The organism is Methylobacterium sp. PvR107, assembly GCF_017833295.1.
Lineage (GTDB): Bacteria > Pseudomonadota > Alphaproteobacteria > Rhizobiales > Beijerinckiaceae > Methylobacterium.
Genome location: NZ_JAFIBW010000001.1, coordinates 5,940,207 through 6,163,748, shown reverse-complemented (window position 1 = coordinate 6,163,748; position 223,542 = coordinate 5,940,207). Strand labels below are relative to the sequence as shown.

At 71.6% G+C, this 223,542-nt stretch carries 206 protein-coding genes, 2 tRNA genes, 9 pseudogenes and 1 riboswitch (2 of these 218 running past the window's edge); of the genes and pseudogenes, 103 read left to right on the top strand and 114 right to left on the bottom strand.

Going from position 1 to position 223,542, the window contains the following annotated elements; genetic code table 11:
- Window positions 1-790, bottom strand: the 5' portion of a protein-coding gene (locus tag JOE48_RS29225; RefSeq protein ID WP_312893395.1) for a glycosyltransferase family 2 protein. 542 nt of this gene lie to the left of the window's left edge; the window shows 790 of its 1,332 coding nt (coding positions 1-790); the start codon lies at window positions 788-790; the stop codon falls past the left edge of the window.
- A gap of 145 nt (window positions 791-935) precedes the next feature.
- Between JOE48_RS29225 and JOE48_RS29220 the strand changes: the two genes are divergently transcribed.
- From JOE48_RS29220 to JOE48_RS29210, 3 genes are all read left to right on the top strand, one after another.
- Window positions 936-1,982: a YihY/virulence factor BrkB family protein gene (locus JOE48_RS29220; RefSeq protein ID WP_210035209.1), complete on the top strand. Its 1,047-nt coding sequence runs from the start codon at window positions 936-938 to the stop codon at window positions 1,980-1,982.
- A gap of 76 nt (window positions 1,983-2,058) precedes the next feature.
- A complete protein-coding gene (locus JOE48_RS29215; RefSeq protein ID WP_409518623.1) occupies window positions 2,059-2,403 on the top strand; it encodes a hypothetical protein in 345 nt (114 codons plus the stop codon).
- Between the two features lie 76 nt (window positions 2,404-2,479).
- A complete protein-coding gene (locus tag JOE48_RS29210) occupies window positions 2,480-3,523 on the top strand; it encodes a fumarylacetoacetate hydrolase family protein (protein WP_210035207.1) in 1,044 nt (347 codons plus the stop codon).
- Window positions 3,524-4,188: 665 nt separating this feature from the next.
- Here the strand turns inward: JOE48_RS29210 and urtE are convergent.
- The 5 genes from urtE to urtA form a co-directional block, all read right to left on the bottom strand.
- Window positions 4,189-4,884 (bottom strand): urea ABC transporter ATP-binding subunit UrtE, encoded by a 696-nt coding sequence (gene urtE / locus JOE48_RS29205; protein WP_210035205.1) that lies wholly within the window; start codon window positions 4,882-4,884, stop codon window positions 4,189-4,191.
- 2 nt (window positions 4,885-4,886) lie between these two features.
- Entirely contained in the window at window positions 4,887-5,684 is a 798-nt protein-coding gene (gene urtD / locus JOE48_RS29200) for an urea ABC transporter ATP-binding protein UrtD (RefSeq protein ID WP_210035203.1), read from the bottom strand.
- On the bottom strand, window positions 5,681-6,835 hold the full coding sequence (gene urtC, locus JOE48_RS29195; protein ID WP_210035202.1) for an urea ABC transporter permease subunit UrtC: 1,155 nt from the start codon (window positions 6,833-6,835) through the stop codon (window positions 5,681-5,683). Before urtC ends, urtD begins: the two co-directional genes overlap by 4 nt.
- Window positions 6,836-6,840: 5 nt before the next feature.
- Window positions 6,841-8,412, bottom strand: coding sequence for an urea ABC transporter permease subunit UrtB (gene urtB, locus JOE48_RS29190; protein ID WP_210035201.1), 1,572 nt, complete (start codon window positions 8,410-8,412; stop codon window positions 6,841-6,843).
- Between the two features lie 145 nt (window positions 8,413-8,557).
- Window positions 8,558-9,853, bottom strand: a complete 1,296-nt coding sequence (urtA, locus tag JOE48_RS29185) for an urea ABC transporter substrate-binding protein (RefSeq protein WP_210035200.1) — start codon at window positions 9,851-9,853, stop codon at window positions 8,558-8,560.
- 306 nt (window positions 9,854-10,159) lie between these two features.
- On the opposite strand from urtA, the gene JOE48_RS29180 reads away from it, so the two are divergent.
- On the top strand, window positions 10,160-10,846 hold the full coding sequence (locus JOE48_RS29180) for a Crp/Fnr family transcriptional regulator (protein WP_210035199.1): 687 nt from the start codon (window positions 10,160-10,162) through the stop codon (window positions 10,844-10,846).
- 76 nt (window positions 10,847-10,922) lie between these two features.
- On the opposite strand, the gene JOE48_RS29175 is transcribed toward JOE48_RS29180, so the two are convergent.
- Together JOE48_RS29175 and JOE48_RS29170 are read right to left on the bottom strand one after the other, a co-directional pair.
- Window positions 10,923-11,657, bottom strand: coding sequence for an HWE histidine kinase domain-containing protein (locus JOE48_RS29175; RefSeq protein ID WP_210035198.1), 735 nt, complete (start codon window positions 11,655-11,657; stop codon window positions 10,923-10,925).
- Between the two features lie 57 nt (window positions 11,658-11,714).
- The gene (locus JOE48_RS29170; protein ID WP_210035197.1) at window positions 11,715-12,455 is read right to left on the bottom strand and encodes a Crp/Fnr family transcriptional regulator; all 741 of its coding nucleotides are present in this window, start codon (window positions 12,453-12,455) and stop codon (window positions 11,715-11,717) included.
- 474 nt (window positions 12,456-12,929) lie between these two features.
- On the opposite strand from JOE48_RS29170, the pseudogene JOE48_RS29165 reads away from it, so the two are divergent.
- Together JOE48_RS29165 and JOE48_RS29160 are read left to right on the top strand one after the other, a co-directional pair.
- A pseudogene (locus JOE48_RS29165) lies at window positions 12,930-13,745 on the top strand (ABC transporter substrate-binding protein); the annotation flags it as partial.
- Window positions 13,742-14,548: an ABC transporter ATP-binding protein gene (locus JOE48_RS29160; protein ID WP_210035195.1), complete on the top strand. Its 807-nt coding sequence runs from the start codon at window positions 13,742-13,744 to the stop codon at window positions 14,546-14,548. The pseudogene JOE48_RS29165 and the gene JOE48_RS29160, both read left to right, overlap by 4 nt.
- A 27-nt stretch (window positions 14,549-14,575) precedes the next feature.
- Here JOE48_RS29160 and JOE48_RS29155 read toward each other — a convergent pair whose 3' ends face one another.
- The 3 genes from JOE48_RS29155 to JOE48_RS29145 all read right to left on the bottom strand — a co-directional run bounded on the left by JOE48_RS29155 (window position 14,576) and on the right by JOE48_RS29145 (window position 16,440).
- Complete coding sequence (locus JOE48_RS29155; protein ID WP_210035194.1) at window positions 14,576-14,797, bottom strand: hypothetical protein; 222 nt, start codon at window positions 14,795-14,797, stop codon at window positions 14,576-14,578.
- Between the two features lie 91 nt (window positions 14,798-14,888).
- Window positions 14,889-16,121, bottom strand: coding sequence for a hypothetical protein (locus JOE48_RS29150; protein ID WP_210035192.1), 1,233 nt, complete (start codon window positions 16,119-16,121; stop codon window positions 14,889-14,891).
- Between the two features lie 40 nt (window positions 16,122-16,161).
- Window positions 16,162-16,440, bottom strand: a complete 279-nt coding sequence (locus JOE48_RS29145) for a hypothetical protein (RefSeq protein ID WP_210035191.1) — start codon at window positions 16,438-16,440, stop codon at window positions 16,162-16,164.
- A gap of 535 nt (window positions 16,441-16,975) precedes the next feature.
- On the opposite strand from JOE48_RS29145, the gene JOE48_RS29140 reads away from it, so the two are divergent.
- The 4 genes from JOE48_RS29140 (at window position 16,976) to JOE48_RS29125 (ending at window position 21,888) form a co-directional block, all read left to right on the top strand.
- On the top strand, window positions 16,976-17,182 hold the full coding sequence (locus JOE48_RS29140; RefSeq protein WP_210035190.1) for a hypothetical protein: 207 nt from the start codon (window positions 16,976-16,978) through the stop codon (window positions 17,180-17,182).
- A gap of 40 nt (window positions 17,183-17,222) precedes the next feature.
- Window positions 17,223-18,068 carry a serine O-acetyltransferase gene (gene cysE / locus JOE48_RS29135; RefSeq protein WP_210035189.1) on the top strand — a complete coding sequence of 282 codons (846 nt, stop codon included), beginning with the start codon at window positions 17,223-17,225 and terminating at the stop codon, window positions 18,066-18,068.
- Window positions 18,069-18,503: 435 nt separating this feature from the next.
- Window positions 18,504-19,907, top strand: coding sequence for a family 2B encapsulin nanocompartment shell protein (locus JOE48_RS30955; protein WP_210035188.1), 1,404 nt, complete (start codon window positions 18,504-18,506; stop codon window positions 19,905-19,907).
- Window positions 19,894-21,888, top strand: a complete 1,995-nt coding sequence (locus tag JOE48_RS29125; RefSeq protein WP_210035186.1) for a family 2A encapsulin nanocompartment cargo protein cysteine desulfurase — start codon at window positions 19,894-19,896, stop codon at window positions 21,886-21,888. The genes JOE48_RS30955 and JOE48_RS29125 overlap by 14 nt, the downstream gene beginning before the upstream one ends.
- Window positions 21,889-22,021: 133 nt before the next feature.
- Here the strand turns inward: JOE48_RS29125 and serA are convergent, their stop codons facing one another.
- On the bottom strand, window positions 22,022-23,245 hold the full coding sequence (serA, locus tag JOE48_RS29120) for a phosphoglycerate dehydrogenase (RefSeq protein WP_210036116.1): 1,224 nt from the start codon (window positions 23,243-23,245) through the stop codon (window positions 22,022-22,024).
- Between the two features lie 223 nt (window positions 23,246-23,468).
- Here serA and JOE48_RS29115 point away from each other — a divergent pair, with 223 nt between their 5' ends.
- On the top strand, window positions 23,469-24,488 hold the full coding sequence (locus JOE48_RS29115) for an NAD(P)-dependent alcohol dehydrogenase (protein WP_210035184.1): 1,020 nt from the start codon (window positions 23,469-23,471) through the stop codon (window positions 24,486-24,488).
- Between the two features lie 33 nt (window positions 24,489-24,521).
- On the opposite strand, the gene JOE48_RS29110 is transcribed toward JOE48_RS29115, so the two are convergent.
- The 5 genes from JOE48_RS29110 to JOE48_RS30700 form a co-directional block, all read right to left on the bottom strand.
- A complete protein-coding gene (locus JOE48_RS29110; RefSeq protein WP_245253011.1) occupies window positions 24,522-24,752 on the bottom strand; it encodes a DUF1127 domain-containing protein in 231 nt (76 codons plus the stop codon).
- Window positions 24,753-24,811: 59 nt separating this feature from the next.
- Entirely contained in the window at window positions 24,812-25,519 is a 708-nt protein-coding gene (locus JOE48_RS29105; RefSeq protein ID WP_245253010.1) for a helix-turn-helix transcriptional regulator, read from the bottom strand.
- A gap of 141 nt (window positions 25,520-25,660) precedes the next feature.
- Entirely contained in the window at window positions 25,661-26,479 is an 819-nt protein-coding gene (locus JOE48_RS29100; protein WP_210035182.1) for an anti-sigma factor, read from the bottom strand.
- The gene (locus JOE48_RS29095; RefSeq protein ID WP_210035180.1) at window positions 26,476-27,018 is read right to left on the bottom strand and encodes a sigma-70 family RNA polymerase sigma factor; all 543 of its coding nucleotides are present in this window, start codon (window positions 27,016-27,018) and stop codon (window positions 26,476-26,478) included. Before JOE48_RS29095 ends, JOE48_RS29100 begins: the two co-directional genes overlap by 4 nt.
- Window positions 27,019-27,171: 153 nt before the next feature.
- On the bottom strand, window positions 27,172-27,879 hold the full coding sequence (locus JOE48_RS30700) for a hypothetical protein (protein WP_245253009.1): 708 nt from the start codon (window positions 27,877-27,879) through the stop codon (window positions 27,172-27,174).
- A 315-nt stretch (window positions 27,880-28,194) separates the two neighbouring features.
- Here JOE48_RS30700 and JOE48_RS29085 point away from each other — a divergent pair, with 315 nt between their 5' ends.
- Complete coding sequence (locus JOE48_RS29085) at window positions 28,195-28,710, top strand: DUF5872 domain-containing protein (RefSeq protein ID WP_210035178.1); 516 nt, start codon at window positions 28,195-28,197, stop codon at window positions 28,708-28,710.
- A 201-nt stretch (window positions 28,711-28,911) separates the two neighbouring features.
- Here JOE48_RS29085 and JOE48_RS29080 read toward each other — a convergent pair whose 3' ends face one another.
- Window positions 28,912-29,748: an outer membrane protein gene (locus tag JOE48_RS29080; RefSeq protein ID WP_210030475.1), complete on the bottom strand. Its 837-nt coding sequence runs from the start codon at window positions 29,746-29,748 to the stop codon at window positions 28,912-28,914.
- A 657-nt stretch (window positions 29,749-30,405) separates the two neighbouring features.
- On the opposite strand from JOE48_RS29080, the gene JOE48_RS29075 reads away from it, so the two are divergent.
- From JOE48_RS29075 to JOE48_RS29060, 4 genes are all read left to right on the top strand, one after another.
- Window positions 30,406-30,798, top strand: coding sequence for a hypothetical protein (locus JOE48_RS29075; protein WP_210035176.1), 393 nt, complete (start codon window positions 30,406-30,408; stop codon window positions 30,796-30,798).
- A gap of 35 nt (window positions 30,799-30,833) precedes the next feature.
- Window positions 30,834-30,986 carry a hypothetical protein gene (locus JOE48_RS29070; RefSeq protein ID WP_192709268.1) on the top strand — a complete coding sequence of 51 codons (153 nt, stop codon included), beginning with the start codon at window positions 30,834-30,836 and terminating at the stop codon, window positions 30,984-30,986.
- 197 nt (window positions 30,987-31,183) lie between these two features.
- A complete protein-coding gene (locus JOE48_RS29065; RefSeq protein WP_210035175.1) occupies window positions 31,184-31,666 on the top strand; it encodes a DUF2721 domain-containing protein in 483 nt (160 codons plus the stop codon).
- Between the two features lie 222 nt (window positions 31,667-31,888).
- Complete coding sequence (locus JOE48_RS29060; protein ID WP_210035174.1) at window positions 31,889-32,062, top strand: hypothetical protein; 174 nt, start codon at window positions 31,889-31,891, stop codon at window positions 32,060-32,062.
- A gap of 39 nt (window positions 32,063-32,101) precedes the next feature.
- On the opposite strand, the gene JOE48_RS29055 is transcribed toward JOE48_RS29060, so the two are convergent.
- The 6 genes from JOE48_RS29055 to JOE48_RS29030 form a co-directional block, all read right to left on the bottom strand.
- A complete protein-coding gene (locus JOE48_RS29055; protein ID WP_210035173.1) occupies window positions 32,102-32,380 on the bottom strand; it encodes a hypothetical protein in 279 nt (92 codons plus the stop codon).
- Window positions 32,381-32,809: 429 nt separating this feature from the next.
- Entirely contained in the window at window positions 32,810-34,768 is a 1,959-nt protein-coding gene (locus tag JOE48_RS29050; protein ID WP_210035172.1) for an AI-2E family transporter, read from the bottom strand.
- Window positions 34,769-34,971: 203 nt separating this feature from the next.
- Window positions 34,972-35,172, bottom strand: coding sequence for a hypothetical protein (locus tag JOE48_RS29045; protein WP_210035171.1), 201 nt, complete (start codon window positions 35,170-35,172; stop codon window positions 34,972-34,974).
- 99 nt (window positions 35,173-35,271) lie between these two features.
- A complete protein-coding gene (locus JOE48_RS29040; protein ID WP_210035170.1) occupies window positions 35,272-35,622 on the bottom strand; it encodes a low affinity iron permease family protein in 351 nt (116 codons plus the stop codon).
- A gap of 174 nt (window positions 35,623-35,796) precedes the next feature.
- Complete coding sequence (locus JOE48_RS29035) at window positions 35,797-36,153, bottom strand: energy transducer TonB (protein ID WP_210035166.1); 357 nt, start codon at window positions 36,151-36,153, stop codon at window positions 35,797-35,799.
- Between the two features lie 80 nt (window positions 36,154-36,233).
- A complete protein-coding gene (locus JOE48_RS29030; protein ID WP_210035164.1) occupies window positions 36,234-36,476 on the bottom strand; it encodes a hypothetical protein in 243 nt (80 codons plus the stop codon).
- Window positions 36,477-36,925: 449 nt separating this feature from the next.
- Here JOE48_RS29030 and JOE48_RS29025 point away from each other — a divergent pair, with 449 nt between their 5' ends.
- The 5 genes from JOE48_RS29025 to JOE48_RS29005 all read left to right on the top strand — a co-directional run bounded on the left by JOE48_RS29025 (window position 36,926) and on the right by JOE48_RS29005 (window position 43,606).
- On the top strand, window positions 36,926-37,105 hold the full coding sequence (locus JOE48_RS29025; protein ID WP_192709261.1) for a hypothetical protein: 180 nt from the start codon (window positions 36,926-36,928) through the stop codon (window positions 37,103-37,105).
- 306 nt (window positions 37,106-37,411) lie between these two features.
- Window positions 37,412-38,437: a helix-turn-helix domain-containing protein gene (locus JOE48_RS29020; RefSeq protein ID WP_210035162.1), complete on the top strand. Its 1,026-nt coding sequence runs from the start codon at window positions 37,412-37,414 to the stop codon at window positions 38,435-38,437.
- A 79-nt stretch (window positions 38,438-38,516) separates the two neighbouring features.
- A complete protein-coding gene (locus JOE48_RS29015; protein WP_210035160.1) occupies window positions 38,517-38,888 on the top strand; it encodes a hypothetical protein in 372 nt (123 codons plus the stop codon).
- 145 nt (window positions 38,889-39,033) lie between these two features.
- Window positions 39,034-40,350: an efflux RND transporter periplasmic adaptor subunit gene (locus tag JOE48_RS29010; RefSeq protein WP_210035158.1), complete on the top strand. Its 1,317-nt coding sequence runs from the start codon at window positions 39,034-39,036 to the stop codon at window positions 40,348-40,350.
- Window positions 40,351-40,360: 10 nt separating this feature from the next.
- On the top strand, window positions 40,361-43,606 hold the full coding sequence (locus JOE48_RS29005) for an efflux RND transporter permease subunit (protein ID WP_210035156.1): 3,246 nt from the start codon (window positions 40,361-40,363) through the stop codon (window positions 43,604-43,606).
- A 12-nt stretch (window positions 43,607-43,618) separates the two neighbouring features.
- Here the strand turns inward: JOE48_RS29005 and JOE48_RS29000 are convergent, their stop codons facing one another.
- The 6 genes from JOE48_RS29000 to JOE48_RS28975 all read right to left on the bottom strand — a co-directional run bounded on the left by JOE48_RS29000 (window position 43,619) and on the right by JOE48_RS28975 (window position 45,910).
- Entirely contained in the window at window positions 43,619-43,762 is a 144-nt protein-coding gene (locus JOE48_RS29000; protein WP_210035154.1) for a hypothetical protein, read from the bottom strand.
- Window positions 43,763-43,905: 143 nt separating this feature from the next.
- Window positions 43,906-44,118 carry a TOBE domain-containing protein gene (locus JOE48_RS28995; protein WP_210035152.1) on the bottom strand — a complete coding sequence of 71 codons (213 nt, stop codon included), beginning with the start codon at window positions 44,116-44,118 and terminating at the stop codon, window positions 43,906-43,908.
- A 98-nt stretch (window positions 44,119-44,216) separates the two neighbouring features.
- Complete coding sequence (locus JOE48_RS28990; protein WP_210035151.1) at window positions 44,217-44,504, bottom strand: hypothetical protein; 288 nt, start codon at window positions 44,502-44,504, stop codon at window positions 44,217-44,219.
- Between the two features lie 107 nt (window positions 44,505-44,611).
- A complete protein-coding gene (locus JOE48_RS28985; protein ID WP_210035149.1) occupies window positions 44,612-44,881 on the bottom strand; it encodes a DUF6894 family protein in 270 nt (89 codons plus the stop codon).
- 258 nt (window positions 44,882-45,139) lie between these two features.
- Window positions 45,140-45,215, bottom strand: a tRNA-Ile gene (locus JOE48_RS28980).
- Entirely contained in the window at window positions 45,206-45,910 is a 705-nt protein-coding gene (locus tag JOE48_RS28975) for a DNA-3-methyladenine glycosylase family protein (protein ID WP_245253008.1), read from the bottom strand. Before JOE48_RS28975 ends, JOE48_RS28980 begins: the two co-directional genes overlap by 10 nt.
- A gap of 175 nt (window positions 45,911-46,085) precedes the next feature.
- Here JOE48_RS28975 and JOE48_RS28970 point away from each other — a divergent pair, with 175 nt between their 5' ends.
- From JOE48_RS28970 to JOE48_RS28960, 3 genes are all read left to right on the top strand, one after another.
- On the top strand, window positions 46,086-46,643 hold the full coding sequence (locus JOE48_RS28970; protein WP_210036113.1) for a metallophosphoesterase: 558 nt from the start codon (window positions 46,086-46,088) through the stop codon (window positions 46,641-46,643).
- 92 nt (window positions 46,644-46,735) lie between these two features.
- On the top strand, window positions 46,736-47,041 hold the full coding sequence (locus tag JOE48_RS28965) for a hypothetical protein (protein ID WP_210035147.1): 306 nt from the start codon (window positions 46,736-46,738) through the stop codon (window positions 47,039-47,041).
- 55 nt (window positions 47,042-47,096) lie between these two features.
- Window positions 47,097-47,345: a hypothetical protein gene (locus JOE48_RS28960; RefSeq protein ID WP_210035146.1), complete on the top strand. Its 249-nt coding sequence runs from the start codon at window positions 47,097-47,099 to the stop codon at window positions 47,343-47,345.
- A gap of 397 nt (window positions 47,346-47,742) precedes the next feature.
- On the opposite strand, the gene JOE48_RS28955 is transcribed toward JOE48_RS28960, so the two are convergent.
- Window positions 47,743-48,519 carry a sigma-70 family RNA polymerase sigma factor gene (locus JOE48_RS28955; protein WP_210035145.1) on the bottom strand — a complete coding sequence of 259 codons (777 nt, stop codon included), beginning with the start codon at window positions 48,517-48,519 and terminating at the stop codon, window positions 47,743-47,745.
- 115 nt (window positions 48,520-48,634) lie between these two features.
- A pseudogene (locus JOE48_RS28950) lies at window positions 48,635-49,605 on the bottom strand (SDR family oxidoreductase).
- Window positions 49,606-49,756: 151 nt separating this feature from the next.
- Here JOE48_RS28950 and JOE48_RS28945 point away from each other — a divergent pair.
- The 6 genes from JOE48_RS28945 (at window position 49,757) to JOE48_RS28920 (ending at window position 56,448) form a co-directional block, all read left to right on the top strand.
- Complete coding sequence (locus JOE48_RS28945; RefSeq protein WP_210035144.1) at window positions 49,757-50,938, top strand: YihY/virulence factor BrkB family protein; 1,182 nt, start codon at window positions 49,757-49,759, stop codon at window positions 50,936-50,938.
- A 417-nt stretch (window positions 50,939-51,355) separates the two neighbouring features.
- Complete coding sequence (locus JOE48_RS28940) at window positions 51,356-52,066, top strand: Crp/Fnr family transcriptional regulator (protein WP_210035143.1); 711 nt, start codon at window positions 51,356-51,358, stop codon at window positions 52,064-52,066.
- A 194-nt stretch (window positions 52,067-52,260) separates the two neighbouring features.
- Entirely contained in the window at window positions 52,261-53,565 is a 1,305-nt protein-coding gene (locus JOE48_RS28935) for a LarC family nickel insertion protein (RefSeq protein ID WP_210035142.1), read from the top strand.
- A complete protein-coding gene (locus tag JOE48_RS28930; RefSeq protein WP_210035141.1) occupies window positions 53,562-54,383 on the top strand; it encodes an adenine nucleotide alpha hydrolase in 822 nt (273 codons plus the stop codon). Before JOE48_RS28935 ends, JOE48_RS28930 begins: the two co-directional genes overlap by 4 nt.
- Complete coding sequence (gene larB, locus JOE48_RS28925; protein ID WP_210035133.1) at window positions 54,380-55,060, top strand: nickel pincer cofactor biosynthesis protein LarB; 681 nt, start codon at window positions 54,380-54,382, stop codon at window positions 55,058-55,060. The genes JOE48_RS28930 and larB overlap by 4 nt, the downstream gene beginning before the upstream one ends.
- 278 nt (window positions 55,061-55,338) lie before the next feature.
- Window positions 55,339-56,448, top strand: a complete 1,110-nt coding sequence (locus JOE48_RS28920; RefSeq protein WP_210035126.1) for an aldo/keto reductase — start codon at window positions 55,339-55,341, stop codon at window positions 56,446-56,448.
- Window positions 56,449-56,530: 82 nt separating this feature from the next.
- Here the strand turns inward: JOE48_RS28920 and JOE48_RS28915 are convergent, their stop codons facing one another.
- Together JOE48_RS28915 and JOE48_RS28910 are read right to left on the bottom strand one after the other, a co-directional pair.
- Window positions 56,531-58,807: a xanthine dehydrogenase family protein molybdopterin-binding subunit gene (locus JOE48_RS28915; RefSeq protein WP_210035125.1), complete on the bottom strand. Its 2,277-nt coding sequence runs from the start codon at window positions 58,805-58,807 to the stop codon at window positions 56,531-56,533.
- A 244-nt stretch (window positions 58,808-59,051) separates the two neighbouring features.
- Entirely contained in the window at window positions 59,052-59,621 is a 570-nt protein-coding gene (locus JOE48_RS28910) for a PepSY domain-containing protein (protein ID WP_210035120.1), read from the bottom strand.
- A 227-nt stretch (window positions 59,622-59,848) separates the two neighbouring features.
- Between JOE48_RS28910 and JOE48_RS28905 the strand changes: the two genes are divergently transcribed.
- Entirely contained in the window at window positions 59,849-60,097 is a 249-nt protein-coding gene (locus tag JOE48_RS28905) for a hypothetical protein (RefSeq protein ID WP_210035112.1), read from the top strand.
- A gap of 4 nt (window positions 60,098-60,101) precedes the next feature.
- Here JOE48_RS28905 and JOE48_RS28900 read toward each other — a convergent pair whose 3' ends face one another.
- The gene (locus JOE48_RS28900; RefSeq protein ID WP_210035110.1) at window positions 60,102-60,866 is read right to left on the bottom strand and encodes a 3-hydroxyacyl-CoA dehydrogenase; all 765 of its coding nucleotides are present in this window, start codon (window positions 60,864-60,866) and stop codon (window positions 60,102-60,104) included.
- 324 nt (window positions 60,867-61,190) lie between these two features.
- On the opposite strand from JOE48_RS28900, the gene JOE48_RS28895 reads away from it, so the two are divergent.
- Entirely contained in the window at window positions 61,191-61,931 is a 741-nt protein-coding gene (locus JOE48_RS28895; protein ID WP_210035108.1) for a GDSL-type esterase/lipase family protein, read from the top strand.
- Window positions 61,928-62,221, top strand: a complete 294-nt coding sequence (locus JOE48_RS28890; protein ID WP_312893394.1) for a hypothetical protein — start codon at window positions 61,928-61,930, stop codon at window positions 62,219-62,221. The genes JOE48_RS28895 and JOE48_RS28890 overlap by 4 nt, the downstream gene beginning before the upstream one ends.
- Window positions 62,222-62,273: 52 nt before the next feature.
- On the opposite strand, the gene JOE48_RS28885 is transcribed toward JOE48_RS28890, so the two are convergent.
- Together JOE48_RS28885 and JOE48_RS28880 are read right to left on the bottom strand one after the other, a co-directional pair.
- A complete protein-coding gene (locus tag JOE48_RS28885; RefSeq protein ID WP_210035106.1) occupies window positions 62,274-63,047 on the bottom strand; it encodes a GNAT family N-acetyltransferase in 774 nt (257 codons plus the stop codon).
- 2 nt (window positions 63,048-63,049) lie between these two features.
- Complete coding sequence (locus JOE48_RS28880; protein ID WP_210035105.1) at window positions 63,050-65,905, bottom strand: amino acid adenylation domain-containing protein; 2,856 nt, start codon at window positions 65,903-65,905, stop codon at window positions 63,050-63,052.
- Between the two features lie 176 nt (window positions 65,906-66,081).
- Between JOE48_RS28880 and JOE48_RS28875 the strand changes: the two genes are divergently transcribed.
- Genes JOE48_RS28875 through JOE48_RS30690 form a run of 3 tightly spaced genes read left to right on the top strand, consistent with a single transcriptional unit; the run spans window position 66,082 to window position 69,867 of the window.
- A complete protein-coding gene (locus JOE48_RS28875) occupies window positions 66,082-67,095 on the top strand; it encodes a GNAT family N-acetyltransferase (RefSeq protein WP_210035104.1) in 1,014 nt (337 codons plus the stop codon).
- 31 nt (window positions 67,096-67,126) lie between these two features.
- Window positions 67,127-68,458: a lysine N(6)-hydroxylase/L-ornithine N(5)-oxygenase family protein gene (locus JOE48_RS28870; protein WP_210035103.1), complete on the top strand. Its 1,332-nt coding sequence runs from the start codon at window positions 67,127-67,129 to the stop codon at window positions 68,456-68,458.
- Complete coding sequence (locus JOE48_RS30690; RefSeq protein ID WP_312893393.1) at window positions 68,455-69,867, top strand: MATE family efflux transporter; 1,413 nt, start codon at window positions 68,455-68,457, stop codon at window positions 69,865-69,867. The genes JOE48_RS28870 and JOE48_RS30690 overlap by 4 nt, the downstream gene beginning before the upstream one ends.
- 24 nt (window positions 69,868-69,891) lie before the next feature.
- On the opposite strand, the pseudogene JOE48_RS30680 reads toward JOE48_RS30690, so the two are convergent.
- Window positions 69,892-70,275: pseudogene (locus JOE48_RS30680) on the bottom strand (sigma-70 family RNA polymerase sigma factor); the annotation flags it as partial.
- Between the two features lie 457 nt (window positions 70,276-70,732).
- On the opposite strand from JOE48_RS30680, the gene JOE48_RS28860 reads away from it, so the two are divergent.
- Window positions 70,733-71,128: a DUF3307 domain-containing protein gene (locus tag JOE48_RS28860; RefSeq protein ID WP_192709232.1), complete on the top strand. Its 396-nt coding sequence runs from the start codon at window positions 70,733-70,735 to the stop codon at window positions 71,126-71,128.
- 33 nt (window positions 71,129-71,161) lie between these two features.
- Here JOE48_RS28860 and JOE48_RS28855 read toward each other — a convergent pair whose 3' ends face one another.
- From JOE48_RS28855 to msuE, 8 genes are all read right to left on the bottom strand, one after another.
- The gene (locus JOE48_RS28855; RefSeq protein WP_210035096.1) at window positions 71,162-73,417 is read right to left on the bottom strand and encodes a cyclic nucleotide-binding domain-containing protein; all 2,256 of its coding nucleotides are present in this window, start codon (window positions 73,415-73,417) and stop codon (window positions 71,162-71,164) included.
- 235 nt (window positions 73,418-73,652) lie between these two features.
- A complete protein-coding gene (locus tag JOE48_RS28850; protein ID WP_210035094.1) occupies window positions 73,653-73,922 on the bottom strand; it encodes a hypothetical protein in 270 nt (89 codons plus the stop codon).
- Between the two features lie 149 nt (window positions 73,923-74,071).
- Window positions 74,072-75,247, bottom strand: a complete 1,176-nt coding sequence (ssuD, locus tag JOE48_RS28845) for an FMNH2-dependent alkanesulfonate monooxygenase (protein WP_210035092.1) — start codon at window positions 75,245-75,247, stop codon at window positions 74,072-74,074.
- A gap of 115 nt (window positions 75,248-75,362) precedes the next feature.
- A complete protein-coding gene (locus JOE48_RS28840) occupies window positions 75,363-76,214 on the bottom strand; it encodes an ATP-binding cassette domain-containing protein (protein WP_210035091.1) in 852 nt (283 codons plus the stop codon).
- Window positions 76,214-76,996, bottom strand: coding sequence for an aliphatic sulfonate ABC transporter permease SsuC (gene ssuC, locus JOE48_RS28835; protein WP_210035088.1), 783 nt, complete (start codon window positions 76,994-76,996; stop codon window positions 76,214-76,216). Before ssuC ends, JOE48_RS28840 begins: the two co-directional genes overlap by 1 nt.
- On the bottom strand, window positions 76,996-78,045 hold the full coding sequence (locus tag JOE48_RS28830; protein WP_210035086.1) for a sulfonate ABC transporter substrate-binding protein: 1,050 nt from the start codon (window positions 78,043-78,045) through the stop codon (window positions 76,996-76,998). Before JOE48_RS28830 ends, ssuC begins: the two co-directional genes overlap by 1 nt.
- An 18-nt stretch (window positions 78,046-78,063) precedes the next feature.
- Window positions 78,064-79,023 (bottom strand): aliphatic sulfonate ABC transporter substrate-binding protein, encoded by a 960-nt coding sequence (locus tag JOE48_RS28825; RefSeq protein ID WP_210035083.1) that lies wholly within the window; start codon window positions 79,021-79,023, stop codon window positions 78,064-78,066.
- 8 nt (window positions 79,024-79,031) lie between these two features.
- Window positions 79,032-79,598 (bottom strand): FMN reductase, encoded by a 567-nt coding sequence (msuE, locus tag JOE48_RS28820; protein WP_210035082.1) that lies wholly within the window; start codon window positions 79,596-79,598, stop codon window positions 79,032-79,034.
- 369 nt (window positions 79,599-79,967) lie between these two features.
- Between msuE and JOE48_RS30675 the strand changes: the two genes are divergently transcribed.
- Together JOE48_RS30675 and JOE48_RS30670 are read left to right on the top strand one after the other, a co-directional pair.
- Complete coding sequence (locus JOE48_RS30675; RefSeq protein ID WP_245253007.1) at window positions 79,968-80,213, top strand: hypothetical protein; 246 nt, start codon at window positions 79,968-79,970, stop codon at window positions 80,211-80,213.
- Between the two features lie 9 nt (window positions 80,214-80,222).
- Window positions 80,223-80,483, top strand: a complete 261-nt coding sequence (locus JOE48_RS30670) for an SMP-30/gluconolactonase/LRE family protein (RefSeq protein WP_312893392.1) — start codon at window positions 80,223-80,225, stop codon at window positions 80,481-80,483.
- A gap of 73 nt (window positions 80,484-80,556) precedes the next feature.
- Here JOE48_RS30670 and JOE48_RS28810 read toward each other — a convergent pair whose 3' ends face one another.
- The 5 genes and pseudogenes from JOE48_RS28810 to JOE48_RS28790 form a co-directional block, all read right to left on the bottom strand.
- Window positions 80,557-80,757: a hypothetical protein gene (locus JOE48_RS28810; protein WP_210035080.1), complete on the bottom strand. Its 201-nt coding sequence runs from the start codon at window positions 80,755-80,757 to the stop codon at window positions 80,557-80,559.
- A gap of 266 nt (window positions 80,758-81,023) precedes the next feature.
- Window positions 81,024-82,553: pseudogene (locus tag JOE48_RS28805) on the bottom strand (carbohydrate porin).
- A gap of 72 nt (window positions 82,554-82,625) precedes the next feature.
- Complete coding sequence (locus tag JOE48_RS28800) at window positions 82,626-83,552, bottom strand: Gfo/Idh/MocA family protein (RefSeq protein ID WP_210035079.1); 927 nt, start codon at window positions 83,550-83,552, stop codon at window positions 82,626-82,628.
- Between the two features lies 1 nt (window position 83,553).
- Window positions 83,554-84,486, bottom strand: coding sequence for an AraD1 family protein (gene araD1 / locus JOE48_RS28795; protein ID WP_312893391.1), 933 nt, complete (start codon window positions 84,484-84,486; stop codon window positions 83,554-83,556).
- Window positions 84,487-84,610: 124 nt separating this feature from the next.
- The gene (locus JOE48_RS28790; protein ID WP_210035077.1) at window positions 84,611-86,218 is read right to left on the bottom strand and encodes an aldehyde dehydrogenase (NADP(+)); all 1,608 of its coding nucleotides are present in this window, start codon (window positions 86,216-86,218) and stop codon (window positions 84,611-84,613) included.
- Between the two features lie 145 nt (window positions 86,219-86,363).
- On the opposite strand from JOE48_RS28790, the gene JOE48_RS28785 reads away from it, so the two are divergent.
- Window positions 86,364-87,104 carry a FadR/GntR family transcriptional regulator gene (locus JOE48_RS28785; RefSeq protein ID WP_210035075.1) on the top strand — a complete coding sequence of 247 codons (741 nt, stop codon included), beginning with the start codon at window positions 86,364-86,366 and terminating at the stop codon, window positions 87,102-87,104.
- Between the two features lie 239 nt (window positions 87,105-87,343).
- On the opposite strand, the gene JOE48_RS28780 is transcribed toward JOE48_RS28785, so the two are convergent.
- Together JOE48_RS28780 and JOE48_RS28775 are read right to left on the bottom strand one after the other, a co-directional pair.
- Window positions 87,344-89,143, bottom strand: a complete 1,800-nt coding sequence (locus JOE48_RS28780) for an IlvD/Edd family dehydratase (RefSeq protein ID WP_210035073.1) — start codon at window positions 89,141-89,143, stop codon at window positions 87,344-87,346.
- Window positions 89,140-90,291 carry an aldose epimerase family protein gene (locus JOE48_RS28775; protein WP_210035070.1) on the bottom strand — a complete coding sequence of 384 codons (1,152 nt, stop codon included), beginning with the start codon at window positions 90,289-90,291 and terminating at the stop codon, window positions 89,140-89,142. The genes JOE48_RS28780 and JOE48_RS28775 overlap by 4 nt, the downstream gene beginning before the upstream one ends.
- A 158-nt stretch (window positions 90,292-90,449) precedes the next feature.
- Here JOE48_RS28775 and JOE48_RS28770 point away from each other — a divergent pair, with 158 nt between their 5' ends.
- Complete coding sequence (locus tag JOE48_RS28770) at window positions 90,450-91,778, top strand: sugar MFS transporter (RefSeq protein ID WP_210035069.1); 1,329 nt, start codon at window positions 90,450-90,452, stop codon at window positions 91,776-91,778.
- A gap of 25 nt (window positions 91,779-91,803) precedes the next feature.
- Complete coding sequence (locus JOE48_RS28765; protein WP_210035068.1) at window positions 91,804-92,667, top strand: SMP-30/gluconolactonase/LRE family protein; 864 nt, start codon at window positions 91,804-91,806, stop codon at window positions 92,665-92,667.
- A 289-nt stretch (window positions 92,668-92,956) separates the two neighbouring features.
- Here JOE48_RS28765 and JOE48_RS28760 read toward each other — a convergent pair.
- Window positions 92,957-93,402 (bottom strand): annotated as a pseudogene (locus JOE48_RS28760) (IS630 family transposase); the annotation flags it as partial.
- Between the two features lie 120 nt (window positions 93,403-93,522).
- Between JOE48_RS28760 and JOE48_RS28755 the strand changes: the two are divergent.
- The 3 genes and pseudogenes from JOE48_RS28755 (at window position 93,523) to JOE48_RS28745 (ending at window position 94,747) form a co-directional block, all read left to right on the top strand.
- A complete protein-coding gene (locus JOE48_RS28755; protein WP_409518621.1) occupies window positions 93,523-93,744 on the top strand; it encodes a hypothetical protein in 222 nt (73 codons plus the stop codon).
- Window positions 93,741-94,414, top strand: a pseudogene (locus tag JOE48_RS31300) (heme-copper oxidase subunit III); the annotation flags it as partial. The gene JOE48_RS28755 and the pseudogene JOE48_RS31300, both read left to right, overlap by 4 nt.
- Window positions 94,388-94,747: a hypothetical protein gene (locus JOE48_RS28745; RefSeq protein ID WP_245253605.1), complete on the top strand. Its 360-nt coding sequence runs from the start codon at window positions 94,388-94,390 to the stop codon at window positions 94,745-94,747. The pseudogene JOE48_RS31300 and the gene JOE48_RS28745, both read left to right, overlap by 27 nt.
- A 114-nt stretch (window positions 94,748-94,861) precedes the next feature.
- On the opposite strand, the gene JOE48_RS30665 is transcribed toward JOE48_RS28745, so the two are convergent.
- The gene (locus JOE48_RS30665) at window positions 94,862-95,071 is read right to left on the bottom strand and encodes a DUF4142 domain-containing protein (RefSeq protein ID WP_245253006.1); all 210 of its coding nucleotides are present in this window, start codon (window positions 95,069-95,071) and stop codon (window positions 94,862-94,864) included.
- Entirely contained in the window at window positions 95,035-95,478 is a 444-nt protein-coding gene (locus JOE48_RS28740; protein ID WP_245253005.1) for a hypothetical protein, read from the bottom strand. Before JOE48_RS28740 ends, JOE48_RS30665 begins: the two co-directional genes overlap by 37 nt.
- Before the next feature lie 340 nt (window positions 95,479-95,818).
- Between JOE48_RS28740 and JOE48_RS28735 the strand changes: the two genes are divergently transcribed.
- Window positions 95,819-96,871, top strand: coding sequence for a LacI family DNA-binding transcriptional regulator (locus JOE48_RS28735; RefSeq protein ID WP_245253004.1), 1,053 nt, complete (start codon window positions 95,819-95,821; stop codon window positions 96,869-96,871).
- 187 nt (window positions 96,872-97,058) lie between these two features.
- On the opposite strand, the gene JOE48_RS28730 is transcribed toward JOE48_RS28735, so the two are convergent.
- Window positions 97,059-97,634 carry a TetR/AcrR family transcriptional regulator gene (locus tag JOE48_RS28730; protein WP_210035066.1) on the bottom strand — a complete coding sequence of 192 codons (576 nt, stop codon included), beginning with the start codon at window positions 97,632-97,634 and terminating at the stop codon, window positions 97,059-97,061.
- Window positions 97,635-97,746: 112 nt separating this feature from the next.
- Between JOE48_RS28730 and JOE48_RS28725 the strand changes: the two genes are divergently transcribed.
- Together JOE48_RS28725 and JOE48_RS28720 are read left to right on the top strand one after the other, a co-directional pair.
- Entirely contained in the window at window positions 97,747-98,445 is a 699-nt protein-coding gene (locus JOE48_RS28725; RefSeq protein ID WP_210035065.1) for a glutathione S-transferase family protein, read from the top strand.
- Window positions 98,446-98,503: 58 nt separating this feature from the next.
- Window positions 98,504-98,878: a tautomerase family protein gene (locus JOE48_RS28720; protein ID WP_210035064.1), complete on the top strand. Its 375-nt coding sequence runs from the start codon at window positions 98,504-98,506 to the stop codon at window positions 98,876-98,878.
- 259 nt (window positions 98,879-99,137) lie between these two features.
- On the opposite strand, the gene JOE48_RS28715 is transcribed toward JOE48_RS28720, so the two are convergent.
- The 3 genes from JOE48_RS28715 to JOE48_RS28705 are packed head-to-tail and all read right to left on the bottom strand — an operon-like array spanning window position 99,138 to window position 102,896.
- Complete coding sequence (locus JOE48_RS28715; RefSeq protein WP_210035063.1) at window positions 99,138-100,883, bottom strand: ABC transporter ATP-binding protein; 1,746 nt, start codon at window positions 100,881-100,883, stop codon at window positions 99,138-99,140.
- Window positions 100,884-100,896: 13 nt separating this feature from the next.
- Window positions 100,897-101,655, bottom strand: a complete 759-nt coding sequence (gene fhuF, locus JOE48_RS28710; RefSeq protein ID WP_210035061.1) for a siderophore-iron reductase FhuF — start codon at window positions 101,653-101,655, stop codon at window positions 100,897-100,899.
- The gene (locus JOE48_RS28705; RefSeq protein ID WP_210035053.1) at window positions 101,652-102,896 is read right to left on the bottom strand and encodes an MFS transporter; all 1,245 of its coding nucleotides are present in this window, start codon (window positions 102,894-102,896) and stop codon (window positions 101,652-101,654) included. The genes fhuF and JOE48_RS28705 overlap by 4 nt, the downstream gene beginning before the upstream one ends.
- A gap of 217 nt (window positions 102,897-103,113) precedes the next feature.
- Between JOE48_RS28705 and JOE48_RS28700 the strand changes: the two genes are divergently transcribed.
- Window positions 103,114-103,332, top strand: coding sequence for a hypothetical protein (locus JOE48_RS28700; RefSeq protein WP_210035051.1), 219 nt, complete (start codon window positions 103,114-103,116; stop codon window positions 103,330-103,332).
- Between the two features lie 269 nt (window positions 103,333-103,601).
- Here JOE48_RS28700 and JOE48_RS30655 read toward each other — a convergent pair whose 3' ends face one another.
- From JOE48_RS30655 to JOE48_RS28660, 8 genes are all read right to left on the bottom strand, one after another.
- A complete protein-coding gene (locus JOE48_RS30655; protein ID WP_245253604.1) occupies window positions 103,602-103,913 on the bottom strand; it encodes a hypothetical protein in 312 nt (103 codons plus the stop codon).
- Window positions 103,856-104,152 carry an ATP-binding cassette domain-containing protein gene (locus tag JOE48_RS31295; RefSeq protein ID WP_409518620.1) on the bottom strand — a complete coding sequence of 99 codons (297 nt, stop codon included), beginning with the start codon at window positions 104,150-104,152 and terminating at the stop codon, window positions 103,856-103,858. The genes JOE48_RS30655 and JOE48_RS31295 overlap by 58 nt, the downstream gene beginning before the upstream one ends.
- 225 nt (window positions 104,153-104,377) lie before the next feature.
- The gene (locus tag JOE48_RS28685) at window positions 104,378-104,596 is read right to left on the bottom strand and encodes a hypothetical protein (RefSeq protein ID WP_210035048.1); all 219 of its coding nucleotides are present in this window, start codon (window positions 104,594-104,596) and stop codon (window positions 104,378-104,380) included.
- Window positions 104,597-104,718: 122 nt separating this feature from the next.
- Window positions 104,719-106,035, bottom strand: a complete 1,317-nt coding sequence (locus JOE48_RS28680; protein ID WP_210035046.1) for an adenylate/guanylate cyclase domain-containing protein — start codon at window positions 106,033-106,035, stop codon at window positions 104,719-104,721.
- On the bottom strand, window positions 106,035-107,447 hold the full coding sequence (hflX, locus tag JOE48_RS28675) for a GTPase HflX (protein WP_210035044.1): 1,413 nt from the start codon (window positions 107,445-107,447) through the stop codon (window positions 106,035-106,037). The genes JOE48_RS28680 and hflX overlap by 1 nt, the downstream gene beginning before the upstream one ends.
- Window positions 107,448-107,765: 318 nt before the next feature.
- Entirely contained in the window at window positions 107,766-108,017 is a 252-nt protein-coding gene (hfq, locus tag JOE48_RS28670; protein ID WP_007563033.1) for an RNA chaperone Hfq, read from the bottom strand.
- Between the two features lie 186 nt (window positions 108,018-108,203).
- Window positions 108,204-109,568 (bottom strand): sigma-54-dependent transcriptional regulator, encoded by a 1,365-nt coding sequence (locus JOE48_RS28665; RefSeq protein WP_192709178.1) that lies wholly within the window; start codon window positions 109,566-109,568, stop codon window positions 108,204-108,206.
- Window positions 109,565-111,928 (bottom strand): sensor histidine kinase NtrY-like, encoded by a 2,364-nt coding sequence (locus tag JOE48_RS28660; protein WP_210035041.1) that lies wholly within the window; start codon window positions 111,926-111,928, stop codon window positions 109,565-109,567. The genes JOE48_RS28665 and JOE48_RS28660 overlap by 4 nt, the downstream gene beginning before the upstream one ends.
- Before the next feature lie 194 nt (window positions 111,929-112,122).
- On the opposite strand from JOE48_RS28660, the gene JOE48_RS30650 reads away from it, so the two are divergent.
- From JOE48_RS30650 to JOE48_RS28645, 4 genes are all read left to right on the top strand, one after another.
- Complete coding sequence (locus JOE48_RS30650) at window positions 112,123-112,416, top strand: Gfo/Idh/MocA family oxidoreductase (protein WP_245253001.1); 294 nt, start codon at window positions 112,123-112,125, stop codon at window positions 112,414-112,416.
- Window positions 112,413-113,195: a Gfo/Idh/MocA family oxidoreductase gene (locus JOE48_RS28655; RefSeq protein ID WP_312893390.1), complete on the top strand. Its 783-nt coding sequence runs from the start codon at window positions 112,413-112,415 to the stop codon at window positions 113,193-113,195. The genes JOE48_RS30650 and JOE48_RS28655 overlap by 4 nt, the downstream gene beginning before the upstream one ends.
- Window positions 113,196-113,294: 99 nt before the next feature.
- Window positions 113,295-113,387, top strand: a tRNA-Sec gene (locus JOE48_RS28650).
- A gap of 214 nt (window positions 113,388-113,601) precedes the next feature.
- Window positions 113,602-113,838, top strand: a complete 237-nt coding sequence (locus JOE48_RS28645) for a hypothetical protein (protein WP_210035039.1) — start codon at window positions 113,602-113,604, stop codon at window positions 113,836-113,838.
- A 42-nt stretch (window positions 113,839-113,880) separates the two neighbouring features.
- Here the strand turns inward: JOE48_RS28645 and JOE48_RS28640 are convergent, their stop codons facing one another.
- Complete coding sequence (locus tag JOE48_RS28640; RefSeq protein ID WP_210035037.1) at window positions 113,881-114,291, bottom strand: hypothetical protein; 411 nt, start codon at window positions 114,289-114,291, stop codon at window positions 113,881-113,883.
- 210 nt (window positions 114,292-114,501) lie between these two features.
- Here JOE48_RS28640 and JOE48_RS28635 point away from each other — a divergent pair, with 210 nt between their 5' ends.
- The 3 genes from JOE48_RS28635 (at window position 114,502) to JOE48_RS28625 (ending at window position 116,835) form a co-directional block, all read left to right on the top strand.
- Window positions 114,502-114,738 (top strand): DUF4170 domain-containing protein, encoded by a 237-nt coding sequence (locus tag JOE48_RS28635; protein ID WP_210035035.1) that lies wholly within the window; start codon window positions 114,502-114,504, stop codon window positions 114,736-114,738.
- Between the two features lie 179 nt (window positions 114,739-114,917).
- Entirely contained in the window at window positions 114,918-115,862 is a 945-nt protein-coding gene (locus JOE48_RS28630; protein ID WP_210035033.1) for a ribose-phosphate pyrophosphokinase, read from the top strand.
- A 49-nt stretch (window positions 115,863-115,911) separates the two neighbouring features.
- Window positions 115,912-116,835, top strand: coding sequence for a hypothetical protein (locus JOE48_RS28625; protein WP_245253000.1), 924 nt, complete (start codon window positions 115,912-115,914; stop codon window positions 116,833-116,835).
- 12 nt (window positions 116,836-116,847) lie between these two features.
- Here the strand turns inward: JOE48_RS28625 and JOE48_RS28620 are convergent, their stop codons facing one another.
- Window positions 116,848-117,123, bottom strand: a complete 276-nt coding sequence (locus JOE48_RS28620; RefSeq protein WP_091788466.1) for a YiaA/YiaB family inner membrane protein — start codon at window positions 117,121-117,123, stop codon at window positions 116,848-116,850.
- 49 nt (window positions 117,124-117,172) lie between these two features.
- Window positions 117,173-117,847: a PspA/IM30 family protein gene (locus JOE48_RS28615; RefSeq protein WP_210035031.1), complete on the bottom strand. Its 675-nt coding sequence runs from the start codon at window positions 117,845-117,847 to the stop codon at window positions 117,173-117,175.
- A 105-nt stretch (window positions 117,848-117,952) separates the two neighbouring features.
- On the opposite strand from JOE48_RS28615, the gene JOE48_RS28610 reads away from it, so the two are divergent.
- Entirely contained in the window at window positions 117,953-118,579 is a 627-nt protein-coding gene (locus tag JOE48_RS28610; protein ID WP_210035025.1) for a TetR/AcrR family transcriptional regulator, read from the top strand.
- Window positions 118,580-118,627: 48 nt separating this feature from the next.
- On the opposite strand, the gene JOE48_RS28605 is transcribed toward JOE48_RS28610, so the two are convergent.
- Both JOE48_RS28605 and JOE48_RS30645 read right to left on the bottom strand, forming a co-directional pair.
- Window positions 118,628-119,416, bottom strand: a complete 789-nt coding sequence (locus JOE48_RS28605) for a methyl-accepting chemotaxis protein (RefSeq protein ID WP_245252999.1) — start codon at window positions 119,414-119,416, stop codon at window positions 118,628-118,630.
- Between the two features lie 11 nt (window positions 119,417-119,427).
- Complete coding sequence (locus JOE48_RS30645) at window positions 119,428-119,619, bottom strand: hypothetical protein (RefSeq protein WP_245252998.1); 192 nt, start codon at window positions 119,617-119,619, stop codon at window positions 119,428-119,430.
- Window positions 119,620-119,780: 161 nt separating this feature from the next.
- Here JOE48_RS30645 and JOE48_RS28600 point away from each other — a divergent pair, with 161 nt between their 5' ends.
- Complete coding sequence (locus tag JOE48_RS28600) at window positions 119,781-120,821, top strand: ABC transporter substrate-binding protein (RefSeq protein WP_210035023.1); 1,041 nt, start codon at window positions 119,781-119,783, stop codon at window positions 120,819-120,821.
- A 267-nt stretch (window positions 120,822-121,088) separates the two neighbouring features.
- Here the strand turns inward: JOE48_RS28600 and JOE48_RS28595 are convergent, their stop codons facing one another.
- Together JOE48_RS28595 and JOE48_RS28590 are read right to left on the bottom strand one after the other, a co-directional pair.
- A complete protein-coding gene (locus JOE48_RS28595; protein WP_210035021.1) occupies window positions 121,089-122,666 on the bottom strand; it encodes a DHA2 family efflux MFS transporter permease subunit in 1,578 nt (525 codons plus the stop codon).
- Window positions 122,663-123,868: an HlyD family secretion protein gene (locus JOE48_RS28590; RefSeq protein WP_210035015.1), complete on the bottom strand. Its 1,206-nt coding sequence runs from the start codon at window positions 123,866-123,868 to the stop codon at window positions 122,663-122,665. The genes JOE48_RS28595 and JOE48_RS28590 overlap by 4 nt, the downstream gene beginning before the upstream one ends.
- Before the next feature lie 77 nt (window positions 123,869-123,945).
- Here JOE48_RS28590 and JOE48_RS28585 point away from each other — a divergent pair, with 77 nt between their 5' ends.
- Both JOE48_RS28585 and JOE48_RS28580 read left to right on the top strand, forming a co-directional pair.
- On the top strand, window positions 123,946-124,620 hold the full coding sequence (locus JOE48_RS28585) for a TetR/AcrR family transcriptional regulator (RefSeq protein WP_210035013.1): 675 nt from the start codon (window positions 123,946-123,948) through the stop codon (window positions 124,618-124,620).
- Between the two features lie 446 nt (window positions 124,621-125,066).
- Window positions 125,067-125,777: a DUF1013 domain-containing protein gene (locus JOE48_RS28580; RefSeq protein WP_210035010.1), complete on the top strand. Its 711-nt coding sequence runs from the start codon at window positions 125,067-125,069 to the stop codon at window positions 125,775-125,777.
- Here the strand turns inward: JOE48_RS28580 and JOE48_RS31110 are convergent.
- From JOE48_RS31110 to JOE48_RS28555, 5 genes and pseudogenes are all read right to left on the bottom strand, one after another.
- Window positions 125,774-126,098, bottom strand: a pseudogene (locus tag JOE48_RS31110) (PIN domain-containing protein). The gene JOE48_RS28580 and the pseudogene JOE48_RS31110 overlap by 4 nt on opposite strands.
- Entirely contained in the window at window positions 126,095-126,340 is a 246-nt protein-coding gene (locus tag JOE48_RS28570; RefSeq protein WP_210035007.1) for a type II toxin-antitoxin system Phd/YefM family antitoxin, read from the bottom strand. The pseudogene JOE48_RS31110 and the gene JOE48_RS28570 overlap by 4 nt, the downstream one beginning before the upstream one ends.
- Window positions 126,341-126,408: 68 nt before the next feature.
- Entirely contained in the window at window positions 126,409-127,758 is a 1,350-nt protein-coding gene (locus JOE48_RS28565) for an MFS transporter (protein ID WP_210035005.1), read from the bottom strand.
- Window positions 127,759-127,894: 136 nt separating this feature from the next.
- A complete protein-coding gene (locus tag JOE48_RS28560) occupies window positions 127,895-128,920 on the bottom strand; it encodes a histone deacetylase family protein (RefSeq protein WP_210035003.1) in 1,026 nt (341 codons plus the stop codon).
- Between the two features lie 9 nt (window positions 128,921-128,929).
- Window positions 128,930-130,333: an HD domain-containing phosphohydrolase gene (locus tag JOE48_RS28555; RefSeq protein WP_245252996.1), complete on the bottom strand. Its 1,404-nt coding sequence runs from the start codon at window positions 130,331-130,333 to the stop codon at window positions 128,930-128,932.
- 557 nt (window positions 130,334-130,890) lie between these two features.
- Here JOE48_RS28555 and JOE48_RS28550 point away from each other — a divergent pair.
- The 3 genes from JOE48_RS28550 (at window position 130,891) to JOE48_RS28540 (ending at window position 134,441) form a co-directional block, all read left to right on the top strand.
- The gene (locus JOE48_RS28550) at window positions 130,891-131,775 is read left to right on the top strand and encodes a LysR substrate-binding domain-containing protein (protein WP_210035002.1); all 885 of its coding nucleotides are present in this window, start codon (window positions 130,891-130,893) and stop codon (window positions 131,773-131,775) included.
- A gap of 195 nt (window positions 131,776-131,970) precedes the next feature.
- The gene (locus JOE48_RS28545; RefSeq protein WP_210034998.1) at window positions 131,971-132,315 is read left to right on the top strand and encodes an MliC family protein; all 345 of its coding nucleotides are present in this window, start codon (window positions 131,971-131,973) and stop codon (window positions 132,313-132,315) included.
- 437 nt (window positions 132,316-132,752) lie between these two features.
- Window positions 132,753-134,441, top strand: coding sequence for a thiamine pyrophosphate-binding protein (locus JOE48_RS28540; RefSeq protein WP_210034996.1), 1,689 nt, complete (start codon window positions 132,753-132,755; stop codon window positions 134,439-134,441).
- 8 nt (window positions 134,442-134,449) lie between these two features.
- On the opposite strand, the gene JOE48_RS28535 is transcribed toward JOE48_RS28540, so the two are convergent.
- A complete protein-coding gene (locus JOE48_RS28535; protein WP_210034994.1) occupies window positions 134,450-135,793 on the bottom strand; it encodes an Nramp family divalent metal transporter in 1,344 nt (447 codons plus the stop codon).
- Between the two features lie 167 nt (window positions 135,794-135,960).
- Here JOE48_RS28535 and mntR point away from each other — a divergent pair, with 167 nt between their 5' ends.
- The gene (mntR, locus tag JOE48_RS28530) at window positions 135,961-136,422 is read left to right on the top strand and encodes a manganese-binding transcriptional regulator MntR (RefSeq protein WP_210034989.1); all 462 of its coding nucleotides are present in this window, start codon (window positions 135,961-135,963) and stop codon (window positions 136,420-136,422) included.
- Window positions 136,423-136,560: 138 nt separating this feature from the next.
- On the opposite strand, the gene JOE48_RS28525 is transcribed toward mntR, so the two are convergent.
- Window positions 136,561-137,745: a putative zinc-binding metallopeptidase gene (locus tag JOE48_RS28525; protein WP_210034986.1), complete on the bottom strand. Its 1,185-nt coding sequence runs from the start codon at window positions 137,743-137,745 to the stop codon at window positions 136,561-136,563.
- 273 nt (window positions 137,746-138,018) lie between these two features.
- Between JOE48_RS28525 and JOE48_RS28520 the strand changes: the two genes are divergently transcribed.
- The 4 genes from JOE48_RS28520 to JOE48_RS28505 all read left to right on the top strand — a co-directional run bounded on the left by JOE48_RS28520 (window position 138,019) and on the right by JOE48_RS28505 (window position 145,520).
- Complete coding sequence (locus JOE48_RS28520; RefSeq protein ID WP_210034983.1) at window positions 138,019-141,297, top strand: DUF2126 domain-containing protein; 3,279 nt, start codon at window positions 138,019-138,021, stop codon at window positions 141,295-141,297.
- Between the two features lie 262 nt (window positions 141,298-141,559).
- The gene (locus JOE48_RS28515) at window positions 141,560-144,094 is read left to right on the top strand and encodes a circularly permuted type 2 ATP-grasp protein (RefSeq protein WP_210034981.1); all 2,535 of its coding nucleotides are present in this window, start codon (window positions 141,560-141,562) and stop codon (window positions 144,092-144,094) included.
- A gap of 148 nt (window positions 144,095-144,242) precedes the next feature.
- Window positions 144,243-145,142 carry a transglutaminase N-terminal domain-containing protein gene (locus JOE48_RS28510; RefSeq protein WP_210034979.1) on the top strand — a complete coding sequence of 300 codons (900 nt, stop codon included), beginning with the start codon at window positions 144,243-144,245 and terminating at the stop codon, window positions 145,140-145,142.
- Window positions 145,143-145,298: 156 nt separating this feature from the next.
- Window positions 145,299-145,520, top strand: a complete 222-nt coding sequence (locus tag JOE48_RS28505; protein ID WP_210034976.1) for an antitoxin MazE-like protein — start codon at window positions 145,299-145,301, stop codon at window positions 145,518-145,520.
- Here JOE48_RS28505 and JOE48_RS28500 read toward each other — a convergent pair.
- The 3 genes from JOE48_RS28500 to JOE48_RS28490 all read right to left on the bottom strand — a co-directional run bounded on the left by JOE48_RS28500 (window position 145,475) and on the right by JOE48_RS28490 (window position 148,988).
- Window positions 145,475-146,086 carry a pyridoxamine 5'-phosphate oxidase family protein gene (locus JOE48_RS28500; RefSeq protein ID WP_210034974.1) on the bottom strand — a complete coding sequence of 204 codons (612 nt, stop codon included), beginning with the start codon at window positions 146,084-146,086 and terminating at the stop codon, window positions 145,475-145,477. The two genes, JOE48_RS28505 and JOE48_RS28500, sit on opposite strands and share 46 nt — an antisense overlap.
- A gap of 7 nt (window positions 146,087-146,093) precedes the next feature.
- Window positions 146,094-147,797: a lysine--tRNA ligase gene (locus JOE48_RS28495; RefSeq protein WP_210034972.1), complete on the bottom strand. Its 1,704-nt coding sequence runs from the start codon at window positions 147,795-147,797 to the stop codon at window positions 146,094-146,096.
- Between the two features lie 393 nt (window positions 147,798-148,190).
- Entirely contained in the window at window positions 148,191-148,988 is a 798-nt protein-coding gene (locus JOE48_RS28490) for a transporter substrate-binding domain-containing protein (RefSeq protein ID WP_312893431.1), read from the bottom strand.
- 198 nt (window positions 148,989-149,186) lie between these two features.
- Between JOE48_RS28490 and JOE48_RS28485 the strand changes: the two genes are divergently transcribed.
- From JOE48_RS28485 to JOE48_RS28465, 4 genes are all read left to right on the top strand, one after another.
- The gene (locus tag JOE48_RS28485; protein WP_210034968.1) at window positions 149,187-151,103 is read left to right on the top strand and encodes a glycosyltransferase family 2 protein; all 1,917 of its coding nucleotides are present in this window, start codon (window positions 149,187-149,189) and stop codon (window positions 151,101-151,103) included.
- Window positions 151,104-151,144: 41 nt separating this feature from the next.
- Complete coding sequence (locus JOE48_RS30635; RefSeq protein ID WP_245252995.1) at window positions 151,145-151,714, top strand: hypothetical protein; 570 nt, start codon at window positions 151,145-151,147, stop codon at window positions 151,712-151,714.
- 90 nt (window positions 151,715-151,804) lie between these two features.
- Window positions 151,805-152,701 carry a nucleoside triphosphate pyrophosphohydrolase gene (gene mazG, locus JOE48_RS28470; protein ID WP_210034963.1) on the top strand — a complete coding sequence of 299 codons (897 nt, stop codon included), beginning with the start codon at window positions 151,805-151,807 and terminating at the stop codon, window positions 152,699-152,701.
- A gap of 77 nt (window positions 152,702-152,778) precedes the next feature.
- Window positions 152,779-153,117, top strand: coding sequence for a hypothetical protein (locus JOE48_RS28465; protein ID WP_210034962.1), 339 nt, complete (start codon window positions 152,779-152,781; stop codon window positions 153,115-153,117).
- Window positions 153,118-153,199: 82 nt separating this feature from the next.
- On the opposite strand, the gene JOE48_RS28460 is transcribed toward JOE48_RS28465, so the two are convergent.
- The 5 genes from JOE48_RS28460 to pabB form a co-directional block, all read right to left on the bottom strand.
- Window positions 153,200-153,736, bottom strand: a complete 537-nt coding sequence (locus tag JOE48_RS28460) for a ferritin-like domain-containing protein (protein WP_210034958.1) — start codon at window positions 153,734-153,736, stop codon at window positions 153,200-153,202.
- Window positions 153,737-154,230: 494 nt separating this feature from the next.
- Window positions 154,231-154,737, bottom strand: coding sequence for a DoxX family protein (locus JOE48_RS28455; protein WP_210034956.1), 507 nt, complete (start codon window positions 154,735-154,737; stop codon window positions 154,231-154,233).
- Entirely contained in the window at window positions 154,734-155,585 is an 852-nt protein-coding gene (locus JOE48_RS28450; RefSeq protein WP_210034954.1) for an aminotransferase class IV, read from the bottom strand. The genes JOE48_RS28455 and JOE48_RS28450 overlap by 4 nt, the downstream gene beginning before the upstream one ends.
- Complete coding sequence (locus JOE48_RS28445) at window positions 155,572-156,195, bottom strand: aminodeoxychorismate/anthranilate synthase component II (RefSeq protein WP_210034951.1); 624 nt, start codon at window positions 156,193-156,195, stop codon at window positions 155,572-155,574. The genes JOE48_RS28450 and JOE48_RS28445 overlap by 14 nt, the downstream gene beginning before the upstream one ends.
- Window positions 156,192-157,568, bottom strand: a complete 1,377-nt coding sequence (gene pabB / locus JOE48_RS28440) for an aminodeoxychorismate synthase component I (protein WP_210034950.1) — start codon at window positions 157,566-157,568, stop codon at window positions 156,192-156,194. The genes JOE48_RS28445 and pabB overlap by 4 nt, the downstream gene beginning before the upstream one ends.
- A 371-nt stretch (window positions 157,569-157,939) precedes the next feature.
- On the opposite strand from pabB, the gene rimO reads away from it, so the two are divergent.
- From rimO to JOE48_RS28425, 3 genes are all read left to right on the top strand, one after another.
- Window positions 157,940-159,274, top strand: coding sequence for a 30S ribosomal protein S12 methylthiotransferase RimO (rimO, locus tag JOE48_RS28435; protein ID WP_210034949.1), 1,335 nt, complete (start codon window positions 157,940-157,942; stop codon window positions 159,272-159,274).
- Between the two features lie 210 nt (window positions 159,275-159,484).
- Window positions 159,485-160,567, top strand: a complete 1,083-nt coding sequence (gene dinB / locus JOE48_RS28430; protein WP_210034947.1) for a DNA polymerase IV — start codon at window positions 159,485-159,487, stop codon at window positions 160,565-160,567.
- A 282-nt stretch (window positions 160,568-160,849) separates the two neighbouring features.
- Window positions 160,850-161,080 (top strand): hypothetical protein, encoded by a 231-nt coding sequence (locus JOE48_RS28425; RefSeq protein ID WP_210034945.1) that lies wholly within the window; start codon window positions 160,850-160,852, stop codon window positions 161,078-161,080.
- A 36-nt stretch (window positions 161,081-161,116) separates the two neighbouring features.
- On the opposite strand, the gene JOE48_RS28420 is transcribed toward JOE48_RS28425, so the two are convergent.
- The 3 genes from JOE48_RS28420 to JOE48_RS28410 form a co-directional block, all read right to left on the bottom strand.
- Complete coding sequence (locus tag JOE48_RS28420) at window positions 161,117-161,317, bottom strand: hypothetical protein (RefSeq protein ID WP_210034943.1); 201 nt, start codon at window positions 161,315-161,317, stop codon at window positions 161,117-161,119.
- Window positions 161,318-161,416: 99 nt separating this feature from the next.
- Window positions 161,417-162,043 carry a bifunctional nicotinamidase/pyrazinamidase gene (pncA, locus tag JOE48_RS28415; RefSeq protein ID WP_210034941.1) on the bottom strand — a complete coding sequence of 209 codons (627 nt, stop codon included), beginning with the start codon at window positions 162,041-162,043 and terminating at the stop codon, window positions 161,417-161,419.
- 9 nt (window positions 162,044-162,052) lie between these two features.
- On the bottom strand, window positions 162,053-163,030 hold the full coding sequence (locus JOE48_RS28410) for a quinone oxidoreductase family protein (RefSeq protein WP_210034934.1): 978 nt from the start codon (window positions 163,028-163,030) through the stop codon (window positions 162,053-162,055).
- A 219-nt stretch (window positions 163,031-163,249) separates the two neighbouring features.
- Here JOE48_RS28410 and JOE48_RS28405 point away from each other — a divergent pair, with 219 nt between their 5' ends.
- From JOE48_RS28405 to JOE48_RS30630, 7 genes and pseudogenes are all read left to right on the top strand, one after another.
- A complete protein-coding gene (locus JOE48_RS28405; protein ID WP_020093288.1) occupies window positions 163,250-163,546 on the top strand; it encodes a succinate dehydrogenase assembly factor 2 in 297 nt (98 codons plus the stop codon).
- 25 nt (window positions 163,547-163,571) lie between these two features.
- Window positions 163,572-163,802 (top strand): hypothetical protein, encoded by a 231-nt coding sequence (locus JOE48_RS28400; RefSeq protein WP_012318629.1) that lies wholly within the window; start codon window positions 163,572-163,574, stop codon window positions 163,800-163,802.
- Window positions 163,803-164,100: 298 nt separating this feature from the next.
- The gene (mfd, locus tag JOE48_RS28395; RefSeq protein WP_210034933.1) at window positions 164,101-167,697 is read left to right on the top strand and encodes a transcription-repair coupling factor; all 3,597 of its coding nucleotides are present in this window, start codon (window positions 164,101-164,103) and stop codon (window positions 167,695-167,697) included.
- A 77-nt stretch (window positions 167,698-167,774) separates the two neighbouring features.
- Window positions 167,775-169,115 (top strand): AmpG family muropeptide MFS transporter, encoded by a 1,341-nt coding sequence (locus tag JOE48_RS28390; protein WP_210034932.1) that lies wholly within the window; start codon window positions 167,775-167,777, stop codon window positions 169,113-169,115.
- A gap of 189 nt (window positions 169,116-169,304) precedes the next feature.
- The gene (locus JOE48_RS28385) at window positions 169,305-170,639 is read left to right on the top strand and encodes a tlde1 domain-containing protein (protein WP_210034931.1); all 1,335 of its coding nucleotides are present in this window, start codon (window positions 169,305-169,307) and stop codon (window positions 170,637-170,639) included.
- Between the two features lie 109 nt (window positions 170,640-170,748).
- Window positions 170,749-171,798, top strand: a complete 1,050-nt coding sequence (locus JOE48_RS28380; RefSeq protein ID WP_210034930.1) for a CoA ester lyase — start codon at window positions 170,749-170,751, stop codon at window positions 171,796-171,798.
- Window positions 171,799-172,001: 203 nt separating this feature from the next.
- Window positions 172,002-172,274, top strand: a pseudogene (locus tag JOE48_RS30630) (endonuclease domain-containing protein); the annotation flags it as partial.
- 88 nt (window positions 172,275-172,362) lie between these two features.
- On the opposite strand, the gene JOE48_RS28370 reads toward JOE48_RS30630, so the two are convergent.
- Window positions 172,363-173,346 (bottom strand): GlxA family transcriptional regulator, encoded by a 984-nt coding sequence (locus tag JOE48_RS28370; RefSeq protein WP_210034928.1) that lies wholly within the window; start codon window positions 173,344-173,346, stop codon window positions 172,363-172,365.
- A 53-nt stretch (window positions 173,347-173,399) separates the two neighbouring features.
- Between JOE48_RS28370 and JOE48_RS28365 the strand changes: the two genes are divergently transcribed.
- From JOE48_RS28365 to hspQ, 3 genes are read left to right on the top strand one after another with little or no spacing between them, the layout of a single operon-like run.
- A complete protein-coding gene (locus JOE48_RS28365) occupies window positions 173,400-174,122 on the top strand; it encodes a DJ-1/PfpI family protein (protein WP_210034926.1) in 723 nt (240 codons plus the stop codon).
- Between the two features lie 10 nt (window positions 174,123-174,132).
- Window positions 174,133-174,531, top strand: a complete 399-nt coding sequence (locus JOE48_RS28360; protein WP_210034924.1) for a nuclear transport factor 2 family protein — start codon at window positions 174,133-174,135, stop codon at window positions 174,529-174,531.
- 47 nt (window positions 174,532-174,578) lie between these two features.
- On the top strand, window positions 174,579-174,917 hold the full coding sequence (gene hspQ, locus JOE48_RS28355) for a heat shock protein HspQ (RefSeq protein ID WP_012318638.1): 339 nt from the start codon (window positions 174,579-174,581) through the stop codon (window positions 174,915-174,917).
- Between the two features lie 437 nt (window positions 174,918-175,354).
- On the opposite strand, the gene JOE48_RS28350 is transcribed toward hspQ, so the two are convergent.
- Window positions 175,355-176,140, bottom strand: coding sequence for an invasion associated locus B family protein (locus tag JOE48_RS28350; RefSeq protein ID WP_210034922.1), 786 nt, complete (start codon window positions 176,138-176,140; stop codon window positions 175,355-175,357).
- 451 nt (window positions 176,141-176,591) lie between these two features.
- Here JOE48_RS28350 and JOE48_RS28345 point away from each other — a divergent pair, with 451 nt between their 5' ends.
- Window positions 176,592-177,845, top strand: coding sequence for an acyl-CoA synthetase (locus tag JOE48_RS28345; RefSeq protein WP_245252994.1), 1,254 nt, complete (start codon window positions 176,592-176,594; stop codon window positions 177,843-177,845).
- A gap of 160 nt (window positions 177,846-178,005) precedes the next feature.
- Complete coding sequence (locus JOE48_RS28340) at window positions 178,006-178,350, top strand: hypothetical protein (RefSeq protein WP_192709121.1); 345 nt, start codon at window positions 178,006-178,008, stop codon at window positions 178,348-178,350.
- 113 nt (window positions 178,351-178,463) lie between these two features.
- Here JOE48_RS28340 and JOE48_RS28335 read toward each other — a convergent pair whose 3' ends face one another.
- On the bottom strand, window positions 178,464-179,678 hold the full coding sequence (locus tag JOE48_RS28335; protein ID WP_210034921.1) for a UbiH/UbiF family hydroxylase: 1,215 nt from the start codon (window positions 179,676-179,678) through the stop codon (window positions 178,464-178,466).
- 286 nt (window positions 179,679-179,964) lie between these two features.
- Window positions 179,965-180,849, bottom strand: a complete 885-nt coding sequence (locus tag JOE48_RS28330; RefSeq protein ID WP_210034918.1) for an alpha/beta fold hydrolase — start codon at window positions 180,847-180,849, stop codon at window positions 179,965-179,967.
- A gap of 85 nt (window positions 180,850-180,934) precedes the next feature.
- Between JOE48_RS28330 and recG the strand changes: the two genes are divergently transcribed.
- Complete coding sequence (gene recG / locus JOE48_RS28325) at window positions 180,935-183,142, top strand: ATP-dependent DNA helicase RecG (RefSeq protein ID WP_245252993.1); 2,208 nt, start codon at window positions 180,935-180,937, stop codon at window positions 183,140-183,142.
- A gap of 286 nt (window positions 183,143-183,428) precedes the next feature.
- A complete protein-coding gene (locus JOE48_RS28320; RefSeq protein ID WP_210034916.1) occupies window positions 183,429-183,752 on the top strand; it encodes a hypothetical protein in 324 nt (107 codons plus the stop codon).
- 222 nt (window positions 183,753-183,974) lie between these two features.
- Here the strand turns inward: JOE48_RS28320 and JOE48_RS28315 are convergent, their stop codons facing one another.
- Window positions 183,975-184,769 carry a DUF502 domain-containing protein gene (locus JOE48_RS28315; protein WP_210034914.1) on the bottom strand — a complete coding sequence of 265 codons (795 nt, stop codon included), beginning with the start codon at window positions 184,767-184,769 and terminating at the stop codon, window positions 183,975-183,977.
- Between the two features lie 126 nt (window positions 184,770-184,895).
- Window positions 184,896-185,843, bottom strand: a complete 948-nt coding sequence (locus tag JOE48_RS28310) for a sugar kinase (protein ID WP_210034912.1) — start codon at window positions 185,841-185,843, stop codon at window positions 184,896-184,898.
- 771 nt (window positions 185,844-186,614) lie between these two features.
- Here JOE48_RS28310 and JOE48_RS28305 point away from each other — a divergent pair.
- On the top strand, window positions 186,615-187,568 hold the full coding sequence (locus tag JOE48_RS28305; RefSeq protein ID WP_312893389.1) for a PAS domain-containing protein: 954 nt from the start codon (window positions 186,615-186,617) through the stop codon (window positions 187,566-187,568).
- A 305-nt stretch (window positions 187,569-187,873) separates the two neighbouring features.
- Here the strand turns inward: JOE48_RS28305 and JOE48_RS28300 are convergent, their stop codons facing one another.
- Window positions 187,874-188,296, bottom strand: a complete 423-nt coding sequence (locus tag JOE48_RS28300; protein ID WP_210034907.1) for a MucR family transcriptional regulator — start codon at window positions 188,294-188,296, stop codon at window positions 187,874-187,876.
- A gap of 933 nt (window positions 188,297-189,229) precedes the next feature.
- Here JOE48_RS28300 and JOE48_RS28295 point away from each other — a divergent pair.
- Entirely contained in the window at window positions 189,230-190,642 is a 1,413-nt protein-coding gene (locus tag JOE48_RS28295) for a DUF4105 domain-containing protein (protein ID WP_210034905.1), read from the top strand.
- A gap of 43 nt (window positions 190,643-190,685) precedes the next feature.
- Here JOE48_RS28295 and JOE48_RS28290 read toward each other — a convergent pair whose 3' ends face one another.
- Window positions 190,686-191,918 (bottom strand): serine hydrolase, encoded by a 1,233-nt coding sequence (locus JOE48_RS28290; protein WP_210034902.1) that lies wholly within the window; start codon window positions 191,916-191,918, stop codon window positions 190,686-190,688.
- Between the two features lie 385 nt (window positions 191,919-192,303).
- Between JOE48_RS28290 and JOE48_RS28285 the strand changes: the two genes are divergently transcribed.
- Entirely contained in the window at window positions 192,304-192,630 is a 327-nt protein-coding gene (locus JOE48_RS28285; RefSeq protein WP_192709110.1) for a DMT family transporter, read from the top strand.
- Between the two features lie 54 nt (window positions 192,631-192,684).
- Here JOE48_RS28285 and JOE48_RS28280 read toward each other — a convergent pair whose 3' ends face one another.
- Complete coding sequence (locus tag JOE48_RS28280) at window positions 192,685-194,823, bottom strand: TonB-dependent receptor (protein ID WP_409518619.1); 2,139 nt, start codon at window positions 194,821-194,823, stop codon at window positions 192,685-192,687.
- Between the two features lie 102 nt (window positions 194,824-194,925).
- Window positions 194,926-195,123: riboswitch (cobalamin riboswitch) on the bottom strand.
- Window positions 195,124-195,375: 252 nt separating this feature from the next.
- Between JOE48_RS28280 and JOE48_RS28275 the strand changes: the two genes are divergently transcribed.
- From JOE48_RS28275 to JOE48_RS28265, 3 genes are all read left to right on the top strand, one after another.
- Window positions 195,376-195,960, top strand: coding sequence for a cell wall hydrolase (locus tag JOE48_RS28275; protein WP_210034900.1), 585 nt, complete (start codon window positions 195,376-195,378; stop codon window positions 195,958-195,960).
- A 232-nt stretch (window positions 195,961-196,192) separates the two neighbouring features.
- Window positions 196,193-196,393 carry a hypothetical protein gene (locus JOE48_RS28270; RefSeq protein ID WP_210034895.1) on the top strand — a complete coding sequence of 67 codons (201 nt, stop codon included), beginning with the start codon at window positions 196,193-196,195 and terminating at the stop codon, window positions 196,391-196,393.
- Between the two features lie 294 nt (window positions 196,394-196,687).
- Entirely contained in the window at window positions 196,688-197,095 is a 408-nt protein-coding gene (locus tag JOE48_RS28265; protein WP_210034893.1) for a hypothetical protein, read from the top strand.
- A gap of 392 nt (window positions 197,096-197,487) precedes the next feature.
- On the opposite strand, the gene JOE48_RS28260 is transcribed toward JOE48_RS28265, so the two are convergent.
- The 4 genes from JOE48_RS28260 to JOE48_RS28245 form a co-directional block, all read right to left on the bottom strand.
- Window positions 197,488-198,033 (bottom strand): transglycosylase SLT domain-containing protein, encoded by a 546-nt coding sequence (locus JOE48_RS28260; RefSeq protein WP_210034892.1) that lies wholly within the window; start codon window positions 198,031-198,033, stop codon window positions 197,488-197,490.
- Complete coding sequence (locus JOE48_RS30625; protein ID WP_312893388.1) at window positions 197,993-198,796, bottom strand: flagellar hook-length control protein FliK; 804 nt, start codon at window positions 198,794-198,796, stop codon at window positions 197,993-197,995. Before JOE48_RS30625 ends, JOE48_RS28260 begins: the two co-directional genes overlap by 41 nt.
- A gap of 734 nt (window positions 198,797-199,530) precedes the next feature.
- Window positions 199,531-200,829, bottom strand: a complete 1,299-nt coding sequence (locus JOE48_RS28250; protein ID WP_210034889.1) for a chemotaxis protein — start codon at window positions 200,827-200,829, stop codon at window positions 199,531-199,533.
- Window positions 200,826-201,638 (bottom strand): OmpA family protein, encoded by an 813-nt coding sequence (locus tag JOE48_RS28245; protein ID WP_210034887.1) that lies wholly within the window; start codon window positions 201,636-201,638, stop codon window positions 200,826-200,828. Before JOE48_RS28245 ends, JOE48_RS28250 begins: the two co-directional genes overlap by 4 nt.
- 132 nt (window positions 201,639-201,770) lie before the next feature.
- Between JOE48_RS28245 and JOE48_RS28240 the strand changes: the two genes are divergently transcribed.
- Window positions 201,771-203,015, top strand: coding sequence for a capsule biosynthesis protein (locus tag JOE48_RS28240; protein ID WP_210034886.1), 1,245 nt, complete (start codon window positions 201,771-201,773; stop codon window positions 203,013-203,015).
- A 149-nt stretch (window positions 203,016-203,164) separates the two neighbouring features.
- On the opposite strand, the pseudogene JOE48_RS28235 reads toward JOE48_RS28240, so the two are convergent.
- From JOE48_RS28235 to JOE48_RS28220, 5 genes and pseudogenes are all read right to left on the bottom strand, one after another.
- Window positions 203,165-204,328, bottom strand: a pseudogene (locus JOE48_RS28235) (ATP-binding protein); the annotation flags it as partial.
- 537 nt (window positions 204,329-204,865) lie between these two features.
- Window positions 204,866-206,548: an ATP-binding protein gene (locus JOE48_RS30620; RefSeq protein ID WP_312893387.1), complete on the bottom strand. Its 1,683-nt coding sequence runs from the start codon at window positions 206,546-206,548 to the stop codon at window positions 204,866-204,868.
- Complete coding sequence (locus tag JOE48_RS30615) at window positions 206,452-207,102, bottom strand: hypothetical protein (protein WP_245252991.1); 651 nt, start codon at window positions 207,100-207,102, stop codon at window positions 206,452-206,454. Before JOE48_RS30615 ends, JOE48_RS30620 begins: the two co-directional genes overlap by 97 nt.
- Window positions 207,103-207,309: 207 nt before the next feature.
- Window positions 207,310-207,903 (bottom strand): TadE/TadG family type IV pilus assembly protein, encoded by a 594-nt coding sequence (locus tag JOE48_RS28225; protein WP_210034884.1) that lies wholly within the window; start codon window positions 207,901-207,903, stop codon window positions 207,310-207,312.
- Window positions 207,897-208,538, bottom strand: coding sequence for a TadE/TadG family type IV pilus assembly protein (locus JOE48_RS28220; RefSeq protein WP_210034882.1), 642 nt, complete (start codon window positions 208,536-208,538; stop codon window positions 207,897-207,899). The genes JOE48_RS28225 and JOE48_RS28220 overlap by 7 nt, the downstream gene beginning before the upstream one ends.
- A gap of 397 nt (window positions 208,539-208,935) precedes the next feature.
- On the opposite strand from JOE48_RS28220, the gene JOE48_RS28215 reads away from it, so the two are divergent.
- From JOE48_RS28215 to JOE48_RS28205, 3 genes are read left to right on the top strand one after another with little or no spacing between them, the layout of a single operon-like run.
- Window positions 208,936-210,300 (top strand): pilus assembly protein TadG-related protein, encoded by a 1,365-nt coding sequence (locus JOE48_RS28215; protein WP_210036103.1) that lies wholly within the window; start codon window positions 208,936-208,938, stop codon window positions 210,298-210,300.
- A gap of 54 nt (window positions 210,301-210,354) precedes the next feature.
- Complete coding sequence (locus JOE48_RS28210; protein ID WP_210034879.1) at window positions 210,355-211,392, top strand: HD-GYP domain-containing protein; 1,038 nt, start codon at window positions 210,355-210,357, stop codon at window positions 211,390-211,392.
- A 58-nt stretch (window positions 211,393-211,450) separates the two neighbouring features.
- Window positions 211,451-214,150, top strand: a complete 2,700-nt coding sequence (locus JOE48_RS28205) for an ATP-binding protein (RefSeq protein ID WP_210034877.1) — start codon at window positions 211,451-211,453, stop codon at window positions 214,148-214,150.
- 265 nt (window positions 214,151-214,415) lie between these two features.
- Here JOE48_RS28205 and JOE48_RS28200 read toward each other — a convergent pair whose 3' ends face one another.
- The 3 genes from JOE48_RS28200 to JOE48_RS28190 form a co-directional block, all read right to left on the bottom strand.
- Window positions 214,416-215,963 (bottom strand): sensor domain-containing diguanylate cyclase, encoded by a 1,548-nt coding sequence (locus JOE48_RS28200; protein WP_210034875.1) that lies wholly within the window; start codon window positions 215,961-215,963, stop codon window positions 214,416-214,418.
- 148 nt (window positions 215,964-216,111) lie between these two features.
- A complete protein-coding gene (locus JOE48_RS28195) occupies window positions 216,112-217,524 on the bottom strand; it encodes an ATP-binding protein (RefSeq protein WP_210034868.1) in 1,413 nt (470 codons plus the stop codon).
- A complete protein-coding gene (locus JOE48_RS28190; RefSeq protein WP_210034866.1) occupies window positions 217,517-218,194 on the bottom strand; it encodes a response regulator transcription factor in 678 nt (225 codons plus the stop codon). The genes JOE48_RS28195 and JOE48_RS28190 overlap by 8 nt, the downstream gene beginning before the upstream one ends.
- A gap of 269 nt (window positions 218,195-218,463) precedes the next feature.
- Here JOE48_RS28190 and JOE48_RS28185 point away from each other — a divergent pair, with 269 nt between their 5' ends.
- The 4 genes from JOE48_RS28185 to JOE48_RS28170 form a co-directional block, all read left to right on the top strand.
- Complete coding sequence (locus JOE48_RS28185) at window positions 218,464-218,661, top strand: polyhydroxyalkanoate synthesis regulator DNA-binding domain-containing protein (protein ID WP_210034860.1); 198 nt, start codon at window positions 218,464-218,466, stop codon at window positions 218,659-218,661.
- Between the two features lie 64 nt (window positions 218,662-218,725).
- Window positions 218,726-220,075: an efflux RND transporter periplasmic adaptor subunit gene (locus JOE48_RS28180; protein WP_210034859.1), complete on the top strand. Its 1,350-nt coding sequence runs from the start codon at window positions 218,726-218,728 to the stop codon at window positions 220,073-220,075.
- 8 nt (window positions 220,076-220,083) lie between these two features.
- The gene (locus tag JOE48_RS28175; RefSeq protein WP_245252990.1) at window positions 220,084-223,251 is read left to right on the top strand and encodes an efflux RND transporter permease subunit; all 3,168 of its coding nucleotides are present in this window, start codon (window positions 220,084-220,086) and stop codon (window positions 223,249-223,251) included.
- Between the two features lie 173 nt (window positions 223,252-223,424).
- Window positions 223,425-223,542 carry the 5' portion of a hypothetical protein gene (locus JOE48_RS28170; RefSeq protein WP_192709091.1) on the top strand. The gene runs 110 nt beyond the window's last position, so only the first 118 of its 228 coding nucleotides appear in the window; the start codon lies at window positions 223,425-223,427; its stop codon lies off the right edge, out of view.

Below are 223,542 nucleotides of genomic sequence, written 5' to 3'. Positions count from 1 at the left end.
GCAGGTGCCGCCAGCCGTCGCGCCACGTGCGCAGGTGCGGCGGCCGGCTGCGCCCGTCCTTGCGCAGGGTGGTGGGCACCTCCCGGATCACCAGGCCCGAAAGGCTCGCCCGGACGACCATCTCGCTGGCGAATTCCATGCCGGTGGTTCGCAGGCCGAGCCCGAGGATCCGGGCGCGGTCGAACCCGCGCAGGCCGCAATGGAAGTCGCGCACCGGGCTCCGGAACAGCAGGCGGCCGATCGCGGTCAGGACCGGGTTGCCGAGGTAGCGGTGCAGGAACGGCATCGCGCCGGCCCCGATGCCGCCGCGGAAGCGGTTGCCCATCACCAGGTCGGCGCCGGCCCGCAGCTCGGTCACGAAGGCGTCGAGGTTGCGCAGGTCGTAGCTGTCGTCGGCGTCGCCCATGATGACGTAGCGCCCGCGCGCCGCCGCGATGCCGCCGGCCAGGGCGCCGCCGTAGCCGCGCACCGCGACCGGGATGACCCGGGCGCCGAGCGCCGCCGCGATGGCCTGAGAGCCGTCGGTGCTGCCGTTGTCGGCGACCAGCACCTCGCCCGCCACCCCGGATTCCGCGAGATAGGCCAGGGCGTGGCGGATGCAGGCCGCCAGCGTCTCCGCCTCGTTGAGGCAGGGGATCAGGATCGTCAGCAGGCAATCCGGGCCCGGCGCCGCGCGGCCGGTTCCGGTCGCCGCGCCGAAGCGCGCGGCGGGGTCGTGGGCGCGTGCGTGGGACAAGCGCGGCGTCTCGATGGTCTCGGGCGCCCGGGCGGGGCGGGCCTTCCGGGCCACGAGGAAGCGCCAAGAGGCTTAACAGGCGGTTCACGGGCGCAGGCGGTGCGCCTGTCTCGGCGCGCCGACAGCCGCGGCCGCGTCTGTTGGCGCGCCGCCAATCCGCGTCATACTGCGCGCCGGGAAACGCCGCGCAGGATCACTCGTGAGGCCGGACGAGACTCAGGACGAGGATGCGGGCGAGGATTGGCGCTCCGTCGGCACGCGGCGGCCCGATCCGGGTGACGCCCGCCGCTCCGCGCGCGAGCCCGGCCGCGGGCGTGACGCCGACGATCCCGCCGAGATCCCGGCCCCGGGGTGGCGGGACATCCTCTGGCGCGTCCTGCGCGCCGTGCCGCGCGACCGCCTGCTCGCCACGGCGGGGGGCGTCGCGTTCTTCGCCCTGCTGTCGACCTTCCCGGCGCTCGCCACCATCGTGTCGGTCTACGGCCTGTTCTCGGACCCGCACGTCATCAGCCAGCACGTGAGCCTGCTCGCGGGCGTGCTGCCCAACGATGTCCTCGCGCTCCTGTCCGACCAGCTGGTCCGGATCGCCAGGCAGGGTACCGGCGCCCTCGGCACGGCCTCGCTCGCGAGCGTCGCGATCGCGTTCTGGAGCGCCAATTCGGGGGTGAGCGCCCTCTTCGACGCGCTCAACGTGATCTACAAGGAGCGCGAGAAGCGCTCGCTGGTCCGGCTCTACGCCACGACGCTCCTGTTCACGCTCACCGGGATCCTGTTCGCCCTCACGGCCACCGGCATGGTGGTGATCCTGCCGATCGTCCTCGACCGGCTCGGCCTCGGCGTGCTGACCGACGTGACGCTGCGCATCGTCCGCTGGCCCGGGCTTTTGCTCCTCGTCGGTTTCGGCCTGGCCCTGACCTACCGCTACGGTCCGAGCCGGCGCGAGGCCAAATGGCGCTGGGTGAGCTGGGGCGGCGTCGCCGCCTCCGTCTCGTGGGTCTGCGCCTCCGTCTCCTTCTCCTGGTACGTGGCCAGCTTCGACAGCTACAACAGGGTCTACGGCTCGCTCGGCGCGGCCGTCGGCTACATGACGTGGATCTGGCTCTCGGTCGTCATCGTGCTGCTCGGGGCCGAGCTGAACGCCGAGATCGAGCGACAGACGGCGCGCGACAGCACGACGGGGCGGCCGAGGCCGCTCGGAGCCCGGGAGGCCTACGCGGCCGACACCCTCGGGCCGGCGGAGCGCTGAGCCGGGACGGCGCGGCCGAACCGGCGGCGGTCTCGGAGTGTTGATGCCCCGTCAGCGTGACCGTTCGAAGGGACCCATGATGGACCGCCCCCGCCGTGTCGGCCTGCCCTGGTATGAACCGGACCGCTACGCGGCGTTGCGGGCGAGCCTCGCGGACGGCGACAAGCTGCCCCCGCTCTACGAGACGTGGCGCGTCGCCACCGAGCAGATGGAGCGGGAGGTCCAGCGCAGCGGCGTCTCGGTCGTGCGCGTCCCGATCGCGCCGGATGCCTTCGCGGATTGGTGCGCCCGGGCCGGGCTGTCGCCGGACGCGGCGGCCCGTGCGCGCTACGCGGCCGAGGCGCTCGCGGGCGACGCGCCGGCCAAACCGCGCGGCCCGGTCACGTGTTCTCGATCCGCGTCCCGCCGCCCTGCCCCGTAATTGCATTTTGAATGCAGGCGTTCGAAGCTTCGCCCGCACCGCCGCGTCGAAGGGCGGGCGTGGAGGCGAGCGATCCATGAGCACCCGGCGTGATTTCCTGCACCTGTCCGCGGCCGCGACGGCCGCCGGTGCCCTGGTCGGGCCGGCCCTTGCCCAGGCCCCGGCGCAGGATCCCGCCTCCGGCCCGGGGCGTCCGATCCCGCCGGCCGGCGGCGACGCGCTCCGCCTCGTCACCTTCCGGCCCGACGCGGGCAGCGCGCCGCGCCTCGGCGCCGTGCGCGCGGACGGGCGCGTCGTCGACCTGTCGCGCGGCGGCGCGCAGGGCTTCGACCCGACCCGGATGGTCTCGCTCATCGAGGCGGGCCCCGCCGCCCTCGCGGCCGTCCGCCAGGCTGCGGCCTCGGGTGACGGCCCGCCGGTCGAGACCGTGCGGCTGCTGGCGCCGATCCCCGCGCCGACGCGCAACATCTACGCGGTCGGCTGGAACTACCTGGAGCATTTCGCGGAAGGGCAGGCGGTCCGCGGCACGAACGCCGAGTACCCGGCGCATCCGGTGTTCTTCACCAAGGGCGTGAACACCGTGAACGGGCCCTACGACCCGATCCCGTACGACCCGGAGGTCTCGACCGCGATCGACTGGGAGGTCGAGCTCGCCGTGATCATCGGCACGGCCGGCCGCAACATCAAGGAAGCCGACGCGATGGGCCACGTCTTCGGCTACAGCGTCATCAACGACACCACCGCCCGCGACATGCAGATCAAGCTCCACGGCGGCCAGTGGTTCAAGGGCAAGAGCCTGGACGGCTACGGCCCGATCGGCCCCTGGATCGTGCCGGCCTCCGATCTCGATCCGGGCGACCTGCACCTGATCACGCGGGTCAACGGCGTGGTGAAGCAGGATGCCTCGACCCAGCAGATGTACTTCAAGGTCGCCCGCATCATCGCCGAGCTGTCGCGGGGGCTCACCCTCGTGCCCGGCGACATCATCGCCACCGGCACGCCGCCCGGCATCGGCAACGCGCGCAAGCCGCCGGAATTCCTCAAGCCGGGCGACGTCATGGAGACCGAGATCGTCGGCCTCGGCACCCTGCGCAACGTGATCCAGGCGGTCCCCGCCTGAGTCGCCCCCGCCCGAGTCGCCCCCGCCTGAGCCGCGGACGCCCACTAGGCGTCGCAGCCGATCCGGTCCCCCCGGTCGGCCGCACCCGCGCGGTGATCGCGTGAGGCGCGGCATCGGCGGGATTGCTTCGCTGCCCCCCAGGACGCTCGCGGTCCGGCCGCGGTCCGGCCGCGCAGGCCGGATCGGACCCGGGCCGCGAACACGTCCCGTCAGGCCTGATCCACGGGGTCCGGGACGGGGCGGTTCGCGGTGTCTCGGCGGGCCGCTCGGGCCAGGGCAATCAGCTCGGCGGCCTTCCGCTCACCGCCGGCGCCGACCAGCAGCAGGCCCGGCGGGACCGTCCGGATCCGGGGCTGCGCGGACGGCTCCGGCCAACGGCCGGCCCTTCGATCGGGGACGGTCACCCTGAGCCCGCGATTCCCACTCAGCGGGAACCGCTTCGCGGACGGGGCCGCGGCACGGCGATCGTGACCAGCTCGCCGGTGATCGGATCGAGGATCGTCATGGGCGCTCCTGTATTGAGGGGCTATTGCGATCCCGAATTGTGGTTTAACCTTGGCAGATAAGCGCGAAATGGGACGTTTTCGACAGAGATGTATCTGAAGGTGGATGACGATTTCTGAATACGCGTCGGCCCGGGGCATCGCCCGGCGCATGGTCCGGCCCTACACCGACATCCACCGGAGCACGTCGGCCTCGACCATCCCGGCCCGGGGCCCGGCCAGAACCACCTGCCCGCGATCCATCACCGCGTAGGAATCGCAGAGGTCGCGGGCCCACTCGAAATACTGCTCGACCAGCACGATTCCCATCTCGCCCTTGCCGCGCAGGTAGGTGATCGCCCGGCCGATATCCTTGATGATCGAGGGCTGGATACCCTCGGTCGGCTCGTCGAGCACGAGGAGCTTCGGCCGCGTCACCAGCGCCCGGCCGATGGCGAGCTGCTGCTGCTGGCCGCCCGAGAGGTCGCCGCCGCGCCGGTGCAGCATGTCCTTGAGCACCGGGAACAGGTCGTAGATCTCCCCGGGAATGTGGCGGTCGCGGCGCTTGAGCGGCGCGAAGCCGGTCTCGAGGTTCTCCTTCACGGTGAGCAGCGGGAAGATCTCGCGGCCCTGGGGCACGAAGGCGATCCCGGCGCGCGCCCGGTCGTAGGGGGCGAGACCCTGGATCGGTCGGCCGTCGAGGCGGATCGCGCCGGAGCGCACCGGCTGCTGGCCGACGATCGCCCGCAGCAGCGAGGTCTTGCCGACGCCGTTGCGGCCCAGCACCGTCGTGACCTGCCCGGCCTCGGCCGTGAGGGAGACGCCGCGCAGCGCCTGCGCGGCGCCGTAATAGAGGTCGATGCCGTCGACGGAGAGCATGGTCATCGTCCCAGATACACCTCGACCACCCGCGGGTCGGCCGAGACCGCGTCGATCGAGCCCTCGGCCAGCACCGCGCCCTCGTGCAGGCAGGTGACCCGGCAGCCGAGGTCGCGGACGAAGTGCATGTCGTGCTCGACCACCAGGACGGCGTGGTCGCCGGCGATCCGGCGGAGCAGGCGGGCGGTCTCGGCGGTCTCGGCGTCGGTCATGCCGGCCACGGGCTCGTCGACCAGCAGGAGCTTGGGGTCCTGCGCGAGCAGCATGCCGATCTCCAGCCACTGCTTCTGGCCGTGGCTGAGATCGGCCGCCGGGCGGCCGCGATCGGCCAGCAGGCCGACGGTCTCCAAGAGGGCGTCGATCCGCGCGGCCTCCACCCGGTTGCGCCAGCCGAACAGGGACGCGAAGGCGGCGCGTGGGCCCGTCAGCGCCAGCAGGATGTTGTCGGCCACCGTGTGGCTCTCGAACACGGTCGGCTTCTGGAACTTGCGGCCGATGCCGAGGTCGGCGATCGCCGGCTCGTCGCTCTTCAGGAGGTCGTGGGTGCCGTCGAACAGCGCGATGCCGCTGTCCGGCCGGGTCTTGCCGGTGATGCAATCCATCATGGTGGTCTTGCCGGCGCCGTTCGGGCCGATGATCGCCCGCAACTCGCCGCGGGCCAGCGTCAGCGACAGGCCGCGCAGGGCCTTGTAGCCGTCGAAGGTCACCCGCAGGTCGTCGACGTAGAGCAGCGCGTCCGTCTCGCGCTTCCGGTTGGCGGGGCCGCGTGTGTCCGGGCGCTCAACGAGGTCGGTGCTCACGAGCCCTGCCCTTCTTCCGCGAGTTTGGGGGCGATCTCGGGCTCCGGCGGCAGCTTGGCGGCCGCGCGCCGGCTACCGAACCGCTCGATCGCGGTGCCGACGAGGCCGCGCGGCAGGAACAGCGTCACGACCACGAACAGGCCGCCGAGCGCGAACAGCCACGCGTCGGGCATCACGCCGGTGAGCACGGTCTTGGCGTAGTTGACCAGCACGGCGCCGAGCGCCGCGCCGACCAGCGTGCCGCGCCCGCCCACCGCCACCCAGATCACGGTCTCGATGGAATTGGTGGGGGCGAATTCCCCCGGGTTGATGATGCCGACCTGCGGCACGTAGAGGGCGCCGGCGACGCCCGCCATCATGGCCGAGACCGTGAAGGCCAGCGTCTTGAAGTGCTCCGGCCGGTAGCCGAGGAAGCGGGTGCGGCTCTCGGCGTCGCGCACGGCGATCAGGATCTTTCCGTAGGCCGAGACCGTCATGACCCGGGCGATCAGGTAGCCGAGCGCCAGCGCGATGCCGGTGGCGACGAAGATGCCCACCCGGAAAGTCTGGGCCTGAACCGAGAGCCCCAAGAAGTCCTTGAAGTCGGTCAGCCCGTTGTTGCCGCCCAGCCCCATGTCGTTGCGGAAGAAGGCGAGCATCAGCGCGTAGGTCAGCGCCTGGGTGATGATCGACAGGTAGACGCCGGTCACCCGCGACCGGAAGGCGAGCCAGCCGAACACGAAGGCGAGCAGGCCCGGCACCAGCAGCACCATCAGGGCCGCGAAGGCGAAATGGTCGAAGCCGTACCAGTACCAGGGCAGCGCCTTGTAGTTCAGGAACACCATGAAGTCGGGCAGGACCGGGTTGCCGTAGACGCCCCGGGCGCCGATCTGGCGCATCAGGTACATGCCCATCGCGTAGCCGCCGAGCGCGAAGAACGCCCCGTGGCCGAGCGAGAGGATGCCGCAATAGCCCCAGACGAGGTCGAGGCTGACCGCGAGCAGCGCGTAGGCGAGGTATTTTCCGAACAGCGCGACGAGGTAGGTCGGCAGGTGCAGGCCGGAGCCCTCCGGCACCGCGAGGTTCAGCACCGGCACGGCGCCGCAGAAGGCGGCCAGGACGGCGAGGAAGATCCAGCCCTTCAGGTCGATGAGGGGGGTGCGGGGCGGCATGGGGCTCACGATTCCACCGCCCGGCCCTTGAGCGCGAACAGGCCGCGCGGGCGCTTCTGGATGAACAGGATGATGAAGATCAGCAGGCCGATCTTGGCCAGGACCGCGCCGATATACGGCTCGGCGAGCTTGTTCACGACGCCGAGCGTCAGCGCCGCCACCAGCGTTCCCCAGAGGTTGCCGACGCCGCCGAACACCACCACGAGGAACGAGTCGATGATGTAGCCCTGGCCGAGATTGGGCGAGACGTTGTCGATCTGCGACAGCGCCACCCCGGCGATCCCCGCGATGCCGGAGCCGAGCCCGAAGGTCAGCGCGTCGACGTAGGGCGTGCGGATGCCCATCGCGGCGGCCATGCGGCGGTTCTGGGTGACCGCCCGGGTCTTCAGGCCGAACGACGTCTTCCGCAGCACGAACAGGAGGCCCAGGAACACCGCCATCGCGAACACGATGATCCACATCCGGCCCCAGGTGATCGACAGGCCGTAGAAATCGAAGGCGCCGCTCATGAAGGCCGGGGCGCCGACCTCGCGGTTGGTCGGGCCGAAGAGCGAGCGCACGCCCTGCTGCAGCACGAGGCTGACCCCGAAGGTGGCGAGCAGGGTCTCCAGCGGGCGCCCGTACAGGAAGCGGATGATGAACCGCTCGATCAGCACGCCCATCAGCCCGGCGACCAGGAACGCGCAGGGGATGCTGATCGCGAGCGACCAGCCGAACAGGGACGGCGCCTTGGTGCGGATCAGCTCCTGCACGCCGTAGGTCGTGTAGGCGCCGAGCATCACCATCTCGCCGTGGGCCATGTTGATCACGCCCATCACCCCGAAGGTGATGGCGAGCCCGATGGCGGCGAGCAGCAGGACCGAGCCGAGCGAGATCCCGTACCAGACGTTCTGGAGGGCACCGACGACCGCGAGCCGCGTCTCGATCGCCGCGATGCCGCGGGCGGCGGCGGCGCGGACCGCCTCGCTCGGATCCGCCGCAAGACCGCGCAGGATGCCCATCGCGTCGCCATCGCCCCGGGCCTGGAGGGCGGGAATTGCGGCGATCCGGTCGGATTCCGCGGTGCCGGGCCTGGCGAGCAGCAATGCGGCGCGCGCCTCGGTGAGAGCCTGCCGGACGCCCGGATTGGTCTCGCGGGCCAGGGCCGCGTCGAGGGCGGGCAGCGCGGCCGCGTCGCGCGCCTTGAACACCGCGTCGGCGGCGGCGCGGCGCCTGGCCGGATCGGGGCTCGCGAGGTCGAGCTGCCCGCGGGCGGCCTCGATCGACCGGCGGACCCGGTTGTTGGCGCGCACCGGCCTGAGGTCGGGGCTGTCGGCCACGGCTGAGCCGGTCCTCGCATCCACGACCGTGCCGCCCTGCCGGATCAGCAGGGTCTTGTCCGGGCCCACCAGCAGGCGGCCGTCCGACAGGGCCGCGAGGATCGCGTCGGCGCGCGGGTCGCCGCTCGCCGCGAGGCCGGAGACGCCGGCCTCGATCTCGGCATAGCCGTCCCCGGCGAGCTGGCCGTAGGGATCGGGCGCCTGGGCCAGCGCGGGGGCGGCCAGCAGCAGGACGAGGAAGGTGAGGAGACGGAGCATGGCACTCCTGGCGCGGCCGAACTCTCCTCCCCCTTGCGGGGAGGAGCCGGATGTGGGGGTGGTGCAGGATCGAGCGGTCGGGTGCCTTCTGAACCAACCCCACCCCTAACCCCTCCCCACAGGGGGAGAGGGGATGCGCAGCGCCTCAGGCGCCGCCGCAGCTCTTGGTCTTGGTGTTGTAGTTGCCGCACTTGAGCTTGACCCAGTCGGCCTCGAGGTCCTTCGAGCCCTCGAGCTGCTTCGACCACGCCTCGCCGGGGATCAGCTTGTCGGTCTTCCAGACCACGTCGAACTGGCCGTTCGCCTCGATCTCGCCGATGAAGACCGGCTTGGTGATGTGGTGGTTCGGCAGCATCGTCGCGGTGCCGCCCGTGAGGTTCTTCTGCTCGATGCCGGGCAGCGCGTCGATCACCTTGTCGGGATCGGTGGTGCCGGCCTTCTCGACCGCCTTCACCCACATGTTGAAGCCGATATAGTGGGCCTCCATCGGGTCGTTGGTGACGGCCTTGGGGTTCTTCCGGAACGCCTGCCACTTCTTGATGAAGGCCTCGTTCTCCGGCGTCTTGATCGACTCGAAGTAGTTCCAGGCGGCGAGGTGGCCGGTGAGCGGCTTGGCGTCGATGCCGGCGAGCTCCTCCTCGCCCACCGAGAAGGCCACGACCGGGATGTCGGTCGCCTTGATGCCCTGGTTGCCGAGCTCCTTGTAGAACGGCACGTTGGCGTCGCCGTTGATGGTCGAGACCACGGCGGTCTTCTTGCCGGCCGAGCCGAACGCCTTGATCTTCGAGACCTCGGTCTGCCAGTCCGAGAAGCCGAACGGCGTGTAGTTGATCAGGATGTCCTCGTCCTTGACGCCCTTCGCTTTGAGGTAGGCTTCGAGGATCTTGTTGGTGGTGCGCGGGTAGACGTAGTCGGTCCCCTCCAGCACCCAGCGCTTGGCGCCGCCGCCATCCTCCGACATCAGGTAATCGACCGCCGGGATCGCCTGCTGGTTCGGGGCGGCCCCGGTATAGAACACGTTGCGCTCGCTCTCCTCCCCCTCGTACTGGACGGGGTAGAACAGGATGTTGTCGAGTTCCTTGAAGACCGGCAGCACGGACTTGCGCGACACGCTGGTCCAGCAGCCGAACACGGCCGCGACCTTGTCCTTGCTGATCAGCTCCCGAGCCTTCTCGGCGAAGAGCGGCCAGTTCGAGGCCGGATCGACCACCACCGGCTCCAGCTTCTTGCCGAGCACGCCGCCCTTGGCGTTCTGCTCGGCGATCAGCATCAGCATCGCGTCCTTGAGGGTGGTCTCGGAGATCGCCATCGTGCCCGAGAGCGAGTGCAGGATGCCGACCTTGATGGTCTCCTGGGCCCGTGCGGCCCCCGCCCCGAGGGCGCCCAGCGCGAGTCCGGCGGCCAAAGCGGCGGCCGGGCCCCAAGTTCCAAATGCTTTCACGGCGGTGCCCTTCGTCGTCTTCGTTGAGACGAGGCGGCCACGCAATTCATGTGCCACATATTTAGGCAGTCGCCGCCGTGCGACCGTTCCGCGGACCGGCAATTGCCTGTCCCGGCGGCGCCGGTCGGTCCGAATCCAGGTCCGCGGGCGCCGCGGAACCCGCATCCGGTCGGATCGGCGCGTGAAAACTAATCTCCTACATACTGGTCTTGCGTCCGGTGTGAGACAATGGCGATCATCCGTCGGATCCTCGGGCGCGGGTGACTGGGAGATCGCCCGTGCTCCTGCCCGGACCGGGAGCAGCCCATGGCCCAGCCGCAGCAATCTGCCGTTCGCAACCGTCTGCTCGCTGCCCTGACGCCGGAGGATTTCAGCCGTCTCGCCTCCCGGCTCGAGCCGGTCCCGCTGCCGCTGCACGAGGTGCTGATCGCGCCCCAGCAGGCGATCGCGCAGGCCTACTTCGTCGAGGAGGGGATCGTGTCCCTCGTGGCCGACACACGCGAGGGCCGCATCGAGGTCGGCCTCACCGGACGGGAGGGCTTCGTCGGCGTGCCGATCGCGCTCGGCGCCCAGACCACGCCCCACACGGCGATCGTGCAGGCCAGCGGCGAGGCTCTGCGCATCGCGGCGGGCGCGCTGGAGGACGCCCTCGACGCGAGCGCCGGCCTGCGCCGGGTGCTCGGCCGCTACGTGCAGAGCCTGCTCGTGCAGGTGGGGCAGACCGTCTACGCCAATGCCGACCTGACCGTCGAGGCGCGGCTCGCCCGGTGGATCCTCATGACCCACGACCGCCTGGAGCAGGACGAGTTGCCCCTGACCCACGAGGTGCTCTCGAAGATGCTCGGCGTGCGCCGGCCCACCGTGACGACCGCGACCCACCTGCTCGAAGGCGCCGGCATGATCCGGGCGCGGCGCGGGCGCATCACGGTGGTCGACCGCGAGAAGCTGGAGGATCTGGCGGGCGCCATCTACGGTCCCGCGGGGGCCGTCTAGCGGGCTCCGCCGAACCGGTGACCCGTGCGGCGGAAAACGCCCTGGGGACGCCGACGCGTGCCCGCGCGGGCGCGCCTCACCGCGCCTCGCCCTCCCAGGCCGCCTCGGGATCCTCCGCCACGCTGTGCCCGATGCGGGCGGTGAGCGGCAGGCGGATCGTGCAGCGCAGCCCGTCCGGCGCGTAGCGCAGATCCGTCTGCGCGCCGAGATCGTAGGCCAGCATGTCCTCCAGCACGTCCGTGCCGAAGCCCCGCCGGGCCGGTGCCCCTACCCCGCTGCCGCCGGTCTCGGCCCAGTCGAGGGTCAGGACCGGCGGCCCCGGCTCCGCGTCGGCGACCCGCCACGCGGCGCTGACCCGGCCCTGCGGGAGCGCCAGGGACCCGTGCTCCACCGCGTTGCTGGTCAGCTCGTGCAGCGCCAGCGCCAGGACCAGAGCGGCCTTCGGCCGGAGCCGCACCCGCGGTCCGGTGAGCGCGGCCTGCTCGCCCTCGCGCACGAGGTGGAACATCAGCTCGTCGGAGATCAGGGTGTGCAGGTCGGCATCGCCGAACGCGTCCGTGGCGGCCTGCACGCGCATGACGGCGCCGAACCGGCCGTCGAGATGCGCGACGTAGGTTTCGACATCCGCGGATTGCTCGGCCGAGCGGTGGATGACCGTCCGCATCATCGCCATCGTGTTGCGCATCCCGTGGCGCAGGCTGTCGGGCACGCCGGCCTCGTCCAGCAGCCGGCGCAGGCGGGCATTGTCGGCCTCCAGAGCGGCGAGGCGCTCCGCCAAGTCGCGGGCGGCCAGGTCGCGGGGGTCTGTCATGCCGGGCCTCTACGGATCTCGTCCAACTTGGCTCAATCGCCGCGATGCGGGCGCGGTTCACGCCTGGCGTGCGACGAGGCGGTCGGTCTCCGCCGTCAGGTGGAGGTAGGCGGTGTTGAAATGCGCGAGCCGGGCCAGGGCCGCAGGATTGTGGATGGTCAGGCGGCGGCTGCGCAGGGTGATCAGCCCCATGCCGCGCAGCTCCTGCAGCGTCCGGTTGATGTGGACGCTGGTCTGCCCCATCGCGTCGCCGAGGTCGTTCTGCGTGATCGGCATCGGGCAGGTATTTCCGTCCGTGAGGCCGATGGCGGCCAGCCGGGCGTGCAGCTCGCAGAACAGGTGGGCGAGCCGCTCGATGCCGGTGCGGCTGCCGAGGCTGACCGTCCACTCGCGCTGGATCGCCGCGGCGGCCAGCGCCTCGCGGTGGAAGGCGAGGTCCAGGTGCGGGCTGCACGCCACGGCCGCCTGGAGCGTGGGCCCGGAGATCTGGCCGAGGAGCACGGGCGTGATCGCCCCGATCGTGTGATCCATCTCGTCGAGGAGGAAGATGTGCGGGTCGCACAGATCGCCCGGCAGGAGCAGCGAGACGATCTGGCGGCGCCCGTTGGCGAATTGCCGGTAGCGGCAGGCCCAGCCGTCGAGAATGACGTTGACGGCGCGCGGGTCGTCGCCCTCGTGGATGATGTCGGTGCGCGGCGCGACCATGCGCTCCGGGCCGATCGAGCCGACCAAGCACAGCCGGTCCGCCTCCTGGAGATGGACGTAGCGTTCCAGTTTGCGCACAAGCGGATTTGACACGACTGGTTCTCCGCCGCGGCGTGGGAACAGGAGCCTACATTGAGGTCTGCTAAATGAATACTTATATAGATTAGATTACGATGCCGAATGGGTTGTTGCAGGACGCAGGCCGATCGCTCCTCGACCGGCGCGCACCGCGATCGGTCCGAGCCGACGGGCTCAGGCGCTGCCCTGCGGCCGGGTGGGGCTAAGCGAAAATGATCCCGCCCTCCGGGCCGGCCGCGAAAGAATGTTCGTGCGGCCGGCCTAAATAAGAACGGCTATGCTTTTGACTTTCCGGAAGTCCCGCATCAAAGATTGACGTGTCGAGATGGCGGAATTTCAAGCAACGATCGGTCGTCGTCTGGCTCATTGTCTTCACTCAACAGGCGCCGCCGGGTTCTGCCGAGGCGGTCGCCCCGCCCGGGACGGATTTCGAGATCATGCCGCCTGCGCTGCGCCGCGTCCGATCAGGCCGGGACAGGAAGGCCGTGCTACGGCACGGAGACGATCCCGATCTACGCGCAGCTCGCCAAGCGCTACGGCTTCACGGTCGCGCAGATCGAGGTGCCGCATCCCGGCAACGAGCAGCAGTCGCAATGGCTCACGATCCGGCGCCTGCGGCCCGATTTCGTGGTGCTGCGCGGCTGGGGCGTGATGAACCCGGTGGCCCTCAAGACCGCGCAGAAGACCGGATTCCCGGCCGACCGGATCGTCGGCAATGTCTGGTCGAACTCCGAGGAGGACGTGATCCCGGCGGGCGAGGCCGCCAAGGGCTACGTCGCCATCACCACCCAGGCGTCGGGGGCCGAATATCCGGTGCTGCGGGAGGTCGTGTCCAAGGTCTACGAGCCCGGCACCGGCAACCTCGCCGACCGGAAGCGGATCGGCAGCGTCTACCACAATCTCGGGGTGCTGAACGGCATCCTCAATGTCGAGGCGGTGCGGATCGCGCAAGGCCGGTTCGGCCAGCGGACGCTCACCGGCGACGAGGTGCGCTGGGGCTTCGAGCACCTGCGCCTCGACGAGGCCCGGGTGGCGGAACTCGGTGCCAAGGGGCTGTTCCACTCGATCAACGTCACCTGCGCCAACCACGAGGGCGAGGGCCGCGTCACCTTTCAGCAATGGGACGGGGCGAAGTGGAATGTCGTGTCCGACTGGATCGCCCCCGACCGGGCGAGCCTGCGCCCGATCATCGAGGCGTCCGCGACCGCCTACGCCAAGGAGCACGGCCTCACCCCGCGCGACTGCGCGGCCGAGGAAGCCGCCGAGACCCGGGGCGGCCAGCAGGCCATTGCGGCGGGCCGATGAGCGACGGCGCCGGTCCGCCGCTCCTGCAGGTCGAGGCGCTGGAGGTCGTCTATGGCGGGGCGGTCCACGCCCTGCACGGCGTCGGCCTCGCGGTCCGGGCGGGGGAGATCGCCGCCCTGGTCGGTGCCAACGGCGCCGGCAAGACCACGTTGCTGCGCGCGGTGTCGAACCTGCTGCCGGCCCTGCGCGGGCAGGTCGCGGCCGGGCGCCTCGCCTATGACGGACGGGACGTGACGCGGACCCGGACCGAGGCCCTGGTCCGCGCCGGGCTCGTGGGCGTGCTGGAGGGGCGCCACTGCTTCCGGGGCTTGAGCGTCCGGGAGAACCTCGTCGCGGGCGGCCTCGGATGCGGCTCGAGCCGCGGGGCCGTGCGCGCCGACCTCGAGCGGGTCTACGGCCTGTTCCCCGCCCCCGCCGCCAAGCAGGACGTCGCCGCGGGCCTGCTCTCGGGCGGCGAGCAGCAGATGGCGGCGATCGGCCGGGCGCTCATGGGCCGGCCCCGGCTGCTCGTCCTCGACGAGCCCTCCATGGGGCTCGCGCCCAAGGTGGTGGAGGCCATCTACCGGGTGCTCACCGGCCTGAACCGGACGGAGGGCCTGACCCTGCTGGTGGCCGAGCAGAATGTCCGCCTCGCCCTGCGCCACGCCCACCACGCCGTGGTGCTGGAGAACGGACGCAGCGCGCTCGCCGGCAGCGCCGCGGCCCTGCGGGCGCGGGACGACGTCCAGGCCCTATATCTCGGCGGCGCCGCGCGCCCCTCCCCCGACCGGCCGCCGGACCCGCGCGTCCGCGCGCAGGCCTGACGACCGCGTCGGGGCGGGGCGGCTCCGTCAGCTCTCCCGGTCGGCCCGGCGCAGCGACCAGAGCAGGGTCCCGTTCGCATCGACCAGCCAGAGGGCGTTGACCGCATCGTCGTCGACCGCGAGCGAGCGGCTGTTGGCCAGCCGCACCGCCTCCTTGGCGTCGACCGCAGTGAGCACCTCGTCGACGATTGGCACGCCGATCTCCCCGTCCTCGCCACGAGCCGCACCGCGCAGGCGATAATCCGGCATCCGTTCTTCCTCTTCCCGACCCGTCGGCGCCCTGCCGTGGCCCGCCTGCCTGTGCGAAGATAGGTGCCGGCGCCGCGTGTCGAGGGGGGCGCTATGGCGCAGCGCCGTTGGCGAGCGTCTGCTGCGGCTCGGCCAGGAACAGGGACCGGAGCGCCGCTGCCGACGGGCGGGGCGGCAGCGCGAGGGCGCGCGTCGCGCCGGCGATCCGCCCGGCGCAATCCTCCGACCGGAGGGCGCGCGGGATCGGGGCGCCCGCGACGGGATCGGACGGGATCCCGCGGGCCGGCAGCACCCCGCGCGTCCGCGCGAGGAGCGGGGCCAGCCCGAACGCGCCGGGCCTCTCGGCGCGGAGCCGCGCGTCGAGCGTCACCAAGTCGCCGGCGGCCAGAGCCCCGCAGGCGGCCGCGTCCCGCGGCTCGGCGACCCGCATCATCGCCAGGACCCGGCGCCCCAGCGCCCGGACGACGCCGTCATCGGCCGCCCGGAATCGCCGCCGCAGATAGGCGGCCGCCAGCCGTTTCAGGCCCGCCGCCGCCTCCGCCTCCGGCCGTCCCGCCGCGTAGCCGTCCCGGTACCACCGGGCGATCGGGTCGAGCCCCGCCGCCTCGGCCTGCCGCAGGATCGGCAGGGCGCGCAGGATCGCGGCCCGAGCCCCGGCCTCGCTCGGATCCGCGTCGAGGGTGGAATCGGGGAAGCGGTCCGGGCCGACGATCTCGGTGACGATGCCGGCCGCGCGCAGCGTCTCCGCCTCGGGGATCCAGATCCCGGCCGGGGGCACCGCCAGGGCTCGCGCCACGAAGGCGGCCGGCAGGCCGGCGGCGCGGTAGGCGGCCCGCTCCGGCGCGGAATCCACCGGGCGCATCCGGCCGTGCGCCCCGAGTTCGTAGGGCGCGTGGAAGCCGAGCCGTCCTCCGGTCGCGAGGGCGCGGGTCCGGCCGCGGACGAAGATCAGCGTGCAGGCCGACGCGCAGGCATCGGGCACGTAGGTGGACAACCCCCGCGCCGCCACGAGTACCCCGATCGCCGCCCCCTCCTCCACCAGGCCGCCATCGCTGGTGAGGTGGATGCGCGCGATCTGCGGCTGCGCGGCGAGGATCCCGGCGACCCGCGCGGCGACGCCCTCGGTGAGGTCGCCCGCGAGCCGCAGGTCCCGGCCGCCCGGGCCGACCGTGAGGCGGGCCGGGATGTCCGGCCCGTCCGCCGCAGAGGCGCGGCCCTTCGGCGGGTGCCCGGCGGCGGTCGGGCCCGCGGTGCCGAGCGCCAGGGCAAGCGCGCAGGCAGCCGTTCCCGTCCGGCGCTTCCACCCGCGGGGGAAGACCGACATGGCAGGTTTCCAGTCCAGGTGATCGGGGATTCGGGCGCGGCTACTGGAGGTAGGCGACGAACATCTCGGAGACGGTCCGGGCCGCGTAGGCCTCCGGGCTCTCGCCCCAACGGACCGGGAAGGCCTCGGCCACCCGCCGGCCGGCGAGGATCCGGGCCACCTCGTCGGGCATCAGGCCGTCGTCGAGGGCGCTCGCCAGGGCGGCGCGTTCATGGGAGGGGTGGGAGCGGACGCTCCGGGACAGGGCTCGGCCGAGGGACGCGGCCGTCTCGGCGCTCAGGCCAGACGCGGTGTTCGGGGCCGTCTCATAGGTCAGCATCGCTGGTCGCCTCTCGTGTCAGATGTCGTGCGGTCTCCTCCTGCTGGGCGCGGCAACACGGCAGACACGGCACCGTCATCAGGGCGATCCGATCTTCGCTGGCGCTCACGGCAAACCTCATCCGGCTCTGCATCGACTGTCCGTCGACCGCTTCAATCTAGGCGGCGGCCCCGAGAATGTGCTGCCAAATTGGCGAGGACTTGCAGCGCAGGTTGTTCGTCGAAGGCGCGTCCCGGAGCAGAAGGTGAGGTCTGGCGCGGGCGCGGCCGCCGCGACTGCACGCGATCCAGGGCCCTGCCCCAGCGGACACGGCCCTGCGCGCGGGCTTGCCAAATGCGGGGCGATCCATAAATATCGTTCTGTAACAAAGGCTTAGCGAAAATAATGCTCCCGTTTCGGCCGTGCGCGACCGAAACGTTCTCCGTCGCCCGGGGCATTTGAAATGAGCTTATCGCGACCGGGCCGACCGCAGGTCCGGCGCCGACCGCCACAGAATCAGGCCGCCGCGCGCGGCCAATCCAGGGGGACCGGCCGGATGGCCTCAGCGACGATGATGCAGGGCGACGCGGTCGTGTTCGCGCGGCCGGATCTGGCCGACATCCTGGGCATCTGGCGTCACGCGAGGGGCCGGGTGGTGGGCATCCACCGCGCGGGCGATGCCCCGGCCACCGTGGACGTGAAGTTCCCGGGTTACGACATCCTGGAGCGCTACCTGCCCGACCTGTTCCGGCCCGTGCCGTGATCGGCGTCGACGCGCCCTCCCCCGCCGCGATCGGTCTCCGATGACAGCCCTGGCTTCGACCCAGCCGCCCCTGCGCGCCACGAGCCGCAGCACCGCGGAATCCGAGGTCTGGGCGGCCCTGCGCGCCGAGGCCGAGGCGGCCCTGATCGAGGAGCCGCTCTATGCCGGGATCATCCAGGCGACGATCCTCGACCAGCGCTCGCTGGCCCAGGCCCTCGCCTACCGCCTCGCCCACCGGCTCGGGGACGGCGACCTCGCCCGGCTGTCGATGCGCGACCTGTGCCTCTCGGCCTTCGAGGCGGACCCGCAGGCCGGCGCCCACGCGGTGCGCGACCTCGTGGCGATCCGCGAGCGCGACCCGACCTGCCGCCGCTACCTCGACCCGTTCCTGTTCTACAAGGGTCTGGCGGCGCTGGAGGCCTACCGGGTCGGCCACTGGCTCTGGCACCAGGGCCGGGCGACCCTGGCGCTGCACGTCCAGAGCCGGATCTCCGAGGTGTTCGGCTGCGACATCCACCCGGCCGCCCGGATCGGCTCCGGCGTGTTCATCGACCACGCCACCGGGGTGGTGATCGGCGAGACCACGGTGATCGCCGACGACGTGTCGATCCTCCAGTCGGTGACGCTCGGCGGCAACGGCAAGGAGAGCGGCGACCGGCATCCCAAGATCGAGCGCGGGGTGCTGCTCAGCGTCGGCGCCAAGGTTCTGGGCAACATCCGGATCGGGGCGGGCGCCAAGGTCGCGGCGGCCGCGGTGGTGCTGCAGGACGTGCCGCCCCACACGACCGTGGCGGGCGTGCCGGCCCGGGTCGTCTCGCGCCTGCCCGTGGACGAGGAGCCGGCGCTCAGCATGGACCAGTCCTTCGGCTACGGGGACGGGATCTGAGACGCGCCGAAATATTCTTCCCTTGAAACAAAGTCGTCCGGCCGCCGCCGCGTATACCGATCCGGCAAAATTAAATTCTCTGATCTCGCGTCCGGATGAACGTCGTGTCCTATGCGTTGTGCATGCCAGAGGATCAGCTTCCAAGGAATGGTCAAAAATAGGGAGATCGTTTCGTTGACCGCCGGCCGAATCGGACTTTATCCAGATCCCGCCGGAGCCGACATGCATTGAGACCGGCTGAGCGGCGGACAAAGATCGTCCGACCGCCGGGAGAGACCTGATTCATCTGGCGACGATGCGGCCTCGACAGGCTGTTGTCGTCATCAAGTCTTGACCGAGACGTTTTGTGCTCGCCCCGCACAGGCTGCGGGACGAAAAGCCGCCGCGCGGATCGATGCGGCGCGCCTGCAACCCTGACTGGAGTGAGGACGAACGATGAGCGGACCGGGTCTGAGCGTGAGCGCCACGGCGGCACGCAATCTTGCGACGGCGACCGTCACCTCGGTCCAGAACGCGGCCAACACGCCGCGCTGGCTCCTGCGGCTCCTGCCCTTCGTGGACGTGGCGGGCGGGGTCTACCGCGTCAACCGCCGCGCCGTCGTGCTGGCCAAGCCCGGCCGGATCGATCTCGCCGCCGAGGACAAGGGAGATGGTAAGGGCCGGGTGATCCGCCCGTCCTCCCTGCGCGCCGTGCCGCTGTTCAGCCGGCTGGGCGATGCCGAGCTCGCCGCCCTCGCCGGCAAGTTCACCGAGAGCCGGCACCAGGCCGGCGCGGTGATCCACGAGGAGGGTTCCGCGGGCCGCAGCCTCACGGTCGTGGCCGACGGCACGGTCGAGCTGACCCTGTCGGGCCCCTACACGGGACGCCTGCGCCAGGGCCTGGCCACGAAGGGCGACTATTTCGGCGATGCGGGTCTCGCCGGTGAGAGCGCGCCCGCCCCGGCCGTGAAGGCCCTGTCGGCCGTGACCCTCCTGACCCTCGACGCCGCCGCGGTGGAGAGCGAGGAGATCCGCGCCAAGATCGCGCAGTACCGTGAGGAGCGCGACCGCCTCAAAGGGCACACCAATTCCTACGGCGAGCAGGGCATCGAGCTGCTGGCGGTCCATACCGGCGAGCCGCGCCTGCCCACGACCTTCGTGGATTACGAGGTCGATCCGCGCGAGTACCACCTCTCGACCATCCAGACGATCCTCAACACCCACACGCGGGTGACCGACCTCTATTCCAACGAGATCGACCAGCTCCGCGAGCAGATCCGCCTCACGGTCGACGCCGTGAAGGAGCGCGAGGAGTGGGAGCTCTTGAACAATTCGCAGTTCGGCCTGCTCCACGAGGTCGGCCCGCGCCAGCGCATCCCCACCCGCGGCGGCCCGCCCACCCCGGACGACCTCGACGAGCTGCTGACGCTGGTCTGGAAGAAGCCCGCCTTCTTCGTGGCCCATCCCCGCGCCATCGCGGCCTTCGGCCGGGAGGCGACCCGCCGCGGCGTGCCGCCGGTCGTCGTCCACCTGTTCGGCGCCCCGTTCATCACCTGGCGCGGCGTGCCGCTGGTGCCGAGCGACAAGCTGCCGGTCGACATCGACCCGGTGACGGGGGCCCAGACCACCTCGATCCTGCTGCTGCGCGTCGGCGAGGGCGAGCAGGGCGTGGTCGGGCTGCAGAAGTCCGGCGTGACCGGCGAGATCGAGCCCGGCCTGTCGGTGCGCTACATGGGCACCAACGACCACTCGATCGCCTCGCACCTCGTGACCCGCTACTTCTCGGCCGCCGTGCTGGTCGAGGACGCGATCGCCCGCCTCGATAACGTGCTGCTGGGCAACTACCATGACTACGCCTGAGCTGCCGGCGCTCGGCATCCCCACGGGGAACGTGGGCGAACGCGCCCACGCCGACCTCGTCGGCCGTCTGGCCCGCGAGATCTACGGGCAGGGGCAGGCCGCGAGCCAGCCCTTCGCGCCGGCGATCCCGGCAGGGCCCCAGGCGCCTCAGCCGCTGGACGGCCTGCCGCAGGGCTTCGGCGGCGCAAAGCTGCCGAGCGCCCCGGCGGGAACCCCCTCGCCTCCGGCCGGGGGGCTTCCCGCGGGCTTCCAGCCCCAGGTCTCAGGCCTCGGCGCGCGCTCCATCGGGGCGCCGCCGGTCGGCCTGCCGGGCCTCTCCGGCCCGACCGTCCCGAACCTCGCACCCGCGACCCCGGCCTTCGCCGACGTGGCGGCGATCCCGCCGGTCCACCCGGCGAGCCCCCGCCCCGTCCTTCCGGACTTCTCCTTCGCGGGGGCCCCGGCGCTGGCGGCCGCCCTGCCCGGCGGGCCGGAGCTGCACCGGCAGATCGCCGCGGACCACCCGCGCGCCAACGCCTTCGCGCACGCCCTCGCCCCGCATCTCGTGCCGGCCGACCCGTCGAAGGCCGGTCGCGATGAGGCGCGGGAGAGCGTCTCGAAGACCGGCCGGCTGTCCCGGGCACCGGAAGCACCCGTGTCCGACTACTACTTCCTGAACCTCGGCCCCGGCCCGGCCCGCAGGGCGCCGGCGAGCCCGCGGGTGGAGCCGGCCCGCTACCCGGGTCCGGCGCCGCGGGTGACGTCGCACGGGTCGAGCCCGGTGGCGGCGCCGTTCGACGTGGAGCATGTCCGCCGGGACTTCCCGGCCCTGCACCAGAGCGTCAACGGCCACCCGCTGGTCTGGCTCGACAATGCCGCCACCACCCACAAGCCGCAGGCGGTGATCGACGCGACGAGCGACTTTTACGGTAAGCACAACTCGAACATCCACCGGGCCGCCCACACCCTGGCGGCGCGCTCCACCGACCTGTTCGAGGGCGGCCGCGAGGCGGTGCGCCGGTTCCTCAATGCCCCGTCGAAGGACGACATCGTCTTCCTGCGCGGCACCACGGAGGCGATCAACCTCGTCGCCAATTCCTACGGCCGGGCGAATATCGGCCCCGGCGACGAGATCATCGTCTCGACCATCGAGCACCACGCCAACATCGTGCCCTGGCAGATGCTGGCGCAGCAGACCGGGGCGACGCTCCGGGCGATCCCGGTCAACGACCGCGGCGAGATCATCTTCGAGCAATACGCGGCGCTTCTGTCGGGCCGGACCAAGATCGTCTCGGTGACGCAGGTGGCCAACGCGCTGGGCACCGTGAACCCGGTGCGGGAGATCATCCAGCTCGCCCACGCCTACGGGGTGCCGGTGCTGGTCGATGCGGCGCAATCCTCGCCGCACATGCCGCTGGACGTCCAATCCCTCGACGCGGACTTCCTGGTCTTCTCCGGCCACAAGGTGTTCGGGCCGACGGGCATCGGCGCGCTCTACGGCAAGACCCACCTGCTGGAGGCGATGCCCCCCTGGCAGGGCGGCGGCCACATGATCGAGGACGTCACCTTCGCGCGGACCGTCTACAAGGGCGCGCCCGAGAAGTTCGAGGCGGGCACGCCCGACATCGCGGGGGCGGTCGGTCTCGGGGCGGCGCTCGACTACCTCGCTGGCATCGGCATGCCGGCGATCGCCGCCTACGAGCACGACCTCCTGGACTACGCGCAGGCGGGTCTCGCCGACGTGAAGGGCCTGCGCCTGATCGGCACGGCCCGGGAGAAGGCGAGCGTGATGTCCTTCGTGATCGAGGGGCAGGAGAACGAGGCGGTGGCCCACCACCTCGACGCGCACGGCATCGCGGTGCGCTCGGGCCACCACTGCGCCCTGCCGGCCCTGCGCCGGTTCGGGGTCGATCAGTCGGTGCGGGCCTCGCTCGCCTTCTACAACACCCGCGCGGATGTCGACGCCTTCCTGAAGGCGCTGCACACCCTGCCGCGGCATTGAGCCGGCGCCTCGTTGCGGGATTCCCAAGGGCCTGCCCTTGGGCGGTGTATCGGGGCGGAGCCGTGATGCCGTGTCTCGGCAGGGCTCCGTCCTGCACCCGCAGCAGGTCCCGGACCTTTCGAATCCGGTCTCTTTACCCCGCCGCCGGCCGGAGATGCCGCGTCCGGACCGTGCCGTCGATGGCCCGCAGCGCGCGGTGCACCGCCTCCGCTTCGTCCGGCCGCACCGACGCATCGACCACGACGTAGCCGAACTCGCCGTCCGTCTGCAGGTACTGCGCGTCGATGTTGAGCGCGCGGCCGGAGAAGATCGCGTTGATCTGCCCGAGCACGCCGGGCACGTTCCGGTGCACGTGCAGGAAGCGCGCGCCGGACAGGCGCGGCGGCAGCTGCACCTGCGGGAAGTTCACCGCGCCCAGCGTCGAGCCGGTCTGGACGTAGTCGACCAGCTTGCGGGCCACCTCCGCGCCGATGCGGTCCTGGGCCTCCTCGGTCGAGCCGCCGACATGCGGGGTGAGGATGACGTTCGGGAGGCCCTGCAGGGGCGACACGAAGCGCTCCGCATTGGAGGTGGGCTCCACCGGGAAGACGTCGATCGCGGCCCCGGCGAGATGGCCGTCGCGCAGGGCCGCGGCCAGCGCGTCCAGGTCCACGACCGTCCCGCGGCTGTTGTTGATCAGGCAGGCCCCGGGCTTCATCGCGCGGATCCGGTCGGCGCTCATGAGCCCGTGGGTCAGCGGCGTCTCCGGGACGTGCAGGCTGACCACGTCGCTGGCGGCGAGCAGTGCCTCGAAGCTCTCGGCCGGCTCGGTGTTGCCGTGGCGGAGCTTGTCGGTCAGGTCGTAGAAGATCACCCGCATGCCCATCGCCTCGGCGAGGTTCGAGAGCTGCGCGCCGATATTCCCGTAGCCGACGATCCCGAGGGTCTTGCCGCGCACCTCGAAGGCGCCTTTGGCCGATTTGTCCCAGCCGCCGGCATGGGCGGATTCCGAGCGCGGCAGGATGCGCCGGAGCAGCATCACGATCTCGCCGATCGTGAGTTCGGCGACGCTGCGCGTGTTCGAGAACGGCGCGTTGAAGACCGGCAGGCCGCGGGCGCGCGCCGTCTCGCAATCGACCTGGTTGGTCCCGACGCTGAAACAGCCGACGGCGGTCAGATCGGGCAGTGCGTCGAGCAGCGCGGCGGTGACTGTCGTGCGCGAGCGGATGCCGAGGATCGTGGCGCCGGCAAGATCACCGGAATCCTCGGGGCTGACGGCCCGAGGCAATTGCCGGATGTCGCCGATCCCGGCCTGCGTGAAAATCTTGGACGCTGTCGGCGCAATGCTTTCGGTCAGAACGACGCGCTCGGTCAACACGGTCTCTCCTCCTTCGACGGACGGAACCTGACCTATGACCTTGCCGGTGCCGCAGCGCAGCGGCAAGGGCGTGCGGCGCATGCGCGCCCATCCGGGCCGGAACGTCCTCCGCGGGCTACGGGCCCGGACTGACTGGGACTTCCCGGCCCCTCGACGTCGGTCGCGCCACCTGCCAGGGTCCGCGGCCCAGCGGCGGAGGAGGCCGCGGAACGACAGGTGCGTCATGACCGGATCGACAGCCCGGGCCGTCATCGTCCAGCCGGGCGGCGGCTTCGAACACGTGACCTTCGGCGCGCGGCCGGTGGCCGAGCCGGGACCCGGCGCGATCACCGTCCGCCTGCGGGCGAGTTCCCTCAACTATCACGACTACGCCGTGGTCAGCGGGATGTGGGGCCCGAGCGAGCCGCGCATCCCGATGTCCGACGGGGCCGGCGAGGTCGAGGCCGTGGGGCCGGGCGTGACCGAATTCGCCGTGGGCGACCGGGTGGTCAGCACCTTCTTCCCGACCTGGCTCGAGGGCACGCCGCTGGTCGAGGGCTTCGCCACCGTCCCGGGCGACGGGGTCGACGGCTACGCCCGCGAGCGGGTGACCGCACCGGCCACCGCCTTCACCCGCGCGCCCCGGGGCTGGGATCACGCCGAGGCGGCGACGCTGACCACCGCCGGCCTGACCGCGTGGCGGGCGCTGCACGCCGATGCCGGCCTGACGAGCGGCGACGTCGTGCTGGTGCAGGGCACCGGCGGCGTGTCGCTGTTCGGCCTGCAATTCGCCAAGGCGGCGGGCGCCACGGTGATCGCCACCTCCTCCAGCGACGCCAAGCTGGAGCGCCTGCGCGGTCTCGGCGCCGACCATGTCATCAATTACCGCGCCGACCCGGCCTGGGGCGAGACCGCCCGGCGCCTGACGGACGGGCGCGGCGTCGACCACGTCCTCGACGTCGGCGGCCCGGCGACGCTGGAACAGTCCATGGCCGCCGTCCGGGTCGCCGGCCACATCTCGGTGATCGGCATCCTGACAGGCGTGGCGGGCGCGCTGCCCCTGGTGCCGGCGCTCCTGAAGCAGATCCGCCTGCAGGGCGTGCTGGTCGGGAGCCGCCGCCACCAGATCGCGATGGTCCGCGGGATCGAGGCCTGCGGGCTGCGGCCGGTGGTCGACAGCCGCTACCCGCTCGACGAGATCGTCGCGGCGTTCCGCCACCAGGAGAGCAACCGCCACTTCGGCAAGATCTGCCTCGAGATCTGAGCGGCCCCGAGGGTGGCCACCCGGATCGGGCGTTCAGCGGAAGGCGGCCCCCAGCGGGCGGGGCATCACGGCCGCAAAGGGCGCGTCCGGCCGGCTTTGCGGGACGGGTGTGTGCGTGCAGCCGTTCTCGCAGAAGGTGTGGAGCGTCCGCCGGTCCAGGCCAATATCGTGGAGCATCTCGTCGTCGAGGGCCGAGAGGACACGGAAATTCCGCGCCGCCGTGCGACGCTTCTGGATAGAATTCAGGAGCGAGAAGATCATCATTCAGCCTCCGTCGAGCCGAAAGATCTGTGGTTTGTCCACGATCGGCCGAGTCAGCGTCGCTATATTGTCTTGTATCCGCATCCCCCATTTGAACGACTGAGCGGCCCGGGAGCGGATATTTCGGTGCCGCCAGATTGTGCGGCGGCGATCGGCTGCGGGCAGAGCAGGAGCAGGCGCATCAGCTCCGCCTGCCGGCGGGTGCCGGTCTTCTCGAAGAGGTGGCGCAGATGGACGCGCGCCGTGTTCCGGGTGATCCTGCGGCGTGCCGCGCTCGCCGCGAGGTCGTTTCCGGCCAGGATGTCCCCCGCCAGAGCCGCCTCGGCGGGGGTGAAGCCGAACTGCTCCTGGAGCATTGCGGCGGTCGGCAGCCGCGCCGCCGCGGGATCGACGAGACGCAGGAGCACGGCGCCCCCGGGGACCGCGCCGGCGGAGGGCAGGATCGCGCAGGCGGCGACCAGCAGCGGAGCGCCCTCGCCTTCGAGGCGCGCCGAGCCGCCATGCCCGGCGGCGGCGTCCGCAACGATCCTGCGCAGGGCCGCGGCGTCCGCGGGCTTGGTCCCGCGCAGGCAGCCCTGCTCGAGGCGCAGCAGGCCCCGGCCGAGATAGGCGCGGGCGGCACGATTCAGGAACTGCACGCGTCCGCACCGGTCGGTGACCGCCAGACCCTGCTCGAAATGCTCGATCAGCAGCTGGAGCGCCGTCTCGACGAGCCCCGGGTCGAAGGCGGTGCGGTCGCTCCCACCGGCGATGAGCCGCCAAGCCCGCACGGGTTTGGGCGCGGATCCGGATACGTCTCCGGATATTGCCGTATTCGGTCCGATTTCGGCGATCACGCGCGGATCCTCATCAAATCGATGGGGCGATAGAGTGAGTAACCGTACGGCGATGAACTTTATTCCTGGGACATCCTATCCCGGCCGCCCGGTCCGGGACCGGAATAGATCGACGAAGCCGCGCAGGTCGCGCGCGTTCAGGTCGGACACCGCCCAGTAGGTCAGATCGCCGAGGCTCCAGCGCACGATCGTGGACCCGTCCCGCCGCTCCTCGTCGGCCGGCGGACTGTCGGCGGCCGGGACCACCGTGACGCTGATCACGTGCCGGTCCCGGCGATAGACGAGGGTCGGCACGGGCGTGTGGGTGACGATGTCGACCCGGCCGCCGATCAGCGGGAAGCCCTGGTCGGCGAGGTCCGGCGCGTCGGGGGCGATGGTCGTCCGCCCGTTGAACCAGGGCTTGACCACGTGCCGGTCGGAGGAGGCGATGTCGAAGGGCTGCGGCGCCGCGAGGCCGCGCAGGTGGCCGGCCAGCACGGCCTCGATCGTGGCCGGCGGCTCGGGGCGATCGCGATAGGCGCCGCTGCCGAGCGTGGCGCCGCCGACGAGGCCGAGAAGGAGCGTCGCGGCCAGCGCCTGCCAGGAGCCGCGCCAGGACCCGCGCCAGGACCCGCGCCAGCCTCCCCCGGAATCTCCCCGAGAGCCGTCCGCTGCGCGCTCGGGCGGCGGATCTGCGAAGCCGATCCCCTGGATCACGCGCGCCCGCAGGGCCTCCGGGGCGGGGGGGCCGGCCAGGGTCTCGCGCAGCGCCGTCGAGAGGGTGCGCAGACGCTCCGCGGCAACCCGTGCTCCGGGCTCGGCCGCGAGGCGGCGCTCCATGGCCAGGACCTCGCCGGGCGACAGCTCGCCATCCGCGTAGGCGCTGAGGAGCAGGAGAGTTTCGTCGTCGGTCATCGCCCGTCCTCCGCGAGCCGAGCCAGCAGGTGCTGCCGCGCGCGGCCGAGGCGCGACATCACGGTTCCGATCGGGACACCCGTCACGGCGGCGATCTCCCGGTAGCTGAGGCCGTGATACTCGCGCAGGACCAGCGCCTCCCGGAAGGCGACCGGCAGGGCCTCCACCGCCCGGGCGAGATGCCCCGCATCGTCGCGGGCGATGAGCGCCGCCTCGGGCGTCTCCGGCGCCTGAGCCAGGATGCCGCCGGTCTCCAGCGCGGCCTGGGCCTCCGGCGCGAGGTCCTCGGCGAAGATCACGGCCCGGGGCCGGTTCCGCTGAAGCCAGGAATAGCCCGTGTTGCGGACGATGGTCAGGAACCAGGCCCGGGCGTTGCCCTCGGCGAAAGCCTCGATCGCCCGATAGGCGCGCAGGCAGGCCTCCTGCATCACGTCCTCGGCATCGGTGGCGTTGCCGGTGAGCCAGTGCGCGAGGCGGTAGCCCTCGTCGAGGCGCGGGAGGACGAGCTGGCTGAAGCGCGCGCGCGCCAGGGTGGTCATGCGGTCCACCCTGCGGCGCAGCGGGCCGGGGGGCCTCCGTCGAGATCCCGTGAAGCCATGGGGCGCCACCCTGCAGCCCTGAGTCACAGGATCAGGAACCGACAGGCCGGCGGCTTTATTCCCGGGCTGTCTCGGGCGAACCTGCCCGAAGGCCTATGCCCCGTCCAGACCGTCCTTGGTGGCGCGCGGGATCGGCTCCGGCTTCCCAGTCCCCGTTGTCGCGGTGCGGTCGGCCGCCTCCTGCGCGTCGGCGGTGGGGGGCGTCTGCGGCCGTCCGTCCTCGCCGAGGTGCTTCCGGCCGGCGCGCGCGCCCGCCGCCCGTTCCTCGGGAGACGGCGTCGCGCCGCCGCTCTGATCTCGGGCCATGGGGTCTCCCGACGGAAGCGGGTTCGCGCGCCCGGATACGCGCGAACCCGCGCTGAACGATTGGCTTCCCTGCCGGCGGGACGGCGTCGCGGCGCGCCGCCCTGAGGACCGGCCGGGGGGGCCGAGCAGCGAGGCCGCGGCCGCCGTGGCGCCCGCGAGCAGGATTCCGGTCAGGACCGGATTGATCGAGGCCTGCGTGTAGACGCTGCGCCTGACGAGGTGGGGCGAGCCTCCCCGGACGGCGCCGTCGCGGCCGGCCTCGTAGAGGGCTCCGTTCCGGTCCCGCCCGGCCAATCCGGCCTTCTGGGTCTTGGACACCCCGGCGGCGCCCATCCGGTCGGTCACCGCGGGGACGCGCTTGCGCGGCGCGCTCATCAGCTTGCCGCCGCCGCCGATATCGACATCCCGCGGGCCGTGCTCCGCGGCGTACAGGATCGCCTTCGCGACATCCGCCGGGTCGTAGACCGGCGGCGGCAGCTTCGGGGCCCGCGTCATGTCGTTCCTGGCGTGCTCCGGAAACGGCGTTCGGCCATGCCGCGTCCTTTCGAAGTCCGTGAGGTCGGCATCCGGCGCGCCGATCCTTCGTGGCCAACCCGGCGAGGCCGCCGACGTATCCGGGAGGTTCTCCGGGGCTGCGGGCAAGGCGCCTGGGAGCGGATGCGCGGCAGGAGGATGCGCGGCCCGCAACCGCCGCCGTGACCGAGATCGCCCCCGCCCTGGGGCCCCGGCTCCGGACCCGGTCACCGGGCCACAGGAACAGAGCAGCACGTCCCGTGTTGTCCGCCGAAACTTTTTTCGCGAGGCGCGCCGATGTCAGGAACTGCCAAGAAGACCGATCCCAAGCTGTGGGACAAGGTCAAGACGCAGGTCACGAAGTCGAACAAGGGCGGCAAGCCCGGCCAGTGGTCGGCGCGCAAGGCCCAGATGGCGACGGCCGAATACAAGAAGGAAGGTGGCGGCTACGCCGGCAAGAAGGCGGAGGACAACCACCTCAAGCAATGGACCGACGAGGACTGGGGCACGAAGTCGGGCAAGGCGAGCGGCAAGACCGGCGAGCGCTACCTGCCCAAGAAGGCCCGCGAGAGCCTGACCGACACGGAATACGCCGCCAGCACGGCCAAGAAACGGGCCGACACGCGCAAGGGCAAGCAGTTCTCGAAGCAGCCGAAGGCGGCCGCCGAGAAGGCCGCTGCGGCGCGCAAGACCGGCAAGGGCGGCGAGGCGACCACAACGAAGGCCGAGCTGATGCGCAAGGCGCGCGCGCAGAACGTGCCGGGCCGGTCGCGGATGTCGAAGGCGCAGCTCGCGCACGCCGTCCAGGCCTGAACCCGGCCGGAGGCCGCCAGAATAGCAAAACGTCCCGGGAGTGACTCCCGGGACGTTCCTCGGCTCAAGCGGCCAGTCTGATCGGGCTGGGGATGCTCAAGGTCGAGCGCGGTGCGGCAGGCCACAGGCCTCGCAATGTCCCGATCACCGGGAGGCCCCCTCCGCGCCGGACGGCACGGAAGGGGCATTTGCGAGGAGACCTTAGTACGAGCCGAACTTGTAGTTCAGGCCGGCGCGGACCACGGCGAACTCGTCGTCGCGGCGGCCGATGGCGCTGTAGGCGACCGGGACGAGGTTGGCGGCGTTGACCACCAGGGCACCCTGGTTGCGGTTGCCGCGCTCGAGGTTCACGTACAGACCTTCGATCTTGAACGTCACCGCCGAGGAGCGGAAGAAGTTCAGGAACGACTCGGTCGGGAGCGCGAACTCCACGCCGCCGCCGACGGCGTAGCCGGTGCGGAAGCTGTCATTGCCGGCATAGCCGCCGAACGAACGGTCGGCGCTGCCCGAGCCGTAGGCGAAGCCGCCGGTGCCGTACACGAGGGTGCGGTCGAAGGCGTAGCCGAGGCGGCCGCGCACGGTGCCGAAGTAGTCGAGGCTCGACAGGCCGCGCGGGTCGGTCACGTAGAAGCCCGGGGCGACGGCGCCGTTGACGAAGGCGTTGTTCCGGTTGCGGCCGAAGTCGAGGTACTGGGCGTCGGCCTCGATGCCGACGACCACGCCCGAGCCCGGGGTGAACTGGTAGTTGTAGCCGACCTGGGCGCCGCCCGAGAAGCCGTCCTGGCTGCGGTCGCGGAAGGTCGCGGTCGTGCCGGGGGCGGCGTAGGGGAAGGGCACGCCGAACACCGAGCTGTTCGAGCGGCTGCTGGCGTCGAAGGCGTAGCCGGCGTTGATACCGAAATAGGCGCCGGTCCAGGTGAAGACCGGGACGGGGGTGAACACCGGCGGCGGCGCAGCGCGGCGCGGCAGGTCGGCGGCCGAGGCGGCGCCGGCCAGGAGAGCCGTGGCGGCGCTGGCGAGAAGAAGCTTCTTGATCATCTGGTCCTCTGTCTCCCGTTAGGCGGGATGTGTGCGGCGCGACAAGAACGACAGGATGCGCGGACGCGATAGTGCATCGCTGCAACAGCCTGGAATCGAGGCTTTCGGGCGGAAGCAGCTAGGTGCGTTAGAGCACATCCCGCTTTTCGCCGGCCCAGGCAGCGTTATGAAACGGTATCCGAAAGTTTTTCGGAAACAAAAAGCCCCGCCGCACGGGGGCGGACGGGGCTCGAGTTCGTTCGTGAATGTTCCCAGGACCAACCAGGAAGCTTCATCGTTTCTTAGATCCCACCGGCGGTCGGCTCGCAAGCCTGCGCGGGGGGCAGAACGCGGTTAACATTAATTTACGACGCGACCGGTCGCCGTGCCGGCGTGAACGGTCGGCAGCCCGGCGATCGTCGCCGGGGTTCGGTCCGCATCCGGGACGTTGTCCTGCGGGCCGGTGCGGCCGCCGCACAGTCCTGACCCAGGCGCGCGGCAACGTGCTTGCGGGCGGAAACTGTCATGGCGCGGACCCGTTCTTGGCATCACCGTTCCGATCATCGTACCCTGACCCGGATCCGCCGGGTTGCGGGTCGGAACCGCATGACCGCACACGCCCTGCCACCGGCAGAACTTGGGCCGGGACAGGACAGGCGACCTGTGGAGAAGCGAGGGATGTCGAGCGTGAACGGGCGGATCGCGCGGCAGCTCACGGCGTGCGGGCTCGTCGTCGCCGGTCTGTCCGGGCTGCCGAGGCCGGCCGGGGCGGTCGAGGAGGATACGGTCGGCTGGTGGATCTATGCCGGCTCGATCCGCAGCACGCTGCTGTCGCGCTTCATCGGACCGGAAGAGTCCACGCCTTCGGGCGCGGCGATCGCGCAAGCGGGCCGGGGCTGCGGGCTCCCGGCCCGCCTCGATGCGGGCGACGCCTTCGCGGCGCCGCCGGGCGATGCGCCGGTCGTGTTCGGGCCGTTCCTCAGCCGGCCGGCGCTCGCGGCTTCCCTCGCCTGCATCCGGCGCTATGTGCCGGCGGCGTTCGTCGTGCAGGCACGGTCGCCCGCGCGATGACGATCCGGTCAGCGGCTGAACCTCGGGAGACGCGCATGAACCCGCTCGCGCTGCTGTCGATGCTGGCGCTTCTGTCGGCTTGGATCGGGATCGGCGTTGCCGTCGTGGCCTACGGGACGCCGCTCGGCGTGGCCTTCTACGTCCTGGCGGTGGTCGCCACCAATCCGCGGGTGTGGAGGCTCCGGTGACCGACACCCCGGCCCCCTACCTCGCGGTCGCGTTCCTCACGGCGCTGGCCCTGCTCGTCGTCGGGTTGCACGCGGAGGGCCTCCTGTGGTGACCCTCCCGGCATGGTCCGTTCGCGCTCCCCTGCCGCTTTCCGGGTCATCCCCAAGATCTGCCCCGAGATCCGCCCGGGCATGACGCGGTCGCGAGCGTAGGGTCGATGTTCGGATTCTCCCTCAGCTCCGCCGAGCCCGACAGCATCGCGCATATCATCCAAGTGGCGCTCGCGCCCGCCTTCCTGCTCTCGGCGCTCGCGACCCTGCTGAACGTGTTCTCGACCCGGCTCGGCCGGATCTCCGACAAGGTCGACGCGCTCTCGGCGGAGGCCGCCAAGGCGACGAGCGCCGAGGCCGCGCGTCTGGGCCGCCGCCTGACCTTCCTGCGGCGGCGCTCCTTTATCCTCGACCTCGCCGTCGTGCTGGCCTCGCTGGGAGGCGGCCTGATCGGCATGGCGGTGCTGACCCTGTTCGTCGGAGCGCTGCGTGACGCCGCCACGGCGTCGATCCTGTTCGCGTGCTTCGGGGCGGCGCTGGTCTGCACGGTGGCGGCGCTCGGCGCGTTCATGGCCGAAATCCTGATGGCCGGTCACGGCATCCGCGACGAGGTCGATCACCAGAAGGATAAGGTGCCCGCGCAGGGCTGAGCGGGACGCGAATCGCGCCGTACGTGCAGGGGCTCGAGTCTGCCGCGGCGCGGCACCGGCCGGTGGGCCGACGGCCGCCGAACTGAGGCCGGACGCGGCATTTCAGGGCCCGATCCAGCCCGCGGTCACCGCCGGTGCGGATTTCGATTGCGCCGAGCGGGAACCGAGTCTTAATCTTGTCGGTGCTTGCTGCAGGTGCACGCTGCACCCGGGTGTTCCGTCATGAGCATCGCCATCCTGATTGCCTTCGTTGCCGGTGCGCTCTGCCTCGGAGTACTGTCCTCGATCGTGCCATTCCGGCGGAGAGAGGACGATGAGCTTGAAGAAGGCCTGCTCTTCGAGGACGAATTCTTCGATGTCGGCGGACCGGTGATCGATCTGGAACCGAACCGCTGAGGTCTGCCCGGCGCCGCCGCCGCGCGACCGGACAGGCCGTTACAGGGGTTTGAACGCCCCGGGCGCAGCATTCTGCTGCGTGGACCAGACCACCCGTCCGGCCGCATCCCGCAGGGCCGCCGAGCCCGAGCGGCCGGCGAGCAGATGCGCAAACCGCGCCTTCGCGTCCGCAATCGCGGTCACCTCGGAGCGCCCGAAAATCTGCTCGTCGTGGATGATGATGCCGCTCGCGCTCTCCCGGTGCACGACACATTGCAGCCGATAGCGCGCCGGCGGCGGAGCCGAGCCCGGGTCTGGGGCGCCGTCCGGACCGGTCATGGCGCCCAGCCGAGCATCGGGCCGCAGCGCGCCGCCTCGCCCGGGGCGCGCCGGCACGCGCGGCGGACCGGATCCGGATCAGCCGACATTTCGCCATCCCGGATGGCGAACACGCAGCGGGACACCCAACGTCTCCTCAATGCGAAGCTCCGACAACGATCCATAGCAGAATACTCGACGCCCCGGATGGTATCCGACCGGCTCTGCGCGGCCGGGTTCGGGGTCGAAGGCGACGACGCGGCAGGCGGGTACGGCAGGCGGTCCCAGAGCGGTTCCGGAGGATGATTTCGGCTCCCCCGTCCTGGCGAGCGGAGCGAAGCAATCCAGACAGCGCGGCGACGGCTGATGTCGCGCTGCCCTGGGCCACTTCGCTGCGCTCGTGATGACCGAGAAGGACACCTCGACCGGAGCGGTCAAACGGAAACCGTCTCAGGCGGCCTCGGCGCCCCTGCCCGGGGCGGCCTGCGTGGCTTGCAGGCAGGCCTCGACCCCGTCGCGCAGCGAAGACACGTAGACGTCGGCCCCGATCGACCGGCCCAGCGCGGCATCGGTGAGCACCGTCTCGTCCACAGGCCAGAGGCCCACCAGCACCGGCAGCTGCGGGGCACGCCGCTTCAGGCGCTCCAGCAGGTAGCGCAGATGCGCGGGGCTGCCGCTGATGTCGAGATAGGAGATGCACACCATCGCCACGCCCGTGAGGTCCAGATCGCGGATGCGATCGCGCGCGACGGCCTCGTAGCCGATGACCCGGGCGCCGAGCCCGTGCTTGCGCAGCAACTGGGCCAGCATCGCCGAGGAGGCCTCGTCGAGGGGGCCGCGCCCGGCCACGCAAAGGACGGGGGCGTCCCCGCGCCACGCCTCGGGCAGGGAGTCGCGGGACGGCGCCTGGCCCGGTATGGCCTCGGTCTTGGGATGGGTCCGCTCGGCCAGGGTCGGCGTCTCCCCCGGATTGACCTTCTTGTCGTCCCCTTGGGGTTCCGCGTCGGGATGGTCCTCGAAATCATCCACCAGCGAGCGGGCCGAGGCGCGGATGTTGTCGAGTTGCGCCGGCGTCACGACCCCGCGCACGAAATCGTTCGCGGCGAGCCGCAGGCCCTTGAGCGCCACCTCGTCGTAGTACGAGGACAGCGACCGCTCCTTCAGCATGGCCTCGCCGAGGTCGCGCGCCTCGTCCGGGTCGCCCGCCAGCATGCGCTGGTAGAAGTTCTCGACCGGCGTCAGCGGCGGCCGGTCGCCGAGCAGGACGTCGAGGAATTCCAGGCTGTCCACGTGGCGGCCGAGCACCACGAGGCAGACGGTGAACGGGGTGGCCAGGATCAGGCCGATGGGCCCCCACAGGAAGCCCCAGAACAGGGTCGAGACGATCACCGCGAAAGGCGAGAGCCCGGTGGAATGGCCGTAGAGCAGCGGCTCGATCACCTGTCCGAAGATCGGCTCGGCGATCAGGAACAGCCCCGCGGTCGCGATCACCATCGTCCACCCCGGGTCGACCGCGGCCGCCAGGGCCACGGGAAGGACCCCGGAGGCGACGGCGCCGATATAGGGGATGAAGCGCATGATCGCCGAGAACACGCCCCATAGCAGCGGGTTGGGCACCCCGATGAACCAGAGGCCGACCCCGACGATGACCCCGAAGGCGGCGTTCATGCCGAGCTGGGCCAGGAAGTAGGTGCCGAGTCGGCCCGCCGCGTCGTCCATGGCCACCGTCGTGCGGTGCAGGTCGCTCGACCCGAACAGGCGGATCATGCGGTTGCGCAGGTCCTCCCGCTGCAGGAGCAGGAACACCACGACGACGAGGACGATGCCGACGTCGGTCAACGGCGAGACGATGGGGCCGAGCACCTTCTCGGCCAGCGCCAGGGGCGAGGGCTCGGGCTGCTCGATGCGCACGAGCTGCGCCTTGGGCGTCTCGCCCGCCGGCCCTGTCTCGGCGGTCGTGCCTGCGGCGTCGGCCTTCTGGGTCGCGTCGTGCACCTGGTGGTTGAACTTCTGGAGGATGCGGTTCGCGTCGCCGAGCCAGCCCTGCTGCAGGCCCGCCACCTTCTTCTGCACGGTGGCCTGGTACTGGGGCAGGTTGCCGGCAAGGCCGGCGACCTGGGTGCCGATGATCGTCCCGATGCCGCCGATGACCCCGAGGGCGAGCAGCACGGCGACGATGACCGACAGGATGCGGCCGAGGCGCAGCCGGCGCAGCAGGTTGACCACCGGAGCCAGGACGAAGCTGAGCAGGACGGCCAGAACGAGGGGAATGAACACCTCGCGGCCGAGATAGAGGGCGGCGATCAGGACGACGCTGACCGCGAGGGTCAGGAGGCCGCGCAGGCCCGGAACGAGGGGCGGCGGCACCTGCGCGGGCTGGCGCGGGGCGGCACTCGGCTCGATGGGCATGGGAGCTCCGGTACGCATGCGCGGACGGCCCACGCTCATGGGCACAACTGCACGGGGGCCGGTTTGGTTTTGAGCCGGAATGTCCGCCCGGACTCTTCAATGGCGACGGCGCCCGATCGGGCGCCGCGCCCTTGCCGAAGCCGCGCCTTTGCCGAAGCCGCGCCCTTGCGCGCCCGGCCGGCTTCCGCTTCGGGACAGGCCGCTCAGGCGGCCCCGCCCTCCGCATCATCGGCGTCCAGGATCGTCTCCAGATCGCCCACCAGGGCATCCAGCTGGTCGGCGGTCGCCTTGAGCTTCAGCGTGGTGCCGTCCTGCGTCTCGACCGCGATCTCGATGTGGTCGTCGACCTTGGCGGCCAGCGCCTGCTTCACCGTGTAGGTCGTCACGTCAGTCTTGTCCGCCATGCTGTCTCCTGGGTTGGCTCTCGGCCAACTCCGGGCGCACCGGATCGGTGCTGCGGCAGAATCTCGCGACCGCGCCGCACCGGACTGCGCGACGGGCGGTCACGGCTCCGCAACCGGTTCCGAATGCTGGCCCTGCCGGATGAGCTCCAGCTCCTCGGCGCTGCGCGCCTCGATCCCGACCAGGCGGTCGTCGGCATTCTCGACGGCGCGGATGAGCTCGTCGAGCTTGATCTGGATGGCGCCGGTATCGCGGGCGCCGGCCACCAGGATCACGCCCGCCAGGAGCATCGCGGCGATGGACAGGAACAGGTTGAAGACGAGCGCCCAGTGGTCGTCGAAGCTCAGCAGGGCGCCGGCCGCGAGACCTGCCGTGACGGTGAAGCAGGTCGCCAGGAAGCCCGCGGGCTTCGAGAGCCACACGGCCAGCCCGAGGATCGGTCGATCGAGCATGGAGCGTCCTTCTCGCCAGTCTCCGTGCCGACACCGACCGGCCCGGAGGCTGTGCCGTTGCCGATTGGGAATGGGCCTGAGGCCCGCGGCAGTTCCGGGCCCGGACCGTCCTGGGCCGGCAAATCGCGGGTGATGGCGGGAATGTGAGCGGTTGGGCCTGGCCGCCGGCCGAATCTATCGGCGCTGGCGCGTGTATCGCTCGACGACCCGCTGCCGATGGGCCCGCACCTCGGGCAGCCAAGGAGAGGCCGCCGGATCACGGGCCGTCGTCCGTGGGGCCGGCAGCAGCTCCGGTGCGGCCCGGGGCGTCTCGACGACGAACGCCTCCAGGATCACCGGCCGCCGCGGTCGTGGGCGTCTCAAGGGGCGTGCCGGCCGTGCCGCGAGGGTCCCGAGGCCCCAGAGCCCAAGGCAGAGCAGGCCGGCCAGGATCCCGTCCCAGGACGGCTCCGAGCGGCACATCAGGAGGCCGGTCCCGGTCAGGGCGGCCGCGGCCGCGAACAGGCGCGGTGTCGGATCACCGGATATCATGCCGCAGCCTCGGCGATCCGCGCTGAGGACCCGTCAACCGCATCGCTACATTTGTCGTCAATCCGCCCGCCGGGACGGCCTCAACCGGCCAGGCTCGACGGCGGCTGCCACGTCACGCCGGGATGCTCCCGGATGTCGCCGGCTTTGGCTCCGGTGTCGGCGTCGCTCGTCCAGTCGCTGGGCTCGGTGATGCTGGCAATCTCCGCGTCCGGATAGGCCGCGGCCAGGAACAGGCGCGCCTCGCCCTCGGCCTCGGCCCTGACGGTCACGAGGGGCTTCTCCCCGCCCGCGTCGCGCACCTGCGCGATGAACAGCTTGGTCATGATGCGTCTCCGGCTTCCGTCCGGCGGCGGCTCACGCCCCCACCTCCTCGACATGGAGGCCCCCGGCATGCAGGTGGGACGGGATGGTGTTCCGGTCGCGGTAGCCGGCTGTCCGCGCCATCGCGTCGAGGGCCTTCTAGGGATCCAGCGCCGAGCCGATCCAGAGGATGGCGCCCGTTGCCGCCTGCATGATCCGAAACATCCGCACGCCACCCTCCCGGGCTCGATTCTCCGACAAGCTTGGGTGCCGCGGCGATGTTCCCGGTGGCACGGAAGGCGGCGAACGGATCCGGCCGCGACCCGCAGGGGGCCGAACCGGTGCGCGTCCCTCGAGCCTGCCCGTTCCGGATTTCAACTTGAAATGGAACAGGCTCGAGCGGGCGGTGGTTACCCTGACCATGCCGGCACGGGCCAGCACGTCGAGACCCCGATCGGGATTCAGGAGAGCCATGACCAGCCGAACCGTCCAATCCGCCCTGCTCGCCCTCGCCCTCGTCGCCGGAAGCGCCAGCCTGGCCGCCGCGCAGAGCACGCCCAACGGCAACACCTCCACATCCGGTGCCCCGGCCGGAAGCGGCAGCTCCGGCAATGGCGCCACCGGCAGCGGCGCGGCGCCGAGCGGGAAGTAACGCAGCGCCAACCCCGGGGCCGGATCCGCCGGCCTCACACCCATGAAACGCCCCGTCCCGCGGCCTCCCGGCACGCGGGACGTCTAGTTTTCGGGCCGGATCTCAGGCCCGCCGCCGGGAATAGGCCCGGTCATTTTCCCCTTGGTCTTTCATGATGGGCCAAGCGGGCATGGTCCGGATTGCGGGAAATCCCGTATAGGAGCGGGCAACCACTTTGGGCGCGCGCCCCCTTTTCTGTCGATCCGGACTCGTCGTAAGAGAAGCCCGGCGGCGAGAACGCAAGGGCAGGAACGCGTAACGCGAGCGATGCGGTCGAATTCCGTCCTGCAGCTCAAGGGTGAGCGCCCCGGCAGCCATCAGGCTGCCGCGTGGCGTGATGCCGTGGCGCCGTTCTGGGACTTCGCGATCCGGAAGGAAGACGTCGCCGCGTTCCGCGGCCAGTCGCAGGTCCGGCACCTCGGCACGGCGATCCTGTGCCGTGCCAGCGCCTCGGGCCTCCGGTTCGAGCGCGAGCCCGCCCTCGTGGCCCGCATGGGCGTCGACCACATCCTGGCGCATGTGCGCCTTGCCGGTCAGTCCAGGCTCGCGATCGGCGGCCGCGAGCGCGACTGCACGCCGGGCGATATCTGCCTGCTCGACCTGTCGCGCCCCCTGTCCGCCCAGTCCACGGATTACCAAGCCATCACCGTGGTGCTGCCGCGGGCGCTCTTCGGCGCGCACCAGGCTGCGCTCGACGGTCTCCACGGGTCGGTGATCCGGGGGGCGACCCCGTTCGGCCGGATGGTCAACGACCATCTGCGCGCCCTGAGCGCGCACGCCATCGGATTCTCGGAGCGGGAGGCTGCCGCGGCCGCGCAGGCGACGGCCGCGCTGCTCGGCGCGGCGGCCTTCGGCTTGCCGGAGGAGGACCGCCTCGCCCAGGCCCCGATGGGGACGCCGCTCCTTCTCGCCATCCGGCGCTTCATCGAGGCCGAACTCGCGTCCGCAGACCTGAGCGCCGAGACCCTGGGCCGGCAGTTCGGCCTGTCGCGCAGCGCCCTGTACCGCCTGTTCGTCCCGTTCGGGGGCGTCTCGGGCTATATCCGGCAGCGCCGGCTCGCCCGGGCGTACCGGGACCTCGCCGCCGACGGGCGCTTCGCCCGGATCTCGGAGGTCGCGTATCGCTGGCGGTTCGAGAGCCCCGCGCATTTCGCCCAGGCCTTCAAGGCCGCGTTCGGCTGCGCCCCCCGCGACCTCCGCGCGCAGGCCGATGCGGCCGAGGCTTCCGGCGCCCCGGCCCGGACGGAGACCTGGACGGATTTCTACGACTGGGTTCTCCGGCTGGGCGCCTGAACGCCGCTTCCCGCAGACCCGGGCGCCGCGGCCCGCCGACACTTGTGCGCCCTGCCCCGGATCGCCCATAAGGGTCGCGATGACCTTCCAGGTTCGGGATAGGCGCGCCGCACGGGCGCACGGTGTGTGGGCGATCGCCGCCCGCATGCTGGCGCTCGTCCTGATCCTGTCCATCGCCGCGCCGGGCGTCGGTCTCGCGGCGGATCTGGCCTTCCATGCGGACGGTCATCACAGCCGGAGCGAGGGCCCGGTTCTCGACGCGGCGACGGCGTCCGGGAATGTCGATCCCGGCCTCGGCGCGCACCTCCATTGCGGCTGCCATCAGGCCGCCCGCCTGGACGCGGCCGATATCGCCCCGCCGGCCGTCCCGGGCCGGCCGCTCCCTGCGGCGCTCGCGCGGGCGCTCCCCTCCGTCGTGCCCGACCGGCTGCCCCGGCCACCGCGCGCGTGAGCTGACGCCGCCCACCGGCGCGCGTCCGGCCCGGAGGCCGACCTCGGCCCCGGGCTCATTCCTCCGCGACACCTGAACGGGACCCTCGGGGCCGCCGCGCGCGGCGCCCGGCCGTCCCGGCCGAGCCAGTCCACGGGCACCCCGCATGCGCATTCTCCCGTCCGCGGCCTTCCTGGCCGCCGGCATCGCCGTCGGCGCTGCCCTGTCACCCCTGCCCGACGGCCTGCGCCAAGCGCTCGCCGCCGCCGGCCTGGTGCGTCCCCCGGCCGCCGGTGAGGGCCGCGATCCGGACCATTCCGGTCCGGCGGACCGGCCGGCGGTCCCGGGCCAGGCCCACGACGCGCACGGGCACGAGTCGGGGGAGGCCCACGCGGAGGATGCGATCCGGATGCGGCCCGACCAGGTCGCGGGCCAGGACATCACCACCCGGACGGTGGCGGGCGGCACGCTGGCGCGCCATCTCCTCGTGCCCGGCACCATCACCCCCGACACCGACCGGATCGCCCGGGTCCCGGCCCGGGTGGTCGGCACCGTGGCGGAGATGCGCAAGCGCCTCGGCGACGCCGTGCAGGCGAACGAGATCGTCGCCATCCTCGACAGCCGCGAGGTCGCCGACGCCAAGAGCGAGTATCTCACCGCCCTGGTCCAGGCCGAGCTGCAGAAGATCAACTTCGAGCGCCAGCAGAAGCTGCTCGCCTCGCGCACCGCCTCGGAGGCGGCCTTCGAGACCGCCCGAGCCGCCTATCTCGAGAATCAGCTCCGGGTCGACCTGGCCCGTCAGAAGCTGTCGGCGCTCGGCCTCGACGCCGCCGAGGTGGCGGCCGCCCAGAAGCGCGACGAGGCCACGCCGAACCAGTCGACCCTGCGCCGCTATCCCCTGCGGGCGCCGCTCGCCGGCCGCATCGTCGAGCGCAAGGTCGATGTCGGCACGGCGGTCGGCAAGGAGGGCGATCCGGCGGACCTCTACACGGTGGCGGACCTCTCCACGGTCTGGATCGAGCTGTCGGTGCCGACGCTCGATCTCGCCCAGGTGCGGGAGGGCGCCCGGGTCACGATCACGCCCGGCCGGGCGAGCGACGCGCAGCCCCGCGCGGACGGTCGGCTGATCTTCGTCAGCCCGTTCCTCAATGCCGACACGCGCTCGGCCCGGGTGATCGTCGCCCTTCCGAATCCCGACGGCGCCTGGCGGCCCGGCACCTTCGTCACCGCCGAGGTCGAGATCGCGCAGGACGCGGTCCCGGTCCGGATCCCCAAGACGGCCGTCCAGACGGTCGCGGGCCGGAGCGTCGTCTTCGTGCGCAATCCGGACGGGTTCGAGAAGCGGCCGGTCACCCTCGGCCGGTCCGACGACGAGGCCTACGAGGTCACCGCCGGGCTCGAGCCCGGGGCCGAGATCGCGGTCGGCAATTCCTTCCTGCTGAAGGCCGAGCTCGGCAAGGCCGACGCCGACCACGACCATTGAGGATCGTGCCATGATCAGCCGCATCCTCGCCGTCTCGGTCCGCCAGCGCTGGCTGGTGCTGCTCCTCGTGCTGCTGGCATCGGGCTTCGGCGCCGTCGCGCTCACGAAGCTGCCGATCGACGCGGTGCCCGACATCACCAACAACCAGGTCCAGATCAACACCCTGGCCCCGTCCCTGTCGCCGGCCGACGTCGAGCGGCAGGTCACCTATCCGGTCGAGACCGCGCTCGCCGGCATCAAGGGCCTCGAATACACCCGCTCGCTCTCGCGCAACGGCTTCTCACAGATCACCGCGGTCTTCGCCGAATCCCTCGACATCTACTTCGCCCGCCAGCAGGTCGCCGAGCGCATCGCCCAGGCGCGGGAGGACCTGCCCTCCGGGGTCGAGCCGCGGATGGGCCCGATCTCCACGGGCTTGGGCGAGATCACCATGTGGTCGATCCAGTATGCCCCGCTGCCTGAGCGCGCGACCGTGCCGGCCGGCCAGCCGGGCTGGCAGCCGGACGGCAGCTACCGGACCCCGGAGGGCCAGGATCTCAGGACGGAGCTGGAGCGGGTCGCCTACCTGCGCACGGTGCAGGACTGGATCATCCGGCCGCAGATCAAGTCCGTCGCGGGCGTCGCCGGCGTCGACGCGATCGGCGGCTTCGAGAAGCAGTACCACGTCCAGCCGGACCCCACGACGCTGACCGCCCTCGACCTCTCCTTCGCGGACGTCGCCCGGGCGCTCCAGGCCAACAATTCCAACCAGGGCGCCCGCTACCTGGAGGATAACGGCGAGAGCTACGTGGTGCGCGCCGCCGGCCGCCTGGAGGGCCCGGAGGCGATCGCCGACGTGGTGGTGGCCAGCCGCGGCGGCGTGCCGGTGCGGATCCGCGACGTCGCCACGGTGCGGATCGGGCGCGACCTGCGCACCGGCTCGGCCAGCGAGAACGGGCAGGAGACGGTCATCGGCACCGCCCTGATGCGGATCGGCGAGAACAGCCGCACGGTGGCGGCCGCCGTCGATGCCCGCCTGGCGCAGATCCGGCGTACCCTGCCCCCCGGCATCGTCGTCCAGACCGTCCTCGACCGGACGCAGCTCGTCGAGGCCACGATCCGCACGGTGGGCTGGAATCTCGCGGAGGGGGCCGCCCTCGTGATCGTCGTGCTGTTCCTGCTCCTCGGCAACATCCGGGCGGCGCTGATCGCGGCCCTCGTCATCCCGGCCGCCATGCTGATGACCGTGACCGGCATGGTCGAGGGGAAGATCTCCGCCAACCTGATGAGCCTCGGGGCGCTCGATTTCGGGCTGATCGTCGACGGGGCGGTGATCATCACCGAGAACGCCCTGCGCCACCTCGCCGAGCGGCAGCACGCAATCGGGCGCGCCCTCACCCGGGAGGAGCGGCTGGAGACGGTCCGCAACTCCGCCGAGGAGATGATCAAGCCGTCCCTGTACGGGCAGGCAATCATCATCCTGGTCTACGTCCCGCTCCTGACCTTCACGGGCGTCGAGGGCAAGATGTTCCAGCCGATGGCGCTGACCGTCATCCTCGCGCTGGCTTCGGCCTTCGTGCTGTCCCTGACCTTCGTGCCGGCCCTGATCGCCATCGCGCTGACCGGCCGGGTCACCGAGTCGGAGAACCCCCTCGTCCGGGGCCTGAAGGCGCTCTACCGGCCCCTCCTCGCCGCGGCGATCCGGGCGCCCGCCCCGTTCGTCGGGGCGGCGCTGCTGCTCCTCGCGGGCGCCGGCCTGCTCGCCACCCGGCTCGGGACCGAGTTCATCCCGCTCCTCGACGAGAAGAGCATCGCGCTGAACGCCACCCGGATCCCGTCCACGTCGCTGACCCAGTCGCAGGCGATGCAGCTCAAGGTGGAGCGGGCGATCGCCAAGTTCCCGCAGGTCGCCTACGTGTTCTCGAAGACCGGCACCGCCGAGGTCGCCACCGACCCGATGCCGCCGAATTCCTCCGACACGTTCGTCATGCTCAAGCCGCAGGCGGATTGGCCCGACCCGGCCCTGTCGAAGGCTGAACTGCAGGAGCGGATCGAGGCGTCCTTAGGCGAGCTCGCCGGCAATACTTACGAGTTCTCCCAGCCGATCCAGCTGCGCTTCAACGAGCTGCTCGCCGGGACCCGGGGCGACCTCGCCGTGAAGGTGTTCGGCGATGCCTTCGAGCCGATGCTGGACACCGCCAACCGGATCGCCGCGATCCTGCGCGGGATCCCGGGGGCCGACGACGTGAAGGTCGAGCAGATCACCGGCCTGCCGGTCTTCGAGATCCGGATCGACCGGACCGAGGCGGCGCGGCTGGGGCTCAGCACCGGGGCGATCCAGGAGGTGATCGGCGCCGCCATGGGCGGGAAGGAAGCCGGATTCGTCTTCGAGGGCGACCGGCGCGTGCCGATCGTCGTCCGCCTGACCGACCAGGTCCGGGAGGACCGGGAGGCCCTGGAGAACCTGCCGGTCCCCCTCCCGCCGGGCGTGAACGGCCGGGCCGCCTCCGTGCTCCTGCGGCAGGTGGCGCAGTTCTCGGTGAGTGAGGGGCCGAACCAGATCAGCCGCGAGAACGGCCGCCGCCGGGTCGTGGTCACCGCCAATGTCCGCGGGCGCGACATCGGCTCGCTGGTGGCGGAGGCGCAAGTGAAGGTCGCCGCGCAGGTGACCCTGCCGGCGGGCGCCTCCGTGACCTGGGGCGGCCAGTTCGAGAACCTCGCCTCGGCCCAGGCGCGGCTCACCGTGGTGGTGCCGGTCTGCTTCTTCCTGATCTTCCTGCTGCTCACCTCGGCGCTCGGCGGCGCGCGGGACGCGCTCCTGGTGTTCAGCGCGGTGCCGCTGGCGCTCACCGGCGGCATCGCGGCCCTGTGGCTGCGCGGGATGCCGCTCTCGGTGCCGGCCGCGGTCGGCTTCATCGCCCTCTCGGGGGTGGCGGTGCTCAACGGCCTGGTGATGCTGACCTTCATCAAGCAGCGCGTCGCCGAGGGCCGGCCGCTGCAGGCGGCGATCCGCGAGGGCGCCCTCACCCGGCTGCGGCCGGTGGCGATGACCGCGCTGGTCGCCTCCCTGGGCTTCGTGCCGATGGCGCTCGCCACCGGGACGGGGGCGGAGGTGCAGCGGCCGCTCGCCACCGTGGTGATCGGCGGCCTGATCAGCGCGACCCTGCTGACCCTGGTGGTGCTGCCGGCGCTCTACGCGCGGTTCGGCCGGCGCGCGCCGGCGGCGGCCGGGCGGCGCGCGCCTTTCCCGGAGCCGCGGGCGGACCGTGCGGCCTGACGCGTCCCGCCGTCAGGCCGGCAGGATGTGCAGGAGGCCGCCGACCATGCCGAGGGCGCCGATGCCGAGCAGGCCGGCGGCGATGTAGAGCCGCATCCGGCTCCGATCGGCGTCCGCCGGCCGGGGCGTGTCGTCAGGCAGGTCGAACCAATCCATCGGGTCAACGTATCCCGTCATCGCAGGGGCTGGCTTGAGGGAGAGGCGCCGCCCTAGGCCAGCCCGATGACGGCTGGATGACCGATCCGCCGAAGCGGCGGGCCAAGCCGCGCGGCCTCGCCCATGCGAACCCCGTGCCGCCGCTACGGCTTCACGAGCAGCACGTTCACCGCCTTGGCCAGGACGTGGACGGTGGCGCCATCCTTGAGACCCCGCTCTTCGAGGGAATCGACCGTCATCACCGAGGCCATGCGATCGGCGGTGCCGACGAGCACGACCGCGACCTGGGCCATGACATCCCCACGCTTGATCGCCGTCACCGTGGCGGGGCTGTCGTTGCGCGCGCCGTGCGTCATGGATCGTCCTCGTGGCGCAGCCGCCGCGGCTGCCGGCGGCCTATGGCGACGCCGGCGCGCGGGTTCATCCCGGTCCGTCCGACGAAGGCGCGCCGGGATCAGCGGCCGCCCGAGCTGCCGGTCGTGCCGCCCTCCTTCTGGAAGCCGGCCGCGTTGGGCGAGCCCTGCATGCGGCCGTCCTGCTTCGGCATCTCCGAGCCCGGCGCGCCGACATGGGTCGAGCCGGTCGTGTCGCTCTTGCCGGTATAGCCGGCCGCGTTCGGCGAGCCCTGCATGCGGTTGCCGTGCGGAGCGGCGCTGCCGGATGCGTTGGTTCCCTCGGCGGCCAGGGCCACGGAGCCCGTCGCCAGGAGGCCGGCGGCGATCAGGGATATCAGCGTCTTCATGGGGGAGCCCTCGCGTGTTTCCTCGCGCCGCCTCTCGGGGGCGACAAAGGAGCAACGCCAATGGGCGGATCCTGTTCACCGCCCGTCGGGGGCGAACGGGACGGCCGCTACCCGGTCGGGCCGCGCCCGGAATCGGGCCCGCTGTCCAGCCGCAGGGCCGCGAAGGTCAGCGTGGCCGTGTAGACGAGAGCCCCGCCTTCGTCCCGGACCAGCACGGTAAAGGCCTGATTGTCACCGTCGCTCGGGATGATCCAGCGCGCGATCTCCGGCAGGCTGATCATCGCTTCCCGGCGGGCAGCCTCGAAGTCCGCGCACTCCGTTCCCTCGGTATCCGGTTGGAGCTGGCCGTCGTGTATGTCGAAGAAGTAGCGGGGCAATCAACCACTCCGTGAGGCACCTTCGGGAGGTAACCCACGGTCGGGGCGGCGGTTCTGCGCGAATTCCGACCCGGCTTATTCGCGCCGCCGCGTCGGCCGTCCCGGCAGGGCCGTCCCGCACCGGCCCGAGAAAAACCCGCGCCGGCGAGCCGGGCGGGCTGAAGGGTGTCGCGTCATGAGATCGGCCTGGTAGACCCGCGCGCGGTCGAACGGTTCCTCAGCAACGCGAGCGGCCGGACTGGCGCTGGACAGGCCGCATGGTGGGCCCGGCAGGACTCGAACCTGCAACCAGACCGTTATGAGCGGCCGGCTCTAACCATTGAGCTACGGGCCCGGGCGGCGCCGACGGATAGCCGATCCCCGGCCGTCCGTCACCCGGTTTCCGGGGCCGGGCCGAGGCTCCGGGCGCGGCGCGCGGGCGGGCACCGCCGCGGCCGTGTCCTTGATGCGCCACAGGTAACGGGCCAGGATCGAGCGGTACGGCGCGAAGGCCGCTGCCACGTCGCGCGTGTCGTCCCGGCCGGTGAGGCGGCGCAGGCAGCCCACCGCCGCCACGTCGCCTTCGGGCCAGATGTCCGGATCGTGGAAATGGAAGATGCCGACCATGTCGGCCGTCCAGGGGCCGATGCCACGGATGCCGCACAGGACCGTCGCGCGCTCCGGGTGCGGAAGCGCGGCGAGGTCGGGCCCGAGCAGCCCCGCCGCCTCCGCCGCGACGATCGCCTGGAGGGCGCGGACCTTGTTGCCCGAAATCCCGCAGCCGCGCAGGAGATCCGCGTCCCCGGCCTCGAACAGGCCGCGCGGGCTTGAGGCCGCCGCAGCCGCTGCGGCCTCGATCCGCGCCCAGATCGCCGCGGCGGCCCGGGTGGAGAGCTGCTGGTTGACCACCTCGACGAACAGGCGATCCGCGACGCTCGGGTGCGCGGGCGGCGCGATGGCGATCGGCCCGGCCTCCACGAGGGCCGCACGCAGCGGCGGATGCGCGCCAGCCGCGTCAAGAAGATGGGCATAGATCTCGGGATCGAGCATCGCCTCAGCCGTGGGCGCCGCACCGGCCGGATCATAGCGCCTCGCCCGGGCGCAGTCCGGAGGCAGGATGCCGCGCAGCCTTGCCCGGGGCGCAGCCCGGTCCACCTCGCTCCGGAACCGCACGGACCGCCGTGACGGTCTCGTGGATGCGATCTCGGACGCGAGCCTCGACGGAATGGCGATCTACTTCACCGCGGACACGCATTTCGGCGATCCGCACATCCTCCGCCATCGCCGGGGGCGCTTCGGCAGCGTCGAAGCCCATGACGAGGCCCTGGTCGCCGGCTGGAACGCCGTCGTCGGACCGGAGGATTCCGTCTGGCATCTCGGCGACTTCGCCGCCCATGCGAGCCGCGCCCATTGCGCGGCGATCTTCGCGCGGCTGAACGGGACGAAGCGCCTCGTCCGCGGCAACCACGATTCGAACCGGGTGCTGGATCTGCCGTGGGCGGAGCCGCCGGTGGACAGCGCCCGCCTGTCGGTCCCGGACGCGCAGGGACGGACGCACCGCCTGTTCCTGTCGCATTACGCGCACCGGGCCTGGCCGGGCCTGTGGCGGGAGACCCGCCACCTCTACGGACACAGCCACGGCTGGCTGCCCGACACCACCCGCTCCTGCGATGTCGGAATCGATGCCTGGCATGATCGCCCGGCCACCCTCGAGGCGATCCTGGCGCGCCAGGAGGCCGCCGCGCTGGTGCCGGAGGAACTCGCCGCCCACGGGCTGCGCTGACATCCGGCGCCCGTCCCGGCGCCCGTCCCGGGGCCGCTGGCCGCGGACGCCCTATCTACCCGCCTCCCTGATCCGGCACGAGGCTGCACGCCATGACCGATACGCCGTTTCCGCCGCCCGGATGGGCCGAGGCCGCGACGCGCGCCGGGACCGAGCTCGGTCTCGGGACCGACTTCACCGCGATGGATGCGACGGCCTGGGAGCGGGTCTGCCGCCGCGCCGGGCAGATCCTTGCCGGGCAGGGGCAGGCCCTGCCGCCCGGCTGGGAAGGTGCGCTGGCGCGGATGTTCGGGCGTGGCGAGGCGGCCATCCCCGCCGGCGACGCGCTGGCCCGCGACGAGGCCGACACGGTCCTCGCGGAACGGGGCGAGGTGTTCGCGCCCGAGGACGACGCCTGAAACTCCGCCGGGCCGGGTGGTTGCCGTCGCGCCGGTCCGGGCCGATGTAGGGGGCATGCCCCAGCCTGAACACCAGCGTGCCGCCCCGCGGCCCCCCGCACGAGCCGCGTCCGGCGGCGCGCCGGGAGCCCTGCGGGTGGTTCCCGTCGCGAGCGGCCCCAACCTCGACGCGCGGACGCGCCTGCGGCTCGGCCAGCAATTGCGGGCGCTCTACGATCCGGTCATCGACGAGGCTCTGGATCCGCGGCTGGCGGAGCTGCTGCAGCAGCTCGACGCGGACCGTGCGGGCGGCGCTTCGACCTGAGGGCGTCCAGGTCGCGTCCCCGGGCGGGTGGCTCCCATCGGTGGATCGGGGGGATGTCGCACCGACGGGAGCCGAGCCGAGCCGACGGATCGACCCAACCCCCTTCATGTCGCCCAGGACCGGGCCGGCGCGCTTTCACCTAAGTCAAATTCATCGCCGAATACCGCGATGGAAATGCTGAATTCTCGTATTCAGCTTTAAAAGCCGGCTCGGGTCCGATCCGGCCGGGCCGGCGAATCGGACGATCAGCTCCCCGAAATCACATCGTTTCAGGTCCGGAGCCGCGGCACCGTCCTGGCGCGCGGAGCGCAGCCATGCAGGGCGGTGCCGCGTTCGACACCGTCGCGCCGCTCGTGGGGGCGTGAGACGCGACCGAAGGCGACGACCGGGAACCGGATCAGACCGTCGCGCCGGTCACCGAGAGGATCACCCCGTCGTTGCCGATCTCGGAGCCGCTGTAGCCGAGCATCCGCGCGAGCTGCTCGCGGGCGCGCCAGACGCGGCTCTTCACGGTGCCGATCCGGCAGTTCATCACGGCGGCGGCTTCCTCGTAGCTCAGGTTCTCGATTGCCACGAGGACCAGCGCCTCGCGCATCACCGGCGCGAGGCGGTCGAGGGCGGCGCGCACGTCCTGAAGGTCGAGATGACCGCCCTGCTCGGGCACGCTGGTCAGCCGCTCGGCGTGGTTGCCGTCGGTATCGGAGACTTCCCGGCCATGCTTGCGGTGCTGGCTGTAGAAGACGTTGCGCAGGATCGTGAACAGCCACGCTTCCAGATTGGTGCCGGGGGTGAAGCCCCCGCGCCCCCGCCAGCCGCGCAGCAGCGTGTCCTGCACCAGGTCGTCGGCCGCAGCCGGGTCGCGGGTCAGCGACACGGCGAACCGGTGCAGCGCGGGCACCACTTCCAGCAGGCCCGCGCGGAACGTCCCGTCGCGCTCGCCATCGGCCTGCACCAGCGCGGCCTCGAGGCGCGCCAGCAACTCGGCGAAGCGATCCGAGGTCGCCCCCGGCGCCGGGCCGATCCGGTCATAGGCGTGGCCGAGCAGGGTGCCGAGATGCGCGCGCACCGCCTCCGGCAGACCGTACCGGGTCTCCCCGACGGGATCCCCGGCCGGATCCGCGAGGGATACATCCTCGATGGGATCGAGCAGCGATGAGCCTTCGGGTGCGGGCATTCAGGTCCGGTCGTCGGCGTGCGGGCCGGTCGCGCCCGTGTGACCGGTTGTGGCGCGCCGAGGCGCCCCATGCCGCAACATGGGTTAGGCCGTCGCCCGAACGGGGTTTCAGCTCCTAGAGCTGAGCCGCCGCGACCCCGACGAGCAGGGCCGCGCAGGCTCCGGCCGCGGCCAGGCCGGCGCTCAGCGCTCCGGCGGACGGCACGCCTTTCCGGGCATGCCGGCCCCCGTCCGCACCCGTGCCCTGCGGCAACGGATCGCGCAGGGCGCCGTGCGTCCGCGGGCCCGGATCGGCCCGGTCGAGGGCGTGGCGGAAGCCGAGGCCCATGAGGTGCTCGGTCGGGTATGGGGCCAGGGCGTAGCCGACCAGCGCGAGGCGGGCCGGCCAGCCGACCGCCACCGCGTCGCGCGGGCGGCGCACGAGGCGGATGAAGGTCTCGGCCTCGGCTGGGTAGAACAGGTGTCCGGGATTGAGCCGCCTGCCCGTCACGGTGGCGCCGTGCTCCAGGCCCGGCGTATCGACGATGGCGGGGAACACGCCGCAGACATGGATGTGCCGGTGGCGGGCGAGTTCCTGGCGCAGGCCTGCCGAGAAGCCGCGCAGGCCGAACTTGCTCGCCGTGTCGGCGGCCGCGAAGGGTGTCGGTGCCCAGCCGCCCATGGACACCGTGTTGATCAGCGTGCCCCGGCCGCGATCCAGGAAGTGCGGCAGCACCGCGTAGGCGCCGTGGATCGCGCCGAGCGGGTACACCGCGATCGTCGGCCGGTGCAGGTCGAGCGGCGCGTCGAGCAGAGGGCAGAACACCCCGACCCCGCGTTGTTGATCCAGACATCGATGCCGCCGAAGGTGCGCATCGCCGCCCGGGCCAGGGCCGTCACGGCCGCGGGGTCGGTGACGTCGGTGGGGATTGCGACGGCCTCGGCCCCCGACCCGCGCAGGTCCCGGACGATCCGGTCGAGCACCGCGGCCCGGCGCGCCGCCAGGACGACCCGGGCGCCCCGGGCCGCGAAGGCCTCGGCGGCGGCCCGGCCGATGCCGCTGGAGGCGCCCGTGATGACGACGGTCCCGCCCCTGAGCGGCGCCACGCTTGTTCTCCACGCCGCCTTGCAACTTCACGGCGAACCGTTGCGCGCATGACGGCGTTCCCCTTCGCGGTTGCGGCCATTCGAACGTGCCTTTGCGAGTACCGTTCGGCTCTTGCCCGATGTCCAACCGAAGTGTCGCCGAGGTCCGCCGATGTCAGCCCCCGATCCCGTCCGCACCGAGGCCCCCGGTCCCGAGGGGCATGCCTCGACGGTCTGGACGCTGGCGCTCGCCACCGCGCTGGTCGGCCTGGTCGCCTTCCCGCGCCGGTCGGGACCGCCGGCCGACCGGTCTTCCGGCCGGGCCGCGACCCGGCCCGGCAGCCAGGACGACGCGCGGCGGCCCTCGCCCTCGCACGAGGGCGGCGAGGCTGAGGCCGTCGCCCGGAGCCAGGCCGATCGCGGGCGGAACGCGTCGGGTCCGACCGAGATCCCCGCCAAGGGCTGGAAGGACATCGCGCTGCGCACCTATCACGACATCGGCGAGAACCGCCTGTCGCTGATCGCGGCCGGCGTCACCTTCTTCACGCTGCTGGCGATCTTCCCGGCGGTGGCGGCGCTGGTGTCCTGCTATGGCCTCATCGCCGACGCCTCGACCATCAACGATCAGCTCGCCAGCCTGCAGGGCATCCTGCCCCAGGGAGCGCTGGAGATCGTCAGCGATCAGGTCAAGCGGCTGAACGAGCAGGGCAACACCACCCTCGGTTTCAGCCTGATCCTCGGCATCGTCCTGTCGGTCTGGAGCGCCAATGGCGGCGTGAAGCACGTCTTCGACGCGCTCAACCTCGTCTACAACGAGCGCGAGAAGCGCAACTTCATCGTGCTCAACCTCGTCTCTCTCGCCTTCACGGCCGGCGCGCTGCTGTTCCTGCTCCTGGCGCTGTCGGCCATCGTGGTGCTGCCGGTGGTGCTCACGTATGTCGGGCTCGGCACGGATGCGTGGTGGCTGACGCTGCTGCGCTGGCCGACGCTGCTCGTGGCGGTCCTGCTCGGGCTCGCAATGCTCTATCGCTACGGGCCGAGCCGGGACGCGCCGCGCTGGCGCTGGGTCACGCCCGGGGGCGCCCTGGCGGCCGTGCTGTGGATCGTCGCCTCGCTGCTGTTCTCCTGGTACGTCGCCCATTTCGGCAGCTACAACAAGACTTACGGCTCGCTCGGCGCGGCGATCGGCTTCATGACCTGGATCTGGCTCTCGACCATGATCGTGCTGATTGGTGCCCAGGTGAATGCCGAGATGGAGCATCAGACCGCCGAGGACACGACCGTCGGCGAGCCCCAGCCCCTGGGCACGCGCCGGGCGCGCATGGCCGACACGGTCGGGGCCGCGGCGGAATAGGCCATCCCGTGCCCCGGTAGGGCGGCGGCCCTCCCCCGGGCGAGGCCAGAGCGGCCGCGATACGGAGCCTCGCTGCGTCCATGACAAACGTGCGGCGGGGCGGCTTAACACAGGTTGGCGCGCGTTTCTCAGGGCCAGGCACAAGCCGCTCAAGAAGATCCGGACTTCGCTGTTCGGAAGACCGCTTGCCTTTTGCGAATAGAAATATCCGTGCTTCGATACTTCATCGACACCTTCGGCGGCGCTGTCGTGCGAACCCGCGGATCAGCGGACCGTCCGGCGCCTCCGTGCCTTGCCGCGCGACGCGGCGGCGGGCCCGGCCCCGTGTGCCAAGCGCCCCCGGATCATCGCACCGGCGGCATGGGGCGGGCCCGCGCGCACGCCTTCGGCGCGGCTGCGATCTGACCGGGGGCGGGCGTGGATAACCCGTTCGTCCGGAAGCTGGAGCCGCATGTCCGGCTCGCGCCCGAGGACCGCGCGGTCCTCGACGGCCTCGCGCGCCAGCATGTCCGCCACGTCGCGGCCCGCCAGGACATCGAAGGGCAGCACAGCGACGCGCAGCACACCCACCTCATCCTCGACGGCTGGGCCTGCCGCTACAAGCAGTTCCCGGATGGGCGGCGGGCGATCGTCTCGCTGCTGCTGCCCGGCGACCTGTGCGATCCGTTCGTGTTTCGCCGGGCGCGCATGGACCACGCCATCGGGGCGCTCACCCCGGTCACGGTCGCGCGCATCACCCCGGAGCAGATGGGCGACGCCGTCCGAGGCCGGCCGGTGATCGAGGACTGCCTGTGGCGCGAGACGCTCTCCACGGTCGCCATCCATCGCGAGTGGATCGCCAGCGTCGGCCGCCGCTCGGCGATCGAGCGACTGGCGCACCTGTTCTGCGAGCTGCACCTGCGGCTCGCGCGGGTCGGTCTCGCCGACGGGACGACGCTGCCGATGCCGGTGACCCAGCCGGACCTCGCCGACGCCCTCGGCCAGACGAGCGTGCACATCAACCGCACCCTCAAGGAGCTGCGCACCAGCGGCCTCGTCACACTCCGCAGCCGGCGCCTGGCGATCCGCGATCTCGACGCCCTGATGGAGCGCGGGCTGTTTGACCCGGCCTACCTGCAACTCGCCTGAGCGCCGCGGTCGACAAGCCGCGGTCGACAAGCCGCGGTCGATAAGCCGCGGTCGATAAGCCGCGGTCGATAAGCCGCGGTCGATAAGCCGCGGCCTGGGGCGCCGCCTGCGTCATCGGGCAAACCTTGCCTTGCGGCGGGCGGGGCCGATCTGGATCGGATTCCCCCGTTCCGCGGCAGGTCGACCGGCAGACGATGCATATCCACCTCGACGCGCTCGGCGGCGTGGCCGGCGACATGTTCGCCGCCGCGCTGCTGGACGCCTTTCCCGCGCACCAGGACGGCGTCCGCGCGAGCATCCGTGCGGTCGATGCCCGCATCGGCTGCGCGGTCCGCCCGCACAACGACGGTATCCTGTCCGGAGCGCGCTTTCTCGTTTCAGGGCCCGACGCGGAGCCCGGACCCTCCGAGCACGGCCATCACACGCACGCGGGCCCTGATCACGGGCATCACCACGATCCTGCGAACGGCCATGGGCACGGGCACGCCCACGGGGACCGTCATGGTCACCGGCCATGGTCGGAGATCCGCGCCGCGCTGAAGGCGGCCGGCATCGCGCCGGCGGTGCGGGCGCACGCGCTGGGCATCTTCGGCCATCTCGCCGACGCGGAGGCCCGGGTCCACGGCATCGCGGTCGAGGCGGTGGCGTTCCACGAGGTCGGCGCCTACGACTCGATCGCCGACATCGTGGCCGCCGCCCACCTGATCGCCGCGCTGGAGGCGCGCAGCTGGAGCGTCTCGGCCCTGCCGCTCGGCTCCGGCCGGGTGAGGACCCAGCACGGCCCCCTCCCCGTCCCGGCCCCCGCCACGACGCTGCTGCTCGCAGGCTTTTCCACCCTCGACGACGGTATCCCCGGCGAGCGCGTCACCCCCACCGGGGCGGCGATCCTGCGCCACCTCTGCGGCGACGACCCCGGGCGGGGCCGCCCCCGGGGCATTCTCGGGCGCACCGGCATCGGCTTCGGCACGAAGGTCCTGCCGGGCCTGAGCAACTGCCTGCGCGCCCTGGTGTTGGAGGACGGAGCCGCCGCCACGGGTCGGCGGGACCTCGCGGTGATCGCCTTCGAGATCGACGACCAGTCCGGCGAGGATCTCGCCATGGGGCTCGACCGGCTGCGCGCCGAGCCCGGCATCGTGGACGTCGTGCAGATGCCGGTCATCGGCAAGAAGGGCCGGATGATGGCCCATATCCAGGCCCTGGCGCGGCCGGAGAGCCTGGCGGCCGCCATCGCGGCCTGCTTCCGGGAGACCACCACGATCGGCCTGCGTTACCACCGGGTCGAGCGCGCGGTGCTGGATCGGGAAGCCCATACGGTCGAGCAGGCGGGCCGGCCGGTCCGGGTGAAGGTCGTGGACCGGCCGGGCGGGCGCACCGCCAAGGCCGAGGCCGACGACGCCCGGGACCATGCGGGCCACGCGGTTCGGGCCATCCTGCGCCACGAGGCCGAGCGCCTCGCCCTGGAACAGCTACCGGCGCAGCCGCCGGAGGAGGAGCGGTGACGCGCCAGCATCTCGAAACGGTCCTCGCCGGGCTCGGCCCCGTGGCGGTGGCGGTGAGCGGCGGGGTCGACAGCCTGACGCTCGCCACTCTCGCCCACCGGCTGGCGCCGGGGCGGGCCCTCATGGTCCACGCGGTCTCGCCGGCCGTGCCCGCGGAGGCGACCGCGCGGGTCCGCGCCGAGGCCGCCCGCGAGGGCTGGGACCTGCGGGTGATCGAGGCCGGCGAGTTCGCCGACCCGGCCTACCGGGCGAACCCGGTCGACCGCTGCTTCTTCTGCAAGACCAATCTGTACGGCGCGGTCCGGGCCGTCACCGACCGGCAGATCCTGTCGGGGGCCAACCGCGACGATCTCGGCGAATACCGCCCCGGCCTCGACGCGGCCCGGGCGCACGGCGTGCGCCACCCTTACGTGGAGGCCGGGTTCGACAAGGCCGCCGTCCGGGCGCTCGCCCGCGGCCTCGGCCTCGGCGCGGTGGCGGAATTGCCCGCGGCCCCCTGCCTGTCGAGCCGGGTCGAGACCGGCATCCCGATCGAGCCGGAGACCTTAAGCTTCATCCACGCGGTCGAGCGGCTGGTGGGCGGGGCGCTCGACGCGGAGAGCGGCCCCAGGCGCGCGGTCCGCTGCCGGGTGCGCGCCGAGGGCGTGGTGGTGGAACTCGATCCCGGGAGCCTCGCGGCCCTCGCCGCCGCGGATCGCGAAAGACTCGGGGCCGGCATCCGGGCGATCGCGCCGCCGCGCCTCGCCGGTCCGGTCCGCTTCGCGCCCTACCGGGTCGGCAGCGCTTTCCTGGTGCAGCAGGGCGAGGCCCGGTCGTGAGCGTGACGGACGAATTCACCCTCGATTTCGCCCGGTCCGAGCGGATCGGCCTGGAGGAGGCGATCTTCTGCGCCGGCAAGAGCCCGGAGCAGATCGACGCGATCCTGGAGGCCGCACGCGCCCGCGGCGCCCCGCTGCTCCTCACCCGCCTCGACCCGGAGAAGCGCGACCGGCTCAGGGACGCCGCGCGGCTCGACTATTGCCCGGTCTCGCGCACGGCGGTGTTCGGCGCGGCGCCGCGGATCGCCGGCCCGGCCCGCGTCGCCGTGGTGGCGGCCGGCACCTCGGACGTCCCCGTCGCCCGCGAGGCCCTGCGGGTGCTGGCCTATGCCGGCCGTGCGGCCTCGCTCTTCGCCGATGTCGGCGTCGCCGGCCTGTGGCGGCTGACCACGCGGATCGAGGAGATCCGCGCCCATCCGGTGGTGATCGTCGCCGCCGGGATGGACGCGGCGCTGCCGAGCGTCGTCGGCGGCCTCGTGGCCGGCGCGGTGATCGCGGTCCCGACATCCGTGGGCTACGGCGTCGCGGCCGGCGGGCGCGCCGCCCTCGACGCCGTGCTGGCGAGCTGCGCGCCGGGCATCACGGTGGTCAACATCGACAACGGCTACGGCGCCGCCTGCGCCGCCCTGCGCCTGCTCCACGCGGCAGGACGCCTCGCCGCGGAGATCGAACGATGACCCGGCAGAACCGTTTCCGACCCCGATGCGTGACGCTGGAGGTTGCTTCGACGCTCGAGCATCCGCCTCGTCATCCCGGGGCCGCGAAGCGGAGCCCGGATCCAGACACCCCGACGCGGAAGGAGCTTGCTTCGATAGCGGCTCTGGATTGCCCGCCTCCGGCGTGCTCCTTCGGGTCCGGGCTCGCCTGCGGCGCCCCGGAATGACGCCGTGGCTCATGGAAGCGCCCCCTGCCGAATGATCGATTCCACCCAGACATTCTCGAACGGAGACAGCCGATGGAACGCCGCAGCTTCCTTCAGGGCGCCGTGCTCGGCGCAGGCCTCGCGGGCGCCGGCAGCGCAGGTGCGGCCGTGAACGCCCCCGCGCTTCCGGGCAACCGCCCGCAGGATCCCGCCGACCTGCCCTTCGTCACCGATCCCGGCGAGCGCCGGGGCGAGATGCTCTATCGTTCGTTCGGCCGGACGTCGGAGAAGATCTCGGCGATCGGCATGGGCGGATTCCACCTCGGCAAGAGCGCGGTGACCGACGCCGAGGCGACGCGGCTGATCCATGCCGGGATCGACCGCGGCATCACCTTCATGGACAATTGCTGGGACTACAACGCGGGGCGCTCCGAGCTGCGCATGGGCGCGGCGCTGGCCCAGGACGGCTACCGCGACAAGGTTTTCCTGATGTCCAAGATGGACGGGCGGACCAAGGAGGAGGCGCTCAAGCAGATCGACCAGTCGCTCCTGCGCCTGCGTACCGACCGGATCGACCTCGTCCAGCACCACGAGATCCTGCGCTACGACGACCCCGACCGGGTCTTCGCCGAGGGCGGCGCCATGGAGGGTTTTCTCGAAGCGAAGAAGCAGGGCAAGCTGCGCTACATCGGCTTCACCGGCCACAAGGATCCGCGTATCCACCTGCAGATGCTGGAGGTCGCCGCCGAGCGCGGCTTCCACTTCGATTCCGTGCAGATGCCCGTCAACGTGATGGACGCGCATTTCCGCTCGTTCAGCCACCTCGTCCTGCCGTATCTCGTGCAGAACGGCATCGCGCCGCTCGCCATGAAGACGTTTGGCGACGGGGTGATCCTGAAGGCGGATGCGCCGATCCAGCCGATCGAGTACCTGCACTTCTCGCTGAACCTGCCGGTCTCGGTGGTGATCACCGGCATCCAGAGCCAGCGCGACCTCGATCAGGCCTTCGAGGCGGTGAAGACCTTCACGCCGATGGACAAGGCGGCGGTGGCCGAACTGCTGGCGCGGTCGAAGCCCTACGCGCTGGAGGGCAAGTACGAGCTGTTCAAGACGAGCGCGACCTTCGACGGCACCGCCAAGAACGCGGCGTGGCTGGGCGAGGACGTCGCGAGCGTGAAGAAGCTCGCGCCGACGATGGAGTAGGTGGCGGGAGCGGCCTAAAGCACGGCTCAAGATGGCGCGGTTCTCCCTCCCCCCTGTGCGGGGGAGGGTGAGGCGGTGCTTCTTACGCCACATCCTCCAATCGGATCGGAAGCTTGCGGATTCGGCGCCCGGTGGCGTGGTGGACGGCGTTGGCGATGGCCGCGTTCACCCCGATGATCCCCAGTTCCCCCAAACCCTTCACGCCCAGCGCGTCCACCTGATCGTCGGGATCGGCCACCAGCAGCGCCTCGACCTCCGGCGCGTCCGCCGCGGTGGGGACGAGGTACTCGGCGAGATCCGGATTGCGATAGGCGGCGCCGTCGACCACCGTCTCTTCGAGCAGCGCGGAGCCGAGGCCCCAGATCATCCCGCCCGTGAGCTGGCTCCTCGCGGTCAGCGGGTTGAGGATCCGCCCCGCCGCGAAGGCGCCGGTCAGCCGCGCCACCCGGATCTCCCCGGTCTCGGCATGGATATGGACCTCCGCGAACTGCGCCCCGAAGCCCCAGGACACGGCCTTGCCGCCCCCTCCGAGGGTGAGCCCGATATGGCCCCGCCGCAGGCCCGCGAGGGCCTTGTCGTGGTCGGCCCCCGCCGGCACGAACGCCGCGACCGTCGCGACGCCCTCGGGCCCGACGGCCTCCGCCAGCGCGATCCCGGTCCCGTCCAGCGCCGCGAGCCGCCCGTCCGCGAGGCGCAAGGAGCCCGGATCCCGGCCGGCGAGGCGCCCGCCCCGCCCGGTCGCCGCCTGTGCCAGCGTCTCGCGGATCTGCCGGCAGCCGAGCGCCAGGGCGCTCATCAGGCTGGTGGTCGTGCTCGACCCGCCCGAGATGCCGGCCGCCGGCAGCTCCGTGTCGCCGAGCCGGACCGTCACCCGCTCCACCGGCACGCCGAGCCCATCCGCCGCCCCCATGGCCAGCAGCGTGGTGATGCCGTTGCCGATCTCGTGGTGCGCACAGGCCACCTCTGCCGATCCGTCCGGGCCGAGCCGGACCTGGATCGTCGCGGCGGCGATCTTCACGGGGCGCACCGAGGTCGCGCAGCCCAGACCCACCCGCCAGGGACCGGCGCGCATCGAACCCGGGCGCGGCACCCGGCGCGACCAGCCGAAGGCCGTCGCCCCGGCCTCGAAGCAGGCCATCAGCGGCCGGGTCGAGAACGGCTTTCCGCTGACCGGATCGACCGCCGTGTCGTTGAGCCGGCGCAGTTCGATCGGGTCCATGCCGAGCGCCACCGCCATCTCGTCGACGGCGCTCTCCAGGGCGAACAGGAAGGGCACCTCCGGGGGCGCCCGCATCGGCCCGGGCGTGTTGCGGTCGACCCGCACGGCCCGCTCCTCGGTGCGGATGTTCGGGCAGGCATAGAGGCTCGCGGTCACCTCCGCGCCCTCCATCACGAAGGGATCGAAGCGCGACGTCACCGTCTCGGCCTCGTGGACCAGGGCGGTGAAGCGGCCGGTCCGGTCGGCGCCGAGGCGGATCAGATGACGCGTTTCCGGCCGGTAATTGGCGATGGTGAAGCATTGCCGCCGGCTCGGCACCAGGGACACCGGCCGACCGAGGCGCTGGGCCGCGAGCGCAACCAGCGCCGTGTGCTGCGACAGCGCGAATTTCGAGCCGAAATGGCCGCCGATCAGCCCCGCCACCACCCGCACGTTCGCGGGATCGAGCCCCAGCTGCGCCGCGAGCCCGTGCTGGACGGCGCCGACATAGCGAGTCGGCTCGTGCACGGTGAGCCTCTCGCCGTCCCAGGCGGCCCGGGTGGTGAACGGCTCGATCGGGTTGTGGTGCTGGACCGGGGTCTCGTAGCGGGCCTCGACGCGGAGGGCGGCATCCCGGAAGGCGGCCTCGGCATCGCCCCGGGCGATGTCCTCGTGCTGGGCTTTCAGGTCGGCGAGGCGCACGGTCTCGGCGCCGGGGGCGTCGAAGCCGCCGGCGGCGGGCTCGGATGCGTAGGAGACCTTGACCGCACCAGCCGCTGCCTCGGCCGCCTCCAGGGTCTCGGCGACAACCAGCGCCACGATCTGGCCGGCATACGCCACCGCGTAGGACTCGAGGGGTCGGTGCGAGCTGTTGGCGAAGCCGCCGGCCATCAGGTGCTGCACCGGCGCCACCGCGCCCGCGAGATCCCGGTGGGTGAAGATCCGCAGGAGACCCGGCACCCGCTCGGCCGCCGCGAGGTCGAACCCGGTGATGCGGCCCCGGGCAACCGTGCTGGTCACCAGGGCCGCGTGGGCCGTGCCGGCCTCCGGCCCGGTGAGGTCGGAGCTGTAGAGGGCCCGGCCGGTGACCTTGTCGGGGCCCTCGACCCGGGTGTGGGAGTGGCCGAGATGGCCGTCGGTTTCCCCTGCGCGCGCGTCCATGCCGCCCTCCCCGTCCTCGGCCGCTCGGGCCGCCGCGTACGATGGGAATGGCCGAGGCGGGCGTTCGGGTCCGCGGGCGGCGGGGCGACAGGTTGCAGCGGCCGACCCGACCGGGCCGCTGTCGGGCGCGGAGCGCGGCGACCCAGGGCGGCGCGCCCCGGTAAAGCGTGGCGCCGCCCGGATTGCTTCGCGCCGCTCGCACGGACGGACGGGGCTGCGACGGGCTCCGTCGCAGCCCATGCCCTCAGTTCAGGACCTTGCCGTCCGGCCCGACCTTGACCGCCTGCTCCTTGTCGGCGCCGGCGACCTTGATCGCGTACTGGACCGCGGAGCCGTCCTTCTCGACCTCGGCCTCGTAGGCCTTGCCGCCGCCGGCCTTCTGCTCGGCGATGGCGAGCGCGTCCTTCAGGGAGGTCTTGGCGTTCTGGAAGTCGGAGGCCTTCAGGCGCGTGAAGTAGCGCTCGAACGGCTGGTTCTCGGTCTTGTAGAGCGCGCCGGTATCGGCGTTGATGCCGTACTCGACGAGCTTGCCGCTCGGGTAGACGACCTTGATCGCGTAATGGGCCGGATCCTTGCTGCCGGCCTTCTCGAAATCGGCGTCGATGGCGCGGCCGCCCTTCTCGTCGCCCTGCGACTCGGCGGTGGTCAGCGCCTGGGCGAGGCCGACCTTGGCGGCCTTGGCGACCTGCCATTCCTTCAGGTTGCTGTCGGCCTTCGTGGCGGGCTCGGCAGGCTTCGCCGCGGGGGTCTGGGCCACGGCGAGGCTGGCGGAGAGGGCGAGCAGGCCGGCTGCGGCGGTGAGGCGGGTGATCATGGCGGGATGTCCCTTTGCGGGTTCGTTCACGGGAGCATCAAACGTCGGGTCCGGAAATCCGGTTGCGCGCAACCGGGGAAAAATTCGGCCGCCGGCTTCGCGCCGCGTTCGCGCGGCGCGCGGGGTCGGGCGCCCGGCGAGACGGGAGGCGGATGCCTCTATATGAGACGCGGGTGATCCGGCGTGCCCCTGGGCGACGGCGGACTCCCCCTCGGATGGAGCAGGCCATGACCGGAAACGAGCCCGAGCCGCTGGACGATTTCACGCGCCTGCACGCCAAGCTGTCCGCCCTGGAGATCGTGCTCGGCGTCCTGATCGGGCGGCTCTCCGAGGAGAACCCGGAGATCCGCGAGGACGTGAAGCGCGACGTGGCGGCGATCCTGTCGGACCTGCCGATCGACGGCCCGAGCGAGGAGATGATCGCCGCCGAGGTCCGCCGCGCCGCCGAGGTCCTGACCAGCGTGTCGATCGGCTGAGCCGTCAGCGCGGCGGCATCCGCAACGCCCCGTCGAGCCGGATCGTCTCGCCGTTCAGCATCGGGTTCTCGCAGATGTGGCGGACGAGGTCCGCGTATTCCGACGGGCGGCCGAGGCGCGGCGGGAAGGGCACGCTCTGGCCAAGCGTGTCCTGCACGTCCTGGGGCAGCCCCGCCATCATCGGCGTCTCGAAGATGCCGGGGGCAATGGTGACCACCCGGATGCCGTGCCGGGCGAGTTCCCGGGCGATGGGCAGCGTCATGGCGACCACGCCGCCCTTCGAGGCCGCGTAGGCGGCCTGCCCGATCTGGCCGTCGAAGGCGGCGATCGAGGCGGTGTTGACGATCACGCCCCGGGCGCCCGTGGCGTCGGGCGCCTCCCGGGCGATGGCGTCGGCCGCCAGCCGGATCATGTTGAAGGTGCCGACGAGGTTGACCGAGACCGCCCGCGCGAAGCTGTCGAGCCGGTGCGGCCCGTCGCGGCCGACCACCTTCTCCCCCGGCGCGATGCCGGCGCAGTTCACCAGCCCGTGGAGATGCCCGAACGCGTCGAGGGCCGCCTGCACCACCGCCGCGCCCTCGGCCTCGCTGGTGACGTCGGCGGCCACGGAGCGCGCCTGCGCGCCGAGCTCCTCCGCCACCCGGGCGCCGGCCTCCCGGGCGATGTCGGCCACGACGACCCGCGCCCCCGCCGCCACGAGGCCGCGCGCGGTCGCCGCGCCCAGGCCCGAACCCGCTCCGGTGACGATGAAGACCCGGTCCTTGATCATCCTGGCTCCCCCTGTCCCGGGCGACTCGGCCGCCCGGCTAGGACGCCTGACGTAGCGCGGCACCGGGCAGGCCGGAAGACGTCCCCGCCCGGCACGCCGCCGCCGGATCGTCAGCTTGGCCATTGACGTGTGAATTTTTCCCACATATAAATCTCGGCACGGTCCAATGTATTGGTTCCGTCTTTCGATCGGTTTCCGGCGTTTCTGGAAGCAATAACAAGACATTCCGCCGCCGGTAATCGGTCGAGCGGCCTCGACGATTTTCGTCAAGCGCCCGGACACCCAGTCCGGGTGCGCGATCCCCCACGCCTGTTCAGGTCACGCATGCGCGCTTCATGGATCGGGACGGCCGCCCGGCACTGGCATCACGGCCGGATCGTCGGCCGCCGCTTCGCCGAGCGGCGCCCCGGCATCCGCGCCGCGCTCCGCGCCGCCGACCCGGACAGCGTGCTGCTCGCCGGCAATTCCCACGCGGAGTTCCTCGGGGCGCCGGATTTCGGCGGCCGGCCCTGCATCAACCTCGCCGTCGGCGGCAGCACCGCGGCCGATTGCGCCGGGCATCTGGCGGCTCTGCGCGTTCCGGTCCGCTGCGCGGCCTCGGTGCTGATCATCGGCACCAACGACATCCAGCGCTGGCGGCATCCGGCGCGGGCAAGGAGCGTCGCGCGCTTCGAGGCGCAGGCCCGACGCATCCTGCGGATCCTGGAGGGCTGGTCGGCGCAGGTCTTCGTGGCCGCCGTCCCGCCGATCGGCGCCTGGGCGACCGGCCGGGATCCGGCCGCGATCGCCGTTTTCTCAGGCCGCCTCGCGGCGCTCTGCGCGGAGCGGGGCCACGGCTTCATCGACCCGTTCGCGGCCCTGCGCGACGGGCCCGGGGGCCTGGCCGGGCCGGGCCTGTGCCGGGACGGCGTCCATCTCGCCGATTACACGGCCCTGGCCGCCGAGATCGTCCGTCTGGCGGTGACCGATCCGATCCTGTCCGCATCGCGGACGGTCCGCGCGGTTGCGCCGGCCTCGGCGCCGCCTCTGCGGGTCCTGCACGCGGCCTGGGGCCTGCGCCCGTGAGCCTCCGCGCCCGCCCGGACGGGCCCGGGCACCCTGTTCCCCTGCGCGCCTGGCCGGAGGATGGGGCGCTCTGGCTCGACGAGAACGGCGTCCGGCGCCCCCGGGCCGCGCGCCACGTCCTCGCGAGCCTGGCCGCCCTCGGCCGCCGGGGTCGGTACGCGGCCCGCGCGGAGGGCGGAGCCCGGATCCTGGCCGGACCGGTCAGCGCCCTGGCCCTGCGCGACGCTGAAGCCGCGATCAGCTTCGTCTTCAGCGTGACGCCTTACGGGTATGGCGAGGAGGCCTTCTGAGGGCGTGGGGAAAATTTACGCGCGGCGCACGATCTGGGACGGGCCGCCCCCGCTAGGGCGGGCTCGTGCACAGCAGGGTCGGCGTGCAGACCGCCCGGAAGCCGGCCCGGGCGTAGAGCGCCTCGACGGCACCGCCGGCCGGGCATTGCAGGAAGACCCGGGCGGCCCCGCGCGCCCGCGCCTCGCGCAGGGCCGCGGCGGTCACGGCCGTGCCCAGTCCGCGGCGCTGCCGGTCGGCCCGGGTGCTGACGTTGTAGAGCCCGGCCGTGTCGCCGCGCAGGTAGAGGCTCGCGCAGGCCGCCGGGCCGCCGGCATCGCTGAGGACGATATGGACCGGCGCCAGCCCGGGCCGCCCCCGGGCCGCCCGGAGCGCCGGCAGGTAATGGCGGCGCAGATGCGTGCGCACGGCGGGGTCGTCGGAGAGGTTGGCGAAGACCGCCTCGAAATCCGGGCCGGGCGCGGGGGCGGCGTGCACGGTGACCGAGGCGCCCGACGCGGCCTGCGCGGCGGCCGGCCGCGCCACCATCCAGCACGCCGGATAGCGGGCGGCGGGCTCGAACAGGGCGTCCAGGGCCGCGACCTCCTCGGGGTCGCGGGCCAGGAAGGCCGGCGCGCGGGCGCGCCCGAGGGCGGCCGCCCCCGCCCAGGCGAACTGGTCCGGATGGCGGACCCCGTAGGCGAAGTTCAGCGTCGGGTCCGGGATGCCGCGCGACCAGACGTAGCCGGCCCCTCCGGGCCCGTGCTCGACCCCGTCGATCAGGGAGCCGGTCAGCGCCGCGACGTGGGCGTCGCGCAGGGCCTCGAACGCGCAGTCGGGATCCCGCATGGTCAGGCCGCGCTCCAGACCGGGGACGCCGCCGTCAGCGCGGCGATCCGGGCGTGCAGGTGCGGCGACAGCACGATGTCGAGATGGTCGGTCTCCGGGACGGTCTCCACCGCCAGGAGCCGGCCGGTGAGCGGCGCCCAGTCGATCACCGGCCGGCCCCGGGCCAGGGAATCCGCGGCCACGAAGCTCCGGATCGGCACCGCGCCCGGCTCCAGCCGCAGGGCGCGGAACTGGATGGCGTGGTCGACCAGCGTCCAGAGCATCCGCTCCCGGCTGCCGACCTCGGGACCGTCGGCGGGGAGCGGCTGCGGCTCGGCGGCCAGGAAGCGCAGGAACTGCGCCTCCGCCTCCGGATCCATGCGGGCGCGCAGGGCCTCCCATTGGGGCCGCATCGGCGCGCGGTCGAGCCAGGCCGCCAGCATCGCCGCGTGCGCCGCCCGCTCCTCGGGCCCGAGCGGCCGGCCGGCGCCGGGGGCGAAATTGGGCTCCAGCCCGCAGGCGTCGAGCATCCCGACCCAGTCCAGGGGAAAGTCCGGGCCGAGAAGGCGGGCGGTCTCGTAGGCGAGAACCCCGCCCCAGGACCAGCCCAGGAACACGCAACGGCCCGCCCGGTCGCGCATCAGGGCGCGCACCCGCTCGGCATAGGCGGCGGCGAGGTCGGCGACGGCCGGCAGGGGCCGCACGTCCGCGACCAGCGAGGCGCAGAGGAAGCCGTGCGCCTCCGGCTCCGGTCCGAGATGGGCGACCAGGGGCTCGTATTCCCGGGTGCTGACGAGCAGCCCCGGGAACAGCACGAGCAGCGGCCGGCCGCCGCCCGGGCGTCCGGCGGACAGCCGGACCAGGGCGGCCGGCCCGTCCTCGGCGGAGGCCGCGCCGGCCTCGATCCGGGCCGCCAGCTCGGCGATGGTCGGATCGCGCAGGAGATCCGCCACCCCGATCCCGCCCCGGGGCGCGATCAGGCGCAGGCGCGCCACCAGCCGCAGGGCCGAGAGGGAATCGCCGCCGAGTTCGAAGAAGCGCCGATCCGCGACCCGGACCGGGAAGCCCAGCACGTCGGACCAGATCCCCGCGAGCCGCCGCTCCGTGGCGGTGCCCGGCGGCCGCCCGCGCCGGTCGTCGGCGGCGGGGTCCGGCAGGGCGTCGCGGTCGAGCTTGCCGTTGGCGGTGACCGGCAGGCGGTCGAGCAGGATCAGGCTCGCCGGCACCATCGGCTCCGGCAGGGTGCGGGCGAGGCCGGCGCGCAGGCGCCCGGCCTCGAGACGCCGGCCGGGGGCCGGGACGACGTAGCCCGCGAGATAGGCGCCGGCCGGGCCGTCCCGGCGCAGGATGACCGCCTCCGCGACTCCCGGCAGCCCGCGGAGCGCCGCCTCGACCTCGCCGATCTCGATCCGGTGGCCGCGGATCTTGACCTGATCGTCCGCCCGGCCCGCGAAGGCGAGGCTGCCGTCGGGCCGCCGCCACACCCGGTCGCCGGTGCGGTACATCCGGCCGCCGCTTTCCGCGAACGGGTCCGGCAGGAAGCGCTCGGCGGTGAGCGCGGGTTGCCGCCAGTAGCCCCGGGCGAGGCCGCCGCCGATATAGAGCTCGCCGGTCTCCCCCTCCCCCACGGGTACGAGGTCGGGCCCCAGCACGTAGGCCGCCCGGGCCCCGACCGGTCGTCCGATCGGCGCGTAGGGCTCGTCGAAGGTCGTCTCCGGCGGAACCGTCCAGATCAGCGGCGAGATCACGCACTCGGTCGGGCCGTAGCCGTTGATCAGCAGCCGGGGCTTCAGGGCGCGGCCGAGCCGCGCGAAGGTCTCGCGGGCCATGCCCTCGCCGCCGAAGGAGTAGACCTCGACCGAGGGCGCCGCGCCCAGCCGCTCGGCCCATTCGGCGAGCTGGCCGATGAAGCTCGTGGGAAAGCCCGCATGGGTCGCCCGGTGGCGGCGGATCTGCGCCAGGGTCTCGGCGGCGGTCCAGAGTTCGGGTCCGCGCAGCACGATGCAGCCGCCCGCCATGAGGGGCGTCATCCAGCGCTCGTGGGCGCCGTCGAAGGCGAAGGACAGGACGTGGAGCTCGCGCGACGCCTCGCCCATCGCGTAGGCCGCCGCGGTGGTGCGGCAATGCATGGCGAGCGGCCCGTGCTCGACGAGGACGCCCTTCGGCGTGCCCGTGGAGCCCGAGGTGTAGATCAGGTAGGCCGGATCCCCCGGTTCCGGCATGGCGCAGGCCCGGCCGGCGGGCGCGGCGGCGCGCAGGGCTGCGGGATCGAGCCGCGCGATCCCGGCGGGCAGCGCGAGGCGTTCGGCGATCGCGGGGGTCGTGAGGCAATCCGCGACGGCGGCATCGGCCAGCATCATCTGCACCCGGGCCGCCGGGTAGGCGGGATCGAGGGGCAGGAAGGCCGCGCCGGCGCGCAGCACCCCGAGCAGCGCCACGATCAGGTCCGGGGACCGGTCCAGCGCCACCGCGACCCGGTCTCCGCGCCCGATCCCGCGCGCGGCGAGCCCGGCCGCCAGGGCGGCCGCCCGGGCGTCCAGGGCGCCGCGGGTGAGGATCTCCCCGTCGAACAGCACCGCCGGCCGCTCCGGTGCCGCCGCGGCGAGGCGGGCGAGGCGCGCCGGGACGGTCTCGCGGTCGGCATCGGGGGCGGGCTCCGTCGCCCGGGCCGGCCCGGGCGCGTGCGCCGGATCCGCGATCCAGGCGCGCGCCGCGTCGATCCCGCAGGGATCGCAGGCACGCGTCCAGCCGGCCGGCAGCGCGCGCCGAGCCGGCCAGAACGCACCGTGCCCGGCCCGGTCGAACGCCACCACCACCGGACCCTGCGTCCAGTCCGCGCTCGCCTCCGTGCTCGCCTCCTGGCCGGCCTGCCTGTCCATCCGCTCGCTCCTGCGCCGCTCCGGGCCTCGACGGACTGACGGTTGAGGCGGGGTGGCGTTCACGGCGGCGTACCCGCGGCGGCCGGAACGGCATCCGCGCCCATCGCCTGAACACCAGGCGGCCCCAACCGTCAGGGAGGGGCCGGCGACACGCGCCGGCGCCACCCGGAGGACGGATGACGGACGCTTCGAGGCCCGGCACGCACGACGGCGGGACGGACGACGCGGCGCGGGTTTCGCTCGTCCTGGACGGGACCCGGGAGGCGCCGGTGATCCGCCTCGGCGGGCCCGGCGATCCGGCGGCGGCCGCGGCGGCGATCCTCGCGCGCGCCGAGGCGCTGACCGCCGCGGACACGCGGGTGCTGCGCATCGGCGTCGAGGCCGATCCGGACACGGCCGGGCGTCTGCTCGCCCTCGGGGCCGCCCGGCGTATCGGCGGCGGCGTCGAGATCCTGCCGGGCCTGCTCTGGCAATGCGCCGCCCGCTGGCTCCCGGCCACCCGGCCGCCCTTCCCCGAGCTGTTCACCGTCACGCAGGGCCGCCGGCACCCGCTGCGGCCCGAGACGCCGGCCGGCACGGTCTACGGGCGCACCATCCCGTGGCTCGGCCGGCGCTTGAGCTTCCGGACCCTGACCGAGCCCGGCGACGTCATCCTGTTCTCGACCTGGATGAACGATCCCCGGGTCGCCGCTGTCTGGCAGGAGACCGGCACCCTCGAGGCGCACGCCGCCTATCTCGGTCGGCTCCAGGAAGACCCCGCGACCCTGCCGCTGTTCGGCTGTCTCGACGGGATTCCGTTCGGCTATTTCGAGCTGTACTGGGCGCGGGAGAGCCGGCTCGGCCCGCTCTACGAATCCGGCCCCTACGATCGCGGCTGGCACGTGGCGATCGGCGACGACGCCGTGCGCGGGCGGCCATACCTCTCGGCCTGGCTCCCCTCGCTGATGCATTACCTGTTCCTGGACGAGCCGCGCACGCAGCGCATCGTCGGCGAGCCCCGGGCCGACCACGCCCGGCAGATCCGGAACCTCCACGCCTCCGGTTTCGCGACGATCGCCACCGTCGACTTCCCGCACAAGCGCGCGGCCCTGGTCGCCCTGTCGCGGGCGCATTTCGTCCGCGACCGGCTCTGGGTGCCGGGCGCCGCGGCCGCCGACGCGGCGCCGCGGCCCCCGAGCGTGCCGGTCTAGACCCTCCTCCGATCGAGCAGAGACGCGCGCGATGACGGATCACCCCGCAACCGACGACATCATCGGCATCGGCTTCGGCCCGGCCAACCTGTCCCTGGCCATCGCCCTGCAGGACGCGATGCGCGACGGGCCGCCCCGACCCGCGATGCGCTTCATCGAGCGGCAGGCGCAGTTCGGCTGGCACCGGGCGATGATGCTGCCCGGGGCCGACATGCAGATCAGCTTCGTGAAGGACCTCGTGTCCCTGCGCGACCCGACGAGCCCGTTCAGCTTCCTCAACTACCTGCACGTGAAGGGGCGGCTCAGCACCTTCCTCAACCTCAAGACGTTCAACCCGTCACGGGTCGAGTACAACGACTACCTCGCCTGGGCGGCGGACCGCTTCTCCGACGTCGTGGCCTACGGCGAGACCGTGGAGGCCGTGCGGCCCGAGACCCGGGACGGGCGGCTCGCCGCCTTCGTGGTCGAGGCCCGGGACGGGGTCGGGGCGCGCCGCCTGCGCCGCTGCCGCCACCTGGTCGTGGCGGCCGGCGGCGATCCGGCGATCCCCGCCCCCTTCGCGGCGCACGCCCGGGACCGGCGGGTGATCCACTCGTCCTGGTACCTGCCGGGAATCGCCCAGGCCCTCGGTGCGCCGCGCCTCGACGGGCCGGAGCCGCGCATCCTGGTGGTGGGCGCGGGTCAGAGCGCCGTGGAGATCGCCACCGATCTCGGCGCGCGCTACCCGCGCGCCCTGGTCGATCTGGCGATCCGCGGGCCCGCCCTGAAGCCCGCCGATGACAGCCCCTTCGTCAACGAGATCTTCGACCCGGCCGCCGTCGACCGCATCCACGACGCCCCAGAACCGGTGCGGGCCGAGTTGATCGCCGCGCACCGGTCGACCAACTACGCGGTGGTCGACGCGGACCTGATCCAGGACTTCTACGCGACGCTCTACGAGCAGGAGGTCAGCGGCGTGACCCGCTACCGGCTGCGGCGCAGCACCCGGGTCGTGGCGCTGAAGCCGGCCTCCGAGGGCTTGTGCACGACCCTGCGCGACGACGTCGCCGGGACCGAGGAGCGGCAGCCCTACGCGGCGGTGATCTGCGCCACCGGCTACCAGCGCGCCACGGTGCCGGCGGTCCTCGATCCCGTGCGCCCGTACATGGACGGCGAGACCGCGGACCGGCACTACCGCCTGCCGCTCGTCTCCGCGGAGCCCCGGGTGAGCCTGCACCTCCAGGGCTTCAGCGAGCCGACCCACGGGCTGACCGAGACGCTTTTGTCGATCCTGCCGGTGCGGGCCGGCGCCATCGCGCGGACGATCCTCGACGCGGAGCGCGCGGCCCGCGCGGCGATCCGGCCCGCCGCGACGGCCCCGTGAGGCGGCCGGTCGATCTCGACCAGGACGGCGTCGTCGCCCTGGTCCTGCGCCTGTCGGGACCGGCGATCCTCGGGATCTCGGCCCACGCGCTGCAGATGCTGGTCCATGCGTGGTTCGTGGCCGATCTCGGCGCGGCGGCCATCGCGACCATCGCCATCGCGTATCCGGTGACGCTGCTGGTCGCGGCGCTCGGCTACGGCGCCGGGATCGCGGCGGCCTCGCAGGTCGCGCGGGCGCTCGGCGCGGGCGACCGCCGCCGGGCCGACGCGGCCGCCGTCCTGGGCTTCTGGCTGAGCCTGCCGGCCGGGCTGGCGGTGACGGCCGCGATCCTGATCGACACGCCGTTCTGGCTCGGTCTCCTCGGGGCCGATGCGGCGCTCGCCGAAGCGGCCGCCCCCTACACCGTGCTGTCCACCCTGGGCACGGCCCTGATGCTGGTGATGATCGTTGGCGGCTTCATCGTGCGCGCCCAGGGGCATGCGCGCCTGAGCGGCGCCATCATGGTGGGGAGCTTCGGCCTGAACATCCTGCTCGACGGGGTGCTGATCCGCCTCTGCGGCCTCGGCACCGCGGGCGCGGGCTGGGCGGCCATCGGCGCACAGCTGGCGGGGGCCGGAGCCTACGGCCTGCACTTCGCCCGGGCGCGTGGCCCGGACCGGATCCGGTTCCGATGGCCCGGCGGCCGGAGCGCGGCCGGCCTGCTGCCGGAGGCCCTGCGGCTCGCCGTTCCGGCCACCGGTTCCAGCCTGCTCGCGGCCTTCGCGATGGCGCTGTTCGTGGAGGCCGCCGCCCCCTACGGCGCCGCCGCGGTCGCCGCCCAGAGCATCGCCCTGCGGCTGACCCTGGTGGCGGCCCTGCCGCTGCTCGGCATGATGGCGGGCGCCCAGGCGGTGCTCGGCCACGCCTCCGGCGCCGGCCGCCGGGACCGGCTCCACCGCGGCCTCGGCTTCGTGCTGGCCGCGGCCCTCGCCTACGGGATCGCCGTCGGCGGGCTGATGCTCGCGCTGGCGGAGCCGCTCGCCGGGCTGTTCGCACAGGATCCCGGCACGGCCCGCGAAGGCGCCCGCGCGCTCACGGTCTTCGCCGCCGCCTTCGTGCCGGTGGGCCTACAGCTCACCGCCGCGACCCTGTTCCAGGCGATCGGCGCGCCGCGCCGGGCCGCGGCGGTGTCGCTGGCCGCGCAGGGGCTGGCGCTGATCCCGTCGCTCCTGATCCTGCCGCCGCTCATGGGCTACACGGGGGTGCTCGCCAGCCGGGTCGTGGCGGAGGTCCTGGCGGACGGGATGGGCTTGGTGCTGATGCTCGGCTGGCTCGCGGACGCGCGCCGGGCAGGCCCCGCAGCGGCGGTCGAGGGCCGCGAGGCAGTGCAGGTGTCCCCGACGCACGAGGCCGCACACCAGGGCGCGTGAGACGCCGAGCCGGGCCGCGATCTCGGTCTGCGGCACGCCCTCGACCCGGTGCAGCCGGAACGCGGTGCGCACCGGCTCCGGCAGCTCGGCCACCGCGGCCTCGACCTGCCGCAGGGATTCGCGCGAGGCCGCGGCCGCCTCGGGCGTCCCTCCCCCGGCATCGGCGGGGTCCGGGGCATCGTCGAGGCCGGTGAACAGGCGCCGTTCGAGGCCGCGCCGCCGCGCCCGATCGAGGGCGAGATTGCGCACCATCCGCCCGACATAGGCGGCCAGGAAGCCCTCCGCGGCCTCGGGCGGATCAGCGATCAGCCGGAGCATGACATCCTGGACAACGTCCTCCGCTTGAGCTGGGCAGCCGAGGATGCGGCGGGCGCTCGCGAGATAGGTGACGCGATGGCGCTCGAACACCGCGAGCGCTCCGAACCCGGAAGCCTTCGTGGTCCCGCCGAGGTCGTCGCGGATGACGTCGCGCTTCAAGGTCGCCACTGTCGCGCTCACATTGTCACGCTTGCACGGTCCATGCAGATGTGACGGCTAACACGCGCGCCATTGACCGAACAATATTTATCTTCATGAATTAGAACGATTAAAAACTCAACGACGTCAATTTTATAGATGGATAGCGAGGATTTTTGCTTTGTAATGGTGGGATAATACTGTCCTGCTGCCGGTGTTCTGTAGTTTTTCATTCTCTCTGTCGGGGACGGCCGGCACGCGCCCTCGGGCACCCGGCGGCCGGTCACACCGGTCCGGCGGGCCGGGTTCCCCTGCGCGTCAGGGCAGGACCAGGCGTGTATGCTGGCCCGTCCCCGATTCGGGTCGCGGACCTGTTCCCCGGGGCCGGAGGAGGAGCACCAGGGCCGCGATGCCGTCCGTCGACACGCCTGTTCCGGTTGGGGCCTTCGCGCTGCTGTTCCTCGCCTTCGCGGTGAAGCAGCTCGGGGCGGATTTCCTCCTGCAGAGCACCTGGATGGCGCAGGGCAAGGAGCGCGGCTCGGGCTGGCTCGCCCCGCTCTGCGCCCACACCGCCCTGCACGGCCTCGGCACCCTGCTGATCGCCCTGATGGTCCAGCCGGCCCTGTGGTGGCTGGCGCTCGTGGATTTCGCGATCCACACGGCGATCGACCGCGGCAAGGCCCTGGTCGGCCAGCGGACCCGCCTGCCGCCCACCGACGCCCGGTTCTGGTGGCTGATCGGCGCCGACCAGTTCCTCCATCAGGTCACCCATATCGGGCTCGCCGTGGTGCTGGCGGCGGGCTGAGCCGCGGCATGACTCCCGGTGCCCCCGGGCAGGTCACTGCATCTCGGCTTCGAGCAGCCGGTTGGTGTCCGAAACCTTGCCGGCGAGTTCCAGGATCAGGAAGCGCTGGAAGAACAGCGCGAGGTCGGGCCGTTCCCGTTCCATGCGGGCGAGGGCGGCGCGGTCGATCCCGGCCACCCGGCAGGCCGTCTCGGCGATGGCCGTGGCGGTGCGCCGGCCGCCCCGCACCAGCGCGATCTCGCCGATCACCGTCCCGGCCGTGGTGGTGCGCAGCCGCAGGTTGGCGCGGCCGGGGACCTCCATCTCGATGGAGACGAGGCCCGTCTCGAGGAAGTACAGCGCCTCGGCCGCCTCCCCCTGGCGCATCAGAACCGCGCCGGCGGGCAGGTCGCGCACGGTCAAGTAGGGACCGAAATCGCCCGGCCCGGACGCGCAGCCCAGCCGGTCGGCCATGTGCCGGGCGAAGACCGCGACCTCGCCCGGACCGGCGCCGCCGGCCTCCGCGAGCAGTGTCGTCTCCGCGGCCCGCAGGGCCTCGTCCAGGGTGTCGAGGATCCGGATCCGCGCTTCGCCGGCGAGGCCGTTGCGCGTGACCTGCCGGAGCGCCCTCGGTGTGAGATGGACCAGCAGCACGTCGAAGCCGCGCTGCTCGGCGAGCTGCCCGATCTTGCGGAACGCGATCAGCGCCGAGCTGTCGAGCCCCACCGTCTCGCGGAAATCGAGGATCAGGACGCGCAGGGGCCCGGCCTCCGCGGCGGCCCGGCGGTAGACCGCCTGCGCGTTGAGGAAGAACAGGTAGCCCTGCAGGGTGTAGATCCGGGTGCGGCCGCCGGCCGCCTCGAGCCGGGCGGCCGCGTCGGGGCCGCGGATGACGCTGCTGCGCCTGTCCGCCCCGGACAGCGACCGGCGGATTGCGCCGATCTGCCCGTACTCGACGCCGAAGATCAGGATCGCCAGCACGACGCCGACCAGGAAGCCCGTGGTCGCGCCGAAAACCGCGGTGGACGCGCACACGACCAGCGCGATGGCGATCTCCCAGGCCGGAAGGGTCCGGCTGGCGACGCCGAGGTTGAACAGCAGGCCGATGCCGATGGCGATCAGGGCGCCGCCGGCCAGGGGGCGGGGCAGCAGCGCGAGGGGGCTCGCGCCGATCACCAGCAGCGCCGCCATGACCGCGAGGGTCAGCCACCAGCCGAGCCAGTGGCCGCCGCCGATATTGTGCAGCAGCAGCGTCGAGGTCCGCCCGAAGCCCATGGCGGAGCTGCCGAACAGGCTGGCGACGAGGTTGGTGGCGCCGGAGGCGACGAAGATCCGGTCGATGTTGAGCTCGCGCCGGATCTCCAGCTCGACGCTGACCACGTAGAGGATCTGGATGATCACCGCGACGATCACCAGCGTGGCGATCTTGGGCCAGATCGGCAGGAGGAGGTGCGGATCGAAGGCCAGCAGGCTGCCGATGGCCGGCGGGCGCAGCAGGGAACCCGCCGGCAGCGGCTCGATCAGCCAGCCCGCCGCTTGCGCGGCCCCGATGCTGGTGCCTGTCCAGGCCAGGCCGAGATGCACCACGACGAGGCTCGCCAGGATGACCGTGGGATAGGTCCCCCAGTGCCGGACGATCCGGGGCAGGTAGAAGGCGCAGAACCCGATGGCGAGGGTCAGGGCGATGCGCGCGAGCGCGCCCGCATCGATCCGGCCCGGATCGAGGGTCGCCGGATCGAGGGCGCGGACGAGCGCCCCAAGGGGATCGTCGACATGGCCGCCGATCTGCACGCCGCTGCGCAGGAACAGCAGCCCGACGCCGCCGAGGAAGCCGGCGAGCACCGGGTAGGGCAGGAGCTGCGCCAGCAGCGAGGCCCGCAGGGTGCCGAGCAGCGCGAAGACCGTTCCGGTGGCGAAGGTCGAGACGCCGCAGGCGACGAGGACGAGCTGGCCGACCGTCTCCGGATCGGTCACGCCCGCGTCCTCCAGCTGCCCGGCCACCGCCGCGGCGATGGCCGCCTGCACGATCGCGGCCGCCCCGATGAAGGAGAGCGAGACCCGCACGGTCCGGCGGAGGGCGATGAAGACGAGGCTGCCCAGGACGTAGGCCGCGAGCAGCGCCGACAGGCCGGCGGCCCGGCTCTCCGCCAGGGGGCCTGAGAAGATCAGCTGCGCGTAGCTGATGAGGTCGAGCAGCAGCACCATCACGGTGACGGCCGCGGCCGCGACGATGCGGGCCCCGCGCAGCAGCGCCACCCGGGCCTCCGCCCGGGGCTCGGAAGCGGCGGGCGCTATCTCGGCTGTCGTCATCAGCACAACTTCCGCTGCTCGAAGTCCCGATCGGACCGACGCGGCAGATCCCGTGCTGTCGCGCGCGGATCGCCGCGGGTTCACGGGATTCAAGCTGGGCCGGACTCTGTCGTAACCTGATGACAGCGAGGCGCTTAAATTATCGTGCAGGCCGGCGGCGGCTCGGAGCCGCCCCCGGATCCTGCGCTGATGCCGCCACCTCGTCCCGAGATGGGGCGAGGCCTCGACGGCGCGCTCAGCGCGCCTCGCTGACGCGCCGGGTCGCCCGCTGCTCCTTCTTGTAGGCGGTGATCGCCGCCGAGCAGCCGGGGGTCAGCTTCTTGAGATTGGCCTTGAAGCAGGCCTCCACCTCCGGGCCGCCCGGCGCGTAGGCGCTGCAGTAATCCATGTAGTCGCCGGTGCAGTATTGCTTGAGCGCCTCCCGGGCCGGGGATTGCGCCGCGAAGGCCGCGGCCGGGCCGAGGCACAGACCGATGGCCAACAGGGCCGTCTTGGTCGCAGTCATGGACATCCTTTACTCGTCCAGGCCGCGCGAGCGCGTCGCGCGGCAATGGGCGGGGCGGATGGACGCCAAGGATGGCGTCACCATGACACCCGGATGGCACGAATGCAGATCAGCCATGCCCAATATTGTGGGCCAAGCCGATCTGCCGGTCAGTGCGCGCCGACGCGGCGGGTCGGGACGAGGTCGTTGGCGATGATCTCGCCGAACGGACCGTCGTTGCGGGCATTGCCCGCCGGCCGGCCCGTGGTGGGGCGCAGCGGCAGCTTCGGGAAGACCAGCTCGGCGAAGCGGTAGGCCTCCTCCAGATGCGGGTAGCCCGAGAGGATGAAGCGGTCGATCCCGAGATCGATGTACTCCTTCATCCGGTCGGCGACCTGATTGGCCGAGCCGACCAGAGCCGTCCCGGCGCCGCCGCGGACGAGGCCGACGCCGGCCCAGAGGTTCGGCGCCACCACGAGCTTGTCGCGGCTGCCGCCGTGGAGCGCCATCATGCGGCTCTGGCCGACGGAATCCTGCCGCTTCAGGGTCTCCTGCGCCTTGGCGATGGTGGCGTCGTCGAGCTTCGAGATCAGCTGCCCGGCGGCGTCCCAGGCCTCCCCTTCCGTCTCCCGGGCGATGACGTGCAGGCGGATGCCGTACGAGAAGGTCTTGCCCTTCGCTTCGGCGGCCTGCCGGGCGGCGGCGATCTTTTCCGCGACCTGGGCCGGCGGCTCGCCCCAGGTGAGGTAGACGTCGCAATGCTCGGCCGCGACCTCCATCCCGGCGGGCGAGGAGCCGCCGAAATAGAGCGGCGGATAGGGCTTCTGCACCGGCGGGAAGATCACCCGGCCGTTCTCGGTGCGCAGGTGCTCGCCCTGGAAGGTCACGGTCTCGCCCGCGAGCAGGCCGCGCCAGATCGTCAGGAACTCGTCGGTGACCGCGTAGCGCGCGTCGTGGGACAGGAACACGCCGTCGCCGGCGAGCTCCACCGGGTCGCCGCCGGTGACGACGTTGATCAGGAGGCGCCCGTCCGAGATCCGGTCGAGGGTCGCGGTCATGCGCGCCGCCGCGGCGGGCTCCATCAGGCCCGGCCGCACCGCCACGAGGAAGCGCAGGCGCTTGGTCAGCGGCGCCAGCGCCGAGGCGACGATCCAGGAATCCTCGCAGGAGCGCCCGGTCGGCAGCAGCACGCCGTAATAGCCGAGCTCGTCCGCGCCTTGCGCGATCTGCCGGAGATAGGAGAGCGAGACCTCCCGGGCTCCCTCCTGGGCGCCGAGATAGCGCCCGTCGCCGTGGGTCGGCAGGAACCAGAGGACGTCGGCGCGCCCGTCAGTCGATGCGGTCATCGGAATCTCCCTTGCGGCCGGGGCCGGATGCGGAAAAGCCGGATCCGACTGCGCGCATCCGGCGATCTTCAAGAGCTAGGGCAGGCCGTTGCTTCGGGGCAACGGCGGCCCGCTTTCAGACGGTCGGCTGCGTGCCGAGCAGGTGATCGAGGATGCGGCCCTCGAGGCGGGCGAGATCCGGGTCGCCCCGCCGGCGCGGGCGCGGCACGTCCACCCGCAGGTCAAGGGCGATCCGGCCTTCTTCGATCACGAGGATGCGGTCGGCCAGCGCCACCGCCTCGGCGACGTCGTGGGTGACGAGGAGCGCCGTGAACCCTTGCGCCTGCCAGATCCGCTCGATCAGGTCCTGCATGCCGATCCGGGTTAGGGCGTCGAGGGCGCCCAGCGGCTCGTCGAGGGCGAGCAGGCCCGGCCGGCTCACCAGCGCCCGGGCCAGCGCCACGCGCTGCCTCTGGCCGCCCGACAGGGTGGCGGGCCACTGCCCGGCCTTGTCGGAGAGGCCGACTTCGGCCAGCGCTGCGAGCGCCCGCTCCCGGCGCTCGGCCCGGGAGCCGTGGCCGGACAGGCCGACCGCGACGTTGTCGACGACCCGCGCCCAGGGCAGCAGGCGCGGCTCCTGGAACATGATCCGCTTCGGCGGCTCGGAGCGGCGCAGGCTGCCGTCGGGCCCTTCGAGGTCGATGCGGCCGCCGGTCGGCGTCTCGAGGCCGAGGATCAGGCGCAGCAGGGTGCTCTTGCCGCAGCCGGAACGCCCGACCACCGCGGTGAACCCCCCGGCCGGCAGGAACAGGTTCAGGCCTTCGATGACGGCGTTGCCGTCGAAGCTCTTGTGCAGGTCGCGGACGGTGACGGCGATCCCGCGGCCGGCGGGTTCCGCGAGGGTGCGCGCCGGCGCGGTGGCGGCGGCCTGCCGGGGATCGGTGCCGAGGTCGGAAAGGGCCTCGCGGCGGACGGCGTCGAGCAGCATCAGGCGCTCCTGTAGGCGGGGTTCCAGGCGAGGCAGGCGCGCTCGAGCTGGCGGGTGAGCGCGTCGGCGAGCTTGCCGAGCGCCGCGTAGATCAGGATCGCCAGCACGACGACGTCGACCAGCATGAACTCGCGGGCCTGCATGGCCATGTAGCCCAGCCCCGAGGAGGCCGAGATCGTCTCGGCGACGATCAGGGTCAGCCACATGATGCCGAGCGCGTAGCGCAGGCCGACGAAGATCGACGGCAGGGCGCCGGGCAGCACCACGCGGGTGAACAGCTCGGTCCGGGACATGCCGTAGACCCGGCCCATCTCCACGAGGCCCGGATCCACCGAGCGGATGCCGTGCAGGGTGTTGGCGTAGATCGGGAAGAACACGCCGAGCGCCACGAGGAACAGCTTGGCCTCCTCGCCGATGCCGAACCACAGGATCACCAGCGGGATCAGCGACAGGTGGGGCACGTTGCGCACCATCTGCACCGAGGTGTCGGTCAGCCGCTCCGACAGGCGCGACAGGCCGTTGGCGAGGCCGAGCGCGAAGCCGATGCCGCCGCCGACCACGAAGCCCGCCAGCGCCCGCAGGGTGCTGACCCCGAGATTGGTCCAGAGCTCCCCGGTCCGCCCGGCCTCCCAGCCGGCCCGGACCACGTCGAGGGGCGCCGGCATGAACCGGTTGGAGACCAGGCCGGCCGAGACCGCGGCCTGCCAGCCCAGCAGGATCACCGCCGGCACGAGCCAGGGCAGGGCCGTGTCGCCCAGGCGCTCGAGCTTGGAGGGGCGCATCAGCGGTTCTCCGTCCGCTTCTCGGACTTGGTGTCGTTCGTGGGCCCGGGCGGCGTCCACACGGCGTCGGCGACCCGGATCGGCTTCGGGAGGAGGCCGAGACCGTGGAAGGCGTCGGCCACCTTCTGCTGGTCGGCGATCGCCGTCGCGTCGAGGGGTGCGACGCCGTAGGACAGGCGCCCCAGCGCGACGCCGAGGACCGGCGCGGGAATGCCCACCGAGGGGGCGAGTTCCGCCGCCACGGCCTCGGCATGGCCCTCGGCCCAGGCATCGACCGCCCCGATCGCCTTGAGCACGGCCGAGACGAGCTCGGGGCTCGCATCCGTGAAGCCGCGCCGGGACAGGTAGAACTGGCGGTTGGGGGCGAGCCCCTGCCCGTTGGCCCCCTGCCCGTCGACCAGGACCCGGGCCCCGGTGGCGCGCTCGGCGGCGGCCTGGAACGGGTCCCAGATCACCCAGGCATCGACCGAGCCGCGCACGAAGGCGGCGTTGGCATCCGCCGGCGCCAGGAAGGCGAGCGTCACCGCGTCGTAGGGCACGCCGGCCTGCGCCAGGGCGCGCACCAGCAGGTAATGGACGTTCGAGCCCTTGTTGAGCGCGATGGTCTTGCCGCGCAGCTCGGCGACGCTGCGGATCGGGCTGTCCTTGGGCACGAGGATCGCCTCGCCCCGCGGGGCCGGCGGCTCGGCGGCGACGTAGCGCAGCTCCGCGCTCGCCGCCTGGGCGAAGATCGGCGGCGCCTCGCCCGCCGAGCCGAAATCGATCGCCCCGGCATTCAGCGCCTCCAGCAGCGGCGGCCCGGACGGGAATTCCGACCACGCCACCGTCGTGCCGAGTGGCTGGAGCGCCTTCTCCAGGGTGCCGCGACCCTTCAGCAGCACGAGGGAGCCGTATTTCTGGTAGCCGATCCGGATGCTTCCGGCCGCGCGGGCCGGCCGCAGCAGCGCGGCCGCCGCCAGGCCGAGCCCGGCGGACAGGAGCAGCCGGCGGCTCGGGGCGGGGCCGCTGGCGGGCGACAGGGACAGCGCGCGGGGCGATCGGTCGGTCATAGCTCTCTGCGGTCGGTCTCAGCCGTTGCGGGCGGGGGCGGTCCAGACCGCGTCGGCGATACGGATCGGCTTGGGGATCAGCTTCAGGGCGTGGAAGCGGTCGGCGACCCGCTGCTGCTCGGCGACGACGCGGTCGGTCATCGGGCCGATCACGTAGTCGGTCCGGTCCACCGCCCGCCGCGTCGCGGCCAGCGGCACGCCGGTGCCCTGCGACAGGAGTTCGGCCACCGCGCCGCGATTCTGCATGCACCAGGCCGCCACCTCGCCCAGCGCCGCGATCACCGCGGTGAGCGCCGGCCCCTGACGCTCCGCGAAGGGCCGGCTCGCCAGGAAGAAGTTGTTCTGCGGGGTGACGTCGGTGGCGCGCACCAGCACGCGCACGCCCTCCCCCTGCTCGGCGATGGCGAAGTACGGGTCCCAGATCGTCCAGGCGTCGATGCTGCCCCGGGCGAAGGCGGCCGCGGCATCCGCGGGCGCCAGCGTCAGAGGCTCGATGTCGGCGTAGCTCAGGCCGGCCTTCTCCAGGGCCGCGATGGTCAGGTTGTGGGCGCTCGATGCCTTGGCGAAGGCGACGCGCTTGCCCTTGAGCTCGGCGAGGCTGCGGATCTCCGAGCCTTTCGGCAACAGGATCCCGGCGCCGGAGCCGCCGGCCTCCTGGGCGGCCGCGTAGACGAGGTTGGAGCGCGCGGCCTGTGCGAAGATCGGCGGGGCGTCGCCGGTCTGGCCGAGATCGATGCCATCCAGCGACAGGGCTTCCAGCAGCGGTGGCCCGAAGGAGAACTCGACCCAGCGCACCGACCGCCCGAGGGGCTCCAGGCGCTTCTCGATGATTCCCTGCTGCTTGGCGACGACCAGGATGCCGTTCTTCTGGTAGCCGATGCGCACCAAGCCGGACTCGGCCGCGACGGCGCGCCGGCCCAGAGCCGGTGCAAGGGGAAGGGCCGCGAGGGCGGCCAGCAGGGCGCGTCGGTCGAGCATCGGCCGCCTTACTCCGCCGCGGCGAGCGCGAGCGGGGCCGCACGATGGAGGAGCAGCGCGGCGAGCTGCCCGCCGGCCTCGGTGGCGCGGGCGCGCACGCCGACGTCGGTCAGCACGCCGTCGCTGAAATCGGAATCGGAGGCGTAGACCGCCGTCGGGATCTGGAGCGCGCCGAAGAATCCGAACAGCGGCCGGAAGGCGTGCTCGACCACGAGGGCGTGGCGTGGACCGCCGCCGGTGGCCACGATGGCCACGGGCTTGCCGGCCAGCACTGCCGGATCGACCAGGTCGAACAGGTGCTTGAACAGGCCGGTATAGGCGCCCTTGTAGACCGGCGAGCCGACCACGAGCCCGTCCGCCTCCTCGACCGCCGCGAGCACGCTGCGGGCGGCCGGCGCGAGCTGGTCGCGGCTCCAGGCGGCCCCGAGACCCGGGCCGGCATCGACGAAGTCGAGGATGCGGGCGTCGAGGGCGGCCTGGGCGCTCGCCTCGCGCAGCACGGCATCCACCAGGGTGCGTGTCTTGGACGGGCGCTGCAGGTTCGCGCTCAGCCCGACGAGTCTCGGTCGTGTCATTCCAGGTGCCTTGCGGTGGGGCGGGAGGGCGAATCGCTTCCGTCGCGAGGAACGGAGGCTGCGCGATCGGACATCCAAACCGGGCACCAGAATTGATGGCCGGCGCGACCGACGTCAATGAAACGGCTTTCCGAATTCCTCCGTAAGAGAAAAATATTCTCCTCACGATCGCGGTTTTCGAGCCCTGTTTTATCTCGCATGATTGGCGGATTGCGCGCGATCGACCATCGCGGTCTGTCTCAAAACAGCCGACGACGATGGTTTCGTCTCTTGAGCCGGCGATTTCTGGGATAAATTACTCCACAGAGGCTGGCCGATGAGACATTCTGCTAAGTCGCGATGGTTTGTGCGGTGCGGTCCGGCAATGCGGTGCGCGCGCGCATCCGGTGCCGAGTCGAACGGGCGGCCTCAGCGCTGAACACGCCGCGGCAGGGCCGCCTCGCCGAGCCCGATCCGGGCCATCACAACGTCTACCGCTTCGATCCGGCCAGCGCCGCCCTGACGTGCGTGGCCGCGCGCGGACAGCCCAAGGGCCTCGCCTTCGCGCCCGACGGGCGCACGCTCGACGTCACCGACACCGCGCACACGGCGGGTGGCGACGGGCACAGGATCTAGGCCTGCCCGGTGGCGGCCGATCAGACACTGGGCGAGAGGCGCGCCGTCGTCGAGGCCGAGCCCGGCGTTCCGGATGGGCTGTGCGTCGACCGCGGCGGCTGGATCTGGACGCGTTCCGGGGCCGGCATTCAGGTCTTCTCGGTGGACGGTCACCGGCTCGGACTGATCCCGGTCTGCTCGAATTGCTGCTTCGGTCCGGGGGAGGCGCGCCGGTTCATCACGTCCAAGGCGCACCTCTACGCGATCGACTTGGCCGCCGGGCCGAGCTGATCGCGCCCGGCGCGGCGCACGAAAAAGGGCCAGCCGCGATGGCTGGCCCCGATCATCCGCCGTGGCGGAGGGCTTACTCGGCCGCGGTCATCTCGGCCGTGAAGTGGCCGCACCAGTCGCCCGACGAGACCACCGGCCACAGGCCCTTGGATTCCGGCTCCGGCTGGCTGACCGGCGGGTTGAACCGGCACAGGCCGGCGTCGCCCAGGGCGGCGGCGCCATTGCCCTTGTGCTCGTCGAAGAACTTGCAGCTCTCGCAATGCGCGTTGGCCATGTCGCGGGTCTCCTGATCGGATCGGCGTGGTGCCGTTCTCTCTTGCGAATTAGAACAACTATAATCTGAGAGTCAATGCGGCGCCGGGCCGGAGGTTCCGGCGGATGGCGCGCCACCCGGGTATCGGACCCCCCCGGTCGAGCGCCCGGCGGCGCCGGCCCGTCCGGGCGCGCCCGGAAACGGTGCGGCCGCGCGGATGATCCGCGCGGCCGGTCTCGATCAACCCGGAGCGTCGCGGGCCGGCCCGCGACGCTCCGGGCCCGGCGTCAGTTGCTGCCCGGCCCCCTGGCGAGGCCCGCCAGCGTGAACAGGTCCACCGACAGCTTCGCGCCGACCACGACGGCATCGGGGATCGCCCGCGGCCGGAAGGCGAATTTCTCCTGCGGCTGCGGGTTGATGACGTATTGCAGGTTCGGCATCAGGCGCACCGCCGGGGTGAGCTGGATACCGTAGCTCAGCTCCAGGATGGTCTGCGTGGCGGCGATGCCGCGGTTGTCGAGGCCGAGCGACGCACGCGCGGCCCGGTAATTGGCGAGGCCGAGCGGCGAGAAATGCTCCAGCGCGAAGCCGACGCCCAAGATATCGTAGGGACGGCCCGGGAAAGTGCCGGTGAGGACGGCGCCGCCGTTCAGGAAGTAGTCTTCGTACTGGCGGCCGCCGGTCCCGGCCAGGAAGGTCCCGAACAGGGTCAGGCCCTGGACGGCGGTCGGATCCGGACGCCAGACCATCTGGTCGAACCGGGCGTAGATCGCCGACCGGCCGAACCGGGTCAGCGGGTCGAGGCCGCTGAGCAGGTAGGCGCCCCGGCGCACGTCCTGCACCGGATCCGTGTAGTCCGACTGGTCGATGATCGCGCCGATGCCGTAGTTGCGCGGAAGCGGGTCGTTGCCGAAATTGGTCGAGTAGCCGACCTCCACCGGCACCACGACGCCGGTGGCGCCCCGGGTCGACTAGTCGATGCCGTTCTGGTCGTCCTGCTGATCGCGCGGATTCACCTCGTAGACGCCGGCATGCACGAACACCGTGTCGGTGACCCAGGCCTTGCCGTGGGCGCCCCAGGTTGCGATCGGCCACCACGTGAGGTTCGTCATCTTGAACACCCCCTTCGGAGCGCCGCAGATGCCGTTGTTCTGGAAGTTGCAGTAGAACGGCGAGGCCAGGAAGTTCGGATTGGCCAGGAGGCGGCCGACCTCGACGTCGAGGCGGTTGTCGAACAGCTTCTGCTCGTAGGACAGCGACGAGAGATGCGCGGTCTGGCCGCCGCCGTAGATCTCCTGCACGCTGGTGGTGTTGCCGATGAAGTCGTTCGACAGGCTGCGCCCGTGGCGCTCCGTCACGATGGCGTGGACCGCGCCGCCGTCGATCCCGGCGAGGCGGCCGAGATCGGCGTCGAGGCCGAAGAACACCTGGCCGGCATAATCCGAGCCCTGGCGGATCCCGCCCTTCGGGTTGGCGGCGAACTCGCCCGTGTAGTTCAGGACCATGGTGATCCCGTTGCCGAGGTCGAGCGTGCCGGGCGGCAGGCTGGGCGGGGCCGCGGTGCTGCCCTGCGCGATGCTCGAGGCCGCCGCGCTGCTGGCGCCCGCGAAGCTCCGGGCCTCACGGATGGTCCGGCGCCGGGCGCGGTTCGCGCGGTACTGAGCCTTCTGCGCGCGGCTCGCCTTCGGGCCCGGCCGCACCAGAGCCGGTGCCCCGTCGAGGGCGGGATCCGCCTGTTGGGCCTCGGCCGGCCCTATGCCCGCCGAGACCGTGACGGCGCACAAGGCGAGCGCCGCCCATCGCGTGGTCTTCCTCATGATTGACTCCCCCAATGACGCGCGGCCCTGATCGGCTCTGTCGCGTTCGTGTTCCGCTCGGACCCGTGCCGGTCAGTCCGTGAAGGCCTCCACGGTCCGGCGCTCGCCGCGCAGGAAGGCGTCGGCGACATGGGTGAGCGGATTCAGGTCGACGTCGCTGGCGCCGGAGCGGACCAAGGCGGCGAAACGGTCGTAGAGGCCGCGGTACTCGGCCTCGGGCGGCAGCGGCTGGTCCCGGCCGTCGATCGTGAGGACCGCGCCGCCCCGCGACAGCACCAGGGTCCCGTCGTCGGTCTCCACCCGGATGTCCCAGGTCTGCGGACCGGTCTGGCGCCAGTCGAACACGGCCCGGATCGGGGTGCCGGCGGCGTCCCCGAAGCGCAGGTCGGCGGCGATCGGCGCCTGCCGGTTCGCCGGAACCTCCAGGATCGCGCCGGTCAGGAAGAAGGGCGGCAGGATGCGGGTCGCGATCGACAGGGCGTTGATCCCCGGATCGAACACGCCCATCCCGCCGGCTTCCCAGATCCAGTCCTGGCCCGGGTGCCAGTGGCGGACATCCTCCATCCAGGCGATCGACACCGCGCGGATCCGGCGCCCCGCCAGCCAGCGCCGCGCGGGCTCGACGCCGGACGCGTATCGGGAGTGCCAGCTGGCGAAGAGGCTCACGCCCCGCGCCCGCGCCGCCGCCACGAGAAGCCCGATCTCGGCCAGGCTCGCCCCCGGGGGCTTCTCCAGGAAGACGTGGAGGCCCGCCTCGATCGCCGCCAGGGCCGCCTCGAACCGGGCCTGCGGCGGCTGGCACAGGGCCACCGCCTCGAGACCGTGCCGACCCGCGAGCATCTCGGGCAGGGTCCGGTAGTTCGGCACCCCGTCATACGTACCCTGGCGGCTCGCCACCGCCGCGAGGGTGTAGTCCGGCGAGGCGCCGATCACCGGCAGGTGCTGGTCGCGGGCGATCTTGCCGACGCCCACCAGCCCGATGCGGATCGGGTTCGCCATCTCACAGCACCGTCACGGTTGGATCGGCCGCTGGGGCGACCGCCAGGGCATTGCGCAGGGGCAGCGCGAACGGGGCGGCTTCGATCTCGAACACGTCGCCGGGCCGGGCGGTGACGCCGTCGCTGAACGAGAGCGTGGCGGTTCCGAAGCAGTGGACATGCACGTCGCCGGGCCGGCGGAACGGCGCGTATTTGAAATGGTGCCGCTCCAGGTTTTCGACGGTGTGGGACATGTTCGCCTCCCCCGAGAGGAACGGCTTCTCCCAGAGCACGGTGCCGTCGCGCAGGATGCGGCTCACGCCGCGCACGTCCGGCGGCAGGGCGCCGAGCCACAGCTCCGGGCCGAGCGCGGCCGGGCGGAGCTTCGAATGCGCGAGCCACAGGTCGTTGCCGCGCTCCGTCACGTGGTCGGAGAACTCGTTGGCGAGGGCGAAGCCGAGGCGCACCGGCGTGCCGGCGGCGTCGATCTGGTAGATCCCGGCAATCTCCGGTTCCTCGCCGCCGTCGAGGGCGAAGGCCGGCGAGACCAGCGGCTCGCCGGAGGCGATCAGGCAGGAGCCGTCGCCCTTGTAGAACCATTCCGGCTGGACGCCCGCCTCTCCCGGCGCCGGCCTGCCGCCCTCGACGCCCATCCGGAACATGCGCATCGAGTCGGTCGGCGCCGGATCGGCCGCCGCGGCGCGGTGCATCCTGTCCCGCCCCTCCGCGGAGCCGAGATGCGTCAGGCCGGTGCCGCTGAGCAGCAGGTGCGCGGGATCCGCGTGGTCGATCGGCGGGAGCAGGCGCACGGTGTCGAGATCGACGGCCTCGCCCAGCCCGGCCCGGGCCGCCGTCGCGGCCAGATCGTCCCCGGCCGCGAGGGCCTGTCGCGCCAGCGCGAGGACGCTGTCGACGCCGAGGATCTGGCGGGCCAGGCCATCGGCCGGCAGCGCCACGCCACGCCCCGCGTCCCGTCGGGCCGACGGAATTGTAGGAGTGATTGTCCCATGTTGCGTTCCTCCCGGGAGCGGCCGCGTTGGGTCGCCCCGAAGACGCGCCTTCTGCGGGCGCGATGGCCTGTCAGGGATCCGGCGGCGGGTTGAGGGTGCCGTCGATCCGGCGCGCAAGGCGCCAGGGATTGGCCGGACGCAGGGGCGCCGGCAGCAGCGCGTCGGGCAGGTCCTGGTAGCAGACCGGGCGCAGGAACCGCTCGATCGCCAGGGTGCCGACCGAGGTGCTGCGGCTGTCCGAGGTCGCCGGGAACGGGCCGCCATGCACCATCGCGGGGGCGACCTCCACGCCGGTGGGCCAGCCATTGGCGAGGATGCGGCCGGCCTTGCGCGCCAGCAGCGGCACCAGCCCGGCGGCGAGATGCTCGTCCGCGCGGTCGAGGTGCAGCGTCGCCGTGAGCTGCCCCCCGAGGGCCGTGATGACCCGGATGATCTCCGCCAGGCCGGCGGCCGCCACCAGGATCGCCGCGGGGCCGAACATCTCGTCGGCGAGCGCCGGGTTCGCCAGGAAGCTGCGCGCGTCCGTGCGCAGCAAGGTGGCGGGGGCGCCGCCCGGTCCGGCCGTGCTCCCGCGCGCCGCGACCGTCACGCCCGGGCGGTCCGCCATCGCGGCCACCGCGTGCTCGAAGCGGTCGCGGATGTCGGCGGTCAGCATCGTGTGCGGCACGCTCGCCCGGATCGCCGCCCCGGCCGCCTCCGCGAAGGCGTCGATCTCGGGACCCGCGATCCCGATCAGCAGGCCCGGATTGGTGCAGAACTGGCCGGCGCCCAGCGTCAGGGACTGGACGAAGCCGGCCGCGAGGCCGGTCCCTCGGTCCCGCAGCGCACCGGGCAGGAGCAGGACGGGATTGACCGCGCTCATCTCGGCATAGACCGGGATCGGCTCGGGACGGCCGGCCGCCACCCGCATCAGCGCGAGCCCGCCCCCGCGCGACCCGGTGAAGCCCACGGCCTTGATCCGGGGATCGGCGACCAGCGCGGCGCCGAGGGCGTTCGACGGTCCCGGAAGGTAGGAGAACACGCCCGCGTGCAGGCCCGAGGCGGCCAAAGCCGCGCGCAGGGCCCGCGCCACCAGCTCCCCGGTTCCGGGATGGGCGGGATGACCCTTCACCACGACCGGGCAACCGGCCGCGAGTGCCGAGGCGGTGTCGCCGCCCGCCACCGAGAAGGCGAGCGGGAAGTTGCTCGCCCCGAACACCGCCACGGGCCCGATCGCGACATGGCGCCGGCGCAGGTCCGGCCGCGGCAGCGGCTGTCGTTCCGGCAGCGCCGGATCGATCGTCGCCCGGACCCACGCGCCCGACCGGACGAGATCCGCGAACAGGCGGAGCTGGCCGACCGTGCGGGCCCGCTCGCCCTCCAGGCGCGCACGGGGCAGCCCGGTCTCGGCCATCGCCCGTTCGATGAGGGACGGGCCGAGATCGGCGATGCCCGCCGCCGCCGCTTCCAGGGCCTGCGCGCGCGTCCCGGGATCGGTCTCCGCGTAGCTCGGGAACGCCGCGTCGGCGAGCGCGCAGGCCGCCGCGACCTCCCGTGTTCCAGCCACCGCGAAGCGCGGTTCCAGCGCCGCCCCGGACGCCGGATCGAACGCCTGGAAGGTCTCCTCGGTCGTTACCTCCGCGGCACCGATCAGGGCGCTACCCCGGATCGCTCCGTGCTCTGCAGCCTGTTTACTCATACAAATAAACTAGATCAGTTTGCTCTGCGTCGCAAGCGCCGCGGCCCTTCCGCCCAGGGGGTGTCGCCGCTTGCGCTCCTACAACTTCCAAGTACGATCGCGGCGATCCTGCCCCGGACCGGTGGCTCGGACCGGAGGTGACGTGGTGAGGCAGGGTCGCGGTCTGGAGGATATCAAGCTTCCGCTTGCCTCAGGCTCGCGTCGCATCCACGGATCGGTCGCCCGGGATCTGGGCGTCGCGATCCTGGGCGGCCGCTACGCGCCCGGCGACGTGCTGCCGGGCGAGATCGAGTTCTCGGAACAGCTGAACGTGTCGCGGACCGCGTATCGCGAGGCGATTCGCATCCTGAGCGCCAAGGGCCTCGTCGAGAGCCGGCCGCGCACCGGGACGCGGGTCAGCCAGCGGAGCCGGTGGAACCTGCTCGACCCGGATATCCTGGCCTGGGCCTTCGAGGCGGAGCCGAGCGAGGCCTTCATCCGCGACCTGTTCGAGCTGCGGATGATCGTCGAGCCGGCGGCGGCCGCCTTGGCCGCCGAGCGGCGCTCGAGCCTCGACGTCGCCCGGATGGGCCACGCCCTCGAGGAGATGGGCCGCCACGGCCTCGCCACCGAGGCCGGGCGGGCCGCCGATCAGGCCTTTCACGACCTGATCCTGGAGGCCGCCCGCAACGGCCCCTTGATGGCCCTGTCGAGTTCCATCGCGGCCGCGGTCACCTGGACGACGATCTTCAAGTATCGGCGCCAAGTCATGCCGCGGGACCCGATGCCCGATCACCGGGCTCTCTACGAGGCGATCGTGTCGGGGGACCCGGCCGCCGCCCGCGCGACGATGACCGAGCTGATCCGCCTCGCTCTGTCCGACACCGAGATGGCGCTGCGGCCCTGAGGGGCCCGGTTTCCGAGGGCTTGCCCTTCGGTGGCAGGCCCCCCTTCCGCGCCCGCGAAGGTTCCTGGCTCCGCCCGGTCCAAGTGTTCGACCCGGCCCATCGACGCCACGCTCCTGCAGAGGCGGCTCAATCGCCCGCCCCGTCCTTCCGGGGTCGCGAAGCGGAACCCGGAAGGACGGGGCGGACCTTGAATTCGCAGGCCGATCCCGAGCCCAGCCGGGTCCGGGATCGCCGTGTCTCAGTGGTTGTCGCGCGGCAGGCCGCTGGTCTGCGCGATCCGCTGAAAGCGCTCGGCGCCCTCCAGGATCGCGCCGGTATGCATCTGCCCGACGGCGGCGCGCTGCATCGCCTGCCAGGGGGTCTGCGAGGCCGGATAGGCGTAGCCGCCGGCCTCCTCCAGGGCGCGGCGGCGGCGGCCGATCTCGTCGGCATCGACCAGCATGTCGGCGGTTCCGCGTCGCAGGTCGACCCGCACGCGGTCGCCGGTGCGCAGCAGGGCGAGGCCGCCGCCCGCCGCCGCCTCCGGCGAGGCGTTCAGGATCGACGGCGAGGCCGAGGTGCCGGACTGGCGCCCGTCGCCGAGGCACGGCAGCGCGTGCACGCCGGCCCGGATCAGCTGCGCGGGCGGCCGCATGTTCACCACCTCGGCCGCTCCGGGATAGCCCACCGGCCCGGCCCCGCGCATCACCAGGAGGGTCTCGTCGGTGATCCCGAGGCTCGGATCGTCGATCCGGGCGTGGTAATCCTCCGGCCCGTCGAACACCACGACGGGGCCCTCGAAGGCATCGGGATCCTCGGGGTTCGAGAGGTAGCGGGCGCGGAATTCCGGGCCGATCACGCTGGTCTTCATGATGGCGGCCTCGAACAGGTTGCCGCGCAGGACCAGGAACCCGGCCGCCTCCTTCAGAGGCCGGTCGATCGGTCGGATCACGTCCTCGTCCTCGATCACGGCGCCGCGGCAATTCTCGCCGATGGCGCGCCCGTTTACCGTGAGGGCGTTCTCGTGGATCAGCCCGCGGCTCATGAGCTGCGCCACGACGGCCGGGAGGCTGCCGGCGCGGTAGTAATCCTCGCCGAGATAGGCGCCGGCCGGCTGCAGGTTCACGAGGAGCGGCACGTCGAGCCCGTGGGTCTGCCAGTCGGCGATGTCGAGCGCGACCCCCATGTGCCGGGCGAGTGCCGCGAGATGGATCGGCGCGTTGGTCGAGCCGCCGATCGCCGAATTGACCACGATGGCGTTGAGGAAGGCGTCGCGGGTCAGGATGTCGGAGGGTTTCAGATCCTCCGCCACCATGGCGACGATGCGCTTGCCGGTCTGGTAGGCGACCTCCTGCCGGTCGCGGTAGGGCGCCGGGATCGCCGCCGAGCCGGGCAGCATCATGCCCAGCGCCTCGGCCAGCGTGTTCATGGTGGTGGCCGTGCCCATCGTGTTGCAGAAGCCGGTCGAGGGCGCCGACGAGGTCACGAGCTTGATGAAGCCGTCCTGGTCGATCTCGCCGGCCGCCAGCATCTCGCGGGCCTTCCAGACGATCGTGCCGGAACCCGTGCGCTGGCCCTTGAACCAGCCGTTCAGCATCGGCCCGACCGACAGGGCGATGGCCGGGATGTTCACGGTGGCGGCCGCCATCAGGCAGGCCGGGGTGGTCTTGTCGCAGCCCGTGGTCAGCACCACCCCGTCCAGCGGGTAGCCGTAGAGCAGCTCCACGAGGCCGAGATAGGCGAGGTTGCGGTCGAGGCCGGCGGTCGGCCGCTTCCCGGTCTCCTGGATCGGATGGACGGGGAATTCGAGGGCGATCCCGCCCGCCTCGCGGATGCCCTCGCGGATCCGCTCCGCGAGGACGAGATGGTGGCGATTGCACGGGGACAGGTCCGAGCCGGTCTGGGCGATGCCGATGATCGGCTTGCCCGAGCGCAGCTCCTCCAGGCTGAGGCCGAAGTTCAGGTAGCGCTCGAGATAGAGCGCCGTCATGTCGATATTGTCGGGGTTGTCGAACCAGGCGCGCGAGCGCAGGGGCCGTGCAATCGGTCGGTCGGTCATTTGTGCGTCCGGTGGGCGGGGCTGGTCGAGAAGCGGTAGGTGATGACGTTCCGGTAGGTCTTGCCGGGATCCAGCCGGGCCGAGCCGAAGGCCGGCTGGTTCGGCGTATCGGGAAAGAGCTCCGGCTCCAGCGCCAGGGCGTCCGACTGCCGGTAGGCGAGGCCGGATTTACCCACCACGGTCGCGTTGAGGAAGTTGCCGGCGTAGAATTGCACGCCCGGCTGATTGCTCGACACGTCGAGAACGCGGCCCGAATCCGGATCCTCGACCCGTGCCACGAGGTGCGGCCCGGCCGTTGGCGCGTCGGTCACGACCCAATTGTGATCGTAGCCGCGCCCGCGCACGATCTGGATGTCCCGCCCATCGCGGATGCGCGCGCCGATCACCGTGGGCTTGCGGAAATCGAAGGGCGTGCCCACCACCGGCAGGTGCTCGCCGGTCGGGATCAGGGTGGCGTCGACCGGCGTGAACCGCTCGGCCGGGATGGTCAGGACGTTGTCGAGGATCGAGCGGCCCGACCCCTCGCCCGCGAGGTTGAAGAAGCTGTGGTTCGTCAGGTTGACGATCGTCGGCTTGTCGGTCGTGGCCTCGTAGGTCACCGAGAGGGTGTTGCTCGCCTCCAGCGTGTAGGTGGCGGTCGCCGTCAGCGTGCCGGGATAGCCCTCCTCGCCGTCCGGGCTGACGTAGCGTAGGGTCACCGACGGGGCCGCGCCGCCCTTCACCTCGGTGATCGTCCAGAGCCGCTTGTCGAAGCCCGCGCTGCCGCCGTGCAGGGCGTTGGGTCCGTCGTTGGTGGCCAGCGCGTAGCTCTGGCCGTCGAGGGTGAAGCGCCCGGCGCGGATCCGGTTGGCGTAGCGCCCGACGCTCACGCCGAAATAGCTGCCCTTGCTCAGGTAGCTGGCGAGGTCGCCGTAGCCGAGCACGACGTCGGCCGCCTTGCCGGTCCGGTCCGGCACCTCGAGCACCCGCAGCAGCGCCCCCCAGGACAGGATGCGCGCGGTGACCCCCTCGTCGTTCGTCAAGGTCACCTCCTCGACGGTGCGGCCGTCCGGCAGGGTGCCGAACACCGTCCGGACCGGCTCGGCCGCCTGGGCCAGTGCCGGAAGTCCCGCGCAGGCGCAGAGCGCCACCGTTCCCAAGCCACGCATGGATTCTCCCCCCTTCGTCGTGCACCGTACTGCCGATCCTGCGCCGACGCGTGACGGGCGGCCGCGGTTGACGGCCGCGACCCCGATATATACTCAGACAAATGAACTCCACAACACGGTGCCCCGGCAAGGCGGCCCGATGGGAGAGGAAAGGCCCGATGGCAGGACCAATCGCGCACGTCGATCCGTCCGCCGCCCGGACGGCCGCGGCGATCGCGCGCGACCGGGGCGGCTACGGCGCGGCCCTGTCGCTGCTGGCGAGCCTGTTCTTCATGTGGGGCTTCATCACGGTCATCAACAACACGCTGCTGCCGCACCTGCGCAGCGTCTTCGACCTCGACTACACGCAGACCACGCTGATCGAGTCGGTCTGGTTCATCGCGTATTTCGTGGCCTCGATCCCGGCGGCGAAGCTGATCGCCCGCATCGGCTACCAGCGCGCCCTGGTGACGGGCCTCGGCATCATGGCGGTGGGCACGCTCGGGATGATCCTGGCGTCCCGCCAGGTCTCCTACGCGATCACGCTCGCCGCCCTGTTCGTGATCGCCAGCGGCATCACCCTGCTGCAGGTCGCCGCCAACCCCTACGTGGCGGTGGTCGGCCCGAGCGAGAGCGCCCCGGCGCGGCTCAACCTCGTGCAGGCGTTCAACTCCCTCGGGACCACCCTGGCGCCGCTGTTCGGCGGCTATCTGATCCTGGGCCGCTCCGCCTCCGGCAACGCCGCGCCGGGGACCGTGCTCACCCCCGCCGAGCGCCTGGCCGACGCGCAGTCGGTGCAGCTCCCCTACCTGATCGTGGCGGCGATCCTGGTGATGCTCGCCGTGGTGATCGCCCGGTTCCCGCTGCCCGCGATGGGCGGCGCCGACGGTGCCGTCGCGCCGGCCGCCGCGGACGAGCACGCCGGCCGGTCGCTCTGGCGGCACCGCAACCTCGTCCTCGGCGTGCCGGCGATTTTCATCTACCTGATCGCCGAGATCGGCGTGTCGAACCTGTTCATCAACTTCGTGGCGCAGCCCGCGATCGGCGACCTGACGCACGCCCAGGCCGCGCGCTACCTGTTCCTGCTCTGGGGTGGGATGATGGTCGGCCGTTTCGTCGGCAGCTACCTGATGCAGCGCCGGCCGGCCGAGGCCGTGCTGGCCGGCGCGGCCATTGGCGCCTGCGCGGTGATGCTGGTCGCGGCCTTCGCCACGGGCCCTGTAGCGATGTGGGCGCTGATCTCGGTCGGGCTGTTCCACGCGATCATGTTCCCGACGATCTTCACCCTCGGAATCCGCGGGCTCGGCCCGCTGACCGAGGCGGGATCGGGTCTGCTGATCATGGCGATCGCCGGCGGGTCGCTGGTGGTGGTGCAGGGCTGGGCGGCGGACCGGTTCGGATTGCAGCATTCCTTCCTGATCACGGCGGCGTGCGAGCTCTACGTCCTGTTCTACGCGCTCTGGGGCTGCCGGCCGGGCGCTTCCGGCCGACGGCCCGAGGGCGCCTGATCGGCGATCGGACCAGAGAGGGACCATGGATCCGCAGATCCGCATCGTCCCCCGGGCCGAGCGCGACCGGCTCGGCGAGGGACCCGTCTGGGTGCCGGAACGGGAGCGCCTCTTCTGGGTCGACATCGAGGCGCCGGCCCTGCGCTGGCTCGACCTCGCGAGCGGTGCAGCGGGCACCCGCCCCTTTCCGGAGCCGCTGGGCTGGATCATCCCCCGGGCCGGCCGGCGGGATTTCATCGTCGGTCTGAAGAGCGGGTTTGCGGTCTTCGACCTCGAGGCCGGCCGGCTGACCCCGATCGGCGATCCCGAGCCCGAATACCCGGACAACCGCCTGAACGACGCCAAGGTCGATGGCGCCGGCCGGATCTGGGCGGGGAGCATGCACCAGGCCGAGACGGCGGTGTCGGGCGCCCTGCACCGGCTCGATCCCGACCTGACCTGGCGGCGGATGGATACCCGCTACGGCGTCGCCAACGGCCCGACCTTCAGCCTCGACGGCCGGATCCTCTATCACAGCGACAGCGCCGCCCGGACGGTCTACGCCCTCGATCTCGCCGGGGACGGCACGTTGTCCGGCAAGCGGGCCTTCCTGCGCTTCCCGGACGATTGGGGCTGGCCCGACGGGATGACCACGGATGCGGAGGGCTGCCTCTGGATCGCCCATTGGGGCGGCGCCCGGATCAGCCGCGTGGATCCGGATGGGCGCCTGATGCGCGCGATCCCCCTCCCCGCCCCCAACATCACGAGCTGCGCCTTCGCGGGCGCGGAGCTGAACCGCCTGTTCGTCACCTCGGCGTCGCGGGGTGCCGAGCACGTGCCGGAGTCCGGGGCCCTGTTCGAACTCGATGTCGGTGTCAGGGGCCTGCCGCCCCGCGCCTTCGGCGGCTGAGGCAGGTCCCGCCCGGAACGCGCGGACTGGTTGCCCTGCCCCCGCTGCCCCCGCTGCACGCGCGGAGGCGGCAGCGTGCCCGCGCCTTTCGGCAAATCGCCTGTCGACCGGCCGCCGGGAGCGGTATGCGAGTCCCGTGGTCCGCCGGCTCCCGTGCCCTGACTCAGACGGACGGTTCAGGGGATCGGCTGACGGCTGCGAGGATGTCGGTGGCGGGTTTGGTCCAGACGAAAGGTCTGGCGCGCCGATTGTGCGCGGCGCGGTCGCGTTTCATCGCCGCCTGCCGGTCGATCTGGCGCTTCTCGTCGATGGACCGCACCACGCCGTGGGCGGGTGGGTCCATGTCCAGGCCGACCACGCCGGGATCCCATCGAACAGGTTCGATGGGGGCCCGTTCTCGACCTTGGCGGCGAAGGCCGGATCGCGCGAGCGCTTGAAGCTGCGCAGCCGGTGCGGCAGGAGGCGGTGAGCGTCGAAGATCCGCTGCACGGCACGCAACGAGATCCCGACAGCGCGGGCCACGGCACGGCCGGTCCAGTGGGTGACCTCGCCCGGCGGCTCCGAGCAGGTCAGCGCCAGCACCTCGGCGACCGTCTCGGTCGAATGGGGTGGTGTCCCGGGCGGACGCGTCTTGTCGCGCAGCAGACCTTCGACGCCCGCCCGCCGGGCTCCATCCTGGACGTTCAGGCGCTCGGCCGAGAGCAGGACGATGCGGGCGCGCTGGGTGTGCTTGCGCCCAGACTCGTACGTCTCACCGTGTGGGTGAATCCTCCGTCCGCGTCCCTGCACGAGCCACGCCCGTCCTGGCGCTCACGATCCTCCTCGGGGGCGGCGGTTCTGGCGGCGGCCTACCTGATGCCGCTCGGCTATTTCATCTGGTCGCTGTTCTTCGGGGAGCGGGCGGCGAACGATCCCTGGAACGGCTCCGGCCTCGAATGGCGCACCACCGTGCCGCCGCCGTGGGACAACTGTTTTGGCCATCCGGCGGTCCTCGGCAAACCCTACAGCTACCGCCCGGAGGGCGCGGAGCCGGTGCACGACCAGCCGCGCATGCCCTCGCGGGGCTCGCTGACATGAGCGATCCCGCGATCGCCCCCGAGGCGCTGCTGCGCGAGGCGTTGCTCCGGGAACCCTGGGACGGGCTCAGGCCGTCCGAGGATGAAGCGTTGTCCCGGCAGCGCTTCGGCGCCGCCTTCGGGATCTGGATCTTCATCGCCAGCGAGGTGCCGTTCTTCGGAGCGCTGTTCCTGTTCTACGCCGCCATGCGGGCCGAGCACGCGGAGGCTGTCGCAGCCGCGGCCCGCGAGACCAACATCGTCTACGGCACCCTCAACACCGTGCTCCTGCTGACCAGCAGCCTGACCGCCGCCGCCGCGTCGCGGGCCTCCGAGCATGCCTCTCTGAGCCGGCTGACCTTCTGGTGCCTCGTGGCAACCGCCGTCCCCGGCCTCGCATTCCTGGCGGTGAAGGGGATGGAATACCGCCAGGACATCGCCGAGCACCTCGTGCCGGGGCCGGGCCTCGAGCTGCCCGAGGCGTCCGCGCAGCTGTCCTCGGCTTCTACTGGCTCTCCACCGGCATCCACGGGATCCATCTCGCCATCGGCATCGGCCTCGTGGCGCGGCTGGTCGGGATCGGCTGGCGCGACCGAAACCGCCTCCCCGGCAATCCGCAGGTCGAAGTCGCGCTGCGCCACTGGGGATTCGTCGACAGGGTCTGGTTGTTCCTCTACCCGGCCCTCTACCTCGCGGTCCGGCGCCGGGTGCTGCCGGTCCGGCTCGGCCTGATGGCGCTGAGCTGCGCCGCGGCCTACGCGCCGCCGGGCGCCCGGAACGTCGCGGTCAGCTTCGGCATCGCCGCCACGCAGGCCGGCCGCGTCGCGCTGCTGTTCATGCGCCTCGACCGGGCGAGCGCCCGCATCCGTCTCACGGCCGCCTGCGGGCTGTTCTGGCCGGCGGATCCTGTTCTCCTTGAGCCTCGCCGACGTGCTGAGCCGCCTGACGCGGTCCTGAGCTGGACGCCGGATCGTGGAGCGGCCGTCATCCGGATGGGGGATGCGCGCCGACCGGGCGGCCGCTAGGGTCGCGCCATCTCCGAGACGAGACCACCTCCAAGCCCGCCCGGCCTCTGCCGTGGCGGGCTTCTTCTCGGGTCCGGTGCGGAGGCCCGCGCCGGACCGTCCCCCAGCTCCGCGTCAGCCGGGCTGCTGGCCGCCCATCCGCGCCTGCATCCGGGTGAGCTGGGCGATGTGCAGGTTGATCAGCGGCAGCGCGCCCCGGGCGATCCGGCGCTGGCCCGGATCGTCGCCCGACTGCGCGTAGGCGCCGTGGATGCCGAGCGCCTCCTGATGACCCTGGAGCGAGGCGTTCACGAAGGTCGCGTCGTATTGCGGCCCCGGCGGCATCCCGGTGAGCTGCGACAGGATCTGTGCCTTCTGCGCGTCGGTGGTCGTGCCCTGGGGCGGCGGCGCCGGCCACCGCCACCGGTGCCGCGACGAGGCCGCCGGTCAGGTCGCCGGGGGCCTGCGGCCCCGGGGCCCGGAGCCGGGATCGGCGCGCCGCCGGTCGGGGCGCTGATCTTCCGGGACAGGATCACCTCGGCGCGGGAGAATTTCCTGACCATCGGGTTCGTGGTCGTCTCGTGGGCGTCGCGGGCGGTGTTCTCCAGGAACAGGCCGCCGGTGGCCGCCATCCGGAGATTGGCGCCGGCGGGGATCGCGCCGGCCGGCGTGACCTGCGCGATGACGGTGCGGGTGAGCGCCAGGGCCGCGGTGGCGCCCAGCATGGTGGTGACGATCGCGCGACGGTGCATCGGAGGACAGGTTCCGATGGGATGAGGCACCCGACGCCCCGCTCATCGCTGAGGTGCCGCCTGGCGAACCTCACGACGCGGACAAGGTTCCTGCTCAAGCGCCCGCATCGCGCGTCCGGACGAGCAGGTCGACTGCGGTGATACCGGTTCTCGTGTACTTTCCGCCGTTATTTATCCTATTCGATGGTGTCTCCGCGCTCGACACGCAGCTTTATCTCCGATCCGGCCGGCTCTAGACTGGCCGACCGGACGAGGCCGCGTTCGGGCGTCGCGCGGCACCGCGCATCTCGGGCGCGCCGGCCCTGCCGTATGAACCGGGGCTGAGGTGACGATGGGCCAGATGACGATCAAGGACGTCGCGCGGCGGGCCGGCGTGAGCTTCCAGACGGTTTCCCTGGTCCTGAACCATCCCGAGAAGGTCGCCCGGACCACGCGCGAGACCATCGAGGCCGCCATGCGCGACCTGGAATTCGTGCCGAGCCTCGCGGCCCGCTCGCTGCGCAAGAAGCCGAGCCGCAGCATCGCCTGCGTGTTCGCCGTGGGCGACCGGCCCGACGATGCGGCCGGCCTGACGCAGGAGACCGACGAGGGCATCCTCCTGCAGGCCTTCGCGGCCGTGACCGACCAGCACGGCTACACGCTGATCCACCGGCGCTGGTGCCGCGGCGCTCCGGACGGCTTGAGCCGGATCACCGGCCTGGTCAGCGAGGCTCGGGTCGACGGCATCGTGGTCGTCGCGGATTGCCGGGACGACCCGCTGATCGCGATGCTGCAGGCCAAGCGCTTCCCCTTCGTGGTGTTCGGCCTCGACGCGCCCGGCGCGCATTTCGCGGTGCGGGCCGAGCGCGACGCCATCTTCGAGGCGGTGCGTTACCTCGCCCGGACGGGCAGCCGGTCGATCTGCTTCCTCAAGGGCGCGCAGGACGGGCGACGGTCGCCGACCGTCGCCGAGCGGTTCCGGGGCTACCGGGACGCCCTCGCGGAAGCGGGGCTGCCCCTGCGCGACGATCTCGTCGTCCCGTGCGGCTGGACATCGGAGGACGGCCATCGCGCGACGCTCGGCCTGCTCGACCGTCCGGATCGGCCGGACGCGATCGTGGCGGCGGATGACCGGGTGGCGTTCGGGGTCCTGAAGGCGCTGCACGATCACGGCGTCCGCGTCCCCGGGGCGATCCGGGTGGTCGGCTTCGACAATTGCGTCCAGAGCGCCTTCACGATCCCGAGCCTCACCTCGATCGAGGGGCCGACCCTGGAGATGGTCCGGTTCGCCTTCGCGACGCTCGTGGAGGTCATCGAGGGCACGCGCGCCCCGGACGACCTCGCGCAGCGCCTGTTCCCCACCCGCCTCGTCGTGCGCGAGTCCACGGATACGGGGATGCGGCCGCAGGTCTAGGGGGCGAAATCTGACGCTTGGCACCCGCCGTGAGGGTCTGCTTCCGACCCTGTGCCGAAGCTGGGAATGTCCGCGTGCAGGCTGCTCAGTGGGGCCGCGATCTACGGCAGGGATGGGTGGATCTCCGCCTGACCGCTTACGGTCGGCCCAGCATGGACGCGGACCTTGTCTTCGTGCGCGCTGTCGATCAGTTCGGCAGGAGTCCCGCCTCTTGATAGCTTCTGACCAACGAGTCGAACAGATTTAGGTCCGAACGGCTTCGAGCGATGATCTGAGCTCCGGCTACAGCAGCATAGATGGCACGCGCTCTCGTCTCCCCGTCCTTCGGCTCGACGAGCTTTGCAGCAATTAATTGCTTGCGTAGCCAAGCCGCATTCACGTCGGCAAAAGACTGGACCTCCTTCAGAACCTGCTCAGGCAACGCGTCATATTCTGTCGCCATGAAGCTGCTGAGGCACATGCGATTGTTGCGCTCCAGAGAGAGGCGAAAAATGTTGGGGTATTGCCGCAGCGCTTCTATCGGACTCTGGGCATTCGTTGAAATCGCTTCAAGATCGCGGGAAATATCTTCCCAATAGCGGCGCGCGACGGCCTCGCCGAGGATGGCCTTGTTGGCGAAGTAGTAGTTGATGCTTGCGGCCTTGATGCCGACCGCTTCCGCGAGATCGCGGAAATTGATGCCGCCGTAGCCATAGGCCATCGCCGCTTCCCTCGCGGCCACGAGGATCGCCTCACGCACATCCCGCTTCAACGTCGCTGCCATTCTCAACCTCCATCTGTCATATGGCAGACAGGGGTTGACGGCACAAGGTGACGGTCCTAGCTTGCTGCCTGTCATCTGACAGACAGACAGTTCCTGGGAAAGCGAGACGCCGATGTCCGACAAGCTCAAGCTCTTCACCTCACCCTCGGCCTTCCCGAACCCGCAGCGCCTGCGGATCTTCATGCACGAGAAGGGCATCGCCGATCACTTCGACGAAACGGTCTACGAAATGTCACCGGTCGGCGAGCAGCGGGGTTGGAAGCACCTGAAGATGAACGCTTGGGGCGAGACACCGACCCTCGCGCTCGCCGACGGCTCTTACCTGAGCGAGACCGCCGCCATCGCCCGCTACCTCGACGACACGTTCGAAGGCCGCAAGATCATGGGCGAGACGGCACACGAGCGTGGCCTCGATCAGATGTGGGACAACCGGGTGTGGGTGCACATCCTCTATCCCATCGTCACCGCATTCCATGTCCTGCATCAGGGTCTGGGCCCGAAGCTCGAACTGACCAGCAATCCGGCCTGGGGCGAGCACGCCCGCAAGGTGGCACTGGCGCATGCCGGCTTGGTCGACCGGCACCTCTCCGACGGCCGTGCGTGGCTGCTGGGCGGCGATCAGCCGACGTTCTCGGACATCACGTTGGCGACGGCCATCGCGTTCTCCAAATTCCCGGTGAACGCCACGCCGCTCGATGAGCGCTTCGAGCATCTCGATGCCTTCTGGCAGCGCTGGCAGTCGCGGCCGACCTTCATCGCCGCCTATGCGGACAGGAGCAGCGGTGTGCCGGAGATCGACAACCGGACGTGAGCGCCCGGCGGTCGGTCCCGGCCGGGGTCCGACCGCAATCCTGCCCGAGGAGGTCATCATGCCTTTTGCACGTATCGATTTGATCCAGGGGAAAAGCCCCGAGTACCGCGCTGCCGTGGCGGACATCGTCTATCGAGGCATCGTCGACATCCTCGAAGCGCCCGATGGCGACCGCTTCGTAGTGATCGGCGAGCACAAAGCAGATAATCTTGTATATGATCCGCAATTTCTCGGCTTCAGCCGGTCGCCGGACTTCATTTTGATTCAGGTCACCAGCACCGTCGGCAACAAGAAAGACACCAAGTTCGCCTTCTACCGTTTTGTTGCCGACGAACTGAAATCGAAATTGGGGATCCGACCTGACGACATCATGATCAACATGGTCTTTGTCGACAAGGAGGACTGGTCGTTCGGTGATGGTCAGCCGTGGTAACGGCTTCCGATATCACCTTGGTTCACAACGGCAGGGCCGACGATTGATGACCGCTTTGGGAGCGCCAGCGGTCATCGTAACGCCTGGCATGGCTCGTAGGCAGAACGGCCACTTGCGCGCAATAGATCAACTTTCGCATCCCACCCTCGGCGAACGCCGCGAGCCGGTATCGAGCGTCGGATTTCGACCACTCGCCGGCTGCCGCAAAGACGGGGATGAAGCCTGGCCGGCCACTATGCGGTCCGCGCATCGTGCGGCCCTATTCCGCGGCGAGGACCGGGTTGTCCGCTCCGCTCCCGAACTGGGCCGCATGCAGGCGGCTGTAGGGGCCTGCTGCGGCGAGGAGCGCCGCGTGCCGGCCCGCCTCGACCACCCCGCCCTCCCCCAGCACCACGATCCGATCGGCGTCCCGGATCGTGGCGAGGCGGTGGGCGATCACCAGCGTCGTGCGCCCGCGGGCCAGCTCGGCGAGCGCCCGCTGGATCTCCCGCTCGGTCTCGGTGTCGAGGGCCGAGGTCGCCTCGTCGAGGATCAGGATCGGGGGGTTCTTCAGGAAGACCCGCGCGATGGCGAGGCGCTGCTTCTGCCCGCCCGACAGGCGCACGCCGCGCTCGCCCACCACCGTGTCGAGCCCCTCCGGCAGGCTGTCGAGGAGCGCGCCGAGCCGGGCGCGCCTTGCGGCCGCGTCGATCTCGGCCTCGGTGGCGTCGAGGCGGCCATAGGCGATGTTCTCGCGGATCGTGCCGGCGAACAGGAACACGTCCTGCTGCACGATGCCGATCTGCCGCCGCAGGCTCGCCAGGGTCATGTCGCGGAGGTCGATCCCGTCGATCGTGATCCGCCCCGCCTCGACCTCGTAGAAGCGCGGCAGCAGGGCGCACAGCGTGGTCTTGCCGACCCCCGAGGGGCCGACGAACGCCACCGTCTCGCCGGCCGCCACCGCGAGGTCGAGGCCGGTGAAGACCGGGCGGCCCGGGCCGTAGCCGAAGCCCACCCCCTCGAAGCGGATATCGCCGCGCAGGGCTTCGACCGGGCGGGCGTCCGGCCGGTCGGTGATGTCGGGTTCGGTGGCGAGCAGCGCCTGGTAGCGGCGGAAGCCCGCCACGCCCTTCGGGTAGGTCTCGACCACGGCGCCGATCTTCTCCAGCGGCCGGTAGAACACGCCGACCAGCAGCAGGAAGCCCACGAAGCCGCCCGGCGTCAGGTCGCCCCGGACCACGTAGGCGGCGCCGCCGAGCAGCACGGCGATCTGGACGAGGCGCAGGCCGAGATAGTTGATCGACAGCCCCGCCGCCATCAGCCGGTAGGCCTCGAGCTTGGTGTCGCGGTAGCGGGCGTTGTCGCGGGCGAACAGGGCGCGCTCGTGGGGCTCGTTGGCGAAGGCCTGGACGACCCGCATGCCGCCGACATTTTCCTCGATCCGGGCGTTGAAGGCGCCGACCCGGCCGTACTGGGCCTGCCAGTTGCGGGTCATGCGGCCGCCGTAGCGGATCGACACGAAGGCGATCACCGGCAGGATCGCCCCGGTGATCAGCGCCAGCGGCGCGTGGACCATGAGCATCAGCGCGAAGGCGCCCAGCAGCGTCATCACCGCGATGAACAGGTCCTCGGGCCCGTGATGGGCGACCTCGCCGATCTCCTCCAGGTCCTTGGTCACGCGGGCGACGAGGTGGCCGGTCTTCTGGCCGTCGTAGAAGCGGAACGAGAGCTTCTGCAGGTGGTCGAAGGCCCGCGCCCGCATCGTCGTCTCGATGTTGATGCCGAGCACGTGGCCCCAGTAGGTCACCACCACCATCAGCCCGGCATTGGCCACGTAGATCAGCGTCAGCGCCGCCGCGGCGAGCAGGATCAGGCTCCAATCCTGCCGGGGCAGCAGGGAGTCGATGAAGCCCTTCACGGCCACGGGAAAGCCGAGTTCCAGCAGGCCCGACAGCACCGCGCAGCCGAAATCGACCAGGAACAGGGTCCGGTACGGCCGGTAATAGGCGAGGAAGGCCTTCAGCATCGCGCGGCTCGGATCAGCGTTGGGCGGCGCACGCGACGGGGCAGAGCGCGCCGCAGGACGGCACCCCCGGCAGGCGGTGGCGCAGGCAGCAGACGCGTCGCCGCCGGCAGCCCGCAGCGCCCGGGCAGAGCGCCTGCGACAGGGGGCTCCTAGCGCAGGCCGGGCCGGCGCGCCATCCGAGGCAGGAAGCGACGTCGTCACAGGCCGTCCCCGCCCCGTCTCCGAGCGCACCGTCGAGTTCGCGGGCGACGTAGTCGAGGATCACCGCGGCATTGCCCCAGAGCACCCGGGGCGCGATCCCGCAGCGGGCGTGGCACAGCTCCACGAACGGACGCAGATGGGCCTCGACCAGTCCGGCGAGGCCGGGCGCCGGGTCGCAGCCGAGCGCCGCCTCGGGGATGAGGAAGCGGGTGGGGCGGCCGGCCGCGTCGAGTTCGAGGCGCAGGGCGTCGAAGGCCAGGGGCAGCGGCCGGCCGAGGCGCATGAGGGCGGTCAGGGCGGGGGTGGCCAGCGCGGCCAGATAGAACTGGCTCCAGTACGAGACCAGGACGCGTCGGTCGTGAGCCGCGCAGGCGGTGCCGCAGCCGGTGCCGCAACCCGTGTCGCAAGCCGCGCCGAGTCCCGCCGAGAAGGCCGCGAGGGTCGCGTCGAACAGGCCGGGGTCGCGCAGTGCGCAGAGGGGCAGGGCCTCCGCCCCGCCGGGACCGGCGGCGACGCCGCCCCGGTAGGCCGCGAGGGAGTCGGGGACCTGAGCGGCGACCTCGGCGATCATCGCGCCGCCCCGTCGGCCCGCAGGGTCCGGGCCACCGCGACGGCGAGCCACGCCACCGCGGCGGCGTAGAGCGGCAGGGTGGCGGCGAAGTAGCCCGGCCAGCCGATCCAGCCGGCGAGCGCCGGGGCGGCCACCCGCAGCGGCATGGCGGCGAAGAAGGCCGCGCCGAACAGCAGCGCGTAGTCGGTGGCGGGCTTCGGCCCCTGGGCCCAGCGGTAGATCATGTTGAACACCGGCACGCCCAGGAACCCGCCGGCGACGAAGTTCAGGATCGTGGCGGCGACCCCGAGATCCGCCGATCCGGCCGCGCAGGCGGCGGCCATCAGGGCCCCGGAGGCGAGGACGCCGAGCGCCCCCGCGGCGATCAGCCGGACCGTGCCGAACCGGGCAGCGAGTCCGCCGGCCGCCAGCGCCATGACCAGGTTGACCGCCGGCAGCACGGTGCCGGTCAGGAATCCGACCTGCGCAAGCGGCACGCCGAGATCCAGGAGTGCCAGGGTGTTGGGCCCGGCCAGCAGGTAGGAGGCGGCGAAATAGGCCCCGAGCGCGAGCACCCGGCCCGCCAGCAGGCGCAGCCGCGCGAGCGACCCCGACCATCGTTCCGGACGGCCGCCGGCGCCGCGACGCCGGGCCTCCGGATAGCCGAGGATCGGCAGGAGGCAGAGGGCGTCGAGGGCTGCGCAGGCCAGGACCGCGCCGCGCCAGCCGAGGCTGTCATAGGCGCCGACCAGCACGCCGACCCCCAGGATGCCGCCGAGGGAGGCCCCGCACAGCTTGGCCGAGGCCACGGAGGCGCGCTGCGCCGCCGGCACGGTCTCGACCACCAGGGCCTCGAGGGCGATGTCCATGGTCGCCACGCAGGCGCAGGCCGCGATCGCCAGGGCGAGGAGCGCCGGCAGCGGCCAGTGCTCGCCGAAGCTCAGGGTCGCCAGCAGGAGGATTGCCGCGCCCTGCGCGGCCGCGATCCAGCCGATCCGATGCGCGAGGAAAGGCAGGCGCAGGCGGTCGAGGAGCGGCGCCCAGAGGAAGGTCAGCCCCACCGGCAGGTTGATGAGCTGCAGCAGCCCGACCTCGGCCAGCTCCACGCCCCGCGCCCGCAGGATCAGCGGCGCCCCACCGGACAGGAAGCCGAGCGTGGCCCCGAAGGTCACGGACAGGCAGAAGAACGGCGCCAGCGGGCGCAAGGCCGCCAGGGTGTCGACGACCCGGGCCCCGACGGCGAGTCCGGCGGACCCGGTCACCGCGGCCGGGATCCGGTGCCGGGACAGGCATCTGCCCGATGGCTGCAGTTTATAATCACACTAATCTATTGATTTGCCTTGGGTTTTACCGTTTAGGCGCAGGCGTTCCGGCGATCAAGCCGGAGCGGCCCGCAGCATCCCGCCGCACCGCCCGCGCCCCGACATTAACCATTCGTCAACCATGTTCCGGGCAGATTTTCCCATGGAGGGATCAGCCATGCCGCGACACCGGGACTTCGACGTGCTCAGTGAGGCGCAGATCGCCGCAGGCCGGACCCAGAAGCGCTGGGTCGAGCCGAAGGCCCAGTTCCGTCCCACCGCGCCCCAGGCGGTGGCCGACCTGCTCGACACGATCCAGCACGTGGCCGAGGCTGCCACCGGCGAGCGCAGCTTCCTGCACCTGCGCCCCGAAGCGGGCCGGCAAAGCGGCCGTTGAGACGGGGCCGCGTTCGAAGCCGGCCGCACCCGGATCGAGGCTCCCCGGCCTGACCTGCCCAAAGCACCGCGCGTGCCGGCGGGCGCCTCAGAGGCCTTCCCCGCGCGCCGGCGCTGCGGGATCAGCCAGGACCGAACAGAGAGCCGGCGCCGTTCAGCCATCCGCGCCCACTGCCCCGGTGATCGGCTGCGGCCCGGAGAGCCGGGTCGGCAGGGCGTCGATCCGCAGGCATCGGCGCAGCGCCCGCCAGAGCGCGTCGACCGCCCTTGTCACCAGAGCGGTGGCGGCGATCCGCAGCAAGGCCAGGTCGAGGCGCAGCTCCGAGATCGCCGCATCGACGGAGAAGCCCAGCGTCGTGACCCCGGGATGCCGAAGATCGCGCTCTCCCGCAGGATCAGCTCCCAGCGATAGAGCAGATAGGCCAGGATTTGCCCGTCGAGCCGCGGCACGGTCTCGTAGGCGCGAGATCGAGGCCCCCTCGGCGCGTCGGCCCGGTAGGGGATCGCCTCGGCGTGCCGGCTCATCAGGGAGGCGACGATCCCGGCATTGTGCAGCCCGAGTGCGAGGATCGCCGGCAGCATCGAGGGACCCAGCAGCTGCAGCCCGACCTAGGCCAGCATGTATTCCGGGGTGGAGCGCACCACCACGAGGAGCGCCCGTCCGCGGGGATGCCCGAGGCGGCTGCCTGGGGCACCAGCGCCACGGACGCGGGCGCCTGCCCGTGGATCAGGCCGATCAGGGTCGATTTGCCGGCGCCCGAGCGGCCCATCAGCGCGACGCGCTCGCCTGCCCGCACGGTCAGGTCGATGCCGGACCGCACCGGGCGCCCGCCTTCGGACGCGGCAGCGTTTTCAAGGACGATGGCTGCCCTGTCGCCCGCCACGGCCTTAAGTCCACGAGACCGGTCGACCGGCCGACCTCGAGGAGCTGCGCGTAGGCGGCGTTGGTCACGGGTACGAATTTCGAGCGCCCGAACGGCTCCAGGATCGCCGGATCAGTGATGCCGATCAGCCCCGCATGGCCGGGATCCGCCGCGCCGGACGGATCAGCGGTGATGGCGATGATGGTGGCGATGCATCCGGTGGGCGCGGTGCCGCATCATCCGGGATTCCATCCGGGCGTTGCGGTGCATGCCGCCGAAGCGGCCGTTGCCCTGCGCGGCCGCATTCCGGTCGAGGCCGTCGCCCGGAGAGGCCAGGCTCGGGCCGGCTGCGCCGAGGACGAGGCCGAGCGCGAGCGTCGCGCCGAGAATGATCTTGTTCATGGGACGGATGTCTCCCCGCGACCCTGCGCCGCGCGGACCGAACGGATCAACATCGGCCGGGTTCCGGCATCGCGCGGAATCGCGCCGCGGCATCCTGCGGCAGGGGATCCGCGCGCTGGCCGTCACGCCGCGAGGGCGAACAGCGCGAGCGGCTCGGGCAGGCGCGCCTGCGGCACCGGAACGGCGCGGAGGCCGGCGGGGAGCGCCCCATCGAGGAGATCCAGAAAATCGCCCGAGGCCGCGACTTCGATCTCGGCCGCCTTGGCCTGGGTCTCGATCCGAGCCAGGGCGTTCATCGCCGGACCCAGCACCGTGTATTCGGCCCGGACCCCGTCGTCGAAGACCCCGACCAGAAGGTCGCCCGCGTGCAGGGCGACGATGAGGCGCAGGGTGAACAGGCCCTCGCGCGCCCGCGCCGCGTTGAGGGCGGCCATCCGCCGGCGGATCGACAGGGTGCAGGCCAAGGCCGCCCGCGCCTGCGCGCCGGGCTGGCCGACCACGAACTGCGCCAGCACCGCGTCACCGATATACTTGTCGACGACGCCGCCCTGCTCCGCCACCGCCGCCTGCGCGGCTGCCCGGACGGCCAGCAGCGCCGTCACCATCGCCTCGGGCGGGTGCTCGCGGGAGAGCCGCGAGAAGCCGCGGATGTCGAGGATCATCAGGCAGGCGTGGCGCCGGTGGACGCCCAACGCCGTATCCCCGTCCTCGGCGGCGAGGTCGAGGGCGACCGTGTCGGGCACGAACCGCGCGAGCTGGGTCCGCTCGTGCTCCATCCGCAGGGCCCGCGCCACGGCGGCGCGCAGGCGGGCCGTGCCGTCGACCACCAGCAGGCCCGCCGCCACGAAGGTGGCGAGGCCCGTGATCTGCGCGGTCGGGAACGTGTCCGGGCCGGGGAACAGCTCCGGATACAGCACGCCGACCAGGAAGGCCGCGCTCCAGCAGGCGGTGACCAGGCCGCAGAACAGCAGCGTCTGCGCCACCCGCATGCTCAGGCCGGTCTGGAGCAGGAGCAGGAAGGCCGGCAGGCGGCTCACCGCGTCGGCGCCGAGGCCGGCCCCGCCCCCGGCCAGCATGTGCTCGATGATGACGTAGATGGCGAGCCCGGCATTGAGCAGCGTCCCGGCCCAGCTATAGGCCCCGGCGAACGGTCCGCCGCTCCGCTCGCCCAAGCCGAACCAGACCGTGCCGAGGCCGTAGAGACCGAGGATGAGCCAGTGGCTCAGGGCGTGCAGCGAGCCGTCATAGGCCTGGGCCGCCATCAGCAGCACCAGCACGATCACGATCCGCAGGCCGAGCAGCCGGAGGCCGCCGCCCGCCTGCATGGCCCGCAGCACCGCGTCCTCGTCCTGATCCGGCGGCACCGCGCGGTGCGCGACCGGCCTGCGCGTCGTCCGCAGGCCCGGGAGCGACGGGTTGCTGGCGCCGCCCGAGGCCATCAGCCGCCCCGGCCGAGGCGCCGCGCCGCCGTGAACCGGTTGAGGAAGCGCGGCTCCTTCTCGGGGGCGATCCGCACAGCCAGGTGCAGGGTGCCGTCGGCCTCCGACCGGCGGTCGAGGATCTCGGTGTTCTCGTAGAGCCAGTTCAGCGCCGCCCCGTCCTCCGGCGGCAGCGCCACCGCGAAGCTCGCGCGGTTGCGCCCGATCCGCGCCTCGATCCGGGCGGTGAGCGCGGCGAGCCCCTCCCCGGTCAGCGCCGAGACCAGGACCGGCGCGGCGCTGTCGCGGTCGTTGCGGGTCTTGGCCTGGCCGCTGAGGTTCAGGAGCCGGGTGCGCTCGTCGTCGTCGAGCAGGTCGGCCTTGTTCCAGACCTCGATGATCCGGTCGGCGCTGGTCTCGATGCCGAGCTCGCGCAGCACCTCGCCGACATCCTCGGCCTGGGCCTCGGAATCGACGTGGGAGACGTCGCGGACATGGAGCAGCACGTCGGCCTCGATGGCGTCCTCGAGGGTCGCCCGGAAGGCCGCGATCAGCGGGGTCGGCAGGTCGGAGATGAAGCCCACCGTGTCGGACAGGATCACGGTCTCGCCGTGGGGCAGCTTGGTCGCCCGGGCGGTGGGATCGAGGGTTGCGAACAGCATGTCCTTGGCGGTGACCTCGGCCCGGGTCAGCGTGTTGAACAGGCTCGACTTGCCGGCGTTCGTGTAGCCGACCAGCGCCACGATCGGGTACGGCACCCGCGCCCGGCTCTGCCGATGCAGGCCGCGGGTGCGGACCACCGCGTCGAGGTCGCGCTCGATCCGGGTCATGCGCTCCTGGATCATGCGCCGGTCGGCCTCGATCTGGGTCTCGCCGGGGCCGCCCAGGAAGCCGAAGCCGCCGCGCTGGCGCTCCAGGTGGGTCCAGGACCGGACGAGCCGGGACTTCTGGTAGGCGAGATGGGCGTGCTCGACCTGCAGCGTGCCCTCCCGGGTCGAGGCGCGGCGCCCGAAGATCTCGAGGATCAGGCCGGTGCGGTCGATGACCTTGGCGCCCCAGGCCTTCTCGAGGTTGCGCTGCTGCACGGGCGAGAGGGCGCAATCCATCACCACGAGGCCGATCTCGCGGGCGCGGATCAGGCCGGCGATTTCTTCCACCCGGCCCTTGCCGAGATAGGTCGAGGGGCGGATCCGCGGCAGGCTGATCGCGAGGCTCTCGAGCACGTCGAGCTCGATCGCGGCGGCGAGGCCTGTGGCCTCATCGAGGCGCGCCTCCACGGAGCGGGTGGGCGCGGCCTGTCCCGGCCCGGTCCCATAGGCGTTGCGCGCCAGATAAGGGCCGATCACCAGGGTGTGGGTCGCCGCGGCGATCTCGCCCTCGGGGGCGGCCTGCGCCTGGAGGCGGGCTTCGCCGGACGTCAGCGTTTCGGTCATGCGGCCTTTGGATACCGCCGGGTCGCCGGGCGGCTTCATTGGAGACGTCGGATCCGACAGAATGGGGATGCGGGCGGGCCGGGCCAAGATGCCGGGCCGGAAACGCAGCGGATATCCGCAGCCGCCCCGTCATCGCCGGGCCGCGCAGCGGGGCCCGGGATCCAGACCCGTCGACGTGCCGGATTCTGACACCCGCCGTGTTGATGGATTCCGGGCTCGCCGGCGGCGCCCCGGAACGACGGCGCGGGACACCAAGGCGCGGCGCGTGGCTACGCCCGGGCGATGATCATTCCCGACACGGCCCCGCCCATCGAAAAATCACGCCTTCTCGGCGGTCTCGTCCGGCTCGAACAGCTGCACCGGGTGGCCCGGCATGATCGTGGAGATCGCGTGCTTGTAGACCAGCTGCGAGTGCCCGTCCCGGCGCAGCAGCACGCAGAAATTGTCGAACCACGTCACCACGCCCTGGAGCTTGACGCCGTTGACGAGGAAGATGGTCAGCGGGATCTTGTTCTTGCGGACATGGTTGAGAAAGGTGTCCTGAAGGTTCTGTGCGCGTTCGCCCGCCATCTTCTTGGCCTTCTTGTTGTCCCGGCTCGAGCCGCCCGGGATGGGTCTGCCATGGGCCGGATCGACCGTTCATCCCGCCCACGGCTTTGTATACAAGCACCATGACTTGGCGAAAGCGTGGGCGCAAGCAACCCCCGCGCCGGCGTCATGCGTGACGGATCGGCACCGCTCTCACACCCCTGCCCCTCAGGGTCCGATGCCGAGGGACTTCAACTTGCGGTGCAGGGCCGAGCGCTCCATGCCGATGAACTCGGCGGTGCGGGAAATATTGCCCGAGAACCGCGCGATCTGCGCCACGAGGTATTCCCGCTCGAAGATCTCGCGGGCCTCCCGCAGCGCGAGGCTCATCAGCTTCTCGCCACCCGCGCCGCCCGGCGTCGTCGGTACCAGGGCGCCGATCTCGGAGGGCAGCATCTCCGAGGTGACCTCCTGCTCCGGGTCGGCCTGAGTCAGGATCATCAGCCGCTCGACGTTGTTCTTGAGCTGGCGGACATTGCCGGGCCAGTTGTGCGACTGCAGCACCGCCATCGCGTCCTCGGCGATCCGGCGCTTGGGCAGGCCGGTCTGGGACGAGATGTTGTCCATGAAGAACTGGATCAGCTCGGGCACGTCCTCCCGGCGCTCCGACAGGGCCGGCACCCGGATCGGCACCACCGAGAGGCGGTGGAACAGGTCCTCGCGGAAGCGGCCGGCGGCGATCTCCTCCTGAAGGTCCCGGGAGGACGAGGAGATGATCCGGACATCCACATGGACCCGCGTCGTGCCGCCGACCCGCTGGAAATTCTGGTCGACGAGGACGCGCAGGATCCGGTTCTGGGTCTCGCGCGGCATGTCGGCGACCTCGTCGAGGTAGAGGGTGCCGCCATGGGCCTCCTCCAGGGCGCCGACCCGGCGGCCGCTCTCGCCCTCGACGCCGAACAGCTCCGCCTCCATGGTCTCGGGCAGGATCGCGGCCGCGTTCAAGAGCACGAACGGGCCGTTCGCCCGGGCCGAGGCCTTGTGCAGGCTGCGCGCGGCCAGTTCCTTGCCCGAGCCCAGCGCACCCGTGATCATCACCCGGGCGTTGGTCGGCGCCACCCGGTCGAGGGTCTGGCGCAGCTGGTTGATCGCCAGCGAGCCGCCGACGATGCGGTTGGCCGATCCTGAGCGCGCCGTCAGGTCGCGGACCTCGCGCCGGAGCCGGGAGGCCTCCAGCGCCCGCTCGGCCACCAGGATCAGCCGGTCGGCCTTGAACGGCTTCTCGATGAAGTCGTAGGCGCCCGCCTTGATGGCCGAGACCGCGGTCTCGATGTTGCCGTGGCCCGAGATCATCACCACCGGCAGGTCGGGGTTCGCCGCCTTGATCAGGTCGAGCACCTGCAGGCCGTCGAGCCGGGAGCCCTGCAGCCAGATGTCGAGGAAGACGAGGTGCGGCCGGCGCGCCTCGATGGCGGCGAGCGCCTCGTCCGAGCCGCCGGCCGTGCGGCAGCGGTGGCCCTCGTCGTCCAGGATCCCGGCGACGAGGTCGCGAATGTCGGCCTCGTCGTCGACGATCAGGATATCGGCGCTCATGCGTGCATCTCCGCGATCCGGGGGGCCGTCGGTGCGGCGCCCTTCTCCTCTGTCGTGACGGGACTGGTCTCGGGGGCCGCAGCCGCCGGCTCGGGCCCGTGCTCGCGCGGGACCCGCATCCGGACCTGGCCGCCGCGGCCGGCAGGATTGTCGTTCAGCTCAATCCCGCCGCCGTGCTCCTCAAGCACCTTGCTGACGATAGCAAGCCCCAGCCCGGTCCCACCCTCGCGGGTGGTCATGTAGGGCTCGAGGAGGCGCTGGCGCCCCTCGGCCGGAAATCCCTTGCCGTTGTCGGTGACGGCGATCACCGCGAACCCGTCCTCGACGGCGAGGGTCAAGGCGATCTTGCCCTTGCCGAGCTCGGCCTCGGGCACCTCGGCCACCGCCTCGACGGCGTTCTTGAGGATGTTGGTGATCACCTGGCTGAGCAGCCTGATGTCGAAGGCCGCCACGATCTTCTCCGCATTCCCCGCGCCCCCTTGAGCCGAGAACGCGAAGTCGATGTCCGGGTGCGCCACGCGCATCATGAACAGGTTCTGCTTGGCGATCTCGGTCAGGTCGTTCGGCGCGATCGCGGGCTTGGGCATCCGCGCGAAGGCCGAGAACTCGTCGACCATGCGCTTGATCTCGTCCACCTGCCGCACGATCGTGGCGGTGCACTGGTCGAACACCTCCTTGTCGGCGGTGATCACCTTCCCGTACTTGCGCCGGATCCGCTCGGCGGAGAGCTGGATCGGGGTCAGCGGGTTCTTAATCTCGTGGGCGATGCGGCGCGCCACGTCGCCCCAGGCGGAGCTGCGCTGCGCCTGGACGAGGTCGGTGATGTCGTCGAGCGTCACCACCCAGCCGCGGGGCGCGCCTTGCGCCTGCTCGCTCGTCACCCGCACCGTGATGGTCCGCTCGCCCCGGGACCGGGTGAGCTGGACCTGCTGCTGCTGCAGGCTGCGCAGGCGCGCCTCGCTCTCGGCCAGCACGGGCGCGAGTTCCGGCACCGCCTGGGCGAGGGACTGGCCGACCAGGGCGTCGCTGTCCAGGTCGAGCATGCGCTCGGCGGCCGGGTTGGCGATGGTGACGAAGCCCGCCGCATCCAGGCCGATCACCCCGGGCGAGACGCCCGACAGCACGGCCTCGGTGAAGCGGCGGCGGGTGTCGATCAGGTCGCTCGCGGCGATCAGGCCGGCATGCTGGCGGCGCAGCTCCTGGGTCATCTTGTTGAAGCTCTCGCCGAGATGGGCAAGGTCGCCGCTGGTCTTCTTGGTCGGCACCTGGGCGTAGAAGTTGCCCGACGCCACCTGGTCGGCGGCGTTGATCAGCCGGCGGATCGGCGCCACGAACCGGTTGGCGAAGTTCATCCCGAACCAGACGGCCGAGAGCAGCGCGATCAGCGCGATCAGGAGGAACACCGACGCGAAGGTGATCTGGATCGAGCGGCGCAGCGAATCGTAGGTGAGGTACTCGGCGGCCGCCGCCCGGGACACGCCGGGAAAGTCGATGGCGAGCTGGCTGACCTCCCGCTGCACCATCAGCACGGCGTCGTCGTAGGCGGGCATCCGCATCAGCGCGGCGAAGACCCGGCCCTCGGTCGGCAGCAGGCAGATCGGGTCGGCCGAGCTCGCCGCGTCCTCGAAGGCCGCCGCCGAGGGCAGCCGGTTGGTCTTCAGCACGTCGATCTTGGCCCGGGCCACCACCTCTGTGGGGCCGCGCATGATCTGCGCCACCGGCAGGCCGAGATTGGTCGCCCGGGTCGTCAGGAAGGTCTGGAACCAGTCCCGGTTGACGTCGAAATTCGGCCGGGCCCGGGTCAGGTCGTCGGCCAGGATGCGGATCTCCCGGGCGAGGCTCTGGCACTGGTTCTCCTGATAGGCGTCGGCCACCTCCACGGATTTCAGCACCACGTCGCGGACCCGGTCGGTGAAGCCGAGCGACAGACCGCGGTCGATGGTCACGGCGGCGACCACGGCGAGCAGGATCGTCGGCAGGATCGCGATCAAGCTGAACAGGCCGACGATGCGGGTGTGCAGGCGCGCGACCGCGGCGTTGGCCTTGCGGGCGTGCAGGAAGACCCGCGCCTCCCAGGCGATGATGAAGGCGAGGCCCAGCACCAGGGCGGCGTTGATCGCCAGCAGGGTCACGCCGTAAGCCGGCGTCGGCGTCACCCGGATCACCCCGGCCAGGATCAGGAAGGTCGCCAGAGCCGAGACCAGGGCGGTGACCACCATGGCGGCGCCGATCCAGCCCGGACCGCGGGGCCCCGGCCGCAGCGACTCCGCGAGGGCCGCGTCCGGACCGGCCCCCTCGCCCGACCCATCTGGGTCCGGCGCAGGGCCTTCCTCTGTCGGTGAGCGCTGCAGCAACGGCATGGGTGGTGCAGGGCCACAACAGTGTGGCGGAATTAATACGAATCACGCCGGTGTTGACCCGTACAGGTTGAATTCGTCGCCGATTCAATAGCGCGCCGAACGCAGCCGCGCCGGTGCCTTTCCCATGGCGAGTCAGCCGCCTCCGAGGGTAACCCGACGCGCGACCGTGTGGCGGGCTGACGGAGGATCGGGCCATGACGGGTTTTTCCGCGGCGGCGCCGATCCGGGTCGGCCTGATCGGATACGGCTATGCCGGCCGGACCTTCCACGCGCCTCTGATCGGCTCCGCCCCGGGGCTCGCCCTGCGGAGGATCGCCTCGCGCGATCCCGCCCGGGTCGCGGCCGACCTTCCCGATGTGACGGTCGTGGCCGACCCCATCGCGGTCGCGACCGCGGACGCCGTCGATCTCGTGGTGATCGCCACCCCCAACGACACCCATGCCCCCCTGGCGCAGGCGGCCCTGTGGCGGCGGGCAAGCACGTCGTGATCGACAAGCCCCTGACCCTCGACCTCGCGGCGGCGCGCGCCCTGCGGGCGGCGGCGCGCAGCCGGGGCCGATTGCTCACGGTGTTCCACAACCGGCGCTGGGACAGCGACTTCCTGACCGTCCAGGCGGCCATCGCAGCCGGCGTCGTCGGCCCGGTGCGGCATTGCGAATCGCATTTCGACCGGTTCCGGCCCGAGGTCCGCGACCGGTGGCGGGAGGGCGCCGGCCCCGGCAGCGGGATCTGGTACGATCTCGGGCCCCACTTGGTGGATCAGGCGCTCCAGCTCTTCGGTCTGCCCGAAAGGGTCACGGCCAACCTGGCGCGGCTCCGGCCCGGCGCGCGCGCCGACGACTGGGCGCACGTGGTGCTGGACTATCCGGGCCTGCGGGTGGTGCTGCACGCCAGCATGCTGGTCGCCGGCGGATCGCCCCGCTTCCTGGTGCACGGTGAGGCCGGCAGCCTGATCAAGCGCGGCCCGGACCCCCAGGAGCAGCAATTGCTCGCGGGCCTGCCCCCCGGCGCGCCGGGATGGGGCGCAGATCCGGACGGGCCGGAGATCCATGACGGGTCCGGTCGGGTGACGCATGGTCCGGCCGTGCCCGGGGATCAGCGCCGGTTCTACCAGGGCGTGGCCGAGGCGATCGCCCAGGGCCCGGTCGACGACACGGCCGCGCTGGAGGCCGTTCGCGTGATGGCCTGCCTCGAGGCGGCCTTCACCTCGGCCCGGACGGGGGCGTCGGTCGGCCTGCCGCTCGCGCCGGACGAGCGGGGAGCCTGAGGCGGGCGGCCGCGACCATTGCGCGCGACGAGGCACCCGCGCCCGCGCGCCCTGACCGAACCCTTGACCCCGCTGGCGGCGGCCCGTAACCCCGAGGGTGGAGGCGAACAGGGTCTGGTGGCCCTCCTGGTCTTCAAAACCAGCGGTACGCCAACAGCGTACGGTGGGTTCGATTCCCATCCGCTTCCGCCAGGTTCCACACAATCCAAGCTGAAAAGCAGTGTTCGCTGGTATCTGGGCGACACATGCGGCAAAACCGGCACGCATGGCTTAGCGGAACGGCGCGTGTCCCGGTCCGTTTCCCGTCGTCGGTCGATCCTGTGCTGGTGCCTGCGTGACGAACCGACCCGTCGCCATGGTCCCGTTCCCGCCGGCCGTCGCCGGCCGCGCGCGTTGAGGTTCGGACATGCTGGACAAGCTCGCCACGCTCTTTCCGCCCGGCGCCCGCGAGGCGCTGCGGACCCTCGCCATGCGCCGGCCTGCACGGCAGGCGGAATCCGGCCCCACCATCTTGCCGGGCCTGGACACGAAGCCCGCCGCGATGGTGCCCCTGCTTCCGCCGGGCGCCACGAACGACAATCCGCTCCGGGCCATCCATGAGGCCGTCGAGCGGGATCTGCGCGCCAGCGGCCACCTGCGCTGAGGCCGCCCGGCCGACAACGTCCGGATCCTCGGCGGCTGAAGGTCAGCGTCCGGCCGCGCCGGCGCGCGCGGCGGATGCTCCAGACTCGATCCAGTGGCAGGCCGTCGTGCCCCGCACGCCCGCGCAATCGTAGCTCTGCCCGCCCAGCACCACCCGGTCGACGATGCCGGTCATCTCCGCGCGCGTCAGGGCGGAGCAGCCGAGATGGTCGGCCTTCGGATCGGCCAGGCGGGCGGCAGCCGCCTGCGGCCCGTCGTGCAGCAGCATCCGGTAATTGGCGAGCGACGGGCAGCCGATCACCGGCGGCCCGCCGCGCCGGTCGGGTCCACCCTTGTCCGGGCCGGCCTTGTCGGCTGCCGCCCGACCCGGCGTCCGGGCCGGCTGCTGGGCCAGTGCCGGCAGCGCGGAGAGCGCGAATGCCACGGCGGCGATGCGGAGAAGCCTGCGCGTCATGCCCACCTCCCTAGCATGGAGCCCTGCCGCTTTCGCACCCGACCCGTCGCCGCGCCTCCGGCGGCCCGTGCTCCGGCAGGCCCATCACACGCACGACGTTGTGTGGCCGGCAAACGCGGTATTGCTCGGTTGCGTGCGTTCCGGCTTGACCGGAGGCGCGCCATTTGCGAGCGCCGCGGGCGACATGTGGCGACATGTGAGGAGAGGGCCATGGCGACGGCGATCGACAGCGACCAGAAGCTGCATTTGGTCTTCGGCGGTGAGCTGCAGGATCTCGATAGCGTCCGGTTCCGGGACATCAAGAACCTCGACATCGTCGGCATCTTTCCCGACTATGCGTCCGCCCAGGCGGCCTGGCGGGCCAAGGCGCAGGCCACCGTCGACAGCGCGCAGACGCGCTATTTCGTGGTCCACCTGCACCGCCTGCTGGAGCCGCCGACGCCCTGAGCGGGGCACGCTGCCTGTGCGGTGCTGCCGCGAAGGCCGCGTGAAGGCATTGTGACACTTCCTGCCCGCTGCTAAGAGCCTCGCCCGTCATCGGATCGTTCCGGCCCGTCAAGGGGCCGGGCTTCGGAGCGCGGCGGGGGTCCGGCCGCGAGTGAGCGGCCGCCCATGAAGTCCTCGCCATGAAATCCTCGATCAAGATCATCGCCGGGAATGCCAGCCGGCCCCTGGCCGAGGCGATCGCGGCCTATCTCGAATTGCCGCTGGCGAAGTGCATGGTCCGGCGCTTCGCCGACATGGAGATCTTCGTCGAGCTTCAGGAGAACGTGCGCGGCGAGGACGTGTTCATCGTCCAGTCGACCTCGTTCCCGGCGAACGACCACCTGATGGAGCTGCTGATCATGATCGACGCCGCGCGCCGGTCCTCGGCCCGGCGCATCACGGCGGTGATTCCCTATTTCGGCTACGCCCGGCAGGACCGGCGCACCTCCGGCCGCACCCCGATCTCGGCCAAGCTGGTGGCGAACCTGATTACGGAAGCCGGCGCCGACCGGGTCCTGACCCTCGATCTCCATGCCGGCCAGATCCAGGGCTTCTTCGACATCCCCACCGACAACCTGTTCGCCGCTCCCGTGATGGTCCGCGACATCAAGGAGCGGCTGCCGAACGCCGACCGGATGGTGGTCTCGCCGGACGTCGGCGGCGTGGTGCGCGCCCGGGCCATCGCCAAGCGGATCGACTGCTCGCTCGCCATCGTCGACAAGCGCCGGGAGCGCCCGGGCGAATCCGAGGTGATGAACATCATCGGCGAGGTCGAGGGCCGCTCCTGCATCCTCGTCGACGACATCGTCGATTCGGGCGGCACCCTGGTCAACGCCGCCGAGGCCCTGCTCAATGCCGGCGCCAAGGACGTCTCGGCCTACATCACCCACGGGGTGCTGTCCGGGGGGGCGGTCTCGCGCATCGCCGCCTCGCGGATGAAGGAGCTGGTGATCACCGATTCGATCCAGCCGACCCAGGCGGTCAAGCTCGCCCGCAACATCCGGGTGGCGACCATCGCGCCGCTGCTCGGCGAGGCGATCGGCCGGACCGCGACGGAATCGAGCGTCTCCAGCCTGTTCGACTGAGCCGGCGCCCGCGCGGACGGCCAGGAAACTTAGCCGCAGTTCCGTTCCCATGGGACGGCCCTATCTTGACCCTCCGGCACGCGCGTCGGTCTGGGAGCGGACACTGCGTCGGACGCATATCATCGGCATCCACGGCCTCGCCAACAAGCCGCCGCGCGACGAGAAGTCCGCGTGGTGGCGCGCCGCGATCCGCGAGGGGCTCGACCGCAATCTCGGGCCCCAGGTGGCCGAGGCGGACCTGCCCTTCACCTTCGTCTACTGGGCGGATCTCCGCTACCCGCAGCCGCTCTCCGGCGACGGCAATCGCGAACCCTACCGCCCCGATCACGGCCTCGGGCCGTTCCCGTCCCCGGCGGGGGATGCCGGCAGCGCCGAGCCGACCCTCACCGACCGGATCTACCGCGGCCTCTCGCACCTGCAGGAGGCCGCGGGGCTGACCCCGTTGGACGACCTGATCCTGGAATACCGCCTCGACGATCTCTGGGGCTACTACGAGGACGCGGCGTTCCGGGACGCGGCCCGGGAGCGCCTGCGCGTCGCCCTGGCGGAGGTCGCGGGGGACGAGGTGCTGATCGCCGCGCACTCGATGGGCGGCCTCATCGCCTACGACGTGCTGCGCGCCGCCGAGGCGGACGGGAGGCCCCTGCCCCGCTGCGCCCTGGTGACCCTCGGCTCGCCCCTCGGGCTCGCCGAGCTGAAGCTGAAGCTTGCCGACGAGCGCGGCGACCTGCGTGTGCCGGCCGCGCTCACCGCCTGGACCAACCTGATGGACCGGCAGGACATCGCCACGGTGGGCGACGACCTCGCGGAGATCTACGCGCCGAACGCCGCCGGCGTGCGGGTGCGGGACGTGCCGGTGATCAACGCCTACCGGAGGCCGGACGGCACCGAGAACCGGCACAAATCCTACGGCTACCTGCGCACCCCGGAATTCTCCAAGGTCCTGGCCGGGTTCCTGGACGCCGAGGGCTGATCCAGGCCGGTTTCAGAGCCGGCCCGGCACCGCCTCGCGCAGGACCCGCTCGGCGGCGGCGTCCTCGATCTTGTTGATCAGCCGGTTCGCCTCGTGCTCGTCGCGCAGGGTCTTGGCCAGCGTGAAGGTCGTGCCCGTGAGGAACAGGGATGCCATGGCGAGGTAGCCCTTGATCCAGATATCCGCGGGCAGGAAGAAGATCCCGATCGTCAGCATGGCGGCGGCGGCGGCGAAGCTGACCAGCGTGAAGGTCTTCCAGGCGCCGGTATGGGGCATCTGCGGTGTCATGGTGTGCTCCTGCGTGGATGTCGCGTGGGTGTTCGGGTCTGCGATCCGGTCAGGTCCCGGCCCTGAGGCGGTCGAGCACCGCCCGCGGGTCCGTGCGGGGACGGCCGTAGCCGGCCGCCTCCAGGTCGGCCTCGATCCCGCCCGCGGCCTCGGCCTCGAGCTCGGTCAGCGCGGCGGCGACGTCCGCCTCGGCGGCCTGCCGGGCGCGCAGGCGCTCCAGGGTCCGCTCGGCCTCGCCCAGCGCGCCGGCCGACAGGGTCGTGGCCCGGCGGCCCTCCAGGCCGGCCCGGCGCAGGGCTTCGGTGGTGCGGGCGGTCTGGAGCCCGCGGTCGAGATCCCGCAGCCGCTCGCCCCCCTGCGCGACGAGGCGCTTCAGCCGCTCGACTTCGGTGGCGAAGCGTTCGGCGGCGGCCCGGCGGTCGGCCCGCTCGTCCTCCAGGGCGGCGATGTGGATCGCCGCCTCGGTCCCGAGATCCTCGCGGCCGTCGCCGAGCGCCCGCCGCGCCCCGTCCGACAGGGTGTCGATGCGGGTGCGGATGGCGTCGAGCGCGCGCATCTCGGCGGCGTGATAGGCCATGGCCACGGCGAGCTCCCGCCGGGCGGTTGCCAGGGCGCCGGCGGCGTCCCGGATCTGCTGGCGCAGGATCGTCACGGCGTGCGCGTCGTGGATCGCCTGCGCGTTGTCGGCGATCACGCCGCGCATCAGGAAGGAGAGGGTCCTCATCACGGTTCACCTCGCGGGAACGACGGGCCGGACCCGGTCCGGAATTGATTGAACGTCGTTCATAAAACAAGTAAACACGGCTCGGACCGCGCCGCAAGGGATAAAATGAACGAGGTTCATAAAAAGATGCGCGGGCGGCCGCGGAAGGAGCCGGGCGACCGCGCGGCGGACCGCCGGGCACTGATCGACGCCGCAGTGGCGATCGTGAACGAGGGCGGCGTCACGGCGCTCACCGCCCGCGGCGTCGCGGAGCGGGCCGGCACGGCGGTGGGCTCGGTCTACACGCAGTTCGACAGCCTGGAGCTGCTGCGGCTGGAGGCCAACGCGGTCACCATGCGCCACCTCCGGGACACCCTGGCGGGGGCGCTGGCGGCCTGCCCGTCGCGGGAGACGGAGGCCCGGCTCCTGTGCCTGGCTGACGCGTATCTCGCGTTCGCGGCCGCGAACCATGCGGCCTGGGCGGCGATCTTCGCGCGGCGCACCGTGGCGGCACCGGATTCGGTGCAGGCCGACATCGCGGCCCTGTTCGCGATCCTGGAGGGTGTGCTGCGCGACGGCGGCCGCCTCGCCGAGACGGCGATCCCCGTGATGGCGCGGGCGCTCTGGTCCAGCGTCCACGGCATGACCTACCTCGCCGATCTCGGCAGCCTCGGGCCGCTCGGCGTGGACGACGTGCGGCCGATGATCGACGCGCTGGTGCGGGCGGCGGTGCGGGGCTTTTCGGCGGCCTGAGCGCCCTGCCCCGCGCTCAGGCCGCCTGGACCTCCGCCAGGAAGGCCTTCACGGCCTGATCGAGCTCGTCCGAGCCCCTGGCGAGGCCGCGGGCGGCCGCCAGAACCTGCTTGGAGGCGTCCCGGTCTCGTCGGCGCCCCGGCGCAGGTCGACTTCTCCGACACGCCCTGCGCCCCCGTGGCGGCGCTCGCCACCCCGCGGACGATCTCCGGGATGGCGGCGTTCTGCTCCTCCATGGCGGCCGCGACGCCGACCGCGATGCCGCGCATCTCCTCGAAGGTCCGGCCGACCTCGCCGATCGCCGCGACCGCGTCCCGCGTCTCCCCCCTGGATCCGGCCGCTCTGGCCGGAGATCGCCTCGGTGGCCTTGGCGGTCTGCTCGGCGAGCGCCTTCACCTCGGAGGCGACCACCGCGAAGCCGCGTCCGGCCGCACCCACGCGGGCCGGCTCGAGGGTGGCGTTCAGGGCCAGCAGGTTGATTTGCCCGGCGATCGACGCGATCAGCCCGACGACGTCGCCGATCTTCTCGGTGCCGTTGGCGAGCGCCCGCACGGTCGCCTCGCCCCGGCGGGTGCTGGCGGCGGCCCGCCCGGCGATCTCCGAGGTGCGGTCCACCTGCCGATCGAGGGCGGCGGCCCGGCGGTCATCCCCGTCGGCGCTCGCGGCGGCGCGGGCGTCGGTCTCGGCCTCGGCGATCCGCGCGTCCTGGAACACCTGCACGGCGCCCGCCATGGCGCCGATCTCGTCCTGGCGCTCCCGCGCCGGCACCGGAACCGCGGTCTCGCCGGCCGCCAGCCGGGGCATGGCGCCGTTCAGCGCCAGCAGCGGCCGCGTCAACCGCCGTCCGATCAAAGCCGCCAGTCGCCCTCGAAATAGGCCGCGACCCCGTAGGCCACGTCCGTCGGGTTGCGGGTCTTGGCCATCCGGTCCTGCTCGATCTGGGATTTCAGGCTGACGAGCCCGATGCCCGAGACCGCGACGACGCCGACCGGCGCGGCGACCGTGATGGTGTGGAGCTTCGCTCCGAGCCCGAACCTCACCCAGGCCCCACGATCACGCGACACTTGGCGAGATAATGCAGCTTCTGCGTTATTGGACCGTGATGACGAGGCCTTGCGCGCGCCGCCTCAAGCCTGTCCACTCCCGGGCCAACAAAGGGCCGGCCTCCGAAGCAAACCGCCGGCTCACAGGGAGAAGCGTCATGGTGCGTACCTTGCGGACGGGCTCGTTGCTGCCGGAGCGCCGCCGGCTCCTGCGGGCGGGATCGGTCCTCCTGCTGGCCGGGCTGGCGCTGGCCACCCCCGTCCGGGCCGACGATGCCAAGGTCCGGATCAGCCGGCAGCCGGGCTTCGTCTACCTGCCGGCGGTGCTGGCCGAGCAGCACAAGTTGATCGAGAAGCAGGCCAAGGCTGCCGGCCTCGGGGACGTGACCGTGGAATGGGTCAACCTGACGAGCGGCGCGGCCGGCAACGACGCGCTCCTGTCGGGCAACATCGACATCGTCGACAGCGGCTCGACCAACATGCTGCTGCTCAACGACCGGACGCGGGGCGACGTGAAGGGCCTGTGCGGGGTCGGCTCGACGCCGATGCTGCTGCTGACCCGCAACCCGGACGTGAAGACGCTCAGCGACTTCTCGTCCAAGGACAAGATCGCCCTGCCCTCCGTGAAGGTCTCGTCCCAGGCGGTGCTGCTCCAGATCGCCGCCAAGAAGGCGTTCGGGCCCGAGAGCGCCACCAAGCTCGACCCGCTCACCGTCCAGCTCGGCCATCCCGACGCGGTGGCGGCGCTCGCGAGCCCGCACAACGAGGTCAACAGCCACTTCTCGCTGCCGCCGTTCCAGCAGCGCGAGCTGCAGGACCCGGCGATCCACAAGGTGCTGAACTCCTTTGAGCTTGTCGGCGAGCCGGTGAGCAACGCGATCTTCTACGCTCGCACGGCGTGGTTCAACCGCAACCCCAAGCTCGCCGCCGCCATCGTGGCCGCCATCGACGAGGCCAATGCCGAGATCGCCAAGGACCCGCTCAAGGCCGCCAAGGACTACGTGGCGGCCACCAACGAGAAGACGCCGCCCGAGACGCTGGTCGAGATCATGAAGGAGCCGGGGACGAACTTCTCCACCACCCCCTACGGCATCATGCTCCAGGCCCGGCACTTCTACGCGATGAAGACCATCAAGGCCGAGCCCAAGGACTGGACGGACACGTTCTTCCCGATCGTCCACGGGCTGCCGGGCAAGTAGGGCGGCAGGCTCGGCCGGGCTTCCCGCCCCTGCCGACCACTCCCCGTCATCCCGGGGCCGCGGAGCGGAACCCGGGATCCAGGCACGCCGACGCGGCAAGGTTGTGCACCGCCAGCGATTCTGGGTTGCCCGCTTCCGGCGTGCCCCGTCGTTCCGGGCTCGCCTCCGGCGCCCCGGAACGACGGGGTAGGGGCTGGAAGTCGGCGGCGCCGCGGACAACCGGAGCCCCACGGGATCTGGCGCAACGGCCGGTCTCGTCCCTGCCCGTCAATGCGCCTCCACGGGCCCGGCGGTGCGCTGCGGCTTCTTGAGGATCGCCACCACCGCGAGGCTCGCCACGAGGCTCACCCCCACCAGCCAGAACCCGTCCGCGTAGGCCATCACAGAGGCCTCGCGGCGGACCTGCGCGGCGAGCTGGCCGAGCGCGACGCCCTTGGCGGCGACCGGGTCGGCGATGCGGGCGTGCATCCCGGCAGCCAGAGCCGAGAGCCGGTCCTGGGTGCGGGTCGCGTTGACGGTGATCGCCTCGGCCAGCATCGAGAAGTGGAAGTGCTCGCGCCGGTCGATCATGGTCGACAGCAGCGCGATGCCGATCGAGCCGCCGAGATTGCGCATCATGTTCGACAGCGCCGAGGCGTCGGCGGTGTCGCGCGGGCTGAGGCCCACCGTGGAAAGCTGCGAGAGCGGAATCGTGAACAGCGGCTGGCCGATCGCCCGCATCACCTGCGGCAGGATCAGCTGGTCGGCGCCGACATCGTGGGTGAGCCCCACGTTGATCCAGCAGCTCGCGATGAAGAACAGCGTGCCGGTGACGACGAGCAGCCGCGCATCCACGGCGCGCATGATGAACGGCATCATCGGGAACAGCAGCAGCTGCGGCAGGCCCGACCACATCACCACGGTGCCGATCTGCTCGGCGTTGTAGCCCTGGATCTGCGCGCAATAGACCGGGATGATGTAGATCGACCCGTACGAGACCGCACCGAGCACGGTCATCAGCACGCAGGCGCCGCCGACCGAGCGGTTGGCCAGCACCCGCAGGTTGATGAACGGCCGCGCCGCCGTCAGCTCGCGGAGGATGAACCCGGCGATGCCGGCGACCGCGAGCCAGCTCGCCTCGACGATCACGGGCGATCCGAACCAGTCCTTGCGCTGCCCCTCCTCGAGCACGAAGGTCAGGGCCGGCAGGCCGGTCGCCATCAGGCCGATGCCGATCCAGTCGCCCTTGCGCAGCTCGCTCCAGCGCGCGGGGGCCTTCTCGAAGGCGCCGAGCTGGATCGCGGCCGCAATCGGACCGAAGATCAGGTTCAGGTAGAAGATGTAGTGCCAGGACAGGTTGTCGGTGAGCCAGCCGCCCACCGTCGGGCCGATGGCCGGCGCGAAGGTCGCGGTCAGCCCGAACAGCGCGATGCCGACCGGCTGCTGGCCCTTGGGCAGCCGCGTGCGCACGATCACGATCGCGGTGGGGATCAGCACGCCGCCGGTAAACCCCTGGCCGGCCCGGAACAGGATCATCTGGCTCAGGGACGTCGAGAGCGCGCAGGCGAGCGAGAAGGCGGTGAACAGCATCGTGTTCACCGCGAGGTAGCGGCGCAGGCCGATCACCGAGGCGAGCCAGCCGGTGAGCGGGATCACGATGATCTCGGCCATCAGGTAGGCGGTGGAGATCCAGCTCCCCTCCTCCGTGGAGGCGCCGAGCGCCCCCTGGATGTCGGCGAGCGAGGCGTTGGTGATCTGGATGTCGAGGATGGCCGTGAAGGCGCCGAGGATCGCGCCGAACACGGCGAGCCAGTCCCGGGCGCTCGCCTTCGCCTCGGGTACGGCTACGGCCGGCACGGTGCTCATCGGGGCATGGCCGCGCTGACCAGCGCCGGCGCCGGCTTCGGCCAAGCGGGACGCACCGGCTCGACCGGATCCTGGGTGTGGACGGTCGCCTCCACCGACAGGCCGGGGCGCAGGCGGGCGACGAGGGGATCGGACGCGTCCAGGGCGATGCGCACGGGCACGCGCTGCACCACCTTGGTGAAGTTGCCGGTGGCGTTCTCGGGCGGCAGCAGGGCGAATTGCGAGCCGGTGCCCGGCGAGAAGCTCTCGATCCGGCCCTGGAAGTCATGGTCGCCGAAGGCGTCCACCGTGAACGTCACGTGCTGGCCCTCGACCATGCGGCCGGTCTGGGTCTCCTTGAAGTTCGCCACGCAGTAGATGTCGCGGCCCATCGGCACGAGGGTCAGGAGCCCGGTGCCGGGGGCGACGACCTGGCCGACCCGGAGCGCCCGGTCGCCCGCCACGCCGTCGATCGGCGCCAGGATGGTCGTGTAGCTGAGGTCGAGCGTCACGCCCTCGACCTTGGCCTGCGCCCCCTCCAGGCTTGCCCGGGTGCTGGCTTCGAGCGCCTTCAGGCTGTCGATCTGCTTCTGCGCGGCATCGAGCGAGGCGGCGGCCTTGTCGCGGGCGGCGTGGCGCTGGCGCAGGTCGGCATCCGCCTGCTGCTGGCGCTGGACCGTGCCCGAGCCGGTCTGCAGCAGGTTCTGGTAGCGGGTGTATTCCTGCTGGGAGAAGGTCAGCGCGGCCTCGGCATTGGCGAGATCGGCCCGCGACGAGGCGACCTGCGCCTGCTGCTGGACGATCGCGGCGGCGACGCCCAGGATCTGCGCCTTGTCCTTGTCGACCTCGGCCTCGGCCTGCTTGAGCTGGACCCGGTACGACCGGTCGTCGAGGCGCGCGATCACGGCGCCGGCCTTCACCGGCTGATTGTCGCCGACCATCACGGCGGCGACGATGCCGGCGATGCGCGGCGCCACCGTGACCTTGTCGGATTGCAGATAGGCGTCGTCGGTCACCTCGAGGAAACGCCCGATGGTCCACCAGTGCCAGCCATAGGTTCCGGCCCCACCGAGCGCCAGCAGGCCCGCCAGAGGCAGGACGATCCGCGCCCGGCCCCGGTGCGGCTTCGCTGTGGCGGCGGGCGGACCCGAGGAGGCCGCAGGTCCCACGCCGCCCGCGACCGGGTCGGCGCTCTTGAAGCTGTCGCTGCGACGTGCGTCCATCGGATCTGGCCAGAATCAAAACGGTACGGTATCGTTTTAATAAGGCGGGAGGCGATCGTGGGCAAGGAGGATCGTGGGTGACGGTCACGGAAATCGATCCGCCGGAGACCGGGCCACGGCGGGGCGGCCGGCCGACCCGCGCCGAGGCGGCCCGGCGCGAGGCGCACCTGCTCGCCGTGGCAACGACCCTGTTCCTGGAGCGCGGCTTCGACGCCACCTCCATCGACGCGGTCGCCGAGGCCGCCGGGATGAGCAAGCCGACCGTCTATGCCCGCTACCGGGACAAGCGCGCCCTGTTCGAGGCTGTCCTGCGCGAGCGGATCGCCGCGTGGCTGGCGCCGCTCTCGGCTGCCGCCGAGGCGCAGGCCGCGCAGGTTGGGACCGACGATGTCGAGGGCGCCCTGCACGCGTTGAGCCGGACCCTGCTGGCCCACGGGCAGTCGCCGGGCGCCGCGATGCTCAAGCGCAACCTCGTGGCCCAGGCATTGCAGTTCCCGGAGCTGGCCCGCCTCGCCCATGAGGAGGGCTGGCTGCGCGGCGTGCGCGCCGTGGCGCAGCTGCTCGACGCCTTCGCCCGGCGCGGGCGCATCGCCCTGGCGGATCCCGAGATCGCGGCCGACCTGTTCCTCAGCCTCGTCCTCGGCCGGTCGTCCCAGGCGACCCTCTACGGCATCGCCACCGATCCGGAGGCGCAGGAGCGGCGGCGGCAGGCGGCGGTGCGGCTGTTCCTCGACGGGGTGCGCCCGCGCTGACCGGCCGGCTGGGCTTGCTGTGGGCGCTTCCGGGTCGCGCTATATTCGGGCGTCGGACCGGCGGGGGCAACCGCCGATCCCTGGCAATTGCCCGTTCGGGTTTAGCCAACGCAAGAACATCGGGTGGATGGCGCGTCGGCGCTGAATCCTCCACTCGCCATTGCCGTTTCTCGAGATTGCCAGAGAGAAGACCATCGCTCCAGTCTCCCGGCCGCGTGCGGCCTTCGCGGGTGAGTCGGTCAGGCTCGCGGCACAAGCTTCGCCGCATCCCTGAGACCGGAAGAATCCGCGTCCGGCGTCTCGAACCCGCGATTGCGCCCCTCCCGGCCCCGGCCTATATACGGATATCCCCATTCGACAGCGTGAGACGGGACATCCGGATCGACCATCCGGAGCCCGCGGCCCGATGCCCGGCCCCCGTCCCGCCAGGCCGGAGCACGAAAGACATGTCCCAGGGTCCGCTGATGCCCAAGGCGACCGCCGTCTGGCTGGTCGAGAACACCTCGCTCGCCTTCGAGCAGATCGCCGATTTCTGCAAGCTGCACCCGCTTGAGGTGAAGGGCATCGCCGACGGCGAGGTCGCGGCCGGCATCAAGGGGCTCGACCCGGTCTCCACCGGCCAGCTCACCCGAGACGAGATCGAGAAGGCCCAGAAGGCGCCGCACTACAAGCTGAAGCCCGCCGTCTCCAAGGTGAAGCTGCCGGAGGTGAAGCGCACCACCAAGGGCCCGCGCTACACGCCGCTGTCGCGCCGCCAGGACCGGCCGAACGCCATCCTGTGGCTGCTGCGCAACCACCCGGAATTGAAGGATTCCCAGATCATCCGGCTGGTCGGCACCACCAAGTCGACGATCCAGCAGATCCGCGAGCGCACACACTGGAACTCGGGCTCGCTCCAGCCGATGGATCCGGTGACCCTGGGCCTGACCACCCAGATCAACCTCGATTTCGAGGTCCAGCGCGCGGCGGCCGACCGCCCGGCCGCGGTCGCGGCCGAGTCCGGCGCCTCGCTGCTGCCGACTGAGGTCTCCACGGCCCGCGACGAGCCGGAACACGAGCAGGAGGACGCCCATGGCGGCCGCGAGGAGCGGATCGACGCCGATTCGGTCTTCGCCAAGCTCAAGGGCCGGCATCAGGACGAGGACGACGAGGATTAGGGCGGCGGGGCGGATAGCACCGCATCCAGCAACGGGTGGCGGGGCGACGCGAACGGTTTCACCACCGTCACGCCGCCCCATGTGAAGCCATCCTGGAGGTCTTCGGACAGGAGCAGCCGGCACCCGGCCTGCGCGGCGGCCGACAGGATGACCGCATCCCAGAGCCCAAGCGCGTGGTCCGTCGCCAAATCGCCTGAACCGGCACCAGGGTGTCGCTCTGCGGCAGGCGCGCACCACCAGCGCGAGGGCGATGTCCCGCTTGTTCGCGTCGTTCACACCCGCAGCGTAGGCAAGGACGTTCGTATCGAGGGCGATTCTCAACCCTCGTCCTCGTAGAGCGTGTCGCGCGTCCAGGATCCGGCTTGGACGACCGGCTGTCGTTCGAGCCGCGCCAGCAGGGCCTTCCGCGCTCCGGCGGCGAAGCCGTCGTGTTCCCCGGCCGGGGTGATCCGCGCGACGGGACGCCCATGGCTCGTCACGACGTAGCTGCGCCCTTCTCTGACGCTGCGCAGGAGCTGAGAAAACTTGCGGTTGGCCTCCGCTGCCGGGATGGCCTCATCCATGGTGGCACCCGGAAGTAGTGTCTTTCACTATCATGGGGCCGCCCCCGCGTCGCAAGGCGCGGGCAGCCTCACTCCGGCAGCGGCTTGCCCGTCGTCTCCGGCATGAACCACGGCACGATGAGGCCGATCACATAGACGCTGGACAGTGTCAGTGCCGCCGCGGCCACGCCCCCGAAGGCGGTCACGATCTGCCCGGCGATGATCGGGAAGATCCAGGCGATCAGCCGCGCGCCGTTGAACACCACGCTCGCCGCCGTCGCCCGGACCGCCGGTGTGAACAGTTCCGCGAGATAGATCGCCATCCACGAGAAGGCGAAGCCCAGAGTGAAGAACCCGTTCAGGAAGGCGAGCCCCATGAACGGCACCAGCCCGCCGGTCCAGAGATAGCAGGCGAGCGACGTGGCGATGCAGCCGACATAGGTGACCAGCAGGAAGGCGCGGCGCCCGATCGCGTCGGCCACGAAGCCGGAGATCACGTAGGCCGAGATCGCCCCGATATTGTAGATGATGCCCATGCGCGGGCCCCAGAGATTGGCCGGCTCGCCCGCGGCCTTGGCGAGTCCCTCCGTGTAGGCCGGCAGCCAGGACGAGACCGCCCACCAGCCGACCGTGGTGGCGAAGGACAGCAGCGTGGCGAGCAGGACCCGCCGGCGGCTCTCGGGTTCGCGGAAGATCTCCGTGAGGGAGAATGGGCGCCGTGCGCTGCGCGGGGCGTGGTCCGCATCCTCCGCGGTGGCCGCCCAGCGCTGCGCCTTGAGCGCCTGCATCCACTGCTCGGATTCCTCGAGCGCCCGCCGCAGGTACAGGCAGACGAAGGCCGGGAGCGCGCCCAGCGCGAACATGATGCGCCAGGACTGGTCGCCCATCGGGTTGGTGGCGGCCAGCACCGCCCACACGATGGCGGCCAGCACCGCGCCGCCGCCGAAGCCCGATTGCAGGAAGCCGCAGCCCTTCGGCCGCGCCCGGTTCGGCCAGGTCTCGGCCACGAGGGCGATGCCGGTCGACCATTCCGAGCCGATGGCGAGCCCGGTGATGAAGCGCAGGAGCGCGAGCTGCGTGAAGCTCTCCGCGAAGGCCGTGAGCCCGGTGAAGATGGCGTAGCCCAGGATGGACACCATCATCATGCGCTTGCGGCCGATATAGTCGGCGGCGATCCCGCCGATCAGGCCGCCGATCCCCCAGCCGAGCAGCGTGATGCCGATGGCGAGCCCCACGTAGAAGGCCGGCGCCTGGGCCTGTTCGGGGGTCAGGATCGAGGCCAGCGCGGGGCGCAGGGCGTAGATCAGGGCCACGGCCTCGTAGCCGTCGAAGATCCAGCCGAGATAGCTGCCCCAGAGGATCCGCCAATGGCGCCGGGTGAGACCCGCGTGCCAGGGCGTGCTGGCGGTCTCGCGCAGCCGGACGTCACCCGCGACCATGGCTCGTTCCTTCCTCCCGGGGCGCGTCCCCGGCGCCCGCTCCGGCCTGGTATACAGGTCGGCCACGCCGTGTCGGCGCGGGCTCGTGCGTGTCCGGAGTCACATTTGCGTCGCGCTGTCGCGATTCCGACTTCGCTCAGCGCGCGGCGTCGAAGGCGGTTAGGAAGGCCGTGAGGTTCTCCGGCAGCGCCGCGCACAGGTAGCCGCCCTCCTGGACGAGGGCGGTGGGCAGCCCGGCCCGGGCGATCCGCTCCGCGGCCCCCGCGAAACCCGCCCGGGTCACCCGCAGGGCGCCGATCGGGTCGTCCTCCGAGGCGTCGAGGCCCAGGGCCACCACCAGCCCCCGCGGCTTCTGGGCCGCGACCGCCGCGAGGCCCGCCTCGACGGCCGCGAGCCAGGGACCGTCGCCCGATCCCGGCGGCAGCGGCAGGTTGCGGTTGAAGCCCGCACCCGCATCGGCGCCGGTCTCGTCGGCGTAGCCGGCATAGAACGGGAAGTAATCCGACGGATCCGCGTGCACCGAGACCGTGAGGACGTCGCGGCGCGCGTAGAAGATCCCCTGCGTGCCGTTGCCGTGGTGGACGTCGATGTCGAGGATCGCCACCGGTCCGCCGGTCGCGGCCAGAAACCGGGCGGCCGCGATCGCGCTGTTGTTGAGGAAGCAGAATCCGCCCGCGGAATCCGCGTAGGCGTGGTGGCCCGGCGGACGGCACAGGGCGTAGGCATGGCCCGCCTCCAGCGCCGCGTCCGCGGCCGCCACCGCGCATTGCGCTGAGCCGTACACCGCCGGCCACGTGCCGGCCCGGATCGGCGTCGAGGTATCGGCCATGTAGAGGCCGACGCGCCCGAGTAGGCCCGCGGGCTTCCGGTGCATCTGCGGCCGGGCGAAGGCGCCGGTGAGGATCTCGTCGGCGAGTCCCGGGATCTCCGCCCGCCGGGTCCAGGCCTCGGCCAGGAACGTCACGTAATCGGCATCGTGCACGGCCCGGATCGGGTCGAGGCCGTGATCGCCGGGCGCCGCGAGGTCGTGCCCGGCTGATTGCGCCGCCTCCTGCAGGATCGCGTAGCGGGCGGCCTGCTCGGGATGCGGGATCGGCGTGCCGCGCCGCCAGTAGTGCTCGGGGTCGTGTCGGGCGGAATCCGGCGTGTGGAGGATGCGCATCCCGGGAGGTTAAGCCTCCCGGAGACGCGCGTCATCCGTCCGCGCGGCGGTCAGATGAGGTAGACGGTGCCGTCGTTGCGAAAGACTTTCGGGCAGTCTGTCGTGTCCACCAGGCGTTGTGCAGCTTCCAGCGAGATGCGGCGCGCCTGCGCGATCTCCGGCAGCGTCATCCATCGTGCGTCCATGCCGGGGCTCCACTGGTGATTCCGGAGGCTCAGGGACCAACGACGGAGCCGGCATATGGTTCACCGGCCCGTTTTCCCAGCCGACCTGCGCGTGCGGTTCCTGGACGAGCCATCCGCACGGGCTCGGCGGCTCGGCGGCGATTTCCCGCAGGAGGGTGGGGACCCGCGCCCAGGGCTCTGTGACCGGCCGGATCGCGGTCCGCTCCTGTCCGCCGGCGACGCGGATATCCGCCCAGCGCGCGCAGAAGGCCTCGACGCAGGCGGGGTCGAAGTGGCGTCCGCTCTCGGTGCGGATGCAGGCCAGGGCCGCCTCGAAGGACATCGCCTCCTTGTAGGGCCGCAGCGTGGTCAGGGCGTCGAACACGTCCGCCACCGCGACGATCCGGGCCGCCAGGGGGATCGCGGTGCCGGCCAGCCCCTGTGGGTAGCCGCTGCCGTCCCATTTCTCGTGGTGCGCCTCGGCGATCTCGGCGGCGAGGCGGATCAGCTCGGAGGCGCTGCCGCCCAGGATGCGCTTGCCGATGGCCGCATGCGTCTTGATCAGGGCGAACTCGTCCGGATCGAGCCGGCCGGGCTTCAGCAGGACGCTGTCCGGGATGCCCACCTTGCCGACATCGTGCAGCGGAGCGGCGAGATACAGGTTGCGGCAGAGATCCGGGGCCAGGCCGAGCCCCTCGGCCACGATCTGGCTGTAGCGGGCCACCCGCCACGTATGGTCCCCGGTGTCGTTGTCGCGATACTCGACGGCCAGAGCCAGGCGGAAGATCATCTCCTCCTCGCGCTCGCGCATGTGGCGCAGGGCGGCCTCGACCTCGCCGTCGAGCCAGGCCGCCTGCTCGGCCAGCCGCCGCACCGCCTTGGCGAGCCGGATCATGTTGCGCAGCCGCACCGTCAGCTCGATGCCCTGCATGGACTTGTCGAGGAAATCGGTCGCCCCAGCCTCCAGGGCGGCGAGCCGCACCGCGTCCGAGATGTCATTGGTGACCATCACTACGGGCACCTGGGCATAGTGCGGGATGGTCCGCATGCGCCGGATGAAGGCGATTCCGTCCATGGCGGGCATGTGGCAATCGACCAGCACGAGGTCGAAGGCCCGCATCTGCGCCTCGACCAGCGCGGCCTCCGGATCGGCATGGTCGGTGATGGTGACGCCGGGCTTGGCCTCCAGCAGCAGGCGCATCCGCAGGCGCTGGGTCGCGCTGTCGTCGATGAGGAGCGCGTCCATCATGGGGTCTCGTGCCGTTTCTCCGGCGTGCCCGGCGCCGGGATGAGAGGGATCAGGGCGACGGTCCGCGGCGCGATCGTGCCTGCGCGGCGCCCGCCGCGGCCCTGCCGGACGGCCGGCAGGTCAGGCGGCCGCGTGCGACGCTGCGCGGCCGCGGATGCACATGATCTGGCGCGGTGACGCGGCGGATCAGCGGTTTTGTCATCGACTTGCAGGTTTCATGGCCCCGACGTCAGTGTTGCAGGACCACGACTTAACATGACGTAAAACTAAAAATTGTGTGCGATGGAACGACTGCTCTGCAAAGACGGTTTAGGTCTCATTGAATAGAAAAATGCACTGAAAATATGGAGATTTAATCTGAAAAAATTGCCGGATATCAGACAATCGTGCTCAAACATTGTAGATGTTCGTCGTAACGGTATCAACGGGATCGGGGCAGGCATCCGGCCCTGGTGTCATGCTTCGGGGTCCGCAATGTATGCGCCGGCCGTCGCGGCCGTCCGGCGGCGCGACGGGGGCTGCGGGACGGGTCCGAAGACCAGGAAGGTGCCAAGCCGATGATGCGGTTCGATCTCACCGATCTCGGCTTGTTCCGGCACGTGGTCGAGGCCGGCTCCATCACCCACGGGGCGGCGCGGGTGAACCTCGCCCTCGCGGCGGCCTCGACGCGGATCCGGCTGATGGAGGAGTCGCTCGGGGCCGCGCTCCTGACGCGGGGACGGCAGGGCGTCAGCCCGACCCCGGCCGGGCGCGCGCTCCTCGTCCATGCCCGGGATGTCATGGCCGGAATCGAGCGCCTGCGCGAGGAGATGTCGGCCTTCTCGGGGAGCGCCTTCGGCCAGATCCGGGTCCTGGCCAACACCAACGCGCTCACCGAATTCCTGCCGGAGGCGCTCTCGGCCTTCCTGGCCACGCATCCCGGGATCGGCGTGGAGATCGACGAGCGCACCTCGGAGGAGATCGTCGGGCTGGTGGCCGAGGGGGCGGCCGATCTCGGCATCCTGTCCGGCACGGTGGATACCGGCGCGCTGCAGACCTTCCCGTTCCGGGAAGACCGGTTCGTGCTGGTGGCGGCCCGGGACCATCCCCTGACGGCCCGCGCGGCGATTCCCTTCGCCGAGGTGCTCGGCCACGATCTCGTCGGCCTCGACCGGCGTAGCGCCATCAGCCGGTTCCTCGTCGCCCAGGCGGTGCGGGCGGGGCGGCCGATGCGCCTGCGGGTGCAGCTGCGCGACTTCGAGGCCGTGTGCCGGCTGGTCGAGGCCCGCGTCGGCCTGGCGATCCTGCCCGAGAGTGCGGCCGCCCGGGCCGCGCAGGGACTCGCCCTCGCGGTGGTGCCCCTCGCCGACCCCTGGGCACGGCGCGACCTGACCCTGTGCCTGCGCGACCTCGACGGTCTGCCGGCGTTCATTCAGGCCTTCGTGGCGCAGCTCAGAGGCTGAGCAGGCTGCGGACAGGGGTGCCCCCGGCATCGGAGCGCATTGCCTTCCCGGATGGGCAGGCCGAAATCAAGGGGTGCTGACAAGGCGCCCGACGCACCGGGGCGATCCAGGGACGCGGTCCCCGGCATGGGCGTTTCGTGAGGCGCTTCCCGGAGGCCGGACAGCCGCCAGGACCAACACCGCAGGAGGAGACAGGTGAGTTCCTTGCTCGCACGGGGTGGCATGGCCTTCCTTCTCGCCGCGGGACCTGCGGTCCCGGCGACACAGGCGCGTGCCGCAGCCCCTGCCCTTCGCCGGGTCGCCTTCGCGTGCCCCGGCGGGCAGATCCTTGTGGTCGCGTTCGACACCGCCGATCCGGGCGCGCCGGCCGTCGTTGAGCCGCCCGGCGGGCCGGCGGTGACCTTGCCGGTCCTGCCGCACGCGGATGGGATCCGCTACGGGGATACCAACCACGAGTTGCGCGGCCGCGGGCGCGCGGTGACCTGGACGGAGGCGGGCAGGCCCCCTGTCGCCTGCGCGGAAACCCAGCCCGGCCCGTGAGCCGGATCGCTCGACCGCCTGACCTGACAACCTTCGCGCCGTGATCACAGGGCTTCTGCGGTCGCCGCGCCCGCGATCGAAATGCCACGAGCGTCCGATCGGAGGCCTGGCGGTGCCGACAGGCCAGCGCCCGTGCCGCGCTCCGGATGCCGCGGGGATGCTGCCTGATCCCGACAGTCTTCGTCCCGCCCGATATCGCCGGGGGGGGGGCCTTCGAGGCCTCCGGTGGCGGCCCGGGCACCGGGCGGATTGCGCCCGCGCCGGCCGGCGAAGGCGGGCCGGAGATCTCGCCGCGGAAGGCCCCCGTGCCGCGGCCTCCCTGGCGCTCAGCCTCGCGATGGGGCTGTAAGAGTCTGCACCCGGAGGGGCGCCGCCATTGCCCCGGTCCGCCCATGGTCTAGCCTCCCCGGCTGATTCCGCCGGAGGGAACTGGGGCGATGCCGATCGAGACCGTGGAGAATGCCGGCCGCCGCCGGGGCGCCGACCTCCTGGTGGAGGTGCTGCGCTCGGAAGGGGTGCGCTACATCTTCGGCAATCCCGGCACCACCGAATTGCCGCTCATCGACGCGCTCACCGAGGCGCCGGATATCGGCTACATCCTCGCCCTGCAGGAGGCGACCGCGGTCGCCATGGCGGATGGCTACGCGCAGGGCGCGCGGCGCCCCGCCTTCCTCAACCTGCACACGGCGGGCGGCCTGGGCCACGCCATGGGCGGGCTGGTCAATTCCCAGGTCTCCGGCACGCCTTTGGTGGTCACCGCCGGGCAGCAGGACCTGCGCCACGCGCTGACCGACCCGCTGCTGATGGGCGACCTCGTCGCGATCGCCGACCCGGTGATGAAGTGGGCCCGCGAGGTGACGAGCCCCGACCAGATCCCGATCCTGCTGCGCCGTGCGTTCCACGATGCCGGTGCCGCCCCGTCCGGCCCGGTCTTCCTGTCCCTGCCCATGGACGTGATGGAGGCGATGAGCGCGGTCCCCGCCGGCGAGACCTCGACCATCGACCAGCGGGCGGTGGCGGGTTCCCTCGACCGGCTGGCGGACAAGCTCGCGGCGATCGCGCCGGGGCGCCTCGCCCTGATCGCCGGCGACGAGATCGAGGCCTCCGACGCCTCGGCCCAGATGGTGGCGCTGGCCGACCTGCTGGCGGCGCCGGTCTACGGCTCGTCCTGGCCGGCGCACATCCCCTTCCCCACCGCGCATCCGCTCTGGGCCGGCAACCTGCCGACCCGGGCCGATGCCATCGCCGACATCCTCGGGCGCTACGACGCGGTGTTCGCGCTCGGCGGCAAGTCGCTGATCACTGTGCTCTACTCGGAGGTCTCGGCGGTGCCGCCGGGGGTGCGGGTGTTCCAGCTCTCGGCGGATGTGCGCGACCTCGGGCGGACCTACGCGACATCCCTCTCGACGGTGGGCGACATCCGCGCCTCGCTGGAGGCGCTGCTGCCGCTGCTTAGCCCCCGCCTCGCCGACCGGGCCGAAGCCTATGCGGATCTGCGCGCCCGGGCCGTGACCGCGCGGGCCGAGCGGCGGGCGAAGCTCGCCGCCGCTGCCGACGCGGCCTTCGAGGATCCGGTGATCGCCCCGCTGGTCGCGGCTCGGGAGGTGGCCCGCGCGGTCGGGGCCGAGACCACCATCGTGGACGAGGCGCCCGCGACGCTGACCCACCTGCGCACCTTCCTCGACAGCCCGTCGGCGCATCAATACGCGGCAATGCGCGGCGGCGTGCTCGGCTGGGGCATGCCGGCCGCGGTCGGGTTTTCCCTCGGCCTCGACCGCGCCCCCGTGGTCTGCGTCGTCGGCGACGGGGCCGCGATGTACTCGCCGCAAGCCCTGTGGACGGCCGCGCACGAGAAGCTGCCGGTCACCTTCGTGGTGATTAACAACGCCGAGTACAACATCCTCAAGACCTTCATGAAGGGCCAGGCGCACTACGCCTCGGTGCGCGCCAACCGCTTCATCGCCATGGACCTCACCGATCCGCGAATCGATTTCCCGGCGCTCGCTGCCTCAATGGGTGTTCCGGCCCGGCGGGTGACCCGGGCGGCCGACATCGCCCCGGCGATCGAGGCGGGAATTCGGTCGGGGGGCGCCAACTTGGTGGAGGTGGTGGTGCGGGCGACGTGAGGGGGGCGTCACTCCAGCCCCGGCACCGGCACCCCGAAGGCCACGGCCAGCAGAACCATGTTGAGTCCCAACACCACCGCCGCCCCGGCCACGGCGGCCGCCTGGGTGAGTGGTCCGTTGGCGAAGGGCCCCATCACGCTGCGGCGGCGGGTGAACACCACCAGGGCCACCATCGGCACCGGCAGGGCCAGCGACAGCACCACCTGCGACAGGACCAGGGCCTGTGTCGGGTCGACCCCGATCGCCACCACCACGAAGGCCGGCAGCATGGTCGCGAGCCGGCGGACGAGGAGCGGGATCCGCCAGCCGGTGAAGCCCTGCATCACCATCTGGCCGGCGAGCGTGCCGACCACCGATGAGGAGATGCCGGAGGCGAGCAGCGACACCAGAAAGGCCGCCCCGGCCGCGGGCCCGAGCAGCGGCGTCAGGGTGCGGTAGGCCTCGCCGATCTCGGCGACCTCGCTGTGGCCGAGATGGAAGGCCGCCGCGGCCATGATCACCATCGCCATGTTGACGAGGCCCGCGAGCAGCAGGGCCACCACGACCTCGCGGTTCGAGTAGCGCACCAGCAGGCGCCGGTCGGCCTGGTTTCGGGGATTGCCCCGCCCCTGGGTCAGGCCGGAATGCAGGAACAGCGCGTGCGGCATGACGGTGGCGCCGATGATCCCGACCGCGATGGTGAGCGCCTGCGCGTCCGGGATTCTCGGGGTGACGAGGCCCCGGGCGGCTTCCCCCCATGCGACCGGCGCCACGAGCAGCTCCACCGCGTAGCAGAGGCCGATCGTGCCGACCATCACGCCGATGGCGATCTCCAGCGGCCGGAAGCCTTCGTGCTCCAGGAGCAGGATCGCGTAGGTGACCACCGCGGTGATCGCCATCCCGGCCATGAGCGGCATGCCGGTGAGCAGCGACAGTCCGATGGCGCCCCCCAGGAACTCCGCGAGGTCGGTGGCCATGGCGGCGACCTCGCTGATGCCCCACAGAGCGAGGCGCACCGGGCGCGTCGTCGCGTCCCGGCAATGCTCGGCGAGGTTCTTCCCCGTGACGATCCCGAGCTTGGCCGAGAGCGCCTGGAACAGCATCGCCGTCAGATTGGCGAGCAGCACCACCCAGAGCAGGCCGTAGCCGTAGCGGGCCCCGGCCTGGATGTTGGTGGCGAAATTGCCGGGGTCCATGTAGGCGATCGACGCCGTCACGGCGGGGCCGGTGAACAGCAGGAACCGGGCCCGGCCGCCGGGACGGCCGTCGAGGACGTCCCGGATGGCGCTCTCGGTGCGCCGGCTCATCGCCCCGCGGGCGGTTCCTTCGGGCGCCGGGCCATCGGAGGCCGTCGCGGCGTTCGGCGCCACCATGCTCACCCTCTCCTCAAAAATATAGCGTGAGCTATACTCGGGGCTGTGCCCGCCGGATGCAAGAGGTCTCTGCGCGGGCCTGTGCAAGTCTGACGGGACTCCCCTGCCGGTACCGGTGTTTGCTAGACAGGGCCGGGGCGGCGATGCGAGCCGAGAGGGGGAAGCCGATGCAGGAACCGTCCGACCCGGGCTCGCCCGAGACCATGCTGGTCGATCCGGAGCGGCACGTGGAGAGTTTCCGCCAAGCCCGCGAGGCCCGGCGCTCGGAACTCGTGGAAGATTACGTCGAACTGATCGACGACCTGATCGGCGACGGCGGTGAGGCGCGCCAGGTGGACATCGCGGCCCGCCTCGGCGTGGCCCAGCCGACCGTCGCCAAGATGCTGAAGCGCCTGTGCGAGGAGGGGTTCGTCCAGCAGCGGCCCTATCGCGGCGTGTTCCTGACCGAGGCCGGCCGGCGGCTGGCCGCCCAGGCGCGGGAGCGCCACCGCATCGTCGAGCGCTTCCTGTGCGCGCTGGGCGTGAGCCCCGAGACGGCCCGGCGGGACGCCGAAGGGATCGAGCACCACGTCAGCGCCGAGACCCTCGAGGCGTTCCGCGCCTTCGCGGAGCGGCGCGAGGGGACGTGACAGGCGGTCCGACCTCCCGGCCGTCATCGCGAGCGCAGCGAAGCGACCCAGAGCAGCGTGAGGTCTGCGAGCGAGGCTCCGACTGGCTTGATTCGCGGCACTCGCAAAGACGGCTTGCCGTCCATGGCCGCCCCGCCCTCACACCGTCGGTGCCGCCACCTTCTGGCGCAGGCCCATGATCACCGCCCGAAGCATCTCGGCCCCGGCCTCGCCGGCATCCGGCAGGGTGCCGGTGCGCGAGGCATAGATCCGCTCGTGGACGAAGGCGAGCTTGGCGATCACCGTGGGCGTCAGCTTGAACGGATAGAGCGCCGGCTGGCCCATGCTGTGAGAGAGCGAGTTGATCGCGTAGGTCAGCGGCAGCCATGCGGCGATCAGCCGGTCGAGGTCGGCCGTGTTGTAGGGGTCGAAATCGATCACGGTCGGTGCCGCCTGCCCATGGCGCAGGCGCGGGCGCACATGCAGCTCGAAGGTCGAGGCGGTCTCCACCGTGTCGACGATGTGCAGGTAATGCGCGAAGGTCTCGGCGAAGTCCTCCCAGGGATGGGCGGTGGCGTAGGCCGAGACGTAGGATTCGTCCCAGTCGGCCGGCGCGCCCTTCGCGTAATGGTCCTGCAGCGCCCGGACGTAGTTGAGGCGCTCGTCGCCGAACAGCGCCCGGAAGGCATCCATGACGGGGCTGTTCAGCACCAGCAGGTACCAGAAGTAATGCCCGATCTCGTGCCGGAAATGGCCGAGCAGGGTGCGGTAATGCTCTCCGAACAGGATCCGGCGGCGCTCCCGCTCGACGTCGTCGGCCTCGGCGATGTTCATGGTGATCAGGCCGTTGATATGGCCCGTCAGAACCGGCGTCCCGCCGGAGAAATTCTCGGAGGGGTCGACTAGGAAGTCGAAGGCCAGCCCGTCGGTGTACTGGGCGCGGGTGGCGAGCGGCAGTTCCAGGCGCAGCAGCGAGTAGAACAGGCGGTGCTTGGCCGCCTCGATCTGGCGCCAGCGGGTGAGGTTCCAGCCCTGCGACAGGTCCGGCACCACGCGGTTGTGGCGGCAGGCGGTGCAGTGGATGTCGGGGCAGTCCTCCGGAACCAGCCAGTTGCAGGCCGCCGAGACCGCGTTGTTGCACAGGCGGTAGCGCCGGCCGGGATCCGCGTAGGCATGGAAGACCTGGGCGCCGCCCATCAGCGGGTGCGCCGAAAGCCCCTGCGGCTCCAGGGCCGAGACCTCGTGGACCTTGCAGACGTAGCCCAGCTGCCGCGCACAGCTCTCGCAGCCGGTCGCCTCGAAGGTGACCGGCTGGTCGCAGGCCTGGCACTGGAAGATCTTCATCGTGCGGTCCCGGGCCGGCCTCCGGCCCATCTGCCGGTCAAGCAGGACCGGGCGGCAAAGTTCCTGCCCGCGGCCTGGACCGCCGGGCTCGCCTTCAGGATCCGCGAGGGCGCCGAGCATGGCTCTGGCCCGGAACGACGGCGTGTCGGGGCGTGCGGCGGCCGCCGCACGGAAATTGCTTGTGACGGGGTCTGTAGCGCATAACGGCGCGGTGGGGTCCGGCGCCCGGAACCGGCATCGAGAACCGCGTTCGATCCTTTCGACGGAGCCATCGTGTCGATCAAAGCCGCCCTGCACCACGTCACGCATTACCGCTATGACCGGCCGATCAGGCTCGGCCCCCAGGTGATCCGCCTGCGCCCGGCGCCGCACGCGCGCACCAAGGTCCCGGCCTACGCGCTGAAAGTGACGCCCGCCAACCACTTCCTGAACTGGCAGCAGGATCCGAGCGGCAACTGGCTGGCCCGCATCGTCTTCCCGGAGAAGACCGACGAATTGAAGATCGAGGTCGACCTCACCGCCGACATGGCGGTGATCAATCCGTTCGACTTCTTCGTGGAGGATTACGCGCAAACCCGGCCGTTCGCGTACGAGCCCGATCTCTCCGAGGAACTGGCACCCTACCTCGCCCCCGTCGATGCGGATTGCCCCGAGATGGAGGCGCTGCTCGCCCGTCTCCCCGCGGAGCCCAGCACCGTCCAGTTCCTCGTGGCGCTCAACGGGATGATCGCGCGGGAGACCGCCTACGGCGTCCGCATGGAGCCGGGCGTCCAGACCCCCGCCGAGACCCTGCGGCTCAAGAGCGGATCCTGCCGGGATTCCGCGTGGCTGCTCGTGCAGGTGCTGCGCCGGATCGGGCTCGCCGCCCGGTTCGTCTCCGGCTACCTGATCCAGCTCGTGCCCGACACGACCGCGGTCGACGGGCCGACCGGCGCCTCGGCGGACTTCACCGACCTGCATGCCTGGGCCGAGGTCTACCTGCCGGGCGCCGGCTGGGTCGGCATGGACGCGACCTCGGGCCTGCTCACCGGCGAGGGCCACATCCCGCTCGCCGCGACGCCGCACTATCATTCGGCCGCCCCGATCTCGGGGGCGATGGAGCCGGCCAAGACCACCTTCGACTTCGGGATGCGCATCACCCGCGTCGCCGAGACGCCGCGGATCACCAAGCCGTTCTCGGAGGCGGTCTGGGCATCCATGGACGCGCTGGGCGAGCGGGTGGATGCCGATCTGGCCGCGCAGGACGTGCGCCTGACCATGGGCGGCGAGCCGACCTTCGTGTCGGTGGACGATTTCGAATCGCCCGAATGGAACATCGCCGCGGTCGGCCCGACCAAGCGCGGCCGCGCCGACCAGCTGATCCGGCGCCTGCGCGACCGGTTCGGCCCGGGCGGCCTGCTCCATTACGGCCAGGGCAAGTGGTATCCCGGCGAGAGCCTGCCGCGCTGGGCCTTCGGGCTGTACTGGCGCAAGGACGGCCAGCCGATCTGGCGGAACCCGGACCTGATCGCCCCGGAGGCTGCGCCCGGGGAGGCGGGGACAGCCACCATCGCGCAGGCCAAGGCGTTCGCGGACGCTCTGGCCCGCCGCCTCGGCCTTTCCGACTACGTCTTTCCGGCCTTCGAGGATGGCGAACTCTGGGAGAAGAAGATCGCGGAGCTGCCGGTCAACGTCATGCCGGCCGACGCCAAGTCGGGCTCGGCGGAGTTCGATGCCCGGATCAAGCGGGTCTACGCGCGGGGCCTCGGGGAGGCCGCGGGCTACGTCCTTCCGCTCGCGAGCCTGCCCACTGGCAAGGACGGCGATGCCGAAAGGGTCTGGATCTCGGAAAAGTGGGATTTTCGGCGTGGCGCCGCCTTCCTGGTGCCGGGGGACTCGCCCTTGGGCTTCCGCCTGCCCCTGTCGTCGCTGCCCTACGTGCCGCCCGAGCACTATCCCTACTACCAGCCGCAGGACCCCCTGGAGCCGCGCGGGCCGCTCTCCGATGACCCGATGGCCGAGACCGTCGTCAACGGCTCCGGCATCACCGGCGTCGCGGTGCGCACCGCGCTGGCGATCGAGCCGCGGGACGGGGTCGTCCGGGTGTTCATGCCGCCGACCCAGCGCGCCGACGAGTATCTCGAACTCGCCGCCCATCTCGAGGCCGCCGCGGCCGAACTGGCGCTGCCGATCCACATCGAGGGCTACGAGCCGCCCTACGATCCGCGCATCGGCCTGATCAAGGTCACTCCCGATCCGGGCGTGATCGAGGTCAACGTCCACCCGGCCGCCTCCTGGCGGGAGGCGGTCGCCATCACCACCGACCTCTACGCCGAGGCCCGCCAGACCCGGCTCGGCGCGGAAAAGTTCATGACCGACGGGCGCCACACCGGCACCGGCGGCGGCAATCACGTGGTCATGGGCGGCGTCACGCCGGACGATTCCCCGTTCCTGCGCCGGCCCGACCTGCTGAAGAGCCTCGTGCTCTACTGGCAGCGCCACCCCGCGCTCTCGTACCTGTTCTCCGGCCTCTATATCGGCCCGACCAGCCAGGCGCCGCGCATGGACGAGGCCCGCCACGACGGCCTCTACGAGCTGGAGATCGCGCTGGCGCAGGTGCCCGCCCCCGACGCGCCCAACATCCCCCGCTGGCTGGTCGACCGGGTGTTCCGCAATATCCTGGTGGACGTCACCGGCAACACCCACCGCGCCGAGATCTGCATCGACAAGCTGTACTCGCCGGACGGGCCGACCGGGCGCCTCGGCCTGCTGGAGTTCCGGGCCTTCGAGATGCCGCCGGACGCGCGGATGAGCCTCGCGCAGCAATTGCTGCTCCGCGCCCTGGTGGCGTGGCTGTGGCGCGAGCCACAAACCGGTGGTTGTGTCCGCTGGGGCACGAACCTCCACGATCGGTTCATGCTCCCGCATTTCCTCTGGTCCGACTTCCTCTCGGTGCTGGAGGATCTCCGGGCGGCGGGGTACGCTTTCGATCCGGTCGCCTTCGAGGCGCAGGCCCTGTTCCGCTTCCCCGTGTTCGGCACGGTGGAGCACGGCGGGGTCCGGATGGAACTGCGCCAGGCGCTGGAGCCCTGGCACGTGATGGGCGAGGAAGGGACCAGCGGGGGTACCGTGCGCTTCGTCGACAGCTCGGTCGAGCGGCTGCAGGTCAAGGTCGAGGGCTTCGTGCCCGAGCGGCACGTCATCGCCTGCAACGGCCGCCGCCTGCCCATGACCGGCACCGGCAGGGGCGGCGAGGCCGTGGCGGGCCTGCGCTTCAAGGCGTGGCAGCCGGCCTCATCGCTGCATCCGACGATTCCGGCGCATTCGCCGCTGACCTTCGACATCCTCGATGCCTGGAGCGGCCGGTCGCTCGGCGGCTGCCGCTACCACGTCGCCCATCCGGGCGGCCGCAACTACGAGACCCATCCGGTCAACGCCTACGAGGCGGAGGGGCGGCGGCTCGCCCGGTTCCAGCCGCACGGCCACACGCCGGGCCGGGTGGAGATGCCCCGGGCCGAGGCCAGCGCCGAGTTCCCGCTGACCCTCGACCTGCGGATGCCGGCCCCGCAATGATCCACGATGTTCACACATCTGGGTCGGACACCGACGCGGGCGACAGAGCGCGACGCGCCCGCTCCCCCGTGCGGGAGAGGGTTGGGGTGAGGGACGAGAGGCTTCGGGCTCGACGCGCCGGCAGGACGCGCCTCTTTCGGGCAGACCCGATCCCTCACCCTGCCCCTCTCCCGTGCGGGCGAGGGGAGCCGCGCTCCCTTGTGCGGCCGCGTCGCCGTCCACGATGCGTGGATCCGCAAGCCGCAGTGACCGGGGGGCCGTGATGGAGGCGGCGCTCGCCGGAAGCCCCGGCCGAGCCGAGCCGGAGGGCCCGCATGAGCGCGTCGCCCGCTGGACGGCGGGCTATCGCCCCGCCCCCGGCCGGCCGGACGAGTTCCTGGGACCCGACGGCCAGCCCCGCGGGGCGTGGCCGCGCCTGCTCGACCGTCTCGGCGGCCTCACCGAGCCGGAGATCATGGCCCGGTTCGTCGCGGCGGAGCGGCACATCCGGGACGCCGGCATCTCGTTCCGCATCGCCGGCGATCAGCGCGAGCACCCCTGGCCGCTCGGCTGCCTGCCCCTGGTCATCGAGGGGCCCGAATGGGAGGCGCTCAGCGCCGGGATCGTCCAGCGCGCGGAGCTGATGGAGGCGATCCTGGCCGACGCCTACGGCGAGGGCCGCCTGGTCGCCGAGGGGCTGCTGCCGGCCGCGATCGTGGCCGGCACGCCCGAGTTCCTGCACCCGCTTCAGGGCGTCACGCCCCCCGGCGGCCACTACCTGAAGCTCTACGCCGCCGATCTCGGCCGGGGTCCGGACGGACGCTGGCAGGTGCTGGCTGACCGGACCCAGGCGCCCTCGGGCCTGGGCTGGGCGCTCGAGAACCGGATGGTCCTGGCCCGGACCTTCCCGGACTTCTTCCAGGACCTCTATGTCGAACGCCTGCCGACCTTCTTCCAGGCGTTCCGCGACGGGCTTGCGCTGGGTGCCGAGCGTGCGGACCCGCGGATCTGCCTACTGACCTCGGGCCCCTACAGCAGCACCTATGTCGAGCAGGCGGCGCTCGCCCGCTATCTCGGCCTGATGCTGGTGGAGGGCGACGACCTCGTGATGCAGGACGGGCGCCTGCACGTGCGCACCGTCTCCGGCCTGAAGCGCGCCGACGCCCTGTGGCGGCGGATCGACGCCGACTTCCTCGATCCCCTGGAGCTGAACCCGGCCTCGCGGCTCGGCGTGCCCGGCATCCTGGACGCCCTGCGCAATGGCTCCCTGGTGATGGCCAACATGCCGGGCGCGGGGCTCGTCGAATCGGCGGCGCTCGCCCCCTATCTCGACGGCATCGCCCGTCGGGTGCTGGGCGAACCCCTGCGGCTCGGCCATCCGCGCACGTGGTGGTGCGGTGACCTCGAGGGTCTGGCCCACGCTCAGGCCAACCTCGACAGCCTGACCCTGCGCCCGGCCGCCACGCCCCAGCGCGGGGCGGGGCGCGACGCGATCCTGGCGGGCCCGGTCCTGGCGGCCGAGCGGACGCGGGTGGTCGAGGCCCTGCGCGACCGGCCCTTCGACTACGTCGCCCAGGAAGCCGCGCCGCTCTCCACCATGCCGGGCTGGGAGCGCGGCGAGGCCGGCCTCGTCCTGGTGCCCCGCCCCTTCGTGGTCCGTGTCTTCGCCACCCGGACGCCTCTCGGCTGGCAGGTCATGCCGGGCGGCTTCTGCCGCGTGTCCGAGCGCGAGGATGTCGACCCGATCGAGATGCGCCTCGGCATCCGCTCCGCCGATGTCTGGGTCCTGTCCCAGAAGCCGGTCGCCGCGCCGCTGATCGGCTCGCAGGCGGCCCCGCGGGTGCGGCGGGTCGGAGGCCACCTGCCCTCCCGGGCGGCCGACGGCCTGTTCTGGCTCGGCCGCTATCTCGAGCGCGCCGAGGCGGTAATCCGGCTCGTCCTCGCCCATCTCCGCAGCGTCGGGGACGCGGTCGGGGCCGACATCTCGGGCGCCCTCGACACGCCTGCGGCCCTGGCGCTCCGAGCCCTGCTGCACGAGTGGGGCAGCATCGGCGCGGCCGGCCTGCCCACCGCCCGCCTCGCCCAGGAGGCGCTGGCCGGGCGCGAGCGGCCGGGCTCGGCCCGCGCCCATATCGTCTCGGCCCGCCGCAACGCCGCTGCGCTCCGCGCCCGCCTGTCCGGCGAGGCCTGGCGTGTGCTCGCCGACCTGAACGAGTTCCTGTCCCTCGACACCGAGCGCACCTTCACCGAGTCGCAGCTTGCGGGCCGCGCCGAGCGGGCGCTGAGCCACCTCGCGGCGCTCTCCGGCCTGACCCACGAGAACATGAGCCGGGCGGAGGGCTGGCACTTCGTCGAGCTCGGCCGGCGGATCGAGCGGGCGATCAACACCTGCGCCTTCGCGCTGGCCTTCGCCAACGACGAGGCGACCCCGGGCTGTCTCGGGGTGATGCTGTCGCTCTCCGATTCGCAGATCAGCTACGGCCGCCGATACATGCAGGGCGCCGCCCTCGACCCGGTCCGCGACATGGTCCTGCTCGACCCTTACAACCCGCGCTCGATCGCCTTCCAGGCGGAGGCGATCGCCCGCCATCTCGCCGACCTGCCGGCGCTCGCCGCCGACGGCCTCCCCGAGCCGCATTGCCGCCTCGCCGCCCGGATCCTGTCGGATCTGCGCAGCGGCGAGGCCGCCGATTTCGACGCCGTGCGCCTCACCGCGCTCGCGACCGACCTGGAGCGGCTCGCCGACGGGATCGCGGCCCGCTATTTCCCCGCCGGGCCGAACGCGCTTCGCCCCGAGAAGCTGACGGGGCTGGCGTGATGCTGGGTGTCCCTGGCGCTGCCGCCGCGCGGACGATCCGCAGCACGCTGCCAAAGGTCTGCAGGCCGCGCAGGCCGGCCGGCTGCGGCGCGCCTTCGCGCTTGCCGGCGACCGCGGGCGGCGGACGTCGCGATGGACGATCGCCGGGATGATCTACACGCTGCGCCACCGCACGACCTACCGCTACGGCAAGCCGGTGCACTTCGCCCGCTGCACCCTGCGGCTCAAGCCGCAGGATTGCGAGGGCCAGAGCGTGCTGGCGAGCGCCGTCACGATCGACCCGAGCCCGGCCCGCGCGGTGATGCGGCGCGACTATTTCGGCATCGACGCGGTGGCGGTCACGCTGGAGACGCCCCACACCACCTTCAGCGTCGAGGCGCTGTCCACCGTGCGGGTCGAGCGTCCCGCCCCGCCGCCGCCGGAAGCCGGGATGTCCTGGGAACGGGTCCGCGACGCCGTGGTCGCCGGTCGGGACCTCGGCGGCCGCGCGCCGGTGCACTTCCTGTTCCCGAGCGGCCGGGTTCCGCTGCTCTCCGCGGTGACCGACTACGCGCGGCCGAGCTTCTCGCCCGGCCGCAGCGCCTACGGAGCGGCGCACGACCTGATGCTGCGCATCGGCCAGGATTTCCGCTTCGATTCCCGGGCCACCAACGTCTACACGCCGCTCGCCGAGTCCTTCGCGCTGCGGGCCGGGGTCTGCCAGGACTTCGCCCACGTGATGATCGCCGCCCTGCGCGGCATGGGCCTGCCGGCGGCCTATGTCAGCGGCTATCTCCGGACCGTGCCGCCGCCGGGCCGCCCGCGCCTGCGCGGGGCGGATGCGAGTCACGCCTGGGTGGCGGTCTGGTGCGGCGACGGCTGGCTCGGCCTCGACCCGACCAACAGCGTGGCGGTGCGGGACGACCACATCGTGGTTGCGCGCGGCCGGGACTACGGCGACGTGGCGCCGGTCGACGGCATCGTCAGCGGCTCGGGCAAGCAGCGCCTCAAGGTCGAAGTGGATGTCATCCCCGACACCGAGACGCAGGATCTCGCACTGGTCGGGTGAGGTGGCGCTCCGTCATCGCGGGCGCAGCGAATCGACCCAGGGCGGGACATCGGTGGACGTGGCGCCACGGGTTTGTTCGCTACGCTCGCAAGGACGGGGGTGTTCGGAATTCCTGCCCGTCTTGACGTTCGTCGTCCGGTCGCCTCACCGGTTGCCATGACGGAGACCGAGACGCCGATGGTCACGCCGATCGCGCCGAAAACCTGGGAGCCTCACGACACGAGCCAGCCGGGCTTTGCCGCGGAATGCCGGCGCCAGTCGCTGCTGGTCGCGCAAGTCGAGGCGGCCGACGACGCCTTCCTCGACGCCGCCCTCGCCGAGCTCGACGAGCCTCACCACAGCGTCTTGGCCGCCCGCTCCGGCCATTCCGCGTCGTAACGCTGGCCGCCGACCGCGCCCGCGGTGAGCGCCGCCAGGATCGCCCCCGGGCTCGGCAGGCTCGCCGGATCGATGTGGGCTTCGGGATCCCACAGTCGCGCCCGGATGATCGCCCTTGCACACTGGAAGTAGATCTCCGCCACCGTGATCACGATTGCAGTGCGCGGCGGATGGCCATCGACGCTGAAGGACGCGAGCAGGTCCGGATCGGCCGAGATCACCGCCTGTCCGTTCACCCGCAGCGTCGTGCCCGAGCCGGGGATCAGGAACAGCAGCGCGACCCGGGGATCACGCACGATGTTGCGCAAGGAATCGATCCGGTTGTTGCCGCGCCGGTCCGGCAGGATCAGCGTGCGCGGATCGGCGATCCGCACGAAGCCCGGCCGGTCCCCGCGGGGGCTGCAATCCAGCCCGTCCGGGCCGGAGGTCGCCAGCACCGCGAAGGGCGCGGCCGCGATCAGCGCCGCGTAGTCCGGCGTGATCGAGGCCGCCACCTTCACCGTGGAGGCAGGCGCCAGGGACGCGCGGTAGATCGCCTCCAATGCGGCGAGGCTGTCGACGATCATCGCGCGCTCACGCGACCGAAGCCTTGCCGGCCGCGAAGGCCGCATGCTCGGCCACCAGCGCCCCCGACAGGGCTGAGGCGATCAGGCCCCGGGTCTCGTCGACGCCGTAGAGCGCCACGAACGAGCCGAATCGGGGGCCGCGCGCCTCGCCGAACAGCACGTTGTAGAGGCTCGTGAACCACGCCTGCGACACGCCGGGCCGCCCGTCCGGGCTCTTGGCCTTGCCGGACGTGTCGGGGAAGTGGCGCCGGCCGACCTCGTAGACCGCCGCCTGCAGGGCCTCCGGATCGGTGGAGCCGGCATGCTCGGCCAGCGTCTCCGACAGGTCCTCCAGGGCGGCCCGCTCCTCCGGGGTCGGCGCCCGGTAGGTCTTGGCCGGCCGCACAAAGTCCGAAAAGTACGTCAGCGCGTGCTTCACCAGCCGGTCGTGGCCCGGATGGGTCTCCGGCCCTGTCCGCGGCGCGTAGCGGCGGATGAAGCCCCACAGCACCGCCGGATCCTCGGTGTTGGCGACCGCGGCGAGGTTGAGCAGCATCGCGAAGGTCAGGCTCGCGCCCTCGACCCGCTCGGGCTCCGGCGGGTTGCCGGCGTGGAGGTGCCAGACCGGGTTGCCGAGCCGCAGCTTCGCGTCCTGGCCGGCGTAGCGGTCGAGGAAGCCGATATACTCGTCGACGTGCCGGGGGATCACGTCGAAGAACAGGCGCTTGGCTTCACGGGGCTTGCTGTACATGAACAGGCTCAAGGATTCCGGCGTGCCGTACTTGAGCCAGTCGTCGATCGTCAGGCCGTTGCCCTTCGACTTCGAGATCTTCTGGCCCTTCTCGTCCAGGAACAGCTCGTAATTGAAGCCCTCCGGCGGCTCGCCGCCGAGCGCCCGGGCGATCTTGGCCGAGAGCTTGACCGAGTCGATCAGATCCTTGCCGGCCATCTCGTAATCGACGCCGAGCGCCACCCAGCGCATCGCCCAGTCGGGCTTCCATTGCAGCTTGGCGTGGCCGCCGGTCACCGGGGTCTCGTACCGCTCGCCCGTGGCGGGATCGCGCCATACGATCGTGCCGCTCTCGGCCTTCACCTCGTCGATCGGCACCTGCATCACGTGGCCGGTGACCGGGTGGAGCGGCAGGAACGGCGAGTAGCTCGCCGAGCGCTCCGCGCGCAGCGACGGCAGCATGATCTCCATCACGGAATCGTAGCGCTCCAGCACGCGCAGCAGCGTCGCGTCGAACACGCCCGCGCGGTAGCACTCGGTCGCCGAGCGGAACTCGTAACTGAACCCGAACGCGTCGAGGAAGCGGCGCAACTCGGCGTTGTTGTGCGCCCCGAAGCTGTCATGGGTGCCGAACGGGTCCGGCACGCGGGTGAGCGGCTGGTTCAGATGGTCGGCCAGCATCTCCCGGTTCGGGACGTTGTCGGGGACCTTGCGCAGCCCGTCCATGTCGTCCGAGAAGGCGATCAGCCGGGTGGGCACCGCGTCGCGGGTGAGCACCCGGAAGGCGTGCCGGACCATGGAGGTGCGGGCAACCTCCCCGAACGTGCCGATATGCGGCAGGCCCGAGGGGCCGTAGCCGGTCTCGAACAGCACCTCGGTCTTGCCGGATTTCTCCAGCCGCGCCACGAGCTTGCGCGCCTCCTCGAAGGGCCAGGCGGCGGCGTTGGCGGCGGCCTCGATGGTGTCGGCGTCGAGGATCAGGGCTGGCGGAGCGGCTGGCATGTCGTCGGGAATGATCTTCGGGGCTGAACGCGAATGGGGAGCGCGCACCCTAGAGCGGTTCGCATCGGAGCGGAACGCCCAGATGGGCAACCGGCGTCGCTATTGCCCGCAGCGATGTGGGTGCGGAAGGTCGGCGGCCTCAGACACGTGACCGACGCGCACTGTGTCGAATGCCCAGTACGACGACCTCATCTGCGCGGACGCGGCACGTGATCGCGTATGGGCAAGGACGCACGACGAGGCGCCGAATACCGGGCCGTGCGGTCATTCTGAAGGTCCGGGGACAGGTCGCGCGCCCTCGCCACGACCTTCTCGAGCAGATCCGTTATGGTGCCATCCGACAGCCGAAGCCCGGCGGGCAGGATTCCGGATTCCCGCTGGCGATGAGAGCCCTCAGAACGGGCTCACCGGGAAGAACCGCAGGTACAGCTCGGTGTACTTGCCGTCGTCCCAGACCCGCTGGAGCGCGTCGTCCAGCGCCCGGGACAGGGCCGCGTCCTCCTGGCGGGTGATCAGGCCGATGCCCTCGCCGAAGTAGCGGTTCTCCAAGTAGTCGCCGCCGGTCAGCGCGCAGCACGTCTCCGCGTCCTGGCCGCCGACATAGAGGGCGAGGTTCAGGCCGTCGGCGAAGAGGTAGTCGATCTCGCCGCGCTTGAGCGCGCCCTCGGCCGCCGTGAGGTCGGTGAAGTCCTTCGGGACGGCTTTCGGGAAGAACGCCTTGAGGTAGGCCGCATGCGCGCTGCCGGCGATCACGCCGACGCTGCGCCCGGCGAGGGCCGCCGCCGAGGGAACCGGCAGGCCCTTGTCGGTCCGGGCCGCGAAGCGCGCCGGCCAGCGGAAATACGGCCGCGTCGCCAGGAATTTCTCCCGCAGCGTCGCCGTCAGGGGAATGGCGGCCGCGACCACGTCGCCCTGCCGGCTGTCGAGGGCGTCGAGTAGGGTGTCGAAGCGGCGCGCCTGCACCGTGCAGGTGATCGTCAGCTTCTCGCAGACGGCCCGCGCGAGTTCGACCACGAAGCCCGTCGGGTTGCCGTCGGGGCCGGCGAAATGCAGCGGCGGGAACTCGTCGTCCGTGAGGAAGCGGACCGCCCGGCCGGTCTGCGGCGCCTCGATCCGCTCGCCCCGGCTGCGCGGGTTCCAGAAATCCGGCACCGTGACGACGGGGGTGGCGGCGGGCGCGGCCTGGGGCACGTTCGGCGCCGCGGCGCCAGCGGGCGGCGGCCAGAGGAGCGCGGCGGCGAGCGCGGCCACCGCGAAGCGGAATGGGATGCCTGTCCTATCGCCTCTTGACGATCGGGAGGGGGTGGTGCTCCTCTCGGAGCGTGGGGGCGGGGACTGGCTCACCCCCCTCCTCTACCACGACCTGGGGCCACCGGGGGAGCGCACGGCGTGTCGTTCCAGCGCCCGCCCGCGCGACAGGCAACACTGCCGCCGGAGATCGCCTTCCTGCAGGCCGAGGGCGTCGACGGCCGGTTGCTCGCACGGGCCGCCGCCGACGCGGCCGAGGCCGGGACCGACGCGGCGACCGCCCTGCTCCAGGCCGGCCTGATGGCGGAGGGCGCCTATTACCGGGCCCTGGCCCGGGCGCTCGACGCTCCCTACCTCGACGGGCCGATTCCGTTCGGCCTGGGCCTGCGCTTCCCCGACAGCGTGGTGGCCGGTCTCGCGCCGCTGGCGCCCGGGGCGGTGGCGCCCTGCGTGCTGGCGCCCCGCGGGCGGATGATCGCGGACCTCCTCGACGGCCCGCGCCGGGCGGCCATGCCGGCAATCGCCAGCCCGACACGTCTGCGCGAGGCCGTGTTCGCCGCAATCCCCGAGCAGGTGGCGGATTATGCGTCGCACGAGCTGCGGCGGCGCGCGCCCGAGCGGGCCACCGCGCGCGAGCCGGCTTTCTGGTGGCTGCTGGTCCTCGGTCTCGGGCTCACCGCAGCGCTCTGCCTGTGCGCGGCGCTCCCGGCGTGGCTCGCCCGGACGGCGATGCTGGTGGTGCAGAGCCTGTTCCTGGCCATGGCGAGCTTCCGGCTCGCCGCCCTGGCCATCGCGGCCCCGGTGGCCGCGGACGCGACGGTGCCGCTCGCCGATGCGAATCTGCCGGTCTACACGGTGCTGGTCCCGCTCCGACGCGAGGCGGCGGTGGTGCCGCACCTGCTCAAGGCCCTGTCCGCCCTCGATTATCCGGCGGCCAAGCTCGACATCAAGCTGCTGCTGGAGGCGGACGATCCGGAGACCGGACCGGCCCTCACCCGGATCCCGCTGCCGGCGCGGTTCGAGGTGATCACGGTGCCGCCCGGCGGCCCGCGCACCAAGCCGCGGGCCCTCAACGCGGCGCTGCCGCTCGCCCGCGGCGCCCTGCTGACCGTCTACGACGCCGAGGACGCGCCCGATCCCGGGCAATTGCGGCTGGCGGCCACTCTGTTCGCGCGCCTGCCCGAGCACGTCGCCTGCCTCCAGGGGCGGCTCGTGATCGACAATCCCGGCGATTCCCGGCTCGCCCGCGCTTTCGCCCTCGAATATGCCGGCCTGTTCGACGTGCTGAACCCGGCGCTGGCGCGGTGCGGCCTGCCGGTACCCCTCGGCGGAACCTCCATGCACCTGCGCATCGACGTGCTGCGGGCGCTGAACGGGTGGGATCCGTTCAACGTCACCGAGGATGCCGATCTCGGGATCCGCCTGGCGCTGGCGGGCTACACCGTCGGCGACCTGCCGAGCCCCACCTTCGAGGAGGCGCCGGCCCGGCTCGCCCCCTGGCTCGCACAGCGCACCCGCTGGTTGAAGGGCCTGATCCAGACCAGCCTGACCCACGGCCGCCGGCCGCTCGCCAACGCGCGCAGCCTCGGCGGACTGGAGACGCTCTGCGCCGCCGCGCTGGTGCCGGGCACGGTCGCGTCGGCGCTCGCCTATCCGGCCTGCCTCGCCGCGGCGGCCTGGGACTTCCTGGTCCTGGACATCGCGGCGGCGCCCGCCTTCCTCGACAACCTCCCGACGGGTCTCGCAATCACGCTGTTCGGGACGGGTCTCGCGGCGCTGATCCTGCCGGCCCTGCTCGGCTGCGCCCGGCGCGGCTGGGGCGACCTCGCCCGGTCGTCTGTCTGGATGCCGCTCTACTTCCTGCTGATCAGCCTCGCCGCCTGGCTGGCGCTGGCCGAGCTGCTCCGCGCCCCGGAACGCTGGAACAAGACCCGGCACGGCCTGGCGCGGACCTCGCGCAGGGGCCGGGTGCATCGGCCCGCAGGCGCGCCCGGCGCCCTGCGACATTTGGATTCGGCCGGCGGCGGGCGCGGGGCCGGGGAACGCGACTTCTCCTGATCTGGATCAGCCCGGTCGGCCGGGGCTCCCGCCAGCCTCGAGTGTCGGACGTCGCCCGCGCTGCGGTGGCCGGTCCTTCTCCACAGGGTGGAGCGAGCGATGCCGCCTATCAACTCCGACGCACCCTGGAGCACGCGGACGGCCACTCGGGCCTCGCCTTCACCTGCGACAGCCTGGAGGCCGCCGACGCGGACGCCGCGATCCTCAAGGCTCGGGACCTCTGCCGCGAGGCCGCCGGCATGCTGCTGGCCGGGGCGGATCCTGTGGTCGTTCAGCCTGGCGCTGGCCCGGGAGCCGCTCGGCGTTCGACCCACGCGCTGAGTCCGGACGCAACGCACGGAGGCCTCGCGCCGTTGTCGGTTGATGGCGCATTCTCAATGGCAACGATCGCAATCCTGATCGGCACGCAGGCCGGCGCCCGGCTGCTGGCCGCCGCCTCGGAGCGGGAGGCGGCCCTCTCGGCCGAGGCCTTCCTGCTGCGCCTGCCGATCCGAACCCTCCCGGCCCCGCTCTGGGTCCAGTGCGCCGACCCGGCGGTCAGCGGACGTCTCACCGCCTATCTCAACGGCCTGCAGGACGAACAGGTGCGCGAGCGCGACGCCCGGGTCTGATCGGGCTCCCGCGCGCACGGATTCCCCTTTGGCCCGCCATGGTCTAACGCCCGGGGCGTGAGCGACGCACGCGACGAGGGACGATCCGGCATGATCGAGGCGACCGCCGGATTGGTGTCCCAGAAGCCTTCTGATCAGCCTTCCGAGGAGCCGTCCGGGGAGGCACCGCTGCACAGGCTCCTGCGCCTGATGGCGATCTTGCGCGACCCCGTCCGCGGCTGCCCCTGGGACGTGGCGCAGACACCCGCGACCATCGTGCCCTACACGATCGAGGAGGCCTACGAGGTCGCCGACGCGGTGGCGCGCGGCGATCGCGACGACCTGCGCGACGAACTCGGCGACCTGCTGCTCCAGGTGGTGTTCCAGGCGCAGATGGCCGAGGAGGCCGGCGCCTTCGCGTTCGACGACGTGGCGCGGGCGATCGGCGACAAGCTGGTCCGCCGCCATCCGCACGTCTTCGACCGGGACGGGCAGCCCCTGCCCGCGGGCTCCCCGCTGCGCGATCCGGCGCAGGTCGAGGCGCAATGGGCGGCGATCAAGGCGCAGGAGCGGGCGCACCGGTCCGCGGCACCCGGCGCACCGGATCCGCTCGGCGGCGTCGCCCGCGCGCTCCCGGCCCTCGCCCGGGCGGAGAAGATCTCCCGGCGGGCGGCGGCCTACGGCTTCGACTGGGACAACGCCGTGCAGGTCGTCGACAAGGTCCGCGAGGAGACCGACGAGGTCGCCGAAGCCCTGGAGGCGGGCGACCCGCAGGCCCTCGCGGAGGAGATCGGCGATCTCCTGTTCTCGGTGGCCAACCTCGCCCGGCATGCCGGGATCGACCCCGAGACGGCCCTGCGCGACGGCACCGCCAAGTTCGAGCGCCGCTTCGCCGCGATGGCGGGGCAGCTGCGGGCGGCGGGCGGCGAACTCGGCCGCTCGGACCTCGCCGCCATGGAGGCGGCCTGGCAGGCGGCCAAACGGGACGAGGCGACCCACAAGACGTGAGCGGGCGCGGCGATCGCCCGCGCGGGGGCCTGCTCTCAAGGGCTCGACAGGCGGCGTTCGGCGGATATGTTCCGCGCATGCGCCCAACCCTGCCCATCCTCACGACGCTTGCCGCCCTCTCCGCCCTGGCGTCGCTATCCCGGCCCGCCGCGGCCGAGACGATCGTCAAGGAGCGCTTCGGCTGCCACACCCAGGAGGTCACGGACCGCCTGTTCAAGCTGGTCATGGCCGGCGACGAGGAGGGGTTCGGGCAGCTGCTGCGTGTCAGTCTCGCCAGCGGCGAATGCCGGTCCTGGAAGCTCGGCGAGGAGGTCCGGTTGGAATCCCGCACGATGACCTACGGTTGCCTCACCCTGACGGACAGCCAGGATCGCTGCTACTGGACACCGCTCAGCGCGATCGAGAAGGCGGGCTGAGCCTTCGCGTTCCGCCCGGACGGCCGATGTCGGGATCGGCGCGATCCGGCACCGCCGCGGCGGTGCCGGCCGGATGGTGCGCTCAGGCGGCCTTCTTCGAGCCCTTGCCCTTCGGACCCTCGGCATCCTCGGGATCGCCGGCGGCGTTGATCGACTCGGCGATCTTGGAGAGCAGGGCGTCGGTCTTCTTCTCCTCCTGCAGGGTCTCGTCCAGCAGCTTGGCGGCCTCGCCGTAGCCGAGCTGGCCGGCCCAGGTCTTCAGGGTGCCGTAGCGGCTGATCTCGTAATGCTCCACCGCCTGGGCGCAGGCGGCCAGCACCGCGTCGGCGGCCGGGCTGCCCTCGAAATCCTCGAGATCCTCCTCCATCTCGGAGACGATGCCCTGCATGGCCTCGCAGGTCTTCGCGCGGGCGGGCTTCCCGATGATCTCGAAGACCTGCGTCAGGCGCTCCACCTGCTGGGCGCTCTCCTCGGCATGAGTCTCGAAGGCTTGGCGCAGCTCCGCGTGCTCCGCGGACTTGGCGGACTTCTTGAGGGCCTTCACGGATTGCTTCTCGGCGTAATAGACGTCCTTCAGCGTCTCGTAGAAGGCGTCGTGCAGCGTCTTCTGCTTGGCCATGGGGGTCTCTGTCTCCATCGAGGGCCGCAGGCGATTGCGCGGCGTCCGGACGGGGAACGCGGGTCCTGCCGGTCGTATCCGGACGATATCTTCGCCCTGTGGAGGAACCTTTCGCAGCTCGGGTGCCGTCCCGTCCGAGCGCGATTTCCGGCCCAGCCCGACGCGCGCCGGTTCGGATCCGGCGGACCCGGCCGGCTTGAGCCCCGACGGCTTGAGCCCCGACGGCTTGGGACCCGCCGGCTTGGGGCCGGCCGGCTTGGGCCGCAGGCGGTCGAGAACGGTCTCGAGGGCGCGCTCGACCGCATCGCGGTCCGGCAGGGTATCCGGGAGCGGCGGGCGGGTTCGGCCCGGATCGCGGCGCCTGGTCATGGAATCCGCCCGTATCGGGGCCACGCGGCCCGGTATTCCGGCGCACGCGGCAGCTGGCGGGCAGTCTATCGCCCGGATCACAGGATCAAAGCCTGCCGTGATCCCGGGATCCCAGGATCCTGTGATCAAGGTTCCTGGATCGTTGCTGGCCGGTCGCGCGGGCCGGCCCCGCCGGCCGGCGGAGCATCCACGGATGTCTTGGCGCCTGCTCCGAACGACCGCCCGCGCCGGCGGAACGGCCAGTCGATCAGACCGCCGGCCCAGAGCGCCGCCCAGACGAAGACCGGCTGAAACGCCAGGCGCGGGCCGTGGTACCACCAGGAATCCGGAATGCCGTCGATATGGACATGCGCGAAGGCGTGTTTGAGGTTGGCCGGGTAGACGCAGACCGCGTAGAGGGCGAGGCCGGTCGCGGCCGCGCGCCGGAACCGGCGGGTCAGGAGGCCGGCGGCGCCGGCGATCTCGCACAGGCCGGTCGCCAGGATGACCAGCCGCGGTGCCGGCACCCAGCCGGGCATCAGCGGCAGCATCGCGTCGGTCGCCGCGAGGTGCACGATCCCGATGACGGCGTAAAGGGCCGCGAGCCCGTAGCGGAGCCGGCGACGGCCCGTCGCATTCGCCGGATCGGTCACGCGACGACGTCCGCCGCCACGCCGCAGGAAGCGGCTACCGAGGCCGTGAGCGCCGCTCTCAGGCAGGCCACCGCCGGGTGCCGGGCGCTGGCGAAGGCCTTGTCGCCGATCGCCGTCACGGGGGCCAGGAGCCGGAGGGAATTGGTCAGGACCACGGCCTCGGCCGCGCGCCATTCCGACAGGCTGAGCGACCGCTCCTCGGCCCGCAGCCCGCATCCGGCGGCGAGGCCCAGGATCTCGGCCCGGACGATGCCCGCCAGCACACCGTCGGTGAGCGGCGGCGTCACCAGACTCTGCCCGAACAGCGCGAACAGGTTGCCGGTGCCCGCGCAGGCGACGTGCCCCCGCGTGTTGCAGAACAGCGCCTCGTCGAAGCCCGCCGCGGCGGCCTCCCGGGCGGCCAGCACCGCGTCGAGGTAGCCGAGCGTCTTCAGCCGGACGGCCGGCGAGGTCTCGTTGCGGGCGATCGGCGTCGGCCACAGGCGCAGGGGCGCGAAGGCCGCGCTCGGGGCGCTCGCCGCCGCGGTGGCGAAGAGCGTCGGGCTCGGATCGTCCGGCGGCTTCAGGCCGCGCGGGCCGGAGCCGCGGGTGAGGGTGGTGCGGATCGCCAGCCGCGTCCCCTGCCCCGCCAGCGCCCGCATCGCGGCGCTGATCCGCTCCGGCTCGGCGGGGATCCCCAGCCTGTCGGCCGAGGCCACGAGCCGGGCGATATGCGCGTCCTCGAAGGCGACGCGGCCGCCGAGGGCGAGCGCCGTGTCGAACAGGCCGTCGCCCAGCGTCAGGCCGCGGTCGGTGAGGTCGAGCGGGGCGGTCGTCCCGGGGACGATCGTGCCGTCACGCCACAGCATCGCGCGGCCCTGCCTGCCGGCCGCGCCGCTCCCGCCATGCGCGGGCCAGTCGCAAAAAATTGGCGAACAGGGCGTGGCCGCCCTCGGTCAGCACCGATTCCGGATGGAACTGGATGCCGTAGGTCGGATGGGTCCGGTGCGAGAGCGCCATCACCTCGCCCTCCTGCGAGACCGCGTCGACCGAGAGATGCGTCTCCATGTCGGGGCCGGGCGTCACCACCAACGAATGGTAGCGCCCCACCGGCATCGGCGCCGGCAGCCCGGCGAACAGCCGCTCGCCGGCATGAGCGATCGGCGTCATCTGTCCGTGAAGCGGGCGCTGCGCCCGCACGACCGTGCCGCCGAAAGCCGCGCCGATCGCCTGATGGCCGAGGCAGACCCCGAGGATCGGCACCGCCCCCGACAGGTCGCGGATCGCCGGGAGCGAGATCCCGGCCTCCGCGGGTGTGCAGGGGCCGGGGGAGACCACCAGGGCCTCGGGCGCCAGCGCCCGGATGCCGGCGACGTCGAGGGCGTCGTTGCGCACGACCCGGACCTCTTCCCCCAGCTCCTCCAGGTAGCGGACGACGTTGAAGACGAACGAGTCGTAATTGTCGAGGACGAGGATCATGCGAAGGCCTCGAACACGCGCTCGGCCTTGGCCAGGGTCTCGTCGTATTCCGGGCCGGGCTCCGACAGCAGGGTCACGCCGCCGCCGGCCTGCAGGACGGCCTGGTGATCGTCCATGAACACCGTGCGGATCGCGATCGAGGTGTCGAGCGCCCCGTCGAAGCCGATCCGGCCGATGGCGCCGCAATAGAGCTCCCGGGCGTCGCCCTCGATCTCCGTGATGATGTCCATGGCACGGATCTTCGGCGCGCCGGTGATCGAGCCCCCGGGAAAGGTCCCTTCCAGGAGGTCGAGGGCGTCGAGCCCGTCGCGGAGGTCTCCGGTCACCACCGACACCAGATGGTGGACGCCCGCGTAGGTCTCCAGCCCGCACAGGGTGGGCACGGCGACGCTGCCCGGCGCGCAGACCCGGGACAGGTCGTTGCGCAGCAGGTCGACGATCATGACGTTCTCGGCCCGCTCCTTGACGGAGGCCAGCAGCGCCTCGGCCGCCGCCCGGTCGGCCGCCGGATCGTCGAGGCGGCGGGCGGTACCCTTGATCGGGCGCGTCTCCACGTGCCGGCCATCCAGCCGGATGAAGCGCTCGGGCGAGGAGGAGGCGACCGTCAGTCCCTCCATCTCCAGATACGCCCCGAACGTCGCCGGATTGGTCTCGCGCAGGCGGCGATAGAGCGCGAACGGGTCGAAGCCGGCCGGCAGGTCGGCGCTGAAGCGCTGGGCGATGTTGGCCTGATAGATGTCCCCCGCCCGGATGTAGGCGCGGACCTTTTCAACCGCATTCTCATAGCTTTGCCGATCGAAGTTCGAGCGCCACGTGAGCGTCTCGCCATTGCCTGACAGCGGCGGAGGCGGGGCTGTGTCGGCGCCGAGCAGGTCGGCGAACCGGGCGAGCTGCGCCTCGGCGCGGACCTGCCGCGGGCCCGGCTCGGTCTCGGGAAAGCCGGTGCCGACGAGGCGGGCGGAGCCGGCGGCATGGTCGATCACCAGGGCCGTGTCGTACAGGTTCAGGGCGATGTCGTCGGTCAGCCCCGCCCGACGGGCCGGCACCGCGACCCGCTCCAAAGCCGCGCCGAGATCGTAGGCGAGGTAGCCGATTGCCCCGCCCGGGAAGGGGTTCTCGGGGCTGGGTTCGATCCGATAGGGCGCAAGGCAGGCGCGCAGCGCCGCGAAGGGGCCGCCCGGCACCGGCTCGCCGTCCAGGGTCGCGCGCCCGTCCCGGAAGCGGAAGCGCGCGAACGGGTCGGCGGCCACGATCGAATGGCGCCCGAGCGGGTCGTGCCGCATGGCGCTGTCGAGGAAGGCGAGCCCCGGCAGGCGCCGCAACCGGGCGGCGGCCGCGACGGGATCGATGAAGGGGATCTCTCGGGTCCACATGACCGGGTTCGGGGCTGATGTCCTTGAAGGGCGCGCGCACGCTGCCGTCGCACAGCCGATGCCGCGGGGGAAGCGGCAGTTCCACGCAGGCATCGCCGTGCGGCCCGCACGGGCTCGGCCCGCGGCGCCGGCTGGCGCCGCCGCGTCTTGATGTGTGGTGTCAGGGTCAGCCGGTAAAGGCTTGGCCAACAGCCAAGTTTGCCGATGGCTGGCAGCCTCGCGCGCGGGGCCGGGCACCCCTGCGGCGGCTGGTCTCGCGCCGGCCAGCGGGAACCGCTATAGGAACCCCTCCCGAATTCTCGTCCTCGCGTTCCGTGTGACTGTCCCACAGGCCACGCGCGCGGGCGGCGTCCGACCCGTCGAATGCGCCCATGACCGCCACACCTGCCCCCCAGGCCTCGGCCCCCAAGATCTCCTTCGTCTCGCTCGGCTGCCCGAAGGCGCTGGTCGATTCCGAGCGGATCCTCACCCATCTGCGCGCCGAGGGCTACGAGCTGGCCCGCCGGCACGACGGCGCCGACGTGGTGATCGTCAACACCTGCGGCTTCCTCGATTCGGCCAAGGCGGAATCGCTCGCGGCGATCGGCGAGGCCATGGCGGAGAACGGCCGGGTGATCGTCACCGGCTGCATGGGCGCGCAGCCGGAGGAGATCCGCGAGAAGTATCCGGATCTCCTGGCGGTGACCGGGCCCCAGGCCTACGAGTCCGTGGTGGCGGCCGTCCACGAGGCTGTGCCGCCGGCCCACTATCCGTTCCTCGATCTCGTGCCGCCGCAGGGGATCAAGCTCACCCCGCGCCACTACGCCTATCTGAAGATCTCGGAGGGGTGCAGCAACCGCTGCAGCTTCTGCATCATCCCGTCGTTGCGAGGAAACCTCGTCAGCCGCCCAGCCGCCGACGTGCTGCGCGAGGCGGAAAAACTGGTCAAGGCCGGCGTGAAGGAGCTGCTGGTCGTCAGCCAGGACACCAGCGCCTACGGCGTCGACATCCGCTATGCCGAGAGCCCGTGGCAGGACCGCCAGGTCCGCGCGAAGTTCTACGACCTGACCCGGGAACTCGGCGCGCTCGGGGCCTGGGTGCGGCTCCACTACGTCTACCCCTACCCCCACGTGGACGAGGTCATCCCGCTGATGGCCGAGGGCAAGGTGCTGCCCTATCTCGACATGCCGCTCCAGCACGCGAGCCCGTCGGTGCTCAAGCGCATGCGCCGCCCCGGCAACCAGGAGCGCCAGCTCGACCGGATCCGCAGCTGGCGGCAGATCTGCCCGGACCTCGCGATCCGCTCGACCTTCATCGTCGGCTTCCCCGGCGAGACCGAAGCCGAGTTCGAGGAGCTTCTGGGTTGGCTGCAGGAGGCCAAACTCGATCGCGTCGGCTGCTTCGAATACGAGCCGGTGGCGGGCGCCACCGCCAACGCGCTGGGCGACCTCGTGCCGCCGGACGTGAAGGCCGAGCGCAAGCGCCGGTTCATGGAGACTCAGAACGGCATCGCGCTCCGCCTGCAGCGGGCCAAGGTCGGCAAGCGGCTGCCGATCATCGTCGATTCCGTCGAGGGTGGGGTTGCCAAGGGCCGGTCCAAGGCCGACGCGCCGGAGATCGACGGCACTGTCCACGCCGCCTTCCGGCGCCCGGTGCGGGTCGGCGACATCGTCACAGTGAAGATCGACCGGGCCGAGGCCTACGACCTCTACGGCAGCGTCGCCTGAGGCGGAACACCGTCTTTGCGAGCGCAGCGAAGCGACCCAGCTGGCGCTACGCTTACCGACGTCGCGCTGCCCTGGGTCGCTTCGCTGCGCTCGCGATGACGGGCGCGGACCGGACTCCTGTTGAGCCCTGTCCGGCGTGGCTTGACCCCGCCATCCCGTCGCGCTCTTTCAGAACAGAGCAGGAACCCACGGCGGATCTCCGAGGCGGCGATGGATCCGGAGGTCGCGCTCCGAAAAATCATCCACATCGACATGGACGCGTTCTACGCCTCCGTGGAGCAGCGCGACGACCCGTCCTTGCGCGGCCTGCCGCTGGCGGTGGGCGGCTCGCGGGAGCGCGGTGTGGTGGCGGCGGCGAGCTACGAGGCCCGAAAATTCGGCGTCCGCTCGGCCATGCCGTCGGCCACCGCGCGGCGGCTGTGCCCGGACCTGCTGTTCGTGAAGCCGCGCTTCGAGGTCTACCGGGCGGTCTCCGACGAGATCCGCGCGGTCTTCGCCCGGCACACGGCGCTCATCGAGCCGGTGGCCCTCGACGAGGCCTATCTCGACGTCACCGAAAATCTCCTGGGTCTCCCGACGGCGACGGCCGTGGCGAAGGCGATCCGGGCCGAGATCCTGGAACGGACCGGGCTCGTCGCCTCGGCGGGGGTCTCGTACAACAAGTTCCTCGCCAAGGTGGCGTCCGACCACAGGAAGCCGAACGCCCTGTTCGTCATCCCCCCCGCCATGGGGCCGGACTTCGTGGCCGCCCTGCCGATCGGCCGGTTCCACGGGGTCGGGCCGGTCACCGAGGCGAAGATGAAGCGGCTCGGGATCGAGACCGGGGCGGACCTGCGCGCCTGGGCGCCGGAGCGGCTGCGCGAGATCTTCGGCTCGTCGGCAGCGTATTACCACGCGGTCGCCCGCGGCATCGATGACAGGCCGGTGCGCGCCCACCGGGTACGCAAGTCGATCGGGGCGGAGACCACCTTCTCGGCGGACACGGCCGCCTTCGAGGTCCTGGCCGCCCGGCTGGCGCCGCTGTTCGACAAGGTCTGGGCCGGGGCGGACGCCAAGGGCTTGCGCGCCCGGACCGTGACCCTGAAGCTGAAATTCTCCGACTTCGCCCAGGTCACCCGGGCGAGGTCGCTCGCCGTTCCCGTGGCCGACCGGGCCAATCTGGAGCGCATCGGCCTCGACCTGCTCGCCGGCCTGTTCCCCCTTCGGCGCAGCGCCCGGTTGATCGGGGTGTCGCTGTCGGGCTTCGCGCCGGAGGCGCCGGAGGTGCCGCTCCAGCTCGGACTGGCGCTCTGAGGCCGTCGCCGGGGCAAGCCCCGCTCGGTCGTTGCGTGGGCAGCGAAGTGACCCAGGGCAGCAGGACATCTTGCAGCGTGGCGCTGCCCTGGATGGCTTTGCTCCGCTCGCGACGACGGGGGTGGGGAAGCGATCGAACGGAAAACGATGGAGCCGCCTCCGTCATGCGCGGCACGGCGGCTGCGCGGGTCCGCATGTCGGGCAGCCGGATCGCTCCCAGAGCGGAGCGATCCGGCACGGATCGGGGTTATCCGAGCCCGCGCGAACACGAGGACCCTGCCGATGCTGAAGTCCGCTCTCCTGGCCGTGGCCGCTGTGCTTCTACCGGCCCTCGCGGCGGGCGCCGCCCGTGCAGATGGCACATCCGCCTTCGGTGCCGCCGATGCCGGCCAGCTGCGGGGCTACACCGCCAGTCCCGCGCAGCTCTACATCCCGACGGGCGGGCCGGGCGCCCGGCCTGCCGCTGCCGTTCCCGCGCCGCAGCGGCCGAAGGCACCGGCGCGCGGCCGCTGAAACGAGGGCCCGGGCCGTGCCGGCCCGGGCGTTCCGTCACGCGTTCTTGCGCGGCCGGTGATCGGGGTCGATGCCGCCATCGATCTTCGTCTCGTTGTCGACGTCGCCCTCGAAGGTCGAATCCGCCTGCAGATCGGCGGGATCGGCGCCGGTCATCCCCTTCGAGGTGCCGATCCCGGGATTGCCCTTGAGGTCGGCGTCCGTGGGCGTGTCGGTCTTCGGGTGCTTGGACGACATGCAGGCTCCTGTCGGGTGCTGATGTCGGGCCAACGCACCGGGGCGGAGACGGTCTCCCGCGCTCCATGCGGCGGTTCGCCTCCCGGTCCCCGCACGGCCTCAGCCGATCTCCGCCGCCGCGATCCGGCGGACGCCCGCCGCCTCCATCCGCGCCCAGGCCCGCGCGAGCGACCCGTCGACGTCAATCCCGCGCACCGCATCCGCCACAACGAGGACGTCGAAATCCGCGTCGCGGGCGTCGAGCGCGCTCCAGGCAACGCAGAAATCGGTGGCGAGGCCGCACACCGCGACGCGGGTGATGCCGCGCTCCCGGAGCGCCCCCGCGAGGCCGGTGCGGGTGGTGCGGTCGGCCTCCAGAAAGGCCGAGTAGCTGTCGACCCGGGGATCGAGCCCCTTGCGCACCACCAGGCTCGCCCGGTCGGTGGCCAGCCCCGGCGCGAAGGCGGCGCCCGGGCTACCCTGGACGCAGTGGCGCGGCCACAGCACCTGCGGCCCGTAGGGCAGCGTCACGGTCTCGAACGGGGCCCGCCCCGGATGGGTCTCGGCGAAGGAGACGTGATCCGCCGGATGCCAGTCCTGCATCAGCACCACGTGCCGGAAGCGGTGCTGGAGCGCGTTGATCGGGCCGATCACCGCGTCGCCCTCCGGGACGGGGAGCGCCCCGCCCGGCAGGAAGTCGACCTGCACGTCGACGACGAGGAGCAGGTCGGCGCTGCCGGGCGTCACGGCCGGTCCTTACGGCAGCATCACGATCGAGCCGGTGGTCTCCCGGCCCGCGAGGTCGCGATGCACCTGCTGCGCCTCGGCCAGCGGGTAGGTGGCGTTGACGGCGATCTTCACGGCGCCGCTGCCGACCACCTTGAACAGGCGGGCGGCGGCCTCCTCCAGGGTGGCGCGGTTCGACGAGAAGGTCGCCAGCGTCGGGCGCGTCACGTAGAGCGAGCCGCGCGGAGCCAGCAGGCCGAGGTCGAGGCCGGTGATCGCCCCGGAGGCCGAGCCGAAGCTCGCCAGCAGGCCGAGCGGCGCGAGGCTGTCGAGCGAGCCCATCAGGGTCGCCTGCCCGACGCCGTCATAGACAACCGGCACGCCCTTGCCGCCGGTGATCTCGCGGACGCGCTTGGCGACATCCTCCTCGCGGTAGAGGATGACGTGGTCACAGCCGTTCCGCTTGGCGAGCTCCGCCTTCTCGGGGCTGCCGGCGGTGCCGATCACGGTGGCGCCGAGGTGCTTGGCCCATTGACAGGCGATCAGGCCGACGCCGCCGGCGGCCGCCTGCCACAGGATCGTGTCGCCGGGCTTCACCGCGTAGGTCCGGTGCAGCAGGTACTCGACGGTCAGGCCCTTGAGCATCATGGCGGCGGCGGTGGTCTCGTCGACGCCGTCGGGGATCGGCACGGCCGCGGAGGCCGGGATCACCGGCTCCTCGGCGTAGCAGCCATCCGCAACCGAGCCGTAGGCGACCCGGTCGCCGGGCTTGAACTGGGTCACGCCCTCACCCACCGCCGTGACGGTGCCGGCGCCCTCCTTGCCGGGGGTGTAGGGCAGGTGCGGGGACTTGTAGGCGCCGGTGCGAAAGTAGATGTCGATGAAGTTGACGCCGATGGCGGCCTGCCTGACGCGGATCTGCCCGGGGCCGGGCTCGGCCAGGGGCACGTCCTCGAAGCGCATCACCTCGGGGCCGCCGTACTCGTAGACCCGGATCGCCTTCGGCATCGTCCTGCTCCCGTTCGCCGCCCCGTCCGGGGCGTTGCAGCCCGAGATAACGGACCGCCCGCCGGAGGCAATTCGTTTTTGGCCCCTCGCGCGCCGGTTGTAACCCGCCCGGCGGCGGCACCGTTCTGGATCCGCCGGTCCCGGACGCCTATCTAGCCCCTCTCCGGAGCTCTCCCGTGTCCCGAGCTCCTGCCCTTCCTCAGCCGAGGTCCGAGATCCATGTCCGGCACCACCCGCACGAGCGCCGACCTCGATCCGCGCCGCCGCCGCCTGCTCTACCGCGCCTGGCACCGGGGCATCCGCGAGATGGACCTGATCATGGGCCGCTTCGCCGATGCCGAGATCGGCGACCTGTCGGAGGCGGAGCTCGACCAGTTCGAGGCGCTGATCGAGGTGCCGGACCGCGACCTGTTCAAGTGGCTGACCGGCGAGGTCGAGACGCCCACGAACTACGACACGTCGGTCTGGCGGCGGGTGCGGGCGTTCCACCGGCACGACGCGCCGATCCATTCCTGAGTGCGACCGGTCGAGAGAGCCCGCGATGGACGAACCCAAGCCCAACTACGATCACCCGGCCCGGTCGATCGCCACCGAGCTGGTGGTGCGGATCATGCTGGAGATGATGGAGCGCTCCGATCCGGCGCTGCGCGGAGAGATCCTGCGGCAGGCGACGGTGCGGGCCGCCGCGATGACCGAGCACATGCCCAACGCGGATTTCTTCCGCGGCCGGGTCGAGGCGGCGCTGGCGGAGATCGTCGGGCCCGACGCCTGAGGGGCACGGCCGGGGCTTCGACCGCTTCCCATCGCAGCTTTCGGCTGTTGCAGCGCGCTCCGTCATCGCGAGCGGAGCGAAGGGACCCCGGGGTTGGCGCGACGTCTGGAGACGTGACGCTGCTGGATTGCTTCGCTGCGCTCGCAAAGACGACCACCGTCCCCTGCCGCAGCAGGACCGCCAGATCGGGTGCGTTCCGCCGTGACCGCGGGACCGCTTTATCGCGGCGGCCCGATCGGCTAACGCCACCCGACCTCTACCCCTGACGCGCCCGGCGGAATTTCCCGCGAAAGACCCGATGGCCAAGCCTCAGCCGAAGCCCCCCGCCCCCGCCGCCAAGCCTCAGGTCGCGCGCTTCGCGCTGCCGAAATCCTCCGCGCTCGCCCGGGCGATCGACGCCCTGAAGCGCGGCGACAGCCCGGTCCTGGCGAACGCCCCGGAGGGGTTCGACGCGCTGGCACTCGCCGACCTCGCCCGCGCCCTGGCGCCGACCGTCGACGCGCCGGCCGTGCTGGTCCACGTGGCGCGGGATTCCGGGCGCTCGGCCTCGTTCCAGGCGGCTCTGGGCTTCGTCGCGCCCGAGATGGACGTGATGAGCCTGCCGGCCTGGGACTGCCAGCCCTACGACCGGGTCTCGCCGACCACGGCCACGGCGGCCGCCCGGATGACCGCGCTCGCTCGCCTCGCTCGGACCCGCTCGGCCGAGGATCGCCCGCGCATCCTCTGCACCACGGTCAACGCCCTGGTGCAGCGGGTGCCGCCCCGCGCCCACATCACCCGGGAGGCGTTCTCGGCGGCGATCGGCAACGTCGTGGCGATGGACGACGTGGTGGCCTGGGTCGAGGCCAACGGCTTCCTCCGCACCGGGACGGTGCGCGACACGGGCGAATACGCGGTCCGCGGCGGCATCCTCGACCTGTCGCCGCCGGGCTTAGCCGCGCCGATCCGCCTCGACTTCTTCGGCGACACGCTGGAATCGATCCGCGCCTTCGACCCGGAGACCCAGCGCACCACCGGGCAGCTCCGCTCGCTGGACCTGATGCCGATGAGCGAGGTGCAGCTCACCACCGAGACGATCCGGCGCTTCCGCCAGGGCTACATCCAGAGCTTCGGCGCGGCGACCCGCGACGACCGGCTCTACGAGACCGTGAGCGAGGGGCGGCGCTATGCCGGCCTCGAGCACTGGATGCCGCTCTTTTACGGCGGCCTCGACACCCTGTTCGACTATCTCGGCGGGGTGCCGCTGGTGTTCGACCCGCAGGTCGAGGACGCCGCCGCCGAGCGGATCGCCCTCGTCCAGGATTACTATCAGGCCCGCGAGGGCGCGATGAAGACGCCGCAGGCGGGCGTCGCCCCCTATAAGCCGCTGCCGCCGCGCGCCCTCTACCTGATGCCGAACGAGCTGAAGGAGCGGATCGCCGCCGCCACGGTGGCGCGGCTGACGCCCTTCGCGCAGCCGGACTCGCCCGAGCGCGCCGTGATCGATTGCGGCGCCAAGGCCGGTCGGAGCTTCGCGCCGGAGCGGGCCGAGGAGAACACCAGCGTGTTCGACGCCGCGGTGGCGCATATCCGCGACCTCCAGGGATCCGGTCATCACGTGATCCTAGGCGCGTGGTCCGACGGCTCCCGCGACCGGCTCTGCGGCGTGCTCACCGATCACGGCCTGAAGAAGCCCGTGGCGATCACCCGGCTCACCGACGTCTACGCACTGAAGCGCGGCACCGATGCGGCGGTGGCGGTCTGGGGTCTGGAATCGGGCTTCGTCGCGGGCGAACTCGCGGTGGTGTCCGAGGGCGACATCCTGGGCGACCGGCTGGTCCGCCAGAAGCGCAAGGCCAAGCGGCCGCAGGACGTGATCCTGGAGGTGCAGGCGCTCCAGCCCGGCGACATCGTGGTCCATGCCGACCACGGCATCGGCCGTTTCGTCGGGCTCAAGACGATCCACGCCGCGGGCGCCCCGCACGATTGCCTGGAGCTGCAATATACCGGCGGCCTGCTGCTGCTGCCGGTGGAGAATATCGAGCTCCTGACCCGCTACGGCTCGGAGGATGCCGAAGTCGCCCTCGACCGGCTCGGCGGCGGCGCGTGGCAGGCCCGCAAGGCCAAGATGAAGCGCCGCATCCTCGAGATGGCGGGCGAGCTGATCAAGGTCGCGGCCCAGCGTTTCGTCCGGAAGGCCCCCGCCCTCAAGGCGCCGGAGGGGCTCTACGGCGAGTTCGCCGCCCGCTTCCCGTTCGAGGAGACCGAGGATCAGGCCAACGCCATCGACGCGGTGCTGGACGACCTCAATGCCGGCCGGCCTATGGACCGGCTGGTCTGCGGCGATGTCGGCTTCGGCAAGACCGAGGTGGCGCTCCGCGCCGCCTTCGCGGCGGCGATCTCGGGCAAGCAGGTGGCGGTAATCGTGCCGACCACGCTGCTCGCCCGGCAGCACTTCCGGACCTTCGCCGAGCGCTTCAAGGGACTGCCGATCCAGATCGCGCAGCTCTCCCGCTTCGCCTCCGCGGGGGAGATGAAGCAGACCCGGGCGGGGCTCATCGCCGGCACGGTCGACATCGTGGTCGGCACCCACGCCCTCTTGGCGAAGAACATCGCCTTCAAGGATCTCGGCCTGATCATCGTGGACGAGGAGCAGCATTTCGGCGTGGCCCACAAGGAGCGGCTGAAGGCGCTCCAGGCCGACGTCCACGTGCTGACGCTCTCGGCGACGCCGATCCCGCGCACGCTCCAGCTCGCCATGACGGGGGTGCGCGAACTGTCGATCATCGCGACGCCGCCGGTCGACCGGCTGGTGGTGCGCACCTTCGTGACGCCCTTCGATCCCCTGACCATCCGGGAGGCCCTGCTGCGCGAGCGCTACCGCGGCGGACAGGCCTTCTACGTGGTGCCCAGGATCGAGGATCTGGCCGAAGTCAAGAAATTCCTCGACGCCGAGATGCCCGAGATCAAGGTCGCGGTGGCCCACGGCCAGATGGCGGCTGGCCAGCTCGAGGACGTGATGACGGCCTTCTACGAGGGCAAGTTCGACGTGCTGCTCTCGACCACGATCGTGGAATCGGGCCTCGACATCCCCACCGCCAACACGCTGATCGTGCACCGGGCCGACATGTTCGGGCTGGCCCAGCTCTACCAGCTGCGCGGCCGGGTCGGGCGCTCCAAGGCCCGGGCCTACGCGCTGTTCACGACCCCGGCGAACCGCCAGCTCACCGCCCAGGCCGAGCAGCGCCTCAAGGTGCTCCAGACCCTCGACACCCTGGGCGCGGGCTTCCAGCTCGCCTCCCACGACCTCGACATCCGCGGCGCCGGCAACCTGCTGGGCGACGCGCAGTCGGGCCACATCAAGGAGGTCGGCTACGAGCTCTACCAGCAGATGCTGGAGGATGCGGTCACCGCGCTCAAGGCCGGCATCGAGGACCTGCCCGAGGAGGCGTGGTCGCCGACCATCGCGCTGGGCGCGCCGGTCACGATCCCGGAGGATTACGTCGAGGATCTGGGGGTGCGGCTGGCGCTCTACCGGCGGCTCGCCACGATCCACGACGATGCCGAGATGGAGAGCTTCGGGGCCGAGATGATCGACCGGTTCGGGCCGCTGCCGCCAGAGGTGGAGCAGCTCCTCAAGATCGGCACGATCAAGATCCTCTGCCTCAAGGCGAACGTCGAGAAGGTCGAGGCCGGGCCGAAGGGCGTGGTGGTCCATTTCCGCGACAAGTCCTACGCCAACCCGCAGGGGCTGGTGGCCTTTGTCGCCGAGCAGGCCTCGTTCGCGAAGGTGCGGCCCGACATGAGCGTGGTGTTCGTGCGCGAGCTGACCACGGTCCCGGCCCGGCTCAAGACCGCCACCGAGGTGCTGCGCAGCCTCGTGAAGATCGCCGAGCGGGGGAAGAAGGCGGCGTGACGGTGGGGACGGTCGCGCGATCGTTGCGCGTCCGGCCCATCTCTGCTCTCTCGTGACGACGGTCAGGAGGTGCGTGGATGGCAAACCCGGCGCAGGTCACCGGCGCGCCCGAGCCGGTGAAGGCCGCCACGGGCGCCTTCCTCAGACCCCTGTTCACCGACCGGCGCGTCGCCGCGGTGCTCGGGCTCGGCTTCGCGCAGGGCATCCCGTTCCTGCTCGTCTACGCGACGCAGTCGGCGTGGCTCGTCCAGGCGAAGGTGCCGCTCGCCACGATCGGGCTGATGAGCGAGCTCACCATCGCCTACAAGCTCAAGTTCCTCTGGGCCCCCTTCCTCGACCGCCACGACGCGCCGGTCATCGGCCGCTGGCTCGGGCGCCGCCGGGGCTGGATCGTCGCCACGCAGATCCTCGTCGCCCTGGCGCTCGCGGGCGTCGCCTTCGGCGACCCGGCGCACTGGCTCGCCTGGACGGTGGCGTTCTCCCTGGCGCTCGGCGTCGCGGGGGCCACCCAGGACGTGGTGATCGACGGCTGGCGCATCACCGCCGCGCCCCCTGAGCAGCAGGCGCTGATGTCGTCGTGGTCGGAGATCGGCTACCGGGTCGGCAATCTCGCGGCGGGCGCCGGCGCCCTCTACCTGTCCGACGCGTACGGTTGGCGCGCCGCCTACCTGTGCATGGCCGCGCTGATGGCCCCCGGGACGGTCGCGGCGCTGCTGGCGCCCGAGCCCCCCGCCCCCGAGACGCCCGCCACCGGCGGCTTCGTCGAGACCGTCTGGGCGCCGATCCGCGACCTCCTCGCCCGGCTCGGTCCGCTGGCCGTGCCGGTGCTGGCGCTGGTCGCGGGCTTCCGGATGCCCGGCTACGTCTCGAACGCCATGGCGATCCCGCTGTTCAAGACGCTGGGCTATTCCAACACCGACATCGCCACGGTGACGAAACTGTTCGGCTTCTGGATCGCGCTCGGCGGCACCTTCCTGGCGAGTGCCATCATCCCGCGGATCGGCATGATGGCGAGCCTGCTGATCGGCACCGTGACGGCCTCGGCCTCGCACCTCGCGCTCGCCTATCTCGCGTGGCACGGCGGCCATGGCGGGGCGGCGTTCTGGACCTTCGCGTTCACCGTTGGCATCGACGGCTTCGCCTACGCCTTCGCGTCGATCGTGCTGATCACCTACATGTCCCGGCTCTCGGCCACCGCCCACGCGGCCAGCCAGTACGCCCTGCTGACCTCGCTCTGCGCCCTGCCCGGCAGCCTGCTCGCCGGCTTCTCGGGCTTCGTGATCGAGTGGACCGGGTTCGCGTGGTTCTTCGTCGGAACCTCCCTGATCGGCGTGCCGGTGGCCCTGCTCTGCCTGCTGGTCGCGCGCCGGCACGGGCCGATGGAAGCGCCTGAGGACGCACCCGGATCGGCGACCTGAAGCTGTGTCCCAACACGGGAACGCGCGCGGAAACTGTCTCTTTAGCGGGGATTAACCACGCTGCGGCTTAATGGGGTGGACGGTTGATGTCCTCCCCGGAAGGGCGACCCAAGCCACGTGCGCGAGACAGGCTCTCGCGGGCGAGCGGTGGCGGCTGCCCACGGGGAAGCGCGTACGCGAGTTCCCCGAATGGCCCAGGCTGCGTTGTCCCAAGCCGCGTTCCGAGCCGCGTATCCGAGCCCGGAGCGCCTGCGCAAGGCGCCGCCCCGCATCAGCTACGTCGAGACCGTCTACGATCCGGTTGTCCGCACCCGGGCGCCCTATCCGAGCGCCATGCGGCGTGCCCGCCGCCGCGCCCGGCTGACCGCGCTCATCTCCCTGACCGCCATGACCCTGGCCGGCTGGGCCGTGCTCAGCCACCCGCAAGGGCCGGCCCGGCCCGACGAGCAGACCGTCGCCGCCCCCGAGGCGGCGCCCGCGCTCTCGCCGGCCGCACCGGTCCGGCCGGTTGCCCGCAACGCCGCGTCAGAGCCGAGCATCGCCTGGATGCTCGATCCGAGCCCGGCCCTGGGCTCCGGCACCGCGACCGCCTTCGGTAGCGAGGCTCCGCCCAACCCCGCCTTCCAGGTCGCCGTCGCCGAGCCCTCCCCGGCGGTCCGGGAGATTGCCCGGCAGGTCGCCAGGGCCGAGCAGATCAAGGTCGAGCAGGTCAAGGTGGCGCAGGCCCGGGCGGCCGAGAAGACCGCTGAGGCGCCGGTGCGAATCGCCGCCGCCGAGACCACGCCCGCCGCCCTGGCGCCCGCCTCCGTCCTCGTCCCGCTGCCGGTGGCGCGTCCGGCCGAGCTGCGGCGCCAGCCCGCCGTTCCGCCCACCCGCGTCGCCGCTCGTGCCCTGCCCCGCACCCGCGACGTGTTCCGCGCCGCGATGGCCGAGGAGCCGTCCTTCTTCGAGAAGCTGTTCGGGGCCGGCGGCGCCGCGCCGTCTCAGGACAACCGTCAGGAGCCGCGCCAGGCGCTGGCCTATGCCAGCCCGGACACCCTGCCGCGGGAAGCGCCGCGCACCCGGGTCAGCCCCGCCCCGGACTCCGTCACCGGCACGGCCGTCTACGACATCAGCGCCCGCACGGTGACGCTGCCCTCCGGCGAGGTTCTGGAGGCGCATTCCGGCCTGGGGGAGGCCATGGACAGCCCGCGCTTCGTCCACCTGCGCATGCGCGGCTCGACGCCGCCCGGCACCTACGACCTGACCGAGCGCGAGCGCCTGTTCCACGGGGTCCGGGCGATCCGCCTCAACCCGGTGGGCGGCAGCGCCGCGATCCACGGCCGCGACGGCCTGCTCGCCCACACCTACATGCTGCGCCAGCCGGGGGCCTCGAACGGCTGCGTCTCGTTCCGCGACTACAACCGCTTCCTGCAGGCCTTCCTGCGGGGCGAGGTCCGGCGCCTCGTGGTCGTGGCCGGCAGCACCACCGGCGACGTCTTCGGCCGGTTCGGAATGAGCGAGCGCGGCGGCCGGCGGGGCTGAGCGCGCGCTTCGCCGAAAGTCCGAGATCACGTCTGCGCGGCGCGGCTTTACGCGCCCGCCCAAGCCTGCCTTAACGGGGCCAGACGCCAGCCCTGACAAGAGGCACCCGATGAAACTGCCCCGCCGCTTCTTCCAGCCCCTCGCCACCGGCGCGCCGGCCCCGTTCCGCGAGCTGCCGGTGCGGCTGGAGCGGATGATCCACTTCGTGCCGCCGCACAACGACAAGGTCCGCGCCCGGGTGCCGGAGCTCGCCGGCACGGTCGACGTGGTGCTGGGCAACCTGGAGGACGCGGTCCCGGCCGATCAGAAGGAGGCGGCGCGCAAGGGGTTCGTGGCCATGGCCCAGGCCACCGATTTCGCCGCCACCAGCACCGGCCTCTGGACCCGGATCAACGCCCTCAACTCGCCCTGGATCTTGGACGACCTGTTCACGATCGTTGCCGAGGTCGGCGACAAGCTCGACGTCGTGATGGTGCCCAAGGTCGAGGGGCCGTGGGACATCCACTACATCGACCAGCTCCTCGCCCAGCTCGAGGCGCGCCACGGCGTGACGAAGCCGATCTTGGTCCACGCGATCCTGGAGACTGCCGAGGGCGTCGCCAATGTCGACGCCATCGCGTCGGCCTCGCCGCGGATGCACGGGATGAGCCTGGGCCCGGCGGATCTCGCGGCGTCGCGCGGCATGAAGACCACCCGGGTCGGCGGCGGCCACCCGGATTACCGGGTGATCGCTGACCCGGCCGGCGAAGCCCCCCGCGCCTCGGCGCAGCAGGATCTCTGGCACTACACGATCGGAAAAATGGTCGATGCCTGCATGGCCAACGGCATCAAGGCCTTCTACGGCCCGTTCGGCGACTTCTCCGACGGCGCCGCCTGCGAGGCGCAGTTCCGCAACGCCTTCCTGATGGGCTGCGCCGGCGCCTGGACGCTGCATCCGAGCCAGGTGGCGATCGCCAAGCGGGTCTTCGCGCCCGACCCGGCCGAGGTGGCCTTCGCGGCCCGGATCGTCGAGGCCATGCCGGACGGCACCGGCGCCGTGATGCTCGACGGCAAGATGCAGGACGACGCCACCTGGAAGCAGGCCAAGGTCATCGTGGACCTCGCCAGGCTGGTCGCCGCGAAGGACCCGGAGCTGGCGGCGGTCTACAAGCTGGGGTGAGCGGCTGCCGGGGCCGCGTTGGCGGTCTCCGATTCGGCGTCCGCGCGTCGCGACCTGCCCCCCCTCCCGCACGGGAGAGGGGGCCCGCGTGCCGTTCTGAAGCGATGACGCCGCGGAGCCGGACAATTCGCCGGGGCTAGGCTCGCGCAAGCCGCAGCATCGTATCATCCCCGTATCCGCAACTGCGTCGCCGGAACCGAACGGTGAGCAGATCGATCCCGCGCGCCCGCAGCCTACGGCGCGCGCAAACCAGCGCCGAGGCCAAGCTCTGGCGCGATCTGCGAAACCGCGCCCTGAACGGCTGGACGTTCCGCCGCCAGCACCCGACCGACCGGTTCGTCGTCGACTTTGCCTGCGTGGAGGCCAAACGCATCGTCGAGGTGGACGGGGCAAGGCAATCCACGGATGCCGCGCGCGTCCGAGACGCCATGCGAACGGGGATCCTCGAATCGCTCGGCTTCGCCCTGCTCCGCATCCCGAACGCCGACATCCACGACCATCGCGACGGCCTGCGCGAGACGATCCTGGCGGCCCTCGAACGCCGCGACACGGTCTCGTCCCCCCTCACCCGCCGAACCGCGCCCGGTACTCCTGCGGCGTCGCCGCGACGTGCCGCAGGAAGCTGCGCCGCATCGTCTCCTCGGAGCCGAAGCCGCAGGTCCGGGCGACGCGCTTCACCGGCTGCGCCGTCTCGGCGAGCGCCCGCCGGGCCGCCTCCACCCGCAGGCGCTCCACGGCCTTGGCGGGGGTCAGGCCGGTCGCCTCCAGATAGTGCCGGCTCAGGCTGCGCGCGCTCATCCCGGCCGCCGCGGCGAGCGCCGGCAGCGACAGGTCGCCGGACAGGTTGTCGGCGATGTAGGCGTGGAGCCGCCCGAATCGCTCCTCGCCCGCCTGCAGCGCCAGCGCCGCGCTGAACTGCGCCTGCCCGCCGGGACGCTTGAGGAACATCACGAGGTGGCGCGCCACCGTCAGGGCGGTCGCGCGGCCGAGATCCTCCTCGACCAGCGCGAGGGTGAGATCGATGCCCGCCGTGACCCCCGCCGAGGACCAGACCGGACCGTCGCGCACGAAGATCGGGTCGGGCTCGATCCGGGCCCGCCGGTAGCGCGCGGCGAGCGCCCCGCAATGCTTCCAGTGAGTCACGGCCCGCCGCCCGTCGAGGAGCCCCGCCGCCCCGAGCAGGAACGCGCCGGTGCAGACCGAAGCGACCCGGCGGGCCCGGCCCGCCCGGGCCCGCACCCAGGCGACCAGGGCGGCATCGTCGCAGGCCGCGACGACGCCGGGGCCGCCCGCGATCACCAGCGTGTCCACCGGCGCGTCGGGATCTGGCAGCGGGTCGGCCACCAGCCGCAGGCCCGCCGAGGCGGTGAGCCCCGGGTCTCCGGCCGCGATCACCCGCGGCGCGTACGGCATCCCGGCGCCACCGTGCTCGTTGGCGGTGGCGAAGACCTGGAGCGGCCCGGCCACGTCGAGGAGCTGCACCGACGGGAAGGCCAGCACCTCGACCGGGCGCGGGGGATTTGGCGAGAAACGAGGGCTCTTTGGCATTTCAGCCAGATCCTGACGCGCTAGGATCGTCCTGTCCACCACGGAGGCCCGGCATGATCCCGCCCGACACCCATCTGCAGATCGGCTCGCTCCTGTTCGAGGGGCTGGACCAGATCGACCTCACCGGCCCGTTCGAGGTCCTGTCCCGGGTGCCCAACAGCACCTACCGGGTCTACGCGCCGGGCCCGGAGCCCGTCCGCGACGTCCGCGGTCTCCGGATCCTGCCGGACGCCACGCTCGCGGAGGCCCCGCAGCTCGACGTGCTGCACGTCCCGGGCGGCCAGGGCCAGGAGGCCCTGATGCGCGACGCGGCCGTGCTCGGCTGGATCCGCGACCAGGCGGCCGGGGCCGGCCACGTCCTCTCGGTCTGCACCGGCGCCCTGATCCTCGGCGCGGCCGGCCTGCTGGTCGGGCGGCGGGCCACGACCTACTGGAACGCCGTGCACCTGCTGCCCCTGTTCGGGGCCGAGCCGGTGGACGAACGGGTGGTGATCGACCGCGACGCGGACGGGCGCACCTGGGTGTTCGCGGCCGGCGTCACGGCCGGGATCGACGGGGCGCTGCGGCTCGCCGCCGAACTGCGCGGCGACGAAGCCGCCCAGGCCATCCAGCTCGGCATGCAGTACGCCCCCGAGCCGCCGTTCGACAGCGGCACACCCCGCACGGCTCCGCCGGCCATCGTGGCGCGGGCGCGCTCGGCCGCCGCCGACATCACAGCCCGGCGCGAAGCCACCGCCCGGGCGATCGCCGCCGAACTCGGAATCCACGCTCCCTAGGAGATCTCCGATGAACCTCACCTACGTTCACGCCTTCGCGGCCGCCCTGCAGGCCAAGGACCGGGACGCCATGCTGGCGCAGATGGCCGAGGGGGTGGTGCTCAACACGCCGCTTGCCGCCGAGCCCGTGTGCGGGAAGGCGGCGATCCGGCCGGTGATCGATGCGCTGATGGCGGCGGTCGACGCTTTCGAGATCCGCGAGATCCTGGAAGGCCCCGCGCATGCCGCTGCGTTCTTCGGCGCGACGGCCGGCCCGCATCGGCTCGACGGCATGGATTACTGGCGCCTCGACGCGGCCGGCCGCATCGCCGAGATCACCGTCCTGTGGCGGCCGCTGCCGGAGGCGATCGCCGTCCGCGATCGTCTGGTCCGCATTGCGGAAACGCAGGGATCCGCGGCTGCCGGGTGACACAATCCGTCTTCGGACCTATCTGTCCGATCTGGACGGGTTGAACCATGTCGGACGTAACACTGAGAACCGCGAAGTTCGCGATCGGCGCCGTGGTGCGCCACCGGATCTACCCGTTTCGTGGCGTCGTGTTCGACGTCGATCCGGTCTTCGACAACACCGAGGAATGGTGGCTGTCGATTCCCGAGGAGGTCCGGCCGCGCAAGGACCAGCCGTTCTACCATCTCCTCGCCGAGAACGCCGAGACCGAGTACGTGGCCTACGTGTCGGAGCAGAACCTCCTGCCCGACACGTCGGGCGAGGCCCTGCGCCATGCCGGCATCGCCGAGATGTTCGAGCGCGACGCCGCCGGCGCCTACCGGATGCGCGACCGCGCCACGAACTGAGCGGGACCGGGTCGTCAAGATCGCGGCAAGGCCGCCGCGACAGCCTCCGTGACGGCGCTGCCATCGCACGAGCCCGCCGGCACGATCCGACGCGGCGCCGCTGGCCGCCGGCGCGAAGGTCCACTGGCTGCAGACGGTTCCGGCCGGCCAGGAGGCCCGGATCGCGCACAGCGCGGCGCCGGTGAACGGCTTCGAGCTCCGCGGCCTCGAGGAGTCCGCTCACGCGTGGGCGGCCGAAGGGCTCCTGCGAAGCGGCTGCGCCGCACCTCGGCATGGGGTGGCGGGGGATTGCCCTCGCTCGATCCGAATCGAGAACAGCGGCGGCGCGCGATCGGGCGCGGCGCCGAAGCCGTATCGCAGACACGCGAAGGGCCAGGTCTTGCGGCCCGGCCCTTGAGGAGCCCGCCGCGTTGGCGGCGGGCGATCGTGTGATCCGGTTACTTGGCGGCCGGGGCCGCAGCGCCGGCGGCCGGAGCCGCGCCGGCGGCGCCACCCTGCTGCTCGAGCTTCTTGCGCATGTCCTCGGAGCGCTTCTCCAGCTCGGCCTGGAGCTTCTTCTGCTGGTCCTCGAGGACCTTCGGATCGATGGCCGGGCCGTCGAAGGCCTTGCCGAAGCCGGCCAGCGGCACCGCGAAGGTGACCTCGCGCTGGGTCTGGTTCTGGACCGAGACGTTGAGGGTCGTGCCCTTCTTCATCGCGGCGATCACGCCGGCATCGACGCCGCCGGCCTCGGCGAAGCAGCCGTTCGGGAAGCAGACCGCGAAGCGGCCGGCCGTCGGGCTCTGGCTGTCGACGTTGAACCGGATACCCGGCTGCAGCAGCAAGCCGAGCGGCAGCAGGTAGCGCACCACGCGCACCTCCTGCTTCTGGGAAGCGTTCTTCATCTCGTAGACGGCCACCGCCAGGACGGGCTGGCCCTGGTCGGACACGAAGTCGCGGGTTGTGTAGCAGATGTCGGTGCCCGAGCCCTGGTCCTTGCCACAGACCTTCGTCCAATCGGCCTGGCTCGGCTCGGACTTCACGGTCACGATCTGCGGGCCGGTCTGGGCGGCCGGGGTGTTGGCCGCCGGGGTGCCCGGGGCGGCCGGTGCGGGCGCGGTCGGCGCGGGGGCCGTTGCCGCGGGCTTCTTCGGCTGCGCCAGCGCCGGAGCGGCCGCGAGGCCGAGGCCCGCGAGGCCGAGGAGGGCGGCGCGCGCGAGCGTCGCGGTGCGGGTGAAGGACATCGGCTCTGACCCCTTGGAAGAGACGTGGTGTGGCTTGCTGGATGCGAAGCCGGCCTGGCGGCCGGACCGCCCGGTTGCGCGCCGGCGTGGCGTGCCTCCCGGAGCTCCGGATGAATCGGTCCGGCCATCGGGCGGGACGGGCGCACGGATGCGCGCATCTCCAACCCCGGCGACCGGGCGGCCTGCCTTTCCCCTTGAATAAGGCGAAGGCATGACACCGCGGCCTGGCGGGCGCGTCATAGCCCATCGGGCCGCGGCCGGCCCCCGATAGGCCCGCGCCCTCCCGGCCGCAAGCGCGACGTTGCACGAGCGCGTGATCGGCCCGGCCCGGCGGCGAGGTCCCCCCGGCGGCAGGCCGGGCGCAGCGCCGGCTTCCGGCCATCTTAGCGGTCGGTTAACTATAATCGGCCGACCATGACGTCGGGTCTACAGAAGCGGTGGGAGCGGCGGGTTGAGCGCGTTCGCGGTGGCGGAGAGGGCGGTCGACGCCGCACCGGACGCGTCCGCGCGGTCCGGTGGCCTGTCCGCCTGCCTGTTCGCGGCGGCACGCGCTGGCCCGCAGCGCACGGTCCTGCGTGATTCGGGCGACCGCGTCGCCTGGTGCGGGCGCCCGGCGATCACCTGGACCTACGCGGCCGCCGCCGAGATCGTCGGCAGGCTCGCCCGCGGGATCGGTGCGTGGCGGCTCCCGGCCGGCAGCCGAATCGGATTGTGGTTTTCCGGGGGGGCCGAAGCGGCGCTGGCCCACCTTGCCGTCGAGGCGTCCGGACACCTGCCCTGCGCGATGCCCGCCATCTGGGATTCCGAGCAGCTCTCCGCCGGGATCGAGGCGGCCGGCCTCGTCGCGGTGCTGACGGAGGGCCGGCGCGGGGAGCGGCGGCCGGCCGAAGAGCTCGCCAACGCGGCCATGCGCCATTTCGGCCTGCGCTATCTCGCGGCGTTCGGGCCGGGGGTGCCGGACGGCGTGATCAGCCTCGACGCGCTGGCGCTGGAGCGCGGCATCGTCGAACCGGCCGCGAGCCTGGGTCTCGTGACCTTCGCGGACAGCGACCCGACCCGACCCGTTTACCGCACGGCCGGCGCACTCGCCGCGGCGGTCGAGGCGCATCTCGACGCGCTCCCCCCTGGCGCGGACGAGCGGATCCTGACGCTCCTGCCGGCCCACGACCTGCGCGGCCTCGTGACCGGCCTCGGCGCAGCCCTGGCGGTCGGGGCCGGACTGGAAACCGTGCTGCCCTTCGACGAGACGGGATTCCGCAGTGCTCTGCTGCGGCCGGTGCCAACCCGGCTCGTCGTCCCGGCCCTGATCGAGCCGGCGCTCGCGGCTCTGTCCCTGCCCTGGACGATGCGCACCCTCCACGTGGTGCACCGGGCGCCGACGCCGCTGACCCCGGGGTCCACGTCCGGAGCCACGGGCCCGCAGAGGCTGGATTCCCTGGTCTTCAGCGAGGACGCGGTGCTGACGCGCCCGGGCCTGCGCGACTTGGCCGCGACCCTGGCCTATCCGGAGCGGGCGCCCCTGCCCCGCACCCTGCTGGCCATTGCCCGTGGGGCCGATGGCAGCCTGTCCTGTCGCGGGCCGGCCTGCGCGGCGGCGCCCCTGCCCCACGGCGAGATCCCCGACACCGACGCACAGGCGTGGCGGGCTACGGGCTATCGCCCCGTCCTGTCCGGCGGGACAGCGCTCGGCGTCGAGCGCGCCTGAACGGCGGACGATCGGCGGTTCATCCAGCGCTCAGGCGCCGCAGATAATCTCGCATCTGCACACGGAAGACGGATCCGATCCGCCTGTTCGCGGGTTCTCAGTCGGATTGTCGTGACGGCTATCTTTCCAAGCCGGCCGGGATGGAGTACCGCTCAAGCTTATGGGTGCGCTGCAACAAGTGCTCGTGGTCGACGACGGCGTTCGCGCTGTGGACCGGTCCCTCTCGGGCGAGCTGGCCAGCCTCGGCTATGCGAGCGTCACCGCCTCCATGGAGGCGGCGGACGATGTTCTCGCCGTGATCGCGCGGCCGGCCGCCGTCCTGCTCCAGGCCCCTACCCGCCGTGATCCCGGCTATGCCCGGCGTGCCGCCCGCCTGCGTGGCCATCTGCGCGACCGCGGCATTCCGGTCATCCTCATCGGCGATTCGGGCGAGGCCCGCGCCGGCGGTCCTGTCGATCTGGCGACCCGCCTCGGCGCCTACGTGGCCGCGCAGCCGGATCTCTGAAAAGCCCGTCGCCACCTGTGGCCCTTCCGGGCCGGTGCGGCATCACGCGAGCCGCCGGGCTCGGTGCGAAGCTGCACCATAACCTTTGAAGCCCCGCTGCGCGCTTCAGCCCGCTAGCGCGCCGGGCGCATCAGTTCCGGCGCCCCGAGCCGCGGCAGGACGCCCTCCCGCATCACCAGCCGACGCAGTGGGCCGAGCTGCGCCATCGCCAGCAAGCCGACGCCGCGGAGCGCGTCCACCGGCATCAGGTCGGTGAGCAGGCTCCGGTTGAGCAGATCCACCGCCGTGGTGCGCGCGGCTGTGTCGACCCGGCGGGCCCGCGCATAGGCGTCGAGCGCCGGACGGCTCCCCGGGTCGCGCCCGTCCCGGGCGGTGCCGAGCACCACGTCCCGCAGGGTGGCGGCATCGCGCAGGCCGAGATTCAGACCCTGCGCGCCGATCGGCGGGAAGACGTGAGCAGCCTCGCCGATCAGCGCCAGCCGCTGCGCCACCGGGCGCGCCACCGCCAGGCCGCGCATCGGCACGAGGCCGCGGGGGCCGTCGACCCGCATGGCGCCGAGCATCGCCCGGGCCTGCCGCTCCACCGCTTGGCCCAAGGCCGCGTCGTCGAGGGCGGCCAGCCGGCGGGCCGCGCCCTCCCCGGTCACCCAGACCAGGCTGGAGCGGTGGCCGCCCGGCAGCGGCACCAGGGTGAAGGGGCCGGAGCGCGTGTGGAATTCGGTGGAGACGTCCCGGTGCGGGCGATCATGTGCCAGGATCGTCGTGATGGCGCTCTGCGGATAGGTCCAGTCGCGCACGGGCAAGCCGCTGGCCGCCCGGAGCGGCGAGCGCGCGCCGTCCGCGCCCACCACCAGCCGGGCCTCGACCGCGCTGCCCCCCGCCAGGGCGATCCGCGCGGCCGCCTCTCCGGCCGTGGAGCCGGCGGCATCCGCCTCGATCAGGGTAAGATTGTCCTGGGCCCGGGCGCGGGCGCGCAGGCTCTCGACCAGGCGCGCGCTCTCGACGTTCCAGCCGAAGGCGTCGAGGCCGATCTCGGCGGCCTGGAACCGCACCGGCGGCGGACGGAACAGGCTGCCGGTATCGTCGACGATCTGCAGGGTGCAGAGCGGGCTCGCGTGCGGCGCCACCGCCCCCCAGGCGCCGAGGGCCTCCAGGAACCGCACCGACCCGTCGAGCAGCGCCACGGTGCGCCCGTCCGCCACGGGGGCGTGGCGGCCGACCAGAGCTGTCGGAATGCCCTCCCGGGCGATCGCCAGCGCGGCGGTGAGGCCCGCGGCCCCGGCGCCGATGACGGCGACGTCGAAGATCGTGTTGGTGTCCTCGGACATGATCTCCCGCACGATTGAGGCGTCCCGCCCGGAAAAGTCTGGCGCCGGGCTTCTCGAGGTCCCGGTTGATGCCCGTCCCCGTCATCGCGAGCGCAGCGAAGCGACCCAGGGCAGCGGGACGTCAGGAAGCGTGGTGCCGCCCTGGATCGCTTCGCTCCACTCGCAAGGACGGCGGTGTCGAAGCCATCAACCGGGGACGCTGTTTGCGAGCCCGGCGCGCCTCGTATCTGCGCTTTTCGGTGGATCTGCCAAGTCCGGCGGCCGGGCGCCACGGCGCCGCAGCTGGTCAGCCCAGAAACGCCGCCAACTCCGAAAAGACCTCGTCCGGGCGCTCCTCCTGGAGGGTGTGGCCGCAATTCAGCGCCCGGCCCGAAACGTCGGTGGCCTTCTCGCGCCAGGTCTCCAGCACGTCGTAGGTCTGGCCCACCGTGCCCTGCGCCCCCCAGAGCGCCAGCAACGGCGCCGTGACGCGCGCCTCCGAATCGGCCGCGTCGTGCTCCAGGTCGATCCCGGCCGCCGCCCGGTAATCCTCGCAGATCGCGTGGCGGCAGGCGGGGTCGGCATAGCAGCGCAGGTACTCGGCGAAGAGCTCCGGCGGGGTCGAGCCCGGGGTCTTCGACTGGCCCTCGATGTGGTGGCGCAGGAAGTATTCCGGATCGGCGCCGATCAGCGTCTCCGGCAGGGGATCGGGCTGGATGAAGAAGAACCACCAGAAATAGCGGGTGGCGAAGGCCTTGTCGGTGCGCGCGTACATGGTCGCGGTCGGCGCGATGTCGAACAGGGCGATTTTCTCGACCGCCGCGGGGTGGTCCAAGGCGAGGCGGTGGGCGACGCGCCCGCCCCGGTCGTGGCCGACCACGGCGAATCGGTCGTGGCCGAGCGTCCGCATCACCGCGACCGCGTCGGCCGCCATGGCGCGCTTGGCGTAATGGGCGTGCCGCTCGCCGCCCGGCGGTTTCGACGAATCACCGTAGCCGCGCAGGTCCATGGCCACGACGCTGCGGTGCTCCGCGAGGCGTGGCGCCACGTGGAGCCACGTTGACAGGGTCTGCGGATGGCCGTGCAGCATGAGGACCGGGGGGCCGGAGCCGGCCGAGCGGGCGTTGATCGTCACGCCCGGTTCGGTCTCGATCCGGTGCCGCTCGAAGCCCGGCAGGAAGTCGCTGGCCATGGGGTCGGTCTCCCTCGCGCCGCACTGGCGCGGCGGGATGCACCGGATGATAAGGCGCCTCCGGCACCATGTCCGCCGAACCACCATGACAGATGCACGCGCGACCCAGGACCCGGTCTTGAACGACCCCGAAGCGGCCGAGGCGCCCGAGGGCGCCCCCGTGGCCACCCCTGCCCTGCGCCCAAGCATCCTCGATCCGCTCTTCGCGCCGGCCCGCGCCCTGCCGGGGATCGGCCCGAAGATGGCGCCGCTCATCGAGAAGCTACTCGGCACCCCCGAACGCGAGGCCCGGGTGGTGGACCTGCTGTTCCACCTCCCCCAGGGCGGCGTGGCGCGCAAGCTCATGGGCTCGATCAGCGAGGCGCCGACCGGCGAGCCGGTGACGATCGGCGTCACCGTGGTGGCGCATCGCCCGGCCCAGATCGGATCGGGAAAGCGCCCGCACCGGGTGCTGGTGGAGGATACCTCCGGCGACATCGCCCTGGTGTTCTTCGGCATGCCCCGCGCCCGCGTGGAGAAGATGCTGCCGCTCGGGTCGCACCGCTACATCACCGGCCGGATCGACCTCTGGGACGGCACCCGCCAGATGGTCCACCCGTCCCGGATCGTCGACAAGGCGGGATTGGCCGAGCTGCCCGCCGTCGAGCCGGTCTACGGGGCGACCGAGGGCCTGACCTCCCGGGCGATCAACAAGCTCGCGGTCGCGGCCCTCGACCGCCTGCCGGTCCTGCCGGAATGGCAGGACCCGGCCTGGCTGGAGCGGAACCGCCTGCCGGCCTTCGCGGACGCGCTCCGCCTCGAGCACCGCCCCGAGGAGGCGCCGCCGAAGGCCGAGGACCCGCTCCAGCCGCCGCCCGCGACGCCGTCCCGCAAGCGGCTGGCCTATGACGAGCTGCTCGCCTCGCAGCTGGCCCTGGCGCTCCTGCGCGCTCGCCAGCGGCGCAAGGCCGGCCGGGTCAATGCCGGCGACGGCACCTTGAGCGCCCGCATCGAGGCCGCCCTCCCCTTCGGGCTGACCGGCGCCCAGGCCCGGGCGGTGGCGGAGATCCGCGCCGACCTCGCCGCCCCGCGCCGGATGCTGCGCCTGCTCCAGGGCGATGTCGGTTCGGGCAAGACCGCGGTGGCCTTGCTCGCCATGGCCTCGGCCGTGGAGGCCGGGCGTCAGGCGGCGCTGATGGCGCCCACCGAGATCCTGGCCCGGCAGCATTTCGAGCGGCTCCAGCCGCTGGCCGGCGGCTTGCGGCTGCGCCTGATGACCGGACGCGACCGGGCCGCGGAGCGCAAGGCGACGCTCGCCGCCCTCGCCGCCGGCGAGATCGACATCCTGGTCGGCACCCATGCGCTGTTCCAGGAGGCGGTGACGTTTCGCGATCTCGGCCTCGCGGTCGTCGACGAGCAGCACCGGTTCGGCGTGCACCAGCGCCTGGCGCTCGGCGCCAAGGGCGAGGCGGTGGACTTCCTGGTCATGACCGCGACGCCGATCCCCCGCACCCTGGCGCTGACCTTCTTCGGCGACATGGACGTCTCGATCCTCGACGAGAAGCCCGCCGGCCGGCAGCCGATCCGCACGATCACGCTGCCGACCGAGCGGATCGACGAGGTCGTGGCCGGCCTCGCCCGGGCGATCGCCGGGGGCGAGCGGGTCTACTGGATCTGCCCGCTGGTGGAGGAATCCGAGTTCATCGACCTCGCCGCCGCCGCGGAGCGCTTCGACGACCTGAAACAGCATTTCGGCGACGCCGTCGGGCTGATCCACGGCAAGATGCCGGGCCCCGAGAAGGATGCCGCCATGGCCCGGTTCGCCGCCGGCGAGACCAAGCTTCTGGTCTCGACCACGGTGGTCGAGGTCGGGGTCGACGTGCCCGAGGCGACCATCATGGTGATCGAGCATGCCGAGCGCTTCGGGCTGGCGCAGCTGCACCAGCTCCGCGGCCGGGTCGGACGCGGCTCCAAGGCCTCGTCCTGCCTGCTGCTCTACCGGGGCCCCCTCGGGCAGGTCTCGCGGGCGCGGCTCGAGATGATGCGCGAGAGCGAGGACGGCTTCCGCATCGCCGAGGCCGACCTGAAGCTGCGCGGCGAGGGCGAGGTGCTCGGCACCCGCCAATCGGGCCTCGCGGCCTTCCGGCTGGCGCGGCTGGAGAGCGACGGTGCCCTGCTGGAGGCGGCCCGGGACGATGCGCGCATGATCGTCGAGCGTGATCCCGGCCTCGGGAGCCCCCGGGGGCAGGCGCTGCGGGTGCTCCTCTACCTGTTCGAGCGCGAGGCCGCGATCCGGCTGATCGGCGCCGGATGAACGGTGCCGTTCAGGAAAGTCCGCCGTTCATGAACGGTTGAGCCTCGGCCTCGCCGCCGATCGGCCGGATCGGTAATCCGATGCGGCAATGTCACAGGTTCTCTGAAAAGGGCAATGATTTCAGAGACTTGGTTGGACGAATCGGAAGCTTGGCGGCGGCGGGACGACGGCGCGGCGGATCGGGGACGAGCCTCGTGACCTTGCATCAGCCACAATCTTCCCTTAACTGCAGATGAACGAATGGCCCGGTAAGCCGGGACATCACGGACGAATCTGGAGGACGGACATGTCGAACGGACTGTTCCAAAACCTGCCGGGCTCCCACGAGATGGCCGGTGTTCAAGCTCTGCCGAACGAGCCCTGGCTATTGCCGATCTCGGATCGAGCCGCCGCGGCGGTGGGCAAATCTGCGGACGAGTTGCAGGCTGCCGTCCGGCAGGCCGCCCGCCCCTTCTGGCTATTCGCCAATGGGCTCTGCGTCGCATTGGGCCTCGCCCTTGCCGTGCAATGCGCCACCGGCTGGACGCCGGCCGCACCCCGGAGCGCCGTGACGGTGGCGCAGGCGACTCCGCCGACCCTCGCGCCGCAGACGGCTTCGCTGCAGCGCTGAGCCCTTCTGACGTTCATGAGTTCAGGGCCGTCCCGTGTGGGGCGGCCTTTTTCGTAGCCGATGCCGAAATGGACGCGCCGTCCTTGCGAGCGGCGCAAAGCACCGAGTGGCGCCACGTCCGGGGATGTTCCGTTGGGCCGGGTCGTTACGCTACGCTACGTTGCGCTCGCGATCACGGGCGCGGCGTTTCGATCACACACGGTGCGCTTCAGGCTCGGGTCGTCACGCGTCCTGGGGCTCCCGCTGCGGCGCCGGGCCGCCGGCCTGATGGGTCGCCCGCAGGGAGGCCGCCATGGCGTTGAGGCGCCCTTGCGGATCCTCCGGCTGGATCACCCCCGCCGACATCACCAGCTTGGCCGCGTCGTCGACGCTGATGTGGAGTTCCACCACCTCGGCGCGCGGCAGGTAGAAGAAGAAGCCCGTCGTGGGATTGGGCGCGCAGGGCAGGAACACCCCCACGAGCTCGTCCGCCGCAGCGCCCCGCTCCCGCAGCGCGCCCTCGACCTCGGGCGCCGCCGGGGCCGACAAAAACACCACCGACCACGTGCCCTTCACGGGGAACTCCACCAGGCCCACCGTGCGGAAGGACGTGCCGTTGGCCGAGAACAGCGTCTCGAAGATCTGGCGCAGGCCCTTGTAGAGGCCGGAGATCACCGGGGTCCGGGCCAGCAGCACCTCGCCGAACTCGATCACCGACCGACCGACGAGGTTCGCCGTGAGAAAGCCCAGCAGCGTCACCGCCAGGAACGCGATGACGAGGCCGAGGCCGGGAATCGAGAACGGCAGGTAATGGTCCGGCAAGTAGCTCGCCGGCACCAGCGGCTTCACGAACGAATCGATCAGCGCGATGAACCACCACGTGATGTAGGCGGTGATGGCCAGCGGGCCGGCCACGATGATGCCGGTGAGGAAGTAGGTCCGCAGCCTCCCCCGCGCGCTGACCCGCGTCTTCGGGGTGGTGCCGGGCGCTGAGGCGTCGGGCTCGGGAACCTGGATCGGCGGGGGACTCGGCGCCACGGGTGCCCTCTCGGCCGCGCCATGTGCGGCGATCCTGCTGCGGAGGGCCATCCCCCCGGACGGCAGAGGTAGCGGTTGCGCTGGCCCGCCTCAAGGGTGTCGGCGCCGCTCCGGACCCGTCGGCCCTCAGGTCTCCGGAGCGGGCCGCCGGGGCGGGCGAGGCAGGGCGAGGGCCGGCATCGCGTCCCGGGGAATCACGGCGCCGCGATGTCCGATCACCGCCCCGGCGAGGCGATGGGCCTCCGCGGCGGCGGCTTCCGGGATCAGCCCGGCGATGCGCGCGGCGAGGTAGCCCGCCGCGAAGCTGTCCCCCGCGGCCGTCGTGTCGACGACGTGGGCCGCCGGCCCGGCCAGCACGGAGACATCGCCTGCCTCGTGCAGTACCCGGGCGATCGGTGCGGATCCGCTCGACGCCTTGAGCACGATCTCGGCGTGTCCGCGGTGGCGCAGCACCTCGTCCTCGCCCGTCTCGCCGAACAGCCAGTCCAGATCCTCCGCCGAGGCGAAGATCAGGTCGGCCAGCGCCAGGGCCGCGCGGAAGGCCGCCCAGGCTTCGTCCCGGTCGGGCCAGCCGCGGGGACGGTAATTGGTATCGAAGGCAACCTGCCCACCCCGGGCCCGCAGGTCCGCCAGGGTCTCGAACAGGGCCGCGCGCCCTGTCTCGCCGTAGAGCGACAGGCTGATCCCGGAGAGATGGACGAGATCGTAGGTCTCGAGGACGGCCCGTGTCTCGGCGGCGCCCGGCCCGGTGAACAGGTCCCGGGCCGCCGCGCGCTCGCGCCAGTAGTGGAAGCTGCGCTCACCGTCGGCATCCGTGCGGATGATGTAGAGGCCCGGCATCCGGCCCGGCATCCGTCGGACCTGATCGAGGCCGATCCCCTCGCGGCCCCAGGCCGCCGCCATCTCGTCGCTCCAGATATCGTCACCCAAAGCCGTCACGTAGTCGACCGCGACGCCCAGGCGCGCGAGGTAGAGGGCGGTGTTCAGGGTGTCGCCGCCGAAGCCGCGGACGAGGCTCCCGTCCGGACGCTCCGACAGCTCGACCATGCATTCTCCGATGCAGGCAACCTTCATCCGGTTCCTCCCGACAGGCCGACGCTTTCCGCACCCTGCGGCCCGGCCTGTCAATCGCGCGCCAGACATGCGTGGCCTGATCGGGCTCGGTCGCGCACGCCGAGCCCAGCCGTTCTGTGTCGGAAACATTCGCTGGCGAAAGATGAGTATATAATTCGTATTAACGCAGGTTATTCGATGTTGAATATATGGTCTATGATATATATTATAGAATTAAATTAGTTATTATTGAGCAAAAAGCTATCCGCACGGGGTGATGTGCTGCGGCGGTGCCCATGAGAATCCTGCATACACACTATGCGTCTGGGCGAGAGATCCGAATTATACACAGATTCAGTCTCGAGTTAATTATGAATTAGCTCTGATCTGGCAGGGAACATTGTGCGGGTCTCGATCGATCGGCCGGTGGCCTGCCGTTCGGCAACGGTGCAGTCGCGTACAAGTAAATGAAAGATGCAGATCAACATTTTCAGCTTGAGATTTTACTCAAAGAGCAATGTCGAGATTTCGCTGCGGCGACAGTGACAATCGTCATGAGGTGACCTCCTGTTGCGGGGAAACCAGTGCCGTGGGATGCTGCGTGACGTCGATTTTCGCCGATGGTCCAGGCTTCATCGGAGCATTCGAGCGAGACCGGTCCATTCGCGGGCCAATTTGAGCCGGTAAATATGATCAACAGTACGGTTCAGGTAATCGATTATGTTTCATTCTGCCTTAAGCGCTCTGACGTTCTCATCGGGGGAATTCCTCACGATCACCGAAAGTCGCGGTGTGAGCGGCGCGTGGAGCTGGGTTTTCGCAGGCGGCGATCAGCTCTGGTCACCGGGATTCTATCGCCTGCTCGGCCTCGTCCCGAATGCCGCGAAGGCGAGCTACGAACTCCTGCTCACCCTGATCCACCCGGAAGACCGGCCCCTGCTGCCGTCCATCGCCGATGTCCGGCAGGGCCATGTCCCGCGGGAGACGATCGCCCGGGTGATTCGCCCCAACGGCACGGTGCGCACCCTCTCGCTGACGATGGAGATGCGCTTCTCGGCCGAGGGGCGGCCCGTGGCCGTCAACGGCACGGCGCTCGACGTGAGCGATCGCGAGCAACTGGCCCATCTGCGGCATGAGGAGCGGCGACGGCGGGGGGCGCTCTACCTCACCGAGCACATCGCCACCTTCTCGATGGGCCTCGACCTCGTCCGGGAACTGCCCTTCGAAGTTGCGCAGGTCCACGGACTTCCGCTCGAGGAGATCTGCGCCGATCCCTATCTCATGATCGTTCCCGAGGAACGTAAGGCGTTCCAGGTTCTGGCCGGGGAGCAGATCGCGCGGCGCGTCGTCTTCCAGAGCACGGCGCATGAGCGCCTCGCCAATGGCGAACTCTGGCGTTTCCGGATCCTCACCATGCCGGTCTGGGACCCGGACGGGACGTATCTCGGCCGGTGCGGCCTCAAATATCCCGCCGGCGCCAGTTCGCGCGTGCCGGCGGTCCTGCGCGAGGGTCTCGAGCAATCCGTGACCGGCCACCATCTGCGCGCGGCGCGGGCGCTGCTCGACTGGTCGATGATGGACTTGGCTCAGGCGAGCGGCCTCTCGCACTCGACGGTCCGGCGCCTGGAGGAGGGCAGCGAGCATCGGGGAAGCCGCTCCCGTCTCCACGCCGTCGAGGCCCTGCGCCGCGCCGGGATCCGATTTGTCGCCATGGATGACGGAACCTTGGCGGTCGCCAAGGCCTGAATGTGGCTGCCGGAGGATCGCGGGGCCTTCGAGCGAGCCGCAGGATGCGGTGCGCCTGTCATCCTGCCGGGGCCCGAAGCAGGCCGCAGGCCTGTGCGCTGCCGGTCACACGACCCGCTCCGCCCTGCGTAGGCGCTTGTCGGTCTCGACCCCCCCCAGCCGATCCCGATGCACGGGCCTCCGTATGCGCGGCCTGCCGAGCCGGACTTTCAGCCTGCAGGGTGCGCTCCGGCCCGCCCGGGCGCGGCGCTCCGCCGGCAGCCCGGGCGGGCCGTCGGCGGAAAGCGAAGCGGATCGTGTGTTGGTCAGGCCGCCTTGTGGCCGAGCTGGATGGCCTTGGCGATCTGCGAGCGCTTGGCGGCGTAGCCGGGGGCGACCATCGGGTAATCGGCCGGGAGCCCGTACTTCGCTCGGTAGCGCTCAGGGGTGAGCCCATGCGCGGTGAGGTGGCGCTTCAAGGTCTTGTACGACCGGCCGTCGATGAAGCTGATCAGCCCGTCATGCTGGATCGAGGCCTCGATCCGCGCGGCGGTCGGTCCGGTCCAGCCGGCGCCCGACCCGCCGGCCTGCAGAACCGAGATCGCCGTATGGACCTGATCGATCAGTCCCGACAGGTCGCCGACACCCACCGCGTTCCGCGACACGTAGGCGGCGACCAGGGATGTTGTGCACTTGATCAGATCCGTGTTCGTATTCGCGGATTTTTCGTGCAAATTGATAGTGTCCATAAACCCCCCGAAACAGAGAAGCGAAGCGGAGCCGGTAGATCAGCGAGAAACCGAAAATGTGATCGGTTTTTGTCGCATCGATCTCTGTCTGACTGCTTCGGATCTGCCAACATTGGCACCTAACAATACAAAACGTAGACAATTTGTCTAGTGTTTATCTTAGGATAATCTTTGAGCACAATGTGTCCTTGCTCGCCAACGTTAGGTTTATCGACTTCGTTGCGGCAGCAAATATTGCGCACCCTCCGGGATCAATCTGCCTCATGTTGGTGATGATTGCGGACAGAACGGCCATGATAGGCAGAAGGACCGCGAATCAGCCCTGGAAATCCGGACCGGAGGCTGAAATTGGCCGCTCGGCATGCGGTTTCCGCGTCCTATAGGTATGCGGGCTGGCGCGGCGGCATCCCAAACGGTCTTGTTGCGTCTGAACTTCGCGCGGTACTCAATAATCAATCGGGCATCTGGTCTGATCATTGAGCTCCTATTCGATGTTTTCGCGCGTTTGTAAGATTTATATTCCAGCCGTTAACCGGATTATATCGAGGCAATATGCACGACCGGCATGCGGGGTCGATGTAGAAATATTCTATTCCTAATGCAGTTCCGCCGTCCCGGCCGTGGCACAACTGCCGGATCGCAGGCGCGGGTGGATGCAGAAAGCCCGAGCGGCGGATCGCACCAACTCCGTTCCGGCCGGACGGGCACGGTGATCCGAGGCGATATCGGCTTGCGTTAAGGTTATCCGAGCGCGGCCGACCTTCGCAGGCCGGCGCTCGGCGACGCGATTAACAAAGTCATCAGGCAAGTCAGGGATCTTGCGTCCGGAGTGCTCCGCAAAGCTTCCGCGCGCCCTGCGTTCTCTCCCGCCGGACGGAAGCGGCGAACCTTGCGAAGACGCTCTCCGTTACGCGCTTTCGAGGGCGACCGTTCATGTCCGGCCTGTGTTCGCCCCCCCTCCCGCGCGCCCTGTCGTCGGTGGCCTCATCCGGGCCGAGCCGCGCGGTGGCGGATGGCGGGCGGATGGCGCCGCTCTGGATGCTGCTCGTGGGCCGCGCGACCGTCCGGCGGCACTGGTACCTCATCCTGGCGACCGGCCTGCTGTGGTCGCTGCTCGGCATCCTCGTCGTCATCGACTCCCTCGATGGGGCGCTCCATGTCCCGGACCGGTGGTTCGGCCTGATCCTGCTGGCCGAGGGCGTCAGTTCCCTGGCCGTCGGTGTCTCCGCCATGGGTGCCGCCCGCCGGCTGCGCCTCTTCAAGGGGGTGCTGCTGTCGATCATGGCCGTCCTGATCATGATGGCGACGCGGCACAGCACCTTCCTGCTCGCCATGATCTTCGGGATCGCCTTCACGGTCGACGGGGTGGTCCGGATCACGATCGCGAGCCTGCTGACGTTCGCCGGCTGGCGGATCTCGGTGGCGCTGGGCGCCCTCAGCGTCGCCTTCGGAGTGTTCCACCTCCAGCCATGGCCGACGTGGTACGCCGGCACGGTGGGTTACTGCATCGGGATGTTCCTGATCCTGACCGGCGCCAACCTCGCGCTGGTCGGCCTGCGCACGCGGCGTCTGGGCACCGAGGAAGCCGGTCCGCCCGCCCCCACCGCCGAGCCCGGCAGCCTGACGGTCTATGTCTGGACCCCGACCGGACAGGCGACGACCCCCGCCGGCCAGCGGCTGATCCGGCGCTACGTGGCCTCGGTCGACAAGGCGGGGCGGTTCTCCACGGGCCACGCGGCCCTCGGGCAGGGCGACGACCTCTACATCAGCCACTATCCGGCCGTGGAGATCGACCGCTCGCCCGCCAACCTGCGATCCAGCCTGCGCGCCGGCCCCGAGAACGACGTGCCCGGCCGCTTCCTGCCCTCCCACGCGGCGGAGGTCGCCGATTGGTGTCCGGCCACCGTCGCGGTGACGCTCAACGGCATCGATGCGGCCCGGCTACGGGCGTTCTGGGAGGCTTACCGCCAGGACACCACCTACAACTTCATCAGCCGCAACTGCTCGACCACGGCCGCACGGGCACTCGATGTCGCGGCCGAGGGCGCCTTCGGCCGCGGCGGCCATCCCTGGCGGACGCTCGCCAAGGCGCTGACCACCCCGGAATTCTGGGCGGCGGCGTTCCTGCGCAACGGGGCCCGGTCCATGACCTGGACCCCGGGGCTGGTGCTCGACTACACGCGGGCGCTCAGCGCCCTGATCGATCCCGTCTCACCGGTGCCGTCGATCGCCTGGAAGCGCGTCGGATGGCGACTTGTGCGCAACTGGCGGGCGCACTCCCTGGCCCGGCTGCACCGGATCACCGGCCGCTCCCCTGAGCCGCAGCCCGGCCCGACCGAGGCCTGACCGTCCCGGTGGAGGCGGTCTCCCGGCGCGGCAGGGATCCGCGTCACGGTTCCTGTCGGGCCGTGGCCGCGCGGCCGGCCGCGAGGTCGGCCGAAATCGCCTGCATCACCGATAGCGTGTCGACTTCGTCCTGCTCGGCGCCATGATCGCTGAGCTTCACGATCACCGTGCCGGTCTCTTGGTTGACGTAGATGTACTGGCCGTAGACGCCGATCGCCGAGATGTCGCTGTCGCTGCCGCCGGGGGCGTGCCACCACTGGGCCGAGTACTGCCAGCCGTCGACCGCGCGCCGGGCCGGCGTCAGGATCCGGTCGATCCAGCGGGCCGGGATGATGCGGTTTCTGCCCGCCCGGCCCTGGTCAGCCACCAGCAGGCCGAGGCGGGCGAAGTCGCGGGCGGTCGCGTTGATGCAGCAGAACGCCTTCTCGAGGCCGCCGGGCCGGTCGAGATTCCACGTGGCGTCGGCCTGGGCACCCATCGGCTTCCAGATCCGCTCCGAGAGGATGTCGGCCAGCGGCTTGCCCTCGACCCGGGCCAGGATCAAGCCGAGCAACTCGGTGTCGATGCTGCGGTAGCGGCCCTGGCTGCCGGGCTTGAACGCCAGATGCGCGTTGTCGCGCACGAAGCCCGCGATGTCCCGGGTCAGGTACATCCCGGCGGTGCCGGTCAGGGGGTGGCGGGGATCGTAGTTCTCCGGCACGGCGATCCCGCTCGCCATGTCGAGGAGGTTGCGCACGGTGATCTGGCCGAAGACCGCGCCGTTCTTCAGGTCGGGCAGCAGGGTGGAGACGCGGTCGGTCTCCGCGAGCTGGCCCCGCGCCACCGCGACGCCGACCAGCAGCGAGACGATCGACTTCGCCACCGACCAGGACGGGAACAGCGTCGCCGGCCCGGTGCCGGGGCGCTGCCACTCGTGGACCAGGTCGCCGTCCTGCACCACCAGGAAGGCATTGGTATGGGTCGCCGCCAGCATGTCCATGAGCGGGACCGTGCGGCCCTTCCAGGCGACGTGGTCGAGGATTGGGCGCGGCCGGGACGGCAGGTCGCTCGCCCGCGCGGGAGCCTGAACGACCCGGCTCGGGAACCACGTGCCGATCGCAGAAGGCTCGATGACCGCGAGCGCCGCGAGCGTGACGGGATCGGGGACGTTGATCAGCGCGGCCGCCGTCCAGGCGCTGCCCGCCACGGCGGCGGTGCCGAGGGCCGCGGTCACGGCCCAGCGTCGGCCCCGGCGTGTGGGGGCCGGAGAAACCGGGATCGCCGGGGACGCGGTCATGCTGGGGCTGTGCTGCTCTGAATCGCCGCTGTCGTGGGCCGCCCAGGCGGCAGCGCGCGGCCACGATGATCAGCAAGATGATCAGGAGGCCTTAACGAAAGCCTCAACCGGGCCGTGGCTCTGCCGGCGCCGCGGTCGCGGCAGGAGCCTCCGACAGCGTCGCCCGGTCATGCGGAGAGATAGGGAGCGGCGCCGGTTCTGAAATGTTCAAGGATTCTGTGGCGATGTGATCGGCGGCGACCGCCGATGATCTGGGCCGATCCGGCGCAGACACGGACCGCGGTCGCGACGCGTCGTCTGCTCGGGCATCCGATTCGAAACCGGTTCCGACCCGCCCCCACCGCCCGGTCCGCGAAGCCCGCCCAGCCCGAAAGTTCGCCGTCCCATGAATCCGTACCTGATCCTCGGGCTCGCCATCGGCGCGGAGGTCACCGCCACCCTGGCGCTGAAGGCAGCCGACGGCCTGACGCGGCCGGGGCCGACGCTGATCGTGGCGGTCGGCTACGGCACCGCCCTGTGGCTGATGTCGACCAGCATGGACATGCTGCCGATCGGCGTCGTCTACGCGATCTGGTCAGGCGTCGGCATGATCGGCGCGGCGCTCGGCGGCGCGTGGCTCTACGGCGAGGCGATCAGCCCGACGATGCTGGCGGGCATCGCGGTGATCGCCGTGGGCGTCACCATCCTGGCCGCCGGCCAGGGCCAGCACTGAAGCCGCGCCCCGCCAGAGCCCGTGCGACCGGGCTCCTCGCGGCCAGACAGGCCCTCAGAAGCGGCCCGCGATGGTCAGGCGCACGGCCGTGGGCTCCACCGGGTGGAACACCCGGTCGATCAGCCCCTCGGCCGGCTCGCCGGGCAGCCGCGCGACATACGCGTAGGTGATCTGGTCGGACTTGCTGTTGGTCAGGTTCAGCACATCCAGCGAGACGCTGAGGCCGTTGTCGAAGGCGTAGCCGATCCGGCCGTTGACGAGCGCGGTCGCCCGCGAGCGGATCGCATTGTCCTCGATCAGCGGCCGGGGCCCGAAATAGCGCAATCGCAACGATCCGAACCAGCCGAGCGGCTCGCCGAACGTCACGCCGGCCGACGCGATGGTGGTGGGGGCCTCCGGGACCCGGTTGCCCACCGGGTCATAGCTGGAGAACCGGGCGTTGGTGATCGTCAGATCGCCCTCCAGCGCGAGCCAGGGCGTCACCGCGTAGCGGTTCGTCCACTCGACCCCGAAGCGCCGGGTCGGGCGGCTCGGCTCCGTGGTGCCGGTATCGCCCTGGAAGATGTTCTCGGACGCGAAGTCGAGCCGGAACAGGGCGAGGCTCGTCTCAAGCCCGCTGAGCGAGCGGTTGCGCAGGCCCACCTCGTAGCCCGTGGACGGCACCAGGAACGGCGAGCGGGTGAGGGTGAACAGGGGGCTCGCGGGATCCACCGTGGCGGTGACGCCGCGCGCGTCGTTCGAGTGGAAGCCGCCGCCGTAATTCATGTAGAGCTCGGTGTCGAACCACGGACCGAGCACGAGCCCGAGCTTCGGATTGACGATCCCGTCGGTCGCCTTGCCCGAATTGGCCGGCGTGTCCGAGCGGATATCGGCGAAGTAGCCGTCGGCGCGCACGCCCACGCTCGTGCGCAGCCACTCGGTCCAGCGCACCCGTGTGTCCAGGTACAGCGCGCCGCTCGATTCCAGCACCCGGTCGTCGAGCACGCCTGAGCGGTACTGCCGGAGGGTGGTGTTGAACAGGCCGACCCGGATCGAATCCGTTCGCGTCTGCGCGCCGATTTCGACCTCCAGCGGCCGGCCGAACAGGTCGCCCTGGAAGATGTGCAGCACCTCGCCGCCGCCGAGGATGCGCTGGTCGAGTTGGTGGAACTGGTCGCCGCTGACGGGATCGTTGAGGAAGTAGGTGAAGTCGTTGAACAGGTTCATCTGATAGCGGATCAGGTAGGCCGAGGCCCGCGTCACGCCGGTCTCGTCGGTCGCGCTAAATCGCCCCGAGAGCGAGAAGCGGCTCGTGTTGCCCCCATCCGTGGGGTTGATCGTCCCGTATCGACCGAGCTGGCCCGAGACGACGGCGCGCTCCGGGATCTGGTTGGTGGCGGTCCAGCGGGCCGCGTAGGCCATGCCGGTGATCGAGAACCCATCCAGCGCCGTACCCTGGCTGTAGCGGGCCACCCCGTTGATTTTGCGCAGCGCGTCCGGAACCACCCAGGGCCCATCGTAGACCTGGGCTTCGCCTGCCAGGAGGAGGTTGCCCTCCCCGAGCGGCACGGTTGTGATCGACAGGGCCCGCTTGTAGCCGAACGAGCCGATCGAGGTCAGGGCGACGTTCTTGGCGGTCGTGTCGAGGTAGTCGATCCGCACCGAGCCCGCGGAGGCGAAGTCGCCGTCGCGCACGAAGTACGGCCCCTTGTGGAACTCCACGGCGCCGACGAGCTCCGGGATCAGGAAGTTGAGGTCGGCGTAGCCCTGCCCGTGGGCGTGGGTGCGCATGTTCACCGGCATGCCGTCGACGCTGATGGCGATGTCGGTGCCGTGGTCGAGGTTGAAGCCGCGCAGGAAGTACTGGTTGGCCTTCCCCTCCCCGCTATGCTGGGTGACGATCAGCCCCGGCACCGCCTCCAGCGCCTCGCCGGGGCGCGTCACCGGCCGGCTTTTGAGCTGCGCGCCCGTGATCACGCCGGCGCTGGCCGAGTCCACGGGGAGCAGCGGGCCTCCGATCCCGGTCGTGCCGCCGACATAGCCGGCACTCGCCGACAATCCGAGCCGTGTGGCGGCCGTCGGCTCGGCGGTCACGGAGATTTCTTCGAGCTGCGTCTCGGCGCCGGAGACGAGGCCGGGCCGGTCCTGGGCTGATGTCGCGGAGGTCAGCGCTGCGAAGGCAGCGAGGGCTGAAAGCGCGGACGGACGGGACACGGGACCTCGGGCGGCAGTGGCACGTCACCGCGAACGAGGCCGTGCCGGCCGCTTCCGCGACCGCCTCCGGCATCCCCGGGACACCCCGCCCGGCGGACTTCGCGTGTGACCACGGCAGACGGCAGGTCTCCTGGCTCGCGGGTCGCCGCCCTCGCGTCGTCTTCCCGGGCGCGTCCACCCAGTGACGTGGTGACGCGAAGGCTCACCGCTCACAGTTGCGGGGGCAGCCGCGGTTTTGGGTCGAACCCGCACCGCGTTCCCTTTTGATCCCCGAAGGGAACCGTCGCGGCCACCATCGGTCGGCTGCCCGGAGCAGGTCAACGAGCCGGGCCCGGTTCACGAGCGCTGTGGCCTGCGCACGACAGTGCTGTGCCCGCGCCTCGACCGCCGGACCGAGCCGGGGGCCTGAGCCATGCAGGTCCTCCGTCGCCACATCATCGCCGCGAACGTGCGGTCAAGCTTGACCGAAACTAGGTCGGTGAGGGGCGCCGGCCCGAGCAGCGCGGCCGCCGCATGGCGGATCGAGGCTGAAGGAGCATGGAGCGCAGATGCATGCAGGGTAGCGAGAGGACGAAGATTGCTCCTGTCCTGGGTGTCATCGCGATGACCTGCGCCCTGGGTGCCTGCAATACTGGCACGCCGGTGCTCACGACAGGGTCGATTCCGGGCCACAAGCCGCCGATGGTCGTCAGCGATGCCGAGCGCGATTGTCTCGGCCGGGCCATGTATTTCGAGTCGAACCGCAGCGACGGGGATGGGCTGATCGCCGTCGGCACCGTCGTCATGAACCGGCTGGAGAACGCGATCTTCCCGGGCGGCATCTGCGCCGTGGTCGGCCAGCCGGGACAGTTCGCCCCGGGTGTCCTGACCAAGCCGATGCAGGACAAGGACCTCCAGAAGGTCGCCGATGCGGCCGACGCCGTCCTGGCTGGCGAGCGGCACCCGAAGGTCGGGAAGGCGATGTACTTCCACACCGCGGGCCGGCACTTTCCCTACAACAACATGCATTACGTGGCTGTCGCTGGCGGCAACGCCTTCTACGAGAAGCGCAACCCGCGTTCGGCCCAGCACGGGACGGCGCAGTTGCCGGCCTCCGTCTCGACCTATGCGGCCGCGTCGGGAGCGCCCGCACCGTAGAGCCGAGCGCGGGGCAACGAGACCGCGTGCGCGCGGATCGACGTCGTCTCACCGGCCCGGCGTCTCCGGGACGTCCGGCCGGGGCGCATCGGGGCTTGTGGTTGTACAAGAGCGTCGCCAGCAATGGCGGCCCGGATCGATGCGCGTGGCAGCGCACTTTCGAAGGCCGAGACCGAACTCAGGCCTAGCCTTGAGGTTGTATGCTCGCATTCAACTGAGCGACCCCGCCGCCATGTCCAACGAGGATGGTTTCGACCGCATGGCGCGCGCGGCGATCCGAGCACATCGGCTGATGTCGTTGCACGGCACGCCGATGATGCAGCTCCTTTCGCGCTTGCTTCTGCTGGAGATCGGCCTGGAGATTGCCGCGAAACGCGAGGCGGGCGCCGCCAATGACAATCCGGAAACGTCCGATGACTCGGCCGATGACTGACGGCTTGGAAGCGGTCCGGCACCTGGGCCGTCGCCGGGTCACGGAGACGCCCGGCTCGCGATGGCTACCGCCGCCGAGGGGCAATCAGATCCGTGACCGGCGGCCGGCCGTAGCAGTTTAGGGCCGAATGCCGCTCCGGCGCCTCGTTCGATCGGACGTCACCGACGCAAAGCCATCGAATGCAGTGCCATATCTGTTGATCGACACTTCTACTCGGGCCTGCGGCATTTACACCCGCGTACAGCGGCCTAGCTTGCCGGTAGAAACTACCCACGAATCATGGGCGCCCCACCGATGATCGCCAAACGGGTAGCGCTCGCTGGCGCGCTCCTCCTGCTGAGCATCGCGCCGGCGGCCTCTCAGTTGCGCCGCCCGTTGACCTGTACGGAGGACGTGTCGGTCGGTCTGGATGTGGCGGTCGTCGCGGAGGGCGCGAAGGCGCCGCGCAAGCCCCGAACGTTTTCCCTCGTCTCCAGTGGCGGGCTGCTGACCGTGATCTCCGCTGGCCGCTCCGATTATTACGAGTGCCAACCCGCATCCCCGCGGTTGAATGAGCGCACGCCGCGCAATGCAATCAAGTGCCAGAACGGTGTCTACTTCTTGCTGATTGATCTCAACAAATTGAATTTCGTCGAGGCTCAGCTGAATCCCGAGGATCGCAACGAGGTCAAGGTCAGCTACGGCACGTGCCGCGGGTTATGACGGTCTCGGGTCGCCGTGGATCAGGATCGGGACGGCAGCGGACGGGAGGGGGCTGAGACAGCCGCAACTGCCCGCGCCGATGGAGCGTCGTCCGCAAGTCCCATGGGCCACATCGGAGACCGAGCAGCCCGTCTGCCGCAGCGGCTCCCGTGCCGCCGAACCGTGTCGGCCCGCGCGTGTTGTCGTTTCACCCGGCTCTGACGGGGTGACGAACAGGAGCGGTTCTCAGTGTCTTTCGACGCGTGTCACCGTCGCGAAGTCTGGACTCTCTTGGATGCTATCGGGCGACGTTCGACATCGTCTGCGAAGCCAACCTTCTGCGACCCTGCGCCCTTGCGGAGGCGGGGGTTTCATCGCCCGGGGATCACGGCCGCCGCCCCCGACGCGCAACGTTACCGGCAGAACTGCGCGGCGGCTGGGGTCCACCGGCCGAAACCCGTGGCAACCATGTTGGTCATCACCCGGCAGATGTAGACCTTCTGGGCGGCGTTGTTGTGCGAGCCGGCATGGTAGCGCGCCACCGCCAACGTCCAGCTGCCCTCCCGCTTCTTCAGCTCGCGGAGGAATTGCGTGGCGTAATCGACATTCGCGCGCGGATCGATCATGGCCTCGATCGATCCGAACTTTGCGCCATGGTAGTGGTGGTTGATCTGCATGCAGCCGAGGTCGATCAGGCGCACGCCCCTGCGGCGGGCCTCGGTGAAGTGGGCGATCACGTCCTTCGGCCCGGTCGCGAAGTAGGCGGCTCCTTCGATATTCATGGCGTAGGGCTGGAGCGAACCGCGCTTGCCTGTTTCCGTCAGGCCGACAGCGTAGAGCACGCCGAGTGGAACGCCGTACTGCACGGAGGCGCGACCCATCTCGGCCTCGCAGACATTCGCCGCCGCCGGGACTGCGCTACAGATAAACGCCGCCGTCGCGAGGACGTACCGTTTCATCCGTCCGCTCTCCTTCCCGTCTGTCGGCGGGCAGGGGCTGCTCCGCCTGCCGCTGCCTATCCCCTCCTTGGCCGGGTCGGGCACCGCCGTCGGCGAAGGAGGCTTGGCCCTGTGACGGCGCGCCTCCGGCCCAGGTCCCCCCATCGGCCGGGCGGCTCTGACTGACGGTGACCGACGGTTGATAATGAGCCTGCTTGAGCAGGTCGGTCAGCATGGCCGAGTCCCGGTGCAGCAGCGCCGCCGTCTCGGGCCGCGAGGCACGCAGATGCGTCTCGAGCTGACCGTTCGCGAGCCGCAGCTCCACCGTGACGGTCCCGAGTTCCTCCGGCCTGAGCTGGATCCTGAGCGTCCGCAGCGGCCCGTCCGGTGTCGCCTTGACGGCGGGGTCGCCGGCGACGCGTGTCTCCGACCCGATCGAGCCCGCACGGTCGATCTCGTCCTTGATCGCCGCCGCGATCGTCGGCAGCGACGCGGCGGGCAGGCACGGGCCGGTTCCAGATCGGTCCTGCGCCCCCGGAGCGGGATTGTTGTCCTGCATGCGCCGCTCGGTGGCTTCAAGGATCGTCTTGGCGATCCCGAAGAGCGCCGGGCTGTCCTCGCGAGCTGCGATGTCGTCCTTGTCGAGCCCCGTGGCAGCGGTACGAGCCGCCCCATCGGTGGCGCGGGTCGCCGGCTTGGTTTGGAGACGGGGCACGACGTTCGCCGCCGCTTCGACGTGTTGGACTGGCAAGCCAACCAGACCCGGCTGCGGCTTGTCGGCCACGCCGTCCGCTCCTCCGACCGGGGCCGGCTGAAGCCGAAGGGCGATCGGCTCCGGTACCCCTGTCGCGTCGGATTGAGTCGCGGCATCGGCGGTGCCCGAAAGGGCCGGCGCTGGGGAGGCCGGAAGCGTTGGAAGACGTTGCGCCAGGGCGGTTCGGACCGGCTTGAAGTGAACCGCACGGTCCAGCACCGTGACTTTCGGCCGGCTGCCCAGACCGGATTCGGCGGACAGGGCTACGCCCGCGGCCTCCGTTCTGCTCACCCCAACCCTGACGTCCGGAGCGGATCCGGAACCTTCGGGCAAGGCTGTTGCGCCGGTACCGGTCGCCATCGGGACGCCCTGTGCCCCGGAACGCGCTGTGTCGGAGGGCGGTACCGGAGCGCGCGTCCCGTCTGCCGTGTCGGATGCCGGCGAGGCCGTCGCGAGGGCTGCGCTCAGGATATTGGCGAGAAGCGCAGTGGCATCGGTTGGACCAGGCGGAAACGGAAAGACCGCCTCTGAAGCGGCGTCCGCCCCCTCCCCCTCGCCGACCGCGCCACCCGGCTCGTCCGCCTCAGGCGCGTCGGTCTCGGACCGAGGCGTGGCAGCCACTTTCGAGACCGCACGCATCATGGCTCCGAAGCGGCTCGTCGGCTCCGAGGCCGGCGGCTTCTGGAGGTCGCCCTCCGCTTGGGACGATGCGACCTCCCGATCGGGTTTGGGACTGGGCTTCTGAGCCGTCGCGGTGATCGAGGTCACGGGCTTGCCTTACTGAGGAGCAGATCGATCCGGTCGATCGTGGCTTGCGCTTTCGGGATCAGGCTCGCGGGCTCGCCAGCAGAGTTCGAGACGGCCTGCGCCGGCTTCGTGGTGGCGATGTCGGCCTCCGGCAGACCGGGCCGGCCGGTCAGCCCGCGTCCGATCTCCTCGGCCATCGACAGGGCCGTATCGAGGAGCCCGATGTCGCTGGCCGTCAGCTTGGACCTGTCGAGGGTCCTCAGCGCCTGGAGCCCGGATTGAAACGTCGTGAGATCCACGATCTCGGCGGCGGCCCGATAGAGCCGGCCCTGCATCGCCCCCGGGCTTCCGGGCGCGCAGAGCGCCAGGGCCTTGTCGGCAGCCAGTAGAGCCGAAGCCGTCTTACCCTCTTGGATCGCCGTCCGGGCAATCAGCAGGTAGAGGATCCGCCGGCTTTCCGGACCGAGCTCGCTCAAGATCCTGTTGAGGACCGCGAAGCGCTCCTCATCCCGTCCGACATCGAACTGGGTCAATTGATAGGCGAGACGTTGCCGAAAATTGCCCGCATAGATCGAGTGCGGGAAGCGTCGCAGGTATTGGATCGCCAACGCCTCGAACTTCTTCAGGTTGCCGAGCTGCCCGAGGGCGAAGATCTCGCGGCGCAGGGCGCCTTCCTCCGCCAGGGTCCCCGGCAGCAGCAAGCGGACATCGTCGAGCAGGGTGATGGCCCGGATCGGGTTCTCGGTCACCGTGAGCGACGCCTGTGTGAGCCCGACCGCCGCCGCCAGCGTCGGCGGCAGATCCGCCGTGGCGACATCCCTGAGCAGGCGATTCGCTTCGGCCTCCCGGCCCTCGATATAGGCGAGCGCGCCGCGCGCGAGCGTCGATTCGGGCTCGCCGATTCCGTCCCGAGCGGTGAGGTTCCGCAGGATGGCCGGGCCGCCGCCGCTGAGAGCGAACGTGATCGCGGACCGGAGATTGTGCCGGTCGGCCCAGACCTCGGGCGGCGCGTTCAGGAGATCCGCGTTGATCCGGGCGATCAGCACGGGCTGGCTCTCGTGAGCGGCCAGCGATCCGGCCGCCACGCGATCCTGCAGCAATTGCAGCGTCCGCACCCACTCCACGGGAGAACTCTTCCGCGCCGACGGCTCGGGAACAGGGGGCGCGGCCGGCACGGGGCGTGACGGCGCGGGCTCTCCCGGCCGCGCAGCCGCAACCGACGCGGGGGCCGGTTCCGCGGCGACCGGATTAGCGATCAATGTGGCGAGCAGGCCGAGAACGGCCGGCAGGCCTCGCCCGATCCTGGTCACTCTCATCCCGGAGACCCCTGCAGGAGGATCTCGATCCGCCGGTTCTCGGGCGCTTTCGGATCCGCGGCGTTGCGCGGCGTCCGATCGGCCGCTCCCTCGACGCGCCAGATCCGCGCCTGATCGATCCCGGCCCGGGTGAGCATGTAGGCTGCCATATGGGCGCGCGCCGTCGAGAGCCGCCAATTGTCGTAGACCTCGGAGCGGAACGGACGGTTGTCGGTATGGCCACGGACGACGATCCGCCCCGGCCGCGCAGCGAGCGCCTTGGCGAGTCGCTCCATGGCCCGCACCATCTCGGGTCTGGGCTCGGCCGAGCCCACCGCGAACATGCTGAAGTTCAGGTCGTCCGTCACATTGATCAGGAGCCCTTCCGGCGTGCCCTGCACCTCGACATGGGGGCCGGGCGTGCCGGCAGCGGTAGGCGGGAAGATCTTGGCGATCTCGGCTTTCAGCGCCGCTTGGGCCGCCGCCATATCGGGGCCCGCAGGGCGCTGCCCGTTCGCGGCGGCGTCCTCTGCCCTGACGGCGCTCTCCCGGCCCTCAGGCTTGGCCTCCCCAGGTTTGGACTCTGCCTCCCGGCTCGCGACGGTCCCGGCGCCGCGCGCATCCGGCTTGGCCAGGGTCGGCGGGGGGGCGATCCCGGCGGGCAAGGGACGCTCTGTCCGCGCGGGTGCCAGGGCGGTTACCTGCCAGTAGAGGGGATCGAACGGGTCACGCGGAACCTCGCCGCCCCGGCGTCCCGCTTCGCCGACATCACCGATCGTGGCGCTCTGAGGCTTGTCCGGCTCGCTCGCGGCCGCGAGATTGGCCAGCACAGCGTAGGGATCCTGGAACAGCTCGCGTTCACGGACATGCTTTCGCCGCCTGTGCGTGTCAGTGACCCCGGCGAAGTCTCGGACGCGTCCGGGGATCGCGGGCAGGACAGCTCCACAGTCGAGAAGCAGGCGATGAACATGCACGCTCGGAGAGCCGAGGGGCGGCTTCTCAAGGCAGCCGATCGGCAGAATGGGATTTCGCAGTCGCTGCGGCAGATCGCGCGGGTGCCAAACCTCATGGACCGCAAGAAGGGCGTCCGATCCTACCAGAGCCACATCAAGAGTGATCCCTGGCTTCCGATCCTGTTCGTGCTCTGCTTCGTGCTGCCGACGCTGGCCGGCGGTCTGTATTACGGTCTCCTGGCCTCCGACCGCTACGTGACGGAGGCCCAGTTCGCGATCCGGCCCATGTTCGGGACGGCCGACAAGGCCACGCCCGACGCGGTCGGCACCAATGCCGGCATTCCGAAGGAGATGATCGCCCAGGATACGCTGATCGCGCAGGAATACATCCTGAGCCGTCCGATGCTGGAGGCGATCGAGGCCCAGCTGCCGATCCGCACGTGGTTCAGCAGCGACAATATCGACTATCCGTCCCGCCTCAATCCCGACAAGCCGATCGAGAAGCTCCTCCGTTACTGGAGGCGGCGCGTCAGCGTCGACATCGAATCCGGCACCGGCATCATGACATTGTCCGTCGAGGCCTTCGATCCCGACGAGTCCCTCGCCATCACGCGCGCCGTGATGGACGAGGCCGAGCGGATGGTGAACGCGCTGAGCATCAAGCCGCGCCAGGACGCGGTGGACGAGAGCGCGCGCGAGCTGAAGCTCGCCGACGAGCGCGTGGCGGCGGCGCGCGCAGCCGTGAACGCGCTGCGCAATCGGGAGGGCGTTCTGGACGCGGTGAAATCGAACGAGGTCACGCTCAAGACCGTCTCCGAGCTTCAACTGTCCCGCGCCAAGCTGGCCATCCAGCTCGCGGTCATTCAGCGCGACCTCAGCCCCGAGGCGCGGTCCGTCGTCGATCTGAAGCAGCAGATCAAGGATCTCGATAGCAACATCGCGCGCATCGTGCGGGAACTGGCGAGCATCGATCCTGATCAGAAACGGCGGCTCTCGAACGCGCTGACGCAGTTCGAGGCCCTTGAGAGCAAGCGCGCCTACGAGGAGAAGTATCGTGAGCAGGTGCGCTTGGCCTTCGAGCGCGCGCGCATCCTTGCGGCCCAGAAGGCCGAGGCCTTCGTGCCGGTCGTCCCGGCGATCAGGGCCCAATCATCCACCGAGCCGCGCAGGATCCTGATGACCAGCCTGATCACGGCGGCCGCCGCGATGGTCTTCGCCGCGGCGATGTTTGCCCGGAAGTTGCTGGCTCACTGAGTCGCGGCCAAGCGCTGTGGGCGTCCCTGGAACCGGAGGGCGCGGCAGCGAACAAGGGCGGCGCGGGAAACGACGTGCGTTCGATCGCGCATGGGCCCTTCGCCGCGCGGAGGCGGCTGTGCGGCTGCAGCCAGGCCCGGCGCTGCGACTCAGGGACCCGCGATGATCGCGCGGATCCGCGCACCCGGCGTCTCGATCACGAACGGCTTCGTGAGCACGGCCATCCCCGCCGCCAGCTGGCCGCTGCCGAGGGCCGAGGTTTCCGCGTAGCCGGTGATGAACAGAACCTTCAGCCCGGGCCGCTGCGCGCGTGCGGCATCGGCCATCTGGCGGCCGTTCATGCCGCCCGGCAGCCCGACATCCGTGATCAGCAGGTCGATCCGCACGTCCGATTCCAGCACCTGCAGGCCTGAAGCGCTGTCGGTGACCTCGATCGCCGTGTAGCCCAATTCGTCCAGAACCTCGGTCACCAGCATGCGCACCGTCGGCTCGTCGTCGACGACGAGAACCGTCTCCCCCTGCTCGGCGCGCGGCGCCTGCGTCACGGCTGAGGGCGCAGCCTCCGCGTCCGCGCGCCCCTCGTGACGCGGCAAGTAGAGGCATACCGTCGTGCCCTGGCCGATCTCCGAGGCGATGCGGACCTGCCCGCCGGATTGCTGGGCGAAGCCGTAGATCATCGACAGGCCGAGGCCGGTGCCCTGGCCAATCGGCTTGGTGGTGAAGAACGGCTCGAAGGCCTTGGCCATCACGTCCGGCGCCATGCCGGTACCGGCATCGGTCACGCAGAGGCTGACATACGGGCCGGGTGCCAGGTCACGTTCCCGGGCCTGGCCGGGATCGAGCCAGCGGTTGGCGGTCTCGATGGTGATGCGGCCGCCGTCCGGCATCGCGTCGCGTGCGTTGATGCAGAGGTTGAGGAGCGCGTTCTCCAGCTGGTTGGGGTCGACGAGCGCGGCCCAGAGGTCGATCGCGCCCGTCACAGCGACGGCGATGCCGGGTCCGACCGTGCGCCGGATCAGGTCCTCCATGCCGATGATGCGGTCGTGGACGTTCGTGGGCTTGGGATCGAGCGTCTGGCGGCGCGAGAAGGCGAGCAGCCGGTGGGTCAGGGCGGCGGCCCGCTTGGCGGCGCCCTGCGCGGCCGCCATGTAGCGGCCGATATCGTCGAACCGGCCCTGGCCGATGCGGGTCTGCATCAGCTCGAGCGAGCCGGAGATGCCGGCCAGCAGATTGTTGAAGTCATGGGCAAGGCCGCCGGTGAGCTGGCCGACCGCCTCCATCTTCTGGGCCTGACGCAGGGCATCCTCGGCCTTCAGCCGCTCGCCCACCTCCGCGGCGATGCGCTGTTCCAGACGCTCGTTGAGCGCCTGCAGGGCCTGCTCGACGGTGACGTCGATGATCACGCCCGCCAGCCGCGGGCCCCGCTCGGGCGCCGACGCGAGCCGTCCCATGGCCAGCACGACGCGCTCCCGGTCGCTGCCGGTGACGCGGTACTCGGCCTGGTAGGGGCCCGATTCCGCGATGGCCCGGGCGATCGCCTCCTGCACGCGGGACCGGTCCCGCGGGTGGATGCCCGCCATGAAGGAGGCGAGCGGCAGACCGGCGGCCTCGGCCTCCGCGGTTCACCCCGAACAGCTCCGCGATCGGTCCGAGCACCGCCACGGTGTCGGTGTCGATCTCCCATTCGAAGATGCCGACGCCCCCGGTCGAGAGCGCCGTGGAGAGCCGGTCCTGGCTGATGCGGGAACGCTGCTCGCGGGCCCAGATCGCCCGGTTGGCCTCGCGGCGCATCTCGGCCATCTGGATGTTCGCGTTGACCCGGGCAAGGATTTCGCGAGCCGCGAACGGCTTCACGAGGTAATCGTCGGCCCCCGCATCGAGTCCCTCGATCTTGGCCTCCTCGCCGGCGCGTGCGGAGAGAGCATGATCACCGGAATTCCGGCCGTGCGGGGCTCCTGGCGCACCGCGCGCAGCAATCCGAAGCCGTCGAGCTTCGGCATCATCACGTCCGTGAGGATCAGGTCGGGCGGCGCAGCAATGGCGGCGGCGCAGGCCTCCGCCCCGTCGCCCACGGCCGTCACCCGGTAGCCCTGGCCTTCGAGCAGCCGCGCCACGTAGCCGCGCATGTCGGCATTGTCGTCGGCGAGCAGCACGGCCTTCCCGGCGCCGGCCCGGAAGGCCCCGTTGGGGGCGATCGCGCCGAGCCCGGCCGTCGACAGCGCGCCGGCGGTCTCCATCGGCGTGGCCTCCGGGAGCCACCGCAGCGCCTCATCCAGGTACTCGTGGGCGCGCATGCCGGTGGCGGCCGCATCCGTGCGGGCGCGGACCCGAGCGGCCGGGAGGTGGGCGCGTCCCAGGGGAAGAACGACCGTGAAGGTCGTCCCCCGGCCGATTTTGCTCTTGACCGCGATCTCGCCCCCGTGCAGCCGGACGAGTTCCGCCACCAGCGCGAGCCCGATCCCGCTGCCCTCGAAGCTGCGCCCCTGCGCGCCCTCGACCCGGTAGAAGCGCTCGAACAGGCGGGGGATCTCGCCGGCCGGGATGCCGATGCCCGTATCGGCGACCGAGACGCGGGCCGATCGCCCGTCCGCCGCGGGTTCGGTGGTCACCCGGATGCCGCCGCTGAGCGTGAACTTGAACGCGTTGGAGAGGAGATTGATGACGATCTTCTCCCACATCTCCCGGTCGACGTAGGACGGCAGCGGCAGCGGCTGGCAGCGGACGTCGAGGTCGAGACCGGCGCGCTCCACGGCCGAGCGGAAGCTGGAGGCGATCTCGGCGGTGATCGCGCCCAGGTCCACCGGCTCGAAGGCGGCGCGCACGCGGCCCGCCTCGATCCGCGAGAAGTCGAGCAGGCTGTTGACCAGCCGGAGGAGGCGCGTGCCGTTCCGGTGCGCGAGCTCCACCTGGGCGCGCATGGCCGCGCCGGCCGTGTCGCTCGCCAGCACCTCCTCGAGGGGGCCGAGCATCAGCGTGAGCGGCGTGCGGAACTCATGGCTGACATTGGAGAAGAACGCGGTCTTGGCCCGGTCGAGCTCGGCCAGGGCCTCGGCGCGGCGGCGCTCTTCCTCGTAGGGGTCGGCGCTGGCAATGGCCGCCGAGATCTGCCCCACCACGAGGCTCAGGAAGGCGCTGTAATCCGCGTCGAACAGCCGGTAGGGATTGAGGCCCACGATCAGAACGCCGCCGCGTCCGGTATCGCTGCTGGCGGGTACGGGCAGGAGGACTGCCCGCTCGGACGGGCGGTTCCAGATTCCGGCCACGCCGCCGAGGCCGGCCGCCTCCAGATTCTCGACGACCGACACCGTGTGGCTGCGCGCCACGGACCCGATCGGCCATGGGCCGGCCGCGTCGAGGGCGATCCGGTCGCCGGGACCGGCCGACCCAGGATCCAGGCCGACCCTGGCGGCGAGCTCGGCCACGTCCTGCCCGGGCTCTATGACGTAGAGCAGCGCGAAGGTGATGTCTTGCGGATCGCGCGCCAGGGCGGTCGCGCTGCGCTCGCAGGCGGCCCGCCAGGACCGCGCCTGCACGGTCCGGCGGCCAGCTCCCGCAACAATGCGAGCTGGCGGTCGCCCACGACCCTATGGGTGTCCTCGCTGTTGGCGCAGATGATCCCGCCCGGCTGGCCGTCGTCCCCGGGGATCGGGCTGTACGAGAAGGTGTAGTAGGTTTCTTCCGGATAGCCGTTGCGCTCCATGATCAGGAGCTGCTCCTCGACATAGGTCCCCTCGACGCCGCCCATGGCGGTCGCCAGCAGGGGGCCGATATCGGCCCAGATCTCGCGCCAGACATCCGCGGTCGGGCGCCCCAGGGCCCCGGGATGCTTCCCGCCGATGATCGACTTGTAGGCGTCGTTGTAGAGGAAGGTCAGGCCAGGCCCCCAGCCGATCCAGATCGGCTGCCGCGAGGTGAGCATGATGCGCACCGCGGTCTTGAGGCTCTGGGGCCACGCGGGCGCGGGGCCGAGCGGTGTGACGGCCCAATCGTGGCCGCGGATGCGTGCCCCGAGCTCGCCTCCCCCCGCGAGGAAACTGAGCTCCGGATGGCCTTCGGAGGACGGAAGGTCGGCCAATGCGGTGTTCACAGGCTCGGGCTGCGGCAATCCAGGCGTTTACGAGGGATCGCGCCTGCGCGCCAACTTGATCGGGGGCGGCCCTCCGCCCCGGCGTGACTGCGCGGCCTGCGCCCGGTGCGGGCTCGCGCGGTCACAGGACCACGGCCCACGCGTCGATCCCGTCGCACTCTGCCGCCATCCGGCTTCCGGATCGGTCATGGGGATCCCTGTGACGCATCACTTGGGACAGGGCTTTCCACTCGGCAGAACGATCTCGCTCTGCCCGTTGTAGATGTCGCCGCCCCGTACCGGCCACGTCCTCTTGTACCGGAACGTCCACCCGACGAGCGACGAGAAGACCGGGAAGATGGGGCGATACGGCATCGTCACCTCGGACATCACGAAGCGGTCGCCGGCCCGGTCCAGGCCGGCCGGCGGAACGCCGAGGGACGATCCGGCCAGGCGGGCCTGCCCTTTGGATTGGGCGCTCGAGCAGACCTGCGTCGTGGCCGCGGCGCCGGTCTGGGTCTGGTACGTGCCCCCCGCCGTCAGGACGATGCTCGCGCGGGACACGTCGTACGGGTTGGCGATGGCCTCCAGGGCCGCGAAGACCGGCGACAGGTCCGTGTAGTTGCCGCGGGAGATCAGGTCGGCCATCGTGGCCGTCGCGTTGTCGAGGCGCTTGCCGATCATGTAGGCGCGCGGCAACTCGATCGAGGCCATGAACATCAGGAGCAGGATCGGCGCGATCAGGCTGAACTCGACGGCGCTGACCCCGCTCCGGCTGGCGCTGAAGTCGATCAGACCGGTGCGCAGACCGCCGCTCAGCACGGTTTCGGCTCGTAATCCTCGGTCCGGAAGATCTCCGTCGTGACCAGCATCTGCGACTTGTCCGACATGATCCGGCCGGTGAAGTCCATGACCTGAAACAGGCGCATCACGGGGACCGCGACGCGCACCGTCACGGTGTCGCCGCCCTGAGGGCAGTCGAAGCGCGTGCCGAAGCCGACTGTCCAGGTCTTCTTGGTCCGGTCGAACGGTTCCGTGGGCTTGGTCGCGGCGAACGACGCCGCCCGCGAGACGTCGAGGCGCAGATCCGTGCAGGGGAACATGATGGAGGGCCCGCTGCACACGATCTTGCGGAAGCGCTGGCTCGGATCGCTGCCGTCGGCGGCATCCTGGAAGACCCCCGTCCGCAGCTGACGGACGCCCCGGTCCACCGCCATGTCCAGCGTCTGCTGCTCCAGGGCGACGAGGCCGGATTCCGCGACGACGCCCAGCAGGGCCAGGAAGGGGGCCGCGAGGAGCGCGAACTCCACCGCGGAGGCGCCGCCCCGGTGGCGGGCGAAGCGCTGGGTGCGAAGCCGCGGATGTATCCGCGCAAGCCGCGCGACAGCGATCGCGACTGAAATGGCCGGCCCGGGGCCATAGACCGGGATCGCGAGACGCCTCAGAATGCCTGTCATACGCATGAACTCTGCGGTCGTGCGCCGGCGCCGTCTCTTCGCAGGGCACGCTCGCGGATGAGTTTGCCGGCTGCCCGTTTAGAAAGTGTTCCAGGCATTCAGTAATCGCCGGGCTTGCACAGGCCCGTGCTGTGAAACTTCGCTCGTCCCGAGAAGCGCACGCTGACCACTGTCCCGCCCAAGCACAACTACGAACAACTTACATCAGGATTGGGTGCGGTTTCGGGTTGTTTAACGGGTCCGTGACCGTAACCGGCGGAGCCCGACGGAAACGACGGCGGGCCCGGTCTCGCCGGTGAGCGCTGGGTCGCAGCAAGACGAATTCTTTAACAGGCCGGCTGCTAATGCGGACCGACGGCCTGTCTTGGAGGATGCCATCATTCCCGACCTGTGGCGCATGCTCCGGGATGTGCTGCGCGCCCTGCCGGATCGGTCCGGCAGCGTGGCGGTGACCTTCGGCCTGAGTGCGGTTGTCCTGCTCGGCCTTGTCGGCGGCGGCATCGACTACGCGCGCGTCGCGTCGCGCCGCGTCCAGCTGCAGAACGCCGCCGACGTGGGTGTGCTGTCCGGTGGCAACACCATGAAGCTTGCCGCGTCCAGCATCGCCGCCGTGCAGGGCGTGACCGAGCAGGCCATCCGCACCAACGCGCCGTCGGCGCCCGACCAGCCGTTCACGGTGACCGTGGTGGTGGCGAGCGACAAGACCAGCGTGTCGGCGCAGATCCAGGACACGGTGAAGCTCGCCTTCGGCCCCTTCATCGGCATCCGGTCACAGCCCCTCTCGGTGCGGGCCAAGGCCAGCGTCGTCGGCAAGATGCGGTTGTGCATGCTCACCCTCGACCCCTCGGCACCGGGCACCTTCAATCTGCAGAAGAACGCGCAGGTCACCGCCAACGGCTGCTCGCTCTACGCCAACTCGACCAATCCGGCCGGCATGGTCGGCGGCGACAACTCGATGGCGAAGGCCGACACGATCTGCTCGGCCGGCGGCTATCTCGGGGTTCGCGCGAACTTCGCGCCGCCGCCGCAGACCGGATGCCCGGTGATCGCGGATCCGCTGCTGGGCCGCGCCAACCCGCCGGTCGGCGCCTGCGCGAGCCTGCCCTTCCCGTTCAACCTGCTGCCGCTCACCCAGATGCAGACGATCGACAAGGACGTCACGCTCGATCCCGGGACTTACTGCTTCGGCCTCCAGATCAAGAAGAAGGCCGTGGTGACGATGAGGCCCGGCATCTACGTGTTCAAGGACGGACCTCTGATCGTGAAGGACAATGCCACGCTCACCGGCACGGATGTCGGCCTCTATTTCGTAGGCGACAAGGCGGGTCTGCTCTTCGACAAGAAGACGACCGTCAGCCTCACGGCGCCGACCACCGGCGATATGGCGGGCTTGCTGATGGCCGAGCAGACGACCGTCTCCAGCCCGATTGATCCGGCCCTGGGCCTCGTTGACGATCTCACCGGGCTGCTGCTGCCGCCGACGCCGCCGCCGCTCGGCCAGACGAAGCCGATGCGGATCTACCGGATCATCAGCAACAACGCCCGCACGATGCTGGGCACGATCTACCTGCCGGCCGGACGCCTCGTCATCGACGCCGACAAGCCGGTGGCGGATCAATCCGCCTACACCGTCGTGGTGGCGCAGCAGGTGAATCTCTACGAGGGGCCGAACCTGTATCTCAACGCCAACTACGACGCGACGAGCGTCCCGGTGCCCAAGGGCGTGGGACCGATCAGCGGCAAGCTGCTGATCACGCAGTGAGCGGAGCGACGATGCCGGGCCTGCACCGATGGAACCTCGTCCGGGAGTGACGCGATGCTCGCTCTGATCCTCGACGATTCCGAGATGAACAACCTCCTGATGCTGCAGGCGCTGAAGCCCGTGGCCGGCTGCGAGCCCGTGGCCTTCACCTGCCCTCGGGCGGCGCTTGCGTTCCTGCGGGCACATGTCGACCGGATCGGCGTCGTGGTCACCGATTACGACATGCCCGGCCTGACCGGTCTCGAGGTCATCGCGGCCGCCCGGGCGGTGCCGGGCTTCGCGCATGTGCCGATCGTCATGGTGACGAGCCTCGATCAGCGCAGCCTGCGCCACGAGGCGTTGCGGGCGGGCGCCACCGATTTCCTCGGCAAACCCTGCGACCCGGTCGAGATCCAGGCGCGCATCACCAACCTGATGCGGATCAGCGCGGCGCACCGTCAGGAGCAGGACCACGCCGCCTCGCTCGCCCGCGAAGTCGCGGCCGCGGTCTCGGTGATCGAGGCGCGGGAGCACGAGATCATCGCCCTGCTGATGCGCGCCGCCGAGCACCGCGACACCGATACCGGCGATCACATCGCCCGGGTGGCGGGCTATGTCGGCGTGATCGCCCGGAACCTCGGCTTCGAGCCCGCCGCGATCCAGACCCTGAAACTCGCCTCCACGATGCACGACGTCGGCAAGATCGGGGTTCCCGACTCGATCCTGCTGAAGCGCGGGCCTCTCTCCGCCGACGAGCGCGCCGAGATGGAGAAGCACGCCGAGCGCGGGCGCCGGATCCTGGAGGGCAGCACCTCCGACGTCGTGCGGCTCGCCGCCGAGATCGCCGAGAGCCACCACGAGCGCTGGGACGGAACGGGCTATCCGAAGGGCCTGAGCGGCGAGGCGATTCCGCTCTCCGGCCGCATCGTGGCGGTGGCCGACGTGTTCGACGCCCTGGTGTCCGAGCGCCCCTACAAGACCGCCTGGCCCCTCGAGCGCGCGCGGGCCTTCATGACGGACCAGGCCGGCCGCCACTTCGACCCGCGCTGCGTGGACGCGTTCCTCTCCGGCTGGGACGACGTGGCGCAGACCTGGATCCAGGCCGCCGCCTGATCCGAGACCCCCGCCCTCCCCTCGATCGGGCCCGTCCGGCCCCGTACAGGAGCGTACCGTGCACTTCGCGTGGCTCAGGCCGAAGCGTTCCCTGACCGGCCGTCTCGCGCTGGCCGTCACCGGCGCCGTCACGGCGGCGCTGATCCTGGCCGCGGCCCTGTCGGTCTGGCGCGAGGTGTCCCGCTACGCCGCCGACAAGCACGCCGCGCTGACGGAGGTCGCCCAGGTCTTCGCCCATGGCGGCGCACGGGCGACGGCGGAGAACGATGCCGACGCGGCGGCTGCGTCCCTGCGGGCGATCGGCCAGGTTCACTCCGTCGTCTACGGTGCGATCGAGCGGCTCGACGGGTCCGTGCTCGCCGAGCAGGGACTCGGCCTGCGCCTGACCCGAGACACCGCCCAGGACGGCGAGGACCTGTCCCTCCTGCGCATGCTCGCCACCCGGACCCTGCGGGCGGCCGCGCCGATCAAGGAGAATGGCCGCCCGGTCGGCCGCGTCGTCCTGATCGGCGAGACCGACGACATCCTCGACCACGTCCGGGCCGCCGGCGAGAACGCCGCGCTGGCCGCGCTCCTCGCCATCGCCATCGGCCTCGGCGTCTCGCTGTACCTGCAGCGCAGCGTCACGCGCCCGCTGGCGGCGCTCGCCCGCACCATGGACGCGGCGCGCCTGCGCCACGATTACGCGCAGCGCGCCTTGGTGGAGAGCGACGACGAGGTCGGCGCGCTGGCGCGGACCTTCAACGACCTGCTCTCGGCCGTGAACGCGCGCGATCACCAGCTCGCCGCCCACAGCGCCCACCTCGAGGAGGAGGTCCGCGCCCGGACGGTGGACCTGAGCGAGGCGAAGCAGGCCGCCGAGAGCGCCAACGCCGCCAAGTCGAGCTTCCTCGCCACGATGAGCCACGAGATCCGGACGCCGATGAACGGCGTGCTCGTGATGGCCGAGCTGCTGGCGCGTTCCGACCTACCGGTGCGCCAGCGCCGCTACGCCGAGGTGATCGCCCGGTCCGGCCAGTCGCTGATGGCCATCATCAACGACATCCTCGACTTCGCGAAGGTCGAGGCCGGCAAGCTCGATCTCGAGCGCGTGGCCGTGAACCCGGCCGAGATTGTCGACACGGCCATCACCCTGTTCGCCGAGCGAGCCCGGTCGGCCGGGCTCGACCTCGCGGCCTCGGTGGCGCCGGATGTGCCGCGGGCGATCCTCGGCGATTCCGTCCGCCTCGGGCAGGTGGTGAGCAACTTCGTGTCGAACGCCCTGAAGTTCACCGAGGCCGGGCATGTCTGCGTCCGGCTGTCGATCGAGGCCGACGGATGCCTGCGCGTCGCCGTCACCGATACCGGCATCGGCATCCCGCAGGACAAGCTCGCCACGATCTTCTCGGCCTTCTCGCAGGCCGACCAATCCACCACCCGGCGCTTCGGCGGCACCGGCCTCGGGCTCTCGATCGCCCAGCGGATCGTCGAGGCGATGGGCGGCACCGTGGCGGTCGCGAGCCGCGTCGGTGTGGGATCGACCTTCTCGGCGCGCATCCCCGTGGAGACCGTCGAGGCCGCCCGGCCGATCCTGCGGCGCGCGGGCGTTCCGGCTTCGGTCGTCCTGCGCACCGCCGGCCCCGCCACCCGGGACGCCCTCGCGTCCAGCCTCGCGGTGGCCGGGTTCGAGGCCGTCGAGGCGGCCGGCGGGGCGAAAGCCCACTGGATCCTCGACGCCGCCGCCCTCGCGGCGGCGGGCCGTCGGCCGGAGGGTGCGGCGCGCGTCCTCGCCCTCGGACCGGCCGGGGACGAGGCCGCCGACCGGGTGCTCCGGGCCGGGCTCGCGGACGAGGTCCTGCGCTGGCCGGTGGTCCAGGCGGAGTGGCAGCCCGTCCTCGCGGCGCTCGCGGAGGGCGGCACCCTCGTCGCCTCCGCCCCGCGCCCCGTGCCGAAAGAGGCGCTGCCGCGCTTCCCGGGCGCGCGCGTGCTCGTCGCCGACGACAGCGCGGTCAACCGCGAGGTCGCCGTGGAGGCCCTGGCACGTTGCGGCGTCACCGACGTCGTGGCGGTGGAGGACGGGGCCGCGGCCGTGCAGGAAGCCGGCGCGCGGCCGTTCGACCTGATCCTGATGGACGGCAGCATGCCGGTGCTCGACGGTTTCGCCGCCGCCCGGGCGATCCGGCAGCGCGAGGCGTCCGCCGGAGGCCGCCGCACCCCGATCATCGCGCTCACCGCTCACGTCCTGGCCGAGGCGGCCGAGGCGGCGGCGGCGGCCGGCATGGATGGGACGCTCGCGAAGCCGTTCACGCTGCGGCAGTTGGCCGAGCTCCTGCAGACGCACGCGTCGGCGCTCCGGGACGCGGCGTCGGGCGCCGTCGCCGGGACCGGATCGGACGCGCTGCGGGACGCGGCGCCGGTACCCGACGATCTGCTCGACGCCGAGGTGCTGGACGGCCTTCTCGGCCTCGGGGACGGCGCCTTCCTGGACCGCATTCTCGACCTGTACCGGGCGCAGGCCCCCCAGGCGCTGTCCGCTCTGCGCGCCGCCCTCACCGCCTCGGATCAGCCGGCCATCGCCAAGGCGGCGCACAGCCTGAAATCCATGAGCGCCAACATCGGCGCGCGCGCTCTGGTCGAGCCGCTGCGGGCCATCGAGCTGGCGGCCCGGGATTCGGCGTGCACCGAAGCGCCGTCCGCGTGCGACGCGCTGGAGTGGCTGCTCGACGCCACGATGGCGGGGCTCGACCGGCAGACACGGGGCCACAGGGCCGCAGCCTAGGACCCGCGCCGACACCCCGGGCGCCGCCGGTCCACCGCGCTGACGAAGGCGGATGCGCGCTCAAACGGCACAGACGCCGAGAGCCAAGCCCAGGATCCCCTCGGCGTCCTGACGCTATGCCGAGAATGCTGGTGCAACGCCCGCGCGTCTCGCCGCGCGGGACGCGGCCGACGAACCCTCCGAGCGCGATCGACATGATTGAGGAGCTCGGCGTCGGGCTTCCGGACCGGCGGATGCGATGGGCCCGCAGCGGATTCGCGCGCGGTCAGGAGGTGCTCACCAGCAGCAAGGTTCCCCGCGGGGGCGTCGCCGGCATGCCCTGCGGCGCGGCGCAGCGGGTCTGATTGCGGCCGTCCGCCTTGGCCTCGTAGAGCGCGCCGTCGGCCAGCCGGTACAGGTCCGGCACGGACATGCCCCGGCCATGGCCCGGTCCCGTGCAGGCGAGCCCGATGCTCACCGTGACGGCCCCTGCCCCGATCCCCGCGGACGCCACCGTGAGCGCGCGGACCTCGGCATGGACCCTGTCGGCGATGCGCAGGGCGCCGGCCTCGTCGGTGTCCGGCAGCAGGATCGCGAATTCCTCGCCGCCGATGCGGCTGACGAGATCCTCCGGGCGGTGGACGCTCGCTGCGAGGCGGCGTGCCAGGCCCTTCAACACCTCGTCGCCCACCGGGTGCCCGTACCGATCGTTGTAGCGCTTGAAATGGTCGGCATCGACGATGAGCAGCGCCAGCGGACGGCCCTCGTCGCGGGCCGCGTCCCGCGCCCGCGCGAACCGGTCCTCGAAGCAGCGGCGGTTCGGCAGCCCCGTCAGGGCGTCCGTGCGCGACAGCGCAGCCAGCTCGGCCCGCATCGCCTCCCGCCGGCGCAACTCGCGCCCGAACAGCAGGGAGAGCGCGATCGTGAGCCCGCACAGCACCAGCAGGACGCCGCCGATCACGGTCGCCCGTGCATACCAGTCCGCCTCGACGTCGCTGCTGGCCAGGGCGACGTTCAGGATCAGCGGCAGGGCACCGACGCGCGTGAAGGTGTAGTAGCGCGCGATCCCGTCGCGCACCGAGGTGGCGACGAAGCTGCCGCGGCCCTCCCGCACGAATCTCCGGAAGGTGGGCGCCTGCGCGATGTTCGCCCCGATATCGGCCTGCTCGGACGGGTAGCGCATGAGGCGGGTGCCGTCGTTCAGGTAGAGGTTGATCGCGCCGCCGCGGCCGAGGTCGATCTCGCCGAACAGGTGCGCGAAGTACGACAGCTTCAGGCTGCCCAGGACCACGCCGCCGAAGCTGCCGTCCGGCTTGTCGACGCGGCGGCTGAACGGGAGCATGGGCTCTCCGGTCAGGCGCGAGACGATCGGCGTTCCGACATGAAGGCCCAGCCCCGCGCGCGCCCTGTGAACCTGGAAGTACTCCCGGTCCGCGTAATTGCCCGTGCGGGCCGGCACGGCATCGATATCGTCGACGATGTCGCCGCGCTCATCCAGGATGAGCATCACGCCCATGTCGCGGGCGGTGGCCGCGCGATCGAACAGGATGAGCTGGCGCATCTGCGCGCTGGCCTGCCCCAGGCCCGGGGCCCGCAGATTCTCGACGGCGGCCCGGATCGAGAGATCATACATCTCGATATTGCGCGCGATGTCGCGCTCCAGCACCTGCAGGAGGTTCCGCGAGGTCTGCTCGGCCTTGTCCCAGGCATCCTGACGCAGATCGAGCAGCATCAGGCCGGACGCCGCCAGCATGCCGACCGGCGCGAGGACGCCGAGGGCGATCCAGGTCCGGGCCGAACCGAGCCACGAACCCACGTGCCGCAACAGAATCATCGGCACATCCACGCCAAGCCCCCGGTCGGGACCGACGGCTTGCCATGTCGAGGCTTAACCACCGCTTTCGCTCGGAATTAGACTCGAGTTCATTTTGTGAAGGACTGATATCCGCACGATTATGTGAATCAGGTGCTCGGATCCGAGGCTATCGTGCCGGATTGTGGCCGGACCGAACCGTATCCGCGTGGGCCTCGGCCGCCTCGGCGATCGGGAAGCGCAGCGCGACATGGCAGCCGCCGCCCGGTGCGTCCCGGATCGTCACGCCCGCACCGTGGAGCTTCACGATCGCCGCCACGAGGCTCAAGCCCAGGCCGTGACCCGGGGTGTGGCGCGCCGCTTCGGAGCGGTAGAAGCGGTGGAACACGGTGGTCCGCTCCCCTGGCGGCAGACCGGGCCCGGTATCGCCGATCGTCACGACGACCGCGTCGTCGGTGCGCTGCAAGCCGGCGCGTACGCGGCCGCCAGGCGGCGTGAATTTGAGCGCGTTGTCGAGCAGGTTCGACACGGCCTCGAAGCACAGGTCGCGGTCGCCGTCGATGACGTGCGCGCCGGGCGCGACCGAGAGCGCGAGGTCGATGTCCCTCTCCTCGGCGAGCGGCGCGAAGAACTCGACCGCGACCGCCGCCACCTCGCCGAGGTCGACCCGGGCGAACGCGCCGCGGCGGCGCCCGTCCTCCATCTCGCCGATCCGCAGCACGGCGGTGACCATGGCCAGGGTCTGGTCGATCCAGATGAGGCCCTGATCGATCGCCTCGTGGAATTCCGCGACGCTCCGGGCCTGTGAGCGCGTGCGCTCCAGCCGGGCGCGCAGGCGCGTGAGCGGCGTGCGCAGGTCATGCGCCACCGCATCGCCGACGCTGCGGACTTCGCCCATCAGGTGCTCGATCTCGTCGAGCATCCGGTTGACCGTCCGGGTCAGGCGGTCGAATTCGTCGTCGTGATCGCCGACCGGCAGGCGCCGGCGCAGGTCGCCGCGCATCACCTCGGCCACGGCGGCCTCGGTGGCGGCGAGGCGGCGGCGCGCGCGGCTCGTGAGCAGCAGGCCGCCGAGGACGGAGAGCGCCAGCGTCGGCACCAGCCCGAGCCCGAGGGCCCGCAGGGTCGTGGCCCGCACCCGGTCGATCTCGTCGGTGTCGTGCGCGATCACCACGATGCGGCCGTCGGCGAGGGTCAGCGCGGCCGCCCAGATCTCGTCCTGAAGCGAGCGTCCCGCGATGTCGACCGTCGCGCTCACCCGGTAGGCGTCGCCGTCGCGGGCCAGATGGTCCGGCACCGCGCCGAGATTGCCCGCCCGGCGCGTCCCGTCCAGGGCGAACAGGCCGCCGTAATGGGTGGCGTGGGGATCCATCGCGACCCAGGTGTCCACGCGGTTCGCGGCGGCCGCGTCGTCGGCCGCCGCCGCCCGGACCTCCAGCCGCAGCGTCTCGGCGAGTTCCTCGCGGAGATACTCGGCCGTCTGCCAGTAGACGAAGGCGAACATCGCCAGGGCGAGCAGCGTGGACCACAGGGCGATGCCGAGTGCCCAGCGGAGGGCGGTCGAGCGCAGCAGGTCAGCCATCGGGCGCGAGCGTGAACCCGGTGCCGCGCACGCTGTGGATCAGCGGCGCCTCGCCGCCCGCTTCCAGCTTCCGGCGCAGACGCCCGACATGGACGTCGATCAGGTTGGATTTCGGCGTGAAGCGGTAGTTCCAGACCTCCTCGAACAGCATCGCCCGGGTCACGATCTGGCCGGGCCGGCGCATCAGGTAGGCGAGGAGCTTGAGTTCGCGCGGCAGCAGTTCGAGGTCGCGCGCGCCGCGCCGGCCGGTGCCGGCGATCAGGTCGATCTCCAGGCTGCCGACGTGCAGGACCGTCTCGGGGCTGTCGACCGGCCGTCGCAGCAGCGCCTCGATGCGCGCGGCGAGTTCGCCCAGCGCGAAGGGTTTGGCGAGGTAGTCGTCGCCGCCCGCCCGAAGGCCGCGGATCCGCTCGTCGACGTCGCCCAGCGCGCTCAGGACCAGCGCCGGGGTGCGGTCCCCCTCCAGGCGGAGGTCCTGGAGCACGCTGAGGCCGTCGCGGCCGGGCAACATCCGGTCGAGGATGATCGCCCCCCAGCCGCCGTCCCGTGCCGCCCGCGCGCCCTCAGGTCCGGTCGCGGCCCAGGCGACGTCGTGGCCGCGCCCGCGCAGGTCGTCGCGCACGTCGGCCGCCGTCTCGGAATCATCCTCGATGAGCAGCAGCCTCGCCACGCCCCGCCCCCGCCTCCGGTCCACGCATCGGCCCGCGAACCGGCTCGACTCCCTTGTGCCGGACTTCGCGGCACAAATCGCCCCGCGGCCGCCACTGTGAACCCGAATTTAATGGCACCGCACCACGTTGGCTCCTTTGTTGGAATGACTCTAGCCCGTTCCCGCGCGCCGCGCCGGATGGCGTGCTCTTCGGATTCCAGCGATGCGGCCCCGGTCCCGATGCCCCTGCCCGATCCACGCCGTCCCGTTCGGCGGGAGGCCGATGGGCCATGCCTAGGAAGCGGCGCCCGCGGCGCCTGATCAACCGCTACGCGCAGAGCCGCCTGTACGACGTCGAGACCGGGACCTACGTCTCCCTCGCGCGGCTCAAGGAGCTGCGCTGCGAAGGCTACGAGATCGTGGTCCGCGAGGTCGAGACCGGTCGGTTCGTCACCGAGGATGTCCTGCCGCCGGGCCTCGACGCATGAGGCGGCGCGGCGAGTCTCAGGGCGCGGCCGTCGCCCCCCTGCCTGGCCGGTTGCGGCGGCGCGCATGTCGCTGAACGTCGAGCCGGGACCGGCCGCCCGGGATTCCGGGACGGACGATCGCGCCGCGCCCGCCGGGTCGGCGCGCGCGGGGGATCGCGAATCGGCCCGCCCGCCGAGCCGGCGCACCGGCCGCGTCCTCCCGCGCCTCGCCCTGTTGATCGCGGCGCTCGCCGTTGCGGGCTGGTTCGGCCGCGCGCCGATCCGCGACCGGCTGGGTCTGGCACCCGCCGCGCCCGTGACGGGGGCGGCCGACACGAAAGGCGATGAAGGCCCGGCCGATCCGGACAGCGTCACCCTCGACGCGGCCGGCCAGACGCGGATCGGCCTCGCCCTCGGGCAGGCCGAGACCCGCCGGATCGTGCTGCCGGTGCGCGCCCCCGGCACCGTCGCGTTCGACGAGCGCCGGGTGACGCATCTGAAGCCGCGGACCCCGGGGCGCGTCCTGAGCCTCGCGGTCCAGCCGGGCGACCGGGTCGAGGCCGGCCAGACATTGGCGACCCTCGACGCCGCCGGCATCCTCGACGCGCGCAACGGCCTCACGGCCGCGCAGGCGGCGCTCGGCGAGGCGCAGGCATCCGAGGCGGTGGCGGCGCTGCAGCTCAAGCGCGGCCAGGAGCAGCTCAAGTTCGGCGGCGTCGCCCAGGCGGAGGTCGAGCGGCGTCAGGTCGACCTCGCCAAGGCCCGGGCCGCCATCCAATCGGCCGAGGCCAATGTCGAGCTGTACCGGGCGCAGTACCGGCGTCTCGCCCCTGCCGAGGGGGCCGCACTCGGCACCAGCGCCGTCGTGACCCCGATTTCCGGCATCGTGACCAGCGTCGGCGTCACCCTCGGCGAGGTGGTCGACACCGGGCGCGACGCCGTCACGGTCGCCGATCCGACCCGCATCCTGGTGCTGGCGAATCTTTACGGGCCGGATACCGCGCGGGTGAAGGCCGGCGATTCCGCCGCGGTGGAGAGCCCGATCCCGGACCATCCTCCCTTCGAAGGACGTGTCCGCTCGGTGAACGCCGCCCTCGATCCGGCGACCAGCACGGCGCCCGCGCGGATCGAACTCGACAATCCGGGTGATCTCCTGCGCGCCAACATGTTCGTCTCCGTCACGATCGCGGCGGATCTCGGCCGGGACGGCGTCACCGTGCCGGCGGCCGCCGTCCAGCAGACCGAGCGGGGACCGATCGCCTTCGTGCGCGTCTCCGCCGACCGGTTCGAGCGGCGCGCCCTCCGGCTCGGGATCCAGCGCTCCGACTGGGTCGAGGTGCAGGGCGGCGTCGCGGCCGGCGAGAGCGTGGCGACCGCGGGCAGCTTCGGGCTCAAGGCGATCCTGCTGCGCAGCCTGCTCGGCGCGACCGATTGAGGCGCCCGATGCGAGCCTGGTTCGCCCTTCTGATCCGCCGCCGCCTCCTGGTCCTGGTGGTGGCGCTCGCCGCCGCGGCGGGGGGCATCGCCAACCTCGAAGGCCTGTCGATCGACGCGGTGCCGGACATCTCGCCCAAGCAGGTGATGATCCTGACCCTGTCGCCGGGCCTGGGCCCCCTGGAGGTCGAGCGGCTCGTCACCTTCCCGGTGGAGAACGCCATGGCGGGGGCGCCGGCGCTGACCGGGATCCGCTCGACGTCGCGCGCCGGTGTCTCGGCGGTCTACGTCACCTTCGCCGACGGCATGGCGCTGGCAGAGGCGCGCAACCAGGTGTTCCAGCGCCTGCCGGCCGCCAAGAGCCTGATGCCGGCTGGTGTCGGCGACCCGCAGATGGGTCCGATGGCGACGGGACTCGGCGAGGTCTACCAGTTCGAGCTGCGCGGACCCGCCTACACGCCGATGCAGCTCCGGCGCACCCTGCAATGGACGATCGCGCCGAAGCTGAAGCTCACGCCGGGCATCGCCGACGTGAACATCTACGGCGGCGAGATGCCGACCTACGAGGTCCGGGTCTCCGCCGACGCCCTGCGCCGCTACGGCGTCACCCTGGCCCAGGTCTACACGGCGCTCGCCGACAACAACGCCGCCCGCGGGGGCGCGTACATCGCGCACAACGACCAGCAGGAGGTGATCCGCGGGCTCGGGCTCGCCAAGGGGCCGGACGACATCGCCACCATGGTCGTCGCCACCGGCCCGGGCGGTGTCCCGGTGACCCTCGCGACGCTGGGCCAGGTGGTCGAGGCGCCCAAGGTCCGGCTGGGGGCCGTGACCCACGATGCGGCGGGCGAGACGGTCGTGGGCATCGCGCTGATGCAGGTCGGCGAGAATGCCAGCGCGGTGGTCGCAGAGGTCAAGAGGACGGTCGACGAGCTGCGTCCGCAACTGCCGCCCGGGATGGCGATCGTTCCCTATTACGACCGCAGCGCGCTGGTGGACCGCACGATCCACACCGTGGCGCACAACCTCCTCGAAGGCGCGGTCCTCGTGGTCGTCGTCCTGCTGCTGCTGCTCGGCAACCTCCGGGCCGGGCTGATCGTCGCCGCGGCGATCCCGCTCGCGATGCTGATGGCCTTTGCCGGCATGCGGCTCCTCGGCCTGTCGGGCAACCTGATGAGCCTCGGCGCCATCGATTTCGGCCTGATCGTCGACGGCGCCGTGGTGATGATCGAGAACGTGTTGCGCGCCCGCGGCGCGCACCCGGACCGGCCGGCCCGCGGCCTCGTCCGGGATGCCGCCGCCGAGGTGGCGCGGCCGGTGACGTTCGCGGTGGCGATCATCATCCTGGTCTACGTGCCGATCCTCGCGCTCCAGGGCGTGGCCGGGAAGATGTTCGTGCCGATGGCGCTGACCGTCATCCTGGCGCTGGGCAGCTCCCTCGTCGTCACCCTGACGCTGATGCCGGCGCTCGCCGCGATCTTTCTCGTTGGCCACGGCGTCGGCGAACGCGAGACGCGCCTCGTTCACTGGATGCGCGGCGCCTACACGCCGGTGCTGCGCACCGCCGAACGCCATGCCGGCCTGACCGTGCTGGCGACCCTCGCGCTGTTCGCCGGATCCTGCGTGCTCGCCACGCGGCTCGGCGGCGAATTCCTGCCGAAGCTGTCGGAGGGCTCGATCGTCGTCACCTCCGAGAAGCTGCCCGGCATCGATCTGGGCGCCTCGCTGGCTACGGTCGGCCGGATCGAGCGGGTGCTCAAGTCCTTCCCCGAGGTGAAGCGCGTCGTCTCGCTCACCGGCAGCGCCGAGATCCCCACCGACCCGATGGGCGTCGAATCGACCGACAGCTTCATCACGCTCACCGAGCCGTCCAGCTGGACGACCGCCGACACGCAGGACGGGCTCGTCGCGGCCTTCGACCGGCGGCTCAAGGAGGAGGTGCCGGGCGTGGCCTACACCTTCTCCCAGCCGATCCAGATGCGCATGGACGACCTGCTGGAGGGCGTGCGCGGCGATGTGGCGATCAGCCTCTACGGCGACGACCTGACGATCCTGAAGGACACGGCCGAGGCCATCGTGCGCACGGTATCGGCAATTCCCGGCGCGGCGGACGTGAAGGCCGAGGCGCAGGCCGGCATGCCGGCGCTCTCGATCCAGGTCGACCGCGCCAAGGCGGCCCGCTACGGCATTACCGTCTCCGACGTGCTCGACGTGGTGGCGAGCCTCGGCGGCCGCACCAGCGGCGTGGTCTACGGCGACGACAACGCGATCACCGAGATCGTGGTGCGCCTGGACCCGGCCGACCGCAGCGACATCGAGCGCATCCGCGCGCTGCCGGTCGGCCGGAGCGAGCCCGGCCGCGAGGCGGGCAGCCGGATGATGGTGCCGCTGGCGCTCGTGGCCAGCGTGGACGTGGCCTCCGGCCCGGCGCAGATCAGCCGTGAGCGCCTGCAGCGGCGAATCTCCGTGCAGGCGAATGTCCGCGGCCGCGACGTCCAGAGTTTCGTCGCGGCCGCCCGCGCCGCCGTCGACCGGCAGGTGACGCTGCCGCCGCGCTATTCCCTGGTCTGGAGCGGGCAGTTCCAGAACCTGCAGGAGGCGACCGCCCGCCTCTCCGTCGTCGTGCCCGCCGCCCTGGCGGCGATCCTGGTCCTGCTGGTGGTGATGTTCGCCGATATCCGCCTCGCCGGACTGATCTTCCTGAACGTCCCGATGGCCGCCACCGGCGGCATCCTGGCGCTCACCCTGCGCGACATGCCGTTCTCGATCTCGGCGGCCATCGGCTTCATCGCGACCTTCGGCATCGCCATCCTCAACGGCGTCGTGCTGACGAGCTATATCCGCGACCTGGAGGCGACCGGCCTGGCACCCCGGGAGGCCGCGACCCGCGCCGCCGCGATGCGGCTGCGGCCGGTGATGATGACCGCCCTGGTGGCGGCCCTCGGCTTCCTGCCCATGGCTCTCTCCACGAGCGCCGGGGCGGAGGTGCAGCGGCCGCTGGCCACCGTGGTGATCGGCGGCCTGATCTCGGCGACGCTGCTCACCCTCGTCGTGCTGCCGGCGGTCTATCCGGTCGTCGCTGGCCTGCGCCTGCCCTTCGACCGCCGGCCCCTGCCCGCCTCCGATGAGACGGGCGAGACGGTCAGGGCGCGGCGTCGCGGGAGGCTCGACGCCTGAGCAGAGCCGCGCTCACGTCCGGCAGGGCCTCGCGATGCCGTCCCGAACCGCCATCGTCGGGGGCAGCTTGGAGGATAAATATCAACAAACTCGGCGTGGATACGTAGTTCTGTACTGATGTTGGAAGTTTGCGAAGAAGATTATTCTGATCTGATTCGATTTGGGAGGCCGGCATGTCGGACGGCGATGCCTTCGCTCATGAAATTGCGGCGCTTCTGATCGCCGATATCAAGACCTCGGGCGCCCGCACCCGGGCCGAGCTCGAGGCGGCCTGCCGGATCTCCCTCGAGA

Excerpts from the sequence above, each read along its gene's own strand:
- JOE48_RS28260 (WP_210034892.1), bottom strand. The coding sequence starts at position 198,033 with ATGAAACGGTACGTCCTCGCGACGGCGGCGTTTATCTGTAGCGCAGTC.
- urtE (WP_210035205.1), bottom strand. The coding sequence starts at position 4,884 with ATGCTCTCCGTCGACGGCATCGACCTCTATTACGGCGCCGCGCAGGCG.
- JOE48_RS28730 (WP_210035066.1), bottom strand. The coding sequence starts at position 97,634 with ATGGCAGCGACGTTGAAGCGGGATGTGCGTGAGGCGATCCTCGTGGCC.
- JOE48_RS29100 (WP_210035182.1), bottom strand. The coding sequence starts at position 26,479 with ATGACCGACGACGAAACTCTCCTGCTCCTCAGCGCCTACGCGGATGGC.
- hflX (WP_210035044.1), bottom strand. The coding sequence starts at position 107,447 with ATGACCGAAACGCTGACGTCCGGCGAAGCCCGCCTCCAGGCGCAGGCC.
- JOE48_RS28220 (WP_210034882.1), bottom strand. The coding sequence starts at position 208,538 with ATGACAGGCATTCTGAGGCGTCTCGCGATCCCGGTCTATGGCCCCGGG.
- JOE48_RS29045 (WP_210035171.1), bottom strand. The coding sequence starts at position 35,172 with ATGGCGGACAAGACTGACGTGACGACCTACACGGTGAAGCAGGCGCTG.
- JOE48_RS28825 (WP_210035083.1), bottom strand. The coding sequence starts at position 79,023 with ATGCTCGACCGACGCGCCCTGCTGGCCGCCCTCGCGGCCCTTCCCCTT.
- JOE48_RS30665 (WP_245253006.1), bottom strand. The coding sequence starts at position 95,071 with ATGCCGCCGGGGCCGCAATACGACGCGACCTTCGTGAACGCCTCGCTC.
- JOE48_RS28875 (WP_210035104.1), top strand. The coding sequence starts at position 66,082 with ATGACGGACGCTTCGAGGCCCGGCACGCACGACGGCGGGACGGACGAC.
- pabB (WP_210034950.1), bottom strand. The coding sequence starts at position 157,568 with ATGTGGACCCGAGAGATCCCCTTCATCGATCCCGTCGCGGCCGCCGCC.
- JOE48_RS28640 (WP_210035037.1), bottom strand. The coding sequence starts at position 114,291 with ATGACGCGCAGGCTTCTCCGCATCGCCGCCGTGGCATTCGCGCTCTCC.
- JOE48_RS28895 (WP_210035108.1), top strand. The coding sequence starts at position 61,191 with ATGCGCGCTTCATGGATCGGGACGGCCGCCCGGCACTGGCATCACGGC.
- JOE48_RS29150 (WP_210035192.1), bottom strand. The coding sequence starts at position 16,121 with ATGTCGGTCTTCCCCCGCGGGTGGAAGCGCCGGACGGGAACGGCTGCC.
- JOE48_RS28630 (WP_210035033.1), top strand. The coding sequence starts at position 114,918 with ATGAAATCCTCGATCAAGATCATCGCCGGGAATGCCAGCCGGCCCCTG.
- JOE48_RS28425 (WP_210034945.1), top strand. The coding sequence starts at position 160,850 with ATGCTGAAGTCCGCTCTCCTGGCCGTGGCCGCTGTGCTTCTACCGGCC.
- JOE48_RS28755 (WP_409518621.1), top strand. The coding sequence starts at position 93,523 with ATGCCGCTCGGCTATTTCATCTGGTCGCTGTTCTTCGGGGAGCGGGCG.
- JOE48_RS28810 (WP_210035080.1), bottom strand. The coding sequence starts at position 80,757 with ATGGCCAACGCGCATTGCGAGAGCTGCAAGTTCTTCGACGAGCACAAG.
- JOE48_RS30700 (WP_245253009.1), bottom strand. The coding sequence starts at position 27,879 with ATGACGCGGGCCCCGAAGCTGCCGCCGCCGGTCTACGACCCGGCGGAT.
- JOE48_RS29160 (WP_210035195.1), top strand. The coding sequence starts at position 13,742 with ATGAGCGACGGCGCCGGTCCGCCGCTCCTGCAGGTCGAGGCGCTGGAG.
- JOE48_RS29015 (WP_210035160.1), top strand. The coding sequence starts at position 38,517 with ATGACCTTCCAGGTTCGGGATAGGCGCGCCGCACGGGCGCACGGTGTG.
- hfq (WP_007563033.1), bottom strand. The coding sequence starts at position 108,017 with ATGGCGGGCGAACGCGCACAGAACCTTCAGGACACCTTTCTCAACCAT.
- JOE48_RS28390 (WP_210034932.1), top strand. The coding sequence starts at position 167,775 with ATGGCAAACCCGGCGCAGGTCACCGGCGCGCCCGAGCCGGTGAAGGCC.
- JOE48_RS28215 (WP_210036103.1), top strand. The coding sequence starts at position 208,936 with ATGCTCCGGGATGTGCTGCGCGCCCTGCCGGATCGGTCCGGCAGCGTG.
- JOE48_RS28445 (WP_210034951.1), bottom strand. The coding sequence starts at position 156,195 with ATGATCCTCGTCCTCGACAATTACGACTCGTTCGTCTTCAACGTCGTC.
- JOE48_RS28830 (WP_210035086.1), bottom strand. The coding sequence starts at position 78,045 with ATGACCGACCGATCGCCCCGCGCGCTGTCCCTGTCGCCCGCCAGCGGC.
- JOE48_RS29210 (WP_210035207.1), top strand. The coding sequence starts at position 2,480 with ATGAGCACCCGGCGTGATTTCCTGCACCTGTCCGCGGCCGCGACGGCC.
- JOE48_RS29035 (WP_210035166.1), bottom strand. The coding sequence starts at position 36,153 with ATGATATCCGGTGATCCGACACCGCGCCTGTTCGCGGCCGCGGCCGCC.
- JOE48_RS28685 (WP_210035048.1), bottom strand. The coding sequence starts at position 104,596 with ATGAACAAGATCATTCTCGGCGCGACGCTCGCGCTCGGCCTCGTCCTC.
- JOE48_RS28535 (WP_210034994.1), bottom strand. The coding sequence starts at position 135,793 with ATGGTGGCGCCGAACGCCGCGACGGCCTCCGATGGCCCGGCGCCCGAA.
- JOE48_RS28320 (WP_210034916.1), top strand. The coding sequence starts at position 183,429 with ATGTCGAACGGACTGTTCCAAAACCTGCCGGGCTCCCACGAGATGGCC.
- JOE48_RS28910 (WP_210035120.1), bottom strand. The coding sequence starts at position 59,621 with ATGATCACCCGCCTCACCGCCGCAGCCGGCCTGCTCGCCCTCTCCGCC.
- JOE48_RS28180 (WP_210034859.1), top strand. The coding sequence starts at position 218,726 with ATGTCGCTGAACGTCGAGCCGGGACCGGCCGCCCGGGATTCCGGGACG.
- JOE48_RS28385 (WP_210034931.1), top strand. The coding sequence starts at position 169,305 with ATGGCCCAGGCTGCGTTGTCCCAAGCCGCGTTCCGAGCCGCGTATCCG.
- JOE48_RS30655 (WP_245253604.1), bottom strand. The coding sequence starts at position 103,913 with ATGCTGCCGGCGATCCTCGCACTCGGGCTGCACAATGCCGGGATCGTC.
- JOE48_RS29180 (WP_210035199.1), top strand. The coding sequence starts at position 10,160 with ATGGCCCAGCCGCAGCAATCTGCCGTTCGCAACCGTCTGCTCGCTGCC.
- JOE48_RS28580 (WP_210035010.1), top strand. The coding sequence starts at position 125,067 with ATGTCCCAGGGTCCGCTGATGCCCAAGGCGACCGCCGTCTGGCTGGTC.
- JOE48_RS28775 (WP_210035070.1), bottom strand. The coding sequence starts at position 90,291 with ATGCGTGGCTTGGGAACGGTGGCGCTCTGCGCCTGCGCGGGACTTCCG.
- JOE48_RS28945 (WP_210035144.1), top strand. The coding sequence starts at position 49,757 with ATGTCAGCCCCCGATCCCGTCCGCACCGAGGCCCCCGGTCCCGAGGGG.
- JOE48_RS28720 (WP_210035064.1), top strand. The coding sequence starts at position 98,504 with ATGCCTTTTGCACGTATCGATTTGATCCAGGGGAAAAGCCCCGAGTAC.
- JOE48_RS28300 (WP_210034907.1), bottom strand. The coding sequence starts at position 188,296 with ATGGACACTATCAATTTGCACGAAAAATCCGCGAATACGAACACGGAT.
- JOE48_RS28850 (WP_210035094.1), bottom strand. The coding sequence starts at position 73,922 with ATGACTGCGACCAAGACGGCCCTGTTGGCCATCGGTCTGTGCCTCGGC.
- JOE48_RS28515 (WP_210034981.1), top strand. The coding sequence starts at position 141,560 with ATGGAGGCGGCGCTCGCCGGAAGCCCCGGCCGAGCCGAGCCGGAGGGC.
- mazG (WP_210034963.1), top strand. The coding sequence starts at position 151,805 with ATGATCGAGGCGACCGCCGGATTGGTGTCCCAGAAGCCTTCTGATCAG.
- JOE48_RS28360 (WP_210034924.1), top strand. The coding sequence starts at position 174,133 with ATGAACCTCACCTACGTTCACGCCTTCGCGGCCGCCCTGCAGGCCAAG.
- JOE48_RS28540 (WP_210034996.1), top strand. The coding sequence starts at position 132,753 with ATGCCGATCGAGACCGTGGAGAATGCCGGCCGCCGCCGGGGCGCCGAC.
- JOE48_RS29075 (WP_210035176.1), top strand. The coding sequence starts at position 30,406 with ATGTCGAGCGTGAACGGGCGGATCGCGCGGCAGCTCACGGCGTGCGGG.
- JOE48_RS28560 (WP_210035003.1), bottom strand. The coding sequence starts at position 128,920 with ATGCGCATCCTCCACACGCCGGATTCCGCCCGACACGACCCCGAGCAC.
- JOE48_RS28365 (WP_210034926.1), top strand. The coding sequence starts at position 173,400 with ATGATCCCGCCCGACACCCATCTGCAGATCGGCTCGCTCCTGTTCGAG.
- JOE48_RS28350 (WP_210034922.1), bottom strand. The coding sequence starts at position 176,140 with ATGTCCTTCACCCGCACCGCGACGCTCGCGCGCGCCGCCCTCCTCGGC.
- JOE48_RS29070 (WP_192709268.1), top strand. The coding sequence starts at position 30,834 with ATGAACCCGCTCGCGCTGCTGTCGATGCTGGCGCTTCTGTCGGCTTGG.
- JOE48_RS29020 (WP_210035162.1), top strand. The coding sequence starts at position 37,412 with ATGCGGTCGAATTCCGTCCTGCAGCTCAAGGGTGAGCGCCCCGGCAGC.
- JOE48_RS28175 (WP_245252990.1), top strand. The coding sequence starts at position 220,084 with ATGCGAGCCTGGTTCGCCCTTCTGATCCGCCGCCGCCTCCTGGTCCTG.
- JOE48_RS28275 (WP_210034900.1), top strand. The coding sequence starts at position 195,376 with ATGCAGGGTAGCGAGAGGACGAAGATTGCTCCTGTCCTGGGTGTCATC.
- JOE48_RS28495 (WP_210034972.1), bottom strand. The coding sequence starts at position 147,797 with ATGCCAGCCGCTCCGCCAGCCCTGATCCTCGACGCCGACACCATCGAG.
- rimO (WP_210034949.1), top strand. The coding sequence starts at position 157,940 with ATGACCGCCACACCTGCCCCCCAGGCCTCGGCCCCCAAGATCTCCTTC.
- JOE48_RS28625 (WP_245253000.1), top strand. The coding sequence starts at position 115,912 with ATGGGACGGCCCTATCTTGACCCTCCGGCACGCGCGTCGGTCTGGGAG.
- JOE48_RS29025 (WP_192709261.1), top strand. The coding sequence starts at position 36,926 with ATGACCAGCCGAACCGTCCAATCCGCCCTGCTCGCCCTCGCCCTCGTC.
- JOE48_RS29065 (WP_210035175.1), top strand. The coding sequence starts at position 31,184 with ATGTTCGGATTCTCCCTCAGCTCCGCCGAGCCCGACAGCATCGCGCAT.
- JOE48_RS30955 (WP_210035188.1), top strand. The coding sequence starts at position 18,504 with ATGAGCGGACCGGGTCTGAGCGTGAGCGCCACGGCGGCACGCAATCTT.
- JOE48_RS28955 (WP_210035145.1), bottom strand. The coding sequence starts at position 48,519 with ATGCCCGCACCCGAAGGCTCATCGCTGCTCGATCCCATCGAGGATGTA.
- JOE48_RS28770 (WP_210035069.1), top strand. The coding sequence starts at position 90,450 with ATGGCAGGACCAATCGCGCACGTCGATCCGTCCGCCGCCCGGACGGCC.
- JOE48_RS29085 (WP_210035178.1), top strand. The coding sequence starts at position 28,195 with ATGTCAGGAACTGCCAAGAAGACCGATCCCAAGCTGTGGGACAAGGTC.
- JOE48_RS28285 (WP_192709110.1), top strand. The coding sequence starts at position 192,304 with ATGAATCCGTACCTGATCCTCGGGCTCGCCATCGGCGCGGAGGTCACC.
- JOE48_RS28295 (WP_210034905.1), top strand. The coding sequence starts at position 189,230 with ATGTCCGGCCTGTGTTCGCCCCCCCTCCCGCGCGCCCTGTCGTCGGTG.
- JOE48_RS29215 (WP_409518623.1), top strand. The coding sequence starts at position 2,059 with ATGATGGACCGCCCCCGCCGTGTCGGCCTGCCCTGGTATGAACCGGAC.
- JOE48_RS29110 (WP_245253011.1), bottom strand. The coding sequence starts at position 24,752 with ATGATGATCTTCTCGCTCCTGAATTCTATCCAGAAGCGTCGCACGGCG.
- JOE48_RS28765 (WP_210035068.1), top strand. The coding sequence starts at position 91,804 with ATGGATCCGCAGATCCGCATCGTCCCCCGGGCCGAGCGCGACCGGCTC.
- JOE48_RS28870 (WP_210035103.1), top strand. The coding sequence starts at position 67,127 with ATGACGGATCACCCCGCAACCGACGACATCATCGGCATCGGCTTCGGC.
- JOE48_RS29140 (WP_210035190.1), top strand. The coding sequence starts at position 16,976 with ATGGCCTCAGCGACGATGATGCAGGGCGACGCGGTCGTGTTCGCGCGG.
- JOE48_RS28735 (WP_245253004.1), top strand. The coding sequence starts at position 95,819 with ATGACGATCAAGGACGTCGCGCGGCGGGCCGGCGTGAGCTTCCAGACG.
- JOE48_RS28920 (WP_210035126.1), top strand. The coding sequence starts at position 55,339 with ATGGAACGCCGCAGCTTCCTTCAGGGCGCCGTGCTCGGCGCAGGCCTC.
- JOE48_RS29005 (WP_210035156.1), top strand. The coding sequence starts at position 40,361 with ATGATCAGCCGCATCCTCGCCGTCTCGGTCCGCCAGCGCTGGCTGGTG.
- JOE48_RS28970 (WP_210036113.1), top strand. The coding sequence starts at position 46,086 with ATGGCGATCTACTTCACCGCGGACACGCATTTCGGCGATCCGCACATC.
- JOE48_RS28460 (WP_210034958.1), bottom strand. The coding sequence starts at position 153,736 with ATGGCCAAGCAGAAGACGCTGCACGACGCCTTCTACGAGACGCTGAAG.
- urtC (WP_210035202.1), bottom strand. The coding sequence starts at position 6,835 with ATGCCGCCCCGCACCCCCCTCATCGACCTGAAGGGCTGGATCTTCCTC.
- JOE48_RS28800 (WP_210035079.1), bottom strand. The coding sequence starts at position 83,552 with ATGGCGAACCCGATCCGCATCGGGCTGGTGGGCGTCGGCAAGATCGCC.
- JOE48_RS28975 (WP_245253008.1), bottom strand. The coding sequence starts at position 45,910 with ATGCTCGATCCCGAGATCTATGCCCATCTTCTTGACGCGGCTGGCGCG.
- JOE48_RS28195 (WP_210034868.1), bottom strand. The coding sequence starts at position 217,524 with ATGGCTGACCTGCTGCGCTCGACCGCCCTCCGCTGGGCACTCGGCATC.
- JOE48_RS28665 (WP_192709178.1), bottom strand. The coding sequence starts at position 109,568 with ATGAGCGCCGATATCCTGATCGTCGACGACGAGGCCGACATTCGCGAC.
- JOE48_RS28635 (WP_210035035.1), top strand. The coding sequence starts at position 114,502 with ATGGCGACGGCGATCGACAGCGACCAGAAGCTGCATTTGGTCTTCGGC.
- JOE48_RS28525 (WP_210034986.1), bottom strand. The coding sequence starts at position 137,745 with ATGAAGATCTTCCAGTGCCAGGCCTGCGACCAGCCGGTCACCTTCGAG.
- JOE48_RS28590 (WP_210035015.1), bottom strand. The coding sequence starts at position 123,868 with ATGGACGCACGTCGCAGCGACAGCTTCAAGAGCGCCGACCCGGTCGCG.
- msuE (WP_210035082.1), bottom strand. The coding sequence starts at position 79,598 with ATGACACGACCGAGACTCGTCGGGCTGAGCGCGAACCTGCAGCGCCCG.
- JOE48_RS28270 (WP_210034895.1), top strand. The coding sequence starts at position 196,193 with ATGTCCAACGAGGATGGTTTCGACCGCATGGCGCGCGCGGCGATCCGA.
- JOE48_RS28265 (WP_210034893.1), top strand. The coding sequence starts at position 196,688 with ATGATCGCCAAACGGGTAGCGCTCGCTGGCGCGCTCCTCCTGCTGAGC.
- JOE48_RS28250 (WP_210034889.1), bottom strand. The coding sequence starts at position 200,829 with ATGAGAGTGACCAGGATCGGGCGAGGCCTGCCGGCCGTTCTCGGCCTG.
- mfd (WP_210034933.1), top strand. The coding sequence starts at position 164,101 with ATGGCCAAGCCTCAGCCGAAGCCCCCCGCCCCCGCCGCCAAGCCTCAG.
- JOE48_RS28725 (WP_210035065.1), top strand. The coding sequence starts at position 97,747 with ATGTCCGACAAGCTCAAGCTCTTCACCTCACCCTCGGCCTTCCCGAAC.
- JOE48_RS28935 (WP_210035142.1), top strand. The coding sequence starts at position 52,261 with ATGCATATCCACCTCGACGCGCTCGGCGGCGTGGCCGGCGACATGTTC.
- JOE48_RS28465 (WP_210034962.1), top strand. The coding sequence starts at position 152,779 with ATGCGCCCAACCCTGCCCATCCTCACGACGCTTGCCGCCCTCTCCGCC.
- JOE48_RS28310 (WP_210034912.1), bottom strand. The coding sequence starts at position 185,843 with ATGAAGGTTGCCTGCATCGGAGAATGCATGGTCGAGCTGTCGGAGCGT.
- JOE48_RS28340 (WP_192709121.1), top strand. The coding sequence starts at position 178,006 with ATGGGTGCGCTGCAACAAGTGCTCGTGGTCGACGACGGCGTTCGCGCT.
- JOE48_RS29175 (WP_210035198.1), bottom strand. The coding sequence starts at position 11,657 with ATGACAGACCCCCGCGACCTGGCCGCCCGCGACTTGGCGGAGCGCCTC.
- JOE48_RS29030 (WP_210035164.1), bottom strand. The coding sequence starts at position 36,476 with ATGACCAAGCTGTTCATCGCGCAGGTGCGCGACGCGGGCGGGGAGAAG.
- JOE48_RS29125 (WP_210035186.1), top strand. The coding sequence starts at position 19,894 with ATGACTACGCCTGAGCTGCCGGCGCTCGGCATCCCCACGGGGAACGTG.
- JOE48_RS28510 (WP_210034979.1), top strand. The coding sequence starts at position 144,243 with ATGATCTACACGCTGCGCCACCGCACGACCTACCGCTACGGCAAGCCG.
- JOE48_RS28855 (WP_210035096.1), bottom strand. The coding sequence starts at position 73,417 with ATGACGACAGCCGAGATAGCGCCCGCCGCTTCCGAGCCCCGGGCGGAG.
- JOE48_RS28990 (WP_210035151.1), bottom strand. The coding sequence starts at position 44,504 with ATGAAGACGCTGATATCCCTGATCGCCGCCGGCCTCCTGGCGACGGGC.
- JOE48_RS30650 (WP_245253001.1), top strand. The coding sequence starts at position 112,123 with ATGACGGGTTTTTCCGCGGCGGCGCCGATCCGGGTCGGCCTGATCGGA.
- JOE48_RS28505 (WP_210034976.1), top strand. The coding sequence starts at position 145,299 with ATGACGGAGACCGAGACGCCGATGGTCACGCCGATCGCGCCGAAAACC.
- JOE48_RS28595 (WP_210035021.1), bottom strand. The coding sequence starts at position 122,666 with ATGAGCACCGTGCCGGCCGTAGCCGTACCCGAGGCGAAGGCGAGCGCC.
- JOE48_RS28790 (WP_210035077.1), bottom strand. The coding sequence starts at position 86,218 with ATGAGTAAACAGGCTGCAGAGCACGGAGCGATCCGGGGTAGCGCCCTG.
- urtB (WP_210035201.1), bottom strand. The coding sequence starts at position 8,412 with ATGCTCCGTCTCCTCACCTTCCTCGTCCTGCTGCTGGCCGCCCCCGCG.
- JOE48_RS28840 (WP_210035091.1), bottom strand. The coding sequence starts at position 76,214 with ATGCTGCTCGACGCCGTCCGCCGCGAGGCCCTTTCCGACCTCGGCACC.
- JOE48_RS28620 (WP_091788466.1), bottom strand. The coding sequence starts at position 117,123 with ATGACACCGCAGATGCCCCATACCGGCGCCTGGAAGACCTTCACGCTG.
- JOE48_RS29040 (WP_210035170.1), bottom strand. The coding sequence starts at position 35,622 with ATGCTCGATCGACCGATCCTCGGGCTGGCCGTGTGGCTCTCGAAGCCC.
- JOE48_RS29095 (WP_210035180.1), bottom strand. The coding sequence starts at position 27,018 with ATGACCACCCTGGCGCGCGCGCGCTTCAGCCAGCTCGTCCTCCCGCGC.
- JOE48_RS28400 (WP_012318629.1), top strand. The coding sequence starts at position 163,572 with ATGGACGAACCCAAGCCCAACTACGATCACCCGGCCCGGTCGATCGCC.
- JOE48_RS28405 (WP_020093288.1), top strand. The coding sequence starts at position 163,250 with ATGTCCGGCACCACCCGCACGAGCGCCGACCTCGATCCGCGCCGCCGC.
- JOE48_RS28450 (WP_210034954.1), bottom strand. The coding sequence starts at position 155,585 with ATGCTGTGGCGTGACGGCACGATCGTCCCCGGGACGACCGCCCCGCTC.
- JOE48_RS29000 (WP_210035154.1), bottom strand. The coding sequence starts at position 43,762 with ATGGATTGGTTCGACCTGCCTGACGACACGCCCCGGCCGGCGGACGCC.
- JOE48_RS28210 (WP_210034879.1), top strand. The coding sequence starts at position 210,355 with ATGCTCGCTCTGATCCTCGACGATTCCGAGATGAACAACCTCCTGATG.
- JOE48_RS28370 (WP_210034928.1), bottom strand. The coding sequence starts at position 173,346 with ATGCCAAAGAGCCCTCGTTTCTCGCCAAATCCCCCGCGCCCGGTCGAG.
- JOE48_RS28680 (WP_210035046.1), bottom strand. The coding sequence starts at position 106,035 with ATGGCCTCGGGCGGCGCCAGCAACCCGTCGCTCCCGGGCCTGCGGACG.
- JOE48_RS28700 (WP_210035051.1), top strand. The coding sequence starts at position 103,114 with ATGCCGCGACACCGGGACTTCGACGTGCTCAGTGAGGCGCAGATCGCC.
- JOE48_RS28200 (WP_210034875.1), bottom strand. The coding sequence starts at position 215,963 with ATGATTCTGTTGCGGCACGTGGGTTCGTGGCTCGGTTCGGCCCGGACC.
- JOE48_RS28715 (WP_210035063.1), bottom strand. The coding sequence starts at position 100,883 with ATGCTGAAGGCCTTCCTCGCCTATTACCGGCCGTACCGGACCCTGTTC.
- JOE48_RS28880 (WP_210035105.1), bottom strand. The coding sequence starts at position 65,905 with ATGGACAGGCAGGCCGGCCAGGAGGCGAGCACGGAGGCGAGCGCGGAC.
- JOE48_RS29145 (WP_210035191.1), bottom strand. The coding sequence starts at position 16,440 with ATGCTGACCTATGAGACGGCCCCGAACACCGCGTCTGGCCTGAGCGCC.
- JOE48_RS28995 (WP_210035152.1), bottom strand. The coding sequence starts at position 44,118 with ATGACGCACGGCGCGCGCAACGACAGCCCCGCCACGGTGACGGCGATC.
- JOE48_RS29115 (WP_210035184.1), top strand. The coding sequence starts at position 23,469 with ATGACCGGATCGACAGCCCGGGCCGTCATCGTCCAGCCGGGCGGCGGC.
- JOE48_RS28410 (WP_210034934.1), bottom strand. The coding sequence starts at position 163,030 with ATGCCGAAGGCGATCCGGGTCTACGAGTACGGCGGCCCCGAGGTGATG.
- JOE48_RS29050 (WP_210035172.1), bottom strand. The coding sequence starts at position 34,768 with ATGCCCATCGAGCCGAGTGCCGCCCCGCGCCAGCCCGCGCAGGTGCCG.
- JOE48_RS28570 (WP_210035007.1), bottom strand. The coding sequence starts at position 126,340 with ATGGATGAGGCCATCCCGGCAGCGGAGGCCAACCGCAAGTTTTCTCAG.
- JOE48_RS29080 (WP_210030475.1), bottom strand. The coding sequence starts at position 29,748 with ATGATCAAGAAGCTTCTTCTCGCCAGCGCCGCCACGGCTCTCCTGGCC.
- dinB (WP_210034947.1), top strand. The coding sequence starts at position 159,485 with ATGGATCCGGAGGTCGCGCTCCGAAAAATCATCCACATCGACATGGAC.
- JOE48_RS28420 (WP_210034943.1), bottom strand. The coding sequence starts at position 161,317 with ATGTCGTCCAAGCACCCGAAGACCGACACGCCCACGGACGCCGACCTC.
- JOE48_RS28915 (WP_210035125.1), bottom strand. The coding sequence starts at position 58,807 with ATGGACGCGCGCGCAGGGGAAACCGACGGCCATCTCGGCCACTCCCAC.
- JOE48_RS28960 (WP_210035146.1), top strand. The coding sequence starts at position 47,097 with ATGCCCCAGCCTGAACACCAGCGTGCCGCCCCGCGGCCCCCCGCACGA.
- JOE48_RS28555 (WP_245252996.1), bottom strand. The coding sequence starts at position 130,333 with ATGATGGACGCGCTCCTCATCGACGACAGCGCGACCCAGCGCCTGCGG.
- JOE48_RS28550 (WP_210035002.1), top strand. The coding sequence starts at position 130,891 with ATGATGCGGTTCGATCTCACCGATCTCGGCTTGTTCCGGCACGTGGTC.
- JOE48_RS28645 (WP_210035039.1), top strand. The coding sequence starts at position 113,602 with ATGCTGGACAAGCTCGCCACGCTCTTTCCGCCCGGCGCCCGCGAGGCG.
- JOE48_RS28965 (WP_210035147.1), top strand. The coding sequence starts at position 46,736 with ATGACCGATACGCCGTTTCCGCCGCCCGGATGGGCCGAGGCCGCGACG.
- JOE48_RS28185 (WP_210034860.1), top strand. The coding sequence starts at position 218,464 with ATGCCTAGGAAGCGGCGCCCGCGGCGCCTGATCAACCGCTACGCGCAG.
- JOE48_RS28780 (WP_210035073.1), bottom strand. The coding sequence starts at position 89,143 with ATGACCGACCGACCGATTGCACGGCCCCTGCGCTCGCGCGCCTGGTTC.
- ssuD (WP_210035092.1), bottom strand. The coding sequence starts at position 75,247 with ATGACCGCATCGACTGACGGGCGCGCCGACGTCCTCTGGTTCCTGCCG.
- JOE48_RS29010 (WP_210035158.1), top strand. The coding sequence starts at position 39,034 with ATGCGCATTCTCCCGTCCGCGGCCTTCCTGGCCGCCGGCATCGCCGTC.
- JOE48_RS28860 (WP_192709232.1), top strand. The coding sequence starts at position 70,733 with ATGCCGTCCGTCGACACGCCTGTTCCGGTTGGGGCCTTCGCGCTGCTG.
- ssuC (WP_210035088.1), bottom strand. The coding sequence starts at position 76,996 with ATGCGCCCCTCCAAGCTCGAGCGCCTGGGCGACACGGCCCTGCCCTGG.
- JOE48_RS29060 (WP_210035174.1), top strand. The coding sequence starts at position 31,889 with ATGAGCATCGCCATCCTGATTGCCTTCGTTGCCGGTGCGCTCTGCCTC.
- JOE48_RS28600 (WP_210035023.1), top strand. The coding sequence starts at position 119,781 with ATGGTGCGTACCTTGCGGACGGGCTCGTTGCTGCCGGAGCGCCGCCGG.
- fhuF (WP_210035061.1), bottom strand. The coding sequence starts at position 101,655 with ATGATCGCCGAGGTCGCCGCTCAGGTCCCCGACTCCCTCGCGGCCTAC.
- JOE48_RS28330 (WP_210034918.1), bottom strand. The coding sequence starts at position 180,849 with ATGGCCAGCGACTTCCTGCCGGGCTTCGAGCGGCACCGGATCGAGACC.
- JOE48_RS28240 (WP_210034886.1), top strand. The coding sequence starts at position 201,771 with ATGAACATGCACGCTCGGAGAGCCGAGGGGCGGCTTCTCAAGGCAGCC.
- JOE48_RS28900 (WP_210035110.1), bottom strand. The coding sequence starts at position 60,866 with ATGATCAAGGACCGGGTCTTCATCGTCACCGGAGCGGGTTCGGGCCTG.
- JOE48_RS28885 (WP_210035106.1), bottom strand. The coding sequence starts at position 63,047 with ATGCGGGATCCCGACTGCGCGTTCGAGGCCCTGCGCGACGCCCACGTC.
- JOE48_RS28660 (WP_210035041.1), bottom strand. The coding sequence starts at position 111,928 with ATGCCGTTGCTGCAGCGCTCACCGACAGAGGAAGGCCCTGCGCCGGAC.
- JOE48_RS28290 (WP_210034902.1), bottom strand. The coding sequence starts at position 191,918 with ATGACCGCGTCCCCGGCGATCCCGGTTTCTCCGGCCCCCACACGCCGG.
- JOE48_RS28905 (WP_210035112.1), top strand. The coding sequence starts at position 59,849 with ATGACCGGAAACGAGCCCGAGCCGCTGGACGATTTCACGCGCCTGCAC.
- mntR (WP_210034989.1), top strand. The coding sequence starts at position 135,961 with ATGCAGGAACCGTCCGACCCGGGCTCGCCCGAGACCATGCTGGTCGAT.
- JOE48_RS28740 (WP_245253005.1), bottom strand. The coding sequence starts at position 95,478 with ATGCACCGTCGCGCGATCGTCACCACCATGCTGGGCGCCACCGCGGCC.
- recG (WP_245252993.1), top strand. The coding sequence starts at position 180,935 with ATGACAGATGCACGCGCGACCCAGGACCCGGTCTTGAACGACCCCGAA.
- JOE48_RS28610 (WP_210035025.1), top strand. The coding sequence starts at position 117,953 with ATGAACGAGGTTCATAAAAAGATGCGCGGGCGGCCGCGGAAGGAGCCG.
- hspQ (WP_012318638.1), top strand. The coding sequence starts at position 174,579 with ATGTCGGACGTAACACTGAGAACCGCGAAGTTCGCGATCGGCGCCGTG.
- cysE (WP_210035189.1), top strand. The coding sequence starts at position 17,223 with ATGACAGCCCTGGCTTCGACCCAGCCGCCCCTGCGCGCCACGAGCCGC.
- JOE48_RS29155 (WP_210035194.1), bottom strand. The coding sequence starts at position 14,797 with ATGCCGGATTATCGCCTGCGCGGTGCGGCTCGTGGCGAGGACGGGGAG.
- JOE48_RS28335 (WP_210034921.1), bottom strand. The coding sequence starts at position 179,678 with ATGTCCGAGGACACCAACACGATCTTCGACGTCGCCGTCATCGGCGCC.
- JOE48_RS28565 (WP_210035005.1), bottom strand. The coding sequence starts at position 127,758 with ATGGTCGCGGGTGACGTCCGGCTGCGCGAGACCGCCAGCACGCCCTGG.
- JOE48_RS28380 (WP_210034930.1), top strand. The coding sequence starts at position 170,749 with ATGAAACTGCCCCGCCGCTTCTTCCAGCCCCTCGCCACCGGCGCGCCG.
- JOE48_RS28500 (WP_210034974.1), bottom strand. The coding sequence starts at position 146,086 with ATGATCGTCGACAGCCTCGCCGCATTGGAGGCGATCTACCGCGCGTCC.
- JOE48_RS29055 (WP_210035173.1), bottom strand. The coding sequence starts at position 32,380 with ATGACCGGTCCGGACGGCGCCCCAGACCCGGGCTCGGCTCCGCCGCCG.
- JOE48_RS28615 (WP_210035031.1), bottom strand. The coding sequence starts at position 117,847 with ATGAGGACCCTCTCCTTCCTGATGCGCGGCGTGATCGCCGACAACGCG.